At 59.0% G+C, this 229,179-nt stretch carries 206 protein-coding genes, 2 tRNA genes, 3 rRNA genes, 1 other RNA gene and 10 pseudogenes (2 of these 222 only partly in view); 66 read left to right on the top strand and 156 right to left on the bottom strand.

The window, feature by feature from the left end:
- The 6 genes and pseudogenes from LJ360_RS05970 to mpl all read right to left on the bottom strand — a co-directional run.
- Positions 1-422, bottom strand: the 5' end (the start) of a protein-coding gene (locus tag LJ360_RS05970) for an IS256 family transposase (protein WP_264994805.1). It extends 832 nt beyond the left edge of the window; only the first 422 of its 1,254 coding nucleotides appear in the window; it begins with the start codon at positions 420-422; its stop codon lies beyond the left edge, outside the window.
- Positions 423-486: 64 nt separating this feature from the next.
- Positions 487-4,008, bottom strand: a complete 3,522-nt coding sequence (locus tag LJ360_RS05965) for a hypothetical protein (protein WP_264995579.1) — start codon at positions 4,006-4,008, stop codon at positions 487-489.
- Positions 4,009-4,080: 72 nt separating this feature from the next.
- A protein-coding gene (locus tag LJ360_RS05960) for an IS3 family transposase (protein WP_091854787.1) occupies positions 4,081-5,168 on the bottom strand; the annotation gives its coding sequence in 2 pieces (ribosomal slippage) (positions 4,081-4,916 and positions 4,916-5,168; 1,089 coding nt in all).
- Between the two features lie 481 nt (positions 5,169-5,649).
- Entirely contained in the window at positions 5,650-6,552 is a 903-nt protein-coding gene (locus tag LJ360_RS05955) for a mechanosensitive ion channel family protein (RefSeq protein WP_264995578.1), read from the bottom strand.
- 2 nt (positions 6,553-6,554) lie between these two features.
- Positions 6,555-7,172 (bottom strand): flavin prenyltransferase UbiX, encoded by a 618-nt coding sequence (locus LJ360_RS05950; protein WP_264995577.1) that lies wholly within the window; start codon positions 7,170-7,172, stop codon positions 6,555-6,557.
- Positions 7,162-8,561, bottom strand: a pseudogene (mpl, locus tag LJ360_RS05945) (UDP-N-acetylmuramate:L-alanyl-gamma-D-glutamyl-meso-diaminopimelate ligase). The gene LJ360_RS05950 and the pseudogene mpl overlap by 11 nt, the downstream one beginning before the upstream one ends.
- 211 nt (positions 8,562-8,772) lie before the next feature.
- Between mpl and LJ360_RS05940 the strand changes: the two are divergent.
- Positions 8,773-10,035 (top strand): 6-phosphofructokinase, encoded by a 1,263-nt coding sequence (locus LJ360_RS05940; RefSeq protein ID WP_091853299.1) that lies wholly within the window; start codon positions 8,773-8,775, stop codon positions 10,033-10,035.
- A gap of 90 nt (positions 10,036-10,125) precedes the next feature.
- Here the strand turns inward: LJ360_RS05940 and LJ360_RS05935 are convergent, their stop codons facing one another.
- The 13 genes and pseudogenes from LJ360_RS05935 to LJ360_RS05875 all read right to left on the bottom strand — a co-directional run bounded on the left by LJ360_RS05935 (position 10,126) and on the right by LJ360_RS05875 (position 22,067).
- On the bottom strand, positions 10,126-10,368 hold the full coding sequence (locus LJ360_RS05935) for a GrxA family glutaredoxin (protein WP_264995576.1): 243 nt from the start codon (positions 10,366-10,368) through the stop codon (positions 10,126-10,128).
- A 111-nt stretch (positions 10,369-10,479) separates the two neighbouring features.
- Positions 10,480-11,910, bottom strand: coding sequence for an ABC1 kinase family protein (locus LJ360_RS05930; protein WP_264995575.1), 1,431 nt, complete (start codon positions 11,908-11,910; stop codon positions 10,480-10,482).
- Positions 11,911-12,020: 110 nt separating this feature from the next.
- Positions 12,021-12,617, bottom strand: coding sequence for a lipoyl(octanoyl) transferase LipB (lipB, locus tag LJ360_RS05925; protein WP_413774420.1), 597 nt, complete (start codon positions 12,615-12,617; stop codon positions 12,021-12,023).
- Positions 12,618-12,688: 71 nt separating this feature from the next.
- Entirely contained in the window at positions 12,689-12,958 is a 270-nt protein-coding gene (locus LJ360_RS05920; RefSeq protein ID WP_264995572.1) for a YbeD family protein, read from the bottom strand.
- Between the two features lie 37 nt (positions 12,959-12,995).
- A complete protein-coding gene (locus tag LJ360_RS05915) occupies positions 12,996-14,144 on the bottom strand; it encodes a D-alanyl-D-alanine carboxypeptidase family protein (RefSeq protein WP_245742641.1) in 1,149 nt (382 codons plus the stop codon).
- Positions 14,145-14,222: 78 nt separating this feature from the next.
- Positions 14,223-15,131 carry a septal ring lytic transglycosylase RlpA family protein gene (locus LJ360_RS05910; protein WP_264995571.1) on the bottom strand — a complete coding sequence of 303 codons (909 nt, stop codon included), beginning with the start codon at positions 15,129-15,131 and terminating at the stop codon, positions 14,223-14,225.
- A complete protein-coding gene (mltB, locus tag LJ360_RS05905; RefSeq protein ID WP_245742639.1) occupies positions 15,118-16,146 on the bottom strand; it encodes a lytic murein transglycosylase B in 1,029 nt (342 codons plus the stop codon). Before mltB ends, LJ360_RS05910 begins: the two co-directional genes overlap by 14 nt.
- Positions 16,147-16,214: 68 nt before the next feature.
- Positions 16,215-17,354, bottom strand: coding sequence for a rod shape-determining protein RodA (gene rodA / locus LJ360_RS05900; RefSeq protein WP_264995570.1), 1,140 nt, complete (start codon positions 17,352-17,354; stop codon positions 16,215-16,217).
- Positions 17,351-19,237, bottom strand: a complete 1,887-nt coding sequence (mrdA, locus tag LJ360_RS05895; RefSeq protein ID WP_264995569.1) for a penicillin-binding protein 2 — start codon at positions 19,235-19,237, stop codon at positions 17,351-17,353. The genes rodA and mrdA overlap by 4 nt, the downstream gene beginning before the upstream one ends.
- A gap of 9 nt (positions 19,238-19,246) precedes the next feature.
- On the bottom strand, positions 19,247-19,717 hold the full coding sequence (gene rlmH / locus LJ360_RS05890; RefSeq protein WP_264995568.1) for a 23S rRNA (pseudouridine(1915)-N(3))-methyltransferase RlmH: 471 nt from the start codon (positions 19,715-19,717) through the stop codon (positions 19,247-19,249).
- Positions 19,718-19,719: 2 nt separating this feature from the next.
- Positions 19,720-20,070, bottom strand: coding sequence for a ribosome silencing factor (gene rsfS / locus LJ360_RS05885; RefSeq protein ID WP_264995567.1), 351 nt, complete (start codon positions 20,068-20,070; stop codon positions 19,720-19,722).
- A gap of 85 nt (positions 20,071-20,155) precedes the next feature.
- A pseudogene (gene nadD, locus LJ360_RS05880) lies at positions 20,156-20,808 on the bottom strand (nicotinate-nucleotide adenylyltransferase).
- 2 nt (positions 20,809-20,810) lie between these two features.
- Positions 20,811-22,067, bottom strand: a complete 1,257-nt coding sequence (locus tag LJ360_RS05875; protein ID WP_091853319.1) for a glutamate-5-semialdehyde dehydrogenase — start codon at positions 22,065-22,067, stop codon at positions 20,811-20,813.
- A gap of 144 nt (positions 22,068-22,211) precedes the next feature.
- Between LJ360_RS05875 and LJ360_RS05870 the strand changes: the two genes are divergently transcribed.
- The 3 genes from LJ360_RS05870 to LJ360_RS05860 are packed head-to-tail and all read left to right on the top strand — an operon-like array spanning position 22,212 to position 25,660.
- Positions 22,212-23,219 carry a GGDEF domain-containing protein gene (locus tag LJ360_RS05870; RefSeq protein WP_264995563.1) on the top strand — a complete coding sequence of 336 codons (1,008 nt, stop codon included), beginning with the start codon at positions 22,212-22,214 and terminating at the stop codon, positions 23,217-23,219.
- The gene (locus LJ360_RS05865; protein ID WP_264995562.1) at positions 23,216-24,211 is read left to right on the top strand and encodes a GGDEF domain-containing protein; all 996 of its coding nucleotides are present in this window, start codon (positions 23,216-23,218) and stop codon (positions 24,209-24,211) included. Before LJ360_RS05870 ends, LJ360_RS05865 begins: the two co-directional genes overlap by 4 nt.
- A 9-nt stretch (positions 24,212-24,220) precedes the next feature.
- Entirely contained in the window at positions 24,221-25,660 is a 1,440-nt protein-coding gene (locus LJ360_RS05860) for a bifunctional DedA family/phosphatase PAP2 family protein (protein ID WP_264995999.1), read from the top strand.
- A gap of 25 nt (positions 25,661-25,685) precedes the next feature.
- On the opposite strand, the gene LJ360_RS05855 is transcribed toward LJ360_RS05860, so the two are convergent.
- Both LJ360_RS05855 and LJ360_RS05850 read right to left on the bottom strand, forming a co-directional pair.
- Positions 25,686-26,264 carry an LON peptidase substrate-binding domain-containing protein gene (locus LJ360_RS05855; protein WP_264995560.1) on the bottom strand — a complete coding sequence of 193 codons (579 nt, stop codon included), beginning with the start codon at positions 26,262-26,264 and terminating at the stop codon, positions 25,686-25,688.
- 2 nt (positions 26,265-26,266) lie between these two features.
- Complete coding sequence (locus LJ360_RS05850; RefSeq protein WP_091853325.1) at positions 26,267-27,517, bottom strand: HDOD domain-containing protein; 1,251 nt, start codon at positions 27,515-27,517, stop codon at positions 26,267-26,269.
- Positions 27,518-27,852: 335 nt separating this feature from the next.
- Between LJ360_RS05850 and ilvD the strand changes: the two are divergent.
- Positions 27,853-29,687 (top strand): annotated as a pseudogene (gene ilvD / locus LJ360_RS05845) (dihydroxy-acid dehydratase).
- An 86-nt stretch (positions 29,688-29,773) separates the two neighbouring features.
- On the opposite strand, the gene LJ360_RS05840 reads toward ilvD, so the two are convergent.
- Positions 29,774-30,847 carry an AI-2E family transporter gene (locus LJ360_RS05840; protein WP_091853329.1) on the bottom strand — a complete coding sequence of 358 codons (1,074 nt, stop codon included), beginning with the start codon at positions 30,845-30,847 and terminating at the stop codon, positions 29,774-29,776.
- Positions 30,848-31,067: 220 nt separating this feature from the next.
- Here LJ360_RS05840 and LJ360_RS05835 point away from each other — a divergent pair, with 220 nt between their 5' ends.
- The 3 genes from LJ360_RS05835 (at position 31,068) to LJ360_RS05825 (ending at position 32,840) form a co-directional block, all read left to right on the top strand.
- A complete protein-coding gene (locus tag LJ360_RS05835) occupies positions 31,068-31,409 on the top strand; it encodes a hypothetical protein (RefSeq protein ID WP_091853331.1) in 342 nt (113 codons plus the stop codon).
- A 169-nt stretch (positions 31,410-31,578) separates the two neighbouring features.
- Positions 31,579-31,830, top strand: a complete 252-nt coding sequence (locus LJ360_RS05830) for a hypothetical protein (protein ID WP_091853333.1) — start codon at positions 31,579-31,581, stop codon at positions 31,828-31,830.
- A 116-nt stretch (positions 31,831-31,946) separates the two neighbouring features.
- Positions 31,947-32,840 (top strand): haloalkane dehalogenase, encoded by an 894-nt coding sequence (locus LJ360_RS05825; RefSeq protein ID WP_091853334.1) that lies wholly within the window; start codon positions 31,947-31,949, stop codon positions 32,838-32,840.
- A gap of 17 nt (positions 32,841-32,857) precedes the next feature.
- On the opposite strand, the gene LJ360_RS05820 is transcribed toward LJ360_RS05825, so the two are convergent.
- Entirely contained in the window at positions 32,858-33,643 is a 786-nt protein-coding gene (locus LJ360_RS05820) for an acyl-CoA thioesterase (RefSeq protein ID WP_091853336.1), read from the bottom strand.
- 377 nt (positions 33,644-34,020) lie between these two features.
- Here LJ360_RS05820 and LJ360_RS05815 point away from each other — a divergent pair.
- Positions 34,021-35,537, top strand: a pseudogene (locus LJ360_RS05815) (DEAD/DEAH box helicase).
- Here the strand turns inward: LJ360_RS05815 and LJ360_RS05810 are convergent.
- From LJ360_RS05810 to LJ360_RS05795, 4 genes are all read right to left on the bottom strand, one after another.
- On the bottom strand, positions 35,525-36,037 hold the full coding sequence (locus LJ360_RS05810) for a dihydrofolate reductase (protein ID WP_264995559.1): 513 nt from the start codon (positions 36,035-36,037) through the stop codon (positions 35,525-35,527). The pseudogene LJ360_RS05815 and the gene LJ360_RS05810 overlap by 13 nt on opposite strands.
- A 529-nt stretch (positions 36,038-36,566) precedes the next feature.
- Positions 36,567-37,406, bottom strand: coding sequence for a thymidylate synthase (locus LJ360_RS05805; RefSeq protein ID WP_091853342.1), 840 nt, complete (start codon positions 37,404-37,406; stop codon positions 36,567-36,569).
- On the bottom strand, positions 37,403-38,191 hold the full coding sequence (lgt, locus tag LJ360_RS05800) for a prolipoprotein diacylglyceryl transferase (RefSeq protein WP_091853344.1): 789 nt from the start codon (positions 38,189-38,191) through the stop codon (positions 37,403-37,405). Before lgt ends, LJ360_RS05805 begins: the two co-directional genes overlap by 4 nt.
- Before the next feature lie 9 nt (positions 38,192-38,200).
- On the bottom strand, positions 38,201-38,983 hold the full coding sequence (locus LJ360_RS05795) for a sulfite exporter TauE/SafE family protein (RefSeq protein ID WP_264995998.1): 783 nt from the start codon (positions 38,981-38,983) through the stop codon (positions 38,201-38,203).
- 141 nt (positions 38,984-39,124) lie between these two features.
- On the opposite strand from LJ360_RS05795, the gene LJ360_RS05790 reads away from it, so the two are divergent.
- The 4 genes from LJ360_RS05790 to dxs all read left to right on the top strand — a co-directional run bounded on the left by LJ360_RS05790 (position 39,125) and on the right by dxs (position 43,228).
- Entirely contained in the window at positions 39,125-39,904 is a 780-nt protein-coding gene (locus tag LJ360_RS05790) for an NRDE family protein (RefSeq protein ID WP_091853346.1), read from the top strand.
- 121 nt (positions 39,905-40,025) lie between these two features.
- Positions 40,026-40,292 carry an exodeoxyribonuclease VII small subunit gene (locus LJ360_RS05785; RefSeq protein WP_091853349.1) on the top strand — a complete coding sequence of 89 codons (267 nt, stop codon included), beginning with the start codon at positions 40,026-40,028 and terminating at the stop codon, positions 40,290-40,292.
- 2 nt (positions 40,293-40,294) lie between these two features.
- Positions 40,295-41,194, top strand: a complete 900-nt coding sequence (locus LJ360_RS05780) for a polyprenyl synthetase family protein (protein ID WP_091853351.1) — start codon at positions 40,295-40,297, stop codon at positions 41,192-41,194.
- Positions 41,195-41,299: 105 nt separating this feature from the next.
- Positions 41,300-43,228: a 1-deoxy-D-xylulose-5-phosphate synthase gene (gene dxs, locus LJ360_RS05775; protein ID WP_091853352.1), complete on the top strand. Its 1,929-nt coding sequence runs from the start codon at positions 41,300-41,302 to the stop codon at positions 43,226-43,228.
- 58 nt (positions 43,229-43,286) lie between these two features.
- On the opposite strand, the gene ribA is transcribed toward dxs, so the two are convergent.
- The 6 genes from ribA to LJ360_RS05745 form a co-directional block, all read right to left on the bottom strand.
- Positions 43,287-43,898 (bottom strand): GTP cyclohydrolase II, encoded by a 612-nt coding sequence (ribA, locus tag LJ360_RS05770; protein ID WP_091853354.1) that lies wholly within the window; start codon positions 43,896-43,898, stop codon positions 43,287-43,289.
- Positions 43,899-44,231: 333 nt separating this feature from the next.
- The gene (gene moaC, locus LJ360_RS05765) at positions 44,232-44,708 is read right to left on the bottom strand and encodes a cyclic pyranopterin monophosphate synthase MoaC (protein WP_264995557.1); all 477 of its coding nucleotides are present in this window, start codon (positions 44,706-44,708) and stop codon (positions 44,232-44,234) included.
- Positions 44,708-45,703, bottom strand: a complete 996-nt coding sequence (locus LJ360_RS05760) for a Nudix family hydrolase (RefSeq protein ID WP_091853358.1) — start codon at positions 45,701-45,703, stop codon at positions 44,708-44,710. Before LJ360_RS05760 ends, moaC begins: the two co-directional genes overlap by 1 nt.
- Positions 45,684-46,904, bottom strand: a complete 1,221-nt coding sequence (argJ, locus tag LJ360_RS05755) for a bifunctional glutamate N-acetyltransferase/amino-acid acetyltransferase ArgJ (protein ID WP_091853360.1) — start codon at positions 46,902-46,904, stop codon at positions 45,684-45,686. The genes LJ360_RS05760 and argJ overlap by 20 nt, the downstream gene beginning before the upstream one ends.
- Before the next feature lie 118 nt (positions 46,905-47,022).
- A complete protein-coding gene (gene secA, locus LJ360_RS05750; protein ID WP_264995556.1) occupies positions 47,023-49,767 on the bottom strand; it encodes a preprotein translocase subunit SecA in 2,745 nt (914 codons plus the stop codon).
- Between the two features lie 192 nt (positions 49,768-49,959).
- Complete coding sequence (locus LJ360_RS05745) at positions 49,960-50,898, bottom strand: M23 family metallopeptidase (RefSeq protein ID WP_091853364.1); 939 nt, start codon at positions 50,896-50,898, stop codon at positions 49,960-49,962.
- 362 nt (positions 50,899-51,260) lie between these two features.
- Here LJ360_RS05745 and LJ360_RS05740 point away from each other — a divergent pair, with 362 nt between their 5' ends.
- Complete coding sequence (locus LJ360_RS05740) at positions 51,261-51,716, top strand: DUF721 domain-containing protein (protein WP_264995554.1); 456 nt, start codon at positions 51,261-51,263, stop codon at positions 51,714-51,716.
- Between the two features lie 11 nt (positions 51,717-51,727).
- Here the strand turns inward: LJ360_RS05740 and lpxC are convergent, their stop codons facing one another.
- The 18 genes from lpxC to rsmI form a co-directional block, all read right to left on the bottom strand.
- Positions 51,728-52,645, bottom strand: coding sequence for a UDP-3-O-acyl-N-acetylglucosamine deacetylase (gene lpxC, locus LJ360_RS05735; protein WP_091853367.1), 918 nt, complete (start codon positions 52,643-52,645; stop codon positions 51,728-51,730).
- Between the two features lie 193 nt (positions 52,646-52,838).
- Positions 52,839-53,996 (bottom strand): cell division protein FtsZ, encoded by a 1,158-nt coding sequence (gene ftsZ / locus LJ360_RS05730; protein WP_091853369.1) that lies wholly within the window; start codon positions 53,994-53,996, stop codon positions 52,839-52,841.
- Positions 53,997-54,076: 80 nt separating this feature from the next.
- Entirely contained in the window at positions 54,077-55,312 is a 1,236-nt protein-coding gene (ftsA, locus tag LJ360_RS05725; RefSeq protein WP_091853471.1) for a cell division protein FtsA, read from the bottom strand.
- Between the two features lie 20 nt (positions 55,313-55,332).
- The gene (locus LJ360_RS05720; RefSeq protein ID WP_264995553.1) at positions 55,333-56,172 is read right to left on the bottom strand and encodes a cell division protein FtsQ/DivIB; all 840 of its coding nucleotides are present in this window, start codon (positions 56,170-56,172) and stop codon (positions 55,333-55,335) included.
- Entirely contained in the window at positions 56,165-57,064 is a 900-nt protein-coding gene (locus LJ360_RS05715) for a D-alanine--D-alanine ligase (protein WP_245742642.1), read from the bottom strand. Before LJ360_RS05715 ends, LJ360_RS05720 begins: the two co-directional genes overlap by 8 nt.
- A 67-nt stretch (positions 57,065-57,131) precedes the next feature.
- Positions 57,132-58,577 carry a UDP-N-acetylmuramate--L-alanine ligase gene (gene murC, locus LJ360_RS05710; RefSeq protein WP_264995552.1) on the bottom strand — a complete coding sequence of 482 codons (1,446 nt, stop codon included), beginning with the start codon at positions 58,575-58,577 and terminating at the stop codon, positions 57,132-57,134.
- A complete protein-coding gene (gene murG / locus LJ360_RS05705) occupies positions 58,570-59,649 on the bottom strand; it encodes an undecaprenyldiphospho-muramoylpentapeptide beta-N-acetylglucosaminyltransferase (protein ID WP_091853377.1) in 1,080 nt (359 codons plus the stop codon). The genes murC and murG overlap by 8 nt, the downstream gene beginning before the upstream one ends.
- On the bottom strand, positions 59,646-60,842 hold the full coding sequence (ftsW, locus tag LJ360_RS05700; RefSeq protein WP_091853473.1) for a putative lipid II flippase FtsW: 1,197 nt from the start codon (positions 60,840-60,842) through the stop codon (positions 59,646-59,648). Before ftsW ends, murG begins: the two co-directional genes overlap by 4 nt.
- Positions 60,842-62,182: a UDP-N-acetylmuramoyl-L-alanine--D-glutamate ligase gene (murD, locus tag LJ360_RS05695; protein ID WP_264995551.1), complete on the bottom strand. Its 1,341-nt coding sequence runs from the start codon at positions 62,180-62,182 to the stop codon at positions 60,842-60,844. Before murD ends, ftsW begins: the two co-directional genes overlap by 1 nt.
- Before the next feature lie 14 nt (positions 62,183-62,196).
- Positions 62,197-63,282, bottom strand: a complete 1,086-nt coding sequence (gene mraY / locus LJ360_RS05690; protein WP_091853381.1) for a phospho-N-acetylmuramoyl-pentapeptide-transferase — start codon at positions 63,280-63,282, stop codon at positions 62,197-62,199.
- A complete protein-coding gene (locus tag LJ360_RS05685) occupies positions 63,267-64,652 on the bottom strand; it encodes a UDP-N-acetylmuramoyl-tripeptide--D-alanyl-D-alanine ligase (protein WP_264995550.1) in 1,386 nt (461 codons plus the stop codon). The genes mraY and LJ360_RS05685 overlap by 16 nt, the downstream gene beginning before the upstream one ends.
- Entirely contained in the window at positions 64,649-66,133 is a 1,485-nt protein-coding gene (locus LJ360_RS05680) for a UDP-N-acetylmuramoyl-L-alanyl-D-glutamate--2,6-diaminopimelate ligase (protein ID WP_264995549.1), read from the bottom strand. The genes LJ360_RS05685 and LJ360_RS05680 overlap by 4 nt, the downstream gene beginning before the upstream one ends.
- Before the next feature lie 4 nt (positions 66,134-66,137).
- Complete coding sequence (locus LJ360_RS05675; RefSeq protein WP_264995548.1) at positions 66,138-67,880, bottom strand: peptidoglycan D,D-transpeptidase FtsI family protein; 1,743 nt, start codon at positions 67,878-67,880, stop codon at positions 66,138-66,140.
- Positions 67,881-67,889: 9 nt separating this feature from the next.
- Positions 67,890-68,306, bottom strand: a complete 417-nt coding sequence (gene ftsL / locus LJ360_RS05670; protein WP_091853388.1) for a cell division protein FtsL — start codon at positions 68,304-68,306, stop codon at positions 67,890-67,892.
- A complete protein-coding gene (gene rsmH / locus LJ360_RS05665) occupies positions 68,303-69,292 on the bottom strand; it encodes a 16S rRNA (cytosine(1402)-N(4))-methyltransferase RsmH (RefSeq protein WP_091853389.1) in 990 nt (329 codons plus the stop codon). The genes ftsL and rsmH overlap by 4 nt, the downstream gene beginning before the upstream one ends.
- The gene (gene mraZ, locus LJ360_RS05660; RefSeq protein WP_091853391.1) at positions 69,289-69,741 is read right to left on the bottom strand and encodes a division/cell wall cluster transcriptional repressor MraZ; all 453 of its coding nucleotides are present in this window, start codon (positions 69,739-69,741) and stop codon (positions 69,289-69,291) included. Before mraZ ends, rsmH begins: the two co-directional genes overlap by 4 nt.
- Positions 69,742-70,138: 397 nt before the next feature.
- Positions 70,139-70,488, bottom strand: an RNA gene (gene rnpB / locus LJ360_RS05655) — RNase P RNA component class A.
- An 82-nt stretch (positions 70,489-70,570) separates the two neighbouring features.
- Entirely contained in the window at positions 70,571-71,437 is an 867-nt protein-coding gene (rsmI, locus tag LJ360_RS05650; RefSeq protein ID WP_264995545.1) for a 16S rRNA (cytidine(1402)-2'-O)-methyltransferase, read from the bottom strand.
- 124 nt (positions 71,438-71,561) lie between these two features.
- On the opposite strand from rsmI, the gene LJ360_RS05645 reads away from it, so the two are divergent.
- The 3 genes from LJ360_RS05645 to LJ360_RS05635 are packed head-to-tail and all read left to right on the top strand — an operon-like array spanning position 71,562 to position 74,531.
- Complete coding sequence (locus LJ360_RS05645) at positions 71,562-73,535, top strand: penicillin-binding protein activator (RefSeq protein ID WP_264995543.1); 1,974 nt, start codon at positions 71,562-71,564, stop codon at positions 73,533-73,535.
- Position 73,536: 1 nt separating this feature from the next.
- Complete coding sequence (locus LJ360_RS05640; RefSeq protein WP_264995542.1) at positions 73,537-73,944, top strand: YraN family protein; 408 nt, start codon at positions 73,537-73,539, stop codon at positions 73,942-73,944.
- A complete protein-coding gene (locus LJ360_RS05635) occupies positions 73,941-74,531 on the top strand; it encodes an SIS domain-containing protein (protein WP_091853397.1) in 591 nt (196 codons plus the stop codon). The genes LJ360_RS05640 and LJ360_RS05635 overlap by 4 nt, the downstream gene beginning before the upstream one ends.
- 85 nt (positions 74,532-74,616) lie before the next feature.
- Here the strand turns inward: LJ360_RS05635 and LJ360_RS05630 are convergent, their stop codons facing one another.
- The 11 genes from LJ360_RS05630 to LJ360_RS05580 all read right to left on the bottom strand — a co-directional run bounded on the left by LJ360_RS05630 (position 74,617) and on the right by LJ360_RS05580 (position 83,572).
- Positions 74,617-75,033, bottom strand: coding sequence for a ClpXP protease specificity-enhancing factor (locus tag LJ360_RS05630; protein WP_218144816.1), 417 nt, complete (start codon positions 75,031-75,033; stop codon positions 74,617-74,619).
- 71 nt (positions 75,034-75,104) lie between these two features.
- Positions 75,105-75,734, bottom strand: coding sequence for a glutathione S-transferase N-terminal domain-containing protein (locus LJ360_RS05625; RefSeq protein ID WP_091853401.1), 630 nt, complete (start codon positions 75,732-75,734; stop codon positions 75,105-75,107).
- A gap of 108 nt (positions 75,735-75,842) precedes the next feature.
- Positions 75,843-76,598: a cytochrome c1 gene (locus tag LJ360_RS05620; protein ID WP_264995540.1), complete on the bottom strand. Its 756-nt coding sequence runs from the start codon at positions 76,596-76,598 to the stop codon at positions 75,843-75,845.
- A complete protein-coding gene (locus LJ360_RS05615; RefSeq protein ID WP_264995538.1) occupies positions 76,595-77,827 on the bottom strand; it encodes a cytochrome b in 1,233 nt (410 codons plus the stop codon). The genes LJ360_RS05620 and LJ360_RS05615 overlap by 4 nt, the downstream gene beginning before the upstream one ends.
- On the bottom strand, positions 77,827-78,423 hold the full coding sequence (gene petA, locus LJ360_RS05610; protein WP_264995537.1) for a ubiquinol-cytochrome c reductase iron-sulfur subunit: 597 nt from the start codon (positions 78,421-78,423) through the stop codon (positions 77,827-77,829). Before petA ends, LJ360_RS05615 begins: the two co-directional genes overlap by 1 nt.
- Positions 78,424-78,665: 242 nt before the next feature.
- Positions 78,666-79,058 (bottom strand): 30S ribosomal protein S9, encoded by a 393-nt coding sequence (gene rpsI, locus LJ360_RS05605; RefSeq protein WP_091853409.1) that lies wholly within the window; start codon positions 79,056-79,058, stop codon positions 78,666-78,668.
- Positions 79,059-79,070: 12 nt separating this feature from the next.
- Positions 79,071-79,499: a 50S ribosomal protein L13 gene (gene rplM / locus LJ360_RS05600; protein WP_091853411.1), complete on the bottom strand. Its 429-nt coding sequence runs from the start codon at positions 79,497-79,499 to the stop codon at positions 79,071-79,073.
- A 214-nt stretch (positions 79,500-79,713) separates the two neighbouring features.
- Entirely contained in the window at positions 79,714-80,499 is a 786-nt protein-coding gene (locus LJ360_RS05595) for a TatD family hydrolase (RefSeq protein WP_264995536.1), read from the bottom strand.
- A gap of 26 nt (positions 80,500-80,525) precedes the next feature.
- A complete protein-coding gene (gene prfC, locus LJ360_RS05590; protein WP_091853416.1) occupies positions 80,526-82,112 on the bottom strand; it encodes a peptide chain release factor 3 in 1,587 nt (528 codons plus the stop codon).
- A gap of 117 nt (positions 82,113-82,229) precedes the next feature.
- Positions 82,230-82,730, bottom strand: a complete 501-nt coding sequence (gene rimI / locus LJ360_RS05585) for a ribosomal protein S18-alanine N-acetyltransferase (RefSeq protein WP_264995535.1) — start codon at positions 82,728-82,730, stop codon at positions 82,230-82,232.
- Positions 82,730-83,572: a hypothetical protein gene (locus tag LJ360_RS05580; RefSeq protein ID WP_264995534.1), complete on the bottom strand. Its 843-nt coding sequence runs from the start codon at positions 83,570-83,572 to the stop codon at positions 82,730-82,732. The genes rimI and LJ360_RS05580 overlap by 1 nt, the downstream gene beginning before the upstream one ends.
- 459 nt (positions 83,573-84,031) lie before the next feature.
- Here LJ360_RS05580 and paaG point away from each other — a divergent pair, with 459 nt between their 5' ends.
- The 10 genes from paaG to LJ360_RS05530 all read left to right on the top strand — a co-directional run bounded on the left by paaG (position 84,032) and on the right by LJ360_RS05530 (position 94,335).
- A complete protein-coding gene (gene paaG / locus LJ360_RS05575; RefSeq protein ID WP_264995532.1) occupies positions 84,032-84,823 on the top strand; it encodes a 2-(1,2-epoxy-1,2-dihydrophenyl)acetyl-CoA isomerase PaaG in 792 nt (263 codons plus the stop codon).
- Between the two features lie 63 nt (positions 84,824-84,886).
- Entirely contained in the window at positions 84,887-85,333 is a 447-nt protein-coding gene (gene paaI / locus LJ360_RS05570) for a hydroxyphenylacetyl-CoA thioesterase PaaI (RefSeq protein ID WP_091853425.1), read from the top strand.
- A 53-nt stretch (positions 85,334-85,386) separates the two neighbouring features.
- The gene (gene paaK, locus LJ360_RS05565) at positions 85,387-86,697 is read left to right on the top strand and encodes a phenylacetate--CoA ligase PaaK (protein ID WP_091853427.1); all 1,311 of its coding nucleotides are present in this window, start codon (positions 85,387-85,389) and stop codon (positions 86,695-86,697) included.
- A 388-nt stretch (positions 86,698-87,085) separates the two neighbouring features.
- Positions 87,086-88,081: a 1,2-phenylacetyl-CoA epoxidase subunit PaaA gene (paaA, locus tag LJ360_RS05560; protein ID WP_264995530.1), complete on the top strand. Its 996-nt coding sequence runs from the start codon at positions 87,086-87,088 to the stop codon at positions 88,079-88,081.
- Positions 88,082-88,094: 13 nt separating this feature from the next.
- Entirely contained in the window at positions 88,095-88,376 is a 282-nt protein-coding gene (gene paaB / locus LJ360_RS05555; protein WP_091853431.1) for a 1,2-phenylacetyl-CoA epoxidase subunit PaaB, read from the top strand.
- Between the two features lie 23 nt (positions 88,377-88,399).
- Positions 88,400-89,164: a 1,2-phenylacetyl-CoA epoxidase subunit PaaC gene (paaC, locus tag LJ360_RS05550; protein WP_091853478.1), complete on the top strand. Its 765-nt coding sequence runs from the start codon at positions 88,400-88,402 to the stop codon at positions 89,162-89,164.
- A 19-nt stretch (positions 89,165-89,183) separates the two neighbouring features.
- On the top strand, positions 89,184-89,723 hold the full coding sequence (paaD, locus tag LJ360_RS05545) for a 1,2-phenylacetyl-CoA epoxidase subunit PaaD (RefSeq protein WP_413774419.1): 540 nt from the start codon (positions 89,184-89,186) through the stop codon (positions 89,721-89,723).
- A 12-nt stretch (positions 89,724-89,735) separates the two neighbouring features.
- A complete protein-coding gene (paaE, locus tag LJ360_RS05540) occupies positions 89,736-90,815 on the top strand; it encodes a 1,2-phenylacetyl-CoA epoxidase subunit PaaE (protein ID WP_264995529.1) in 1,080 nt (359 codons plus the stop codon).
- Positions 90,816-90,920: 105 nt separating this feature from the next.
- Positions 90,921-92,963: a phenylacetic acid degradation bifunctional protein PaaZ gene (gene paaZ, locus LJ360_RS05535; protein WP_264995528.1), complete on the top strand. Its 2,043-nt coding sequence runs from the start codon at positions 90,921-90,923 to the stop codon at positions 92,961-92,963.
- A gap of 140 nt (positions 92,964-93,103) precedes the next feature.
- Positions 93,104-94,335 (top strand): IS3 family transposase gene (locus LJ360_RS05530; RefSeq protein ID WP_413774376.1). Its coding sequence is split into 2 segments (ribosomal slippage): positions 93,104-93,458 and positions 93,458-94,335, totalling 1,233 coding nucleotides; the frame shifts between segments, so codons are not numbered across the junction.
- Positions 94,336-94,536: 201 nt separating this feature from the next.
- On the opposite strand, the pseudogene LJ360_RS05525 reads toward LJ360_RS05530, so the two are convergent.
- The 6 genes and pseudogenes from LJ360_RS05525 to LJ360_RS05500 form a co-directional block, all read right to left on the bottom strand.
- Positions 94,537-95,240, bottom strand: a pseudogene (locus LJ360_RS05525) (ABC transporter ATP-binding protein).
- A gap of 252 nt (positions 95,241-95,492) precedes the next feature.
- Positions 95,493-95,894: pseudogene (locus tag LJ360_RS05520) on the bottom strand (hemerythrin domain-containing protein); the annotation flags it as partial.
- Between the two features lie 17 nt (positions 95,895-95,911).
- Positions 95,912-96,670 (bottom strand): ABC transporter ATP-binding protein, encoded by a 759-nt coding sequence (locus LJ360_RS05515; protein WP_091853441.1) that lies wholly within the window; start codon positions 96,668-96,670, stop codon positions 95,912-95,914.
- Complete coding sequence (locus tag LJ360_RS05510; protein ID WP_091853443.1) at positions 96,667-97,674, bottom strand: branched-chain amino acid ABC transporter permease; 1,008 nt, start codon at positions 97,672-97,674, stop codon at positions 96,667-96,669. The genes LJ360_RS05515 and LJ360_RS05510 overlap by 4 nt, the downstream gene beginning before the upstream one ends.
- Positions 97,674-98,549, bottom strand: coding sequence for a branched-chain amino acid ABC transporter permease (locus LJ360_RS05505; protein ID WP_264995525.1), 876 nt, complete (start codon positions 98,547-98,549; stop codon positions 97,674-97,676). The genes LJ360_RS05510 and LJ360_RS05505 overlap by 1 nt, the downstream gene beginning before the upstream one ends.
- 68 nt (positions 98,550-98,617) lie before the next feature.
- On the bottom strand, positions 98,618-99,775 hold the full coding sequence (locus LJ360_RS05500; RefSeq protein ID WP_264995524.1) for an ABC transporter substrate-binding protein: 1,158 nt from the start codon (positions 99,773-99,775) through the stop codon (positions 98,618-98,620).
- A gap of 362 nt (positions 99,776-100,137) precedes the next feature.
- Between LJ360_RS05500 and paaX the strand changes: the two genes are divergently transcribed.
- The gene (paaX, locus tag LJ360_RS05495; RefSeq protein ID WP_264995523.1) at positions 100,138-101,064 is read left to right on the top strand and encodes a phenylacetic acid degradation operon negative regulatory protein PaaX; all 927 of its coding nucleotides are present in this window, start codon (positions 100,138-100,140) and stop codon (positions 101,062-101,064) included.
- Between the two features lie 463 nt (positions 101,065-101,527).
- On the opposite strand, the gene rrf is transcribed toward paaX, so the two are convergent.
- From rrf to LJ360_RS05450, 9 genes are all read right to left on the bottom strand, one after another.
- Positions 101,528-101,642, bottom strand: a 5S ribosomal RNA gene (gene rrf / locus LJ360_RS05490).
- Between the two features lie 89 nt (positions 101,643-101,731).
- Positions 101,732-104,628, bottom strand: a 23S ribosomal RNA gene (locus tag LJ360_RS05485).
- A gap of 333 nt (positions 104,629-104,961) precedes the next feature.
- Positions 104,962-105,037: transfer RNA gene (locus LJ360_RS05480), tRNA-Ala, on the bottom strand.
- Positions 105,038-105,169: 132 nt separating this feature from the next.
- Positions 105,170-105,246 (bottom strand) — tRNA-Ile (locus LJ360_RS05475).
- 247 nt (positions 105,247-105,493) lie between these two features.
- A 16S ribosomal RNA gene (locus LJ360_RS05470) occupies positions 105,494-107,034 on the bottom strand.
- Together the 16S, 23S and 5S rRNA genes with 2 tRNA genes alongside form the textbook arrangement of a ribosomal RNA operon.
- Positions 107,035-107,477: 443 nt before the next feature.
- Positions 107,478-108,290: a CDP-diacylglycerol--serine O-phosphatidyltransferase gene (gene pssA, locus LJ360_RS05465; protein ID WP_091855021.1), complete on the bottom strand. Its 813-nt coding sequence runs from the start codon at positions 108,288-108,290 to the stop codon at positions 107,478-107,480.
- A gap of 135 nt (positions 108,291-108,425) precedes the next feature.
- A complete protein-coding gene (gene ilvC, locus LJ360_RS05460) occupies positions 108,426-109,442 on the bottom strand; it encodes a ketol-acid reductoisomerase (RefSeq protein ID WP_264995522.1) in 1,017 nt (338 codons plus the stop codon).
- Between the two features lie 62 nt (positions 109,443-109,504).
- Complete coding sequence (gene ilvN / locus LJ360_RS05455; protein WP_091854993.1) at positions 109,505-109,996, bottom strand: acetolactate synthase small subunit; 492 nt, start codon at positions 109,994-109,996, stop codon at positions 109,505-109,507.
- 2 nt (positions 109,997-109,998) lie between these two features.
- Positions 109,999-111,717, bottom strand: coding sequence for an acetolactate synthase 3 large subunit (locus LJ360_RS05450; protein WP_091854991.1), 1,719 nt, complete (start codon positions 111,715-111,717; stop codon positions 109,999-110,001).
- A 555-nt stretch (positions 111,718-112,272) separates the two neighbouring features.
- Here LJ360_RS05450 and LJ360_RS05445 point away from each other — a divergent pair.
- Positions 112,273-112,737, top strand: coding sequence for a DUF4124 domain-containing protein (locus tag LJ360_RS05445; RefSeq protein ID WP_091854989.1), 465 nt, complete (start codon positions 112,273-112,275; stop codon positions 112,735-112,737).
- A gap of 78 nt (positions 112,738-112,815) precedes the next feature.
- Here the strand turns inward: LJ360_RS05445 and clpB are convergent, their stop codons facing one another.
- From clpB to rluD, 3 genes are all read right to left on the bottom strand, one after another.
- Entirely contained in the window at positions 112,816-115,392 is a 2,577-nt protein-coding gene (clpB, locus tag LJ360_RS05440) for an ATP-dependent chaperone ClpB (protein ID WP_264995520.1), read from the bottom strand.
- A gap of 183 nt (positions 115,393-115,575) precedes the next feature.
- On the bottom strand, positions 115,576-116,319 hold the full coding sequence (gene pgeF / locus LJ360_RS05435) for a peptidoglycan editing factor PgeF (RefSeq protein WP_264995519.1): 744 nt from the start codon (positions 116,317-116,319) through the stop codon (positions 115,576-115,578).
- Entirely contained in the window at positions 116,309-117,286 is a 978-nt protein-coding gene (gene rluD / locus LJ360_RS05430) for a 23S rRNA pseudouridine(1911/1915/1917) synthase RluD (RefSeq protein ID WP_264995518.1), read from the bottom strand. The genes pgeF and rluD overlap by 11 nt, the downstream gene beginning before the upstream one ends.
- A gap of 243 nt (positions 117,287-117,529) precedes the next feature.
- On the opposite strand from rluD, the gene LJ360_RS05425 reads away from it, so the two are divergent.
- Complete coding sequence (locus LJ360_RS05425; RefSeq protein ID WP_091854982.1) at positions 117,530-118,363, top strand: outer membrane protein assembly factor BamD; 834 nt, start codon at positions 117,530-117,532, stop codon at positions 118,361-118,363.
- A gap of 21 nt (positions 118,364-118,384) precedes the next feature.
- Here LJ360_RS05425 and LJ360_RS05420 read toward each other — a convergent pair whose 3' ends face one another.
- Complete coding sequence (locus tag LJ360_RS05420) at positions 118,385-120,049, bottom strand: NAD+ synthase (protein ID WP_264995517.1); 1,665 nt, start codon at positions 120,047-120,049, stop codon at positions 118,385-118,387.
- Positions 120,050-120,182: 133 nt separating this feature from the next.
- Here LJ360_RS05420 and LJ360_RS05415 point away from each other — a divergent pair, with 133 nt between their 5' ends.
- From LJ360_RS05415 to LJ360_RS05405, 4 genes are all read left to right on the top strand, one after another.
- Positions 120,183-121,820 carry a sensor histidine kinase gene (locus LJ360_RS05415; protein WP_264995997.1) on the top strand — a complete coding sequence of 546 codons (1,638 nt, stop codon included), beginning with the start codon at positions 120,183-120,185 and terminating at the stop codon, positions 121,818-121,820.
- A 22-nt stretch (positions 121,821-121,842) separates the two neighbouring features.
- Complete coding sequence (locus LJ360_RS20005) at positions 121,843-121,998, top strand: hypothetical protein (RefSeq protein WP_413774398.1); 156 nt, start codon at positions 121,843-121,845, stop codon at positions 121,996-121,998.
- Positions 121,935-123,233, top strand: a complete 1,299-nt coding sequence (locus LJ360_RS05410) for a sigma-54-dependent transcriptional regulator (RefSeq protein ID WP_413774418.1) — start codon at positions 121,935-121,937, stop codon at positions 123,231-123,233. The genes LJ360_RS20005 and LJ360_RS05410 overlap by 64 nt, the downstream gene beginning before the upstream one ends.
- 121 nt (positions 123,234-123,354) lie before the next feature.
- On the top strand, positions 123,355-123,909 hold the full coding sequence (locus LJ360_RS05405) for a GspH/FimT family pseudopilin (RefSeq protein WP_264995516.1): 555 nt from the start codon (positions 123,355-123,357) through the stop codon (positions 123,907-123,909).
- Positions 123,910-123,939: 30 nt separating this feature from the next.
- On the opposite strand, the gene LJ360_RS05400 is transcribed toward LJ360_RS05405, so the two are convergent.
- From LJ360_RS05400 to murJ, 13 genes are all read right to left on the bottom strand, one after another.
- The gene (locus LJ360_RS05400) at positions 123,940-124,395 is read right to left on the bottom strand and encodes a type IV pilin protein (RefSeq protein WP_264995515.1); all 456 of its coding nucleotides are present in this window, start codon (positions 124,393-124,395) and stop codon (positions 123,940-123,942) included.
- 5 nt (positions 124,396-124,400) lie between these two features.
- Positions 124,401-127,298 (bottom strand): PilC/PilY family type IV pilus protein, encoded by a 2,898-nt coding sequence (locus tag LJ360_RS05395; RefSeq protein WP_264995513.1) that lies wholly within the window; start codon positions 127,296-127,298, stop codon positions 124,401-124,403.
- Entirely contained in the window at positions 127,295-127,675 is a 381-nt protein-coding gene (locus LJ360_RS05390; RefSeq protein ID WP_264995512.1) for a hypothetical protein, read from the bottom strand. The genes LJ360_RS05395 and LJ360_RS05390 overlap by 4 nt, the downstream gene beginning before the upstream one ends.
- Positions 127,676-127,696: 21 nt before the next feature.
- Complete coding sequence (locus tag LJ360_RS05385; protein WP_264995511.1) at positions 127,697-128,191, bottom strand: PilX N-terminal domain-containing pilus assembly protein; 495 nt, start codon at positions 128,189-128,191, stop codon at positions 127,697-127,699.
- A gap of 4 nt (positions 128,192-128,195) precedes the next feature.
- Entirely contained in the window at positions 128,196-129,281 is a 1,086-nt protein-coding gene (locus LJ360_RS05380; RefSeq protein WP_264995510.1) for a PilW family protein, read from the bottom strand.
- A gap of 11 nt (positions 129,282-129,292) precedes the next feature.
- Complete coding sequence (gene pilV, locus LJ360_RS05375; RefSeq protein WP_264995509.1) at positions 129,293-129,844, bottom strand: type IV pilus modification protein PilV; 552 nt, start codon at positions 129,842-129,844, stop codon at positions 129,293-129,295.
- Positions 129,835-130,449 (bottom strand): GspH/FimT family pseudopilin, encoded by a 615-nt coding sequence (locus LJ360_RS05370; protein WP_264995508.1) that lies wholly within the window; start codon positions 130,447-130,449, stop codon positions 129,835-129,837. The genes pilV and LJ360_RS05370 overlap by 10 nt, the downstream gene beginning before the upstream one ends.
- A gap of 245 nt (positions 130,450-130,694) precedes the next feature.
- The gene (gene ispH / locus LJ360_RS05365; protein ID WP_264995507.1) at positions 130,695-131,645 is read right to left on the bottom strand and encodes a 4-hydroxy-3-methylbut-2-enyl diphosphate reductase; all 951 of its coding nucleotides are present in this window, start codon (positions 131,643-131,645) and stop codon (positions 130,695-130,697) included.
- A 176-nt stretch (positions 131,646-131,821) separates the two neighbouring features.
- Complete coding sequence (fkpB, locus tag LJ360_RS05360) at positions 131,822-132,274, bottom strand: FKBP-type peptidyl-prolyl cis-trans isomerase (protein ID WP_264995506.1); 453 nt, start codon at positions 132,272-132,274, stop codon at positions 131,822-131,824.
- Positions 132,275-132,279: 5 nt separating this feature from the next.
- Positions 132,280-132,798, bottom strand: coding sequence for a signal peptidase II (gene lspA / locus LJ360_RS05355; RefSeq protein ID WP_264995504.1), 519 nt, complete (start codon positions 132,796-132,798; stop codon positions 132,280-132,282).
- A gap of 15 nt (positions 132,799-132,813) precedes the next feature.
- Positions 132,814-135,633, bottom strand: coding sequence for an isoleucine--tRNA ligase (gene ileS / locus LJ360_RS05350; RefSeq protein WP_264995503.1), 2,820 nt, complete (start codon positions 135,631-135,633; stop codon positions 132,814-132,816).
- Between the two features lie 10 nt (positions 135,634-135,643).
- Positions 135,644-136,615, bottom strand: coding sequence for a bifunctional riboflavin kinase/FAD synthetase (ribF, locus tag LJ360_RS05345; protein ID WP_091854009.1), 972 nt, complete (start codon positions 136,613-136,615; stop codon positions 135,644-135,646).
- A 73-nt stretch (positions 136,616-136,688) separates the two neighbouring features.
- Complete coding sequence (gene murJ, locus LJ360_RS05340; RefSeq protein ID WP_264995501.1) at positions 136,689-138,266, bottom strand: murein biosynthesis integral membrane protein MurJ; 1,578 nt, start codon at positions 138,264-138,266, stop codon at positions 136,689-136,691.
- 225 nt (positions 138,267-138,491) lie between these two features.
- Between murJ and rpsT the strand changes: the two genes are divergently transcribed.
- Together rpsT and LJ360_RS05330 are read left to right on the top strand one after the other, a co-directional pair.
- Positions 138,492-138,758 carry a 30S ribosomal protein S20 gene (rpsT, locus tag LJ360_RS05335; RefSeq protein WP_091854013.1) on the top strand — a complete coding sequence of 89 codons (267 nt, stop codon included), beginning with the start codon at positions 138,492-138,494 and terminating at the stop codon, positions 138,756-138,758.
- Positions 138,759-138,887: 129 nt separating this feature from the next.
- Positions 138,888-139,508: a flavin reductase family protein gene (locus LJ360_RS05330; protein ID WP_264995500.1), complete on the top strand. Its 621-nt coding sequence runs from the start codon at positions 138,888-138,890 to the stop codon at positions 139,506-139,508.
- 3 nt (positions 139,509-139,511) lie between these two features.
- Here the strand turns inward: LJ360_RS05330 and LJ360_RS05325 are convergent, their stop codons facing one another.
- The 7 genes from LJ360_RS05325 to LJ360_RS05295 all read right to left on the bottom strand — a co-directional run bounded on the left by LJ360_RS05325 (position 139,512) and on the right by LJ360_RS05295 (position 145,539).
- On the bottom strand, positions 139,512-139,904 hold the full coding sequence (locus tag LJ360_RS05325; protein ID WP_264995499.1) for a hypothetical protein: 393 nt from the start codon (positions 139,902-139,904) through the stop codon (positions 139,512-139,514).
- Positions 139,905-140,005: 101 nt separating this feature from the next.
- Complete coding sequence (locus LJ360_RS05320; RefSeq protein WP_264995498.1) at positions 140,006-140,320, bottom strand: AzlD family protein; 315 nt, start codon at positions 140,318-140,320, stop codon at positions 140,006-140,008.
- The gene (locus tag LJ360_RS05315; RefSeq protein ID WP_264995497.1) at positions 140,317-141,057 is read right to left on the bottom strand and encodes an AzlC family ABC transporter permease; all 741 of its coding nucleotides are present in this window, start codon (positions 141,055-141,057) and stop codon (positions 140,317-140,319) included. The genes LJ360_RS05320 and LJ360_RS05315 overlap by 4 nt, the downstream gene beginning before the upstream one ends.
- Positions 141,058-141,097: 40 nt before the next feature.
- A complete protein-coding gene (gene arcC / locus LJ360_RS05310; RefSeq protein ID WP_091854021.1) occupies positions 141,098-142,015 on the bottom strand; it encodes a carbamate kinase in 918 nt (305 codons plus the stop codon).
- A 59-nt stretch (positions 142,016-142,074) separates the two neighbouring features.
- On the bottom strand, positions 142,075-143,304 hold the full coding sequence (locus LJ360_RS05305; protein WP_264995496.1) for an arginine deiminase: 1,230 nt from the start codon (positions 143,302-143,304) through the stop codon (positions 142,075-142,077).
- A 24-nt stretch (positions 143,305-143,328) separates the two neighbouring features.
- Positions 143,329-144,774, bottom strand: coding sequence for a YfcC family protein (locus LJ360_RS05300; RefSeq protein WP_320108784.1), 1,446 nt, complete (start codon positions 144,772-144,774; stop codon positions 143,329-143,331).
- A gap of 216 nt (positions 144,775-144,990) precedes the next feature.
- Positions 144,991-145,539, bottom strand: a complete 549-nt coding sequence (locus tag LJ360_RS05295; protein WP_091854027.1) for a PadR family transcriptional regulator — start codon at positions 145,537-145,539, stop codon at positions 144,991-144,993.
- 133 nt (positions 145,540-145,672) lie between these two features.
- Between LJ360_RS05295 and LJ360_RS05290 the strand changes: the two genes are divergently transcribed.
- Positions 145,673-146,071 carry a DUF2306 domain-containing protein gene (locus LJ360_RS05290; protein ID WP_264995495.1) on the top strand — a complete coding sequence of 133 codons (399 nt, stop codon included), beginning with the start codon at positions 145,673-145,675 and terminating at the stop codon, positions 146,069-146,071.
- A gap of 62 nt (positions 146,072-146,133) precedes the next feature.
- Positions 146,134-146,436 carry a monooxygenase gene (locus tag LJ360_RS05285; protein WP_091854031.1) on the top strand — a complete coding sequence of 101 codons (303 nt, stop codon included), beginning with the start codon at positions 146,134-146,136 and terminating at the stop codon, positions 146,434-146,436.
- A gap of 69 nt (positions 146,437-146,505) precedes the next feature.
- Here LJ360_RS05285 and LJ360_RS05280 read toward each other — a convergent pair whose 3' ends face one another.
- Entirely contained in the window at positions 146,506-146,883 is a 378-nt protein-coding gene (locus LJ360_RS05280) for a DUF4112 domain-containing protein (protein WP_091854033.1), read from the bottom strand.
- A 231-nt stretch (positions 146,884-147,114) separates the two neighbouring features.
- On the opposite strand from LJ360_RS05280, the pseudogene LJ360_RS20000 reads away from it, so the two are divergent.
- Positions 147,115-148,761, top strand: a pseudogene (locus tag LJ360_RS20000) (PAS domain S-box protein); the annotation flags it as partial.
- Between the two features lie 137 nt (positions 148,762-148,898).
- On the opposite strand, the gene LJ360_RS05265 reads toward LJ360_RS20000, so the two are convergent.
- Entirely contained in the window at positions 148,899-149,606 is a 708-nt protein-coding gene (locus LJ360_RS05265) for a tellurite resistance TerB family protein (protein WP_091854037.1), read from the bottom strand.
- 159 nt (positions 149,607-149,765) lie between these two features.
- Here LJ360_RS05265 and LJ360_RS05260 point away from each other — a divergent pair, with 159 nt between their 5' ends.
- Positions 149,766-150,749: a CobW family GTP-binding protein gene (locus tag LJ360_RS05260; RefSeq protein ID WP_264995494.1), complete on the top strand. Its 984-nt coding sequence runs from the start codon at positions 149,766-149,768 to the stop codon at positions 150,747-150,749.
- Between the two features lie 66 nt (positions 150,750-150,815).
- Here the strand turns inward: LJ360_RS05260 and LJ360_RS05255 are convergent, their stop codons facing one another.
- On the bottom strand, positions 150,816-151,199 hold the full coding sequence (locus tag LJ360_RS05255; protein WP_091854041.1) for a DUF2750 domain-containing protein: 384 nt from the start codon (positions 151,197-151,199) through the stop codon (positions 150,816-150,818).
- 75 nt (positions 151,200-151,274) lie between these two features.
- On the bottom strand, positions 151,275-151,910 hold the full coding sequence (locus LJ360_RS05250; protein ID WP_091854043.1) for a class I SAM-dependent methyltransferase: 636 nt from the start codon (positions 151,908-151,910) through the stop codon (positions 151,275-151,277).
- 461 nt (positions 151,911-152,371) lie between these two features.
- On the opposite strand from LJ360_RS05250, the gene LJ360_RS05245 reads away from it, so the two are divergent.
- The 4 genes from LJ360_RS05245 (at position 152,372) to LJ360_RS05230 (ending at position 156,069) form a co-directional block, all read left to right on the top strand.
- On the top strand, positions 152,372-153,424 hold the full coding sequence (locus LJ360_RS05245; RefSeq protein WP_264995493.1) for an isopenicillin N synthase family dioxygenase: 1,053 nt from the start codon (positions 152,372-152,374) through the stop codon (positions 153,422-153,424).
- A complete protein-coding gene (locus LJ360_RS05240) occupies positions 153,421-154,362 on the top strand; it encodes a hypothetical protein (protein ID WP_264995492.1) in 942 nt (313 codons plus the stop codon). The genes LJ360_RS05245 and LJ360_RS05240 overlap by 4 nt, the downstream gene beginning before the upstream one ends.
- Positions 154,359-154,928, top strand: a complete 570-nt coding sequence (locus LJ360_RS05235) for a hypothetical protein (RefSeq protein WP_264995490.1) — start codon at positions 154,359-154,361, stop codon at positions 154,926-154,928. The genes LJ360_RS05240 and LJ360_RS05235 overlap by 4 nt, the downstream gene beginning before the upstream one ends.
- Positions 154,929-154,995: 67 nt before the next feature.
- Positions 154,996-156,069, top strand: a complete 1,074-nt coding sequence (locus LJ360_RS05230) for a putative urea ABC transporter substrate-binding protein (RefSeq protein ID WP_264995489.1) — start codon at positions 154,996-154,998, stop codon at positions 156,067-156,069.
- A gap of 39 nt (positions 156,070-156,108) precedes the next feature.
- Here the strand turns inward: LJ360_RS05230 and LJ360_RS05225 are convergent, their stop codons facing one another.
- The 4 genes from LJ360_RS05225 to LJ360_RS05210 form a co-directional block, all read right to left on the bottom strand.
- Entirely contained in the window at positions 156,109-156,492 is a 384-nt protein-coding gene (locus LJ360_RS05225) for a hypothetical protein (protein WP_091854053.1), read from the bottom strand.
- Positions 156,470-156,727, bottom strand: coding sequence for a membrane protein insertion efficiency factor YidD (yidD, locus tag LJ360_RS05220; protein ID WP_264995488.1), 258 nt, complete (start codon positions 156,725-156,727; stop codon positions 156,470-156,472). The genes LJ360_RS05225 and yidD overlap by 23 nt, the downstream gene beginning before the upstream one ends.
- 3 nt (positions 156,728-156,730) lie before the next feature.
- A complete protein-coding gene (locus tag LJ360_RS05215) occupies positions 156,731-156,952 on the bottom strand; it encodes a DUF4177 domain-containing protein (RefSeq protein WP_091854057.1) in 222 nt (73 codons plus the stop codon).
- Positions 156,953-157,101: 149 nt separating this feature from the next.
- Positions 157,102-157,494 (bottom strand): glutaredoxin family protein, encoded by a 393-nt coding sequence (locus LJ360_RS05210; RefSeq protein ID WP_264995487.1) that lies wholly within the window; start codon positions 157,492-157,494, stop codon positions 157,102-157,104.
- Between the two features lie 209 nt (positions 157,495-157,703).
- Here LJ360_RS05210 and LJ360_RS05205 point away from each other — a divergent pair, with 209 nt between their 5' ends.
- Complete coding sequence (locus tag LJ360_RS05205; RefSeq protein WP_264995485.1) at positions 157,704-157,916, top strand: penicillin-binding protein; 213 nt, start codon at positions 157,704-157,706, stop codon at positions 157,914-157,916.
- Between the two features lie 18 nt (positions 157,917-157,934).
- Here LJ360_RS05205 and LJ360_RS05200 read toward each other — a convergent pair whose 3' ends face one another.
- Positions 157,935-158,414 carry an FKBP-type peptidyl-prolyl cis-trans isomerase gene (locus LJ360_RS05200; protein WP_264995484.1) on the bottom strand — a complete coding sequence of 160 codons (480 nt, stop codon included), beginning with the start codon at positions 158,412-158,414 and terminating at the stop codon, positions 157,935-157,937.
- 107 nt (positions 158,415-158,521) lie between these two features.
- Between LJ360_RS05200 and LJ360_RS05195 the strand changes: the two genes are divergently transcribed.
- On the top strand, positions 158,522-159,124 hold the full coding sequence (locus tag LJ360_RS05195) for a DUF938 domain-containing protein (RefSeq protein ID WP_091854065.1): 603 nt from the start codon (positions 158,522-158,524) through the stop codon (positions 159,122-159,124).
- Here LJ360_RS05195 and LJ360_RS05190 read toward each other — a convergent pair.
- Positions 159,116-159,919 (bottom strand): helix-turn-helix domain-containing protein, encoded by an 804-nt coding sequence (locus tag LJ360_RS05190; RefSeq protein WP_264995483.1) that lies wholly within the window; start codon positions 159,917-159,919, stop codon positions 159,116-159,118. The two genes, LJ360_RS05195 and LJ360_RS05190, sit on opposite strands and share 9 nt — an antisense overlap.
- Positions 159,920-160,069: 150 nt before the next feature.
- On the opposite strand from LJ360_RS05190, the gene LJ360_RS05185 reads away from it, so the two are divergent.
- Positions 160,070-160,477, top strand: a complete 408-nt coding sequence (locus LJ360_RS05185) for a hypothetical protein (protein ID WP_264995481.1) — start codon at positions 160,070-160,072, stop codon at positions 160,475-160,477.
- Between the two features lie 96 nt (positions 160,478-160,573).
- On the opposite strand, the gene LJ360_RS05180 is transcribed toward LJ360_RS05185, so the two are convergent.
- Positions 160,574-162,352, bottom strand: a complete 1,779-nt coding sequence (locus LJ360_RS05180; RefSeq protein WP_264995479.1) for a DEAD/DEAH box helicase — start codon at positions 162,350-162,352, stop codon at positions 160,574-160,576.
- 128 nt (positions 162,353-162,480) lie between these two features.
- Between LJ360_RS05180 and LJ360_RS05175 the strand changes: the two genes are divergently transcribed.
- Complete coding sequence (locus LJ360_RS05175) at positions 162,481-162,648, top strand: hypothetical protein (RefSeq protein ID WP_264995478.1); 168 nt, start codon at positions 162,481-162,483, stop codon at positions 162,646-162,648.
- A 28-nt stretch (positions 162,649-162,676) separates the two neighbouring features.
- Here LJ360_RS05175 and LJ360_RS05170 read toward each other — a convergent pair whose 3' ends face one another.
- Positions 162,677-164,398, bottom strand: a complete 1,722-nt coding sequence (locus LJ360_RS05170) for a mechanosensitive ion channel family protein (RefSeq protein WP_264995477.1) — start codon at positions 164,396-164,398, stop codon at positions 162,677-162,679.
- Positions 164,399-164,778: 380 nt separating this feature from the next.
- On the opposite strand from LJ360_RS05170, the gene LJ360_RS05165 reads away from it, so the two are divergent.
- Positions 164,779-165,021: a hypothetical protein gene (locus LJ360_RS05165; protein ID WP_264995476.1), complete on the top strand. Its 243-nt coding sequence runs from the start codon at positions 164,779-164,781 to the stop codon at positions 165,019-165,021.
- Positions 165,022-165,358: 337 nt separating this feature from the next.
- Here LJ360_RS05165 and LJ360_RS05160 read toward each other — a convergent pair whose 3' ends face one another.
- Both LJ360_RS05160 and LJ360_RS05155 read right to left on the bottom strand, forming a co-directional pair.
- Complete coding sequence (locus LJ360_RS05160; protein ID WP_011784498.1) at positions 165,359-166,660, bottom strand: IS1380-like element ISMaq3 family transposase; 1,302 nt, start codon at positions 166,658-166,660, stop codon at positions 165,359-165,361.
- A 277-nt stretch (positions 166,661-166,937) separates the two neighbouring features.
- Positions 166,938-168,986: a hypothetical protein gene (locus LJ360_RS05155; protein WP_264995475.1), complete on the bottom strand. Its 2,049-nt coding sequence runs from the start codon at positions 168,984-168,986 to the stop codon at positions 166,938-166,940.
- 98 nt (positions 168,987-169,084) lie between these two features.
- Between LJ360_RS05155 and LJ360_RS05150 the strand changes: the two genes are divergently transcribed.
- Positions 169,085-169,468 carry a truncated hemoglobin gene (locus LJ360_RS05150; protein WP_264995474.1) on the top strand — a complete coding sequence of 128 codons (384 nt, stop codon included), beginning with the start codon at positions 169,085-169,087 and terminating at the stop codon, positions 169,466-169,468.
- 251 nt (positions 169,469-169,719) lie between these two features.
- Here LJ360_RS05150 and LJ360_RS19995 read toward each other — a convergent pair.
- Positions 169,720-170,105: pseudogene (locus tag LJ360_RS19995) on the bottom strand (glutathione S-transferase family protein).
- A gap of 545 nt (positions 170,106-170,650) precedes the next feature.
- On the opposite strand from LJ360_RS19995, the gene LJ360_RS05140 reads away from it, so the two are divergent.
- Positions 170,651-171,268 (top strand): NAD(P)H-binding protein, encoded by a 618-nt coding sequence (locus LJ360_RS05140; RefSeq protein WP_264995995.1) that lies wholly within the window; start codon positions 170,651-170,653, stop codon positions 171,266-171,268.
- Positions 171,269-171,288: 20 nt separating this feature from the next.
- On the opposite strand, the gene LJ360_RS05135 is transcribed toward LJ360_RS05140, so the two are convergent.
- Positions 171,289-171,723, bottom strand: a complete 435-nt coding sequence (locus LJ360_RS05135) for a DUF3010 family protein (protein WP_264995472.1) — start codon at positions 171,721-171,723, stop codon at positions 171,289-171,291.
- Between the two features lie 19 nt (positions 171,724-171,742).
- Positions 171,743-172,087 (bottom strand): PBPRA1643 family SWIM/SEC-C metal-binding motif protein, encoded by a 345-nt coding sequence (locus tag LJ360_RS05130; protein ID WP_264995471.1) that lies wholly within the window; start codon positions 172,085-172,087, stop codon positions 171,743-171,745.
- A 242-nt stretch (positions 172,088-172,329) separates the two neighbouring features.
- On the opposite strand from LJ360_RS05130, the gene LJ360_RS05125 reads away from it, so the two are divergent.
- The gene (locus LJ360_RS05125; protein WP_264995470.1) at positions 172,330-172,998 is read left to right on the top strand and encodes a glutathione S-transferase; all 669 of its coding nucleotides are present in this window, start codon (positions 172,330-172,332) and stop codon (positions 172,996-172,998) included.
- 26 nt (positions 172,999-173,024) lie between these two features.
- Here LJ360_RS05125 and LJ360_RS05120 read toward each other — a convergent pair whose 3' ends face one another.
- Together LJ360_RS05120 and LJ360_RS05115 are read right to left on the bottom strand one after the other, a co-directional pair.
- Positions 173,025-173,480, bottom strand: a complete 456-nt coding sequence (locus LJ360_RS05120; protein WP_264995469.1) for a metallophosphoesterase family protein — start codon at positions 173,478-173,480, stop codon at positions 173,025-173,027.
- 182 nt (positions 173,481-173,662) lie between these two features.
- Positions 173,663-174,463 carry a hypothetical protein gene (locus LJ360_RS05115; RefSeq protein WP_264995468.1) on the bottom strand — a complete coding sequence of 267 codons (801 nt, stop codon included), beginning with the start codon at positions 174,461-174,463 and terminating at the stop codon, positions 173,663-173,665.
- 430 nt (positions 174,464-174,893) lie between these two features.
- On the opposite strand from LJ360_RS05115, the gene LJ360_RS05110 reads away from it, so the two are divergent.
- On the top strand, positions 174,894-175,922 hold the full coding sequence (locus tag LJ360_RS05110; protein WP_264994463.1) for an IS630 family transposase: 1,029 nt from the start codon (positions 174,894-174,896) through the stop codon (positions 175,920-175,922).
- Between the two features lie 439 nt (positions 175,923-176,361).
- On the opposite strand, the gene LJ360_RS05105 is transcribed toward LJ360_RS05110, so the two are convergent.
- From LJ360_RS05105 to urtA, 16 genes are all read right to left on the bottom strand, one after another.
- The gene (locus LJ360_RS05105; protein WP_264995467.1) at positions 176,362-177,204 is read right to left on the bottom strand and encodes a DUF4435 domain-containing protein; all 843 of its coding nucleotides are present in this window, start codon (positions 177,202-177,204) and stop codon (positions 176,362-176,364) included.
- A complete protein-coding gene (locus LJ360_RS05100; RefSeq protein WP_264995466.1) occupies positions 177,197-178,462 on the bottom strand; it encodes an AAA family ATPase in 1,266 nt (421 codons plus the stop codon). The genes LJ360_RS05105 and LJ360_RS05100 overlap by 8 nt, the downstream gene beginning before the upstream one ends.
- Positions 178,463-178,696: 234 nt before the next feature.
- Positions 178,697-179,788: a nuclease-related domain-containing protein gene (locus tag LJ360_RS05095; protein WP_264995465.1), complete on the bottom strand. Its 1,092-nt coding sequence runs from the start codon at positions 179,786-179,788 to the stop codon at positions 178,697-178,699.
- A gap of 171 nt (positions 179,789-179,959) precedes the next feature.
- A complete protein-coding gene (locus LJ360_RS05090) occupies positions 179,960-180,541 on the bottom strand; it encodes a HupE/UreJ family protein (protein ID WP_264995464.1) in 582 nt (193 codons plus the stop codon).
- Positions 180,542-180,580: 39 nt separating this feature from the next.
- On the bottom strand, positions 180,581-181,219 hold the full coding sequence (gene ureG / locus LJ360_RS05085; RefSeq protein ID WP_264995463.1) for an urease accessory protein UreG: 639 nt from the start codon (positions 181,217-181,219) through the stop codon (positions 180,581-180,583).
- A gap of 196 nt (positions 181,220-181,415) precedes the next feature.
- On the bottom strand, positions 181,416-182,123 hold the full coding sequence (locus LJ360_RS05080) for an urease accessory protein UreF (protein WP_264995461.1): 708 nt from the start codon (positions 182,121-182,123) through the stop codon (positions 181,416-181,418).
- The gene (ureE, locus tag LJ360_RS05075) at positions 182,095-182,622 is read right to left on the bottom strand and encodes an urease accessory protein UreE (protein WP_264995460.1); all 528 of its coding nucleotides are present in this window, start codon (positions 182,620-182,622) and stop codon (positions 182,095-182,097) included. Before ureE ends, LJ360_RS05080 begins: the two co-directional genes overlap by 29 nt.
- Positions 182,623-182,633: 11 nt before the next feature.
- Positions 182,634-184,337, bottom strand: coding sequence for an urease subunit alpha (gene ureC, locus LJ360_RS05070; RefSeq protein WP_264995459.1), 1,704 nt, complete (start codon positions 184,335-184,337; stop codon positions 182,634-182,636).
- 276 nt (positions 184,338-184,613) lie between these two features.
- Positions 184,614-184,919, bottom strand: coding sequence for an urease subunit beta (locus LJ360_RS05065; RefSeq protein WP_091851408.1), 306 nt, complete (start codon positions 184,917-184,919; stop codon positions 184,614-184,616).
- A 174-nt stretch (positions 184,920-185,093) separates the two neighbouring features.
- Positions 185,094-185,396, bottom strand: coding sequence for an urease subunit gamma (gene ureA / locus LJ360_RS05060; RefSeq protein ID WP_264995458.1), 303 nt, complete (start codon positions 185,394-185,396; stop codon positions 185,094-185,096).
- A 186-nt stretch (positions 185,397-185,582) separates the two neighbouring features.
- A complete protein-coding gene (locus LJ360_RS05055; protein WP_264995457.1) occupies positions 185,583-186,479 on the bottom strand; it encodes an urease accessory protein UreD in 897 nt (298 codons plus the stop codon).
- Entirely contained in the window at positions 186,476-187,174 is a 699-nt protein-coding gene (urtE, locus tag LJ360_RS05050) for an urea ABC transporter ATP-binding subunit UrtE (RefSeq protein ID WP_264995456.1), read from the bottom strand. Before urtE ends, LJ360_RS05055 begins: the two co-directional genes overlap by 4 nt.
- Positions 187,175-187,999 (bottom strand): urea ABC transporter ATP-binding protein UrtD, encoded by an 825-nt coding sequence (gene urtD, locus LJ360_RS05045; RefSeq protein WP_264995455.1) that lies wholly within the window; start codon positions 187,997-187,999, stop codon positions 187,175-187,177.
- Positions 187,996-189,132, bottom strand: coding sequence for an urea ABC transporter permease subunit UrtC (gene urtC, locus LJ360_RS05040; protein ID WP_413774397.1), 1,137 nt, complete (start codon positions 189,130-189,132; stop codon positions 187,996-187,998). The genes urtD and urtC overlap by 4 nt, the downstream gene beginning before the upstream one ends.
- 69 nt (positions 189,133-189,201) lie before the next feature.
- A complete protein-coding gene (gene urtB, locus LJ360_RS05035) occupies positions 189,202-190,800 on the bottom strand; it encodes an urea ABC transporter permease subunit UrtB (protein WP_264995454.1) in 1,599 nt (532 codons plus the stop codon).
- A gap of 151 nt (positions 190,801-190,951) precedes the next feature.
- Entirely contained in the window at positions 190,952-192,244 is a 1,293-nt protein-coding gene (urtA, locus tag LJ360_RS05030; protein WP_413774417.1) for an urea ABC transporter substrate-binding protein, read from the bottom strand.
- A gap of 685 nt (positions 192,245-192,929) precedes the next feature.
- Here urtA and LJ360_RS05025 point away from each other — a divergent pair.
- The 7 genes from LJ360_RS05025 to LJ360_RS04995 all read left to right on the top strand — a co-directional run bounded on the left by LJ360_RS05025 (position 192,930) and on the right by LJ360_RS04995 (position 200,531).
- A complete protein-coding gene (locus tag LJ360_RS05025) occupies positions 192,930-195,737 on the top strand; it encodes a monovalent cation/H+ antiporter subunit A (protein WP_264995453.1) in 2,808 nt (935 codons plus the stop codon).
- A gap of 2 nt (positions 195,738-195,739) precedes the next feature.
- Entirely contained in the window at positions 195,740-196,120 is a 381-nt protein-coding gene (locus LJ360_RS05020; protein ID WP_091851383.1) for a Na+/H+ antiporter subunit C, read from the top strand.
- Positions 196,117-197,634: a monovalent cation/H+ antiporter subunit D gene (locus tag LJ360_RS05015; protein WP_091851380.1), complete on the top strand. Its 1,518-nt coding sequence runs from the start codon at positions 196,117-196,119 to the stop codon at positions 197,632-197,634. The genes LJ360_RS05020 and LJ360_RS05015 overlap by 4 nt, the downstream gene beginning before the upstream one ends.
- The gene (locus LJ360_RS05010) at positions 197,634-198,125 is read left to right on the top strand and encodes a Na+/H+ antiporter subunit E (protein ID WP_091851377.1); all 492 of its coding nucleotides are present in this window, start codon (positions 197,634-197,636) and stop codon (positions 198,123-198,125) included. Before LJ360_RS05015 ends, LJ360_RS05010 begins: the two co-directional genes overlap by 1 nt.
- On the top strand, positions 198,122-198,391 hold the full coding sequence (locus tag LJ360_RS05005; RefSeq protein ID WP_264995451.1) for a K+/H+ antiporter subunit F: 270 nt from the start codon (positions 198,122-198,124) through the stop codon (positions 198,389-198,391). Before LJ360_RS05010 ends, LJ360_RS05005 begins: the two co-directional genes overlap by 4 nt.
- Before the next feature lie 21 nt (positions 198,392-198,412).
- Positions 198,413-198,745, top strand: coding sequence for a Na+/H+ antiporter subunit G (locus LJ360_RS05000; protein ID WP_091851464.1), 333 nt, complete (start codon positions 198,413-198,415; stop codon positions 198,743-198,745).
- Positions 198,746-198,884: 139 nt separating this feature from the next.
- Positions 198,885-200,531 carry a fatty acid--CoA ligase gene (locus tag LJ360_RS04995; protein ID WP_264995450.1) on the top strand — a complete coding sequence of 549 codons (1,647 nt, stop codon included), beginning with the start codon at positions 198,885-198,887 and terminating at the stop codon, positions 200,529-200,531.
- 78 nt (positions 200,532-200,609) lie between these two features.
- Here the strand turns inward: LJ360_RS04995 and LJ360_RS04990 are convergent, their stop codons facing one another.
- A complete protein-coding gene (locus LJ360_RS04990; RefSeq protein WP_248235508.1) occupies positions 200,610-201,596 on the bottom strand; it encodes a glutathione S-transferase family protein in 987 nt (328 codons plus the stop codon).
- A 336-nt stretch (positions 201,597-201,932) separates the two neighbouring features.
- Between LJ360_RS04990 and LJ360_RS04985 the strand changes: the two genes are divergently transcribed.
- Complete coding sequence (locus LJ360_RS04985) at positions 201,933-202,862, top strand: LysR family transcriptional regulator (protein WP_091851366.1); 930 nt, start codon at positions 201,933-201,935, stop codon at positions 202,860-202,862.
- Here LJ360_RS04985 and LJ360_RS04980 read toward each other — a convergent pair.
- Both LJ360_RS04980 and LJ360_RS04975 read right to left on the bottom strand, forming a co-directional pair.
- Positions 202,859-203,575, bottom strand: coding sequence for a DUF2057 family protein (locus tag LJ360_RS04980; protein WP_245742566.1), 717 nt, complete (start codon positions 203,573-203,575; stop codon positions 202,859-202,861). The two genes, LJ360_RS04985 and LJ360_RS04980, sit on opposite strands and share 4 nt — an antisense overlap.
- Before the next feature lie 4 nt (positions 203,576-203,579).
- The gene (locus tag LJ360_RS04975; protein ID WP_143066595.1) at positions 203,580-203,807 is read right to left on the bottom strand and encodes a hypothetical protein; all 228 of its coding nucleotides are present in this window, start codon (positions 203,805-203,807) and stop codon (positions 203,580-203,582) included.
- 23 nt (positions 203,808-203,830) lie between these two features.
- On the opposite strand from LJ360_RS04975, the gene LJ360_RS19990 reads away from it, so the two are divergent.
- Positions 203,831-204,082, top strand: a complete 252-nt coding sequence (locus LJ360_RS19990; RefSeq protein WP_413774396.1) for a DUF6316 family protein — start codon at positions 203,831-203,833, stop codon at positions 204,080-204,082.
- 55 nt (positions 204,083-204,137) lie between these two features.
- Here the strand turns inward: LJ360_RS19990 and LJ360_RS04970 are convergent, their stop codons facing one another.
- From LJ360_RS04970 to glyA, 8 genes and pseudogenes are all read right to left on the bottom strand, one after another.
- Positions 204,138-204,662: a phosphatidylglycerophosphatase A gene (locus tag LJ360_RS04970; protein WP_091851360.1), complete on the bottom strand. Its 525-nt coding sequence runs from the start codon at positions 204,660-204,662 to the stop codon at positions 204,138-204,140.
- Between the two features lie 12 nt (positions 204,663-204,674).
- Entirely contained in the window at positions 204,675-205,622 is a 948-nt protein-coding gene (gene thiL, locus LJ360_RS04965; protein WP_264995448.1) for a thiamine-phosphate kinase, read from the bottom strand.
- A 9-nt stretch (positions 205,623-205,631) separates the two neighbouring features.
- On the bottom strand, positions 205,632-206,117 hold the full coding sequence (gene nusB / locus LJ360_RS04960) for a transcription antitermination factor NusB (protein WP_091851355.1): 486 nt from the start codon (positions 206,115-206,117) through the stop codon (positions 205,632-205,634).
- A complete protein-coding gene (ribE, locus tag LJ360_RS04955) occupies positions 206,117-206,593 on the bottom strand; it encodes a 6,7-dimethyl-8-ribityllumazine synthase (protein WP_091851352.1) in 477 nt (158 codons plus the stop codon). The genes nusB and ribE overlap by 1 nt, the downstream gene beginning before the upstream one ends.
- 60 nt (positions 206,594-206,653) lie before the next feature.
- Entirely contained in the window at positions 206,654-207,772 is a 1,119-nt protein-coding gene (gene ribBA / locus LJ360_RS04950) for a bifunctional 3,4-dihydroxy-2-butanone-4-phosphate synthase/GTP cyclohydrolase II (RefSeq protein WP_091851349.1), read from the bottom strand.
- Positions 207,773-207,840: 68 nt separating this feature from the next.
- Positions 207,841-208,985: pseudogene (ribD, locus tag LJ360_RS04945) on the bottom strand (bifunctional diaminohydroxyphosphoribosylaminopyrimidine deaminase/5-amino-6-(5-phosphoribosylamino)uracil reductase RibD).
- Entirely contained in the window at positions 208,982-209,494 is a 513-nt protein-coding gene (nrdR, locus tag LJ360_RS04940; RefSeq protein WP_091851343.1) for a transcriptional regulator NrdR, read from the bottom strand. The pseudogene ribD and the gene nrdR overlap by 4 nt, the downstream one beginning before the upstream one ends.
- A 66-nt stretch (positions 209,495-209,560) precedes the next feature.
- Entirely contained in the window at positions 209,561-210,817 is a 1,257-nt protein-coding gene (glyA, locus tag LJ360_RS04935; RefSeq protein WP_248235497.1) for a serine hydroxymethyltransferase, read from the bottom strand.
- Here glyA and LJ360_RS04930 point away from each other — a divergent pair.
- The 4 genes from LJ360_RS04930 (at position 210,816) to LJ360_RS04915 (ending at position 215,337) form a co-directional block, all read left to right on the top strand.
- On the top strand, positions 210,816-211,370 hold the full coding sequence (locus LJ360_RS04930; RefSeq protein WP_264995447.1) for a hypothetical protein: 555 nt from the start codon (positions 210,816-210,818) through the stop codon (positions 211,368-211,370). The two genes, glyA and LJ360_RS04930, sit on opposite strands and share 2 nt — an antisense overlap.
- Positions 211,346-213,007, top strand: a complete 1,662-nt coding sequence (gene ettA, locus LJ360_RS04925; protein WP_264995446.1) for an energy-dependent translational throttle protein EttA — start codon at positions 211,346-211,348, stop codon at positions 213,005-213,007. Before LJ360_RS04930 ends, ettA begins: the two co-directional genes overlap by 25 nt.
- Before the next feature lie 145 nt (positions 213,008-213,152).
- On the top strand, positions 213,153-214,532 hold the full coding sequence (radA, locus tag LJ360_RS04920; RefSeq protein ID WP_248235492.1) for a DNA repair protein RadA: 1,380 nt from the start codon (positions 213,153-213,155) through the stop codon (positions 214,530-214,532).
- Between the two features lie 436 nt (positions 214,533-214,968).
- Positions 214,969-215,337: a PilZ domain-containing protein gene (locus LJ360_RS04915; RefSeq protein WP_091851330.1), complete on the top strand. Its 369-nt coding sequence runs from the start codon at positions 214,969-214,971 to the stop codon at positions 215,335-215,337.
- A 371-nt stretch (positions 215,338-215,708) separates the two neighbouring features.
- Here the strand turns inward: LJ360_RS04915 and hemE are convergent, their stop codons facing one another.
- From hemE to LJ360_RS04870, 9 genes and pseudogenes are all read right to left on the bottom strand, one after another.
- A complete protein-coding gene (gene hemE, locus LJ360_RS04910) occupies positions 215,709-216,773 on the bottom strand; it encodes a uroporphyrinogen decarboxylase (protein WP_091851327.1) in 1,065 nt (354 codons plus the stop codon).
- A gap of 165 nt (positions 216,774-216,938) precedes the next feature.
- Positions 216,939-218,357: an FAD-dependent oxidoreductase gene (locus LJ360_RS04905; protein WP_248235456.1), complete on the bottom strand. Its 1,419-nt coding sequence runs from the start codon at positions 218,355-218,357 to the stop codon at positions 216,939-216,941.
- A 76-nt stretch (positions 218,358-218,433) separates the two neighbouring features.
- Positions 218,434-222,884: pseudogene (gene gltB, locus LJ360_RS04900) on the bottom strand (glutamate synthase large subunit).
- A 175-nt stretch (positions 222,885-223,059) separates the two neighbouring features.
- Positions 223,060-224,580 carry an AAA family ATPase gene (locus tag LJ360_RS04895; protein WP_264995444.1) on the bottom strand — a complete coding sequence of 507 codons (1,521 nt, stop codon included), beginning with the start codon at positions 224,578-224,580 and terminating at the stop codon, positions 223,060-223,062.
- Between the two features lie 22 nt (positions 224,581-224,602).
- Positions 224,603-225,694, bottom strand: a complete 1,092-nt coding sequence (gene aroB / locus LJ360_RS04890; RefSeq protein ID WP_264995443.1) for a 3-dehydroquinate synthase — start codon at positions 225,692-225,694, stop codon at positions 224,603-224,605.
- Entirely contained in the window at positions 225,687-226,253 is a 567-nt protein-coding gene (gene aroK / locus LJ360_RS04885) for a shikimate kinase AroK (protein WP_091851315.1), read from the bottom strand. The genes aroB and aroK overlap by 8 nt, the downstream gene beginning before the upstream one ends.
- Positions 226,254-226,349: 96 nt before the next feature.
- Positions 226,350-228,425: a type IV pilus secretin PilQ gene (gene pilQ, locus LJ360_RS04880; RefSeq protein WP_264995442.1), complete on the bottom strand. Its 2,076-nt coding sequence runs from the start codon at positions 228,423-228,425 to the stop codon at positions 226,350-226,352.
- A gap of 66 nt (positions 228,426-228,491) precedes the next feature.
- The gene (locus LJ360_RS04875) at positions 228,492-229,037 is read right to left on the bottom strand and encodes a pilus assembly protein PilP (protein ID WP_091851310.1); all 546 of its coding nucleotides are present in this window, start codon (positions 229,035-229,037) and stop codon (positions 228,492-228,494) included.
- A 2-nt stretch (positions 229,038-229,039) separates the two neighbouring features.
- On the bottom strand, positions 229,040-229,179 hold the final stretch of the coding sequence (locus LJ360_RS04870; protein WP_091851307.1) for a type 4a pilus biogenesis protein PilO. It continues 472 nt past the right edge of the window; only the last 140 of its 612 coding nucleotides appear in the window; its start codon lies off the right edge, out of view; its stop codon occupies positions 229,040-229,042.

The following is a 229,179-nucleotide window of genomic DNA, read 5'->3' as shown; positions in this document are numbered from 1 at the left end:
AGGCCATTGGCTTGTTCACCAACCAGCGCACTCAGGGCCTCCTGGAAATCACCAGAGGAAACACCTCGCAGGTAGAGCCAGGGAATCAGTTCCTCCAGGCTCCGGGCGCGCTTCAGGTACGGTGGCAGCAGGTGGCTGTTGAAGCGAATGCCAGAGCCACTGCGATCCCGGACCTTGGGAACCTGCACTTCCACGTCACCGACGCCTGTCTGGACGGTGCGCTTGGGAAGGTGCCCATTACGCACCACTGCCTTGCGACCATCAGGTGCCTTAATGTCCTCATATTGCCTCAACAGACTCTCCAGCTCTGTCTCGACAGCCTGTGCAATCAGGTCCCGGGCACCCTGCCGGATCAACTCGTGCAACGGATCGTTGCTGGCTACCTCTGGTTGTGAAAGAGCATGCAGGTTAGACTTGGGCATGGCGTATCATTCCTCTGTTGGTTGTGATCTTGGCGGTGATCAACCAACAGGATACGCCACCCCTTCAGCCTGCTTCCATACACCAGAAATCACCATAACTCATGTCTTGAGTGGCCATAATGTACTTGTGCATCAGAACATATAAAGACTTCAGGTAAACTGGTCTCTGGAATCGACCTACTTTAACCAGTGGAATGGTAGTGTGGCGACCACCGATCAATTGAGTGATAAACCGTTGTGCGGCCAATTCCGCTTCGGCAGAGTCCAGACCAGACAGCCAATTCTGGAGCTGTGCAATTCCCTTGCTTGGGTCACAGTCAACCAAAACAGCATACCAATTGGCTGCAACCATTGGATCGGTGCAAAGCGAAGTTTCTTTGGCTGCGATTGAAGCCATGACAGGCGCATCAATACCACCGCTCACAAGAATGTTGATAACTTCGTTTATGTTTGCTTTAAGGGCACCTGGATTACGCCTAAGCCAATCAAGTAACCTGGGCGCCATCGCATCGTGTAACCAAGTTCCATGGTAGACAATATCGTGCAAAACGGAATGCGGCAGCTTTTGCGAGCCCGTGTTATCGAGCTCCCAGCTCAACTCTTTGGATAAAGCGTTTTCAGCTATTTTTGGGAAAACTCGATGGATTTGCTCAAACCAACTTGGGAATCCATTAATTTCCCACGTAATGTAGCGCAACGCTTGCACCACTTCGGACTCATTTAGCCCTTCAGCAAATACTTCATTTTCTGTTGATTCTATCTCTAGCCCGGCCATCGCCAACATCAGAGCATAGGGAACAGAACTACCTCTCGATCCCGTCTCTGATTGCAACTCGGGCTTAAAGTGACGCCATAACTGGACGACCGCGTCTCGGTAAGCTAAAGCTACTTCTCGACCAAAAACGGGCTCAAGCGCTTGCCAATTTGCCCCAACAGTGCGGCTAGTTTTGATGCCATCACCATCGATTTCTCGAAACAAGTAAATCAGGTCGTATGTGATTTCATCTTTACCAACCCCCGGAGGATTACGTACTCTTCCAGGGTTAGCTCTCAACTCAACCATCCACCTATCGCGGCTACTCTGCCGCTCTTGTTCCCTGATCTCTATTCTTCGAATGCGATCTGCTTGTCTTTCTTCAAATTTCCGAACCTCTTCTGGCTCCGGAGGATCGAGCAACTTTTCCAACCGGTCCCCTAATGAGCCATTGGCTGCTACTGCTTCTCGGAGGCTTTCCAATAAAAATGATGGTTTTCCAGCCTGTAAATACACGCGAAAAGATGTGCTCAGCGCTACGAGCTTTTCACTTTCGCTCTTATCTCCATAGCGAATTTCTTCAATCAGTCTTTGTATGTTCTCTGAGTCAAAATTCCAAAAATGGCTTGGCCAAGAAAGCTGCCCATCACTGGAGAGGCAAGCTTCTGACTTTTCTAACCTTCGGGCATTTTCTTCTTTGATACTTGCCCAGTAGAGCGCATCGTTCAATTCAGGCCATTGAGGGACAAGTGCACCTAGCTCGTTTTTGCGGGCGCGAATTTCATGGTCCCGATAGAGTAGGGCTGTTGGCACCACCAGCATGAGAGACATCGAGGCTTTTTCAAATACAGCAGAGTCTCGGGCTTTAATTAACCTTTCAACGGCTCGAATTGCAGGGTTTAAAAGCCATGCATACTCTTCCGAGACGTCACACCAGGCTTTATCAATGAAGGGTGGTTCAGTCAAAAAGTGGTAAAAGCCTTCCGTTATTTGCCTTAAGCTTTTTCGCTCGATTTCGGTCGGACACCGCTCAATAAATCGAACCAAAGCATCGTCCAAACCTGAAGTGCTGAACTCTCGATAAGCAGGAAGCGATTTGATTAAACCTAGAACGTGTTCAACACTCTCGCTGTCCGGCTCCAAGTTGTCCACCAGTTCAGCCAGCAACTCTCTTGGAAGCTCCTCTTGAGATTCTTTCAATCCTCGCCATATGGACTGCTTTTCCTCTTGACCTCCGCAAGTCATCACAGCACGAATCGATGCAATGCGAGCATAGAGGCCTCTCGCGCTGTTTATCGCGATGCTAACTAAGCCTGATACGCAGTCTGACATCTCGCCTTGCCAGACCAGCCTGCCGAGAAAAAATACAGCATCGTCATTCTCACAATGCTCACTGATTAGCTGACTTGCATCTTCTGAGAGATCAGAGCTTGCTATCTTTGAAATCGCACTGTTGTCCCGGGCAGCTCGATTATCCTGGCCTGAAGCAATCTGAGTTACGATCTCTCGCAAAAGCCTCTTTCGCGTCGAAAGAGGCAGCTTAGATGGGTCCCCTCCCTCAACTGCAATTTCTGGCCACTCTGATAGAACCCTTTGGCGAATTGCCTCGTCGTACAAAATAAGCCAAGGGAGGAGTGGCCTAAGCCGAGGAGTAATAATGTTCTCTCCATATTGGTTGCGAAAGACTAGGCTTTCAATTGAGTAGCGGCTACTCCCTGATTTCAAGAGCTCATTAAACCATTCAGCTGCGAGCAACTCTCTCACGTCTCGATGTCTGAAACGGACGGCCCCATAAATAACGTCGTTAAAAATCCCGCGATCTAGCAAGGACCGGACATCAGCGGGATCCCAATCGGTGAGTACCGATTCAGCATCAATTTCCCGTCGGATCGCAGTGCTATCGGGCACAGTTATCCCAGCTTGGCCGGTTAAAACAACAGCGGCAGCCAATCGCCTTGCGCCATCTCGAGCGACCTCAATATTTAACGGTTTACGTTGCGCTCGGTCCTCGCTATGGCTATCGACTAGCCGCCTATCAATGTTGTGACGCAACAGCTCTAGTCGGCCACCAAGAAAACCATCGTCATTCCACTTAGCAAGAATGCCATCCAGGTCAAATGGCCGCTCAGCAAGACTCCAAAGGTCTGCTCTTTCAATTTCCTGTAACAAGCGATTAACGCCATCCGCCTGACGATCTTCACAGAATTGACGAATTCTAGGCACGTCCAGGGGACGAAGACTGTACAACGTCAATGCGCTTTTGGAATCAGAACTAACGTCATCATTGCCGTTCCTTTCCTCAGTTTTAGGCTCAGCGAAGGGAAGGATCTCGTCCAGTAATCTCCGATCCTCCCGCGGTCGCCATGAGTATGGTCGGCTAGATAGGATTATATGGGCCCGGTGAACTCCGCTTCGAATACCCTTGGCGAATTTGCGGAGTGCTTTTCCAAACATTCTCGGATTTTCCAGCCTAGCTTCGTCGATAGAATCGAGAAAAAACCATGCCTCGTCCGTTGATTGGAGCCACTGGTTAAACTGCGAACTTTCACCAACCTCAAACGCCTCATAGAAATCGCCTTCAATGTCCTCTATTCGAATGAAAAAAGAGGCCTTTCCTTGTCTCGAAAGCACTACCGCTCGCTGGCGCATTTCCTCTGTCTTGCCTGCACCTGCTTCGGCCAAGATGACGCAGCGGAACTTCTTTTCAATATCATCCCAGCCTTCGGTACCCATTAGCCCAAAGCCATAGAATGCTTCGTCGTGTTCTGATTCATCACTTTTAGGAACAAGCGAAAACTGTCGATCCAAGCTGACATAACCATCTGAATTCATAATCAATGATCTTCGGTTTTTTGTTTGTCGAAGTGTAATCCCCCCATTTTTAGCGGGGTTCAAAAGTAGACCTCAGGCCATCATGGCCAACTTCTGTTGAGGGGTAATCCCTCCAAGTCCCATGTTGGGCCGTTCGTGATTGTAGTGCCATAGCCAGCGGGTGGCGTAATCCTGGACTTCGTCGGTGCTGTCGAACAGATAGTGAGCCAGCCAGTCATACCGTACCGTTCGGTTGTAGCGTTCGATGTAGGCGTTCTGCTGGGGCTTGCCGGGCTGGATAAACACCAGTTGGATGCCCTGGGTTTCGGCCCAGGTCGCCAGCTTGCCACTGATGTACTCCGGGCCATTGTCACAGCGAATAGAGCGTGGTTTGCCTCGCCATTCGATGATTTGCTCCAGTGCGCGGATCACACGCTCTGCCGGCAACGAGAAGTCGACCTCAATGCCCAGCCCCTCTCGATTAAAATCGTCGATGACGTTCAGTAACCGATAACTGCGGCTGTCACTAAGTTGGTCATGCATAAAGTCCATGGACCAGCTGTCGTTAATCGTTTCCGGCACGGCCAAGGGCTCCGGCTTTTGACGAACCAGACGCTTCTTGGGCTTGATGCGCAAATTCAGCTCCAGCTCCCGGTAAATCCGGTATACCCGCTTATGGTTCCAGGTAAAGCCTTTCACATTACGCAGATGCAGGAAGCACAGACCGAAGCCCCAATTCCGCTGGTTGTGGGTTAACCGGATTAGCCAGTCCGCGATCTCAGCATTTTCGCTGCTGAGCTTGGCCTGGTAGCGGTAACAGGTCTCGCTGATACTGAACATCCAACACGCCAGGCGAATACTGACGCCCTTCTCACCGACGGCTTTCTGCGCCATCTCACGGCGACGAGACGGCTTCACCACTTTTTTTCGATGGCTTCCTTGAGGATGTCCGACTTGAGCCGTTCCTCGGCGTACATCTTCTTGAGCCGGCGGTTCTCATCCTCCAGCTCCTTCAACCGGGCCATCATGGAAGCGTCCATGCCACCGAACTTAGCGCGCCACTTGTAAAAGGTTGCACTACTCATGCCGTGCTCACGGCACAACTCCGGAACCGGGACGCCATTCTCGGCTTGCTTCAGGATCGACAGGATCTGGCTGTCGGAAAAACGTGATTTCTTCATGCAGAATCTCCCTGCGTGTAGCTTACGGAAAATTCTACTTTTGACTACCGCTGTTTTTCGGGGAGATTACCGAAGGAGTCATTATGAGCATACGTCAGCGAGTTCGTGCAGAACAGGCATGTCGCTCTTAAGCACATCACCAATTTAGGGAATGGTTACAGATCCTGAGGGAAGGGACCAAAAGGCAAAAAGAGTCCGAGCGAATGTTCGCTTTTGTTGAAAAGGGGGCTCAAAAGAGGCTTAGCGATCCGAAAGATAGAGAGCCTGACCCCAGGACGTATGCCACGACAATGTAATTCGTTCGGCCAGTTTATGGTGAAACCACCACAAAACGCAGGTGCGGCGGAAATTTTATGCTTCAATTTTTGGAAAATTTATGGGTAAAACCACAAGAACCATATCTCCCCCGAATCAGTTATCTTCGTCAAGACCAGCACTTGCCCTTGTTGGCGCTTCCTTGTGCACTCGCTGCCTGCTCCCGCTATTCCATTCTTTCGGGATCAATCGGACCTTGATCTTCTTCGCTACCCTTTTTCCGAACCCCACTGAAATCATTGTTGGCGAAGGCCTCCATCAGAATTGCCTGTTCAATGGCGCTACGCTGTGAAGGACGGCAGGGAAAGCGGACTACCAGGTGTATCTCCCCGGCCAACGGGACCTGGAGACTGACCCTTGGATCCACCACTGGCACCTCCAATCCCCGGCGGTCGCCAAGACGCCGCATGTAGCGGCGAGCGGTTTCAAGGAAGGGTTCGCACTGGGCCTGGGTGGCGTCCAGCAACACCTTCTGGGCGAGTTGCCAGTTGTCGTCTCGCTTGAAGGGCACAGTGAATACATGGAGAACATAGTCCTCGGTAAAGCTCTCATTGATAACGGGCTCGGACACAAACAGGGAGTTGGGAATCACGGTGGCCCGGCCGGTACGCTGGTGGGTCAGCTTTCCGGGACCCACTTCAAGGATGGTGGTAGCCAACAGGTTCTGGTCGATCACATCGCCGCGAAAATCCTTGACCTGGATCCTGTCGCCAATATCAAAGGATCGGGCACCGCCCTTTACCAGGCTCCCCATGAAGCAGAGAATCAACTCCTTGGTGGCCACCACAAAGGCGACCGCAATCGCGACAATCGACAGCGCCAGGGTGCGCAACTCCTGCCCCCAGATAAGCACCAGGCCAAGAAGGAAAACCAGGATAAGACCGTTGCGAGTCTGCACCAGCCATTTGCGACGAAGCTCCGTGGACTGGATGCTGGTACGAATGACCTTGGACAGAACCGCTCGCACCACCAGCACGATCAGCAAAAGAGCGACCGTAGTACCCAGGAGGCGCAATGCCGGCATGGACAGGTTCAACTCGGCAATGGCAGCAGGAATCTGCTCTAGCATGGTTACCGGGCCTCACCCCAACGGGGCACCAGGGATTGCGGCAGGCCGAGATGATCCAGCAGGCGGGCGACGATGAAATCCACCAGGTCGTCGACGGAGGAGGGGTTGTGGTAGAAACCCGGGCAAGCAGGCATGATGACAGCCCCCATACGCGTCAGTTTGAGCATATTTTCAAGGTGAACCTCTGAATAAGGCGCCTCACGGGGGACCAGGATGAGCTGACGACGCTCTTTCAACGCCACATCACCTGCCCTTTCGATAAGGTTGTTACTGGCACCAGTAGCAAGCGCCGACAGGGTACCGGTGCTGCAGGGGCAGATGACCAGTGGGGACCTTTCACCGGAGCCGGATGCCGGTGGCGCAAACCAGTCCTCGTGACCGAACACTTTTAACTGCCCCTCCTCCGCACCGGTCCAGGACTGCAGGCTCACCAGGGCGGCGGCTGTGGAGGCAGGCAACTGTATTTCCGTCTCAGTGGCCAGCACAATACGTGCGGCCTTGCTAACCATGACATTGACGCGACACCCCTGGGCAACCAGGCACTGCAACAGCCGTAAGCCATACTGGGCGCCGGAGGCCCCAGTAAGGGCCAGATTGATGGTACGAGGCTCAGCGACCATGGCTGGCTTTCTCTTCAAGACGGGCGATCAGTCGCTGGTGAATGCCACCAAACCCCCCGTTACTCATGATCACCACGTGACAGGGCTCTGAAATCTCATCCAGAACCCGCTCCAACAGGCCGTCGATGGTCGTATCAAGCTGGTGCCTTTCAGGGTCACCGCCACTGTTCCGATAATCCCCCATCAATTCAGAGAGCCAGTCAGCCCGGCTGGTGTTGGCCCAGATAACCCGGTCCGCCAGTCGGGCACTGTCCAGCAGCCGGTCGCGGTGAACACCCTGCTGCATGGTATTGGAACGCGGCTCGATCAGCGCAACAATCAGGTCGTCACCCACCTGGTTACGCAGCCCTTCCAGCGTGGTAGCGATAGCCGTCGGGTGGTGGGCGAAATCGTCGTAGACCTTGACTCCACTCACATCGGCCAGCAACTCCATGCGTCGCTTGACGCCACCGAATCGATTCAGGGCGGCCACGGCATGGTCCGGCGTTACCCCTACATGCCGAGCTGCGGCGATGGCTGAGAGCGCGTTGCGAACATTGTGCAGGCCTGTCATTTTCCAGTTAACGGTCGCCACCGGCTGCTCGTGATGGATCAGCATGAACGAGGAGCCATCCTCTTTAAGCAGCTCGGCGCGCCAGTCCGGCGCCTCGGCTTCACTACCGATGGCGGTGCTCTGCACCGGGCTCCAGCAACCCATGGCCAGCGCCCGGTCCAGGTGTTCATCCATCGCCGGACGGATGATCGTTCCCTTCGAGGGCACGGTACGCACCAGGTGATGAAACTGGCGCTCGATAGCTTCGACATTATCGAAAATATCAGCGTGGTCGAATTCAAGGTTGTTGAGAATGCAGGTATGGGGCCGGTAGTGAATGAACTTTGAGCGCTTGTCAAAGAAGGCGCTGTCGTACTCATCAGCCTCAATCACGAAAAAGTCGCTGCTGCCCAGTCGCGCGGATACCGGGAAATCACGGGGCACGCCGCCCACCAGGTAGCCCGCATCGAATCCGCTCTGTTCAAGTATCCAGAGCAACATGGCGGTGGTGGTGGTCTTGCCATGGGTGCCCGCAACCGCGAGCACCCACCGGTGCCGGAGGACCTCCCGGGCAAGCCACTCGGGGCCAGACATGTAATCCAGGTTGCGGTTGAGCACCGCCTCCACCTCGGGATTACCACGGGACATGGCGTTACCTATCAGCACCAGGTCCGGCGCCGGTTCAGGTTCTCTGCCCGGTAGCCTTCCATCAGGGTGATGCCCTGGGCTTCCAGCTGGGTGCTCATGGGCGGGTAAACCCCCTGGTCTGAGCCAGTCACCGTGTGGCCCAGCTCCCGTGCCAGTACCGCCAGGCTGCCCATGAAGGTGCCGCAGATTCCCAGAATGTGGATATGCATGACGTGCCAGAATTCCTTGATGGTGTTGATGACAGCTGAAAGTCGTTATTTCCAGCGACGAGCCAGTTCGCCGCGGCGATCAGAAGCTCCCAAGACTCCCGTATACGTAAGGTTCCGTCAAGCCGGGCGTCATGAAAACTCCGCGGGATTCACGTATGATTCGCCTCCATAGAGACATGCTAATCCAACCACCAGGAGGCGCCAGCCCAAGATGGCCATCAAGAACGCGTTCTATGCCCAGTCCGGCGGGGTCACCGCTGTCATTAATGCCAGTGCCTGCGGGGTTATCGAAACCGCGCGCAAGCACCCGGACCAGATCGGCAAGGTCTATGCCGGCCGTAACGGCATTATCGGGGCTCTCAGGGAAGAGCTGATCGACACGTCCGAAGAGTCCGATGACGCCATCCGCGCGCTGATGCATACCCCCGGCGGAGCCTTTGGTTCGTGCCGCTACAAGATGAAGAACCTCACCGAGAACCGCCGCGAATACGAGCGTCTGGTAGAGGTTTTCCGCGCCCACGATATCGGTTACTTCTTCTATAACGGCGGTGGGGATTCCCAGGATACGGCGTTCAAGGTGTCCCAGATTGCCGACAAGATGGGCTACCCCATCACCTGTATTGGCGTACCCAAGACCGTCGACAACGACCTGCCGTTTACTGACTGCTGCCCAGGGTTCGGCTCGGTGGCCAAGTACGTGGCTACCTCGACACTGGAGGCCAGCCTCGACATCCGCTCCATGTGCGAGTCTTCCACCAAGGTATTCATCCTCGAGGTGATGGGGCGCCACGCCGGCTGGATTGCCGCGGCCGGGGGCCTGGCAGGCAATGGCCGGGATGAGCCGCCCCATATCATTCTGTTCCCGGAAATTCCGTTCGAACGCGAGGCCTTCCTCGCCCGTGTCGAGCAGTCGGTGAAAGACTATGGCTACTGCGTTGTAGTGGCGTCGGAAGGCGCCCAGTACGAGGACGGCCGCTTCGTTGCGGATGCGGGCGGCAAGGACGCGTTTGGGCATACCCAACTCGGTGGTGTTGCCCCTACCTTGGCCAACATGGTCAAACAGGCCCTGGGCTACAAGTTCCACTGGGCTGTCGCCGACTACCTGCAACGGGCGGCACGCCACATTGCCTCCGCCACCGATGTAGAGCAGGCCTACACCGTGGGCCAGAAAGCAGTGGAAATGGCGCTCGCCGGCAAGCAAGCGGTCATGCCCATTATTGTAAGGGAGCAATCCAGCCCGTACCGCTGGCACATCGGCGAGGCCCCCTTGAGCGAAGTGGCCAACCAGGAAAAGAAAATGCCAATTCACTACATTTCTGACGACGGATTCGGGATTACCGAAGACTGCCGGGAATACCTCCAGCCGCTGATCGAGGGCGAAGCCTTCCCACCCTTTGAAAACGGCATCCCGAAAGTCGCTCACCTGAAGAACGTACTCGCAGAGAAGAAGCTGAAAACACCGTTCGAGGTCTGATGGAAGTCGCTGCCTCGCAACGAAAAAGGCCCCGGCGAACAACTCGCCGGGGCCTTTTGTCTTTGTAGCAACAGGAAAATACCGGGGCGTTCAACTGGCTTGACGAGCCACGTAACGGGAAAACTCATCAAAACCACCCACGTACTCACTGCCGACAAGAATCTGCGGCACCGTATATACCGGGTGCCCGATCTTCGCAGCAACGTCTTCCTTGGTCAGGCCAAGCGCGGGCATATCCACGAATTCGTGCTCAAAACCTTTCTGGTCACAAAGTTGGCGTGCCATGGCGCAGAAGCCGCAGCTCATGCGGCCGTATATCGTTACCTTTTCCAAGGTTCACCTCCGGGTTATTCTGACATTCAGGGCGATCATCATCGCTTCATCCGGCCCCTCTGCCCAGTTGATGCTTTGAATAACGATCATAGGCATCGCCGATAACCGTGGCTATAAGGATCCCCCGAGCCCGGGCTCCCCTCCATCAAGGGCCTCTCCATACAGAAATTCCCGCAACAACGGTTCGCCGTTAAACTCGGCGCGTAGCACAGCAATAAAGGTGTAGACACCAATAAGTTTACGATTAAGAAAGACAAACTCCTTTGGTGGCACCCGGAAATAGCGACTGATGGCAGACCTTGCCGCTTCCCGGGCAACACGGGAAGGCAGGTCACTCTGCTTCCAGCGATACTGGCCCTGGTCGTTCACGGCATATTCAGGCCAGCCTTGACTGGCGGGCGCAAGCGGTTCCAGCACGGACATACAGACCTGTCCGAACTTGTCGAGCACCTCGTCCGGCCACTCCCGCTTCATGAAATGCAGCCGGACACCACCGTCGATCACCGCCGGCAGGTCTTGCTCGTAGGACGCACGAATCATCTGGATTACCGGGTCCAGGAAGTCATCGCTGTATTGCTGAACCGCTCCGAAATCCAGCAGCACCACCTGGTCCCGTTCGTTGCCCCCTTCCCCGGCCAGTCGGATGCGGTAGTTCCCGAAATTGGGATCCGTCTGGATTTCACCCCAGTCAAAAAGCTCCCGGAAGAACAGTTCCAGGGCGGCCTTGCCCAGCTCACTTCGGCGCTCCACCGCCAGCGCTGCCACCGCCTCTGAGCTGACGGGATGCCCGTGCTCGTAGGTCTGCGCAATAATATGGGGAGTGGTGTACTGCATCAGCACCCTGGGCACCACGAAGCGGGGATCATCGGCCAGGCGCTCCCTGAACCGCTCGGTCGTATCGGCCTCCAGCGCGTAGTTCACCTCCCGGTGCATCATTTCCCGGACTTCTTCCAGCCAGTCATTGAACTCGGGGCCAAAGGAAACCAGCCGGGCCACTCGCAGCAACTGGGCAACGGCATCCAGGTCGCTGTCCACTGCACGGTCTACGCCCGGGTACTGTATCTTGAGCACCAGTTCCAGACCGTCAAAGCGGCGCCGTGCCCGGTGAACCTGCCCAAGGGACGCGGCTCCGATGGGCTCGGGGTCCACCTCCAGCTCTGCCAGCCGGTCCGCGCCCAGCTCCTCCCGGATCACCTTTTGAACGGCTTTCCACTCCAGGGCAGACGTCTGGTCTTCAAGGGTATGCAGGGCTTCGGTGACTTCTTCGGGAAGGAAATGCTCACCGTAAAGGGCCATCATCTGACCGATCTTGACCACGCTGCCCTTGAGCTGCCCAAGTTCGTCCACCAGGAACTGCGCCTGCTTCGACAACATGGCCTTGTGGCGCTGTTCCCTCTGGTCAGCACTGGAAAGCCAACTGGTAGCCATGTGAGAAGCCATTCGGGTACCGGCAAACAGGCCTGCCCGGGTCATGGTCAGCCTCCGCTCGAAGCTGCCGGTGCGGATTCTGGAGACAGTTTTTCCTTTACGAGGCTTGGACATGGCCCACCTGACAGGTCGTGATCGTCAACCGGTGAATGGAAACGTCTCGCTCCCGCAAAGGCCCGGATCAGACAGGCTGCACCGGAAGCGTTGCAAACAGGATACCAGCCTCAGGAGGCTGTTTGGTGAACAGAGGGGCGAACGATGCCAGCGGCATCATGGCCAAGAGCCCTGGCCAGCGTGTTTGTCAGCTGATCGGCCAACTCCGGCATGGAAACGGTGGCGTTGAAATCACGGACCTGGCACATCGGCAAGCCAGAGAAGCCACAGGGGTTGATACGGCTGAACGGCTCCATGTCCATATCCACGTTCAGCGCCAGCCCGTGGAAAGAGCACCCACGCCGCACCCTCAGGCCAAGCGAGGCAATCTTGGCCCCATCCACGTAGACTCCCGGGGCGTCTGGCCGTGGCGCGGCAGTAATACCCTGATCCCCAAGCACGGAAACCAGGGACTGCTCGATAATATCCACCAGCTGGCGAACGCCAAGGCCGGCCCGGGGCAGATCGATCATCAGGTAAACCACCAGTTGGCCGGGCCCGTGGTAGGTCACCTGGCCACCGCGGTCCGCCTGCACCACCGGGATATCTCCCGGCGCGAGGATATGTTCCGCCTTTCCGGCCTGCCCCTGGGTGTAGACCGGTGAATGCTGGACACACCAGAGTTCATCCGCCACGCTTCCATCGCGCTCGGCCGTGAATGTCTTCATGGCTTCCCATACGGATTCATAGGGCTGCAGCCCCAGGTCCCGTACGATCAGCAAAGTCGGTCGCTCCCGCATCACAAAACCATGTGGACCCGGCCACTGGCCTTGAGGTCCTCGAACAGCGCCTTTAGCTGGGGCTCTCCAGTGGCGACAATACGCAACCGGACAGAGGTAAAGCGCCCGTTGCGGCTGTCCGTCACGGTAATATGCTCCTCACGGATGCCTGGTGCGTGCGAATTCACAACGGACACCACGAACTCAGTAAAGTCCGGAGCTGCGTCCCCTATGACCTTGATAACGTAGTCACAGGGGAACTCGATTTTGGGCGCTGAGGGTTGAGACATGAAACTGCCCCTCCTGTTAATGCCTGGCCTGGCCTGCTCAGTTGAACAGGTTATGGAAGAACAGCTTGATGGCATCAAGTAGCCGTTTGAACAAGCCCCCTTCGGGGACCGGCTCGACGGCAACGAGGGGCCGCTTGGCCAGGACCTCACCATCGAAGCTGATGGTCACGGTACCCAGTTCGTCCCCGGCTGACACCGGCGCCTTGATCACCGAGTCCACTTCTACCACAGACTCCAGTGAGTCCCTCGCCCCTCGGGGGATGGTAAGCACCATATCCGAGGCCAGGCCCAGGTTCATCTGGTCCTGCTTACCACCCCAGACCCGGCTTTCCAGCAAGGATTCACCGCTGTCGAACAGGCGCGCCGTTTCGTAGTAGCGGAAACCGTAGTTGAGCATTTTCTGCACCTCACGGGCACGGGCCTCGCTGCTGTCGGTACCCATCACCACCGCGATCAGACGGGTGTCATCACGCTGCGCGGAGGCCACCAGGCAATAACCCGCTTCCTCGGTATGGCCGGTTTTCAAGCCATCCACCGACGGATCACGCCACAGGAGGGAATTCCTGTTGGGCTGCCGGATATTGTTGTAGGTGAAGTGTTTCTCCGCGTAGAGCGGGTAGTTCTCAGGGTAATCATTGATAATGGCGGCGGCCAGCAGGGCCAGGTCATAGGCCGTGGAATACTGGTTTTCATGGGGCAGGCCAGTTGCCGTTTCGAAGCGGGTATTCTTCATGCCCAGCAACTGTGCCTGCTGGTTCATGACATCCGCAAAGGCACCCTCGGAACCGGCAACATGCTCGGCAAGCGCCACGGAGGCGTCGTTACCGGACTGGATGATCACGCCTTTGAGCAAATCCTCGACACTGACCCGTGAGCCCTCCTGCACGAACATCCGCGAGCCCCCGGTTTTCCAGGCCTTGACGCTGATCGGAACCATTTCATCCATGCTCAGCCGATTTTCATCCAGCTCCCGTTCGACAATGTAGGCGGTCATCATCTTGGTCAGGCTGGCCGGCGGCAGGCGCTCGTCGCTGTTTGATTCCATCAGGATCCGGCCACTGGCGGGGTCCATCAGCACATAGGAACTGCCATTGATCTGGGGCGGAGAGGGTATCAGTACCTGCTGGGCCTGGGCCATCAGTGGCAACAAAGCCATCAGCACAAGGGTCATCAACAGACGAGGCATGGCATTACGAGTCATGGGCTTGTTCACATTACTTCCGGATCAGTGGATTGGCCGGCACAGGGCCGGCAAAGATTCAAGTCAGTGGCGATCAGTAAGGACCATCGCCTGGCGGAACCCCTCTGACGCAAGGCGCTCCATGGCACGTTCGGCATCGCCGTGATCGCCGAAAGGCCCCACCTGCACCCGGTGAAATTCACCGGATGCGGTCGAAATCTGGCGCACCCGCACCGACTCTCCAGTACGCTGTCTGACGGCATGCTCGAGTTGCCGGGCCGGATCAACCTGGCTGAAAGACCCAAGCTGCACGAACAGGGCATTGCCCCCGGCCGTAGACGGTTCCGATTGTGCAACGGACGTTTTCCCGACACCCGCGTTAACGCCACCTTCCGGCGTCCACGGCTGTCCCGCCAGAGTCATCGAGCCGTCTTCACGGACGGTAATAGAGGCGACTTCTACCCGGGCGGTGCCATTGCCCAGGAAATCCAGCTTCTTGGCGGCCGCCCAGGACAAGTCTATCAGACGGTCACCGTGAAAGGGGCCCCGATCATTGACCCGAACGATCACGGAACGTCCGTTGTCCAGGTTTGTGACCCGGGCATAGCTGGGAAGCGGAAGGCTCTTGTGGGCGGCCGACATCTCGTACATGTCATAGACTTCGCCGTTGGAGGTCTTGTGGCCATGGAACTTCTTGCCATACCAGCTTGCAATGCCCCGCTGGACATAGCCGTCGGCATCGCTGACTGGCATGACCCGGTATTGCTTGCCCCACACGGTGTAGGGCGACTTGTTGCCAGCTGAGCGGGGCACCTCATACCTTGGCATGGCGTTGCCCAACGAACTGATATCCACGTCCTGCGCAGGACCGTGGTCCTGGGCGATGGTGTAACGACCGGAATGGTCGGTTTCCTTCGGCTTGGACGCGCAACCGGCCAGTACCAGTGCCATCACGGCAAGGACTGCCGTTACGCGCAAATCAGGGTGCTTCATGATTGTGTTCCGTTCCTGCCGATGATGCCTTCAACAATTCCTGCCGGAGCTCACCGGCCATCTCATTGACGGCCAGCCCATAGAGATGACTGTGATTGTACCGGGTAATCACGTAAAAGTTATGGTACGTGAGCCACCAGCGGTGGCCATCCGGCCCTTCCACCCGGAATGCCCTGGCCGGCTCTTTGTCCGCCAGCTCCGCGGGCAACTGCAACCCGGCGGCACGATAATCAGAGACCGTAAACCGGGGGCGAAGTTCCCGAATGACCAGCCTTTGCGGCACTGACACCCCCGTTTCCAGCGGTGTTGCAACCGGACCACCCGACCGCCAGCGATGCTCGTGGAAATAATTGGCGACACTGCCGATGGCGTCAACCGGGTTATCAAAGATATCGGCGATGCCATCATCGTCAAAGTCTACAGCGTAGTGTCGGTAGCTGGAGGCAATGAACTGACCATAGCCCATGGCACCTGCGTAGGATCCTTCCAGCTGGCCGGGCTCAAAGCCCTGTTCACGTGCCATCAGGAAGAACTGCTTCAGTTCACTGCGGAAAAAGGCACTGCGCGGAGGATAGTCAAAGGCCAGGGTGGCCAGGGCGTCCAGCACGGGAAAGGAGCCACGGTACCGGCCGTACCAGGTTTCTACGCCAATAATGGCAGCGATGATCTCCCGGGGCACCCCGAACTCGGCCTCGGCCCGGTCAAATGCCGCCCGATGTTCCTTCAGGAAGTCGACACCCTGTTCAACCCTCTCCGGTTTGATAAAAATCGCCCGGTATTCCCGCCAGGTCAGGGTTTTCTCGGCCGGCGAACTGATCCTCTCGATAACCAGGTCATTGCGGCGAGCCTCCCCGAGCCATTTCCGGAGGCGGTCAGCATCGAAACCATGCTCACTGGCCATTTCACGGATAAATACTCTGCCCTCGCGGGTCTCAGCATAGCCAGCCGCGCTCGACAGGGCCGGGCAGGCAACCATCAGAATCAGCGGAAAGAGCAAGCACTTCAGGGCCTTCATGAACATCTCGGAGCCAGGTTTTTGCCGGGAGGTTACCATGGGGTTACAGGGGGCACCATTACCGGACATTACGCCGTGATCATCCGCCGATGGGTGTGTATCGCCATCAGTACGCCAAAAGCGGACATCAGCGTCACAATGGACGTACCACCGTAGCTGATCAGGGGCAGCGGGACCCCGACCACGGGAAGCAGGCCACTGACCATGCCGATATTGACCACGATATAAACGAAAAAGGTCATTGTCAGCGCTCCGGCCAGCAAGCGACTGAACGAGTCCTGGGCATTGGCCGCAATGTACAGGCAACGGAGGATAATCAGGGTGTAGGCGGCCAACAACGTAGCCAGACCCAGGAAACCGAACTCCTCCGCCAGGACTGCCACAATGAAGTCGGTATGACTTTCCGGCAAAAACTCCAGGTGGGACTGGGTACCCTGAAGCCACCCCTTTCCACTCCATCCACCAGATCCAATGGCTGTCGTCGACTGGATGATATTCCAGCCTGCACCCAGCGGATCGCTCTGAGGGTCCAGAAGGGTGAGTACCCGCTGTTTCTGATAGTCCCGCATCACAAAGTGCCACATCAGCGGTGCAGCGACTCCCAGCAGGGCGAAGAAGCCGGTGATCAGCTTCCAGCTCAGCCCGGCGAAAAAGACCACGAACATACCAGCCGCGCCCACCAGCAGGGAGGTACCCAGATCCGGTTGCTGGATGATCAGCCCCATGGGCAAAAGCACCAGGCCAACGGCAATCACCACATGACGAAACCTCGGAGGAAGATACTGCCGGGACAGGTACCAGGCGGCCATCATTGGAACCACCAGTTTCATGATCTCCGATGGCTGGAACCGGGGCAGGCCCGGCAATGCGAGCCACCGCTGGGCCCCCTTCGCGCCAACACCGACCACCAACACCGCCACGAGCCCGGCCATACCAGCGACATACAACCATGGCGACCAGCGCCGGTATACGGCTGGATCCAACTGGGCAAAGATAAACAGGGCAGCAAACGCGACGCCGAAGCGGATCGCCTGGGCCCTGACCGCAGCCATGCTGGCATCTGCGCCACTATAGAGAACGATCAGGCCACCTCCGGCCACCAGCGCCAACAGCAGCAACAGTAGCGGGTCAATGTGAAGTCTGTGCCACAGACTTGTGGGTCTTTGCAGACCGCTGGAGGCCTGGACGCTGGCAGCACGGCCCATCATGGCTGAGCCTCCCCGGCCTGGCTGATCACTGTTGGTTCTGAGTCCTGCATCTGCAGCCAGGCATCAAACATGGCTCTTGCGACCGGTGCTGCAGTACCGCTACCACTGCCACCATTCTCGACGATAACAGAAACCACGATGCGAGGATCATCTACCGGCGCAAAGCCGACAAACAGCGCGTGGTCGCGAAGACGCTCACGGATCTCCTCGGCATCATATTCTTCATCTTCCGCCAGGCTGAACACCTGGGCGGTTCCTGTTTTGCCAGCCATACGGTAGTCAGCCCCTTCTGCAGCCCCCCGTGCGGTGCCCCTGGGGCCATGCATGACGTCTTCCATTGAGTCAACTACGAACTCCCAGTCATCGTGGTTATCCACCGTCAAATCTTCCATGGTTTCCGGGGGAAGAACGTCGTCCAGCGGCGTGTCACCCCTGACATCCTTCAGCATTCTGGGCTGCACCCAGCCACCCCGGTTCGCCACCACCAGCGTGGCGGTCGCCAGCTGCATGGGCGTTGCCAGGAAAAAACCCTGGCCAATGCTCATGTTTACCGAGTCACCCGTGTACCAGGGCTCGTTGCGCATACCCCGCTTCCAGTCCCTGGAAGGCAGCAAGCCCGGCAGGGCTCCGCCGACGTCCAGGGTCGCATCCATCCCGAAGCCGAAGCCGGACAGGTACTGGTGCATGACATCAACGCCCATCTCGACGCCAAGGTCATAGAAATAGATATCACAGGATTCCGCCACCGCCCGGCGGCCATCAACCCAGCCATGGCCTCCCCGTTTCCAGTCGCGATATCGACGCCCCTTGTCATTGATCTGGTAATAGCCCGGGTCCCAGATGGTGGTTTCCCGCGTCACCGTCCCACTGTCCAGGCCCGCCATCAGAAGCATGGGCTTGATGGTAGACCCGGGCGGGTACTGGCCTCGCAACGCCCGATTGAACAAAGGTTTGTCACGGGATTCACTGAGCGCCCGGTAATTGTCAACGCTGATTCCCGTCACAAACTGGTTAGCATCAAAACCTGGAACGCTGGCCAGGGCAATAATGCCCCCATCCCTCGGATCAATAGCGACAATGGCACCACGGTGGCCCTCCAGCAGCTCGAAGGCCCGCTGCTGCAGACGCATGTCCAGGTGAAGCACCAGGTCTTCGCCCGGCACCGGGTTTTCACGTTCAAGCACCCTGAGAGTACGGCCCCGGGCATTGGTTTCCACATGCTCATAACCGACACGGCCATGAAGAGTCTCCTCGTACACCCGCTCAACACCGGACTTGCCGATGTAGTTGGTACCGGCATAGTTCACCGGGTCGATGCGCTGAAGCTCTTCACGATTGACCCGTCCCACGTAACCCAGGGCATGGGCGTTGAGTTCACCAAATGGATAGTGGCGCACCAGTTCGGCGCTGACTTCGACCCCGGGCAACTCGTGCCGGTGCACAGCCATACTGGCAATTTCCTGCTCTGTCAGGTCGTAATGCAGGGGCAATTCCTGGAAGGGTCGACGGGGCTCCTGGAGCCGGCGGCGAAACCGGTCAACATCCTCTTCGGAAATGGTCAGCAAGGCCTGCAGACGTTCCAGGGTGGCATCCATGTTCTCCACCCTCTCAGGAACCAGGGTCACGCTGAACACCGGCCGGTTCTCGGCAATCAGAGTGCCGTTGCGGTCATAGATCAGGCCACGGGTCGGTGGTACCGAGCGAACCTGTACCCGGTTGCGGTCAGAAATCGTGGTATAGGTTTCGTGTTCGATGACCTGTAACTGATAGAAGCGGCCAATAAGGATGCCGAACAACACAACCACCAGCCCCAGCATGACCAGGGCCCGGCGCTGGAAGAGTCGCCGTTCGGCGGCTGTGTCCTTGAATTCACCCCAGGCCATGGGAAGGTCCTACGCGCGGTGGTATGGGTGGTTTCGGGTGATGGTCCAGGCCCGATAGAGCTGCTCGGCGAGCAGGATGCGTACCAGCGGATGCGGCAGGGTGAGCGGCGACAGGGACCATTGCTGGTCCGCCCGCTCACGGCACGCCGGGTGAAGGCCGTCGGGCCCCCCCACCAGGAAGCTGATGTCGCGACCATCGAGCTGCCAGCTTTCCAGTTGCCGGGACAGTGTCTCAGTTGACCAGGGGCGGCCGCCAACCTCCAGGGCAACCACGTAATCGCTGTCACCAGTCGCCGCCAGCACTGCGTCGGCCTCCTGCCTCATCAGGCGATTGATGTCGGGATTCTTGCCGCGGTGTGGCATGGCGATTTCAATCAGCTCAAGCGGCAGCTCCCGGGGCATACGGCGGGCGTATTCCTGGTAGCCTTCGGTAACCCAGCCGGGCATTTTCTGGCCGACACAGACAAGCTTCAGCCGCATGGCTATTCGCTGCCGGCGGCACCCAGGCCCGGGGCATCCCGCCACAGACGCTCGAGGTCATAGAACTCACGGGTCGCGGGCATCATGACGTGGACCACTACGTCACCCAGGTCAACCAGGATCCAGTCGCTGGAATCCGCGCCTTCTACCTTGGCTTCGCGGATGCCGCGATCTTTCACTTCCTTGACGACGGACTCAGCCAGGGACCGCAGGTGGCGGCCGGATGTGCCCGAGGCAAGGATCATGAAGTCCGTCACGCTGGTACGGTCGGTCACGTCCAGTACACTGATGTCCTTCGCCTTCAGGTTCTCCAGTGCCTCGATAACAATATCTTTCAGTTCTTCTGCCTGCATAATGATCCTGTCATGTATACCCGGGCCGGGCCGGATACAGGGAGTGGGTAAGTGGGCATGTACAGACTGGCTAGTGTATCACCAATCAACGCCCACACTCATCGCCGTCACTGCCGTAAAGCCCCAATTCTTCGATCCTGGCCAGGACGGGGTCAGGCACCAGGTAACGTATTGAACGACCGGACGCCAGCCGCGCCCGGATACCGGTGGCGGAAATATCAAGCAGCGGAGGCTCCACCTCAAGGATATACCCCGCAGGTGCCCTGCCCAGCATGGCCGGATTAGTCACCCGGCGTTCAAACAATAACCGCGAGGGCGGAGAATCCGGGGGCAGACCGGCCTGGGGCCGTGTGACCAGCACAATATGGGCGAGTTCCGGAATGGATGACCATTCCTGCCATCGGTCAAAACCGGCAAAGGAGTCGGTTCCGAGTACCATTACCAGTGGATCGTCCGGACCAATTTCCTCCCGCAGGTGACGCAAGGTATCCGCCGTATAGGACGACCCGCCCCGGACCAGTTCGCGATCATCCACGCCAAGGCCGGGCTCATCGGCGATCGCCAGCCTCAGCAACTCCAGGCGGTGCTCGCTGGAGCCGCCTGGATCGCCACGGTGGGGCGGGATATGACAAGGGACCAGGTCGATCCGGTTAACCCCCAGGGTTTCCCGTAATTCAATGGCCACCCGCAGGTGGCATTGTGGATCGGATCGAAGGTGCCGCCGTAGATAACATGCATGGTCAGGTACGGATATGTCCGTCGCCAAACACCACGTACTTCTGCGAGGTAAGCCCCTCAAGACCCACGGGACCACGGGCGTGGATCTTGTCGGTAGAAATGCCGATCTCGGCACCCAGACCATATTCGAAACCGTCAGCAAAGCGGGTGGAGGCGTTCACCATCACCGAACTGGAGTCCACCTCAGTAATGAACCGGCGAGCGCGGGTGTAGTTTTCGGTAATAATGCTGTCAGTGTGTTGCGAGCTGTAACGGTTGATGTGCGCTATGGCTCCGTCGAGCCCATCGACTACCCGCACCGCGAGCACAGGGCCCAGATACTCTTCGTACCAGTCGTCTTCGGTGGCCGCTGCCATATCCGGAACGATGGCGCGACTGGCGTCACAGCCCCGTAACTCCACCGAATGCTCGCGGAAAGCGCCGGCCAGCAAGGGCAGTATGTCCGCCGCAATCTCCTGGTCAACCAGCAGGGTTTCCATGGTGTTGCAGGTGCCGTAACGCTGTGTTTTGGCGTTGATCGCAACCTTGAGGGCTTTTTCCGGATCCGCGTGGGCATCCACATAGACATGGCATACACCGTCCAGGTGCTTGATCACCGGCACCCTGGCATCCCTGCTGATACGCTCGATCAGCCCCTTGCCACCCCGGGGGACGATCACGTCAACAAATTCCGGCATGGTAATCATCGCACCCACCGCTGCCCGGTCGGTGGTGCGAACCACCTGTACCGAGGCCTCCGGCAGCCCGGCCGCCCGGAGACCTGTCACCAGGCACTCGGCAATGGCCTGGTTGGAATGAATGGCCTCGGACCCGCCCCGCAGGATGGTCGCGTTACCCGACTTCAGGCACAGGCTGGCAGCCTCTACCGTCACATTGGGGCGAGACTCGTAGATGATACCGATCACGCCCAGTGGCACCCGCATCTTGCCAACCTGGATACCGGACGGCCGGTAGGCCATATCAGTGATGGCGCCAATTGGATCCGGCAGGCCAGCAACCTGCCGCAAGCCCTCGATCATTGCATCAATGCGGGCCGGGGTGAGTTCCAGGCGGTCCAGCATGGCCGCTTCCAGGCCATTGCTGCGACCGTTTTCCAGATCCTTGCCATTGGCTTCCGCAAGCTCGTTACGGGCGGCATCCAGGGCCCCGGCAGTGGCCAGCAGCGCCCGGTTGCGGGTAGCCGTAGAAGAACGGGCTATGGCGGTGGCTGCCTGACGAGCCTGCTCGCCAACCTCCGCCATGTAGGCTGCAATATCCATGGATCGGTAACTCCGCTTTGGAACTGATGCATCAATGAAAATCAGGCGACTATTATGCCCGACGACGGCGCGTTTGGCACATTGATGTTATCATTCATACCAGACCGACAGTCCAACGGAACCAACTTCAGGAAGGACGAGAGCATGGCCCAGAAGGCTGAGCGATTTGTATTGAGCCGGCTCGCCTGGCTGGGCACCATGGCTCTGCTGGCCCTCGCGATATTCTGTCTGGTTACGGACGATATCCCGGCAGCCCTGGCCGCGCTGGTCACTGCGGGCATCGTTCGCACCAGCCCCGCCCTGCCCCTGGGTCAACAGCGGCACTGGCAACTGGCCAATCACCTGCTGATACTCAGCCTTACACTGATCCTGGTGACTGCGCTCTGGCTCGACTCAGCCTCTTTGCGCTACTGGCTGTTCGCCCTGCCCCTGCTCATCCTTGGAATGCTTCCTCCGCGAACGGGTGTTCCGCTTGCCCTGGTCGCCATGGCCACTTTTCTGCTGGGGCTTGCCTCACTGACAGGCGACTCCTCACGGCACCAGATCATAGCTCCCCTGGTGCTGACCAGCGCCCTGGCTGGCGTGTTCTTCCTGCTACGCCACTACAAGGCACGCCAGCTGTTACCATTGCGTCGGTCCGATGAACTGACCCAGGCGGCAAGCCGGGAGTACCTGACCGCCGACCTGTACAAGGAGATACAGCGCAGCGAACGGGAAGGATTGGACCTTTCCGTCATCATGCTGGGCCTGGACGCCCATCTCAGCGCCCCGGAAACCGACCAGGACCTCGAGGCCCTGCTACCCCGGATCGGACGCTACCTGCCTTCCCGGCTAAGGGATTTCGATACCTGGTACAGGGTGGCAGACGTCCAGTTCCTGATCATTCTGCCGGGAATGGCGACCGCCGGCGCCAGCGCGAGGGCAGAGCAACTCCGTCTCGGCCTGATCTCATTACTGGAATCCCACGGCCTGGACGTCACCGTCAGCGCTGGCGTTGCCGGCCTGAACATTGGCGATAACGCGGACACACTCCAGCATGCGGTAGCGTCTGCGCTGCAGGGGGCCCAGAAAAAGGGAGGCAACCGGGTGCAGACCTGGAGCACCTGGTCCCACACACCGCCGTCCGACACCGTAAGGAGCCCGGCCACGTGACCGAAACCCGTCTGAGAACGCTCACCAGCGTCCTGGCCTATGGTTTAAGCGCTGCTGTTTTCGCCATGCTCGCCCTGCAGAACCTGCGTTACGGGTTCTACACCCTGTGCTATCTCGCAGCGGGCCTCAGCGCCATCAGCCTGGGCAGCTGCGTCTACACTTTGTGGGTGAGCCGGTATCAGCTCCGGGCCCGAGGCCACCTGGTCGCATTGACACTGTTACATGGGGTTGCCCTGACAGGCGCCATGTCAGCACCGGGTAACGGCATTTTCTGGAGCCTGCCCATACTGGTATTGACCTACCTCGTGCTACCACTTCGACAGGCCCTGAAAGTGACGCTGCCGGTTGCGGTATTAGTGGCAATGCTTGTTGCGTGGCAACTGCCTGCCAGCGAGAGCCTTCCTGCCATCGCGGCGCTGGCAACCCTGGTGGCCAGCGCCGGCCTCGCCAGCTGGCATTACGACCATATGGCCCAGTCGGCCGAGGACCTGGCGATTATCGATCCGCTTACCGGAGCCCATAACGCCCGGTTCCTCGATGAGACACTGCAAAAGGAAATCAGCCGGGCCCGCGCCACCACCCACCCGGTTTCTGTGCTGATGATGGACATCGACCATCGCGGCCAGATTAGTGAAATGCTCGGCGACGGACAAATGCCACACCTGTATCGCAGGCTGGCAGAGCACCTCTTCACCCTGATTCGTGCCGGTGACACCCTCTACTTCCTGGGTGAGGGCCGCTTCTGCCTGATACTCCCATTTACTCCCGAGGAGGGCGCGCGAGTGACGGCCGAACGTATACGCCGCAGTATTGCCGAAGCCGGCTGGCCCCAGGTCGGGCGCATGACGGTCAGCATCGGTGCCACCACCCATATCAGCCAGGATAGCCTGGGTGAGCGCCTCCGCCAGCGAGCCACCGACGCCCTGGAAGAGGCCTGTCGTCGAGGCCAGGACCACGTCTGGTTCAACGCGGATGCCCACCAGGTAAGCTGAGTGCAGCCAATGATCCAGGACCTGACCCTCTGGCTGGCGACCAACCCTGGCTGGCTCTCAGCTGCCGTGTTTGCAACCGCGCTACTTGAATCGTTGGCTGTCGCAGGCATTCTGGTGCCAGGCGTAGCGATCCTTTTTGCAATTGCGGTACTGGCCGGCCAGACGGGCACGCCGGTTTTGTACATCCTGGTCTGGGGTGCTGCGGGAGCCATTGTTGGTGACCTGCTGAGTTTCTGGCTGGGTCAACGGCTGAGAGGAAGACTTCACCAGGTCTGGCCCTTCCGCCGACATCCGGTCATGGTGCGCCGGGCCGAAAGCCTGTTTGTACGCCACGGAGGCAAGAGCGTCGTGATCGGGCGGTTCGTAGGGCCCGTACGGCCATTTATCCCCATGGTGGCCGGCGCATTCAACATGCCAGCCCGCCGCTTTGTACTGGTAAATATTGCGTCCGCCCTTGCCTGGGCACCCTGTTACCTGCTGCCCGGTTTTGCCGTGGGTGCCGCCCTTGCGGGGCCTGAACCGATACCACCGGCACTATATGGCCTGGGCGCCGGCGCTGCCGGGGTGCTGCTGCTGGCGTGGTTCCTTTTCGTTCGCATGCAACTGGGGCTGCGCAACCGCAGCCGCCTCTACCAATGGCTTGAGCAATCCATGGCACGGTACAACGCCACCCACCGGTTCTGGCGAGCCCTTTACAGTGAGCGGCCTGCACAGGGAGGCGAGTTCCCCCTGGCCTCCCTGTGCCTGGCGCTGGGGGCAAGCGGTGGCTTTGTACTCTGGAGTCTTTTCAGTCAGGCAACAGGCTTGCTGCTGTCGCTCGACCACTACTTTCGGGATCTTACCGATACCCTCCGCAGCCCCCTGACCGACCCGGTGTTCCTGCTGCTGACACTGGCCGGGGACCCACCGGTTCTGGTGGTCGGCTCGGTGCTGATGGCCAGCGCACTGTTTTTGCGGGGCTATTACAGTGCCGCCGCGCACCTGGTAGTCGCACTGTTACTGACTGGCGTGAGCGTTACCCTGCTGAAAAACGGCTTCGCCATTGCCCGCCCCACGCTGGTGACCGAACCACCGGCAAGCTTCGCCTTTCCCAGTGGCCACGCCGCCGGGATTACCGTTTTTACGGGCATGGCGGCGGCCTTTGTCGCCAGGGAGTGGCGACCTGCAAGGCGCTGGCGAATCTACCTGGTGTTCAGCGTGCCCATGGTTCTGGTCGCTGTCAGCCGGGTGGCACTGGGAGTACACTGGTTCACTGATGTGGTGGGCGGACTGTTACTGGGACTGGCAATCTGTGGCCTGGTGCGTGCCAGCTACAGCCGGTATGACCGCACACCATTGTCTGCGGATAGTTTTACCGGGCTTGCAGTGGTGCTGTGGGCAGCGTTCCTGGGATCTTACATCTGGTGGCAATGGTCACCGGCTCGACTGGTCTATTCGTTTCCCGGTTAAGAGAGTGCCCGCAGCTTGCAGGCCGTCAGTCCATGGCATCCAGTAGCGATGACAACCGGTCGAGTCGTTCCAGCGGATCCTGGTATTCAAGCAATCGCTGTTTTTCCTGGCTGTCCAGGGGTAGTAGCTCTGTCAGGCGCCACCCCACCTCCCGCGCACTGGCGAAATCAACCGTCAGCTCCAGCTTGTTGACCACCGGATGCCGCAGCAACGCGCGAAGCACCGCCGCCAGCTCCGAATAAGCAGACGGCAAGGTGTCCTCCGGTTCCTCGGGCAGACGCTCAACGTCGCCCAGATTGAGGCCATCGGGCGCGCGCCAACTGCGGCTGACCGCAACTTTCCATAGCCCCTCTGCGGTAATCCCCAGCAGGCCGTTATCCAGCTGCTGGAAGTCCGTGATCTGCACGTAGGTACCGATATCGTAGAACGCCGCCTGGCTGTCAACCTCCTGCCCCTCTCTCAGCAACACCACCACGAAACCCTGCTGCTCCCTCAGGCACCGGGCCAGCATGTCCAGATAACGGGGCTCAAACAGCTGCAGGGGTATACGGCCTCCGGGAAGTACCGTCGAGCTCAGGGGAAACAGGGGGACGGCTGAAACCATGCTCACTGCCCCGCCAGAAGTCGCTGCAGTTCGTCCAGTCGCTCCCTGGCTGCCTCCAGCAGTTTGAGACTGCGGGAAGCCGTCAGTTCGAGGGCGCCAAGTCGACGGTAGGCGGGAACCTGTTCGAACTCGGGCAAACCATCGTTACGACCCTCCGAAATGCGGGCGTGGAGTCGGGAAACAATTACCAGGTCCACCAGTTGTGGGCGCTCTTCAGGGCACTCATAGAACCAGTCATCGCCGTGCCGCGCAGCTTCCACGAAGGCCGCCGGGAAGTGCCAGTGATCCAGGATGGCTGCACCGATGTCCGACTGCAGTTCGGCAAGGGCCCGCTCCAGGGCGGCAGGGCTGGCCACCAGGGCGGGATGGTGCTCGGCATGCACCAGAACCGGAATCGCCCCAATGTTGTGCAACAAACCGGCCAACAGGGCTTCCTCTGGCTCAAGGCGGGTCGCCGACTCCGCCAGTACGTAGGCCAGCGCCCCGACACTTCGTGCTTCCTGCCAGAGCCTGTCCATGGCTTTCTGCAATTCCGGTTGCCGGCTGCGGAACACTTCACGCAGGGCAAATACGGTAACCAGCTGACGGGTAGTCCTTACTCCCAGCCGGACAACGCCGTCGCGTACATTGCGAACCTCGCTGAACCCCCGGTAAAGCGCACTGTTACATGAGCGAACCAGCTTGGCGGACATGGCCGGATCTGCGGTCAGGGCGCGGGCAATGTCATCAGCCGAGGAGTCCTCCCGGTCAGCCAGCCGCCGGACCTTCCAGGCAACGTCCGGGAGGCTTGGCAGGCTGACCTGGTTCGACCTGAGCTCGGCGTAGAACTCCATCAGCAGCCGATGTTCTTCATCGGCATCTCCGTCACTGGCACTGCCGCCGTCTGAATGCTCGAGGGGAGCGGCTTGCAGTAGCTTGTTCAGCACGGCCTGTTCAATCACCAGGAACTCACAGGGCTGTATGGCGGTGACATCAAACATTCTCGGTTGCAGGCGGGCTATGGCGGTGTTTGCCTTGTCCGTATCGGCGCTCACAGTGGTCTGTCGGCCATCAGCAGCGACCAGTTCCACGGCGCCCTTGAGCAGGAAGAAGTCCATACCATCCCGGGCTCCCCGCTCAACGATCTTCTGACCGGGGCGGTGCACCCGGCGTTCAGCCCGACTGACCAGCACCACGAGCTGCTCATCGGTCAGACGATCAAGCGGACGGAATTCTCTGAGCCGGCTCAGCGCCAGGTTTTCACGAACGGTCATTGACAACTCCCTGTTCCGGACAGCAGACAAACATCCCGGAAAATATCACCCTCGGTTAAAGGGCGCCCTGAGCCGGATATTCAGTGGCAACAGTTGATCTGCGCTGAAATCCGCACCTTTCCGGGAACGGTTACCCGGACTGTGAAGTATTGTAAATACCGCCGGGGAAAACAACCATGCGATACGCCGGTAATCTGGTATCCTCAACGGTTTGCATCCAGCCCGTGCTCCAGCCGGCCACTGTGCTGTAGCGGCATCTTCCCCGTCCCGGGGCAGAAGTGTGCCCGGACAAAACACGGCTCCAACTGACCGTTGAACAAAGCGAGAGACCAGCCATGCCAGACTATCGTTCACGCACCTCAACCGCCGGCCGCAACATGGCGGGGCCCGGGCCCTTTGGCGAGCCACGGGGATGAAAGACGATGACTTCGGCAAACCCATTATTGCCGTTGCCAACTCCTTCACCCAGTTCGTACCCGGGCATGTCCATCTCAAGGACCTTGGGCAACTGGTCTGCCGGGAGATCGAGGCCGCCGGCGGTGTTGCCAAGGAGTTCAACACCATTGCGGTGGACGACGGCATTGCCATGGGCCATGACGGCATGCTCTATTCGCTGCCATCCCGTGAGATCATTGCGGACTCGGTGGAGTACATGGTCAACGCCCATTGCGCCGATGCCCTGGTGTGCATCTCCAACTGCGACAAGATCACCCCGGGCATGCTGATGGCTGCCATGCGGCTTAACATCCCCACCATCTTTGTCTCCGGCGGCCCCATGGAAGCTGGCAAGACCAAGCTGTCCGAACACAAGCTGGACCTGGTGGACGCCATGGTCATCGCCGCTGACCCCAATGCCAGCGACGAGCAGGTGCAAGAGTACGAGCGCAGCGCCTGCCCCACCTGCGGTTCATGCTCGGGTATGTTTACCGCCAACTCCATGAACTGCCTGACCGAAGCTATCGGCCTGGCACTACCCGGCAATGGTTCAACGCTGGCCACCCACTCTGACCGCGAGCGTCTGTTCCTCTGGGCCGGCCGGCAGATCGTCGAAAACGCCCGCCGTTACTACGAGCAGGACGACGCCAGCGTACTGCCCCTGAGTATCGCCTCCATGGCCGCCTTCGAAAACGCCATGGTGATGGATATTGCCATGGGCGGGTCCACCAACACGATCCTGCACCTTCTTGCTGCAGCCCAGGAAGGCGGGGTGCCGTTCACCCTCAATGAAATCGACCAGCTTTCCCGTAAGGTGCCACAGTTGTGCAAGGTAGCGCCGAACTCACCCCTGTACCACATGGAAGACGTACACCGGGCCGGTGGCATCATGGGGATCCTCGGCGAACTGGAGAGGGGCGGGCTGATTAACACCGACCTGCCCACCGTACACAGCCGAACCATGGCCGAGGCGCTGGACAAGTGGGACATCATGCGCAACCCGACCCCGGATGTGGTGGAATTCTACAAGGCTGGCCCCGCCGGCATTCCGACCCAGGAGGCCTTCAGTCAGAGCACCCGCTGGCCCTCGCTGGATGGTGACCGGGAGAACGGCTGTATCCGCTCGGTTGAACATGCCTATTCCTCCGAGGGCGGCCTGGCCGTCCTGTATGGCAACATTGCCCGGGATGGCTGCGTGGTTAAAACCGCGGGTGTGGATGAGAGCATCTACGTGTTCGAAGGCCGGGCCCGTGTGTTCGAAAGCCAGGACGCCGCCGTGGAGGGCATTCTGGGCGACCAGGTCAAAGCTGGCGAAGTGGTGATCATTCGTTACGAAGGGCCGAAAGGGGGCCCGGGCATGCAGGAAATGCTCTACCCGACCAGTTACCTGAAATCAAAGGGGCTGGGCAAGGAGTGCGCTCTTCTCACCGACGGCCGGTTCTCAGGCGGCACATCCGGCCTGTCCATCGGCCACGCATCACCGGAGGCCGCTGCAGGAGGCGCCATTGGCCTTATCGAGGACGGCGACCTGATCCGCATCGATATTCCCAATCGCAGCATCAATGTGGAGATCGACCAGCATGAGCTGGACCGGCGGCGCGAACAGCGTGACGCCGAGGGCTGGAAGCCGGCATCCCCCAGGATCCGTAAAGTGTCTGCAGCCCTGAAAGCCTATGCCCTGCTGGCCACCAGCGCTGACAAGGGTGCCGTGCGGGATCTCACCAAACTGGATTGACCCGGCAGCATGACAGAAGCGCCAGCTGCAGGCGGTTAAACCATCTGGAGCTGGCGAATTTTTCAGTGAGGCGGATATTGTGCAGGTCACTTATCTTGCGGTGACAGAATCGGTTCCTGTTCACTGAATTCCCGGATGAAGATTCCCCAGAAGGCCATGAATAGCGCCGCTACCAACGGTCCCATCACAAATCCGTTGATGCCGAACATCACCAGCCCACCCAGGGTGGACAGCAACACGATGTAATCCGGCAGCTTGGTATCCCTCCCCACCAGGATTGGACGCAGCAGGTTATCCGCAAGGCCAATTACGATCGCACCGAATGCGGTCAGGACAAGCGCCGGCACATAGTCACCAACGGCTGCCAGGTAAATCGCCGCCGGCACCCACACCACCGCGGCGCCGACCGCCGGCAACAGCGAGAATATGGCCATGACCACGCCCCAGAGCAACGCGCCGGTAATCCCGAGGATCCAGAAAATCACGCCGCCCAGGGCACCCTGGATAATGGCAATCAAAAGGTTGCCCTTAACCGTAGCCCGAGTGACTTCGGCAAACTTGGCGAACAGCAGGCGTTCTCGCTCATCCCCCAGCGGCAGGGCCTGTATGAGCAGTTCCACCAGCCGGGAACCATCACGCAGCAGGAAAAACGCCAGATAGATCATCAGGGCCAGGCTGAGGAAAAACTGAAAGGTGTTCTGACCAAGCCCCAGGGCCTGCTTTGCGAGGAACTGGCTGGCACCGGCAACGCCGGAAACCAGGCGATCCCGCAAGGCTGAGAAATCCAGGTTGAATTGCGAAAGGAACGCTTCGATGGCAGGGAACGACTGGTTGACCTGATCCAGGTATTCCCCGGGACGGATGTCTCCATCCTGGATTTTCTGATACACCGCCAGGCCTTCCGCTACCAGGGACGAAATCAGCACCATCACCGGGATGATGACAATAACCATGCAGATCATCAGGGTCAGCAACGCCACCAGGTTGGGCCGATCCCCAATCCGCCCTGCCAGCCGTTGCCGGACCGGGTGAAAGATCAGGGCGATGGCCACCGCCCAGAAAATCGGTCCAAAGAAGGGCTTCAGCAGGAACAGGAACGCCAGCGAGACCAGCAACAGGCTTCCCAGGAAGGTCCAGCGCTCCAGGCTTTCGTACTTCATCAGACAGCATTCCTTTGTGCGGGTGTGAATACGGCTTATACCTTAACGACCCCGGCATGGCCAGTTCCGCCTCCGGCAGGGTATAGTAATCGGTTGGGGTATTTCCGATAAAGGCCGGTCAGTCATTGCGGCCGACGTCTCGCGCCAGGGATTCTATCCCCTTTACCAGTCGAGAATCGGGGTGCCGGGGAGACCCGTGGTTTTCTGAAAGGTCGGAACAGTGGCAGGCGACGACTTCAACGAAGAAACAGCGTTACAGGCGGCGGAGGCCCTTGCTGCGGTCCTGGCGAGGCGGACCCATCGCCGCAAGGTTATGGGCCAGGAGGTACTGGTGCCCGGGCAGCTGGGGGATGCCCTGCGACTGCCCCAGCTCATTGCCCGCCTGCGCAGCAGGCAGCGACGTCAGCGCGACCGGGCCGTGGAAGCATTCGAGGTGCTGTGGGAGACCCTCTCCGACCATACCCGTGACCAGGTTCTCCAGGACCTCGGGTGGTATGACCCGCGGGATTTGGGCTGGGAGGACAAACGTTCCAATCGCCGCCCACTGCCCCCCGAAACCTGAACGGCCGGAAAGTGAACCAGCCTTAATGCCCCGAACGTAGTTTCAGCCTAGGAGGGACCTTTAATTGTCACATTAAAGCCCTATTGTGTATGCGGTGTGCCCTCCCCTGGACTGACCATACCTGGGCAGCTCGGGGCGAGCCGCAAGGATATGCTGACAAGGAGCTACCATGAGCGAGTACCACGATTTCTACACTGCACAACTGGCCGAGAACAGCACTGTTCCCACACTGCTTTGCGGCCATTGCCGGTCCATACTTCCGGCCAAGCGAATCTTTGCCAATGAGGGTGAGAACCGCTACGACCTGCCCTGCGATACCATTGGCCTGTGTTCAGCGGATGACTGCGGCGCGGTGAACTGTTGCGATGAAGCCATGCGCGCCGCTGACCGGGAACGTGACGAGAACCGCATCGCCGTCTGATTCAAATTAATAACGCTCTGTTACGTAAAGCCCACACAAGAAACCACCATCTGCTCTAAGCTGGTTCCCACCAAGTCCTCCGGACACGCTTGCAATCAGCCAGAGCAGTCGATGGTATGCGTATTCTAAGAACCGACGAGTCCCGCTTCCGGGCTTTGCCGGATTTCCCCTACACTCCCCGATATGTCGAGGTAGGTACCGACACCCCCCTTCGTCTCCACTACGTGGACCATGGCACTACAAACGCGGCGCCGGTGGTTATGCTCCATGGTGAGCACGGGTGGTCCTACCTCTATCGCCATATGATCCCGCTGGTAGCGGATGCCGGGCTGCGGGTGTTGGCACCGGACCTTATTGGCTTTGGCAAATCGGACAAACCCGAGGATCAGCAGGACTATTCCTTCGAGAGGCACCTGGACTGGCTGGAGCGCTGGCTGCTGGCGCTGGATCTGAGCAATGTCACCCTGGTGTGCCAGAACCGGACTTCGCTGCTGGCACTGGCCCTGGTCATGCGGCAACCGGACCGATTCAGCCGGATTATCGCGGCCAATGCCGTGGTCCCCAGGGAAGGAGACAACCCACCCGCCACCAGTATCTGGCGGATGTTCGCCCGCTACAGCCCCTGGTTCCCGGTTCCGCAACTGATACAGTTGGGCACCACCCGCCCCCTGACCCGTGAGGAACGGAACGCCTACGATGCGCCGTTCCCCAGTGACCGTTACAAGGCCGGCGCAAGATCATTCGCGGGCACTCTCGGGCAACCACACAAGGAACTGAACCGCCAGCGGTTATGGCGCTTCCTGGAGGGGTGGCAGAAGCCATTCATCACCTGTTTCAGCGATTCTGACCCGGGTACCCGTGGCGGCCATCGGCCTTTGCAGCGAAAAGTACCCGGTGCCCTTGGGCAGCCCCATATCACCCTGTCCGGCGGTCACTTCCTGCAGGAAGATGCCGCCGAAAGCTTCGCCAGGGTTATCATTAATGCCTGCCGGCCAAGCCTGGCGGCCTGACCGTCGGCGAAGCAGGCTTACCCGAAGACCGTCACGGTCTGGCGGCTGATGGCCACCAGTTCCCCCTGGCGGTTCCAGATCTGGGCATGGGTGTTGGCATAGCCGTCATCCGCCTTGTCGATTTCTGCCCGGTACATCAACCAGTCATCAACTTTGACGGTAGGGCGTGGGTCCATCATTTCGACCGACCAGGTCAAAGAGCTGTTGGGGGCAAACTCTGTGAGATGGGACAGGGGCACCGGTGGCCAGGCGTCAATCAGGGCCACGATGGCGGGGTCGTCCAGCTGCGAAGGCGTCTCGCGGAACCGCATCCAGCCACCCATGTCCCGATGCTTTTCACCGGTGAACGGACGGCTACCGAAACACCAGCGCATCTCGATAAACTGGGCAAAGTCGGGCATTCTGCCCTTGATGAACGGGGTTGGCGCACAATCTTCAGGCACCGGTGCTTCAGGGGCGGACAGCGGAGGCACACTGACCACCGACTCACGACCACTGCCATAGGCACCCATAGCAACCAGCCGGGTGGTGCCGTCCTGCACCATCCTGACCATGGCCTGGCTGACCGCCTTGCCTTCTCGCAGCAGTTCCACTTCCAGTGCGACCGGTACTCCTGGCTCAACTGGTCCCACGAAGGAAACCTGCATGGCCCGCAGAGGGCGCCCCGGAGTTACCACGGACTGCATCCGCTCACAAGCCAGGGCCCCGGTCAGGCCCCCGAAGGTGGCCCGCCCCTGCGCCCAGATCGCAGGGATAGTGACTTCGTTGCTAGCTGCCGATGCAAGGATTTCCTCGAGATTCATCGTTGTAGTGTCTCCGGTTAATTGATGAGGATGCGTATCAAATAAACCCCAAAGACTGCCCCAAAGCCCGCCTGGACACAAGCCGCACCGGCAAATACCTACCGCCGGACTGGCCGCAGCGCTATAAAACCCGCTGACAACCGCGTATACTGCGCTCCGTCATCATCAGGATGACCAGACCCACGGACAAGAATGCCTATCGGCGACAGGTCCGTGACGATACCAGCCGGGTTTATGGGGTTCGCGAGCCGTCGAAGGTTCATCAGGCTACCCCGACGCGCTCAGCCGGTAGCTTCAGGAGCCCACGCCTTCCCGGTTTCAGACTGTAACCGGCCTCTCGTTCTATGGCTCCCCCACCCCGAATACCAGGTAATTGAATGTCAGAAAAAACCTTTGCTGAGCTCGGCCTCGACCCGGCCGTGCTTGAAGCTGTCCGTACCGTCGGCTACGAAACTCCGTCTCCGATCCAGGCCCAGGCCATCCCCGTTCTGCTGGAAGGCCATCACCTGCTGGGCATCGCCCAGACCGGCACTGGCAAGACAGCCGCTTTCGCGCTGCCTTTGCTCAGCCGAATCGACGCCGATGACCTGTCCACCCAGATTCTGGTACTGACCCCGACCCGGGAGCTGGCCATCCAGGTGGCAGAAGCCTTTACCACCTATGCCAGCGGTTTCCGCCAGCTTCACGTACTGCCTATATACGGCGGCGCCGATTTTGCGCCCCAGCTCAAGGCCCTGAACCGGGGCTCCCAGGTTATAGTCGGCACTCCCGGCCGCCTGCTGGACCACCTCCGCCGCGGCAAGCTGAAGCTGAACAACCTGAAGGCCCTGGTGCTGGACGAAGCGGACGAGATGCTGCGTATGGGCTTTATCGACGATGTCGAAGCCATCCTCGCCAGCACACCGGACAGCTGCCAGCGGGCGCTGTTCTCTGCCACCATGCCGCCGGCCATCGCCCGGGTTGCCAACACCTACCTGAGCGACGCCCGGGAAGTCAAAATCAAGAGCGAAACCCGCACCGTTGAGCGGATCGCCCAGTTCGTACTGCCCACCTTCGGTGAGCGTAAGCTGGATGCACTGACCCGCATCCTGGAAGTGGAACCGATTGACGCGGCGATTATTTTCGTGCGCACCAAGGCAGAAACCACCCTGCTGGCCGAGAAACTCGCTGCACGTGGTCACTCCGTGGCTCCCCTCAACGGCGACCTTAACCAACGCCAGCGGGAACAGACCGTGGAAGACCTCAAGCGGGGCAAGAAGGACCTCCTCATCGCCACAGACGTGGCGCGCGGGGCCTGGATGTGCCGAGAATCACCCACGTCATCAACTACGATGTGCCCTACGACAGTGAAGCGTACATCCATCGGGTGGGCCGTACCGGACGTGCCGGTCGCGCCGGCAAGGCAATCCTGCTGGTAACCCCCCGGGAGCGCAGCTGGCTGCGCACCCTGGAACGTGCCACCAACTCGCCCATGGAGCCGTACGAACTACCCACCCCGGCGGCACTTCAGAAGCTCCGCCAGGAGCAGTTCGAAAGTCAGCTCATGGGCTTCACTGAAGACGGCAAGCTGGCCAAGGCCATGGGCCTGCTGGACGATATTGCCGAGCGCAATGATATGGACATGGCCATGCTGGCCGGCGCCCTGGCCTGCTGGATGGAGTCCGCCCAACCGGGCTCCCTGCCGCTGGAAACCCCTTCAGAGCTTCCGATTCCCTCAGCCAACCCACCACGGGGTAAGGGTGGCCCGGGCGGCAAGCGCAGCAATTTCCGTAAGGGTGGCCCTGGTGGCAAGCCGGGCGGGTATCGCGGCAACAAGCCCGGAGGAAAGCCGGGCTCCAGGCCGGCCGGCAAGCGCGACGGCTTCAAGCCGGCCAAGAGCCGTCAGGCTGACTGAGGCCGCTGGTAGACGACAAAGCTGTAGTCGTAGGGATTATGATCGGACGCGGAGAAATCCTCCCGTCCGATTTCCTGCCATTGCTCCAGGTCTATTTCCGGGAAGAACGCATCGCCTTCTATCTCGGCGTGGACCTGGGTAATGTAGATCCGGTCGATCTCGGGCAGCACAGCCTCGTAAATCTGACCTCCACCGATCACCATCACTTCATCCACACCATCCAGCATGGCCTGGGCCTCAGCCATCCGGAAGGCTTCCTCCAGGGTCTCCACCTTCGCCACACCGGCGGGTAACTCCAGTTCCTGTGACGACACTACGATATTAAGACGCCCTGGCAGCGCCCTGCCAATGGATTCCCAGGTGTTCCGGCCCATGATAATGGGCTTGCCCATGGTGGCCTGCTTGAAATACTTCAGGTCTCCCGGCAAATACCACGGCAACTTGTTATTACGACCAATGACCCGGTTGCGGGACATGGCTACTATTAGTGCTTTACTCATCTGTTCAGGCCTTCATGGTCTGATGCAAGGGCCAGCTACCGGGTAGGTTGTTCCGGAACACGCCGTGAATACGTCCCTGTAGGCTCTTCAAAAACGTCCCTGTTTTTGAAGGTTCCGGAACAACCTACCCGGTATCTGTCCAGATGCAATGGAGTTACCTCTCAAGAGGCGAACAACGTTGTAACCCGTAAAACTCAGTTGCGACATAACGAGCGCGGATAATCCTACTGGGGACCTTTGGGTGTGCAAGTGGCCGGGGCCTTTTTCTGAAACCTTCAAAAACAGGGACGTTTTTGAAGAGCCTACAGGGACGTATCCACGGCGTGTTTCAGAAAAAGGCCCCGGCTGCTTGCGCGCCTTCGCCACGCCCCGCGGGCTAGCAAAACCCAACCGTTAGCAGACACAGACTCTAAAGGCCAACTTGCGGCGTGTTCCGGAAAGGGTCACCAGCTGGCCGTGCGTGGGCACCAGGTTTCCGGTTTGGAACAGAGAGAACCGGCGCAAACCATAAAACGCTACAACCGCGACGCTAAACAGCAATAGGCGCCTTGATAACACCCTGCGGCTCATAGCCCTCGATTTCGAAATCCTCATACTCATACTCGAAAATCGAATCCGGCTTCCGCAAAATCCGCAGCGTAGGCAACCGCCCCGGCTTTCGCTTGAGCTGCTCGAACACAATGTCATCTGTCAGGTGATTCTGGTACAGGTGGCAGTCCCCGAAAGTGTGCACAAACTCCCCCACCTCCAGGTCACATTGCTGTGCAATCATATGGGTCAGCAAACTGTAGGACGCGATATTGAACGGCACCCCCAGAAACAGATCCGCGCTTCGCTGGTAAAGCTGACAGGACAGCCGCCCGTCCGCCACATAGAACTGGAACAGACAATGACACGGCGCCAGTGCCATGCGCCCCTCACGGGCATTCTCCTGCGGCCCCATGGACTCATCCGGCAGCTCCGCCGGGTTCCAGGCCGTCACGATGTGGCGCCGGGAGTTGGGCTTGGTGCGGATCTGCTCGACGACCTCGCTGATCTGGTCCACCACCCGGCCGTCCGGGCACTGCCAGCTTCGCCACTGCTTGCCGTAGATTGGCCCCAAATCTCCGTTATCGAGGGCCCACTCGTCCCAGATAGTGACCTTCCGATCCCGCAGCCAGTTATTGTCAGTAGACCCCTGCAAGAACCATAACAGCTCATAGATGATGCTGCGCAAGTGCACCTTCTTGGTGGTAAGCAATGGAAAGCCCTGCTCCAGGTCGAACCGCAACTGGCGGCCAAACACCGAGCGGGTGCCCACACCTGTACGGTCGCCCTTGTCCGTGCCGTTGGCCACGACATCCTTCATCAGATCGAGATAGGCTTTCATGATTTTACGCCCCTGTATGCAAACACCATCAGCACAAGACCGGCGATGATCATCGGCAGGGACAACAACTGCCCCATGGTGAGCCAGTCAAAGGCCAGGTAACCAAGCTGCGGATCCGGCTGACGGAAAAATTCGTTGATGACCCGGAAACACCCGTAAAGAGTCAGGAATAGTCCCGAGACTGCCATGGTTGGACGGGGTTTTGAAGAGAACAGCCACAGGACCACGAACAGGGCCACCCCTTCCAGGGCGAACTGATATAACTGGGAAGGGTGCCGGGCAAGGGCATCCGGTGCCTGTGGAAACACCATCCCCCAGGGTACATCCGTCGGTTTGCCCCACAGCTCCCCGTTTATGAAGTTGCCGATCCGTCCAGCACCAAGGCCAACGGGTACCAGGGGGGCGACAAAATCTGCAATGCGGAAGAACCCGCAGCCGATCTTGCGGCCATACCACCACATGGCAAACATCACGCCGATCAGGCCACCATGGAAAGACATGCCTCCTTCCCATACCCGCAACAGCCAGAGGGGGTCACCAAGGAACTGGTCAAAATTGTAGAACACGACGTAGCCGAACCGGCCACCCAGAATGACCCCCAGTGCGATATAGAACAGCAGGTCACCTACCTGCTGTTCGTTTACCGGCGTCCACTCCTTGCGGGCACGAACCTTGCCCAGCCACCAGCCGACTGCGAAGCCAACCAGGTAAGTGAGTCCGTACCAGTGGATCTTCAGCGGCCCCAGGGAAATGGCCACCGGATCAATTTGGGGGTGATTGAGCATGGAAAGACCTCAGAGAAGGAAACGGGCGCCGACGATCAGCAACAGCACGGCGAACAGTCGCTTGAGCAACTTTGCATCGAGGCGGTGGGCCAGGACGGCACCGAAGCGGGCGAACAACACGCTGGTCGCCACGATACCGATCAGCGCCGGCAAATACACGAACCCGACCGCATAATCGGGTAGTGCCGGGCGCCCCCATCCAGTCCACAAGTTGGTGGTAGCACCCGCAATGGCGATGGGCAGCCCGCAGGCCGCCGACGTCGCCACCGCCTGCTGCATGGGCACACTGCGCCAGCTCAGGAAAGGTACGGTCAGGGTCCCGCCCCCGATGCCGAAAATGGCGGACGCCCAGCCGATCACGCCGCCAGCACCGGTCAAGCCGCCCCGGCCTGGCACCGGTCGGGCGGTTTTGGGATTGATGTCCAGCAGCATTTTGATGCCCACCAGGATGACAAACACACCGATCACCAGTTCCAGCACCGGTCCGCTCAACAGGGAGGCCGTCCACGCCCCGAATGCTGCCCCGACGACGATACCCGCCACCATGGGCCGGAATACCTCCCAACGTACCGCACCTTTCAGGTGATGGGACCGAACGGAGCTAATGGACGTAAAAACTATTGTCGCCAGGGAAGTACCCACAGCCAGGTGAGCTGCAATTTCGCCACTGATACCCTGTAGCCCGAAGCTGAAAATCAGCACCGGTACGATGACCAGGCCACCGCCGATACCAAACAGGCCCGCCAGGGTCCCGGCCAGTGCGCCAAGGGCCAGGTAAAGCCCGAATACCATAAACAGGGACATGAACACCGCCGTCCGTTGAAAATCAAAGCGTGTATCATACACAAACGCCCATAGCCGTTCACCGGCCTCTTTCCGGCCCTGGAGGCTGGTGCCGGAATCGTCAACCGCCATTGCTGTCGCTGGAGCCGTATGTGCCTGATTCTTTTCGCTATTGACCAACACCCCGAATTCCCCCTGGTGATGGCCGCCAACCGGGACGAGTTCTATGACCGCCCCACGACGCCCATGCACTGGTGGTCGGGAGAACAATGCCTTGCTGGCCGGGACGACCGCTCCGGTGGTACCTGGCTCGCAGTGTCCCGGACAGGCATCATCACTGCGGTCACCAACGTCCGCGAAGGAAGTGGAGAGCCAGGACGGCTCACACGGGGCAAGCTGCCCCTGCTTGCACTGGAGCAGCCGACAGACAGGCTGAAACAGGACCTGGCCGATAACGGCAACCTCTATGCCGGTTTCAACCTGGTTCACCTGAGCGATCGGGAAGGCTGGTATTACAGCAACCGGGATGCGCACCCCGGTCGCACCCTCCACCGGGGGACATACGGACTCAGTAACCACTTGTTGCAAAGTCCCTGGCCCAAGCTCGTACGTCTGCGGGAGCAACTCAGGGCCACCCTGGCGACTTGCGACCCCCAACACCCGGACGCCCTGCACGAGGCGCTTCTCGAGCCCCTCGGCGACAGTACACCGGCGCCGGACAACCTGCTGCCGGACACCGGCGTCGGACTGGCGCAGGAGCGGTTTCTCTCTTCACCCTTTATCGCATCCGATTTCTATGGCACCCGTGCCAGTACCGTGGTCACCCTTGGCCGTAATGGCGAAATCCGGGTGACTGAGCAGCAGTGGGGTCGGGAAGGCACGCAAGGTGAACGCCAGCACTTCCGCTGGCAACGACCAACGACAGGGTAAGCCTGCGGTTCGAGGTTCGGCAGCGGTGATCGCTCTGTTATACTGCCGAACCTGAGACCAAGCGCAGCAACTCGTCACCGAGACGCCCAGACATTGCTTCGTGAACCTGACGGAGAGCCCCATGGCCGACACCCCGGACACCACATCCATCGCCGACTTTGAGAAATCCCTGGCCGAGCTCGAGGGCCTGGTGCGTGACCTGGAGCAGGGCGAGCTAACCCTGGAACAATCCCTCGGCGCCTTTGAACGTGGCGTCCGGCTGACGAGGGAGTGCCAGCAGGCACTGCGCCAGGCGGAGCAGCGGGTCCAGCAGTTGGTGGAGCGGGACGACGGCACCCTGGAAACCCGCCCGTTCAACCCGCCGGAAGACAGCGGGGAGACAGGCTGACCATGCGCCAAGCCTTCACTGAGGACTTTCTCTCTACCTGTGCCAAGCTGACTGACGAGGCACTTGCAAAACGGTTGCCTGCACCAGAGCAGCAACCGGGGCGACTCCATGAAGCCATGCGCTACAGCGTTCTCGGCGGCGGCAAGCGTATTCGCCCGGCCTTGGCCATGGCAGCCGCTTCGGCTGCCGGAGGCGAGCCAGGGCATGCCCTGGTGCCAGCCTGCTCACTGGAGTTGATCCATGCCTACTCACTGATACACGACGACCTGCCCGCCATGGATGACGATGACCTCCGCCGCGGGCGCCCCACCACCCACATCCGTTTCGACCAGGCCACCGCCATACTGGCCGGCGATGCCCTGCAGGCCCTGGCATTCGAATGGCTCGCTGGTGATTCTTCGTTACCCGCTGTCACACGCCTCGCCATGGTCCAGCAACTGGCTGCCGCCAGTGGCAGTGCCGGTATGGTCGGCGGACAGGCTATTGACCTGGGCGCGGTGGGACGGGAGCTGTCCCTTGAAGAGCTGGAACAGATGCACCGGCGCAAGACCGGTGCATTAATCGAAGCCAGTGTCCGGCTGGGTGTGCTGTCAGTACCTGCCGCAGCTGGCGAACGGTCAGGACAGGATTCCCTTGGCCACTACGCCCGCGCCATTGGCCTGGCGTTCCAGGTGCAGGACGACCTGCTGGATATCGAAGGTGATACCAGCGTCATCGGCAAGCGTCAGGGTTCGGACGCGGCCCGCAGTAAACCGACCTACCCTGCCCTGATGGGGGTTGACGGCGCCCGGGCCTACCTTGCCACACTGTTGGAACAGTGCCAGGACAACCTGTCAGGGTTTGGTCCCGAGGCGGACGCCCTCAGGGGCATGGCCGAGTTTGTGGTGTCACGACGCTACTGAAACGCCCTGCCCCATGACCTATAATGCCCCCTTATAGCCAGAAGGGCTGCCAGCCGGTGAACCATGCCGGACAGCCCTGAAGTCACCGACACAAGACCCGGACGGATGCAGGACACATATATTTTCAAGGAAATCCCCGCCCAGCGGCCCCACACCCCGCTGCTGGACCGCATTGATGCGCCCGACCAGCTCCGCCTGCTATCGGAAGAAGAGCTGCCAGCCCTGGCCCGGGAGCTACGGGCATTCCTGCTGTGGACCGTAGGCCAGACCGGCGGTCATTTCGGCGCCGGGCTCGGGGTACTGGAACTCACTGTCGCCCTGCACTACGTGTTCAACACCCCGGAAGACCGGCTGGTATGGGACGTGGGGCACCAGGCGTACCCGCACAAGATTCTCACCGGGCGAAGGGAGCAGATGGGCAGTATCCGCCAGAAAGGCGGGCTTGCCGGCTTCCCCAAGCGCTCAGAGAGTGAATACGACACCTTTGGTGTTGGCCATTCCAGTACATCCATCAGTGCCGCCCTCGGCATGGCCCTGGCCGCCCGTCAACAACAGACTGGCCGCCGCAGTATCGCGGTCATCGGAGACGGCGCCATGACCGCGGGCATGGCGTTTGAGGCCCTGAACCATGCAGGCCACCTGGACGCGGACATGCTGGTCATCCTCAATGACAACGATATGTCCATCTCCAAGAATGTAGGCGGCCTGTCCAATTACTTTGCCCGCCTGCTGTCCAGCCGCACCTACAACCAGGTCCGGGACAGCAGCAAACGGGTGCTGCAGGCAGCACCGCCGCTGATGGCCCTGGCCCGCAAGACCGAAGAGCACTTCAAGGGCATGATTGCCCCGGGCACCCTGTTCGAGGAGCTGGGCTTCAACTACATTGGTCCAATCGATGGGCATGACCTGCCATTACTGGTGGAAACCCTGGAGAACATTCGCGAGCTGAGCGGCCCTCAGTTCCTCCATGTGGTGACCCGTAAAGGCAAGGGCTTTGCTCCCGCGGAAGAGGATCCGATCGGTTACCACGCCATCAACAAGATAGAACCGGTACCAGCGAGCAAACCGGAGCCGGTAGTGCCCAAGCCGAAACAGCCGAAGTACGCCAATGTCTTCGGTCAGTGGCTCTGTGATGCTGCTGAACAGGATGAGCGAATAGTCGGAATTACCCCCGCCATGTGCGAAGGATCCGACTTGCTGGCGTTCTCGGAGCGCTTCCCGGACCGCTACCACGATGTGGCCATTGCAGAACAACATGCCGTAACCCTCGCCGCAGGGCTCGCCTGTGACGGCGCCAAGCCGGTAGTTGCCATCTACTCCACCTTCCTGCAGCGGGCCTATGACCAACTGATCCACGATGTGGCGATCCAGGACCTGGATGTACTCTTCGCCATCGACCGGGCCGGCCTGGTGGGCGAAGACGGGCCCACCCATGCCGGTTCCTTTGACCTGAGTTACCTGCGCTGCGTTCCGAACATGGTGGTCATGACACCGTCGGATGAAAATGAGACCCGCCAACTCCTGCAGACCGGGCTGATGTACCAGGGCCCTGCGGCAGTTCGTTATCCCCGGGGCACCGGGCCCGGGGCGGTCATCGAACAGCAGCTCCAGCCCCTGCCCATCGGTCGTGGTCGGGTCGTACGTGAAGGGGATTCCGTAGCCATCCTGAATTTCGGCACCCGCCTTTCAGCAGCCCTTGAGGCCGCTGACAGGCTTAATGCCACGGTTGCCGACATGCGCTTCGTGAAACCCCTGGACGAAGCCCTGATAACGGAACTGGTGAATGCCCACGATCTGGTGGTCACCCTCGAAGAGAACGCCATTGCCGGCGGTGCGGGGAGTGCGGTGACCGAATTCCTGAACCGGGAAGGTATAGCAACGGCGGTATTGCAACTGGGCTTACCGGACCGCTATGTGGATCACGGCAAGCACGGCGAGCTGTTGGCGGAAGTAGGGCTGGATGCTGCGGGTATTGAGGCGTCTATTCGCAAACGCCTCAGCGTGGGCAAACCTGGACTGAAAGCCGCCCCATAGCTATAACTGAAAAATCCCCCGACACCTGCCAAAACAAGCCTGTCAGCAAGCGGGCTGGTTATTCCGGATCATCGTCCTGGTGTGTTTCCAGCCAGTGGCCCAGCTTGCTCTGCTTGGTATTGAGGTAGTGCTCGTTGTGGGGGTTACGCCCCACATGGAGCGGAACCCTCTCAGCGATATCGATGCCCAGCGAACGCAACGCATCCACCTTGCGGGGATTGTTGGTCATCAGTTTCAGGCTACTGATGCCAAGATGACCCAGCATGTCCTTGCACATGGTGTAGTCCCGCAGGTCAGCGGCAAAGCCCAGGCGCTCATTGGCCTCCACCGTATCCGCCCCCTCATCCTGCAGCTTGTACGCCCGGATCTTGTTCAACAGACCGATACCCCGGCCTTCCTGGCGCAGGTACATGAGGATACCCCGACCTTCCCGGGCGATGCTCCGCAAGGCTTCCTCGAGTTGGTAACCGCAGTCACAACGCATGCTATACAGGGCGTCACCGGTCAGGCATTCAGAATGGGTACGGGCCAGCATGGGCTCGTCACTGTTCAGATCACCCAGGGTCAGGGCAATATGCTCCTTGCCGGTATCCGGTTCCTCGAAACCGTGCATGTCAAAAACACCGAAAGGGGTAGGCAGGCGACAGGTCTGGATGTAGCGAACAGCCACAGTGGTTCCTCATGAGTGCTGGTTCAGTAAGCGGGGCATTCTAGCAGATGGCGGCCACCCGGCGTAGTTCAAGATGACTTACGCGTCACGACGGCGTTCATGTGAGCGATCTGACACTTGGTCCTTTACGTTGACCAGGCTCTTTCAGATGTCCTGCTCCGATGATCGAGGCGGGTGCCGCGTAGCTGTTTTCGGGACCCTCAAAAAGAGGGACCTTTTTGAGGAGCCTCCAGGGACGGATTCACGGCGTGTCCCGAAAACAGCTACGCGGTGGCCGCCAGTCACTGAATTCCCGGTTTGCCCCAATGACCGAAGCACCTTGAAAGTTCGCGATCAACCAGCCTGCCAATGCCCACTGCGGCCGCCCTTCTTCTCCAGCAACCGCACCCCGGTAATCTCCATCCCCTTATCCACCGCCTTGCACATATCGTACAGCGTCAACGCCGCCACACTCACGGCGGTAAGGGCCTCCATCTCCACCCCGGTCTGACCGGACAGCCTGCACCTCGCCTCGATATGAACCGACGACGGCTCCTGCTGCGGTGTGAACGCCAACTTAACCGAGGACAGGTTCAGGGCATGACACAACGGAATCAGATCGTGGGTTTTCTTGGCTGCCATGATGCCCGCAACCCTCGCCACCGCCAGCACATCCCCCTTGGGATGTTCACCGTCCAGAATCATGTCAAGGGTTTTCCGGTCCATCAGGATACGACCTTCCGCAATCGCCTCCCGTTGCGTGACCGACTTGTCGCCCACATCCACCATACGGGCCGCGCCCTGGTCATCCAGGTGGGTCAGTTTGCTCATCATGCCTCCAGTTCGTTGTCGGGTGCCGGCCACCACCAGGAAATGCCGGCAATGCCCTGTCCGCCAGCCTGTAACGCCCGTTCCAGGTGCTCGGGCCCGGTGCCGCCGAGTGCGTAGACCGGAATCACCGCGTTACCGGCCAGCTCAGTAAAACGGTCCCAGCCAATACCCGGGTTGCCCGGATGAGAAGAAGTCGGCAGCACCGGCCCCAGGGTGGCATAGTCTGCACCGATGGCTGCCGCATGTGCCAGTTCAGCTCCACTATGGCAGGAAACGCCAAGCCAGCGGTCGTCCGGGACTGGTCGCTCCGCCAGCTCAGCGGCCCGGCGCCAGCTCAGGTGGACGCCGGCCACCGGCATGTCCGCGACCAACTCCGGTCGATCATGAACCATCAGAGACGCCTCCGGCAAATCCCGGAGACAATGCGCGACCGCCTCTGTGTATGCCTGAGGCGACAAGGAGGGTAATCGCAGAACGACCAACGGAGAGCGGGAATGAAGCTGGCCTGCTACCGTGCGTTCAACGGCATCTTTGAGTGACGTACTCTCACCGGTGATGGCAAGCTGGCGAGGCAACCGGATAGCCCCGATAATCGGCCGGTTGGCTGCGGGAAAGTCCCCGGCCAGCAAATCATCCGGCGACAGCCAGAACACCGGCTGACCTTCCAGTCCCCGGGGCTCCCCCGAGGAAACCCGGGCCTCCCACACATCGAGGAACACTTCCTTGTCGCCGTAGTCATGGCGAATACCAATCAGTGGTTGCAGGTCACCCGGACTTACCGTCACAGCCGTTTCCTCCAGCAGTTCCCGAACAAGGGCCTGCTGAACCGTCTCGCCGGGCTCCACCTTGCCCCCGGGGAATTCCAGCAGGCCGCCCTGGTGGGCCCCCTCCGGGCGCCGGGCGATAAGCACCCGCCCTCCACGCCAGATTACCCCGACGGCCACATGGATCAACGTGCGCCCTGGAGCGATCATTTCAGGTACGGTACTCGGCATTGATGGTGACGTAGTCATGGGAGAAGTCACAGGTCCATACCCGCTCTTTGATACGGCCACGTTTCAGGTCAATGTGAATGGTAATCTCCTGCTGGTCCATCACCGCCTGTCCACGCTCTTCGGTGTAATCGTCAGCACGGCCGCCGTTCCTCACCAGGCACACATCCCCCAGGAATATCTCAATGGCCTCAAGGTCCAGCCCCTCGACGCCCGCACGTCCAACCGCCGCGAGAATACGGCCCCAGTTAGGGTCAGAGGCAAACAGGGCCGTCTTCACCAGGGGAGAGTGAGCAACGGTATAGGCAACATCCAGTGCCTCTTTCTGACCGGCAGCGCCGGCCACCTCGATGGTGACAAACTTGGTGGCACCCTCACCATCCTTGACGATGGCATGGGCCAGCTCCATGTATACCTCGCGCAATGCCTGCCTTAGCAATGGATAGTGTTCACTTTCGACCGTCGCCACACCGGCGCCAGCCTCTCCGGTGGCAATAAGCATGCAGGCGTCATTGGTGGACGTATCGCCATCAATGGTAATGCGATTGAAGGATTCCTCTCCGAGCTCACTGGCAAGCTTTTGCAATACGCCCGGAGCGACCGACGCATCCGTGGCAATAAAGCCCAGCATGGTGGCCATATTGGGACGAATCATCCCCGCCCCCTTACTGATACCCGATATGTTGATGTGCTTGCCATCAATCTCGATCTGGCGTGTGGCTCCCTTGGGGCGGGTGTCCGTAGTCATGATGCCAGCTGCCGCCTCTGCCCAGTGCCCCTCAGACAGGTCCGCCAACGCCGCAGGCAGCGCGTTGACAATCTTTTCCACCGGCAGGGGCTCACCAATAACCCCGGTGGAGAAAGGCAGCACCGAGTGGGCGCGGGTGTCTGCCTCGCGAGCCAGGGCCTCGCAACAGGCATTCGCATCGCGCATGCCGCGCTCACCGGTTCCGGCGTTGGCATTACCGGTATTGATCAACAGGTAACGGGGATCCCCCTCCCCCAGGTGGCGACGAGCCACATGAACCGGTGCGGCACAGAACTGATTGGTGGTAAAAATGCCGGCCACTCGGCTGCCCTTCGACAGCTCGATGACGACCACATCCTTACGTCCGGGTTTCTTGATGCCGGCGCTGGCAATTCCCAGACGCACCCCGGCCACCGGAAAAAAACGCTCAGGCAATGTCGCAGGACCAACCGCCATATTCTCCTCCTTGGGCGGCACCCGCGGGAACCGCCGAAACTCAAGATTCAGGATAAAAAAACCCGCAGCCCCGTCTTCACGGAGGTGCGGGCTTGTCGCTTGTTGCGCTACGGTGGCTTCAGGCGACCTTGCCGCAGCACTGCTTGTACTTCTTGCCAGACCCGCACGGACAGAGCTCATTACGCCCTACCTTACGCTCCTGGCGGACGAAGGTTTCAGGCGTTTGACCCTGCCGGCCCTCACCATCCCCCTGCTCGCCCTGCTCCGCTTCCGCGGCACTGGTCTGGTCATGGCGCAAGCGGGCCGCAGCCAGCTCCTTCTCCAGCTGCTCACGGCGCTGTCGCTCCACCTCTTCCATCTCTTCGCGGGTCTGGACCTTGACGTGGCACAGCACCCGGGTGATGTCCCGCTTCATGGTGTCGAGCATGGATTCAAACAGGTTGAACGCCTCACGCTTGTATTCCTGTTTGGGGTTCTTCTGGGCGTAGCCACGCAGATGAATACCACGACGCAGGTGGTCCATGTTCGAAAGGTGTTCCTTCCACAGGGTATCGAGTACCTGGAGGAATACCTGCTTCTCGAACTTGCGCATGGACTCCGCGCCCACAACCTCTTCCTTCGCACGGTAGGCGGCAACCACCTCTTCAAGGATACGCTCGCGGAGCTTTTCCTCGTAAAGCTTCTTGTCCTCGTCCAACCATTGCTGGATGGGCAGTTCAATGGCCATTTCCGATGCCAGCTGCGATTCCAGGCCAGCAACATCCCATTGTTCCGGCATGCTCTGGGGCGGGATGAACTCGCTGACGGTTTCTTCCACGACGTCAGCACGGATGCCGTCGATGATCTCGGAGATATTCTCCGACGCCATGACTTCGTTGCGCTGTTCGTAGATAACGGTACGCTGGTCGTTGGCCACATCATCGTATTCCAGCAACGTCTTCCGCATATCAAAGTTGCGGCCTTCAACCTTGCGCTGGGACTTTTCGATGGCATTGGTCACCATCCGGTGCTCAATGGCCTCGCCCTTCTTCATGCCCATGGCCTGCATCAGCTTCTTCACCCGGTCCGGGGCGAAAATCCGCATGAGATTGTCTTCCAGGGAGAGGAAGAAACGGGACGACCCGGGATCCCCCTGACGACCGGCACGACCCCGCAACTGGTTGTCGATACGTCGGGATTCATGGCGCTCGGTACCGATAATGTGCAACCCGCCAGAGGCAAGCACCTGTTGGTGGCGCTCGTCCCACTCGGCCTTGATGGCATCAACCTGTTCCTGGGTGGGGTTCTCCAGGGCAGCGACTTCCGTTTCCCAGTTGCCGCCCAGCATGATGTCGGTACCACGACCCGCCATGTTTGTGGCGATGGTGACTGCTCCGGGACGACCAGCCTGGGCAATCACCTGGGCTTCACTTTCGTGGTGCTTGGCGTTGAGTATCTTGTGGTCGATCCGTGCCTTTTTCAGCAGCGATGACAGCAATTCTGACGCTTCAACCGACGCCGTCCCCACCAGTACCGGACGGTTCTCAGCCGTTACATCCTTGATCTCGTCGATAATCGCGTGGAATTTCTCTTCCTGGGTAAGGTAAATCAGGTCGTTATAGTCGATCCGCTGGATCGGCTTGTTGGGTGGAATAACGACCACGTCGAGACCGTAGATCTGACGAAATTCGAAGGCTTCGGTATCGGCCGTACCGGTCATACCGGCCAGCTTGTCATACATGCGGAAGTAGTTCTGGAAGGTGGTGGAAGCCAGGGTCTGGCTCTCGGCCTTGATCTCGACACCTTCCTTCGCCTCGATAGCCTGGTGCAAGCCTTCGCTCCAGCGGCGGCCGGGCATGGTACGTCCGGTGTGCTCGTCAACTATGACCACCTGCCCGTTCTGCACCAGATAGTCCACCTCACGGTGGAACAGGTGATGGGCGCGGAGACCGGAATGAACATGGTGCAGCAGCGCCAGGTTGGCCGCTGAATACAGGTTCTCGCCCTCCTTCAGCAGGCCCCGGCTAAGCAGCAGTTGTTCCACCTTTTCATGGCCGGCTTCGGTGAGTTCCACCTGGCGGGACTTTTCATCGATGGTGAAGTCGCCACTGGGCTCACCGTCCTCCTCAGACACCTCGCCCTTTTCCAGGGAAGGAATCAGCGTGTTGATTTCCCGATAGAGCTTCGAGCTGTCTTCCGCCGCACCGGAAATGATGAGCGGCGTGCGCGCCTCGTCAATGAGGATGGAATCCACCTCGTCCACAATGGCGTAGTTCAGCGGACGCTGAACCTTGTCCTGCATACTGAACGCCATGTTGTCACGCAGGTAGTCAAAGCCGAACTCGTTATTGGTACCGTAGGTAATATCCGCCTGATAGGCAGCCCGCTTCTCTTCCGCCGGTTGACCAGAGACCACGACACCCACGCTCATGCCGAGAAAACGGTAGAGCTTGCCCATCCATTCGGAGTCACGACGGGCCAGGTAGTCGTTAACGGTAACCACGTGCACACCACGGCCAGCCAGGGCATTCAGGTACACCGCTGCCGTCGCCACCAGGGTCTTGCCCTCGCCAGTCTTCATTTCAGCGATGTGGCCTTCATGGAGGGTCATGGCACCAATGAGCTGCACATCAAAATGACGCATGCCCATTACCCGTCGGCTCGCCTCGCGGACGGTGGCAAAGGCGTCGGGAAGCAGCTGATCCAGGGTTTCGCCCTTCTCGAGGCGGTCACGGAACTCGGTGGTCCTGGCCTGCAACTGTTCGTCAGTCAACGCGATGAGCGACTCTTCGAGCTCATTGATGCGATTAACAACTTTTCGCATCCTTTTGATCTCTCGAGCGTTTTTACTGCCGAACATCTTCGTTGCAAGCTTCGTGAACATAGACCACTGCTTCTTTGATTAAACGGAGGAAGCCGGCATTCTAACCTTATTTTGCAAGAGGACAAAAGGCAGTACGGCTTTGCCGGCCATGTTAAAGCCCCGGAAACCGGGGCTGGGTCACACAGACAGGGAGGGGAGCGGGCCCCCGCGAACCCCCGGGCCCTTCAGAAAGCGCCGGTTAACGCCTGAGGATCAGCGGGAAGCGCGCTGGATATAGCGCACCGGATCCTTGGCCTTGCCACCCTGAATCACTTCGAAGTGCACATGGGGACCCGTAGAGCGCCCGGTGGACCCCATCCGGGCGATAACCTGCCCCTTCTGGACGACCTGGCCTACTTCTACTTCCACTGACTTGGCGTGGGCGTACCGGGTGACAAGCCCCTCACCGTGGTCAATTTCCACCAGGTTGCCATAACCCTGACGGTCGCCTGCGAAGGTCACCACACCGGCGGCCACCGATATAATCTCACTGTCTTCCTTGCCAGCCAGGTCTACGCCGTTATGCCAGGTCCGTTTTCCAGAAAACGGATCAGAGCGATAACCGAACCGGGACGACAGCCAGCCCCAGGTAATGGGTCGGCCCGCCACAAACCGCTCGTCTTCAAGACGGCGACTGGAAATCAGGGTGTCGAGCAGGCGCAACTGCTGCTCACGATCCCGGATTTTCCGGTCCAGTTCATCGATCATGGCAGTAAGCTGTGGTGTACTGAAGGACTCGGCAGCGTCCGCTTCGTCTTCCGGGCCACCAACCGCCGGCGCCTCATCAAAGTTGAACTCGTCGCTGGCGACAGCGCCACTTTCTATAAACCGCTGTCCAAGGGCGTCAAGCCTGAGCAACCGCCCCTGCATCTCACCAAGGCGAAGGGTCATGGCATCCACCTGCTCCCGTGCATCGCGCTCAAGACGGGCCAGGGCCTGCTGCTGGTCGTCAAGGGTGCCGTGCCATTGCTCGAGGAGGAATGGGGGGACCACGGGCCGATCAGCCACCTGGGCCATTGCCGCACGGTAGCCAGCCCACGTACAAAGGGCCACCAGCGCCAGGGCGAAAAGCCCGGCAATGACCATTCCGGGGGCATGAAGCGTAAAGACTCGGGAGCGACCGTGTTTTCGACCTACAAGGATGATATTCATAATATCTGACCAAATTGACTGTGACAGACATCCCTGTCCCTGCGATCGACATCCTGTGGAGGACGGAGGAATACAATGCTCCGGAGTGGCAACGGCCCGATCATAAACCGGTGCGCACCATTAAAAGGAGACGGACTTCTTCCTTTTTGCCCACAGGCTGTTACGCTTTGTTAAAACCGCAACCGATTCTGTTACGGTTACGGAGTCCTTCTCCACCGCTGTAGTGCGATACTGGCCAATCGGCAGCGCAGTCCAGGCGCGGTGAATAGAAAATGCCGGGACGGCTAGCGATGGAAGTTGACGAGTGTATAAAATTCCTACCCATCTAGTCGAGTTACAAGCCCATTGCATCCGGTAAACCCATGAAGACCCGCCCCTCACTTTCCCTGTCTGCTGATAACCGCGACCAGCCCAGGCACCTGCGGGACCTGATGGCACGCGCAGCTCTACACCACCAGGCAGAGCAGCACATCCTGAAGGCTATGCCCGAACGGCTCGCTTCCAATGTCCGTTTTGTCAGCTACCACGATGGCGAACTGGTTCTGCAGTGCGATAACGCCACCCAGGCCAGCCAACTGAGATATCAACAGCGGGAGATCATGGCTAAGCTGCGGGAAGAGGAAGCATTCGAATTTGTCTGGAAACTGAAGGTCAAGGTACAGCCCCGGCGTTACTCCCTTAAAAAGCCGCCCGAACCCATGACGCTCAGCAAAGAAAATGCCCGGCTCCTCGAAGAGGAAGCCGGGCACACGAAGGATAAAGCTTTACGCGAGGTTCTCGAAAAACTCGCCAGTCATGCCAGCGACCAATCGGACTAAGGTTTCCTGCCTCAGGCCGGTGCCGCCAGTACAGGCTTCATATAGGAGATAGGAGCCGTGGCCTCATCATCAAAGGTCACCACTTCCCACGCATCCTCTTCAGCCCGCAGCTTGCGCAACAGCTTGTTGTTCAGGTCGTGACCGGATTTAACTCCACGGAATTCGCCGATCAGACTGTTCCCCAGCAGATACAGGTCGCCGATAGCATCCAGCACCTTGTGCTTGACGAACTCGTCATCGTAGCGCAGACCATCCTCATTCAGGATCTTGTAGTCATCCACCACGATCGCATTGTCGACACTGCCCCCCAGAGCCAGGTTCATGGCACGCAGCTTCTCGATGTCACGCATGAAACCGAAAGTACGGGCCCGGCTGACTTCCTTCACAAACGAGGTGCTGGAAAAGTCCACCGTAGCGGTCTGGGCACGACCCTTGAATACAGGGTGATCGAAGTCGATGCCGAAACTGACCTTGAAGCCCTCGAAAGGCAGGAAGGTTGCTTTCTTGTCGCCTTCTTCCAGGGTGACTTCGCGCTTGATACGGATAAAGCGCTTGGGTGCATCCTGCTCCGCGATACCTGCTGACTGCAGCAGGAACACGAAAGGACCGGCGCTGCCGTCCATGATGGGCACTTCAGCGGCACTAAGTTCCACGAAACAGTTGTCGATACCGAGGCCAGCCATGGCCGAGAGCAGGTGCTCGATCGTTGCAACCCGGACGCCATCCTTGACCAGTGTTGTCGACAGCATGGTTTCGCCCACATTTTCCGCACAGGCACGGATCTCGACCACCGGGTCAAGGTCGGTACGACGGAAAACGATCCCCGTTTCCACCGGTGCGGGCTTCAGGGTGAGATACACCTTTTCACCGGAGTGAAGGCCGACGCCAGTGGCACGAATGGTGTTTTTGAGCGTCCGTTGTCTGATCATCGGTACATATATCCGTCACAAAAGAACGATATCATCATGCAAAAAACTGCGCGGATGATACCAAAAAACGAAAGTGAATACCATTTAACCAATGGCCTCGTGACATAATCGTCATGTCTTTCGTCGTTCATGTGTATCAGGTCACAGGGCGGGCCGAAGCCCGCACCCTGCCAACCGCATTTGCAACAGATTATCAGTCAGCCTGGCGACGCAGGAATGCGGGAATATCGAGATAGTCCACGTCCTGCTCGTCTGAATCACGGCTCTGATCCACTGCCACATTGCCCTGAGATACAGCGCGACGACGCAGTACCGCCGGGCGGTCAAGCTGGTTGTAATCCGTGGTGCCGTCCAGGGTACGGGTATTGTCCACCACTTTGGTCGGCTTTTCGCGATCGCCACCCAGGCCAGTTGCAACGACGGTCACCTTCAGCTCATCGGTCATTTCCGGATCGATCACGGTACCGACAACAACCGTCGCGGAATCAGAGGCAAATTCGCGAACGATATCACCCACTTCGGAGAACTCGCCCAGGTTGAGATCCATACCCGCGGTTATGTTGACCAGGATACCCTTCGCGCCCTGCAGGTTGATGTCTTCGAGCAGCGGGCTGCGAATAGCCGCTTCCGCAGCCTCACGGGCGCGATTCTCGCCAGTGGCACGGGCTGTACCCATCATGGCCATGCCCATCTCTGACATGACCGTCTTCACGTCGGCGAAGTCAACGTTGATCATGCCGTTACGGGTGATCAGGTCGGCGATACCCTGAACCGCACCAAGCAGCACATCGTTAGCGGAACCGAACGCATCCAGCAGGCTTGTTTTCTTGCCCAGCACTGCCAGCAGCTTTTCGTTCGGGATGGTAATCAGTGAGTCAACGCTTTCTTCCAGGTCCTTGAGCCCGGATTCGGCGACGCTCATGCGCTTGCCGCCTTCGAACTGGAACGGCTTGGTCACGACCGCCACGGTCAGAATGCCCATTTCGCGGGCTACCTCGGCAACGATGGGCGCTGCGCCGGTACCGGTACCGCCGCCCATGCCTGCAGTAATAAAGACCATGTCCGCGCCCTTGATGGCATCGGCGATACGGTCACGGTCTTCCATGGCGGCCTGGCGTCCGATCTCCGGGTTCGCTCCGGCACCAAGACCCTTGGTAATGTTACCGCCGAGCTGGATCACCTGCTTGGCATCCAGGTTGTGAAGTGCCTGCGCGTCCGTGTTGGCGCAGATGAATTCAACCCCTTCCACATCGCTGTTGAGCATGTGCCGCACGGCATTACCGCCGCCACCGCCAACACCGATTACCTTGATCACAGCGTTTTGCTGGACATTATCGACTAGTTCAAACATTCCCCTTCTCCTTCGTGCTGTATTCAGCCAGTTCCCGGCTGATTATTTTCTCGAGATACCTTCGTGTGATGCGTCGTTATTCAGAAATGCCCGGTGAACCAGGCTTTCATTCGCTCCAGCAAGGAGGGCGCATCTTCCCCCTTGAGAACGGGCCCCTGTCCCAGATCCATCTGGCGGAAGCCATGGATCAGCAACCCGACGCCAGTAGCGTATATCGGGTTGTTGACCACCTCCGTCATGCCGGAGACGGCCTGCGGCGATGCAAGCCGTACTGGCATGTGGAAGATCTCCTCGGCCAGCTCCACCACCCCTTCCATGGTGGAGGAGCCACCGGTGACAACGATGCCCGCCGGCACCAGGTCCTCGAATCCACTGCGGCGCAGCTCCGACTGCACCAGGGTGAACAGCTCCTCGTATCGAGGCTCCACCACTTCCGCCAGCGCCTGGCGAGACAGATTTCGGGGCGCGCGGTCACCCACGCTGGGTACCTTGATGGTTTCTTCCGCCCCGGCCAGCTGGGTCAGGGCGCAGGCATACTTGGTCTTGATGTCTTCGGCATTCTGGGTGGGCGTGCGCAGCGCCATGGCGATGTCGTTGGTCACCTGGTCACCGGCGATGGGGATGACCGAGGTATGCCGGATCGCACCGCCAGTAAAGACCGCGATATCGGTAGTACCACCGCCGATGTCGACCATGCACACGCCCAGTTCCTTTTCGTCTTCCGTCAGAACCGAGTGCGCTGAGGCCAGTTGTTCAAGGATGATGTCATCCACTTCGAGGCCGCAGCGGCGGATGCACTTCTCAATGTTCTGTGCGGCGTTAACGGCACAGGTCACCAGGTGCACCTTGGCCTCCAGGCGAACACCGGACATGCCCAGGGGTTCCTTGATGCCTTCCTGGTTATCGATTACGAACTCCTGGGGCAGGATATGCAGGATCTTCTGGTCCGCGGGGATTGCCACTGCCTGGGCGGCGTCAATAACCCGGTCGATATCCGCCTGGGTCACTTCCCGGTCACGGATAGCCACAATGCCGTGGGAGTTGAGGCTCTTGATGTGACTGCCTGCAATACCGGCGTAGACGGAATGGATGCGGCAGCCGGCCATCAGTTCGGCCTCTTCCACGGCACGCTGTATGGCCTGCACAGTGGTTTCGATATTGACCACCACGCCCCGCTTGAGCCCGCGGGAGGCATGGGAGCCAATGCCGACCACTTCGATGGTTCCGTCCAGCTTCCGCTTGCCGACAATGGCAACGACCTTGGAGGTGCCAATATCCAGTCCGACAATCATGTTTTCCGTATCAACCGATGACATGCAGTTCACCAATAGCCATTCTATGAATTGTTGTCGGAGGCCCCGACCAGGGGCTTCCACCGCACCGCCACGCCGTTGGTATAGCGGGCATCAATCCTTTCCACCTGGTCCGCGCGGGTCGCCAGCTGCTCGCCGTAGACCGTGAGAAAGCGCTCGAACCGTTGTTCAACCTGGTCCCGCCCCAGCGCCACCTCGATACCGTTAGCCAGGGTCAACGTCCAGGCACCACGTTCTTCAAGGGTGATACCCGCAAAGCCGATTCCGTGGACGTCCAGGGTGTTCGCCATATGGCGGCCCATATCGATGACCTCCCGGGCCCGGCCTTCCGGCCCTCTCAACCTCGGCAGTTGCCCCGCCACCTCCCGGTTAGGCGGTGAGAACACTTCACCAGTGCGGCTGATCAACTGGGTATCATTCCAGTAGGCCAGCGGCTTGTGTTCACGCACTTCAACCACCAGGCCGTCCGGCCAGGCCCGCCTGACCGCCGCACTTTCCACCCAGGGGCGCTGTTCCACAGAACGCTTGATATCAGCCAGGTCAGTGGTAAAGAAGCTTTCACCCAGCCAGCGGGCTGCATGACGCTCCAGCGAGTTGCGGCTCTCTCCCTTGAGCGCACCCTGTACTTCCACATGCATGAACTGACGATCCATTGCCCCCAGTAACTGACTGGTGCCCCAGGGCAACAACGCTGCGGCGAAAAGGATCACAGCACTGATCCCCAACTTTCCCCATGGCACGCTGCCCAGGACCTGTGCAAGCACGTCCAGCAGATTCTGCTCAGGCTCGGACGAGGTCGCCCCGCGCCGCCGTGGCGGCTCGGACGGCACAAACCGGCCTCTTAGCAGCATCTGCTCAAACATCGGCGCCCTCCCCGGCTGGTAGCGTGTCCTGCAGGATTCTCACCACCAGCTCTGACATTCCGATGCCGGCGGCCTGGGCAGCCATGGGTACCAGGCTGTGGTCGGTCATGCCGGGTACGGTGTTGACCTCAAGCAACCAAAAACGACCTTCCCGGTCTTCCATGATGTCCACCCGCCCCCAGGTACGGCCGCCAATGACCCGAAAGGCTTCCACCGCCAGGTTCTGGATCAGCGCCTCCTGCCATTCGTCAAGGCCACAGGGCACCTGGTAGCGGGTATCGTCCGCCAGGTACTTGGCGTCATAGTCATAGAAATCGTGGTCCGTACTCAGGCCGATCACCGGCAGCGCCTTGTCCTGCAGGATGCTCACCGTGTATTCAGGCCCCTCAATCCATTCTTCGACGAGCACCAGGGGATCATGGCTCGCCGCGTCGCGGTAGGCGGCGATCAGTTCATCCCGGGTATGCACCTTGCGAACACCGATGCTTGAACCTTCGCGGGAGGGCTTAACGCTGAGCGGAAACCTGAGGTCAGCAACGATGGCCCCTGCCTCGTCTTCGCGATTCATTGCCCTGAATGCCGGTGTTGGCAGGCCGCAGCCAGCAAACACGAATTTGGTGCGCAACTTGTCCATGGCCAGCGCCGACGCCAGCATTTCACTACCGGTATAGGGAATGCCAGCCTGGGAAAGGATTGCCTGGAGTGTGCCGTCCTCACCGCCACGGCCGTGAAGGGCAATGAAAACCCTGTCGTAATCCGGGGTCTTTACGGTGTCCAGCAGGCAGCCCGAGACGTCGCGGGCAAAGGCATCCACGCCGGCTTCCTGGAGGGCGCGGGTCACCGCCTGGCCACTTTTGAGGGAAACTTCACGCTCCGCGGAATCGCCTCCCATAAACACAGCCACGCGGCCCAGCGCCTCCCGGGTTTGCGGGTCTACCTGATATGTCCGGTTTCTGGCCTCAGCCACGTCCAATTACTCCGTTTGCTGCAAGTTTCGCTGCCAGACCGCCGATATCACCGGCGCCCTGGGTCATCAGGAGGTCCCCCTCCTGCAGAATGTTGGCCAGCAGGGCCTCGAGGGTGTCGGCGTCCTCCACGAACACCGGATCAACCTGGCCGCGCTGCCGAATACTGCGGCACAGTGCACGACCGTCTGCACCCGGCACTGGTGCCTCTCCGGCCGGGTATACGTCCATCAGCAGGAGCGTGTCGACCTCGGACAATACCCGTACAAAATCCTCGTATAGATCGCGGGTACGGGAGTAACGATGGGGCTGGTAGAGCATCACCAGCCGGCGCCCTGGCCAGGCATCCCTTGCGGCACGGATCACAGCTTCCACCTCGGTGGGGTGGTGGCCATAATCGTCCACCAGGGTCACGGAACCCTCGCCAACGGGATAGTCGCCATAGACCTGGAAGCGGCGACCGACGCCCGCAAACCCGGCCAGCCCCCGGCAAATAGCGGCATCCTCGACACCTTCGTCGGTCGCGACTGCAATTGCGGCCAAGGCGTTCAGTACGTTGTGACGCCCGGGCATCCTCAGTTCTACCGGGAGGTCACTACGGCCACCGGGCCGCTTGACTGTGAATCGGGTACGCAGACCGTCGGACTGGATATCTTCGGCCCGGTAATCGGCATCGTTCCGCTCAATTCCGTAGGTGATAATCGCCCGTGAAATACGCGGCAGGATTTCCGTGACATAGGGGTCGTCCAGACACATAACCGCCACACCGTAGAAAGGCAGGTTGTGAAGGAATTCCACAAAGGTTTTCTTCAACTGGGCCACGTCACCGCCGTAGGTGTCCATGTGGTCTGCTTCGATATTGGTGACCACTGAAATGACCGGTGTCAGATGAAGGAAGGAAGCATCACTTTCATCGGCCTCCGCTACCAGGTACCGGGAACCACCAAGCTGGGCGTTGGTACCGGCACTATTGAGCTTGCCACCAATGACAAAGGTTGGATCGAGCCCGGCCTCGCCAAGTATCGATGCAATCAGGCTGGTGGTAGTGGTTTTGCCGTGGGTGCCGGCAACGGCTATTCCGTGGCGGTAACGCATAATCTCCGCCAGCATCTCTGCCCTGGGCACAATCGGCACACGCCTGGCCCGGGCCGAGGCGACCTCGGGGTTATCCGGGTTGACAGCGGAGGAGACCACCACCACATCGGCCGCGTCGCTGTTACTCTCCCGATGACCAATATGAATGGTCACGCCCAGTCCCTTGAGGCGGTCAGTCACGGGACTCTCTTTCAGGTCGGACCCTGACACCTGGTATCCCTGGTTCTTGAGGACTTCGGCAATGCCGCACATCCCGGCACCCCCGATACCCACAAAGTGAATGTGGCGGATACGGCGCATCTCGGGCACCTGGTATACCAGTGGCGGATTGGTCAGTTCAGACATGGGCAGCCTCCAGACAGTAATTCACGACTCTCTCCGTTGCATCGGGGCGCGCCAGCGTACGGGCTGCACCCGCCATGTCAACCAGACGCTGCGGGTTCGCCAGCAGGTCCGCCAGGGTATCCGCCAGCAGGGTTTCAGTCAGTTTGTGTTGCGGCATCAACAGCGCCGCACCGGCCCGGACCATGTAATCCGCGTTCCGGGTCTGATGGTCATCTACCGCGTGGGGGAACGGCACCAGCAACGCACCGACACCGGCGGCGCAAAGCTCGGAAATCGTCAGCGCCCCCGCCCTGCAGATCACCAGGTCCGCCCAGCCATAGGCCTCGGCCATGTCCTTGATGAATGGCTCAACGGAGGCAGTGACCCCCGCTGTTTCGTAGGCCTGCATTGCCGACTCATGGTTTCGCTCGCCACACTGATGGCGAATCTCGGGCCGCAACTCATCCGGCAACTGGGCCACCGCAGCCGGCACTTTCTCGTTGATGGCGGTGGCGCCCAGGCTGCCACCGAGCACCAACAGGCGCCGGGGACTGCCGCGGTCCGCCATCCGCTGCTCCGGCGCCGGCAAGGCAGCGACATCCGCACGCACGGGATTACCTGTGCAACGGGTAATGACCCCGGGCCCGAAGCTGCCCGGGAAGGCCTCCATAACGGTCTCGGCAAACCGGGCCAGGATACGGTTGGTCATGCCCGCGATGGCGTTCTGCTCATGGACCAGCAATGGTCGACGTGTCAGCCAGGCAGCCATGCCACCCGGACCTGTTACAAAGCCACCCATTCCAATGACGCAGTCTGGCTTGACACGGTTAACCACCCGCAACGCCTGCCAAAGCGCCCGCACCAGGCGGAACGGCGCCAGCAACAGGGCCAGGCGGCCCTTGCCACGGAGGCCGGAAACGCTGACCGTAGACAGGGGAATATCGGTATCGCCAATCAACCGTTCCTCCATGCCACCGGCAGATCCCAGCCAGTACACTTCGTGCCCCTTTTCCTGGAGCTTGCGGGCGGTAGCCAGCGCCGGAAAGACATGCCCGCCGGTCCCCCCGGCCATGACCATGAACCGTTTCATCATGATGCCCCCCTTGCCTGGCTGGGGGCGACCTGATCCGGGTTGTCGGCAGCCAGTTGCTGCTGCCGCTCCATTTCGATCCGGACCAGAATCCCGATGCTGACACACACCACCAGAAGACTGGAGCCGCCATAGCTCATCAACGGCAGTGTCAGGCCCTTGGTTGGTAACAGCCCGGTGTTCACAGCCATGTTTATCATCGCCTGCAGACCGAGCAGGAGGGTCAGACCGTAGGCAAAGCAGGCCGCAAAGCCCATTCCCTGACGTTCCGCGTTGCGGGCAATGACGAAGCCTGATAGCACCAGGACAGTGAACAGCGCAAGGATGATCATCGACCCAAGCAGGCCGAACTCCTCGGCGGTAATGGCAAAGATGAAGTCCGTATGGGCTTCCGGTAGATAGAACAGCTTCTGGATGGAGTTCCCCAGGCCAACACCGGCCCACTCACCTCGCCCAAAGGCAATCAATGACTGGGTAAGTTGATAGCCCGTGTTGTATTGATCCTGCCAGGGATCCAGGTAGCTCACCACGCGCTTGAGCCGGTAAGGCTGGGTAATAATCAGCACAGCCCCGAGAACCACGCACACAGCAATCAGTGGCATGAAGCGGGTAAGCCGAACACCACTGAGGAAGATCATCCCCAGGGCAGCCGTCATAAGCACAACGGTGGCCCCGAAATCCGGCTGGGTCACCAGCAGTGCCGATGCAACGCCCAGTACCAGGACCGGCTTGATAAAGCCCCACCAGGTGTTCACCAGTTCGTCCCGGCGCCGCACCACATAGCCGGCAAGGTAGGCAATCAGGCACAACTTGGCCACTTCCGATACCTGTACGTTGAACAGTCCCAGCGGTATCCAGCGGGTGGAGCCATTAACGGTCTTGCCCATGGGCGTCAGCACCAGCATGAGCGATGCCATGCCAATAGCCAGCAACAGCCAGCCACTGCGATACCACCAGGAAACCGGCACATTGGCGGCCGTCAGTGCCAGCGCACAACCGAGTCCGGCGAAGATAAGCTGCCGAAGCGCGTAGTAATAACTGTTACCCAGGTTGGCTGCTGCGGTATCCATGGATGCTGAAGCGATCATCACGACGCCAATCATCAACAAGGCAGCAGCACTGACGACCAGCCAGGGTAACGGCTGGGACAGGGGCCCCCGGTGCAGGTGTGACTGAACAGCGCCGGACAAATTCATCATAAGTCCCCCACTGCCTGCCGGAACCGGTCACCCCGGTCTTCATAGCCGGAGAACATATCGAAACTGGCGCAGGCGGGGGACAGAAGCACCCGGTCTCCACCCCTGGCGATCCTTGCGGCCAACGCCACAGCCTGTTCCATAGAATCAGCCTTCTCGATCTGCACATCGCCAGCCAGGGCCTGCGCAAGTCGATCCGCATCCCGCCCCAGCAGAACTGCGGCCCGGCAATGCTCCGCAACCGGCCTTGCCAGCGGGCTGAAGTCTGCACCCTTGCCGTCACCACCGGCAATCAGCACGATGCGTTCACAACCAGGGGCCAGGCTGTCCAGGGCCGCCACGGTGGCGCCCACATTGGTCCCCTTGGAATCATTAATGAACTCGACACCATTCAGGGTACGCACCGGCTCACACCGGTGTGGCAGGCCGCGAAATTCGCACACTGCCCGGACCATGGTGTCCAGTGGCCAGCCTGCAGCATGGCCCAGAGCCAGGGCGGCCATCACATTGCTGATATTGTGCAGGCCCGCCAGCTTCAGGTCCCTGGTGTTCAGGAGGTTATCGAGCCCCCAGGTGATCCACACGCCCTGGTCATCATCCCGGGTGCTGAAGGTTTCCGGATTAACTCGATGGAAGCCATAACAGGTGAAGTTCAGCGTGTCCCGAGCCATGGGCGTGCTCAGGGCATCATCCAGGTTCACCACGGCATTGCGTGCGCCCCGGAAGATTCGTTGCTTGGCCTGGTAATAGGCCATTTTAGAAGGGTATCGGTCCATGTGGTCATCGGTGACGTTGAGTACCGTAGCGACTTCGGCGTTCAGTTCGTGGGTCGTTTCCAACTGGAAGCTCGACAGTTCCAGGATGTAGACATCCGGCTTGTCAGTTAACAGGTCCAGGGCTGGCGTCCCGATGTTGCCGCCGACTGCCGCTTTGACACCACATGCCCGGGCAAGCTCACCCACCAGGGTCGTAACCGTGGTTTTACCGTTGGAGCCGGTAATCGCAATGATCGGCGCCTGTGCTGCTTCGGCGAACAGGTCAACATCTCCGCGAATGACCGCGCCCCGATCCGCAGCTGCGGCGATCGCAGGCTCACTGATGGCGATGCCCGGGCTGACGACCAGCTCGTTAAAGCCGCAAAACCACTCCCGCTCGAAGTCACCTAGCCGGACTTCCACTTCCGGCCATTGCTGCTGTAATTGCTCAAGGCCAGGTGGCCGGGCACGACTGTCGGCTACCGCCACCTCACGCCCGAGGCCGGTCAGATAGCGCACGCAGGAGAGCCCGGTCTTACCCAGGCCCACCACCAGTGTGCGACGATCCGATGCAATAACAGCCATGCTTTATTCGTTCCCTAACGCAGTTTCAGGCTGGACAGCCCGATCAATACCAGAATGACGGTAATCACCCAGAATCGGACAATCACCCGGGGCTCCGGCCAGCCCTTGAGTTCAAAGTGATGGTGCAGTGGCGCCATCCTGAAAATCCGGCGTCCGGTAAGGCGGAAAGACCCCACCTGGAGAATGACCGAGATGGTCTCCATCACGAACACCCCACCCATGATGAACAGCACGATTTCCTGACGGACAATAACCGCTACGACGCCGAGCGCTGCGCCCAGTGCGAGCGCGCCCACATCGCCCATGAACACCTGCGCCGGGTAGGTGTTGAACCAGAGAAAGCCAAGACCGGCCCCCACCAGGGCGCCACAGAAGACAATCAGCTCACCACTACCCGGCAGGTGAGGAATCAGCAGATAGTCGGCAAACTGGAAGTGGCCGGACAGATAGGCAAACACCGCCAGCGCCCCCGCCACCATGACCGTTGGCATGATGGCCAGGCCATCGAGGCCGTCCGTAAGGTTGACCGCATTACTGCTGCCGACGATGACGAAATAGGTCAGCAGGATAAACAGAACCGGCCCCAGGGTTAGCGAGACGTTCTTGAAGAAAGGCAGATAAAGCGATGTTTCCTGGGGCAGCGTAGAGCTGTAGAACAGACCCACCGCCGCAACTGCACCGATCACAGATTGCCAGAAATATTTCCAGCGTGCCGGCAGGCCCCGTGGGTTACGCTCGACGACCTTGCGGTAGTCATCCACCCAGCCAATGGCACCGAAGCCAAGGGTAACCAGCAAGGTGATCCACACATAGCGGTTAGCCAGGTCTGCCCACAAGAGCGTGCTGACCGCGACGGCAACAAGGATCAGGGCACCGCCCATCGTGGGAGTGCCCGCCTTGCTCAGGTGGGTCTGCGGGCCGTCATCCCGTACCGCCTGGCCAATCTGATACTGGCCCAGCTTGCGGATCATCATGGGACCGATCAGCAGCGATATCAGCAACGCAGTCAGGATGCCGAGAATTGCCCGCAGGGTCAGGTACTGAAACACCGTCAGTTCAGTGATATATGGCGCCAGTAGTTCTGTCAGCCAGAGCAGCATGAATTACCTACCTTTTCTTGTAACAACCTGACTGCCTGGTCCATGGCAGAACTACGGGACCCCTTGACCAGAATGGTCACTGGGCCAGTGATGTCTTTCAGCAGCCAATCCACAGCCTGCTCGTGGGTATCAAAACGTCGAGCCATGTTGCCGTAGCCAGAAACAAGGGCCTCGCAGCCCTCCCCGTTTCCCACCACCAGTAACTTCTCAATTCCGAGGGCCTGGGCGTGGGCGCCGACTTCCTGATGCAGCTTCGCGGAATCAGCACCCAGCTCGGCCATGGCACCCAGCAATCCCGCACGGGTACCGGAGGCACTGGCCAGCACGTCCAGGGCAGCCTTCATGGAGCTGGGATTGGCGTTATAACTGTCGTCGATCACCGTCACCTGGTTACTGAGCACCTTTCGCTCAAGCCGTCCAGCCGCGGATTTGACCGACGCCAGTCCGTTACGAACGGCGGCTTCCCTGGCGCCCAGTGCTTCGGCAGCGGCCATGGCCAGCAAGGCATTGGCGATATTGTGCTCACCGGGCAGGTTGACCATAAGCTCGCACTCCCGGCCGTCACTTATCGCCACCTTTACCCTGTAGCCACCATCAAAGGCCTCGAAACCTGCACAGCGATAATCAGCCTGGCCACCCTTCGCACTGACCGAAATTACCTTCCGGTTTGTCGCCCGCTGCTTCCAAACGGTAAAGGCTGGGTCGTCAAAGTTGAGAACAACCGAGCCCGCTTCCGGCACCCCGTCGATGATCTCACCCTTGGCCTGCACGATATTCTGGTAACTGCCAAACCCTTCCAGGTGGGCTTCGCCAGCATTGGTAATGACCGCCACGTCCGGCCGGGCCGCGGCAACCGTGTGCGCAATTTCGCCCAGCCCGCTGGCACCCAGTTCGATAACGGCAAAGCGGTGCTCCGGCGCCAGCCGGAAAAGGGTCAGGGGTGCACCAATGTGGTTATTGAGGTTACCGGATGTTGCGAGGGTCTCGCCCTCATTGGCCAGAATCGCGGAAAGCATTTCCTTGAGGGTGGTCTTGCCGCTACTGCCTGTGATGGCCACGACGGCCGCTGCACTCTGCTCGCGATTGAAGCGAGCGAGGTCGGCCAGGGCCTGGACCGTGTCATCGACCACCAGTTGGGGCAGTGCAACACCGGGATCTGCCTTGTCCACTATCGCGGCCACTGCGCCTGCTTTGCTGGCCGCACCCAGGAATCCGTGACCATCAAACCGGTCGCCCCGTAATGCCACAAACAGGTCACCCTGCTGCAGGTTACGGGTATCCGTTACGATCCTTTGGACCATAACGTCTGATGTCGGGGCTTCCGCACCGACAACACGGGCGAGCTCCTGCAGCCCAAACGCGCGCATCATGCAGCACCTCCGTTAAGGCCCAGCGCCTCCTGAACGTGTGCCACATCACTGAACGGCGCGCGCTTGCCATTACGCTCCTGCCAAGTCTCGTGCCCCTTGCCTGCAACCAGGACCACATCGCCGGGGCGAGCCATATCCACCGCCGAGCGAATGGCATCGCCGCGGTCGTGGATTACTCTGACCGCCTCCTTGTTTTCAAGCCCTGCCAGCATATCCTTGATGATGCTTTCGGGGGACTCGGTACGGGGATTGTCATCCGTAAGGATAATGCAGTCCGCACCTTTCTCGGCTTCCCGGGCCATGTCGGGCCGCTTGCCCCTGTCCCTGTCACCCCCGCAGCCGAATACGCAGATTAGCTGGCCGCGGGTATGGGGTCGCAAGGCTGTCAGGGCATTGGCCAGGGCATCGGCCGTGTGGGCATAGTCCACGATCACCCGGACGCCTGACGGGCCACTGAAGCTCTCCAGCCGTCCCGGTGGCGGCGTCAGCGATGGCACGGCCTTCTGTACCTGCTCCACCGACACACCAAGATTCAATACGGCGGCCACCGCCGCCAGCAAATTGCTGGCATTGAAGGTGCCCAACAGGGGAGCCGACAAGTTAAAGAGGCCCCACTGCCCGTCCACGTCAGCTTCAAAGCCATCCGGTGTCGGGGCAAACCGGGTCAACCAGAGTTCAGTCTGGGATTCGTGAAGACTGTAACGTACCCGGTCACACATGCCTTCGGTCTGTTCGAAAAGCTGGCGCCCAAACGGATCATCAAAATTGATCACCGAGAAATGCAGCCCCTCCCGGGTAAACAGGGAAGCCTTGGCCTGGCCATAGGCCTCCATCGTGCCGTGGTAATCCAGGTGGTCCCGGGTGAGGTTGGTGAATACGGCGCCGATCATTGCCACACCCTGGACCCTGCCCTGATCAAGGGCGTGGGAGGACACTTCCATAGCGACGGCCCGGGCGCCCTTGCGGGCCATCTCGAACAGTGCTCGGTTCACCTCCACCACATCTGGCGTTGTGTGGGTGGCCTCCCTCAGTTCACCCGGCATGCCATAACCCAGGGTGCCCAACACGCCACAAGGCAGCCCTGCCGCATCGAGAAGCTGGGATATAAAACTGGTTACGGAGGTCTTGCCGTTGGTCCCTGTCACCCCCACAACACGGACGCGGCGGGACGGGTGTTCAAAGAAGCGGTCAGCAATCTGCCCCAGGTGCGCACGCAGGGCTGGCACAGGCACGATAAGCGCACCCCGGTACTCATAGCAGGGAATCAATGTTTCAACGTCGAGCATGATAACGGTGGCACCGGCATCGATCGCCGCATCGACATAGTGGTCTGCTGCCGTCTGACTGCCGGGCAATGCCACGAACGCATCGCCCCTGAGGACCCGGCGACTGTCTGTTCGCAAGCCATGGATGGTGACGTCAAATACCGATGGCACCTCCACGATACCTTGCAGCAGGGTACTTAATGAGGTCATGCACATGGAGTTACCCCTGCTCCCCGGTCGGGCCGGGTGTCCGGACCTCTGCTTCGGCAGCGGTCAGTTCTGGCCTTACATTCAACAGCCGCAAGGCGTCACTCATTACCCTTGCGAACACGGGTGCGGCCACTTCACCACCGTAATAATCCCCCCCCTGGGGCGCGTCCACGGCTACAACCGTAGCGATACGGGGATTATCCATCGGCGCCATTCCGGCAAAAATGGCCTTGTACTGGCTGTCCTCATATCCCCGCGCGCCCACCAGGTGCACTGTGCCGGTTTTGCCTCCAGCGGTATAAAGCGCCGGATTGGCACGTTTGCCGGTGCCCACCTCGACCGTTGCCTGCAACATGTCTCGCACCTGTGCGGCAACCCTTTCCGACATCACGCGCTCACCGGCAGGGATGCTATCCCGTCGCATCACCGTCACCGGATAACGAATGCCTCCATTGGCAACCGCCATATAGGCCTGGGCCAGTTGCAGTGCGTTGACACTCATACCGTACCCATAGGAAAGCGTGGCCTCCTCTACCGGACGCCACTTGTCTGTCATCGGCAGTACACCTACTGCCTCACCCGGGAAGCCGATCCCGGTCGGCTGGCCAAGCCCCAGGCGAAAATAGAAATCTCGAATCACATCGCCGCCGATGTCATTGGCTATCAGGCTGACGCCGACGTTACTGGACCGGGAGATGATCTCCGTTATTGGCAGTTCGCCGTAATTACGATGATCACGGATGGTGAAACGGCCAAAACGCCGGTAACCGGGGGCAGTGTCGATCAGGGTATCGGGTTGGTACTTGCCGGTTTCCAGGGCCGCTGCCACCGCCAGGGGCTTCATGGTCGAACCCGGTTCAAACAGGTCGGTCAGGGCCTTGTTGCGGAGCCTGCCCGGGCTCAGGGACGTCCGGTCATTGGGGTTGAAGGACTGCTGGTTCACCATCGCCAGCACCTCACCGGTGGACACATCCAGCATTACCAGGGTTCCACCGCGAGCCTTGTGGGCCTGGACCACGGCTTTCAGTTCCCGATAGGCGAGGTATTGCAGTCGCAGGTCCAGGCTCAGGGTCAGGTCCTTGCCCGGGCGGGCATCCCGGATCAGCGACAGGTCACGAATCAGGCGACCACGGTTATCCCTCAGTACCCGCTTACGCCCCGGCAGCCCGCTGAGCCACTCGTTATAGGACAATTCGATACCTTCCTGGCCCTGCTCATCGATATTGGTAAATCCGACAAGATGGGCCGCCACCTCGCCAGCAGGGTAATAACGCTTGTACTCCAGCCTGCTGTACAGACCCGGGATTCCCAGCGACAGCACTTCCCTCGCCAGCGACGGCTGAATCTTTCGGCTTACATAGATAAATTCCCTACTGGCATAGTCCCGCAACCGCTGCCGCAGCCGCGCTTCGGATATCTCAAGCAAACTGGCAGCCATGGACAGGCGAGGGTCTTCCGGGTCCACCTCACCAGGATTGGCCCAGAGCGTCTCCACCGGGGTACTCACAGCCAGGGGCTCACCATAACGGTCGGTTATCATCCCCCGGTGGGCATCGATTGAATCCACCCGGATGGTACGAACATCACCCTGCTTACGCAGGAATTCCTGGTCAATCACATGCAGGTCCACCAGGCGCCAACCCAGCGTCGCCACCACCAGCAGGAACACAGCCACGACAGACCCGTACCGCCAGGCCTTCAAGCTGGCGGCGATCTTCTGCATGAATGTGGGCTTGTCTGGCCTGGCGGACATGGCTGACTCTTATTTTGCGACCGAGGCAATTCGGTCCGTGGTTGCAGAAGGCACAAGGACGATGTGCTCACGTCCCGGAACCACCATATCGAACTCATCGACAGCCTTTCGCTCAATACGACCGTGTGCACTAAGGGCACTCTGCTCGAGCAACAGTTGGCTCCACTGTCGCTGGTAGGCATCCCGCTCCACCTGAAGCTCCGACAAGGCGTTGTACAGCTCCCGATTCTGGTGGGCACTGACAGCCACCCCGATGGCCGAGCCAATCAGGAAAACGGCCAGGCCCAGCGTTACCACAACCTTTGGCTCGGCAAGCGTGCGAAAGATGCGGGCAGACAGCTTGAGGGCATCAGATACCCTCCCGCGAACAGCTTCCCGGGTCAGAACCGGCGCTTTTGCCGGCTTTTCCAATGTGACAGCGCTCATGATATTGACTCTCCCTCTGTGTCAGCGCGGCGCTCCAGAACCCGCATAACAGCACTGCGGGCCCTGACGTTCTCTTCAATTTCGGGCTCACTGGCCTTAAGTGCCTTGCCCACCAGCCGAAACGGTGGTGCCACTTCCCGGGCGGTAACCGGTAAACCACGGGGCAACTGCGGCCCCCGGGACAGATCCCTCATGAAGCGCTTGACGATCCGGTCCTCCAGGGAATGAAAACTGATGACGACCAGGCGCCCACCCGGTTCCAGCAAATCCACAGCCTGAGCGAGACCGGCTTCCAGGTCGTCCAGCTCCCTGTTGATAAAGATGCGTACAGCCTGGAAAGTCCGTGTCGCCGGGTGTTTGTGTTTTTCTTTCTTCGGCACCGCCTGGCGGACCAGTTCCGCGAATTGCCGGGTGGTTACCAGTGGTTCCTCGTCCCGCTGCCTTACCACGGAACGGGCGATACGACGGGAGAAGCGCTCCTCGCCATAACGCCAGATAACGTCAGCAATCTCCTGCTCACGGGCAGTGTTCAGCCACTGGGCCGCACTCAGGCCACGGGTGGGATCCATTCTCATGTCCAAAGGGCCGTTGCTCATGAAGCTGAAACCACGCTCCGGGTCGTCCAGCTGCGGGGAAGAAACGCCCAGATCCAGCAACACCCCGGACACCGACCCTGCATCCCACCCCTGGGCAGCCGTTGCGTCCGCCATATCAGCAAAAGACCCGTGATAAACGACGAAGCGGCCGTCCTCGGCCGCCAGAGTTTCTCCGAACCGGACCGCTTCCGGGTCCTTGTCGATCCCGAGCAACCTGCCCTCTCCCTCGAGGTGCCGCAGGATGAGGCGGCTGTGCCCGCCCCGTCCGAAGGTGCCATCCACATAGCGCCCATCTGACCTGACCATCAACAACGCCACCGCCTGATCCAGCAACACAGAGCGATGCAGGGCCTGGCCGGCAGTTACGCTTGAAGAGTCACCCGGCGTCATAGCGACAGCGCCTCCATTTGCGGTGGCATTTCATCATCGTCATCGGATTCGTCCAGCCAGGCGAACCAGCGCTCTTCACTCCACAACTCCAGTTTCTTGCCCTGACCGATCAGCATCAGTTTCTTTTCCAGCCGGGCGTAGCTTCGCAGGGTTGGCGGTACCAGCACACGACCGGCAGAATCCAGCTCCAGCTGCGTGGCATGCCCAAGAATCAGGCGCTGCAGCCGCCGAGCCTTCTTGTTCATATTGGGAAGTGCCAGCACCTGCGTACGGACGTTTTCGAACACAGGCTCCGGATAAAGGAGCAGGCAGCGCTCTTCATCGGCGTTTGCGGTAAGAACAATTCGGCCGCCGCATTCTTCCTGCAGCTCCTCACGCACACGGGCAGGGATCGCCAGGCGACCCTTTGCATCCATGTTGATTGCGTGACTGCCGAGAAAGTTGCTCATCGCTGAAAGCGCAGACCCTGTTTGTTGTGTTTCTTCCTGATCATGGTGCCGTGTCACCAACCCCCACCCAACACCACACTGAAACCACTAAAAACCACTAAATTCCACTTTTTCCCACTCATGCACACTATAGGAACACGCCAGACACAATGCAAGCGCCGGAACAGGTGCAGACATTACAAAAGTTTCTTTAATGACAAGGGGTTAGCGGATAGGGCGCAAGGCTTGACCGAGGATACCGAAGAGAAACTCCAGCAAATCAAAAGCCTGCAAAACGTTTCGAAGAAAATGAGCGAAGTCTAAGATTTTTTCGCTATAACAAATCCTGTCGTAAAACTACTCATTTCTCAGTATGGGACCGCTGGCAGCGGATGCGCCAGCAGGTAAGGAAAGAAAAGGAGTGAGCTCGCCGATAAGCCGGGTTCTGTCGTGGACAGTCATTCATCTAGGGCCTGCGTCACCACAGGCCTCAAGCAACCTACCCGAATCCAGCGCGGGCCACGCCATTGGATTCCTATTTGGTCTTGCTCCAGGTGGGGTTTACCATCGCCGTGGACTGTTGCCAGCCACGCGGTGCGCTCTTACCGCACCGTTTCACCCTTACCGGCGCCAAAGGCGCTTAGGCGGTATACTTTCTGTTGCACTTTCCGTCGGCTCACGCCGCCCAGGCGTTACCTGGCACCTTGCCCTGCGGAGCCCGGACTTTCCTCCCCCGGTGACACCGGCGGCGACTGTCTGGCGAGCTCAGGCGAGACCATACCTGCGCACCCCGACCGGCGCAAGGTAATTCTGACCAAGCCCCGACACCTTGACGAAGCGCAAGCCGTAATCAGGCGCCCTTCAGCTCAAGGGCCCGCTGGTAAAGGTCATTGCGTGCGCGACCTGTCAACTCGGCCGCCAGCTTCACCGCCTTTTTCACAGGCAACTCCGTGAGCAACAGGGTTAACACCCGGTCGGCGTCCACCGCCACCTGGTCCGTAACACTTTCGGTAGCCCCTGCTACCATCACCACGTATTCACCCTTGGCAGAATGGGGGTCAGCATTTACCGCCTCCAGTACGTCCACCACTGATCCAGAGTAAAACGTCTCGAACGCCTTGGTCAGTTCCCGCGCCAACACGACCTCCCGGCACTCACCCAAGGTACTCTTTATGTCCTGGAGCAATGCACTGATTCGGCGCGGGGACTCATAGAACACCAGGGTTGCGGTCTCCCGGGCGAGTGTTTCCAGCGCCTTGGCGCGGGCAGCTGACCTGGCCGGCAAGAAACCGGCAAACAGGAAACGGTCAGTGGGCAGGCCCGCCGCACTCAGGGCAGCGACCATGGCGCAAGCTCCGGGTACCGGCACCACACGAATGCCTCGCCGGCGAGCCGTACGCACCAACACATAGCCAGGATCGGAGATTAGCGGCGTGCCAGCATCCGAGATCAACGCCACAGACTCTCCGGCGTCAATACGATCCAGCAGTGACTCCGAGCGCTCCCGCTCGTTATGGTCATGCAGCGCCCACATCGCCTTGCTGATTCCCAGGTGCTGCAGCAGGCGCCCGCTGTGACGCGTATCCTCGGCCGCCACCAGGTCAACCGAGGACAACACCTGCTCTGCCCGCCGGGTCAGGTCGTCCAGGTTGCCGATGGGAGTTGCGACAATAAAGAGTGTGCCGGCGATGGCGGCCGGAGCGCTGTCTGTATGCAATGGAAAATCCCCGATGTGAGCCTGTGAAAAGACCGCCAAGCTGGTAAACTTGCAGCCCTGACACCCTTTACCAGAGAGACACTATGCCGGCCCTTGGCTGGTACCTCAAGGAGCCCTGCCTGATATGAGCTGTCACCTGCCAACTTTGCGCCGCCTCGCCCTGGCCTCAGCCCTGACAACCCTGCTGGCGACGGGGTGTACCCCGATACAACTGCAGGACGACGCCATCAGGAGTGCCGGCGACGCACTGAATGCCGCGCAGGAGCTATCACCCGGCGAAGAAACCCAGCGCTTCCTGCTGCGTGCCGCTGCGAGCTTTCAGGAGCAGGGCTCCCATGATAACGCCCGCCGGATCCTTCGTTCCGACGCTTTCGAAAGCCCCGCCGAGGGTCTGGCCAACCAGTTCGTTCTCTTGAGCATGGCCAGCGCAGTGGCTCTTGAGGATCGAGGCTGGGCCCAGGACCTTACCTCCGATCTGGGGCCATCCAGGTACAGCACATTCCCCGAACAGATCCGAGCACGGGCCGCCACGCTTCAGCTGGCCACCTACGAGCTGGCGAACGCCCACCTCGAGACAGCTCGCCTGCTTATGGGAATCGAGCCAGGACTGCTGGAACAGGACCGCCAGCAGATCAACGACCGTGTATGGCAGGCACTGAAGCAGACCTCGGATGAGCAACTCGAAGAGGCTGCCACCTCAGCTGTTGGCTTCGAGAGCCAGGGTTGGTACGAGCTGGCAGCCACTCTCAGGCAACCGGGCATGACCTTTGAAGAACAGGGGCGTGCCGTACGCAATTGGCAGTTCAACTGGACTGGCCATCCCGGCACTGAAGCCCTGCCCGCCGAACTGACAATCATGGCCCAGGTACTGGAGCAACGGCCAGAGCGGATCACCCTGGCGCTGCCCCTGTCCGGCCCTCTTTCAGCAGCCGGCAACATGGTTCGTGAAGGCTTCCTCGCTGCCTATTATGAGGACGCCCGGCAAAATCGCGGAAGCGATGCCGAACGCGGGAGCATCCCGGTCCCGGAAACCGGTTCCGGAGAGGATGGCACCACTGCGCAAGACAAGGCTGAATTCGACAATTCCTCGCACGACATTTCCGTTACGATTGTCGATACCAACGGACGCTCCATCGACGAGCTGATGCCGGAACTGCTTGCCGACAAGCCGGACCTGATTGTTGGCCCCCTTGCCAAGGATGCCGTAGCAGCGCTGGCCAGCCAGGACTCGCTACCCGTGCCTGTTCTGGCACTGAACTATGCCCCTGAACAGGACGGCCCTCGCCCCCCGCAACTGTTCCAGTTCGGCCTCTCCGCCGAGGATGAGGCGCGAGGGATTGCCGAGAAAATCAGGGACCAAGGCCTGAAGACCGCCCTGGTGCTGATTCCCCGGGGGGATTGGGGCGACCGGGTAGCCCGGGCGCTCAAGCACCGAATGGACGAGCTTGGCGGCGTTATTCTCGACACCGACCGTTACTCCGAGGAAGACAACCTGCGGAGCGTGTCAGCGGAACTGCTGGGCATCAATGTAAGCCGTGAAAGGGCGGTAGAGCTGGAGCGTACCCTGGGGGTCAATATCGAATTTGAGCCCCGCCGACGCCAGGATGCAGATGCAATCGTGATGGTGGCGGAACCCGTCATCGCCCGCCAGTTCAAACCATTGTTCGCGTTCTACTATGCCGGAGACGTGCCGGTGTTCTCGCCTTCGATTATCTACAGCGGCCGGCCGGACCCATCGCGGGACCGGGATATAAATGGCGTGTTCTTCACGGACCTGCCCTGGATCCTGGACCAGGAACCCGAGTTTCGGCGACAGGCGTATGAGCAATTCGATAACCTGGACGGACCACTGGGCCGCCTGTTTGCCATGGGCGCAGACGCCTGGACGCTAAGCACCCGCCTGCCCCTGATGCAGCAGGTTACTGACACCCGGGTTGACGGCCACACCGGCGAACTGTGGCTCGACGGTAACAACAGGGTCCACCGTTCCCAGATGTGGGGCGTATTCCGTGAAGGAGTACCTGTTATTGCTACCGGCAACCAGGAACAATCCAGCGAGGTTGTCGAAACGCTGGACAGCAGCGACACCACCAACTGACATGCGAGCCAGGGACGGCGACACCACACCAGCAACCGGAAGGGTCAACCGCAAGAAACTGGGTGACCAGGCGGAAGGGGTAGCCGCCCGCTACCTTCAAAGCAAGGGTGTCAGGATACTGGAACGTAACGTCTATAACCGCGGGGGTGAAATCGACCTTATCGGACAGGACGCCGAAACCCTGGTGTTCTTTGAGGTCCGTTTCCGCAAACGTCACGCGCTCACGGATGGCGCCGAATCGATCGGATGGCGAAAGCAGCAGAAATTACTGCGGGCCGTATCTTTCTATCTCCATCGAAACGGCCTGTGGGACCACCCCTGCAGGATCGATGTGGTCGCGATTGCGCCAGGCACCACCCACCAGTACCGTATCCGCTGGATCAGAAACGCAATTCAGGCAGAAGCATGAGCAGTACTGAAGAGAGTGTTAGTCAATGGTTTGCCAACCATATGGAGCATACCGCCATGGCGGGGAGTCTTTCCGCCCCCCTGATACCCGCTGCCGCGGACATGGTGGTGCAGACCTTGCTAAGCGACGGCAAGATCCTCGCGTGCGCAAACGGCAGTGCCAACACCCTGGCCCAGTATTTCTGCACCAGCCTGCTCGGCCGCCTCGACCAGGACCGCCCCGGACTACCCGCAGTGAACCTGGGTGCCGACGCAACGACCTACTCCGCCATCTGCCGCGACAACCGGTTTAACGAAACCTTCGCACGACAGGTGACCGCCCTTGGCAAGCCTGGTGACACCTTGATGGTCTATGTTGACGACGGCCACAAAGCGAATCTGATCCAGGCCATACAGGCCGCCCACGACCGGGACATTAATGTTATTGTGCTTAGTGCGAGGGAAAAGACGGACATCAGCGCATTATTACAGCCCCAGGATCTCGAGATCACCCTGAATGACCTGGACCCGGTCTCGGCGATGCCGATCATGATGCTGATTACCGGCGCACTGTGTCGCCTCGTTGAAGAAAATCTTTTCGGAGGTTGAGGCCAGCGAAGTGCCGGAAAAAGCGGGCAAGGAAGGCGCGCGACCGGCGAGAACCCGGTCACCCGCTATCCAGGATAGTGAAAAGCTACTTGACCACCTTGAGGCTCGGGCGACCACTGGGGCGCTCACCTTCACCCTTGTTGTCACGCCCGGACTCCTCGGGCTTTCGGCCACCGTTGGGATCCGGCGAGCCGGGCTCACTCCCAAAAACCATGCCCTCACCGTTTTCGCGAGCGTAGATCGCCATCACAGCCTGCAGGGGTATATAGACCTGCATGGGCACACCTCCGAAGCGGGCACTGAATTCCAGGGCATCATCCCCGACAATGAGCGCCTTGACGGCAGACGGGCTTATATTCAGAACAATCTGCCCGTTGGCCACATGGTCGGCGGGAACCTGCACCCCCTGGACACTCGCATCCACTACAATGTGGGGCGTGCAGTGATTGTCCAGGATCCAGTCATTGAAAGCCCTTACCAGATAGGGACGACTGGAGGTCATTGTCACCTTGTGCTCAGACACGTTGCTCTCCCGGGCCCGGAGGACGCCGCCCGGCGACGCCCCCGGATCAGTTAACTGCGGATGTCTTCTTCGAGGTCAGAGAGGCTCGCCTTGAAGCCTTCACGACCGAAGATACGCTCCATATACTTGGTGATCGGCTTCGCCTGCTTCGGGTCCAGCTCTATGCCCATGGCAGGTAGGCGCCAGAGAATTGGGGCAATACAGCAGTCCACGATGGTGAACTCCTCCGACAGGAAAAAGGGCATCTCACCAAACAGTGGCGCCGTCGCCTGCAAGCTCTCACGCAATTCCTTGCGAGCGGCATCGGAACCCTTGGCGGAGGGATCTGCCAGGATCTGGTCAACCAGGCCACACCAGTCTTTCTGGATGCGATGGATCATCAGCCTGCTGTTAGCCCTGGCCACAGGGTAAACCGGCAGCAGGGGCGGATGAGGGAAACGCTCATCCAGGTATTCCATCATGATATTGGGCTCGTAGAGCACCAGGTCACGATCCACCAGGGTTGGCAGGGCGTTGTACGGATTCAGGTCCGCCAGTTCCTCGGGCGGGTTGTCGGGATCGACGTCCACCACATCAACGGTTACACCCTTTTCTGCAAGCACAATACGAACCCGATGGCTGTAATGGCTGGAAGGGTCCGAGAAAAACGTCATTGATGACCTCTTGGTCACAACGCCCATAGAACGACTCCAAGATTGAATAAGACCAATACACGTTGCTGAACGCAAAAAACCAGCGGGCCAATATGGCCCGCTGGATACTGTCAGCGTCGATTATACGCTAAAACGTCAGTGTACGTCTTTCCAGTACTCGCGATTGAGCAGGTACGCGAAGATGAAGAACACTGCGACGAAGATCAGGACGAGGATACCCAGACGCTCCCGCTCTACCTTGACCGGGTCACCCATATAAGAAAGGAAGTTGGTCAGGTCGTACATGGCCTGGTTGAACTCGCCTGGCTCCATGGAGCCCTCGATAGCCCAGTCATCACAGATGTCTGTGCCGCGCACGTTGCCACTGAGCGGGTCAACACTGGGATTGGTTCCAATCTTCGGGGGCACGGCGCAAAGACCCTGCTGCGCAACCATAACATGGGGCATACCCACATTATCGAACACAGCATTGTTCACACCGAGCGGGCGAGAATCATCCTTGTAGAAAGCCCGGAAGTAGGAATACAACCAGTCTTCACCACGAACCCGGGACACCAGGGTGAGGTCGGGCGGCGCATTACCAAACCAGCTTGCCGCCTGATCCTTGTCCATGCCGATTTCCATCAGCTCGCCAATCTTGGCGCCAGTAAAGATCAGGTTTTCCTCGAACAGTTCAGCAGGTATCTCCAGATCGTCGGAAACACGCTTGTAGCGAGCGTATTCCATAGAGTGGCAACCTGCACAGTAGTTCATGAAGGTCGCCGCACCACGCTGCAGGGAAGCCTTGTTGGTGTGATCCGCCTCCATGGTATCCAGTGGTACGCCCGGGGCGGCTGCCAGCGACAGGGCTGGCAGGACTGTCATGAAAAGACCCAGAATCAGCTTTTTCATCCTGCCACCCTCTCTGGTACTGGCTTGGTTTTTTCCATGCGTGTGTAGAACGGCATGAGAATGAAATACAGGAAGTAGAACGTGGTCAGGATCTGAGCCACCATGGTGCGCCCCTCGGTAGCCGGCACGATACCCAGGTAACCGAGGATGACGAAGCTCACCGCGAAGATTGCCAGGGCAATCTTGCTCAGCCAGCCCTTATACCGGATTGAACGAACCGGACTGCGATCAAGCCAGGGCAGCACGAACAGGATGGCAATGGCAGCACCCATGACCACAACGCCCCAGAACTTCGCGTCAAGACCGAACAGGTCTACCGTTACCGCTCGCAACATGGCGTAGAAAGGCGTGAAGTACCATACCGGCGCAATGTGATCTGGCGTCTTCAACGGGTTGGCCGGCTCAAAGTTCGGCTTCTCGAGGAACAGACCGCCCATCTCAGGGAAGAAGAACAACACCAGGAAGAACACGAAGAAGAACACTGCCACGCCAAGCAGGTCGTGCACGGTGTAGTACGGATGGAACGGGATACCATCTTTCGGGATGCCGTTTTCGTCCTTGTTCTTCTTGATATCGATACCGTCGGGGTTGTTTGAGCCCACTTCGTGCAGTGCCAGGATGTGCAGCACAACCAGGCCAAGCAGCACGATAGGCAGGGCCACCACGTGCAGGGCAAAGAAACGGTTCAGGGTAATACCGGAGATCAGGTAGTCACCACGAATCCACAGGGAGAGATCATCACCGATCACCGGAATGGCGCCAAACAGGTTAACGATAACCTGGGCACCCCAGTAGGACATTTGCCCCCAGGGCAGCAGGTAGCCCATGAAGGCTTCAGCCATCAGCACCAGGTAGATCAGCATACCGAAGATCCAGATGAGCTCACGGGGCTTCTGGTAAGAGCCGTACATCAGCCCCCGGAACATATGGAGATAAACCACGACGAAGAAGGCCGAGGCCCCGGTAGAGTGCAGATAACGCAGGAGCCAACCCCACTCCACATCACGCATGATGTACTCGACGGAGGCAAAGGCACCTTCCGATGAGGGGTTATAGCTCATGGTGAGCCAGATACCGGTAACCAGCTGGTTCACCAGGACCAGCATGGCCAGGGAGCCAAAGAAGTACCAGACGTTGAAGTTTTTCGGCGCGTAGTACTTCGCCAGGTGCTTGTTCCACGCGTCAACGATTGGCAGACGCTCATCAACCCAGTTAATCAGCTTGTTCATTACGCAGCCCCCTCAGGATCCAGACCGACGGTCAGGGTGTTTTCGTCGTCAAACCGGTGGGGCGGTATTTCCAGGTTGGTCGGAGCCGGCTGGTTGGGGTATACCCGACCGGCCAGGTCATACCGTGAGCCGTGACAGGCACAGTAGTAACCGCCAAGCCAGTTTTCACCCAGATCGGCCGGAGCCACTTCCGGGCGATACTGGGGTGAACAACCCAGGTGAGTACAGATACCGATCAGCACCGCGTAGTTTTCATTGAGAGAGCGCAGTTCACCGGTCACGTACTCCGGCTGTACAGCATCTTCGGACAAGGGGTCCTTGACCCGGTCGTCCATCTCCCGGATACGTTCAATCATTTCATCCGTGCGGCGGACAACCCACACCGGCTTACCCCGCCATTCTACGGTCATTTGCTGACCCGGCTCGAGCTTGCTGACATTGGCGGTGACCGGTGCGCCTGCCGCTTCCGCCTTGGCACTGGGATTCCAGGATGCCACGAACGGAACAGCCGCACCGACGACGCCGATACCCCCAACAACCGAAGTCGCGCCGATCAGAAATCGGCGTCGGCCCTGGCTAACGTCGCCATTGTTCATTATGGTTTTCTCCCATCAGGCAATGCTGTGACCAGCCCTGAAGGCCGCGCACACATTGGAAAAGGACTTCACAACCCAAAATTATAAGCGCACAAATGGTAATGAAATTACCGGCTCCTTACAAGCCGCGAACCCGCCCAGTGGCAACAAAGCCGCCATCGGGCGTGACCTGAATCAAAACCTTGAAGACAATAAAAAACCCGGCACATGGCCGGGTTTTTGTACGCTCTCCGGAGTCCGGATTAACGCTTGGAGTACTGCGGACGCTTACGCGCCTTGCGCAGACCCACTTTCTTACGCTCAACCTGGCGCGCGTCACGGGTGACGTAGCCAGCCTTGCGAAGGGCCGGACGCAGGGTTTCGTCGTAGTCCATCAGCGCACGGGTCAGACCGTGACGGATTGCGCCCGCCTGACCACTGGTGCCACCGCCAGCGACGGTGATCTTGATGTCGAAACGATCGGTAGACTCAGCCACTACCAGCGGCTGACGAACGATCATACGCAGGGTCTCACGACCGAAGAACTGCTCGATCGTGCGCCCGTTGATGGTGATGTTACCGCTTCCCGGCTGGATAAAGACGCGAGCCGTGGAATTCTTGCGGCGACCAGTACCGTAATTTTGTGTTACAGACATATCCGCCTTCCGTTAAATGTCGAGTTCTTTGGGCTGCTGGGCTGCATGGGGATGCTCAGCACCGGCATAGACTTTCAGCTTCTTGAACATGGCGCGACCGAGGGGACCCTTCGGCAACATACCCTTCACAGACTTCTGGATGATCTGCTCAGGGGCCTTGTCAATCAGCTTCTCGAAGTTGATGGACTTGATACCACCGGGAAAGCCGGTATGGCTGTAGTACATCTTGGCACTGGCCTTTTTGCCGGTCACCCGGACCTGGCCTGCATTAATGACTACGATGTAGTCGCCAGTGTCGACGTGAGGGGTGTACTCAGGCTTATGCTTGCCCCGCAGACGACGGGCGATCTCGGTTGACAGACGACCCAGCGTCTTGCCGGCTGCGTCTACAACGTACCAGTCACGTGTTACGGTTTCTGGTTTCGCACTCAGAGTCTTCATTGAATCCGCCTTGAACGCTACAAAAAAATAAAACGTTTAAAAACCCGCACGCCAGCGCTGTGGGAAGAGCACCAGACCGGGTTTTATACCTGTTGGCCGGCCAACCAGTTCGGTTACCGGCTCGGGACAATGCCGTTCGGGGCTGAGACGACATTATCACCATGAAAAGCCAGGGCGCGGAGTATATATTAACCAACCAGCCATGCCAAGCCTTTCACTGACCCGATTCCAGGTCTGGCCAGCCATACAGGCACGCCACGTTTCGCGCCAGCTGCCGGGCCAGGACCTCTTCCTCTTGCTTTTTCAGTACTGCCAGCGCTGTCAGTAGTTGCCGAAGGTTTGCCGGCTCGTTCTCGCCTTTTGCCACCCCGGCAGGGGGCATATCCGGCGCATCGGTCTCCAGCACCAAGGCCTCGATGGGCAGTCGCGATATGGCATCCCGCGTCTTGAGAGCCCGGTCATAGGTGATGACACCCCCAATACCCAGAAAGCACCCCAGGTCCACCAGCGTCTTTCCCTGCTGGTAGCTGCCCGAGAACCCGTGAACCAGGACCGGTACGTCAGGCGACCTGCGCCGAAGCACCGCAGCAACCTCATCGTGGGTTCGCACAGAATGGATGACGAGCGGCAGGCCTAGCGAGTCCGCCAGCTCAACCTGCGCCTCGAACCAGGGCATCTGGGCGCCCAGGTCACCGTGGAGACGGTCAAGCCCGCACTCACCCAGCCCGACGCAGCGGTCATCCGCATTGCGCAACGCTGATTCCAGGTCATCAAGGGCTTTATCGCCGTGCTCTCCAACGAACCATGGATGTATACCCAGGCAGTACCACCAGTCGTTACACTCCGAAGCGAGCTCCTGCACCCGGGACCAGTCCCGCTGCCGCACCCCTGGAATAACCAGGCGCGAAACCCCGGCCTGCCGAGCCCTTTGCCAGAACTCATCCCTCCGACACTCAAAGGCCTGAAAGTCGAAATGGCAATGGGCGTCAACCAGCTGCATGAATCCTCCGCAAACCTGGCGACCGGTCAGTGCTCCCGGGTCTTGTGGAACTGAACATCCGGGTAACGCTCCTGCGCCAGCTGCAGATTCACCATGGTAGGTGCAATATAGGCCAGCCGGTCAGCGCCATCCAGGGCCAGGTTGTCGTTGGCCTTGCGCTGGAACTCATCCAGCTTGCGCGGGTCGTCGCTGGTCACCCAGCGGGCGGTCGCCACATTGATGGGCTCATAGATGGCGTCCACCTTGTACTCACTCTTCAGGCGGCTGACCACCACATCGAACTGCAGCACACCGACCGCGCCCACGATAAGGTCATTGTTGCGCATGGGCCGGAACAGCTGCACAGCCCCCTCTTCCGAGAGCTGGATCAGCCCCTTCTGCAGCTGCTTGGTCTTCAGCGGGTCCTTCAGGCGAATGCGACGGAAGAGCTCCGGGGCAAAGTTGGGAATACCGGTGAACTTCATATTTTCGCCGGAGGTAAAGGTATCTCCCAACTGAATCGTGCCATGGTTATGCAGGCCGATGATGTCACCGGCAAAGGCTTCATCGGCATGCTCCCGATCACCAGCCATAAAGGTCAGTGCATCAGAGAATCGCACCTCTTTGCCAATACGGACATGTCGGGCCTTCATGCCCTGCTGGTATCGGCCGGAAACAATGCGCAGGAAGGCCACCCGGTCCCGGTGCTGGGGATCCATGTTCGCCTGGATCTTGAACACGAAGCCCGAAAAGTTATCCTCCGCCGGCTCCACCGTTCTGACATCGGTCTCCCGGGGCAAGGGTGACGGCGCCCACTCCACAAGCCCGTCCAGCATATGATCCACACCGAAGTTGCCCAGGGCCGTACCGAAGAAGACCGGGGTCAGCTCGCCGGCCATGAACAGGTCATGGTCGAACTCGTGGGAAGCGCCCTTTACCAGTTCGATCTCGTCCCGCAGGTCGTCGGCGTAGTTGCCGATAGCCTCATCCAGCTCGGGATTGTCCAGCCCGGAGATGACCCTCTTCTCCTGTATGGTGTGGCCCTGGCCGGTCTGGTAAAGGATAACCTCATCCCGCGACAGGTGGTAAACCCCCTTAAAGCTCTTGCCCATACCAATCGGCCAGGTAATGGGTGCACAGGCGATCTTGAGGACATCCTCTACCTCATCCATGAGCTCCACCGGATCACGGGTATCCCGGTCCAGCTTGTTCATGAACGTCAGAATGGGTGTGTCCCGCAGGCGGGTGACTTCCATCAGCTTGATGGTCCGCTCCTCAACACCCTTGGCTGCATCGATCACCATCAGGCAGGAGTCGACCGCCGTCAGAGTGCGGTAGGTATCTTCCGAGAAATCCTCGTGACCCGGAGTATCCAGCAGATTCACCAGGCGACCGCCGTAGGGAAACTGCATAACGGAAGTGGTCACCGAAATACCGCGCTCCTTTTCCATCTCCATCCAGTCAGACTTGGCATGCTGACCGGATTTCTTGCCCTTGACGGTCCCTGCCTTCTGGATCGCCTGACCGAACAGCAGCACCTTCTCGGTGATGGTGGTTTTACCGGCATCCGGGTGCGAGATAATGGCAAAGGTGCGCCTGTTGGACACTTCGCTGGCAATTTTACTGTCGGACATAGCCTCACGCCTGGTTGGTCTGAAGATCCGGAGGGACGTCATGCGGGTGACGCCCCGCCTGGGTCAGTGGTGAAAAGCTGCGCATTTTCGCTGATCAGGCAGCAGGATACAAACGATTCAGCTGGTCGGATCCGCCTGCCCGGCGAGCCCCAGGGCCATGACGATCGCATCTTCCCGCCCGGCACCGTCCGGGTAATAACCCGGCCGCTCCCCGACAACGACAAAGCCCTCGCTCTGGTAGAGTCGCCTGGCGCCCCGATTGCCGACACGGACCTCCAGCACCATACGCTGCAACCCCTGACAGGCAGATTCAGCCAGCAGAACACGCAACAACTGGCGCGCATACCCCCTGCCGCGGCTTGCAGGACGAACGCAAAGGTTCAGCAGATGAGCCTCATCAAACAGGGTTGCCTGCACGGCATAGGCCTCCAGACGACCCGCCTGTTCAATGCCGAGAAGCGAGTAGCCAGACCGGAAAGTGTCCCGGAACACCCCCTCACTCCAGGGATGGGAGTACCCCTGGTGCTCGATATCAAGAATCGCAGGCAGGTCTCCCTGAGTCAGTTCCCGAACCACCACTTCCGGATAGCGGTCGCTGACTGAGCACATGCCACTCATCACAGGGCCTCGGCTTGCCGAAGCGCCTGCCACAACTGTCGCTTGCTATCAGGCTCTGACGAAAGGGCGGTCAGGCTTCTCGGAAAAGATACGGCAGCATCGCCCAAAGGGGCTACCAGCAAACGCAAGAGCCTCGTCGCCTCAGGCGACAGATCCTCCGGCTCGATACCTAGCCAGAGTTGCCTTGTCGTCGCAAATCCCTGCACCATGGACGCGAGCACCTCTGCAGCCCCTGCTGCATCATTGCCTGGTACCTCCGGATTATTGAACACCGGCCAGCGCAAGGTCTCGGTACGCAGGACAGAGTCCCCCAGGGCTCGCAGAACGTTTTCTGCCAGCCGGTCTTCCAGGCCACGGCTCGCTTCGTCCGGGGTGCTGCTGATGAGCAGCCACCGGCTTCCGCACCAAAAACGCCAGTGCAGCTTCACGGGCATCCCGGCGAGTACATCATTCACAGGGGTGGTTTCGGGGGCGCCGGCATCGGCTGCATCCTTTCCAGCCGGCGCATCCGCAACTTCAGCAGCTACCGGCAGCACAGCATCAGCGCTGCCATCTGCACCCTGTTCCTGCCTGGCAGGGGAGCGGTATGCGGCCCCACCCTTTTGCTCCCCGGCCAGCAAGCCTTGCAGCTGTGCCAGTCCCCGCCGGGAAACTCCGGGAGGCGACGAAGCAGATGCAGGAGCGTCCGGCATGGGCTCCGGGTTATTGGCCTGGCTTTCCTCCTGACCGGGCTCGCAAAAATCAAAGTCCGGACTGGGGGCCGCCCCTGGCAATGGCGCCCTCGCGTACCAGACTCGGACGCCAGCTACCCCCAGCGCAAACTGTCGAAGCGCTTCATTCATGAATAGCAGCTCCCCACCCGGCTGCGGAGTTCGTGCCGGGCACTGACAAGTCGGGGATGGGCGTCGGCCATGACAAGCTCCTGAAACGGTTACCGGCATCGGTCTGCCGAAAAACCCTTTGGCGAAACCCGCATTATAACAGCGCAGCACCCCTGAGGTTACCCCGAAACACCGGAACACGCCCCTCGCAATCAAACACGCCAATAACCCTATATCTGGAACTTTTTGTATCAGAAAACTTCTGAGCAAACTTTCGCCAAGCAGGGAATCGAATATTTTTTTCTTTTACCCCATATGTTTATAGATCTCGCTTTAAGAGCATCCGGGCATAACTCCACACAATCTACGACTAAAAGCGATACATAAATCAATTTCTCAGTTCTTGACGAGTGTCAATTAGTGCCTATACTGATACCACACTTCGCCTGGCGACAGGCCACAAGAACAACGGAGTTCACCATGTCCCAAGACAGCATCCTCCTCGCCGTCGAGCAAGGGGTCGCCACCATCACACTGAACCGCCCCCAGAGCCTGAACAGCTTCAACGCCGACATGCACGAAGCCCTGCGCTCAGCCCTCGAGAAGGTTCGCCAGGATGACTCCATTCGCGTGCTGGTGCTGACCGGTGCAGGCCGGGGTTTCTGTGCCGGACAGGATCTGGGCGACCGCAACGTTGCTCCGGGAGAGGCAGCGCCGGACCTCGGTTACTCCATCGAGACCTGGTACAACCCGCTGATCCGCGCCCTCCGGGATCTGCCGGTGCCGGTGATCTGCGCTGTTAACGGCGTTGCGGCAGGCGCTGGTGCAAACATTGCGCTGAGCTGCGACATCGTCCTGGCCGCCCGCTCTGCCAGCTTCGTACAGGCCTTCTGCAAACTCGGACTGGTTCCGGACTCCGGCGGCACCTGGATTCTGCCCCGCCTGGCTGGCATGGCCCGCGCCAAGGGCATGGCCCTGCTGGGTGACAAGGTCAAGGCGGAACAGGCCGAAGCCTGGGGCCTGATCTGGCGCTGCGTGGATGACGAGGCCCTGACAGAGGAAACCCGCAAGATGGCCGAGCACTTTGCCACCCAGCCCACGGCCGGCCTGGCACTGATCAAGCAGGCGCTGAATGCCAGCACGACCAACACCTGGGACGAGCAACTGGACCTGGAGCGGGACCTGCAGCGTCAGGCAGGTCGGAGCGAAGACTACCGGGAAGGTGTCTCGGCTTTCATGGAAAAGCGACAGCCGCAGTTCAAGGGCCGCTAATCCAAAGCGCGCGTACAGGGCAATAAGACACCACTACTACTGACTCACGGGGAGCCAAGAACAATGACCCAACCCGACCCCCAGACCCTCGCTGAACAGTGCGCCGAAGCCATGTTCAGCCGCGACCAGGCCAGCCAACACCTGGGCATGGCGATCAAGACTATCGGCCCTGGCACCGCCACCCTGACCATGACGGTAGACGAGCGCATGATCCAGGGTCATGGCAATTGCCACGGGGGCTACCTGTTCACCCTCGCCGATTCAGCCTTCGCCTTCGCCTGCAACACCTACGACAAGGCCACCGTGGCTGCCGGATGCAGCATTGAATACATGGCCGCCGGGCAACTCGGCGACACCCTGACCGCAACCGCCACCGAGCGAGCGCGGGGGCGTCGCACCGGCGTTTATGACATCGAAATCACTAACCAGGATGGCAGGACCGTCGCGCTGTTCCGCGGCAAGTCCTATCAGGTCCAGGGCAGCGTTCGCGAACAGGGCGAACCGCAATAACAACGACCAAGTGGACCGCAACCTACCAACAAGTCCAAACCGGGAATAGCATCATGACCTTACCCATGCAGAAAATCGGTCCCCTCGACCCCCTGGAAACCGCCAGCGTTGACGAATTGCGCCACGAACAGCTGCAACGCCTGCGGTGGAGCATCAACCACGCCTATACCAACGTACCTTTCTACCGGGAAGCGTTTGACAAGATCGGCCTCAAGCCGATGGACATCAACTCCCTGGAGGACCTGGCCAAGGTTCCGTTCACCATGAAGAACGACCTGCGGGACAACTACCCGTTCGGCATGTTCGCCACCCCCATGGAGCAGATTGTCCGGGTCCACGCCTCCAGCGGCACCACCGGCAAGCCGACAGTGGTGGGCTACACCCAGAAAGACATCGACACCTGGGCCAGTGTGGTGGCCCGCTCCATCCGCGCCGGCGGCGGCCATGCAGGTGACAAGGTTCACGTGGCCTACGGCTACGGCCTGTTTACCGGCGGCCTGGGCGCCCACTACGGCGCCGAAAAGCTCGGCTGCACCGTGATCCCAATGTCCGGCGGCCAGACCGAAAAGCAGGTTCAGCTGCTCAAGGACTTCCAGCCCGACATCATCATGGTGACGCCGTCCTATATGTTGAACCTGGCTGATGAAATCGAGCGCCAGGGCATCAACCCCCACGACCTGCCCCTGCGCCTTGGCATTTTCGGGGCTGAGCCGTGGACCAATGCCATGCGGGTCGAGATTGAAGAACGCCTGGGCATCGACGCCCTGGATATCTATGGCCTGTCCGAAGTCATGGGGCCCGGCGTTGGAATGGAGTGCATCGAAACGAAGGACGGCCCCACCATCTGGGAAGACCACTTCTACCCGGAAATCATCAACCCGGAAACCGGTGAAGTCCTGGCCGACGGCGAATATGGCGAGCTGGTGTTCACCACCCTTACCAAGGAAGGCCTGCCGATCCTGCGCTACCGCACCCGCGACCTGACCCGCCTGCTGCCGGGCACTGCCCGCCCCATGCGCCGTATTGACAAGATTACCGGCCGCAGCGACGACATGCTGATCATCCGCGGCGTCAACGTGTTCCCCAGCCAGATCGAGGAACAGATCCTGCGAGTCCAGGAACTGTCACCCCACTATGAGATCGAGGTCTACAAGGACGGCAACCTGGACTGCATGGACATTCGATGTGAGCTCAAGCCCGAGCACGGCAGCGCCGATGACGGCGAGCGGGAAAAGTACGCCAAAACCCTCGCCCACAACATCAAGTCGTTCATCGGCATCAGCACCCGCATTACGATCACCGAGCCGAACCGCCTTGCCCGCTCCGAAGGCAAGGCAAAGCGGGTGTTTGACCGCCGGAAGTAATCAGAACGTAACGAGTCATCGTGTAGAGCAGACCTCCTGTTGCTCTGACCTTGCCCCGTCTTTACGGGGCTTTTTTTCTCCTTAAGGCGTCACTTCCTGAACACCGGAACTCCTCCTGCGTATCAGAAGTGACCAATCGAGACGAATACCCAAAAATCTCGATAAAACGTCGCAGTAGAGCCATTCGAATTGATCATTATCTGGTTATGACGAGATGATCTTAAAGAAAACGTGATACAGAAATGATCCGCTTGATATTTCACAAGGTATCATAAATAATTATCCAAACGTCCAGCAGGTCTTGTGGGCCGAAAAGATTCAGGTGCGCACCAGGGGTGTGGCACCCGCCCGGGAACAAGAACCTATTTACCGGAACCGGAGGTACACCATGTACGCACAGCTCGTTGAAACCGGCGCCAAGCGCGTCAAGTCCCTCGAGGAGATGTCCTCAGAGGAGCGCGAGTTCCAGCTCAAGATCGACGCGGAAACCAAGATCGAAGCCAAGAACTGGATGCCGGAGGGGTACCGCAAGACCCTGATCCGCCAGATCTCCCAGCACGCCCACTCGGAAGTGGTCGGCATGCTGCCGGAAGGCAACTGGGTCACCCGCGCGCCAACCCTCAAGCGCAAGCTCCAGCTGATGGCCAAGATCCAGGACGAGGCAGGCCACGGCCTTTATCTTTACAGCGCCATGGAAACCCTGGGTGCGGATCGTGACGAAGAAATCGACAAGCTGCACGAAGGCAAGGTGAAGTACTCGTCCATCTTCAACTACCCGACCCTGAACTGGGCTGACATGGGCACCGTCGGCTGGCTGGTGGATGGCGCTGCCATCGTCAACCAGGTGGTACTGCAGCGTACCTCCTACGGCCCCTACTCCCGCGCCATGATCCGGATCTGTAAGGAAGAAAGCTTCCACCAGCGCCAGGGTTACCAGATCCTGCTGGACCTGATGCGTGAAGGCACCGAGGAGCAGAAGCAGATGGTGCAGGATTCCATCAACCGCTTCTGGTGGCCCTCACTGATGATGTTCGGCCCGTCTGACGACCAGTCCCCGAACTCCCAGCAGTCCATGGCCTGGAAGATCAAGCGCAAGAGCAACGACGAACTGCGCCAGATGTTCATTGACCAGACGGTTCCCCAGCTCGAGTTCCTGGGCTGCACCGCGCCCGACCCGGACCTGAAATGGAACGAGGAGCGTGGTCACTACGACTTCGGCGAAATCGACTGGCAGGAATTCTACGACGTGCTCAAGGGCAACGGCCCGTGCAACAAGGAGCGCATCGAAACCCGCAAGAACGCCATCGACGGTGGCGCCTGGGTACGTGAGGCCGCCAGGGCCTACGCCGAGAAACAGCAACAAAAACAGCAGAACGCTGCCTGAGAGGAGATGAACTATGGCTGACTGGCCCCTTTACGAAGTTTTTGTACGCAGCAAGCACGGCCTCAACCACAAGCACGTAGGCAGCGTTCATGCCGCTGATGCGGAAATGGCCATGGAAAACGCCCGCGACCTGTACACACGTCGCAGCGAAGGCGTATCCATCTGGGTGGTGCCGTCCTCCGCGATTACCGCGTCTTCCCCGGACGAGAAGGAAATCCTGTTCGATCCGTCCGATGACAAGGTTTACCGCCACGCATCCTTCTACAAGCTGCCCGACGAAGTCGGCCACATGTAAGGGAGACCGGCATGAGCAAGGCAATGACACAGCAAGAGGCACTGCAGGAATACCTGCTGCGCCTGGCAGACTCCGACATGATCCTTGGCCAGCGCCTGTGCGAACTGTGCGGCAAGGCTCCGGCGCTGGAAGAAGAGATGGCGCTGATGAACGTCGCCCTCGACCTGGTGGGCCAGGCCCGCAACTGGTACGAGTATGCAGCGGAGCTGATCGATGATGGCCGCAGCGCAGATGACCTGGCATTCCGCCGCGATGCCCATGACTACCGCAACGCACTGATGGTGGAACAGCCCAATGGCGACTATGCCGTCACCATGGGGCGTCAGTTCTTCTTCGATGCCTGGCACTACTTTACCCTGGCTTCCCTGGTAAAAGCGCCGGATGAGCGTATTGCCAGCATCGCCGCCAAGGCCGCCAAGGAGGTTCAGTATCACCTGCGCCGCTCTTCCGAATGGGTCAAGCGCTTCGGTGACGGCACAGAGGAAAGTCATCAGCGTATGCAAACCGCAGTGGATGACCTGTGGCGGTTCACCGGCGAGATGATCGAAGCCGATGACGTTGAACAGACCCTGTTCAAGGCCGGCATCGGCCCGAACCCCGAACAGCTGGCTGCTGACTGGAAGGGCCTGGTGAACGAAGTATTGACCGAGGCCACCCTGACACCGCCGCCGGAAGATGCCTGGATGTACCGGGGCGCCAAGGTGGGTCACCACACCGAGCACCTCGGCTATATCCTTGCCGAGATGCAATTCCTGCAAAGGGCCTATCCGGATGCCAAGACCTGGTAAACCCGAACCGCGCTCCCTGCTGGAAGACCAGCCGGTGATCGCCAGTGACCGCATTCCCGCCCGTGACCGCAGCAAGCCGGTCACCGAGGCGGACATCTGGGCCCTGCTGGACGAAGTGAAGGATCCGGAAGTACCTGCGGTCAGCGTGGTGGAGCTGGGCATGGTCCGGCGGATCGCCGAGGAAGACGGCGAGTGGGTGGTGGATGTGACCCCCACCTACTCCGGCTGCCCGGCCACCGAGATGATCGAGGATTCCATCAAGGAGGCCCTGCAACTGGCAGGCATCCGCAACGGACGGATCCGCCGGGTACTGACCCCGGCCTGGACCACTGACTGGATCACCGAGGCAGGCCGACGCAAGTTGCAGGAATTCGGCATCGCCCCGCCGGTGGGCAGCTCCAGCAAGCTGACACTCAAGGGTGTGGACGAAGCAATCGCCTGCCCCCATTGCGGCAGCACCCACACCGAACGGGTCAGCGAGTTTGGCTCCACCGCCTGTAAGGCTCTGTATCGATGCCTCGATTGCCGGGAGCCCTTTGATTACTTCAAATGTATCTAGAGCAGAACAATTATGAACAAGTTCTACCCTCTCACCATTCGCGAAGTCCGGCCCGAAACCCGGGACGCCGTGTCCCTGAGCTTTGACCTGCCGGAAGACCTGAAAGAAACCTTCAGTTACCACCAGGGCCAGCACCTGGTGCTGCGGACAACACTGAACGGCGAGGAAGTCCGCCGCTCCTACTCTATCTGTACCGGGGTCAAGGACCAGGAACTGCGCATCGCCGTCAAGAAGGTCCCTGGCGGCCGCTTCTCTACCGTGGCCAACGAGCAACTCAAGCCCGGTCAGACCCTGGAGGTCATGCCGCCCCAGGGCCATTTCTATGTGGAACTCGACCCCGCCCGTGAAGGCGACTACCTGGCCGTAGCAGCGGGTAGCGGTATCACACCGATCCTGTCCATTGTGAAAACCACACTGGAAGCAGAGCCGAAGAGCAAGGTCACCCTGTTCTACGGTAACCGGTCAACCGCCAGCACCATGTTCCGGGAGCAACTGGAAGACCTGAAAAACCGCTTTATGGGCCGGTTCAACCTGGTCTTCCTGTTCAGCCGTGAAGAGCAGGACATTGATCTTTACAACGGTCGCATCGACTCCGACAAGTGCGATGCCCTGTTCGACCACTGGCTGAATGCCGAAAAGCTGACCGCAGCCTTTATCTGCGGCCCGCAGATCATGACAGAGACCGTCCGCGACTCACTGCAGCGCCACGGACTTGCGAAGGACAAGATCCACTACGAGCTGTTTACCCCCGCCGGTGGTGGCAAGGCCCCGCGCAAGGACCGGGCGGAGACCAAGGTTGACCCGCAGGCGGTGAGTGAGGTCACAGTGCGGGCCGACGGCCGCGCCCTGACCTTCGACCTGACCCGCAACACGGAAAGCATCCTGGATGCCGGCAACGAAATGGGCGCTGACCTGCCCTTTTCCTGCAAGGCCGGTGTCTGCTCCACGTGCAAGGCCAAGGTCGTGGAAGGGGAAGTGGAAATGGACGCCAACTTCGCACTGGAAGACTACGAAGTCGAGGCAGGCTACGTGCTCTCCTGCCAGTGCTATCCGGTCAGTGACAAGGTCGTACTCGACTTTGACGAAGTGTAAGAAACGTTTGGAGACATCCCAGAGCCGGCGCCCGCGCCGGCTTTGCTTATCCTGAAACGCATTCCGATAACAATGTCAGCTACAAAGTATTCCGGGAGAACGCCAATGTCAGTCCTACAGAGTTACATTGCGGGCCAGTGGTTCGGCAAAACCGCCGCAAAGGCCCTGCCAAGCGCCGTTAACGGCGAAACCGTGGCCCACACCCACGAGGAAACCATCAACTTCGGTGAGGCAGTCGACTACGCTCGCAACACCGGTGTGAAAAGCCTGCTGGTACTGGATTTCCAGCAGCGCGCCGCCATCCTCAAGGAACTGGCCATCTATATCCAGGGTCGTAAGGATGAGCTCTACGCCATTTCCCATCACAGCGGGTGCACCAAGGCCGACTCCTGGATCGACATCGACGGTGGTTTCGGCACCCTGTTCACCTACGCCTCCACCGGTCGCAAGGAACTGCCCTCCGGCAACGTGGCCCATGAAGGCCCGGTCAACCAGCTGGGCAAGAACAACCACTTCAATGGCACCCACATCCTGGTGCCCCGCCGTGGTGTCTCTGTCCACATCAATGCCTTCAACTTCCCCATCTGGGGCATGCTGGAGAAATTCGCGCCGGCATTCCTGGCGGGAATGCCCTGCATCTTCAAGCCGGCGACCGCCACCAGCTACCTCACTGAAGCAGCGGTACGCCTCATCAATGACTCCGGCCTCCTACCGGAAGGCGCCCTGCAGCTGATCATCGGCGGCACCGGTGACCTGCTGGATCGCCTGGAGGAACAGGACTTCGTCACCTTCACCGGCTCTGCGAGCACCGCCCTGAAGCTGAAGAGCCACCCCAACATTATGGCGAAGAGCATACCCTTCAATGCGGAGGCGGACTCCCTCAACAGCGCCATTATGGCCCCGGACGTGACGCCGGACGACGAGGAGTTCGAGATCTTCGCCAAGGAAGTGGTAAAGGAAATGACCGCCAAGGCCGGCCAGAAATGTACCGCTATACGCCGGGTACTGGTGCCGGCCGAGCACCTGGACGCCCTGGCTGAACGCATCAAGGAAAGACTGGGCAAGATCACCTTCGGCAACCCTGCCGCAGAAGGTGTGCGCATGGGCGCCCTGGCCTCCCAGGATCAGCTACGGGACGTCAACGACGCCATCGATCGCCTGCTGGAGTCCAGCGAGTGCGTCTATGGCAAGACCGAAGGCCTGAAACCCGTCGGTGACGGTGTGGACAACGGCGCCTTTATCGCCCCCCACTTGCTGATTAACCGTAATCCGCTGAACGACGGTGGCGCCCACGACATCGAAGCGTTTGGCCCGGTCGCCACCCTGATGCCTTACAACGGCATCGAAGAGGCTCTGACCATTGCTGCCAAGGGCAAGGGCAGCCTGGTAACCACCCTGACCACCAAGGACCCGGCCATCGCCGCAGAAATGATTCCGGTACTGGCCGCCCAGCACGGCCGCCTCCAGATCCTGGACGCAGAAGCCTCCAAGGAGTCCACCGGCCATGGCTCCCCACTGCCCATGCTCAAGCACGGCGGTCCCGGCCGCGCCGGTGGTGGTGAAGAACTCGGCGGCATCCGCGCTGTACACCACTTTCTGCAGCGCACTGCCATTCAGGGCTCACCCACTATGGTGGCAGCGGTGACCCGCGAATACGTCCGTGGTGCCAAGGTCATCGAAAACGACATCCACCCGTTCCGTCGCCACTTCGACGACCTGCAGGTGGGCGAGTCCCTGCTGACCCACCGCCGCACCGTGACCGAAGCGGACATCGTCAACTTCGGCTGCCTCTCCGGCGACCACTTCTACATGCACTTTGACGAAATCGCCGCGAAGGAAACCCAGTTCGGCCGGCGTATCGCCCACGGCTACTTCGTCCTGTCTGCCGCCGCCGGCCTTTTCGTCTACCCGGGCGAAGGCCCCGTACTGGCCAACTACGGTCTGGACACCCTGCGGTTCATCACCCCCGTAGGCGCCGGCGACACCATCCGCGCCCGCCTGACCTGCAAGCGCAAGATCGACCAGGGCCGCACCTCTCCCGAGGGTCACCCCCAGGGCGTGGTTATGTGGGACGTGGCAGTGACCAACCAGAATGACGAGCTGGTGGCCAGCTATGACATTCTGACGTTGGTGGCCAAGAAGCAGTAAGTTTGGGGTTGGGGAGTTAACCGCTCCCCCCTCTCTGTGCAACCTGCAGACGAAAAAGCCGGACTGGCGAAATACCAGTCCGGCTTTTTTATGAGGACTGACTCGTCCTGAATAAGGTTTACACCTTTCCACTGAAGATTATGGAGGGTGTTGTGAATACGACGAGGCGGAGGAGTCAGCGAGATTATTCCCTGGCCTTTAAATTGGCGGTGGTAGACCAGGTTGAAAAGGGCGAGATGACTTACAAGCAAGCTCAGGAACGATACGGTATCCAGGGTCGCTCGACGGTGCTAACGTGGTTACGTAAGCATGGCCAGCAGGACTGGAGCCCGGCGGCCTTGCTCTTCGTTCGTAAGGGGGCTGCGATGGCCAAACCGGATCTTCCACTCACACCCGAGCAGCGCATCAAAGAGTTGGAGCAGCAGCTCGATGAAGCCAACCAGAAAGCCCAGTTCTTTGAATCTGTTGTGGATGTTCTGCAAAAAGACTATGGCTGTCGCGTCGTAAAAAAGCGGTCCGGCAAGTCCTCGCGCAAAAGCAGATCCAGGGCCTGAGCGTCACTCGGGCTTGCCGATATCTAGGTTTCTCCCGTCAGGCGTATTACCAGCACTTCAAAGCTGATGCGGTTCGTAAGGCCCATGAGCGGCTGGTGTTGGACTTTGTGCGGGGAGAGCGCCTGCTCCAGCCTCGCCTGGGCACCCGTAAGCTGCATTCACTACTGAAACCGAATGCCGATTTATGCATGGGCCGGGATCGACTATTTGATCTCCTGAGGGCACATCGACAACTGGTTCCCCGCAAACGTGCTTATCATAGGACCACCCACAGCCATCACTACCTTCGCTGCCACCCCAACCTGCTGAAAGCAGGCCCGGGACAGGTCGTACCAAATGCCCCTGAGCAGCTCTGGGTGGCAGATATTACCTATTTGCCGACCCATCAGGGCTCGGCCTATCTGAGCCTGATTACGGATGCCTTCTCCCGGAAAATCGTGGGCCACCATGTCCATGAAACCCTCCATACGGAGGGAGTGATACAAGCCATGCATAAGGCGTTGAAGGGAAGGCAATTCTCTGGAGAGCTGGTTCATCACTCGGATCGGGGAAGCCAGTATTGCTCCGCACCATACCAACAGCTTCATGCCAAACACGGTATTCGTTGTTCAATGACAGATGGCTACGACTGTTATCAAAATGCGTTGGCTGAGCGGGTGAATGGGATACTGAAAACGGAGTTCTTGCTAGCGCGCCCCAAGGACTTGGCTGAGGCTCAAAAGATGGTTGAGCAGTCCGTGCAAATCTATAACACAAGGCGGCCACACCTGGCTCTGAAATACAAAACGCCCGATGCAGTGCACCGGGCGTTCCGATAGAAACAGGTGTAAACCTATTTCAGGACTAGACAGACATCACCCAGAGTCAGAAGGACAGGGACCGGGTAGGTCTTTCCGGGACCCTCAAAAAGAGGGACCTTTTTGAGGAGCCTACATGGATGTATTTACGGCGTGTCCCGGAAAGACCTACTCGGGCACTGGCCCTGCACCCAATCAACAGGGCCACGGTACCCAGGGAAATCACATCCCGAGATAGGCCTCCCTGACCTTCTCGTTACTGAGCAACTCCCGCCCGGTACCCTCGAGCACCACCCGGCCAGTCTCCAGCACATACCCACGATCGGCCAGTGCCAAAGCCTGCGACGCATTCTGCTCAACCAGGAACACCGTAATGCCCTCCTCCTTGAGTTCCCGGATAATCCCGAAAATCTCCTCCACAATCAGCGGAGCCAGCCCCATGGAAGGCTCATCCAGCAGCAACAGGCGAGGTTTCGCCATCAACGCCCTTCCAATCGCCAGCATCTGCTGCTGACCACCAGAAAGCTCGCCAGCCAGATTGTCCCGCTTCTGCTCCAGGATCGGAAACTTGCCATAGACCTTCTGCAGATCCCGCTCCACCTCAGCACCCTGCTTGCGCGTATAGGCACCCAGGCGGAGATTGTCGTGGACACTCAGATCCTTGAACACCTGACGCCCCTCCGGCACCTGGACAATACCGTTGGAAACCCGCTTGTCCACTGGCATGCGGTTCAGGTCCTGGCCCTCGAACGTCATCTTCCCGCTGTCGAGGGCTGCAGCCCGGAAATGGCCATCAGCAGGGTAGACTTGCCGGCTCCGTTGGCACCGACCAGTGACACGATCTCACCGGAATGGATCTTCAGATCGATCTCATGCAACACCTCGATCTGACCGTAGGAAGACACCAGCCCCTGAATGTTCAGCATCTCCTTGCCGGTTTCGGGGCGACTGGTGGGGTGGGACAGCCCCAGCCCACCAAAGCGCTCGGGCGTATAACTGACGATCTGGTGCCGCAGCTCGCGGAACTCCTCCCGGACACGGTCGCCGAACAACGGATCGTTCTGCTGATCCCGCGCCTCGGCAATTTCGGTCCAGTCCGCTTCGCTCAGCACCTCCTTGGCCCGGGGAATTACTACCCCCTCTTCCTTCTTGATGTGCTTGCGCAGCGCCTGGGTGAACCGGCTCAACGCATGGCTGAAGGCTTCCCGGCCATTGGGCCAGCCACGGACGCAGGTCGCCAGGAGCTCGCGAAGTTCGTTAATCTTCTCGTGGCCTACGACATAGCCGCGTTCCAGCTTGTCCAGCAATGGACCACTTTCCGGCGATTTTTCACGAAGCTTCTTGTACAGCACGATCTCCGTGGGCTGGCTATGCACCCGGTTCGAGAAGTGCTGTATGTAATCAAATATGGTATTGAACAACACCTCATCCGGGCGCTGATCATTCACGTTCATGTCCTGCTGAAGCTGCTCCAGAAGATCGATAACGCGCCACAAACCCTGATGCTCGCGGATAATGATTCCCACGGCCTGTTCGCTGCGCGACCGGGCAGGCGTCGTGGTCTGATTCTGTTCATTCATGATACTTGCCCTTTCACTCAGCCACCCAGGTAGGCAGCGATGACATCTGGATTGTTGCGGATTTCCTCGGGGGTGCCCTCAGCCAGTTTGCGGCCGTAGTTGATCACCAGCAGACGGTCAGAGATACCCATCACCAGTTTCATGTCGTGCTCTACCAGCATGACCGTCACCCCCTGCTCCGCCACCTTGCGGATCAGCTCTTCCAGCTCCGCCGTTTCGGTGCCGTTAAGACCGGCGGCCGGCTCGTCGAGCAGCAGGATCTTAGGGTCCGCTGCCAGGGCCCGGGCAATCTCGAGACGCTTGAGCGCGCCGTAAGACATGGCAGAGGCTTCCGTGTTGATATACTCGCCGCAACCCACAAACGCCATCAGCTCCTTTGACCGCTCACGGCAGGCCTTTTCCTCACGCAGCAGTGAGGGAAGCCGGAACATGGACGTGAACAGATTGGAGCGGATCTTCAGGTGGCGCCCCAGCATCACGTTCTCCAGCGCCGTCATATTCATGCAGATCTGCATCTGCTGGAAAGTGCGACACATGCCCCGTTCCGCCAGGCGGTTGGGGTCCATACCGACCACGCTCTCACCGTTCAGCGTAATCTCGCCCCGGGTGGGCGTGTAGAAGCCGGTAATCAGGTTAAACAGGGTCGTCTTGCCAGCACCGTTCGGCCCGATCACCGAATAGATCTGCCCCTGCTCCACCGAGAATTCCAGGCCCTCAATGGCATGGACGCCACCAAACTCCTTGTCGAGGCCTTTGACATCGATCATGACCGTCATGCCTTACCTCCCGACGACTTCCCGAGCTTATTGCGAATGGCGTTCATAGCCGTGGGGTAAAAGCCCTTCGGCATAAAAATCATGGTGGCCATCAGAATGAAACCAAAGATTGCCGTCTCATATTCCTGGAAACCGGCCAGGAACTGGGGCAACAGCTTGAGTACCACGGCACCCAGAATGACACCCATGGGGGAGGCCATGCCGCCCAGCACCACCATGGTGATCAGTACAATGGAGTAATCGAAGCCTGCGATGGCGGGGGTGATAAAACCGGTGAAGTGAGCAAACACACTGCCCATGATACTCGCGTAAACCGCCGAGATAACGAATACCATGCTCTTGTAACGTGCGGTATCCACCCCCACGGTACGGGCGGCGATCTCGGACCCGTGGATGGAACGCAAAGCCCGCCCCAGCGGGGAGTCGATCAGGTTCTGGGCAATAATCACCGCCACCAGCAACAGCACACCCGCTACCAGGTACCAGGCTACGTGGCCCGGGATCTCCAGCCCCAGAAGGGAGTAAAGCCCAAAGGTACTCAACTCCCAGCCAAAGAGACTGAACGGGGGCACCACCATGCCGTCAGGGCCACCGGTCAACTGGCTTTCGTTATTGATGATAATCGCAATGATAAACCCCACAGCGAGCGTCGCCATGGACAGGTAGTGGCCCTTCAGCTTCAGTATCGGGCGCCCCACGACCCAGGCGACCAGTCCTACCACTGCGGCGGCCACTATCAGGGCCAATAACGGGGGCCAGTTGTAGGCCGAGGTAGCCACCGCACTGAAGTACGCGCCCATGCCATAGAAACCGGCGTGACCGAGACTGATTTGGCCGGCATAGCCGACCAGCAAGTTCAGGCCCACCACGGTTGCGGCAATGATCAGAATCTGGGTCGCAAGATCAAAGTAGAACGGGTTCTCCATCAGGAGAGGGATCACAAACACGATGATGGCGAGAACCAGCACATAATTCATCCGCCATTCAAGAAAACGATCAAACATTACACACGCTCCACGGTTCGGCCGCCGAACAGACCACGGGGCATGAAAAACAGGACCAGCAGGATCATGGAAAACGCCACGGCATCCTTGTATTCGGACGAGATGTAACCGGCCGTCATGGCCTCGACCACACCCAGCAGGATGCCACCGACCACAGCCCCGAGGCCGCTTCCCAGTCCACCCATGGCGGCCGCAACGAAGCCCTTGAGCGCAAGCAGGATACCGATGTCATAGGCGGTGAATGTAATCGGCGCCACAGTAACCCCGGCAACGGAACCCAGCAGCGCCGACAAGCCAAAGGCCAGCATCAGCACCATCTGGGTCTTCACACCGACCAGTTGGGCAGCAAGTTTGTTCATGGATGTACCAAGAATGGCCCGGCCAATCAGGGTTCGGGTAAAGAACAGAATCAGCGCGATAACGAGTACCGCACCAATGCCCAGCACCCAAAGGCTCTGGGAGTTCAGTACCGCACCGCCAAGGCGGAGCGGCTCGTCACCACTGAAAGGCGGAACGACGTGATAGTCCTTGCCCCACACAACCTGGGCAATGCCCCGGATGAATATCGAGGCGCCAATGGTGATGATGATCAGGGTGACCACGTCTGCGTTCTTTGCCGGTGCTATCGCCAGGCGCTGCAATGCAATACCCACCAGGCATGCCAGCAGCACCGCAAGGATGATGGCGAAAAACATGGGAATACCCAGGCCCATAAACGCCACGGTGCCCATACCACCAATCATCAGAAATTCACCCTGGGCGAAGTTGATCACATGACTGGCGTTGTAAATGATGGTGAAACCCAGCGCCACTAATGCATAGGTAGCCCCGATCGTAATACCTGTGAACAGGTACTGAAGAAATTCTGAGAACATAGGAAGGTACCGTCAGAAACCCCCGGCCCATCCATCACCGGGCCGGGGGCAGAGGTTTGGTCAGGTTATTACTCGACCAGCATCCAGTCGCCGTCCTTGACTTCCAGGATGCGGAACGATTCCGGAGTCAGACCGTTGTGGTCGTCCGGTGCCATGTTGAAGATACCGGTCACGCCAACGTAGCCGAGGATATTCTCCAGCTCATCACGTACCGCTGCCTTGTCGGTGGTGCCGGCAGCCTCGATGGCCTGGACCGCGAGCATCAATCCGTCATAGGCATAGCCACCGAAGGTGGAGACCCGGGTGCCCCAGTGATCCCGGTACTCCTGGGCGTAGGACTGGACAACCTCTCTCTGGGGATCGTCATCCGGCAGGGAACTCGGGATCAGGATCGGAGAGGCCGGCAGGCGTAGCCCTTCTGCAGCGTCACCAGCCAGATCGAGGAACGCATCTGAGGCGACACCGTGGGACTGGTAGAAGGGCAGGTTAATGTCGAGGGCGGCATAGTTCTTGGTGACAATAGCCGGCCCCTGACCAAAACCGAAGTTCAGTATCGCATCAACACCGTCGGTATTGCGGATATTGGTAAGCTGAGCAGTCATGTCGGAATCTGACGGACCGTAGGTCTCATCGGCAACCACCTCAATCCCATACTCACTGGCAACCGCCAGGGTCTGCTGGCGACCGGAGGCACCAAAGCCACCGGTACCGGAGATCAGACCAATCTTGTCAAAACCACGACGACGCATATCCCACAGGATGCGCTCCGCCGCCATACGGTCAGACTGGGGTACCTTGAAAACCCATTCCTTTACCGGGTCAACGATAGTGACGGCGCCTGCCAGGGAAATGAACGGGATACGCGCCTGTTCAACGAGCGGCACCGCAGCCATGGTCGCACCTGTGGTACTGCCACCGACGATGATATCAACACGATCAGAGCGAATCAGGCGCCCGGCGAAGTTACGGGCATTGGATGCATTACCGACATCGTCGTAGTGGATCAACTCCAATGGGCGTCCCAACACACCGCCTTCTTCGTTGATCTTTTCCACGTACATTTCCAGGGTTTTCAGTTCCGGATCGCCAAGGAATGAGGCAGGGCCGGTAACGGAAAGGAAAGAGCCGATCTTGATAGGTTCGGCAGCCTGTGCGGACACAAGCAGACTGGTTGCCAGCGTAGCCGCCAACACACCAGCACGACGCAAGAGGCTTTTCTTGGCCATTGTTATTCTCCCAGGTTCTGGAGCACAGAGTGCCCTCGTTGTTTTTGTTACCTAACGGAAAGCGTTTTATAGGATTATGATTCACTTTCCAGCACAAAAAGTCCCAGAGGTGTTCAGGAATCATGCCTCCCTACTTGGTGAACCACCGCAACCAGTAAGCATGCTGATGACTACGGCGCTCTCCATTCCTGACACATATCAAGACTTACAATCAACGCTATTGTATCGTATTCTTCCTGTCAACCGCTTTAGCCAAACGTCGACACTGCGTTTTTGCTAAATGGTTGTTTTACCCGCAACCATTAGATAAGGATAATAACCACCCGAATTTTCATAGTGTCCCTCAAGCGATCAACCAACCTATGCCTGCAAAAAAACAACTCGACCAGCTGGTCAGCCAGTTCCAGAAAAAGCGCCCGATCCGGGCCGGCTCACTGATCATTACCCTCTACGGCGACGCAATAGTCCCACGGGGTGGCACCGTATGGCTGGGGAGCCTGGCAAAATTGCTGCAGCCTGTCGGCATCAACGAGCGCCTGGTCCGCACATCCGTCTATCGCCTGGTGAAGGAAAACTGGCTGCAGGCGGAGAAAATCGGCCGTTGTAGCTATTACAGCCTGACCGGGCCCGGCCTCCGCCGATTCGAACAGGCCTTTAAACACGTCTATGAAATGTCCACCTGGGAGTGGACCGGCAGCTGGACGCTTGTCTTGCTCACCCAACTGGAAGCCGACGCCCGCAGACGGGTCAGGGAAGAATTGAAATGGCTGAGCTTTGGCAGCATTGGCCAGGGCGTGATGATTCATCCGCGCATACAGCGGGAGGAACTTCTGCCATTGCTACAGGAATGGGAAGCTCTGGACGACACCATCGTGATGCAGACGCACCCGGTAGAGCCCCTGAGCTCCCGGGCCATGCGCCGGGAAGTGCGGGAAAGCTGGAACCTGGATGAATTGGGCGGGCGCTACCGGCGCTTCCTGGATCAATTCAGGCCCTTGTGGCAGGAGCTGAAGGACGAGGACACCCTTTCGCCAGAAGATTGCCTGATCGCCCGTACGCTGCTTATTCACGAATACCGGAAAATCCTGCTGCGTGACCCCCAGCTTCCGGACGCGCTGCTTCCCGGCGACTGGGAAGGCCGGAGTGCGAGGCAGCTCTGTCGCAACCTGTACCGGCAAATCTACGAGAGAGCCGAGGAGTGGCTGGACCAGACCCTGGAGAACGCCTCAGGGCCATTGCCAGGTCCTAACGAGGGGTTCTATCGGCGGTTTGGGGGATTGCGGGATTGAGGTGGTACCGGTAATGAGTGACGAAGCCCTGGTGCTGGAAGGGTGCCGGGGCTTTTTTGTGGCTGGCGTAGGGGTTCTTCAGGCCCTGCGAAGCAGGTCGATGCCTGCCTGTGGCAGGCTTGTCGTATGGGGCCGTTGTAGGGCAGATCGGAGTTGCCTGAGACCGGCCGCGCGTTGCGCGGCGACGATTCCCGGCCCTCCGCGAGACGCTCCGGGCGTTCGCCCCTGGCAGCGCACGATTTCACTTATAGCATGCTCCCAGCCCGTGCTTCGCACTGGGATGACCTACATTGCTCAGGCCTGTCGGCCTTCGGCCCTTCGGGCCCGTCGTCGCTACACTCCGACGTCCTGCGCCTGCCTGCGGCAGGCTTGTCGCATGGGGCCGTTGTAGTGAAAGAGAACCACCGTATCCCAAATAAAAAACCCCCGGCAGCTTTCGCTGTCGGGGGTGTTTTATTTAGGAGCCTGACGATGACCTACTCTCGCATGGGCAACGCCACACTACCATCGGCGCTGGTCTGTTTCACTGCTGAGTTCGGGATGGGATCAGGTGGTTCCAGACCGCTATGGTCGTCAGGCAAAACGGTTGATCACTGGGATGGATGAGATTGAATGCGTTACGATCAAGGTTATCGCAGTTGTCTGTAGCAATTGTCTTGGGTGTTATATAGTCAAGCCGCACGAGCAATTAGTACCGGTTAGCTCAACGCCTCGCAGCGCTTACACACCCGGCCTATCAACGTCCTGGTCTTGAACGGCTCTTCAGGAGGCTCGAGGCCTCGGGGAGATCTCATCTTGGAAGGGGCTTCCCGCTTAGATGCTTTCAGCGGTTATCCTGTCCGAACATAGCTACCGGGCAATGCCACTGGCGTGACAACCCGAACACCAGAGGTTCGTCCACTCCGGTCCTCTCGTACTAGGAGCAGCTTTCCTCAAATCTCCAACGTCCACGGCAGATAGGGACCGAACTGTCTCACGACGTTCTAAACCCAGCTCGCGTACCACTTTAAATGGCGAACAGCCATACCCTTGGGACCGGCTTCAGCCCCAGGATGTGATGAGCCGACATCGAGGTGCCAAACACCGCCGTCGATGTGAACTCTTGGGCGGTATCAGCCTGTTATCCCCGGAGTACCTTTTATCCGTTGAGCGATGGCCCTTCCATACAGAACCACCGGATCACTATGACCTGCTTTCGCACCTGCTCGACGTGTCTGTCTCGCAGTCAAGCGGGCTTGTGCCATTACACTAACCGCACGATGTCCGACCGTGCTTAGCCCACCTTTGTGCTCCTCCGTTACGCTTTGGGAGGAGACCGCCCCAGTCAAACTACCCACCACACAGTGTCCTCATCCCCGATCAGGGGACCAAGTTAGAACCTCAAACAGGCCAGGCTGGTATTTCAAGGTTGGCTCCACCCGAACTGGCGTCCGGGTTTCAAAGCCTCCCAGCTATCCTACACAAGCATGCTCAAAGTTCACTGTGAAGCTATAGTAAAGGTTCACGGGGTCTTTCCGTCTAGCCGCGGATACACCGCATCTTCACGGCGATTTCAATTTCACTGAGTCTCGGGTAGAGACAGCGCCCCCATCGTTACGCCATTCGTGCAGGTCGGAACTTACCCGACAAGGAATTTCGCTACCTTAGGACCGTTATAGTTACGGCCGCCGTTTACCGGGGCTTCGATCAAGAGCTTCGCGCAAGCGCTAACCCCATCAATTAACCTTCCGGCACCGGGCAGGCGTCACACCGTATACGTCCACTTTCGTGTTAGCACAGTGCTGTGTTTTTAATAAACAGTCGCAGGGGCCTGGTATCTTCGACCGGCTTCCGCTCCACCCGCAGGGGCTTCACGTACACGCCGGCGTGCCTTCTCCCGAAGTTACGGCACCATTTTGCCTAGTTCCTTTACCCGAGTTCTCTCAAGCGCCTTGGGATTCTCACCCTGACCACCTGTGTCGGTTTGGGGTACGGTCCCGGATAGCCTGAAGCTTAGAAGATTTTCCTGGAAGCATGGCATCAATGACTTCCAACCCGTAAAAGGGTCGTCGTCGTCACGTCTCGACATTATGGGTCCGGATTTGCCTAAACCCACTGCCTACTCGCTTAAACCGGGACAACCGTCGCCCGGCTCACCTAGCCTTCTCCGTCTCTCCATCGCAGCTATCCAAGGTACGGGAATATTAACCCGTTTCCCATCGACTACACCTTTCGGTCTCGCCTTAGGGGCCGACTCACCCTGCGCCGATTAGCGTTGCGCAGGAACCCTTGGTCTTCCGGCGTGGGGGTTTTTCACCCCCATTGTCGTTACTCATGTCAGCATTCGCACTTCTGATACCTCCAGCAGACTTCTCAATCCACCTTCGCAGGCTTACAGAACGCTCCCCTACCCCGCATACTTGCGTATGCAGCCGCAGCTTCGGTGACCAGTTTGAGCCCCGTTACATCTTCCGCGCAGGCCGACTCGACTAGTGAGCTATTACGCTTTCTTTAAAGGATGGCTGCTTCTAAGCCAACCTCCTAGCTGTCTGAGCCTTCCCACATCGTTTCCCACTTAACTGGTACTTGGGGACCTTAGCTGGCGGTCTGGGTTGTTTCCCTCTTCACGACGGACGTTAGCACCCGCCGTGTGTCTCCCGGATAGTACTCACTGGTATTCGGAGTTTGCATCGGGTTGGTAAGTCGGGATGACCCCCTAGCCGAAACAGTGCTCTACCCCCAGTGGTATTCGTCCGAGGCGCTACCTAAATAGCTTTCGGGGAGAACCAGCTATCTCCGGGCTTGATTAGCCTTTCACTCCGATCCACAAGTCATCCCCTGGCTTTTCAACGACAGTGGGTTCGGGCCTCCAGTGCCTGTTACGGCACCTTCACCCTGCTCATGGATAGATCGCCCGGTTTCGGGTCTATGCCCAGCGACTAAGTCGCCCTATTCAGACTCGGTTTCCCTACGGCTCCCCTATACGGTTAACCTCGCCACTGAACATAAGTCGCTGACCCATTATACAAAAGGTACGCCGTCACGGAACAAGTCCGCTCCGACTGCTTGTACGCATACGGTTTCAGGGTCTATTTCACTCCCCTCACAGGGGTTCTTTTCGCCTTTCCCTCACGGTACTGGTTCACTATCGGTCAGTCAGGAGTATTTAGCCTTGGAGGATGGTCCCCCCATGTTCAGACAGGATTACACGTGACCCGTCCTACTCGATTTCACTGGACTCAGGTTTCGGATACGGGGCTATCACCCACTATGGCGGCTCTTTCCAGGGCCTTCTCCTACCAGTTGTCCAGCTTAAGGGCTGGTCCCCGTTCGCTCGCCGCTACTGAGGGAATCTCGGTTGATTTCTTTTCCTTCGGGTACTTAGATGTTTCAGTTCCCCGAGTTCGCCTCTTACACCTATGGATTCAGTGTAAGATACCGACCCGAAAGTCGGTGGGTTTCCCCATTCAGAGATGCCCGGATCATAGCTTGTTTGCCAGCTCCCCGAGCCTTATCGCAGGCTTCCACGTCTTTCATCGCCTCTGACTGCCAAGGCATCCACCGTATGCGCTTAGTTGCTTGACTATATAACCCCAAGACAACTGACCTGTGCATCAACACCGCTTGACCTTCCCCTGGCAAGCCAGGTTCGTGATCATCCAATGATGACGTTCAGAGACAGCCGACTGAAGCTATAAACAACCACTTCAACGACACACCGGATAACGCTTGATCGTTATCGCTGAAACTCTGTTCTGAACTAGAAGAACAGAATTTCGTGTTTCAATCTCATCCGAATTGTTAAAGAGCAATTCTGACCCAGTGATCAGAAAGAAGGGCTTACAACGTCACCGCGTTGAAACACTTTTTTCTGCACACTGACATAACGTCAGGCAATCAGGTTCGTCGATCTGTTTATGGTGGAGCCAGGCGGGATCGAACCGCCGACCTCCTGCGTGCAAGGCAGGCGCTCTCCCAGCTGAGCTATGGCCCCTAATAGAAACCACTCACCAAGCCGGCAATTTCGTTGACTCGCCGTACTCGGAGAATTGATCAGATCTAGGCGCGTTCGGGCGAAGCATACTTCAGTATGCGAGTCCGGGCGCAACGACGAGCTGGTCAATTCTGGTGGGTCTGGGTGGACTTGAACCACCGACCTCACCCTTATCAGGGGTGCGCTCTAACCACCTGAGCTACAGACCCAATTATCACTGCATCTTGTGCCACCTGAGCTGCGTTGCAGTCTTCGTTCACTCGGTCACGTACGTGTGTACGCTCCCTCCTTCACTCAGCCTGCGCCTTGTCAGCTGCCACAATCTACAGCGCTAATCTCTGCTTCATGCTTTCTCCAGGAGAAGCACTTCACAGCCGGGCCTGCAAAGACCCTTTTGCTCTCTTCACGTTAACCAAGTAATTCGTGTGGACTCTGACCGAAACCTCCAGCGTTCGTTAAGGAGGTGATCCAGCCGCAGGTTCCCCTACGGCTACCTTGTTACGACTTCACCCCAGTCATGAACCACACCGTGGTGATCGTCCTCCCGAAGGTTAGACTAACCACTTCTGGTGCAATCCACTCCCATGGTGTGACGGGCGGTGTGTACAAGGCCCGGGAACGTATTCACCGTGACATTCTGATTCACGATTACTAGCGATTCCGACTTCACGCAGTCGAGTTGCAGACTGCGATCCGGACTACGACGCGTTTTGTGAGATTGGCTCCCCCTCGCGGGTTTGCAGCCCTCTGTGCGCGCCATTGTAGCACGTGTGTAGCCCTGGCCGTAAGGGCCATGATGACCTGACGTCATCCCCACCTTCCTCCGGTTTGTCACCGGCAGTCTCCCTAGAGTTCCCACCATGATGTGCTGGCAACTAGGGATAAGGGTTGCGCTCGTTACGGGACTTAACCCAACATCTCACGACACGAGCTGACGACGGCCATGCAGCACCTGTGTTTGGGTTCCCGAAGGCACCAATCCATCTCTGGAAAGTTCCCAACATGTCAAGGCCAGGTAAGGTTCTTCGCGTTGCGTCGAATTAAACCACATGCTCCACCGCTTGTGCGGGCCCCCGTCAATTCATTTGAGTTTTAACCTTGCGGCCGTACTCCCCAGGCGGTCTACTTAGTGCGTTAACTGCGCCACTAAGACTTCAAGAGTCCCAACGGCTAGTAGACATCGTTTACGGCGTGGACTACCAGGGTATCTAATCCTGTTTGCTCCCCACGCTTTCGCACCTCAGTGTCAGTGTTGGTCCAGGTAGCCGCCTTCGCCACTGGTGTTCCTTCCTATATCTACGCATTTCACCGCTACACAGGAAATTCCACTACCCTCTACCACACTCTAGCCTGACAGTTCGAAATGCCGTTCCCAGGTTAAGCCCGGGGCTTTCACATCTCGCTTATCAAACCACCTACGCGCGCTTTACGCCCAGTAATTCCGATTAACGCTTGCACCCTCCGTATTACCGCGGCTGCTGGCACGGAGTTAGCCGGTGCTTCTTCTGTGAGTAACGTCAAGCCTCATGGGTATTAGCCATAAGGTTTTCCTCCTCACTGAAAGTGCTTTACAACCCGAAAGCCTTCTTCACACACGCGGCATGGCTGGATCAGGGTTGCCCCCATTGTCCAATATTCCCCACTGCTGCCTCCCGTAGGAGTTCGGGCCGTGTCTCAGTCCCGATGTGGCTGATCATCCTCTCAGACCAGCTACGGATCGTCGCCTTGGTGAGCCATTACCCCACCAACAAGCTAATCCGACATAGGCTCATCCAATAGCGCAAGGTCCGAAGATCCCCTGCTTTCCCCCGTAGGGCGTATGCGGTATTAATCCGGGTTTCCCCGGGCTATCCCCCACTACTGGGCAGATTCCTATGCATTACTCACCCGTCCGCCGCTCGTCAGCGGGGTGCAAGCACCCCCTGTTACCGCTCGACTTGCATGTGTTAAGCCTGCCGCCAGCGTTCAATCTGAGCCATGATCAAACTCTTCAGTTTAAATCATACAAGATCCGAAGATCTCTAATCTTGCTCAAGACAAAACTCATATTTCGACGAGTCGCTGCCTCGATATCTGTTGCCAGATGGTCTCGGCCAGCGCCCACACGAATTACTTGGTCAACTTGTTAAAGAGCGTTGAGCGTCTGCTCAATCAAGGCCGCGTATTCTACATCAGATCGCTACCTTGTCAACGGTTATTTTGAAGTTTTTGTCGCCGCTTCCGAAGAAGCCTTACACCGAAAAACTCAAACCTTACAACCGTTTACTTCCCTTCCCGGTTCCGCCGTCGCCGGCGTTCCCTGTCGAAGTGGGGCGCATTCTACAGCCCCACCGTTTTCTGTCAACGACCTTTTGAAACTTTTTTATCCCGGTTTCGGTTTGCCGCTATAAAACCGCTGCTTTTATCGCCGGATTGGTGAATTTACAATCGAATTGACCAATCAGCGTTCAACCGGATGCTTCCGCCCCTTACGGAACAGAGAGCGAACCGGTCCGGACAGGGTGTAAAGCAGGAACGCGCTGAACAGCACAGTACCCGGGTCCAGCGCGACCACGACGAACCCCAGCACTACCAACAGGATCGCGGCAAAAGGCACCCGGCCCCGCATATCCAGGTCCTTGAAGCTGTTGTAGAGAACATTGGAGACCATCAACATCCCCGCACCGGCCACAACCAACACAGTCAGGCCGGTCAACCAGCCAGCTGGGTCCCAGGCATGGAAACACCACACCAGGCCAGCAACGACAGCTGCGGCTGACGGACTGGGAAGGCCCACGAAGAACTTCTTGTCGACAGAGCCAATCTGGGTATTGAATCGCGCCAGACGTAATGCAGCGCCAGCCACATAGATAAAGGTGATGGCCCACCCTACCTTTCCGAGACTGTTCAGGGACCAGAAGAAAGCCACCAGACCGGGAGCAACACCAAACGCCACCATATCCGCAAGGCTGTCATATTCCTCACCGAACTTGCTCTGGGTATTGGTCATCCGGGCAACACGGCCATCCAGTCCATCGAGTACCATGGACACGAAAATGGCGATGGCCGCGTTGGCAAACATGCCGTTAGCAGCCGAGACAATCGCATAGAAACCGGAAAACAGGGATGCCGTTGTCAGCGAATTGGGCAACAGATAGATTCCCCGCCGCCGAACCCGTGCGCCTTCGACCACTTCTTCCTCTTCCACCTCACCCGGAAGAAGCTCGTTGCGTGTAGTATCCGCTACTTTCGGATCATTCTTTTCGTCGCTCATGAAACCGGTTCCGTCATGGATGAACTTGCCAGTATAACCCTCAAGGGCCACGGTCAAAAAATACGTACCACCCCTGAAACAAAGAACGCGGCCACCAGGGCCGCGCTCTCGAAGGTCAATAGCTGATCTGGAGGATCAGTTCTTGTCCTTGTCCACGATCTTGTTGGCAGAGATCCACGGCATCATCGAGCGCAGCTTCTCGCCAACCACTTCAATATCGTGGGCAGCATTCTGGCGACGACGTGCTGTCATGGAGGGGTAGTTCAGGCTGCCTTCAGAGATAAACATCTTGGCGTACTCACCGCTCTGGATGCGCTTGAGGGCATTGCGCATGGCTTCGCGGGACTGCTCGTTGATGATTTCCGGCCCGGTCACGTACTCGCCATACTCCGCGTTGTTGGAGATAGAGTAGTTCATGTTGGCGATGCCACCTTCATACATCAGGTCAACGATCAGCTTGAGCTCGTGCAGACACTCGAAGTACGCCATTTCCGGGGCATAACCTGCTTCAACCAGGGTCTCGAAGCCCGCCTTGACCAGTTCAACGGTACCACCACACAGAACCGCCTGCTCACCGAACAGGTCGGTTTCAGTCTCATCCTTGAAGGTGGTTTCGATGATACCGGTACGACCACCGCCAATACCGCTGGCGTAGGACAGTGCCAGGTTCTTGGCGTTGCCGGAGGCATCCTGGAAGATCGCGATCAGGTCAGGGATACCGCCGCCACGCTCGAACTCGGTGCGCACGGTGTGGCCCGGTGCCTTCGGGGCTACCATGATTACGTCCAGGTCCTTGCGCGGAACGATCTGGTTGTAATGGATAGCGAAGCCGTGGGCGAAAGCCAGGGTAGCGCCTTCCTTCAGGTTGGGCTCGATCTGGGACTGGTATAGCTCGGACTGGTACTCGTCCGGAGTCAGCACCATGACCACGTCAGCTGCGGCAACCGCGGTCGGAACGTCAGCAGTCTTCAGACCATAGGCTTCGGCCTTGGCGATAGAGGAAGAGCCGGGGCGCAGGCCCACAGTAACATCCACGCCGGACTCTTTCAGGTTGCACGCATGCGCGTGGCCCTGGGAGCCGAAGCCCAGAATGGCAACTTTCTTGCCCTGGATGATGGAAAGATCGCAATCCTTATCGTAATAAACCTGCATAGTAACCTCTGTCTTGGTTTGGCCCTGCGCCGGCAGGGCCTGAGTGAAAAATTCGGTCTGGCTCAGAGACTGAGCACTTTCTCGCCACGGGCAATGCCGGACACACCAGATCGCACCACTTCCAGCACACCGGTGGTTCCCACGGCCTGGATAAAGGCATCCAGCTTGTCGCTGTTGCCGGCCAGTTGCACGGTGTACACAGTGCTGGTCACATCCACGATCTGACCCCGGAAGATATCCACGGTACGCTTGATCTCGGCCCGCTGGGCGCCGGACGCCTTCAGCTTCACCAGCATCAGCTCCCGTTCGATGTGGGCTCCCTCGGTCAGATCCACCAGCTTGACCACTTCAATCAGCTTGTTGAGCTGCTTGGTGATCTGCTCAATAACCTTGTCGGAACCGGTGGTGGTCACGGTAAGCCGGGAGAGTGTCTCGTCCTCGGTGGGTGCGACCGTCAGGGTTTCGATGTTGTAATTGCGCTGTGAGAACAAACCGACAACCCTCGACAATGCACCCGGCTCGTTTTCCAGCAATACAGAAATGATTCGACGCATGATCACACCCTCTCCGTCTTGCTGAGCCACATGTCTTTCATGGAACCACGGGCTACCTGCATGGGGTAAACGTGCTCGAACCGGTCCACATAGATATCCAGGAACACCAGCTTGTCCTTCATGGCAAGGGCCTCCCTGAGCTTGGGCTCGAGGTCTTCCTTACGGTCAATCCGGATACCCACGTGGCCATAGGCTTCGGCCAGCTTGATGAAATCCGGCAGGGATTCCATATAAGACTGGGAGTGACGGGACTCGTAGTTCATGTCCTGCCACTGCTTGACCATGCCAAGGGCCTGGTTATTCAGGTTGATGATCTTGACCGGCAGGTCGTACTGACTACACGTGGACAGTTCCTGGATATTCATCTGGATACTGCCCTCACCGGTAATGCACAGTACTTCGTCCTCGGGGTAGTTCAGCTTGACCCCCATCGCCGCCGGCAGACCAAACCCCATGGTGCCCAGACCGCCGGAATTGATCCAGCGGTTGGGCCGGTCAAACTTGTAGTACTGGGCGGCAAACATCTGGTGCTGGCCCACATCGGTGGTCACATAGGCTTCGCCGTTGGTCAGGCGGTGCAGCATCTCAATGACTTCCTGCGGCTTGATGACATCGTCGCTGGTTTCATAGCGCATGCCGTGGAAGGCACGCCAGTCGTCAATCTGCTTCCACCAGGCCTTGAGGGCATCGGCGTCCGGCTTCTGCTTTGCCTCTTTGACCATGCCAATCATTTCCCGCAGCACTGCATCCACAGGCCCAACGATTGGCACATCCGCTTCTACTGTCTTGGAAATCGACGCAGGATCAATGTCGATATGGATAATGCGAGCCCCCGGACAGAACTTCTCGGTGGCGTTGGTGACCCGGTCATCGAAGCGGGCACCGACCGCGAGGATCAGATCGGAGTGGTGCATGGCCATATTGGACTCGTAGGTCCCATGCATCCCCAGCCAGCCAAGGTGCTGTTCGTCTGAAGCCGGATAGCAGCCGATACCCATCAGGGTATTGGTGATGGGGTAACCCAGGGTGCGAGTCAACTCGGTGAGCTGTTCTGTGGCCTTGCCCAGGATCACCCCGCCGCCGGCGTAGATAATCGGCCGCCTGGCCGCCAGCAGCATGTCCACTGCCTTGCGGATCTGACCGGTATGGCCCCGGACCGCCGGGTTATAGGAGCGCAGCTTGATCTTCTTCGGGAAGACATACTCATAGCGCTCATTAGGTGTGGTCATATCCTTGGGGATATCCACCACCACCGGGCCGGGACGGCCGGTCGAGGCAATGTAGTAGGCCTTGCGAATAATTTCAGGGATTTCCTCCGGATGACGCACCGAAAGGTTGTGTTTCACCACCGGTCGGGAAACACCGATCATATCGGTTTCCTGGAAGGCGTCCTCACCGATCAGGGTGGACGCTACCTGGCCGCACAGAACCACCATGGGAATGGAATCCATAAAGGCGGTGGCAATGCCGGTAATGGTGTTGGTGGCTCCAGGACCCGAGGTCACCAGTACGGTACCTGGTTTACCGGATGCGCGGGCGTAGCCGTCGGCCATGTGGACCGCCGCCTGCTCGTGGCGCACCAGGATGTGCTTGACTTTGTCCTGCCTGAACAACGCGTCATAAATATGAAGCGCTGCACCACCGGGATAGCCATAGATGTACTCTATACCCTCATCCTGCAAGGAGCGGATGAGCATATCGGCACCAGACAATAACTCCACGTGATTTACCCTCTATAAACGAGTGAATGTTACGGGAATCTTCCCGAATTGCCTGGATGCCCCGTGCCACGCCTCTTTTGAAGGCCGGCCTGGGCGTTCCGCCACACCATGTCTGACAGAGGTTGTCTCCTGGACAGCCCGGCTCCTGAGGGTTCCGGAACAGGGCCAGTCAACGGGTTGCCAGGATATGAGCGCTTTGCTGATACAAAAAGGCAACCGCCTGTACCCGGGGTACAGGAAGTACAGTGTGGTATTCAACGGGGGTTACTGCTCGGGATTGCCTGCCGTATTGACCCCTGCTTTCAGGCAATCTGTAATTTTGACAGCGGGAAAGTATCTGTCAATAGAAACGGTGCAGGAGTAGCCTCAAACTGCCGAAAAGTAGTGTTGCACCCTGCCCCGGCCAGGATTCCGGTGTGGCCTGCCTGCTGGTTCACAGATTCGGCGGCGAATCGGGAAAACCTTTGCCCGTAATGGCAGGATTCGCTTTAATGGATACGTTGTTGTCGGTCAGGCACGGCCGACCGGCAGTTTTTCTTCCAAGGATTTTCAGATATGACCCGACACCTGCTATTGGTCGCTATCATTGCGCTGCTAAGCCCTTCCCTCACTTCTGCGGAATCCGTTTATCGGTGGACGGATGAAAACGGCGTGGTCCACTTCGGTGACCGCGAGCCGGTGGGCCGGGCGGCAGACCGCGTGAGCGTGAAAACCGGAGCCGCCACCAACAGCTCCGAACGTAAATCCCCCCAGGAACAGGTCGAAGCACTGGAGGAGCGCCAGGCGGAACGTCAGCGGGAGGAAAAGGAAACCGCCGTGGAAGAAGCCCGCCGCAAACAGCGGCAAGCTCGCTGTGACACAGCCCGGGCGAACCTCCAGGCCATCAACAGCAACGCCCGCATCCGCGTGGTGGGCGCCGATGGCGAGCAGCGTTACCTCACACCGGAAGAAATCCAGGAGAAGCGCGCCGAGTTCGAGGCCATTGTCGAGGAAAGCTGCGACGATAGCCCCGAGTCCTGAACCGGCCACACAAAGCGCATGACCACAAAAAACGGGAGCCCTGAAGCTCCCGTTTTTTTGACCGACACAACTACCCGGTCAGGCTTTGCTGAATACCAGCTGGTGGTCCTTCACGGTGCCACGAATCACGTCACCAGAGACAAACTCTCCCTGCAACAGTTTCTGGGCCAGCGGGTTCTCGATCATTCGCTGGATCGCCCGCTTCAGCGGACGCGCACCATAGACCGGGTCGTAACCGACTTCCGCCAGCAACTCCATGGCGCCATCGTCCAGCTCCAGCTTCATGTCCTGATCCTTCAGACGTTTGCTGAGGGACTGGATCTGGATGGTGGCGATACCCCGAATCTGGTTCTCTGCGAGCGGGTGGAATACCACCACTTCGTCTACGCGGTTGATGAACTCGGGCCGGAAGTGTGTACCTACCACCTCCATAACCGCGTTCTTCATGGCCTCGTAATTTTCCTCGCCTGCCTTCTGCTGGATGATGTCTGACCCGAGGTTGGAGGTCATAACGATCACCGTATTGCGGAAGTCCACGGTACGACCCTGGCCATCGGTCAGACGACCGTCTTCCAGTACCTGCAACAGGATATTGAAGACGTCCAGGTGGGCCTTTTCCACCTCGTCCAGCAACAGCACGGAATAGGGCCGGCGACGAACCGCTTCGGTCAGGTAGCCACCTTCCTCATAACCGACGTAGCCGGGGGGTGCACCGATCAGGCGGGCAACGGAATGTTTCTCCATAAACTCGGACATGTCGATACGAACCATGGCTTCCTCAGTGTCAAAGAGGAAGGAGGCCAGGGATTTGCAGAGCTCAGTCTTGCCCACGCCGGTGGGCCCGAGGAACAGGAACGATCCGTTGGGCCGGTTGGGGTCAGACAAACCAGCGCGGGAACGGCGCACCGCGTTGGCAACGGCTTCCACCGCCTCATCCTGGCCGATAACCCGCTCGTGGAGCGCTTCTTCCATACGCATCAGCTTGTCTCGCTCACCTTCGAGCATCTTGGACACCGGGATGCCGGTCCACTTGGACACCACCTCGGCAATCTCCTCGTCAGTGACCCGGTTACGCAGCAGCTTCATTTCCATCATCTCGGCCTGGCTGGCCATGTCCAGCTGACGCTCCAGCTCGGGAATGGTGCCGTACTGCAACTCGGACATCTTGCCCAGATCCCCTGCCCGACGGGCGTTTTCCAGGTCAATCCGGGCCTGCTCCAGCTGGCTCTTGATCTTCTGGGAGCCGTGGAGCGCGGCCTTCTCGGTGTTCCAAACCTCTTCAAGGTCGGCGTACTCCCGCTCGACACCGGTTATGACGTCGGACAACTCCTGCAAGCGCTTCCTGGACGCCGCGTCGCTTTCCTTCTTCAGGGCCTCCCGCTCGATCTTGAGCTGGATCAGCCGACGCTCAAGGCGGTCCAGGGCTTCCGGCTTGGAGTCCATTTCCATACGGATCTGGCTGGCCGCTTCGTCCACCAGGTCAATGGCCTTGTCCGGCAGTTGCCGGTCGGCGATGTAACGATGAGACAACTTGGCGGCCGCGATGATAGCTCCGTCGGTGACCTCGACACCATGGTGCACCTCGTAACGCTCTTTCAGGCCCCGGAGAATTGCGATGGTATCTTCCTCGGACGGCTCGCTGACCAGCACTTTCTGGAAGCGACGCTCCAGCGCCGCATCCTTCTCGATGTTTTCCCGGTATTCGTCCAGGGTGGTGGCGCCCACACAGTGCAACTCACCCCGGGCCAGGGCCGGCTTGAGCATGTTACCCGCATCCATGGAACCTTCAGCCTTGCCGGCGCCAACCATGGTGTGGATCTCATCGATAAACAGGATGATCTGGCCTTCCTGCTTGGACAGCTCGTTCAGCAGGGCTTTCAGGCGCTCCTCAAACTCACCACGGAACTTGGCGCCGGCAATCAGTGCCCCCATGTCCAGGGACAGCACCTTCTTGTCCTTCAGGCCGTCCGGCACTTCACCGTTAACGATGCGCTGGGCCAGGCCTTCGACAATGGCCGTCTTGCCCACCCCCGGCTCGCCGATCAGTACCGGATTGTTCTTGCGGCGGCGTTGCAGTACCTGGATGGTGCGGCGAATTTCATCATCCCGTCCGATCACCGGGTCCAGTTTGCCTGCCTCTGCGCGCTCGGTGAGATCGATGGTGTACTTGGACAGGGCCTGACGGTTTTCCTCGGCACCGGCATCATTGACGGACTCTCCACCGCGGATTTCGTCAATGGCCTTTTCCAGGTTTTCTTTCGTGACGCCTTGCTCCTTGAGCACCCGCCCGAGGGTGCCCCGGCTGTCCAGCGCAGCCAGAAGCATCAGTTCGCTGGAAATAAACTGGTCACCCCGCTGCTGGGCCAGCTTGTCAGCCAGGTTGAACAGGCGTCCCATATCGTTGGACATGGAGACATCCCCTGCGGACCCTTTCACTTCCGGCAGGTTCTCGATTTCCCGGGCGATGGCCTGGCGCACCCGTCCAGGTTCGGCACCTGCGTGCTTCAACAACGGCTTGATCGAACTGCCTTCCTGGTCCAGCAGCGCCTGCATCAGGTGCACCGGTTCAATAAAGTTGTGATCCTTGCCGACCGCGAGGGATTGGGCATCCGCAAGGGCGGTCTGCAGCCGGCTGGTGAGTTTGTCGATTCGCATCTTCTGGATTCCCCGCTTCAATGTCCGGATGTCGCAACCCTTCTGCAGGTAAACGGCGATCATCCTGTTAGCTTTGACATTTAATGTAGGGGCTGGCGGGCGGACTTCAAGGTAGCGAAGCAAGAAAGTGTCAGAAAATTGACAGACGTCAGGTGCAGCCGGATGCGGGGTATGGGCGCCGGTTCAGTTATTCAGCCAGATACAGCTGGCCATTCGCCCGGTCTGGCCATTCCGGCGGTAGGAGAAAAAACGTTGCGCCTCGGTAACGGTGCAGAATCCACCCCCGAATACACGGGTAACTCCGACGCGGGCAAGCCGGAACCGGGCCAGGCCGTAGATATCCGCCAGGAAGTGGCCTGGTTGGTGGGGCGACAGGTCGAAAAACGGGTCGGCTTCCCGGCTGTCGGCCAGAAACTGCTCCCGCACCTCTGGCCCCACTTCAAACTGCTCCGGTCCGATAGCTGGCCCGAGCCAGGCCATGACGTCCTCGGGAACAGGAAAGGCCTGCACGGTGTTTTCCAGGACACCGCTGGCAAGGCCACGCCAACCTGCGTGGGCTGCAGCCACACGGGTGCCCGCAAGGTCGCAGAAAAGCACTGGCAAACAATCGGCGGTGAGGATTGTACAGACCCGGCCAGGCTGGTCCGCCACGGCTGCATCGGCCACCCGGTCACCGCCTGGCAGGATTGCGACACCGGTTCCATGAACCTGCTGGAGCCAGTAAAAATTATCAGGCTCAAGGTGAGCCCAGTGGGCCAATCGCCGCCGGTTCTCCAGCACATCACCGTGGTTGTCGCCTACATGGTCGCCCAGGTTCATGGAGTCCCAGGGACCGGAACTGACGCCTCCGGCCCGGGTCGTGCACAGGGCCTGCACGTTGGCAGGCGCCGGCCACTCCGGGTGGAGTACGGGCAAGTCAGAACTCATGGCTTTCCAGCTCCCGGGCATGTTTGCGCAGTGCAGCCAGCAGATGTTCAAAGTCTTCCGGCAGGGGCACCTCCCAGCTCAGGATTTCACCGGTTTCCGGGTGTTCGAGCGTCAGTTGGCGGGCGTGCAGCGCCTGGCGATGGAAGGCCGCCAGCACTTCACGCAACTCGTCAGTCGTTCCCTTGGGTAGTCGCAGGCGACCGCCATACATGGGGTCACCCACCAGCGGATGGCGCACATGGGCCATATGTACCCGGATCTGGTGGGTGCGGCCACTTTCAAGCTTGCAGCGAATATGGGTATGGGCGGCAAAGCGTTCAACCAACCGATAGTGGGTCACTGCCGGCTTTCCGGAGGACACGACCGCCATTTTCTTGCGATCCCTGGGATGGCGGCCAATGGGGGCATCCACGGTGGCACCCCCGGTCAGTTCGCCGACCACCACTGCCTCGTACTCCCGACCCATGGTTCGGGTCTGCAGCTGATCAACCAGGGAGGTGTGTGCAATCAGACTGCGAGCCACCACCATAATGCCTGAGGTGTCCTTGTCCAGCCGGTGTACGATGCCCGCCCGGGGCAGGTTTTCCACTTCCGGGGCATAGTTCAGCAGCGCATTGACCAGGGTGCCGTCCGCATGGCCAGCGGCAGGATGTACCACCAGGCCGGCCGGCTTGTTGATGACCAGCAGGTGCTCATCTTCATAGACAACATCCAGCTCGATGGACTGGGCCTGCCATTCCACCTGGACCTCGGGCTCGGCATCCAGCTCGATGCGGTCTCCCATCATGACCTTGTCCCGGGGTTTGCACTGCTTGCCATTGAGCGTCAGGTTGCCACCCTTGATCCACCCCTGCAGGCGAGAGCGGGAGTGCTCAGGCATCAGCTCCGCCACAGCCTGGTCCAGCCGGCGGTCAGAGAGTTCGTGGGGCACCTCGAAAGACGCCTTTACTCGGGAATGTTCGGTCATACTGGCCCCGGGCCGTTATGGGCGCTGCCAGCCCCTGGTAACCGCTATTGGTTGCAGGGGTTAAAGCGCACCTGGTGAATAAAGGTTTATCCGGCGTACTGTCAGCTCATGGACGTCCGTCGCTGTCCCGTTTACCCCATGTTCAGCTTAAACACTGCACAATGGCAATCAAGGTCGTTACAATGGCCAACTTCCGTTATCCGTGAGGATATCCGGTAATCAGACATTATACGGGATTCAGGCATGAGATCAGGTTTTCGTTGTGCATTGCTGGCCGCCACTCTGGTTCTGGGGGCCTGCGCGTCGACCCAGCAGGAACAGGACGTCCTGCCCGAAGAAGCCTATTACGACAACGCCCGCAAGGCCATGGACTCCGGTAATTTCAATGAGGCCGAGAGCAACCTGGACCAGCTGGAGACCTACTATCCCTTCGGCCGCTATGCGGAGCAGGCCCAGCTGGACCTGATCTACGCCAGATACCAGAACCTCGACCTTGAAGGCGCCCGTAGTGCAGCGGACCGTTTCCTGCGCCTGAATCCCCAGAGTGAATACGCAGACTACGCCCTCTACATGCGCGGCCTGGCTTCTTATAACCTGGACGTAGGCTTGGCAACCCGTTATCTGGGCGTTGACCCTACCGACCGGGACCCCGGCGAGCAACGACAGGCGTTCCAGGATTTCTCGGAATTGTTGAACCGCTACCCGGACAGTGAGTATGCACCGGACGCCCGCCAGCGCATGATTGCTATCCGCAATCGCCTGGCGGAACTGGAACTGCACGCCGCACGATATTACATTCGCCGCCAGGCTTACATGGCTGCCAACAACCGCGCGCGCTACGTGGTAGAGAACTTCCCCGAATCACCTTCCACCGAGGAAGCCCTGATCCTGATGGCGGAAACCTACGAGGCACTGGAATTGGACGACGCAGCCAGCGATGCCGTACGCCTGCTGGCCGTGAACCACCCTGAAAGTGACGCCTTCGATGACAATATGCGCTTCCAGGGAAGGGACCTTACGCCGGAGAATCGCTCACTGCTGAACGTGATGACTTTCGGACTGTTCGGGCGGGACTGATCCCGCCCACGGTCACGCCTCTCAGTTACCGATTTTCCAGCCGTTCGTGATGGGATAGCGCCGGTCCTTGCCGAAACCCCTTTCGGTGATCCTGACACCAATCGGGGCCTGGCGGCGCTTGTACTCATTGATATCCACCAGCCGCACCACCCTCTCTACATCCTTGCGGTCAAACCCTTCCGCCACGATCGCTTCGGCGCTGAAGTCCCGCTCCACATACAAGTTCAGAATCTGGTCGAGGACGTCATAACCCGGCAGACTGTCTTCATCTTTCTGGTCTGGCGCCAGTTCAGCTGAAGGTGGACGGGTGATTACCCGCTCAGGGATCACCGGACTGATAGTGTTGCGATAACGGGACAGCCGGAAGACTACGGTCTTGGGCACATCTTTGAGTACGTCAAAACCACCTGCCATATCGCCATACAGGGTGGAATACCCCACCGCCAGTTCGCTCTTGTTACCAGTGGTCAGTACCAGTGAGCCAAACTTGTTGGACAGGGACATCAACAACACGCCCCGCAGGCGAGCCTGCAAGTTTTCTTCCGTGGTATCCGGCGTCGTGCCTTCGAAGGGCTTTTCCAGGGCGGCCATAAAGGCGTCGTACATGGGCTCAATGGAGAACACGTCGTAACGCACGCCCAGCGCTTTTGCTTCAGCTTCTGCGTCTTCCAGGCTCATGGAGGAGGTGTAGCGGAACGGCATCATCACCGCATGTACGCGATCGGCGCCAAGGGCGTCCACTGCAATGGCAAGGGTCAGTGCCGAATCAATCCCGCCAGACAGGCCCAGCACGACTGAGCGGAAGCCGTTCTTGTTCACATAGTCGCGGACGCCAAGCACCAACGCCTTATAGATATTCTCTTCCAGGGAGGGCTCCGGTGGACGGGGCCGGGAAACGGGCTGGCAGTGGTGGTCGCAGACAAATTCGACCGGGTAGAGGCCTTCATCAAACTGAGGCACTTCCACCGCCAGCTCGCCAGAATGGTCGTAGACTACCGAGCCGCCGTCGAACACCAGCTCATCCTGGCCGCCAACCAGGTTTACGTACACAATGGCGAGCTCGTTATCCCGCGCCTTACCCTCAAGGAGGGCCTTACGGCGGGCCTGCTTGCCAATGTCATAGGGGGAGGCATTGAGGTTGATTAACAGCCTGGCACCGGCGGCGGCAGCCTGTTCCACGGGACCATCACTCCAGATGTCCTCGCAGACCGTTAGCCCCACAGCGATACCCCGAAAATCAATCACACAGGGCTCGGAGCCTGCTGCAAAATAGCGCTTCTCATCGAAGACCTGGTAATTCGGCGGGAACTGCTTGAAGTAAGAGGCGCGCACCTCCCCCTGATCGATCAGGACGGCGGCGTTATAGAGCAAGCCCCCCTGCCGTATGGGAGCGCCGATCACACAGGCAGCTGTCAGGTTTGCCTGTTGCAACGATGCCAGCGCCTCCGCCACTCTCAAGTCCAGGCTGGGACGCAGCAACAGATCCTCCGGCGGGTAGCCGGTGAGGCAAAGTTCCGGAAACACAACCAGATCTGCGTTATGCTCCTGTTCGGCTTTACGGACCGCATCAATCACCAGGCGGGCATTACCGGGAATATCACCAACCAGAAAATCCATCTGAGCCATCACCACGTTGAGTTTCCGTGCTGTATGGCCTGTTCCTGTTGCTCCTGGCTGCTGAGACATGTGCCCGCTCCTGTAACCCGTTGCTGTGAAAAGGCTATTATAGCGATGTAGCCAAGGGATTGCTGCCATAGTGACTCAGGGAAGGATGCTTAATTCAACCGTCAGACCGCCGAGAGAAGCACATTTGAGCAAACTGTCTGCCGACACATCCAGCCCGACCAGCCAGAGCTACCAACGGGGAACATCAGGGCAATCCCAGCGACTGTTCCGGGTCTATAACCTGTACCGGATCGTGATCAGCCTGGTGCTGACCGGGCTGCTGTTTGTAGACCCTGTCCAGCTCGATCAGCCCCTGCGCCTTGCCGAATATTACCAGGCCGGCGTACTTGGCTACCTGATGCTCAACAGCGCCATCGGGCTGATGCTGGTGGGTGGGCTCAGCCCCGGCCAGCGACATATTACCCTGTCGGTATTACTGGATATCCTGATCATCCACGTTCTGCTGTTCACCAGTTCAGGCATCACCAATGGCTTGGCCAATCTGATCATTATTTCAGTAGCAGCGGGCAACATCCTGACCCCCAGCCGGATGGGCCTATTCTACGCTGCGCTCGCTGCTATCTGCTCCCTGGCCATCGCGGGTTGGGGCGTGATGTTGCATGGGGACAACGTGGACAACATCGTCCGGGCGGGTTCTCTGGGCATTCTGTATTTCGGCGCAGCGCTGATCCTGCAATCCATTACCCGTCGCATGCAGCGCAGCGAAGCCCTGGCGGATTCCCGGGCCCGCAGCATCATCGAACTGGAGAAGATCAACGAACAGATCATCCAGCGCATGCGCACCGGTATCGTGGTCACGGACCAGGAGGGTCGGATCCGGGTGGCGAACGCAGCCGCCGAAGAACTCCTGTTTGGCATGATCGGCAACCACGGACACCAAAGCCGGGTGTTACCGGTAGCACTCCTGGAAGGCCTCGCCACCTGGAAACAGGACCCTCGCAAGCGCCCGGAACCCTGCCAGGTGCAGCCTGCCTCCCCCGTGATCCAGGCCAGCTTCACCCGACTCGATGAAGAAAACAGCGACCTGATACTGGCGTTTATCGAGGACCTGAGCAAGGTTACCCAGCAGGCCCAACAAATGAAGCTGGCGTCCCTCGGCCGACTGACCGCCGGTATTGCCCACGAGATCCGCAACCCCCTGGGCGCCATCAGCCATGCCGCGCAGCTGATGAGTGAGTCCGGCGATATACCCGAGCCGGACCTGCGCATGCTTGAGATAATCCAGCGGCACTCTCGCCGGGTGAACGGCATTATCGAGAACGTGCTGGACCTTTCCCGCCGACGCCAGGCCGACGCCCAGTTGGTGGACCTTGGCCAGTGGCTGACCGACTTTGTAAGGGACTATCAACAGTCCACCAGCCACCAGGACGGGGAGCCACCCCGCATCAGTCTCGAGCTCCCGTCTGACCTGCCTGCCGCCCGCTTCGACAAGAGTCAGATCGATCAGGTTCTGACAAACCTGTGTGACAACGGCCTGCGCTACAGCAAGCAACAAACCGGACGCGCCACCCTTACCGTGCGAGCCGGCGCTACCACCGACGGCGAGCGCGCCTACGTCGATGTGGAAGACCAGGGACCGGGCGTTGCCGAAGAACACCGCAATTCCGTATTCGAGCCCTTCTTCACCACTGACAAGGGCGGAACGGGTCTCGGACTGTACCTGGCCCGGGAATTGTGCGAAACCAACCAGGCCCACCTGGCACTGCTCAATGGCCAGAGCCCCGGCTGCTGCTTCCGGATCACCTTTGCCCCGCCGGGCAGACTGATATGAGAACCTTAAAGGATGTAACCCTATGACTACCCATACCGCACTGATTGTGGATGACGAACCGGATATCCGCGAACTGCTGGAGATTACCCTGGTGCGCATGGGCATCGCCACCCGATCGCCCCGGACCTGGCCACAGCACGGGAGTTACTGGAAGCGGAACCGGCCCACCTGTGCCTGACCGACATGAACCTGCCGGACGGCAACGGTATCGACCTGGTGGCCTGGATACAGGAGCACCGGCCAGAAACCCCGGTAGCTGTCATCACCGCCTACGGCAACATGGATACCGCCATTGAGGCCCTCAAGGCCGGAGCCTTTGACTTCGTGAGCAAGCCGGTGGAACTGCCCCGATTACGGGAACTGGTGAACAGTGCCCTGAGACTGTCAGAGCCGGAACGCCAGGAGATCCAGCAGACCGATGAACCGGGCCTGCTGCTGGGCAACTCCCGTGAAATCCAGCGTCTGCGCAGCCAGACCCGCAAGCTGGCCCGCAGCCAGGCGCCAGTATTCATCAGTGGCGAATCCGGCAGTGGTAAAGAGTTGGTCGCCCGTATGATTCACATGCAGGGCCCCCGCAGCGACGCGCCGTTTGTGGCCGTCAACTGCGGCGCCATTCCGTCTGAGCTGATGGAAAGCGAGTTCTTCGGTCACCGCAAGGGCAGCTTCACCGGCGCCAACGAGAGCAAGGACGGGCTGTTTCGCAGCGCTGATGGCGGCACACTCTTTCTGGACGAAGTGGCGGACCTGCCCCTGGCCATGCAGGTGAAACTGCTCCGGGCCATTCAGGAAAAAGCCGTCCGACCGGTGGGTGAATCCCGGGAAGTACCCGTGGACATCCGCATCCTCAGTGCCACCCACAAGAACCTGCCAGAACTGGTCAAGGACGGCAGCTTCCGCCAGGACCTGTTCTATCGCATCAACGTCATTGAACTGGCCGTACCCGCACTGCGGGAGCGCCCGGACGATATACCGCTCCTGTCCAACCATATCCTCGAGCGCATCGCGCGGGAGTATGAATGTCCGCCGGCACGCCTCAGCCAGGGCGCCCTGGGCTACCTGAAGGACTACGCATTCCCTGGCAACGTCCGGGAGCTGGAGAACATCCTGGAGCGCGCATTTACCTTGTGTGATTCCGAAGTAATCGATACCGATGACCTACACATTGGAACACCCCCGGTAGACCTGCCCCCGAGCCGACAGATGCGAGAGAGCCAGGACTCTGACAACAGCCAGGAGCTACCATCTCTGCCAGATGGCGATATGGACCTTGAGCGGTACCTGGAAACCATTGAGCGCCAGGCAATTGAAAAGGCACTTGAGGCGACGCGGTGGAACAAGACGGCAGCCGCTAAACGGCTTGGGATCAGTTTTCGGGCGTTGCGGTATCGGTTGAAGAAATTGGGGATGGAGTAACTAAGACATTTCTCACAGACAGAGTGGCCAGCGTCCTATAGTGAAAGAGTCCTGCCAAATAAAGAATAATCAAGGATGGAAGCACTTTTAAGACCGCAGGGACAGGCAGGTATCGTTCAGGATGAACACACAAAATGCCCACAGGGGTTATACACTTCTCGAAGTTCTGATAGTCGTCATTATGCTGGCCATACTGACAACATGGGCTGTGAACTCTTGGTCGTCGCTGGTCGGCAATGCGCGCCAGAAGACAATGATCAACGACTACCATGCGCTATTCAGCTTTGCTCGATGGCAGGCAGCCAGCATCAGTGGAATAGTGACCATTTGTCCGCTGAACCACAGCAATCAATGCACCGATGACTGGTCGCTGCCCGTTCAGGTGTTTGCTGATACCGACCGGGATGGCAGACCTGACAACGGCATTTTCAGAACCTTGCCGTTCCCTGGCGATTACATCACGGTTCGTTCAAGAACTGCCGGAACAGGCTATCTTCGTTTTGCCGCCAACGGCATGGTGCATGGACGAACCGGCGGCCTGATTCTTTGCACCAAGGGCGCAACAACTGAGCTGGTCTACCTTACCGTCAACAAAGGAGGCCGCTTCCGTGCAGAGTATGACAGGGACGGGGACGGTAAAATTATTACCGCATCAGGTGATGCATTAAGCTGCTGATTCGCACCCGGCACGCCAGAATCTCCTGCTCTACTCCTCCCAGGTGTTTTCCCCAGCGTCTATAGCACCATTGTTATTCTGGTCCCATCTCCGAACTCCCGTCGAAGTCAGCTCCAGGTAGCCATCCCCCGCGTGCACACCTTTGGGGGCAGCCCGCAGTGTAAAAGACGTTGCATCGGCAGCTTCGATCGTAAGGTCGTAGAACTTGTTACTGCTATCAAGGGGCGCCTCGTCGGGGAAGATCTCTGGAGAGCCGGTATCTGCCCCCCCCGTTGCCGCCCCTTCATAGGTACTGTTCGTGGTGTAATGCCTTTCCATAGCCCCGGCCAGCCCCGACAGGGCCGACTTACCGTCGGTCCTGCGGGACTTGTCAACGGAGTTTTGATAGCTGGGATAAGCAATGGCGGCCAGAATGCCGATTACCGCAACCACAATCATCAACTCGATAAGGGTAAAACCGCGTTCCCTATTTGCAATTGATGCCATGGGAATCATTCCTCGTACCAGTAGGTTTCGACGACGCCAGTCAGGGAGTCCACGGTCATACACTCCGCGCCGACACACACAATGTCAGTATCATCGACACGCATGCGCTGAGCGTCCGGTGGAAGGCCAATGGTGCTGAGTTCTTTCTCACGATCTTCCGATGTCAGGTTCTGATCGTCTGAACTGTCAGCGGTGTAGTAATTCCTGATTGCCCGGCCGTCCGCAGCCGAAATGTGATACAGACGGGAGGTGCCAGCTGCCGGCGTACAGGGGTTCTCACTCGGCGTTGGCTCATAGGTCGTAATGAACACTTCATTGTTAATCGTCTGGCTGGTGGATAGCACTTTCTCACCATCACGCTCAAGACGGATAAACCAACCTTTGCTGGCAAATAGAGCATTTGCCGCATCGGAACGCTCAGTTTCGGTGCCCTGCTGTATGAGATTGTCGGTTGCATCATACAGATCCGCCTCAGTAATAGCGGTATAGGAGGGATCGCCATCCGCGTCCAGAGGGGGGGCAGTGACATCCGGCATGCGCATCATGTAGATGCGGTCTTCTATAGTTTCATTCAACGGATGAGCCTGGTATCCAGAGCCGATAATAAGCCCCAGGTAACGTTTTCCGCCGACTTTCATTCCGAACAGGTCCGGCGCATGGTAGAAACGGCGCGTCGCTGAGGGGTCATTATCCGCTGCAAAATCGGCAATGCGCCCCCCAGTCACCAGATCTTCGGCCTTTTTGGCGCCATTGACGATATCAAACCGGAAAACCTGTCCTCCCATATCTCCAATGTAGATCTGATCGATCCAGCCATTACCAGTGACGTCCAGAATCTTGGGCGCGGACGGAATACTGTAATGCATCTCATCAAGCTCAAGATTCGCACCGCTGTCTTTCGGGCCCGCCCACCACAGCAGATCACCGGTCTCTGCGTCTACGATATATAGCGCCCTGCCAGTGGTGTCACGGGTGGCTTCTTTCCGTTCCTCAACTGTGTCCTGATTGGTGTCATAGCCACCTCCAAATACCAGCACATCATAGATCGTGTTATTGATCTTGATCTTCGACTTGGCCGGGGTCGACCAAGTTTGCGCCAACTCTTCGAAGTCAGATCCAGTTACACCGCCCTGAATGTTCCAAAGCAGACTGGGTGACGCAGGATTGGTCACATCCAGGGCATAGTAGCCCTTGCCCCCACGTCGCATGCCGGCGTAGATATAGGCATGGTCATCGGCACCACTGATCTCACCATCGCTATTATCATCGTGAACCCAACTGGTGACTTTTCCATCCATGCCGTAGCGCTTGGGTTCCGACGTCGAGGCCTCCATAAAGACCTTCTGATTAACGAGGAATTCTTTTGGCATGAAGGAGAAGTAGGTTTCCCCCGTTGATCCGTTTATGCCGTGAATAAACCCCTGGTTGTCACCGAAGTAGATAGCAGTGTCTGGCGAATCTTCGGTTCCGCCATACACGATAAGGTGCGGTACAGAATGCAGGGGATCAGACACAAACTTTCGCGATCGCGTGGCATCTTCGCCGTCAACATCGGCACCCCGAATCCAGTTAATCAGCTTGCTGTGTTCACCGTCATCCATGGTGTCATCACCAAGCAGCGCCTTGGTCAGGTTGTCAATATTGGCTACTGAGATTTCATTGACTTCATCGGTAAGGTCAGTGTCCGATCCCAGGTAGGTGTAGACCTCACGGTTGGCGTGGTAGGTGTCATGCTGGGAGGCAACGCCACCCTCGTTTACATTCTTGCCATCAGTACTGGGACTCCACCAACTACGTGCACTATCCTTGAAAAAGCCCGTCGACGAATCGACCGCTTCATCGCCATCCTGATCCAGTATGACCGCCTGTTTATTGCCATCAGCGTCCACATTAACACCAAGCTTGTAGCGCTTCAGGTTGCCAGCCCACTGAGGTGTGCCTGCCGGTTGAAAAACCGCAAAATACAGGGAGTCAAGGTGATTCAGGCGATCAAAGGTGTTAACCGCGATGCCTGGCGCGGAAAAAGTCGTTGACTGCGCGAGAACTTCATCAAAAAGGTCGCTGAACGCTGCTTCGAGTGAAGCAGCATCATTGGCAAGGACATAAGACCCGTTGCCTTTGGCTGCCGCCTCGCTTAATAAAAGCTCAACGCCCGCCTGCTCGGTTTCAAAAAAACCCACTGTATGAGTAATGACTTTTTGATCACCATCCATATCCGGACGCATATCGCCAGACCACATATAACCTGCAATTTCATCCAGACAGTTGCCGTCACATGCACCGATCAAATCATCCATATAAGGCTCTTTTCTACCACCCTGCGCATAATAATCCGCATAAGAAAGGTGGTTCATATCAGAGGTTGGCTCACCATCGGTCAATAGAACGACATTATTTGGCTGACACTCGTAATTTATCGGGCTATCAAAATTATCCCCAACCATTACCCCTTCAATACTGCTACCTCTAATAAAAGGCTTTGCCCCCTGGTAATATCGCATCGACTCGAACAAGGTCTCAGACAGCGGCGTATTACCACTTCCAGTCAGTTCGTCGACCTTTTCTTTTAAGAAATTTCTATGGGAATCATCCAAAGGTTTTATGGGGGATTTAAAGTATCCTCCCTCATTGCCACCAAAATACATGAGCCCAACATTGGCGTCAGTGACAGAATCTAGCAAGTTTTTGGTAGCGACTTGCATAACTTCTAAACGGGTTTGTTCACCAATATCATTAGATGCCATGCTACCGGACGCATCCAGTATCAGCATGACATTGGGTTTTACAACTGCATCTACATCGGTGAAGAAAATCTCCGTGTCATCCGCTATCGCAGCAGAGCCCAGCATGGTAAAGAAGGCCGTGGATAGCGAAATTCGAGCAACCTTGCTGAAAATTTTCATCGGTTATCCTCCATCGACCGGGCGCCCCAGTAGTAAACCCCAAAAACCATGTAATCCTTCTCGTTAAACACGATCGAGCCGGGTCTACCGCTGTATACAGAGAAGTCTTCCCTGGAGATGTCTTCTCCTGAAATCTCGACCTCAAGGTTAGGACGGGGCAAATACGAGGTGCGATCGCAAAGCTCGCAATCCGCAACCCTGACCTCAACAACCCTGCCATTGGCGTTCTGGATGAGTTCAACTGAACCGGCCTCCAGACTTCGTTCGGCAGGATCACCAAACTTCTGAGTGCTTTCTGCAGCGTGGCTCACTCCAGCAATGGCCAGGAACAGCCCAATCAATACTGCAACGGCCTTTAAAACGATTAATCTGCCCATCTCTTGTTCCCTAGCCATGATTCAGTAGTATTCAATGCCCTTGAACACCGTCGATGCGGCGCCCGTGTTATCCATCGTCGCGGATCCCCGCAACTCGTACCGATAACCTTTAAGCAGTGTTGAGCTTTCATTTGCGTCCATCGAACTACCGCTGGTAATGATAATCTCGCCCAGATAACGTGCCTGATAAGTGCCATTGATGCCTTCCCCGGGATCGACTGAAAAATTCTGTTCAGGGCTCAGGTCATCGGCATCCTGCATGGCGTCACGGAGCATGCTGAGATCGCTGTTATAAAGCTGCTCCAACAGGGCCCCAACGCTACTTTCCGCGGCCTGGAACGCCCGGTTGGCATTCTGGGCATTGGCAGCCATGCGCTCCTGCATCACGGAGGAGTTCATCCCCGCCACTCCGATCAGCGTGATAACCAGCAGTATGACCAGGCTAATCACCAGCACGGCACCGTTTTGTTGGTGGAAGTTCGCTTTAAGTCTGAATCTGGATACGCGTCGGTTCATAGGGTTAATCCCGGTTACGCAGAGTCACTGTTGTTTCGAATGTCCGCCGAAGCCGGCGATCCTCGGGATGCGTTACGCCCCCGCCAGAGGCAGGACCGATGGTTTCCCCCGGCAACGAGTACGATACTGTATCTGCATCGTCCCGGACTTCTTCCGCATCGCTAAGCAACAAGCCAAGCTGCACCGCCGCGACAGCTGTGAAATCAAGGCCGGCATGATCTGCAGCACGGTACCGCAGATTGCCGCCAGGGAGTTTTTCGCCGAGCAGAACCTGGATGTTCTCGACTCCCTCGACCAACTCATCTATCTGGAAGTTCGGAGTCCCTGAGTTCAGCAGGTTATTTCGCGCCCGGTACAATGCGCGAATCGGGTTACCAAAATTGTCAACGCGCCCTGTGTCTCGGACGTAGTAAGCGTTGGAAGAGAACCGGAATATATTCGCCTTTTCGTTGTAGGCCTGGCTCAGCCGGTTATCGCTGTTCACACCCTCGGCATGGGCCCAGGTGTCTGACTCCGGTTGGCTCGAAATCCGAAAAAGGTCGGCGTTTTCACAGTCAGAAATGAGCACGATATCATTCTGACTGAAAAGTTCGGTCTGTCCGATAACCTGAATATTGGCGTTACTGGTTTCCATGTTACCGGTAACCTCGATCGGAACCGTTTCACCGCGCTGAATGGCGATCACATCGCTACCGATGACCGCATCCGTTTCGATAGACGTTCCGTCAAACTCTGTACCGTCCGCCCAGTTCGCATCATCCACCTCCCAGACCCGCAACGTGGTCTGCAAAAAATCCCCTGTCGGCGGATTATCCGCAATAATATTCATGTTAACGGCATAGGGATCTGCGCATCCCTGGAACCCGACCATGCGGAGATCCCTCGCCAGAATATCCACCGCAATCCGGCTGGACTCCTGAATCCTTGCCAAGGAATTGCTGAGCCGCCCTGTTTTGCTGGAGTCCAGATAGACCGTGAAAATTCCCAGGATCAATGCCGAGCTTAACGCCAACGTGATCATCAACTCGACAAGGGATAACCCCTTTTGTGCCAGGTGAGATCGAGTTAGTGTCAATGAAGGACCTGCCATGACCTTTCCTTTTAAAGTGTAAATCTCACGGTATAACTTCCATCACCAGCAATATCTTCACCGGCGTCCCCGTCCCGGGAGCGTTCCTGCCAGGTCACAGTGATAACAAATGCATTATTCGCTGCATCATAATCGATCTGCCCCTCACCACCTGGCAACAGTGGAATTCCACTTCCCACTCCCTGGATCTGCCGGGTCCACTGAACCTTATCGACCGCCACTTGTTGTTCCGGCGTACAGCCAGTGTCTGCGGTATAACAGTTTGGCAGCGTGGTGCCAGCACCCTCCGTCGAGAATCCGTCATAATCTCCACCATCTTCGGCTCGTTCCTTATTGAGTCGTATCCGGTCCGCCATGTCGTAGGCGAGGGTACTGGCCTGGGTCCTCAGGTACGCACCCTGATTGTTTCGCATTCCATCAACCACTAATGCCGCCAGGCCGAGAAGGCCTATGGCGAGGATGAACATGGTTACCATAATTTCGATCAGCGTGAAGCCTGCAGCACGGTTGCGACTTGCCGCGAGGTCAAGTGATCTGTTTTTTGGTTCATGGTTCACGGGCATGTCACGTCCTGCTGGTCATGGTCATTTAAGATACCGTTGTTATCGAGGTCCCTCGCAAGGCGAGTTTGGCCTGAAACATTCACAACAACCGCCCGGGCGCTAACGTCACCGCGGTCATCACACACAGTTATCGTTCCCGCCGCTGAGGCGCCCAACGAGGGCGGCACCGGAAAACCATTGCCTTCGAACTGGATCAGAGAGCCATCATTGCTGCTCAGACCAGCGACGGTCATGGTGTTGCCCCCACTCAAAGGCTGGTACAAACGCAGCAACCGGTCCCCATCGGCCGCATCGATATCGCCGTCGCCATTAACATCCAGAATAACAATCCAGCCAGCCGACCATCCTGTGCCGCCACTGCAATCCGGATTGGCAGCTTCCGGGTCATCGACCGGGCAAACGGTGATCGTTTCGTTCTGGACCTTTGCTGCTTCGCTGCGGGCGAAGTTAATTACGCTGGAGACCTCATTTATCTGAGAAGTCAGCCGGTTATCGGCAATCAACGTCCTGAATGATGGAATGCCGATCAACATCACGATGGACAGGATGACCACCGTTATAATCAGCTCCAAGAGGGTAAATCCAGAGTTTGCCTTGCGTTGCATACGACGACTTCCATCATGACTTACTGAAAGATTAACCGGCGTCCATTGTGCCATCTACGGCAACACGATGAGCGGTTTTAGTTGGCGGATAAGCGGTTGAGGGGCGGCCCCGAGCGTGATGGTGGTCACAGGTTGAGGGTTTGGGCTTACGACGAGGCTGCGCTTGAAACTGGTTCTGGGAGACCCCTCTCCCACGTCTGGGAGAGGGGCTTACGGCAGGTGAGACAGGTTCACGATGGCGAGATTCAGACGTTTACGGCGTCAATACGCAGCTCTCTGGGCATGGAGAAAACGATATTCTCCTCGCGTCCGGCGATTTCTTCGGGGGCTGTACCGCCCAGCTCCTGCAGGCGTTTGATAACGTCGTTGACCAGGACTTCCGGGGCGGACGCGCCCGCGGTCACGCCCACGACGTTGCAGTTTGTCAGCCAGGCCGGGTCGATCTGGGCGGCCTCGTCAATCAGGTAAGCCGGTGTACCCATGCGTTCGGCCAGTTCCCGCAGGCGGTTGGAGTTGGAACTGTTGGGGGAGCCCACCACCAGCATAAGGTCGCAGTCGCCGGCCAGTTGTTTGACGGCGTCCTGGCGGTTCTGGGTGGCGTAGCAGATGTCGTCCTTGCGGGGGCCTTCTATCTGCGGGAACTTGTCCCGAAGGGCGTCGATAACCCTGGCGGTGTCGTCCATGGACAGGGTGGTCTGGGTGACGAAAGACAGTCCCTCAGGGTCTTTGACCTCAAGACTGGCGACGTCTGCCTCATTTTCCACCAGGTAGATGTCACCGCCGTTGCTGCGGTCATACTGACCCATGGTGCCCTCCACTTCCGGGTGGCCCTGGTGGCCGATGAGGATACACTCGCGGCCGTCACGGCTGTAGCGCATGACTTCCATGTGGACCTTGGTAACCAGTGGGCAGGTGGCATCGAACACTTTGAGGCCACGGTCGGCAGCTTCTTTCTGGACTGCCTGGGAGACACCGTGGGCGCTGAAGATGACCAGGGTGTCGTCCGGAACCTCTTCGAGTTCGTCCACAAAGATGGCGCCGCGGTTGCGGAGGTCGTCTACCACGTATTTGTTGTGGACGACTTCGTGGCGTACGTAGATTGGGGCGCCGAAGACTTCGAGGGCCCGGTTGACGATTTCTATGGCTCGGTCTACCCCGGCGCAGAAGCCGCGGGGGTTGGCTAGTCTGATTTGCATAGTGCCTTGGTTACTCGGGCCTGCTGGCTTGGGAGTCTGGCTTCGCTGCGGGGCGGTACTCTCCGGGACACGCCGTAAATCCATCCATGGAGGCTCTTCAAAAACGTCCATGTTTTTGAAGGTCCCGGAGAGTACCGCCCCGCAGCGAATCCTCGTAACTGGTTGCGAGTCGCCAACTAATGCGCTGTCGCAACAGGTTCAACGTCAATAATTTCTACCTCAAACACCAGTGTACGCCCCGCCAGCGGGTGATTGAAGTCCACGTCCACCTGGTCACCTTCCACCCGGCTAACCACACCGGGCAACTCGCTCTGGCGGGCGTCGGCGAAGGAGATCATGACGCCGGGTTCAAGAACCATGTCGGCGCTGAACTCGTGGCGTTTGAAGGTTTGTACGTTGCTGGGATTGTGCTGGCCAAAGGCTTTTTCCGGGGGAACTTCGAAGGTTTCCCGGTCGCCGGCTTTCAGGCCCATCAGGTAGGCCTCGAAGTTTTCCGGCAGGTTTTCGTCGCCGATTTCCAGCGAGGCCGGCTCCTTTTCAAACGTAGAGTCGATGACCTGGCCGTCAGTAAACTTGAGGGCGAAGTGCAGGGTCACCCGGGTTCCCTGGTCGATGGGCAGTTCTTTCATGGCTATCAGTTGCTCCCGTCCGCCGCCTTGTCGTCGGGCTTGCGGAACATGTCGAGTATCATCATGCCGGCACCAATGGTAATGGCGGTGTCGGCCAGGTTGAAGGCCGGGAAGTGCCAGTCCTGCCAGTAGAAGTGGAGAAAGTCCACCACGTAGCCATGTACAACCCGGTCGTAGACGTTGCCAATGGCACCGCCGAGGATCAGGGCGATGGCGATGGCGGTCCAGGTTTCGTGGCGCTTCAGTCCCTTCAGCCAGTAGACCAGTACCACACTGACCACCACTGCCAGAGCCACGAAGAACCAGCGCTGCCAGCCGGCCGCGTCTGCCAGGAAGCTGAACGCCGCCCCGGTGTTGTGCAGCAGGGTCAGGTTGAACAAGGGCACCACCGGCACCGGCTGACCGTAGGTAAGCATGGCGGTAGCCATGGCCTTGGTGCCCAGGTCGATGGCGATGACGGCCACGGCCAGCCACAGCCATTTCAGTTTGGTGCCGGTCTGTTCCCGGGTCATGGCAGCGTCCATCAGGTATTGGCTCCGTCAGGCAAAGGAGCGGGTTTCACCCGGGCCTTCCACGTTGGTGACACAGCGGCCGCACAGATCGGTGTATTTCTCGTTCTGGCCGACGTCTTCCCGGTGGTGCCAGCAGCGTTCGCACTTGGCGTGGGCCGCCGGCGTTACCTTGACCATCAGGCCTTCGTGGCCAGTCTGCTCGGCGCCATCTGCCTCGGAGACCGGGCGCACAGTGGCTTCGGAGGTAATCAGCACGAAGCGAAGCTCCTCGCCCAGGTGTTTCAGCCGGTCAGCCAGTTCGCCTTCACAGTACAGAGTGACTTCTGCACTGAGGGAGCCCTTGATCTCACTGCGGCCGCGAGCTTCCTCCAGGCACTTGTTTACGACTTCCTTGACGCTGTAGATCTCGCGCCAGTAGTCACGGCCCAGTTCGGCATCATCAGGCAATGCGGTGAGGCCCTCGTACCAGGTTTCGTAGAACACGGTCTCGCCCCGCTCACCCGGCAGGTGCTGCCAGATTTCATCGGCGGTGAAGCTGAGGATCGGGGCAATCCAGCGCACCAGGGCTTCGGCCACATGGTACAGCGCGGTCTGGCAGGAGCGACGGGCCAGGCTGTCAGCCGGGGTGGTGTACTGGCGATCCTTGATGATGTCCAGGTAGAAGCCACCCAGGGTCGCTTCACAGAAGTTGTAGACCTTCTGGTAGATCCGCAGGAAGGCATAGTTGCCGTAGTCCTCGTTCAGCTCGTTTTGAAGCTGCAGCGCCCGGTCCACCATCCAGCGGTCCAGGGCAATCATGTCCTCCGGCGCCACCATATGCTCCGCCGGATCGAAACCGGTGAGGTTGCTCAGCAGGAAGCGGGCGGTATTACGGATGCGACGATAACCGTCAGCGGTCTGTTTGAGGATGTCCTTGGACACGGTCATCTCGCCGCTGTAGTCAGTAGCGGAGACCCACAGGCGCAGGATGTCAGCGCCCAGCTCGTTCATGACCTCCTGGGGCGCAATCACATTGCCCAGGGACTTGGACATCTTGCGGCCCTTGCCGTCCACGGTGAAGCCGTGGGTGAGCACCTGCCTGTAGGGCGCCACGCCGTTCATGGCAATGGAGGTCTTCAGAGACGACTGGAACCAGCCACGGTGCTGGTCGGAACCTTCCAGGTACATATCCGCAGGGAACTGGCCCAGTTCCGGCCGCGGCCGGAGGACGGATTCATGGGTAACGCCGGAGTCGAACCACACGTCCAGCGTGTCGGTGACCTTCTCGTACCGGTCCGCATCAGCGCCCAGCATGTCGTTGATGTCCAGGTCGTACCAGGCGTCGATACCGTCTTTCTCGATGGCCTGGGCGGCCTTTTCAATCAGGGCCTGGGTGTCCGGATGCAGCTCCTGGGTGTCCTTGTTCACAAACAGGGTGATAGGCACGCCCCAGGTGCGCTGACGGGAGATGCACCAGTCCGGGCTCTGCTCGAACATGGCTTCGATACGGTTCTGGCCCCAGGCCGGCACCCAGCGCACACCCTTGATCGCTTCCAGGGCATCGGCGCGGAGGTTTTCCTTGTCCATGCTGATAAACCACTGGGGCGTCGCCCGGTAGATCAGAGGGGTCTTGGTACGCCAGCAGTGGGGGTAGCTGTGCTGGAACTTCTCAGAATGCACCAGTTTGCCTTCGCGCTCTAGCGCCGAACAGACAGGTTCGTCAGCCTTGTAAACGTGGACACCGGCAAATTCACCGGCGGCATCGGTGTAGGTACCGTCGGCCCGCACCAGGCTGATCGTGCCGATGCCGTAGGCCTTGCCCACTTCAAAGTCTTCCATACCATGATCTGGCGCGGTATGAACTGCACCAGTACCGGCGTCTGTGGAAACGTGGTCACCCAGGACGACCGGCACCTGCTTGTCGTAGATAGGGTGGTGCAGTTCAAGTCGCTCCAGGGCCTCGCCCTTGCAGGTGGCCAGTACTTCAAACTGCTCCACACCCCAGCGGCTCATGATGCCTTCGACCATTTCAGCGGCCAGGATCATCCGCTCCGGTCCTTGGCCCACATCGGTCTGCACCAGGGCGTACTCCAGCTCGGCGTGAAGTGACACCGCCTGGTTGGCCGGGATGGTCCACGGAGTGGTGGTCCAGATCACGACAGAGACATCGCCCTGCCCCTGGTCGGTGCCGAAGGCCGCCAGTGCCTTGCCCTGGTCCACGGCAGTAAAGCGCACGTCGATCTGGGTTGAGGTCTTGTCCTGGTATTCAACTTCGGCCTCGGCCAGCGCGGACTGACCGACCACGCTCCAGTAGACCGGCTTGAACCCACGAACCAGGTGCCCCTTGGCGACGATCTTGCCAAGTGCACGCACGATACCCGCTTCCACCTTCGGATCCATGGTCAGGTAGGGCTTGTCCCACTCACCCATGACACCCAGGCGGATAAAGTCCGCCTTCTGGCCTTCAATCTGTTTGGTGGCGTAATCCCGACAGGCCTGGCGGAAGGTCTTGTAGTCCACCTTGACCCCGGCCTTGCCGATTTCCTGTTCCACCTTGTGCTCGATCGGCAGGCCATGGCAGTCCCAGCCAGGCACGTAGGGCGCATCGTAGCCCATGAAACTGCGGGACTTGACGATCATGTCCTTGAGAATCTTGTTGACCGCGTGACCGATATGAATGCTGCCGTTGGCATAGGGAGGGCCATCGTGGAGGATGAACTTGTCACGGCCTTCCCGCTGCTGGCGCAGGCTGCCGTACACATCCAGGTCCTGCCAGCGCTTGAGCATGTCTGGCTCGCGTTTGGCCAGGTTACCGCGCATGGGGAAGGCGGTTTCAGGCAGATTCAGCGTGTGCTTGTAGTCGCTCATAATCTCTCGGTCAGTGTTGGTTGGCGACCGTGCCGTGGTCGGCGATCCACGCCCGGGCATTCTCGAAATCCCGGGCGATCTGGTCTTTGAGTTCGTCAATGGAATCAAACTTGGTCTCGTCCCGCAGCGGGTGGCGGAACGTGACAGCTATACGCTGGCCATAAAGTGTGCCAGCAAAGTCCAGCAGGTGCACTTCCAGCGAAGGCTGGCGCCCGTCTACCGTGGGCCGCAGTCCGATATTGGCCACGCCATCACAGCGGGAGCCGTCCGGCAGCGCCACATCAACCACGTACACACCCCGCAGGGGGGCCAGCCGGCCCAGCATGATGTTGACGGTGGGTGCTCCGATGGTACGGCCCAGCTGCCGGCCGTATACCACCTTGCCACGAATCGTGTAAGGGTGGCCCAACAGTCGGCCGGCCAGTTCAAGCTGGTTTTCCTGCAAGGCGTTGCGTATCCGGGTACTGCTGACCCGCTCACCGTCAATGGTTACGGTTCGGGTGTTTTCCACAGAGAAGCCCTCTGTCTCCCCCACGTCACGAAGCAGCTGGAAATCGCCGGCGCGGTCGCAGCCGAAACGGAAGTCGTCCCCCACGACCAGGTGATGCACCTTCAGGCCATCAATCAGAACGTCTTCGATAAAGCCCATGCCGGAATAGCTCCGGAAGTTCTCGTCGAACTTCAGGCACAGCACACAGTCCACCCCGTGGGACAGGATGGCCTCGAACTTCTGACGAAACCCGGTCAGCCTGGGCGGGGCGTCATCCCCCTGGAAGAACTCCCGGGGCTGGGGCTCGAACACCATGGCGACCGAGGGTACGCCGAGTTCGGTGGCCTTGTCCTTGACCTGGTCAAGGATGGTCTGATGCCCCAGGTGCACACCATCAAAGTTGCCCACGGTGGCCACACAGCCCCGAGACAGAAAGGTATTCTCCTGGTGTGACAGTAGCTTGAGGTTGGTCAGCCCCCGGATCAGACGCATGCGTACTGCGAACCCTCTGTTGAATGCTTGCCAGCGACCCCATGGTGCTGGTGAGAAAACGCGCGATTATAACCTATCGACGGCGGAAATGTCTTACCCTCACGCCCACCAGGGCCAGCGCCAGGAAGTAGGCCGCCACACCAGCCACCACCAGGACGGCCATCTCCAGCGCCCGCTCCATACCGCCATAAGCCAGCCAGGTGGAAACTGGCTCATTCAGCAACAGGATAACGACTGCCAGCACACCATTGGCAATGGCGAGTTGCAGCAGGAACCTGGCGGCCCCGGACTGGGCCTTCCAGGCACCCTCTTTCGCCAGCCCACGCCAGAGCAGGAACGCATTCAGCCAGGCAGACAGGGAGGTGGCCAGGGCCAGGCCAGCGTGGGCCAGCGGCAGAATCAGCGCGAGATTGAAGACCATGTTAGCGACCATGGCGATCACACCGATCTTTACGGGCGTCCTGGTATCTTCCCGAGCAAAGAACCCCGGCGCCAGCACCTTGATCAGCATAAAGGCGAGCAACCCCAGGGAATAGGCCCGCAGGCTCTGGGCCGACATGGCCACGTCCCGGTCGGTCACCTCGCCGTAATGGAACAGGGTGGCAATCAGCGGCTCGGCCAGCAGCACCAATGCGACTGCCGCAGGCAGGCCGATCAGCAGCACGGCCCGAACCGCCCAGTCCACGGTAGCCGCAAATTCGTCTCGAGACTGCGAGGCGTGCTTGCGGGAAAGGTTTGGCAGGATCACCGTGCCGATCGCAATCCCGAAAACCCCTAGAGGCAGCTCCGAGAGCCGGTCCGAATAATAGAGCCAGGACACACTGCCGGTCTGCAGAAACGACGCCAGCACCGTATCCAGCAGCAGGTTGATCTGGCTGACGGATACCCCGAACAGGGCCGGGGCCATCAGCTTCAGGATCCGGCGAACGCCCTCGTGGCGGTAATCCACCCGCGGCCGGGGCATCAGCCCAAGACGCATCAGGAACGGCAACTGGAAAAACAGCTGCAACGCACCGGCGATAAACACGCCCCAGGCCAGCGCCATGACCGGCTCGTCCATCAACGGCGTCATAAAGATCGCCGCGCTGATCATCGACAGGTTGAGGATGACCGGCGTGAACGCCGGGACCGCAAACCGGTCGTAGCTGTTGAGGATGGCCCCGGCAAATGCTGTCAGAGAGATCAGCAACAAATAAGGAAAGGTGATGCGCAGCATGTCGCTGGCCAGGCCGAACTTGACTGCGTCATCGGTAAAGCCCGGCGCGAAAACGGCCGTTAGCACCGGGGAGCCAGCCATGGCCACCACAGTGACCGCCAACAACACCAGTCCCAGGGAGCCGGCCACCGCATTTACCAGCCGTCTGACCTCGGTGATGTCACCTTGCTCACGGTAGGACGAAAGCACCGGAACGAAGGCCTGGGAAAAAGCGCCCTCGGCAAACAGGCGGCGCAGGAAGTTGGGGATTTTGAAAGCGACAAAGAAAGCGTCTGCCCCGGCGCCGGCCCCGAAATAACGGGCAATCACCATATCCCGCACCAGCCCCAGTACCCGGGACAGCATGGTCATCACCCCTACCACGCCGGAGGATCGCAACAGGCCGGGGGCTTTCGGGGGTTGTGGCGGGGCTTCCTGTGACTCCGACTGGCTCATTCAGACCGCTTCCTGTGGTAATGGTGGCGGGAGTTTATCACAGGCTTTCGGGCCGTCGTGAAGCGCTCCCGGCTCTTGACATTGGCGGCATCTGAAGGCATGATTCCGCGTCATTTATTTTGACGCGTCGAATGCAGTGGGCGCGGCTACAATTGTCGGGGCGACTTCCACGAAGGCGCTCTCAGCGAATTCAGATTTTCACACAGATTTTTCAGGAGTTACACGGTGGCAAATACCCCGCAAGCCAAGAAGCGCGCACGTCAGAACGAGAAGAACCGCAAGCATAACGCCAGCCTGCGGTCCATGGCGCGTACCTATATGAAGAAGGTTCAGGCCAAGATCGAGGCCGGCAACTACGAAGAAGCCCAGAAGGCATTCCAGGAAGCCCAGCCGATCATGGACAGCATGGTCAACAAGGGCATCTTCGCCAAGAACAAGGTTGCTCGCCATAAGAGCCGTCTGACCACCAAGATCAAGGCGCTGAAAGCCTGATTGGTCAGATCGACTGAAGAACCCCGCCACGGCGGGGTTTTTTATTGGACAGAATTCGTCCCCCGCTGGCCTCCCCCACCGCCAATACGGTTATGATGCCCATACTCATCCAATAACAAGGTGCGAATTATGGCGGACAACATCCACTTCTACGAACCGTCCAACGGCCACGGGCTGGCCCATGATCCGTTCAACGCCCTGGTGGCACCACGCCCCATCGGCTGGATCTCCTCCCGCGATGGCCGGGGCAACCTGAACCTTGCGCCCTACAGTTTCTTCAATGCGTTCAATTACCACCCGCCCATCGTCGGTTTCGCCAGCATCGGCTACAAGGACTCTGTACGTAACGCCGAGGAAACCGGTGAGTTCTGCTGGAACCTGGTTACCCGCCCGTTAAGCGAAGCCATGAATGAAACCTGCGCCCCTGTGGGTCCCGAGGAGGACGAATTCACCCTCTCCGGCCTGACGCCGAGGCCTTCGCGAGTCATATCAGCGCCCCATGTCGCTGAAAGCCCGGTCGCCCTGGAGTGCCGTGTGTCGCAGGTACTACGTCTGACCGGCGCCGACGGTGTGCCTGTGGACACCTGGATGGTCTATGGCGAAGTGGTGGGGGTGCATATTGCAAAGCACCTGCTAAAGGACGGCATCTACGACACCGGCGCCGCCGAACCGGTCATGCGTGGCGGCGGGCCTGCGGACTATTTCAGCGTCGGACCGGAGCAGAAATTCCGGATGCATCGTCCGGGTTGACCGTCAGCGGGCAGGCAGGGCCGCCTCGACAGTCTCTCCTCCGTATCCGTACTGCTGGTCCCTGCCTTCGACTACCACTCGGGAAACCCCTTCCGGCACCGCGACATCCCGCAGGCTGCGGGTGAATGGCTGCTCGTTCGCATGGTGATGAAGCAGTTTCCGAACGCCCAGAGTCTTACCTTCCGGGGTACTTACGCGAAACGCATCCGCGTAACGCTCAGGGCTGTCGTAGGGCGAAGACAAGGTGACATCGAAATGGTAGCGACCGGCACCCGCCTCGGTGACCGCTACATCGACCACATCGGGATATTTCCGGGTCTCAGCCGCCTGCACTGGAGCAATGGCAGCCGACATCAACAGTAATAGTAGTGGCAGGGTGATCGCCAGGTAACGCATGGATCTCCTCCTGGAAAGTACATCCGGGTCTGGTAGTTACCAGCTTAGCAGCAAGAGCACCCTGACGATGCCCTTCCTGCACCAGGTGATGGTTTCCGGGTCTAACCTGCCAACAAACGCACCAGGGCTGCCGCGAGGATCCCGGCGGCTATGGCCGGGAGGGGCCGTCGGGTAACGAGCATGATGATGGTCGTCGTTGCCAGTGCCGCCAGCGCGCCAGCGTCCCCGCTGAAGGCCATAGGGACGATAATCGCAATCAGCACCGAACTGGCCATGGTGTTGATGAAGCTTTCAATACGGGGGCTGATCCGTACAAACGACATGACAAACGCCCCGCCGTACCGGGTAGCCAATGTCACTACAGCCATCAGAGCGATAATGATCAGGATACCTGTGGGCGTGGTTTCGACCGTCATGGCGCCTCCGCGTCATGACGGTGCCGGGCAACCCGACCGGTTTCAAGCCATAAGAAGCCAACCACCCCACCGGCGAGCGCACCAACAACCACATGAATGTTGGGTGGCAACCAACGCCATGCCGCCAGGGCAGCGAGCGAGGCGACAATCCACGCTACCAGGGTACGAGGAGACTTCTTGCCTCCCAGGGCCATGGCCAGCAAAAAGCAACCCAGTACCATGTCCAGGCCCAGGGCCTGGGGTTCCTTGAGCAGTCCGCCGAAGTAAACCCCCAGGATGGTGCCGATCACCCAGGCCAGCCACAGCACCAAGCCACCACCAACGATCACTTCCAGGTTCTTGCGGCCGTTCTGGTAATCCTGTGCGGCGACCGCCCAGTTCGCATCCGTTAACAACAACAGCACGCCGTAGCGCTTTACCGGCGGCAGCTCCCGTAGCACCGGGTACAACGAGGCCCCCATCAGCAGATGCCGGGAATTGATGGCAAAGACCACGGCCAGTAACGGCACCAGCGACACTTCCGTTCCCCACATATCCACCGCGGCAAACTGGGAGGCACCAGCAAACACCGTCACGCTCATCAGCAGAGCCTGCAGCGGCTCCAGCCCTTCCTGCACCGCAGCCAGACCGAAGGCCGCCCCGAAAGCGACGACAAACAGAGAGATTGGTAGCAGCCGGAAGAATTCTGCACGGACTCTGGCCGGCTGCCACTGGTAGGGATAGGGAGTGGCAGACATGAAAGGAACCTAACAGAATTTGCGGCCTCTGGCACGTAATTCAGGCGGCCCCAGCCCGGACCACTCGGGTCCCTGCCTTCCCCTCAAGAATAGCCAGCGCATCTTCCAGCCGCCCGATACCACTGATTCCACCACCCTCGGCAAATGCCCGGGCAGCGGCCAGCTTGGGTCCCATGGAGCCGGCCGGCAGGTTGAGGCTGTCAGCCTCAGCGATGGTCAGCCGATGAAGGGGAGTGGCAGTGTCCTTACCGAAGTCACGATAGACAGCATCCACGTCGGTGAGCAGCAGGAGCACATCGGCATCCAGCTCGGTGGCCAGGAGAGCGCTGGCGGCGTCCTTGTCGATGACCGCCTCCACCCCAACCATACTGCCGTCGTCACGGCGCAGCATCGGAATACCGCCGCCCCCCGCACAGATAACCACAACGCCCTGGTCCAGCAGCAGTTTCAGTACCCGCATGTCCGGGATTTCCAGGGGCTTTGGCGAAGGGACAACCCTGCGCCATTTGTCCCCGTCACGGGCAATCTGCCAACCGGCAGCTTCCGCCCTCGCTTCGGCTTCCGCCTTTTCATACACCGGCCCGACAAACTTGGTCGGGTTACGAAAAGCGGGGTCATCCCTGTCCACCCGAACCTGGGTCAGCAAGGTAGCGACCGGGCGATCGTGCCCAAGGGCGTTCTCCAGCTCCTGCTCAATGATGTAACCGATCATGCCTTCGGTTTCCGCCCCCAGCACATCCAGCGGGTAAGCCTCATCGGGCTTGTAGGCGGCTCCCTGTAATGCCAGCAGGCCCACCTGTGGCCCATTGCCATGGGTGATGACCAGCTGGTGCCCGGCGCGGACAATTCGAGCCAAGGACTCTGCCGCAGTCTTTACGTTGGCCCTCTGGGCCTCGGCGGTCAGGGGTTCACCGCGCCGCAAAAGGGCATTGCCACCCAGGGCTGCAACCACACGCATAGAGCAGACTCCGTTGATCACAATTCAGAGAAAGGCCCCCGCCGATCGGCCGGGGCCTGTCAGATGGCATCGCGGATGGTCGGACAACTCATGCAGCGCCCTCCACCTCGCCCCCGGCCCAGTTCGGCGCCGGGAATGGCGAGCACTTCAATCCCGGCCGCCGCCAGCGCGGCGTTGGTGTCGTCATTACGGTCATAGCCAATAACCACACCGGGGCTCAGGGCGAGCACGTTATTACCGTCGTTCCACTGCTCGCGCTCCCGTTCCGCCGGGGTATCACCGCCGGTGGCTATAACCTCCAGCGAGGTATAGCCGAGCACGTCGGCGACTATGTCGAACAGCGGTCGCCGATCCTGCTGGAAGCCAAGGTGCTTGTCGCCCTTTCCAGGGCGCAGGTCGTAGCAGATGACTTCGTCGGCAACCTCCTTGAAGGCGGTGACCACATTGCCACCGCAGAAGGTAAATACCGTATCCAGGTGCATGGCAGCGCGTGTGCGGGGAAGCTGGCAGGCAATGACCCGCTGCGCTGCACCCCGTTCAAAAAGGGCATTGGCCAGCTGACCGATGGCCTGGGGAGATGAGCGCTCCCCCATACCGACCAGCACCGTGTCGTTGCCTACCGGCATGATGTCCCCGCCTTCCAGTGTGGCCAGGCCATGGTCTGCCAGGGGATCACCCCAGTAGACGTCGACCTTGCCAGCAAAGGCAGGATGAAACCGGTAAATGGCCGTGGTAAGCAGGGTTTCGGGACGCCGTGCGGCCCAGTACATGGGGTTCAGGCTGACGCCGCCATAAATCCAGGCACTGTTGTCCCGGGTGAACAGAAAATTCGGCAACGGGGGCAACACAAAGCCCTGGGGCCCAAGATGGCTACCGAAAAGTCCAGTCGGGTCAAAAGGCAGGTCACTGACCTGCATACCCCCGATCAGAAATTCCGCCAGGATGGTTCCAGGAAGCTCATCCATCCAGGCCCGGAGGTCGGATACCATGCCCACCCCAATATGGTTCCAGGTAATCCGGTGATCCAGTATCCAGCCCCGGGCCTCGGCGATGCCCAGCGTCTCTGCGAGCAGCTCGTTTACGTCCAGAACGTCGATCCCGCGGGATCGCATCACCCCGGCAAAGACGTCATGGTCTTTCTGGGCCTGCTTCACCCAGAACACATCATCAAACAACAGCGCGTCGCAGTTCGACGGGGTCAACCTGCGATGGGCAAGTCCCGGCCGACAGACAATCACCTGTCGCAGGGTACCGGTTTCGGAGTGAACCCCCAGAGTGTGCTCAGTCATGTTGGTTTCTCCTTTACCGACTGGTCACAGAAATGCACCGATGCTGATAACAACCGATATGAACAGGGTGAGGATCAGCAGCAGGGGCCAGATGAAGGCAAGCCACCGGTCATAGGACACACGGCCTATGGCCAGGCCGCCCACTACGACTGCAAACGTCGGATTGACCAGGTTCACCAGGCCATTGGCGGACTGGTAGGCGGTAACCACCAGGTCCCGGCCTACGCCCGCAAAGTCCGCCAGCGGTGCCAGGATAGGCATGGACAACACGGCAAGGCCGGATGAGGACGGCACAAAGAAGCTCATACCCACCTCCAGCCAGAACATCACATTGATAAACGCCAGTTCCGGCAGGCCACCCAGGGTCGTTTCGGCACTGTGGAGGATGGTGTCGGCAATCATGCCCTGCTCCATGATCACCACAATTCCCCTGGCCAGGCCAACGACCAGCGCTACACCAAGCAGGTCCCGGGCGCCGTCGACAAAGCTACCCGTCAGCTTTTTCTCACCCAGACGGGCAATCAGGCCAATGAGGATGGCCGAGCCGAGGAATAATGCCCCCATTTGTGCCATCCACCATCCCTGTGACGAAACGCCCCAGATCATCACCAGGAAGGTCAGCGCAAAGATCACCAGGGCGATCTTCTGAATGCCAGTCAGCGTGAAATCCTCGATCTCGTCATGCCCTCGCAGGAACAGTCGGCGGTGAGCGTCCCACTGCCGGGCGACAACAGAACGGGATGGGTCGGCCTTGACCCGCATTGCATATCGCATAACGTAAGCCGCACATATCACCAGGCCGCCGACCAGCAACACCAGCCGCAGCGCAAGGCCATCGGTAAAGGGAATGTCGGCGGCATTAGCTGCAATGACCGTCGCGAAGGGGTTGATCGTCGAACCGAGAACACCTATGCCCGCACCCACCAGGATGATGGCAACACCGGTGACCGCATCGTAGCCCGCTGACAGCATTACCGGAATCAGGATGGCATAGAAAGCCAGGGTCTCCTCGGCCATACCGTAGGTGGTGCCACCCAGGGCAAACAGCGTCATCAGGATGGGAATCATCCAGATCTCCCGGCCCTCCAGCCGATGCATGGCACTGCGAATACCGGTATCGATGGCCCCGGTGGCATTCATCACACCCAGGAATCCACCCAGAAACAGTATGAACAGGGCCACATCGATCGCGTTGGCCGCGTAGCTGTCGGGGTCATAGAAGCCGGCAGTCGGCGCCAGCATCACATCGACGAAACCCTGGGGATTCGGGTCGACGGTTTCATAGGTACCGGGCACGGCAACTTCGCGGCCTACCTCCTCGTTCATGGCCCGTTCGTACTGACCGGCCGGGATGAACCAGGTCAGCGCTGCCATCAGAACAATCAGCAGGAACAGAATGGTATAGGCGGTAGGAAACCGGGTTTGCAGCTCTGATTCGGGATTTGCTGAGACGGACTGATCGTCAGACACGGGGCACCTCCTGTCCCTGGTGACACGTAACCAGGCTTTGCCATATTCCTTGTATTAGCCTTATTTTTAGTACACAAATTGATCAACAGCAATGGAATCCCTGGTTTCCTGGCAGTCGATCCAGGCGCTTGGTTCCCGGGAAACGAGCCCAGAGAAGGACGACCAGGCACCTCACCGGTCGCAGAGTACCCTGTGAAGTCTCTGCAGACCTTCCGGCTACACGCCTGCAGCCAGGTCAGCAAGCATGGCCTCTACCTCACCCAGCCATTGCAGGTTGCTCTCCATGCCGAGAATGCCGCGGCGCAGGGCCAGGTGCTGAAATCGGAAGTGGGCTGGCATTTCGGCCCGGCTGGTGAAGTACTGCGCTTCCACTGACCGGTAATAGGCAAGCTGCTCCCGCCAGATCTGACGGGTATCCGCCAGCTCATGCGCCAGTTTGTCCCGGTCCAGCAGGCCGCCGGCGAACAGTTTCACCAGCAATGGATCCCGCGTCGGTGGCCGGTTATGGGCGGTGTTTACCCAGTCTGACAGAGCGGCTTCGCCGGTTTCGTTAATCCGGTACAGACGCTTGTCCGGCTTGCCTTGCTGAGGAATGTCTTCCACGGAAACCAATCCCTCTTCGTGCAGTTTTCCCAACTCCTTGTAAATCTGCTGATGACTGGCGTTCCAGACATTGGCTAGTCGGGTCTTGAACTTCAGGGTCAGGTCATAGCCGGTCAAGGGCTCTTCATAGAGCGCTGCCAGCAGGGCAAATCTCAGGGCCACAAGCTCCTCCTTTTGTTATGCATACTATTGCATATCATGGGCCCCAGGTCTATTATGCAAACAAATGCATAATAGAAGTCATAAGTCAGCCTTTGGAATTTTCAGAGAAACAGGACCCCGGAGGACAAGGAAGATGACAATCGAACCCATCCTGGCCGCCTCACCGGCTATTCAGATTCATGTCTGGGCGGCACTCGGCGCCCTGATGCTGGGCGCTGCACAGTTCACAACGCGGCGGGGCTCAACCCTGCACCGCAGTCTTGGCTGGGTCTGGATCGTTCTGATAGCAGCCGTTGCCCTATCGTCCCTGTTTATTCATCAGATCCGGATGGTGGGTCTGTGGAGCCCCATCCACCTTCTGACCGTAACGACCACCGTTACACTGGTGTACGCGATATACGCCGCCAGGGCCCGAAACCACAGGGGACATGGCATCGCCCTGGCGTCGATTTACGTTACGGGGCTGATCGGGGCTGGCGCGTTCACATTAATGCCCGGGAGGATCCTGCATCAGGTATTGTTTGGCGGTTAATCGTTGGGTACCTTTTATTCCTGCCAGACTGGCTTTTCCCTGCCCCTTCGGAGAATCCGACCATGAAAACCCTGCTGCAAATCGATTTTCCCTTTGACGGTCCCTTCGGGAACGAGATGACCGATGCCATGAAAGGCCTGGCCGAGTCCATCGCCCAGGAACCCGGCCTGATCTGGAAAGTCTGGACAGAAAACGCCGATAACCGTGAAGCCGGGGGCATCTATCTGTTCGAGGATGAAGCCAGCGCCCGGGCCTATCTGGACATGCACAGCGCCCGGCTGAAGGAATTTGGCGTGCCGGAAGTGAATGCGAAAGTCTTTGCCGTTAATGAAGCGCTATCCGCCATTGACAATGGCCCAGTCTGAAGCCTCATCAAGGGGTGACAGATAAAGAACCTACCACCCTTATCACGCCCCGGGGTCTATGACCCCGGCTCAATGATCTGTCTCGGCGGCAGCCTCTCGCCCAGGCGGATCGCCAAGTTCTTCCCGAAGGATGCGGGCGTTGCGCAGGTTCGCCTTGTAAACGAAGTCAAAGGCATCGCCAAGAACGGGCACTGAGCCGACAACCGCATCAAGCAGGATGTTCTTCACAATATGCGCGCGGGCACGACGGCTTGCCCCGGCCCGCTGGGCCTCTACCAGGATGTAGCCCGATAACAGCAATCCGGTCATATCTCCAACCACCGGCACCAGTCCCAGCAGGCCATCCAGCCCGACCGAAAAGCGGGTACCCGGAATGCGAATGGCGCTGTCCATTAGGCGGCTGAACCGCTCGACCCGGCGTAATGCCTGTGTACGTTGTCTGGTCATCTATGTTTCCTCGCGACAGCAGGAAGTCTATAGCTGCGGTTCTACCTTAACCTTCATTACAAGTTGATACATATCCTTCCAGCGCCTGAAGGTCTGACCAGCACCGCCTTTCGTAAACAGAGCAACACAATTAAACGAAGCAACCTGTCGTTAAGGGCTGCAATCTCCGGGAACATGCACCTCGCTCCCCGAAAGCCGATCTGACGACCGCGATCAAGGGTTTACAAAGCGATGGTCCTTTTCCTGTCCCGCCTCCTGTTCAGCTCATCCAATGCCAGCGATATTCTGGAGAACGCGCCACACGCGGTGGTCAGTGTCGACCAGCAAGGCGCCATCAGTTTTGTGAATCTGGCGGCCGAGCGGCTTTGGGGCTGCCCGCGGGGCCAGGTCATTGGACAGCCGGCTTCCCGGTTGCTTGGCCAGTCGGCCAACCCGGTCCTTTCCGGCCAGCAGCGCGAAGCCGAGCTGTCCCTGACCTCCATGGACGGGCGTACTTTCTGGGCCCACCTTGCGGTTGCGGGCAATGCCAGGTCCCGCAGCCAAACAACTACCCTCTTCATCCGGGACATCAGTGAGGAGCGCTACGCCCGGGAGCTGATGAACCAGACCCTCGAGCAAGCCATGGATGCCGTGGTTTCCATCGATGAGAACAACTGCGTCAGCGTATTTAACGCCACCGCCGAGAAACTCTGGGGATACCGCAGGGACGAAGTGCTCGGCCGCAACGTCAAGATGCTGGTGCCTGAAGCGTTCCGCGCCCGCCACGATGAGTACGTTAACCGCAACCGCACCACTGGCGAGAACCGGATAGTCGGCAGTTACCGGGAACTGCACATACAACGCAAGGACGGCTCGTGGTTCTGGGGACAGGCGGCTATCAGCAAGACCGAGTTCGACGGAAGAATCACCTACACCGCCTTCATCAAGGATGTCACCGAAGAAGTCGAAAGACGGGAACAGATGGAAATGCTGTCCATGGTCGCCGACCGGGCCAACAGCGGCATTGTGATCACCAACCGGGACGGTGCCATAGAGTACATCAACGCGGGCTTCGAGCATCTCACCGGCTACCACCTGGAGGAAATCCGCGGCAAGAAACCCGGGCCGCTCCTGCAGGGGCCGGGCACGGATCCGGGAACGGTCAGGGACATCCGATCAAAGCTTGACCGCGCCGAGCCGTTCTACACGGAAATCCTCAACTACCACAAGAATGGCACCCCGTACTGGGTGTCACTCTCCATTGCGCCCGTGTTCGGTGACAACGGCCAGGTGGAGCGCTTTATCTCAGTGGAGGCGGACATTACGGCCAGCAAACAGCAAACGGTGGATTTTACCCGCCGCATGAGTGCCATAGAGAACGCCATGGCGATTGTCGAATACAGTCCGGACGGCAACTACCTGAGCGCCAATCAATTGGTGCAGGACAAGTGTGGGGGTGGCGATGGTGCCGCCAGGGCCGCAGCGGCGCTCTGGTCCCAGCTGCCAGCCGATGCCCGGACACAGCTGAGTCAGCAGGGCGAGTTCAGTGGCAAGGCTTCGGTCGAGGCCGAGGGCATTCCGGCCCTGGCTCTGGATTACCAGGTCGTGGCGTTAAAGGACTTCAACGGCGATGTCCGCCGCTATGTTCTGTTCGGCATTGATATTACGGACCGCCACATGGCCCTGATGGAAACCCGGGAAGCCATGGACTCGGTCCTGCAGGGAAGCAAACAGATCAGCGGGTTTGTATCAACCATCAACGACATTGCGGACCAGACCAACCTGCTGGCCCTGAACGCCGCCATCGAGGCCGCGCGGGCCGGCGATGCGGGTCGAGGATTCGCGGTCGTGGCTGAGGAGGTGCGCTCACTGGCGCGCAAATCCAGTACCTCCGCCAGTGAGATCGACGCCCTGGTGGAAGGGACTCACCAGAAAGTGACGGCACTGGCCTCATCCCTGAGCCGGATCGAAGGCTGAAGCCCCGGCCAGGTCGTCAATGCGGGGCGTTTCACCGTATGGTGCCGCCCCGGAAGGCTTCAGGCAGGCTCGAGGACCTGACGATCCAGTTCTTTCGTCAACGTAGGCGGCAGCTTGAGCGCGTTAGCCAACTGGTCAAGCCAGGCCCGCTCCATGGGGTTCTGATCGTCAATGATGACGGCACTGACCAGGTAGATTTCCCGCGCCGCCTGGGGCGAATCCGCCTGCAGCGCCAGCAAATCCGCGTCCAACGGCGCTTCGAACTGTTGCTGGATCCATGCCTGTAACTCGTCGTCGGCGCCCAGCTTCTCAATTTCCTGCGTCAGCACGGCTCGCTCGTTGGCATCGATATGGCCATCGGCACGGGCTGCCATGATCATCGCCTGGAGAATTTCCAGACCCCGTTGTTCACGGGCCTGTCCCTGCAGCTGCTCAATGGGCTGGCCCTGCGACGCATCGGGACCGGACCCGCTCTGGTAATTTTGATAAGCCTTCCAGGCCAGTACGCCGATACCGGCGAGGGCGCCGTATTTGATCGCCTTGCCGCCCATCTTCCGGCCCCGTTTGGAGCCCACCATCAGACCCAGCGCGCCGCCACCCAGCAGGCTTTTCAGGTCGATACCACCGGTCGAACCCGACGAGCCCTTCAATTGCGAGGAAAGGCTGTCGACAACGCGGCTGACATCCATACCACTACTGGAGCCTTTGCCGGCAGACTGGCCTGAAGCCTGGCCGATGAGCTGATTCAGAATCGACGATACGTTCATGGGGTCATGTTCCTCTATGGACAATGCAAACAACCTTCTGGTTGCGCTATGACCAGTCTAACAAAGGGATGGTTCCTGGCTATTTAACTGGCGGTAAGACTTCGCAGCGATCTGCCAACTGTTATACTATAACAATCTCATTCCCTGTCGAGCTCGCCTGTGCATCAAACTGACATCACCGCCGTCCCCACTAACGTCATCACCGGTTTCCTGGGCGCGGGTAAAACCACTGCCATCCTGCACCTGCTCAGACACAAACCCGAGCATGAGCGCTGGGCGGTGCTGGTCAACGAGTTCGGTGAAATAGGCGTAGACGGCACGCTGGTAAAGGGCACCCATACCGAAGAGGAAGGCATTTTTGTTCGCGAGGTGCCCGGTGGCTGCATGTGCTGTACAGCCGGGCTGCCGATGCAGATCGCACTGAACCAGCTGCTGGCGAAGGCCAGGCCCCACCGACTGCTCATCGAGCCTACCGGCCTTGGTCATCCGGCGGAAGTGTTGCAGACACTGGCAGCGGAGCACTACCGGGACGTCCTTTACATTCAGAAGACCATCACCCTGGTAGATGCCCGGAAGCTGACCGACGCCCGTTACACCAGCCACGACACCTTCAATCAGCAGATTGCTATCGCTGACCTGGTGGTGGGTAACAAACAGGACCTCTATGACGATGCCGACATGGCGCGCCTGAAGGCCTATGTCGAGGAGAAGGGCTCACCGGGTATCCGTGTTGAATCTGTGACTCAGGGAGCGATCGACCCCCAATGGCTGCAGGGCCCAGCTTCGCCGACAGCGCCTGCATACCGACCCGGGCCGGCTCGGCCATCGGATACCCGTTTATTGGGCACGCCCAGTTCTCCCCCGGCCTCAGGCCAGGGTGAGGGGTACGAAAGCATTGGCTGGCGCTTCGATGCCGGACAGGTGTTCGATTACGGGAAGCTACTTGCCTTCCTGACCGGACTGGAAGCCGAGCGGATGAAAGCCGCCTTTATCACCGACCGGGGCGTGTTCGGCTACAACCTGACCCTTGATGGTCTGACAGAAATTGAGCTGGATGACCTGGCAGAAAGCCGGTTCGAAGTCATCGCGACACGGGTGGATTCGCGCTGGGAATCGCGATTACAGGATTGTCTCGTCACCTGAGTCTGCAGGTGAGGGGCGGCGGCCAGGGTGTATCTGATGGATGCCCGGAGTGGACCTCCCGACTGGCTAGAAACTGGCCATGGCCTCCTGCAGGTCTACCTTGAGCTCTTCCGGCGCGGTGATCCAGAGTTCCCCATCTTCGCCGGGGAGAACGCCAATCTGCAGCCCATCCCTGGTGAGCCCTGGCACCCACTTCCTGAAGAAATCCGGTAGCGAAATACTTTTTGGTGAGAGGTCACCGGCTGCCTGGGCATAGTCCACGGCCAGTTCTGAATGAGGCCAGACCGGCAAATACGCCACACCGTCTTCGTCCGATACGATTTTCAGGAACTGGTTGTCGGCATTGACCAGAATCCAGATCTCGCGCTCCTCGGCCACTTCGCTCAGGAAGTAGTCATAACGCTCCTCGCCATCCATCTGGAGTATTTGCCTTAACGGGTTATCGCTCATAACAGGGCCACGGCTCTTTCGGTATGTGTCGGGGGATTCTATCGCAAAAGCCGGTGCGATCGGGCGTTACAGCTATTATTCAGGATTGGCACGGACCGACTCAGCCGGCCCCGGCTTAAGCCAACGATACACCCGCATCGGTGGAATGTTCAGCAGCTCCAGCTCCGTGCTGACTGCCGGCCCCATCACGGGAGTGGTAATCGTGGCCACGTCACCCAGGAACTGGTACGCCACGAAGCAACCGCCGTCTGCGAGGGAGGCCTGCACAGCCTGCGCTACACGCGTCCCCACCTGCTCCGGCATTTTCGAAAACGGTATACCGGAGATCACCACATCCGGTTGCCCAAGCTGGTGCTGGGCCAGAATCTCGTCAAGGTCCTCGGCACTGCCCTGGTGGTTGATGAAACGCGGATCATCGATCTCATGGAGTAATTCATGAAACCAGGGACTCAGCTCAATGGACAGCAAACGCGCATCAGGGCCAAGATTCCGAAGAAAGGTACGGGTAGTCCCTCCGGTTCCGGGCCCCAGCTCCACCACCAGCCTGGCTGATGACAGGTCCGCCGCATCGACAATCCGCTTCTCCAGGAATCGTGAACTGGGAATAACCGAACCCACCTGGGCCGGCTCCCGCAGGAAACCCCGAAAGAATGCCAGCGGGCTGGTTCTTCGGGCTGTGTCGTACTTCGGGCTGCTACTTTCTCCATCCATGCTGTCTTCTCAACCTGGCTGTCGGGCGTGTCTGTTGAGCTTAGCAGTCAAACCTGTAACCGGCAGTCCTGTCTGCCACCGGGTGTTGCCATGACGTTCTTCGCTTGCCGGAGTCCGGCAACCCCCGGACAGCAACAAAGTGCCCCGCCCTACCCGCACCAAAATAAGTCATCTTTGCCACTGGCGTGCCTCCTGATGAGGCGGCCCTATTCTGCTCCGCGGTAGCCGACGGCCCGGCCTCCAACCAAACCCAAAGCCTAACCTCTTGTCTAGCCGATTGTTTTAATCCATCAGCGCTTTTTTGGCACAGTTTCCGCTTTTAACGGATTAAAGGCTGAACCCGATACTCACCCGGCTTTCCGGGTTCTGGCCCTTCCCTCCGGGACGACCCGGACGGCGTGGATCGCCGCCTTCCTGTCTGGACGACCAGATGACCTTTCGATACCAAAGAGGTTATCCGTATGTCAGCCGCCAGCCCAGAAACGACCGCCCACATCGCATTCCAGTCGTTACCCGTTATCGACGTGTCCGGCCTCCGGTCCGGGGATGCACGACAACGCCAGAAGAGCGCCGACGCACTAGGAAAGGCCGCTCGCGATGCAGGCTTTCTCTACGTGACGGGACACGGTATTTCGTCGGAGCTGATTGACCGTTTCAGGAAGCGGGTGCGGGAATATTTTCAGCAAAGTCACGACGAGAAAATGCGTGACTACATAGGCTACTCAGCGAACCACAGTGGCTACGTTCCCGAGGGCGAGGAGCAGTTCTACGGGGCAAAAGCACCGGACCGCAAAGAGGCTTACGACGTCAATTTCGACATGCTCGAGCCAGAGCATGCCCGGCCCATGCTCGGCCCCAACCAATGGCCTGAACTGGATGGATTCAAGACGGACGTCAAAGCCTACTACGACGAAGTCTTCCAGTTGGGCAACCTGCTGTTCAGGGGCTTTGCCCTGGCCCTGGAGCTTCCCGAAGACAGTTTCACACGACACGTTAACCGCCCACCCAGCCAGTTGCGCCTGATTCACTACCCGTACAATCCGGACGTTCCCACTGACCGGCCTGGTATCGGTGCCCACACGGATTACGAGTGCTTTACCATCCTCAAACCTACCGCCCCCGGACTGGAGGTGATGAACGGTGCCGGAGAATGGATCGATGTTCCGGTGTTGGAAGACGCTTTCGTCATCAACATCGGAGATATGATGGAAATTCTCAGCAACGGCCTTTACGTCGCCACCTCACACCGCGTGCGCAAGGTTGCCGAAGAGCGATATTCCTTCCCAATGTTCTGCAACCTTGATTACGACGTGCGTATAGAGCCCTTGCCACAATTGATCAGCAAGGAACGGCCTGCCCGCTATGAACCACAGGTCTGTGGCGAACACCTTTTTGCCCAGACCGCCCAGACTTTCCAGTATCTGAAAAAGCGTCTGGAACGCGGCGAACTGGAGTTGCCGAAAGGCAGCAAGGGCCTGTCCTCCTTCGGCCGTGAAGCCGGAGGCCAGGGATGACACTGCAAGAGCTCATCAACCGCGTCACCTGCTCCCCTGACCAGGGCGTGCCCGACTGGATGCTCGGCTGCTTCCGCCGTCGCTGTATCAGCTTCGCCAACGGGGAGTCAGACAGTGACACCATCGTTTACTGGTTGCAGAGTCGGAACTTCACCATTGACCTGCGCCTACCCCGGGCTGCTGACCAGGTAAGCCCTGCTCCGCTGGAGGATTACCCGGCAGAAGACCTTATGATCCTGGCCAGTTACGAAGGCTGGCTGGCACCCTGCGAGTGGGCCGACAGGAAAATGAGTTGGTACGGCGGTACGGCATTACAGTTGACGAACCGCTGGCCAGAACCCGCCGAACTTCGCCGGGTTGGCAACTGCATGGTCGAATTCGCCCCCAGTGGCGCCTATGTAGAGGATTGGCGTCTGCAGCCGTCCAGTCCGGGACCGCTGGTCGGTCTCCGGCTACTGGAAGAATACGATCCACAAACGGGGCATCGCTTCGCCAGGGACGGAGGGCTGATCATCTGCGGTGACTACGCCGCCCGGGTGCTGGGACGATCCGTGCCACTTACCGACAACAGTTTGCCGTTGTCAGAGATGGCGGTCTCTGCCGTGGGTAGCCGGGAGCAGCTGACCCCTGTATTCGACTTTGAAACGTCAGTGGCCTCAGGCTCACTCGAGCAGGGATACACCGTAGAGCACTCGACTCAGCCTGGACGGGTAGGGCTTCCGCTGCTGGAACAAGGGTCGTTCAGCTGGAATGAAGACCTCGAACGTGTGGAGCAGGCGTTCTCCCATAACGGCCAGAACCGGGTTCGGGTATTTGAGGTGGATGTTATCAATCCACACTGGGAGTTCGCCCTGACCACACCTTCCAATCCACAAGCCGAAGCCTGGTTCCTGCACGAATCCGATACCCTGCGCCGCTATACCGGGGTGATGACATGACCGTGCCCACGCCGCATGACAGGTGTTTCCAGCCACTACCGGTGAGCGGCTTCCCGGTACCTGCGCAATGGCGTGGCACACATGCGTTGCTGGTTTCCGCTGGTCGTGAGTGGGTTACGCTGGACTACCCGGCCGTCGTGGAGAGTCGCAACAAGCTCAAGAACCTGTTCGGTCCGCGGGATCAATGGCCACCCGACGACCTCACGCCGGAAATGGACGAAGCCGACCTGGCCTGGCATGCCCGGGAATTTTCGAGCCGCCGGTCATTCGCCTATCACCTGCTCAGCCATGACCAGCAACAGTGCCTTGGCTGCCTTTACCTGTATCCGACTGCCAGCCGAACACACGACGCCGAAGCCTATCTGTGGACTCACATCGAACTCACCAGCCCACAGGCAACCCTGATCGAAGACGAGGTCATTGACTGGGTCAGCCAGGACTGGCCCTTCAGATCCGTCGCCTGGCCAGGACGATTCATACCGTTCAAACAATGGGAGGAGTCGGGCATACCCAACTACTACGCCAGTATCCGGATGGCCGGGGAGTCACCCGATAACGGAAGCTGACATTCATTTACATCGGGCGCATGCCCTCAGCCGTTTGTGCTATCAACGCGAAAGCAGGAGTTGAACCATGAATTCACTGACCAGAACCATCGGTACCGCTGCTCTGTCTGGAATGTTGTTACTCAATGTTGCAGCCGCCCAGGCGGAAGATAACCGGAAGCAGTTCTCTCTCGCATGGTCGATCTATGTCGGCTTTATGCCCTGGGCCTATATGGATGAATCCGGCATCATGGACAAGTGGGCCGAGAAGTACGACATCGAGGTCGACCTGGTCAAGGTCAACGACTACATCGAAGCCATCAATTTATACACTGCTGGTGAATTCGATGGCGCGACCATGACCAATATGGACATGCTGACCATCCCTTCCGCGTCCGGTGTTGATACCACCGCGCTGATCACTGGTGACTTTTCCAATGGTAACGACGCAGTCGTCCTGAAAGGACGCGATAACATGGAAGACATCAAAGGGATGGATGTTTACCTGCTGGAACTTTCCGTGTCCCACTACACACTCGCCCGGGCACTCGAGATGGCAGGTCTGAGTGAGCGCGACATCAACGTGGTCAATACCTCTGACGCTGACATCGCCACCGCCTTCACCACTGACGCCGTACAGGCTGCCACGCTTTGGAACCCACAGCTGCAGACGGCAATGCAGCAGCCCGATGCGATCAAGGTGTTCGACTCCACCCAGATCCCAGGTGAAATCCTCGACATTATGGGCGTTAACTCTGAAACCCTGGAAAAGTACCCTGAGCTTGGCAAGGCAGTGACGGGGGCCTGGTTCGAGGCCATGAGTATCATTCATGGGGATGGCGAGGAGGCGATCGCAGCGAGAACCTGTATGGGCGAGGAGTCCGGAACCGACCTGGAGGGCATTGAGCTACAGCTGGCTGCCACTCATATGTTCAGGACTCCAAACGAGAAGCTCGAGTTCCTGTCCGCCGGCCGCCTGCGCGAAACGATGGACTTCGTGACCCGTTTCTCTTACAAGCACGGATTGCTGGGCGCCGGCGCGCAGTCACCCGACGCGATCGGTATTGAATTGCCAGATGGCTCGGTTTTGGGCAATAAGGATTTTGTAAAAATGCGATTCAACCATGAATTCCTGGAACTCGCTGCAGAAGGCAAGCTATAGGCCAGGTCTCCCTGCAAAGGTGCGGGAGGTACTGACCGTCTAAGGCTGTTTCTGGCGGTGCAGCAAGCTCCGATAAAGACGGTTGTTCCAGTCCTGGACAATGATCTGGGACCGGAACAGCGCCCAAACCTCACAGGACCAGACGACCAGCAAAAGGCCGGCACCAGTCCACACGTAACCAGACACGAAACACCCGATAGCCACCAGCAGGGCAGCAATATCAACCATGCCCCTGCCCCACCGACCCAGGTAGAAATGGTGCAAACCCACTATGAACAACCAGTTCAAGGCCGCGTACGTGTCCGGGTCCTTGACCGCTTTTCCGGCATGCCGGTAGAACTCGCCTCTCTGGTCATCAGAGAGGCCACGAATCACCCGCCTGAGGGACTCCTCCTCGGCTTCAACCTCGTCTTTTCTCAACATGCCCGCAATCCCATCTGACCGGCTCGATACACTTACAGACTGCGTCGGGCCTGTTGCACCTGCGAAGCCGATCCCAGGTCAGCCCAAGCCCTCTCAAGAGACCAAACCTTCTGATGGCTTCCTCCGAATAGGCTGAACAGCTCGGTTCGAAATTGCAGTCAATGCCAAACCACCGGATGCCGCCGCCGGTCTTGCGATAGTAACTGATGGCCTTAAGGGTCAGTCCGGTGAGCACTACTCACCGGCCCAGTGTGACAATCACGGCTTCGCGCTGCCAGAACAGCCAGAAGCGTTTCATCTCGAGCACCTGGAACACCACCTGCCAGCCTTCGGCCGCATAGCGATTCAACTCAGCTTCGATCTTCTTCAACGGAAGGCCGGAGGAACCCAGAAGCAGGGTACCGCATCCCCCCTCAGCAATGTGGACCATCTTGTACTCGGTGAAACGAGCCTCGGACATGTTATCTCCCATTTAGTGAAAACTGGTGCATCGACCGGTTGCTGGACCGCAACAATGCCGAATCCGAATTGGTGAGGAGGCAGACTCAATCGCCCCCACAGAGGATCGGTTGTCTGTTCGTAATCATTGATACACGTGCGCAACTGCAGTTACGCGGGCTCAAATCGCTCTTGCAGCCAAGCCTTGATGTCGTCGGATTCATACAGCCACCGGACGCTACCATCATCCTGGAGAATCTTCAGGCAGGGAACCTTGATGCGGCCGCCTCCCGCTTCCAGGTCTGCCCGATGCCGCTGGTCATGCTGGGCGTCCCGGGTCTCGATCGTCAGACCGAGCCGGGCGATTTCCTTGCGCACCTTGATGCAGAAGGGGCAGGCACTGAACTGGTACAGAGCGAGATTTTTACTGGTCTCGTCGACAAGGGCCTGCTCATCAGCGGCGCGGGTTACGCTTTTGGGTGTACTGAGCTTGTCGCTGAGCAGCATGAAGGGGGTCAGTATCAGGCGCAGGGTGCGGAAAAAATAACGAATGATGACTCTCATGGGTAATGCTCATACTCCGGATTTGTAGAGGCGTGCCAGCTGTGGGCGTTGAGGCTTGATCGCGACGAAAGAGGGTATCACTTCCCGACGTTGGTCAGATACCAACTGCACCGACAATCCAGTGCTTCAGTGAGAAGGAACGGTAAGGCCGGACTGCGTCGCGTATAATCATCGACATCGATGAACCACCTGATTTGCGAGGCTCCACTATGGCTGACGAAGATACCCTCCATGCACTCAAAACCGCCTTCACGTTTATGCCCCAGCCGGTAGAAATCAACCGGTTCGAGTACGGCGACGATGCTGACAGGATTCTCGCCCAGGTGAACTTTGTGCGGGAGGTTCTGGTCCGCCACGGCATTGACCCGGACGAAGTAGCTGGCGAGATCAACCCGGACTCGTCACCGAACTCCTGCTACTAAGGAGCGGGGGTTTAATCATCAATGGTGCCCGCCCGGTCCATGCACGTGGCCGTGAGCGATCTCTTCCGCATCGGCCGGGCGTACGTCGATGATCTCGATATCGAACGTCAGGGTTCTGCCGGCCATCGGATGGTTGGTGTCCACATCCGCGAACTTGTGGCCGACCTTGGCAACCAGCACGTGACGGGGGCCCTGCTCGGTTTGCACCTGGGCGATCATGCCGGGCTTCCAGCGTTTGGCACCCATCAAGTGCTTGATCGGCACGCGCTGGATGGCGTCATCCTTGCGGGGGCCGTAGCCCTTGTCCGGGGTGACGGTAACCGTAAAGCTTTCACCAGCGTCACGCCCTTCCAGGGCTTCTTCCAAGCCGCGGATGATACCGCCATGGCCATGCAGGTAGGCATTCGGCTCGCCGCCACGGGAGTCTTCAACGACATTGCCCTGTTCATCACTGACGCTGTAGTGAAACAGGACAACCTGGTTCTTTTCGATGGGCATAGGATTCTCTGAGACGGTTAAGGATATGCCATTATAAACATCAGCGGCTTTTTTCTCAGCTAATGGACCACAGCCGCCACTGCCGCCCTCGAGAGGAGAGTTACCCGATGACCAGCGACCTGCCCTGTTCCCAGGCCTGTGAGAATAACAAGGCCCCGATCCTCGAGAAGCTGAAGACCCTCTTTAACGCACCAGGCAAGGTCCTGGAGATCGGCACCCTTACCGGACAGCACGCCGAACATTTCGCCCAGGCCATGCCCCACCTGCAGTGGCAACCGAGTGACCACCCGGAGGCAGCTCACCTGTGTCGCTCCCGGCTGAAACAGGCAGCTCTGCCCAACGTCCTGCCTGTCGTTGAACTGGACGTATCCGATACCAACTGGCCGGTCGAATCCTTCAGATGGGTTTTCTCTGCCAATACCGCCCACATCATGTCCTGGCGCGAGGTCGAACAGATGTTCCGCCATATCGGCGAGCGCCTGCCAGAAGACGGCGCCTTTTGCCTGTACGGCCCTTTCAACAACCAGGGTGAATACTCGAGTGAGAGCAACCGTCGTTTTGACCAGCACCTGAAATCCCAGTCACCTCATATGGGCATCCGGGACCTGGCCGACCTCAGTGCCCTGGCAGAATCAGCCGGGATGACCCTCGCTGAAAACCACCCCATGCCTGCCAACAACCGCCTTCTGGTGTTTCGCTCACTACTCTGAGATGGTCTTGGGAGGCGCTCGCCAATAAGCTTTACTGCCCTCGTCCATCGGAAAGAAATGCTCGATCCGCAGATTTTGGGCGGTGACATCCAGGGGCGTGCCAATGGTTGCAATGGTGGAAAAGATCCTGAGTTTTTGCTCTCCCAGCATCAGGGTGAAAGGGATCGCCGGGTAGTCCAGGTGTTCCACCACGTGGCTTTTCCAGTCTTGCGGAACGCCAGGGACCGTCAGTGCCTGCTCCAGCAAACGATTGGGCTGATCCCGGAAGGGTCCTGAAAGATGCTCATGGTAGACACGTTGCAGCAAGTGACAGGCGATATTCTCCCAATCAGCCACGAATGGCTTGATGCCATTGCTATCCAGCACTGACAGCAGAAAGTTTGGCCGGGGCGGGAACTGGGCACCCAGCTCTACCATTCTTGCCATCATCGCCTGCATGGCCTGGTTGGCCATCACCAGATAATACTCGTGGTCGAACACCACCGCCGGGTACGGCAGGTGAGATCGCAAGAGGTGCTCAAGCGCCTCCCGTATCATGGCCATCCCGGGTGCGCCCAGATCCTGGTCCGAGTAGACCTGGCTGTAACCGGCCGCCGATAACAACCGGTTGGTCCCGGTCAGGTCGGCCTGCAGCATCTGTGCTAAATGCAGAACCATGCCCTTGCTGGGCCTGCTTCGACCGGTCTCCAGAAAGCTGATGTGCTTTGCCGACACCTCGCACGCAAGGGCGAAATCCATCTGACTCAGACGCTTGCCCTGCCGCATTTCTCTGAACAACGTACCGAAGGCACTCATCGGATTTCCTGTCAGTTACGAGTTTTAAGCAATTATGCTGCGCGCGGGTAGGCCACACCATTACCTCAAAGGTAATTGAGACGCGCACCGCCCGGGTAGAAGCTTTGTAGCGTAGTCAAACTCACTGCGATACCCGATTGAGGTGATGCTATGAAAAACCTTGTCCGTCAATTCAGCCTGAAACAGATCATCCTGGCCGACGTGTTCCTGTCCACGCCACTCGCGCTGGCACTCATCGTCGGCTCTGAACCGATTGCCCGGTGGGCGGGAGGCCCCGGCTCGACCTTCTACCTGGTAGCCGGCATTGTGATGCTGCTGTGGTGCGTGGACATGGCCGCCATGGCCATCAATGAACGATGGATTGAGAAGTTCCTCAACCTGACGATTGCCGTCGATGTCACCTGGAGCTTGCTGTCCCTTGCCCTGATGGTGTGGTTTGCCCAGAGCCTGCAGCCCCTCGGCTGGGTACTGTTCGCACTGAACGTTCTGATTCCGCTGGATATGGCGTGGATGAAACGGGTTGCTGGAAGCAAACCGCAGGAGCCTGCGTTCAGATAATGTTCTGTTTCTCCATCTAAAAGCGTGTGGCTGAGCGCACCCCGCCAGCCACACGGGCATTCAAGGCAGCGTAACTGCTAAACCCCGTTAGAAGTCTCACGCTTCATTCGCCTTTCGGTAATGACCCCGGTAATCAAAAATCCGTTCCTGAACCTGCCAATAGCGCTTTTGCTTGCGGGCAATCACAAAATCCGGCGCTGGCAACAAGGCCTGCATCCCGGACACCTCATCCGCCCGACGGAAAACTTTCGGGGCCTGGCCATTGGCGATACGGCGACCGAACAGTTTGTTGAAAACGGTGCGCTGTGCCGGCTTGCCGAAATCGAACGACTCGCTGAGTTCCTCCCCGTCCTCACCGTGATAGGTGATCCTCAGCTTGCTGCCATCAACGCCCAACGTAACCCCGGCGCACCGGATCACCATGGCATCCTTGAGTCTCAGCGCATCCCTTAACTGATCATCCGGGTCGATGATGGCGTTATGGCACTGCCCGCAATTACGCGCGGCGATATCATTCTCGCCACCGCAGTGCGGGCATTCCTTGAAACGAAAACGGTAATCGCACTGTTGCGCGCGCCCGTTCGCCCCGGCAGGCCTATCCCCATCTGCCGGTTCCAGAAGCCCTTGACAGCGGCGGCCGTAATGCTCAATAACACGGCCTTCAGCGTCTGTCTTGCCCCAGAAGATATTGGCAAAACCACAGCCCGGGCAGAATACCTGCACCGGCTCGCTGTCGGGGTCGGGTTTGGGCTCCCCTACCTCCGGGTGGTTCAGATTTACATGGTTGCCCGCGTAATCAATCACCAGGCAATCCTGTTTGCCTTCGCCCAGACGGAGACCGCGACCCACAATCTGCTGATACAGGCTGACCGACTGGGTAGGCCGAAGAATGGCGATAAAGTCCACATGGGGTGCATCGAAGCCCGTGGTGAGTACAGACACATTCACCAGGTACTTCAGCTGCCGCTGCTTGAAGCGCTGAATCAGCAGGTCCCGGTCCTTCAGGTCCGTTGCACCGGTAATCAGGGCGGTCTGGTCTTCCGGAAGGTAACCGGTAATCTCCCTTGCATGGTCCACCGTTGCCGCAAAGACCATCACTCCCTGGCGCTCGGCGGCCAGCTCAATCACCTGCTCGATGATGGCCCGTGTTACACGCTGGTGTTTGCCCAGCAGCTGGTTGACGTCCTTCTCGGCGTACTCGCCAAAGCGGTCCCGGGGCAGCGCGGAGAAATCGTATTGCGCCACCGCCGCGTTCACCAGGTCCGGCCGGGTAAGGTAGCCCTGGTTGATCATATAGCTTAACGGCAGTTCGTAAATGCAGTGCTTAAAGGGTTTGTCCCGCTCTTCATCCGAGCCCCGAACAAAGCCCCGGTAGTGATAACGATAAATCCAGCCCATGGCCAGCCGGTAGGGGGTGGCGGTCAGCCCGAGCACTTTGAGGGAAGCATTTTTCTCCCGAAGCAGCTCAATTATCCGTTGATACTGACTGGTACCCTCACCGCTGACGCGATGGCATTCATCGATGATGACCAACGAGTATTCATCCCGAAACTGATCCAGGTTCGCCGATACCGACTGCACACTGGCAAAGGTCACCTGGTGCTGGCGCTCCTTGCGCTTCAGCCCGGCGGAAAAGATGCCAGCCGTCAGCCCATAGCTCTCGTACTTGGCGTGATTCTGCTCCACCAATTCCTTGACGTGGGTAAGCACCACGATCTTGCGGCGGGCAAGGCGGGCCAGCTCGGCAATGACCAGGCTTTTACCAGCGCCGGTGGGTAGCACAATCACGGCTGACTCATCAGATTGTCGAAAGTGACTGAGAGTGGCGTCGACCGCTTCCTGCTGGTATGGCCGGAGCTTGAAAGGTGTGTTCATTGGGCAGCGGTTGGTGGTTGTCTCGATGGAAAGGCGGTCATACTAACAAATACTGGTGGCGTTACCCGTCATCTAGGAAAAACCGGCCCGGATCACCGTGTTCACGGGATTGCCAGCATTGCCGACCAATGTGTTGGCTTTCCTGGCTGTCTTCGGAAGAGCTGGTGTTATGGCTGGATGAACTGAACGCGGCAAGACCACCCGTGGCCGCCCTGCCAATCAATGATGTTGTGTCCGGGCTGCCTGTCGAGGGCCCGTTTCCGGCTATGGCAGAAGCCATTCGACAACTGCACTGACAGTGCCTGGAGAGCTTGCGGTGACGCATCACGACGAGTCCCCTGCCCCAGGATAGACTGCCCCGGGGTTTGGACCGTTTGCTGATCTTTCGCCGCCTGTGATGTCGTGCTGGCTGGTAACCACCACCTCCCTCGGCCACCATTCCGGGTGGTTGTCGCGGATGAATCCCAATAACTTCTCACGCACATTCATTTCGGCTTCCCAGCCGGCAAAGGGCTCGGAGGTCATAAGGTAGAAAGAAACCGTCTGGGCCGCCGCGGACTGCGCCGTGACGTAGCAGCAGAGCTTGTGGTGTTCGATGACGTTTTTTTCAGCCTCGGCGAACTCCTTGAACTTCTCCCTCAGGCATTCGACGTCGGCATTCAGGTGAAGCGCCAGCTCTATCACCCTGTACATCTTGGCACTCTTGACCGACAGATTTTCGAAGGGCCTGGAGGTAAAGTACTGGACGGGTACGACCAGACGGCGCTCATCCCAGGTTCTCAACCGAATGAACGTATAAAAGATGCCTTCCACATAGCACCATCGGCCCTCGAAAATAACCAGGTCACCAATTCTTATAGGCTTGGCGAGCGATACCTGAAACGACGAGAGGATGTTGCCCAGCACGGCCTGACCGGCGATACCCAACAGGACCGTCAGGATACTGGCCGAAGCCAGGAGGGTCAGGCCCAGGGTCTCGAAGAGTTCGATCTGGGACAGGATGTAGATGGTAACTGCGACGATGGCGACCAGGATGATGCCCCGGCGCACCGCATACAGCGAGGTGAGGAAGTGGCGCTCGTCCCGGGATTTGTTGTCGTCGATTTCGCCCACGAGACGTCGCTTCACATTGAGCAATATGACGTCCACGAAACGCAGTGCGATCAATCCAACACCCCAGGCGGTGATGGTGATCAGTAATATGCGAAAAGAGGTCGTCGCCACTGCCGAGAAGGACACCACGTAATTCAACAGAAACTGGGCCACAATCGTCATGACGACCAGCGCCACTGGCACCTTGATCTGGCTGGCATAGATGCTTGGAGAGCCGGAAGGTAACCAGCGTGCAATCACGCCGACCAGACGGATGACGAGCCATCCCACCAGTCCCGTTACCAGCAGGAACACCGGAATGGCGACCCATTCCCAGACCTGGAGCCTGCCGAACGTTGATTTGAACCGTTGCGGCACATGCTTTTCCAGCCACGACGGGCCGTATTTTTCGTACAAGAGAGGAACCGGGGAGAGACTGTCCGGTGTGATCAACCAGACGGGGTCCTCATCACCCACACGATAACGGGCCAGGCGAATATCATAGGCTTGACCCTCGGCGCGAAGGGAGGCGATCTCGAGGTTGCGACGTGGCTGCCCGGCCTGGGGATTCTGCCCCGCTGGATCTTCGATAACGGCGTCCTGTCGCGCCGGCAGGTCGGAGGTATCGATCCACTCGCCACGCCGGAGCACCGCGGCCAGCTGCCTGGCTAGCTCTGGCCCCTTCTCCCGCTGTTCAGCTGCGCTCAAATCGGAAAGGTTGAGAAGGTGGGCCGCTGCCGAAAAATTCTGTTGTTTGGTGAGTTCGAGAAAGCTGCGGATCGAGTCACGGGGTGTCAGGCGACTGACCTCCTCCGGGGGCCTATCAAGCCCGGCATTCAGCGATTCGATGGAAAACCATCGCATCTCTTTGTCGCCTTCCGAGGCCTGCCCCACGCACAGGCTGGAAAACAGAAGAGCGATGGCCAGCAGCCCCCATGTGGTACGTTTTCTCATCCGCGCCTCCCTGACATTCGCAACCCTACCCACATCCTTCACATGGACGCAGCCCTCGCTTTCACTGGTAAAGCATAGGAGGCAAGGCTGTGCACGGCCAATGGCGAACATCGTTACTTCCCAGGTGGGCAGCACTATGTCGCCGGCAATGACTTACAGGATCGGAGCTCCGGTTCGTCGAGCGGATGGTTACGGGGTTACATGCCAGAGAACCAGCCACCCATTCTGAAAAGGTTGGGATTGAACACCGACGAGTGGCTCATCGAAGCTACTGAATTTTAGGGTCGCTACCACGCCAAGCGATTTTTCCTGCAGGGTGTCTGTCCTTGATGTGTCGCGTTTCAGCAGTTCCCCTTTTTCGCCTGGCCCGGTGGGCAGAAATGGCTACCAGACTTACGGTAAGACCGGCGATCATCGTAGTCATGACGACGGCGATCATGGTCGTAATAGGATTCTCTGTGATCTTTGGTTGTAATGGCTGTTCCCGTTGCCGCACCGACGGCACCACCGAGAATAGCACCATCTCTGCCAGCTACCTCATTGCCGATGGCCGCCCCTATCGCGCCGCCAATACCGCCACCCAGCGCGGCGTCGGCTGTGTCATCCGCAATGGCGCCCAATGAGGTGGCACTCAGAGATAAAAAAACGAGCAGTGATTTCATTTTCATTGATGTGAATCCCATTGTTCAGGTGGCCTGATCTGAGCGGTATGACGAGAAGTAAACCATTGTCTCCATCTCCCCATCAGGCACTCGTCAGTTTTGTGAACCCTTCGAGAATATCAAAAACACACGCTAGCCCGGATTTCTCATAGTGCTCCAACAACCTTCGCAGACCAAGCCTGGTAGTGCCAGATCCGAGTGGTCATGGTCGAAGTTGGCGATTATTTAGCCAGTTTCCGGCATTCAGGCACAACTCCCCCTTTCCCCCATTGGTATCGGGCCGGGGGAGCCCGATTATCTACTGGGGCACCAAGCGCTGAACCAGTGCTGAGAGATCGTTCTTGTGTGGATAGCTATCACTCATCAACACCCGTATTCGGCGGGTGTTGCGGATGATGACTGCGCCAACCTTGATCAGCTTCAAGCGCAAGGTGCCGGCACTCATACGTTCGAAGGGCGTGTTTTTCAGATGCACCCGCAAACGCTCGAACAGGGTGTAGGCGAAGCCGGATAAGATCAGCCGCCACTGGTTGGTCCACCAGTGTGTGCTGGAGGTGCGACCGGCAAACAGATCCAGTTGTTGATCCTTGATCCGGTTCTCCATATCACCCCGTGCGCAATACTGTTCGTAGTAGAGCTTGAATCCGTCATCGTAGCGGGAGCTGATAACGAACCGGGGGTTCGGGCCTTGAGGGCCATATTCCAGGCGCGCAACCACCCAGCGTGGCTTATGCCAGCTTCGGGCTTTGTAGCGGAAGCGGAAGGTGCTGGCGAGCTTATGGCCATGAGCCTCGTAGTAGGTCCGGACTTTGTCCATGGCTGGGGCGGCAAGCGCCTCCAGCCGCTGGTTGCGGGCCATGCCTACGATGTAATCCACCTGGTTGCGATCGCACCAGGCCAGCAGTCGGGGCTTGCTGAAGTGGGAGTCGCCCCGGAACACGATCCGGGTCTGTGGCCAATACTCGCGAATAAATCGCACCAGCAGCGCCAGAATGGCCCAGCTGTGCCGGGCATCACCTCGATTGCTGGTGCGCAGATAGCTCACCAGCAAGTGCCTACCGCAGAAGACGTAAAGCGGGAAGTAGCAGTGATGGTCGTAATACCGGTTAAAGAACTTACCCGGCTGGTCGCCGTGCACCGGAATATCGGTGCCGTCAAAATCCAGCACGATTTCCTTGGGCGGCTTCTCATGCTGCTCGATAAAGTGGTGCCAGAGCAACTCATGCGCTTTGACAATGGTTTGCCGATCCATCGCCTGCTCCATTCGACAAAGCGTGGACTTGCCGGCCAGAGTCGAGGCATTCCCCGTGGCGGTTTGTAGTGCCTGATCAAAGCGAAGCGCTTCATGATCATTCAGATCTTCGTAGCCACCGGCCACACCGTAGACCCGTTGCCGGACCAGGGACTTGAGCTCATGACGAATCATCCGGGGATCCCGCTGGTCGGTCAGAGTCTCGGCCAGCCGTTGGGTTAACCGGTGTTGTTTGTCGACTTCGCGCAGTAACAGCAAGCCGGCATCGGAGGTGATATGGCCTCCGGAGAAGTCGGTTTCAATCTGGCGGCGGGAAAGTGGCGAGAAGGTCAGTTTTTGAGGTACCATTTTGGATAGCGGTTGTTGGTGTTGATTGATGGTGTAAGGTCCTGAAATTTTAACACTTTCAGCCGCTTTCTTTTATCCCCTCATGAGAAATTCGGGCTAGGCCACTTGTTACCTTTTATTTATTTTTCAATTAGTTACAAAATCGTAAGAGGGGCGACTTCCTTATGAATCAGACCTGAACAAGACACTCGTATTCCAGTTCCGAATCAGCCTCCAAATAGAAAAAATAGATCTGTGCCGGCTTCGGTCCTCGGCTTCGGTCCTGACAGGAACAGGCTCACGTCGCCCAATGCAAGGGCGCGCGAGGATCAGGTTCATAGGCAAAGTAGATACCGGTGCGTACGGTCCGCGCGAGGTGCTCGCCAAGACGGGGGTGATGCCGGGCAATCCGATTGATGGCATAACGCAGTGAGCGGGTCGCGCCGGTCCGCGCACGCTCAACGCCATCGCCGACCATCCGGGCGCGGTTATTCAGGCCAACGCCGCGGCGGAGTTCATCAACCAGAAACTCGCGATCAGCACGTGCCAGCTCGGCGCGGCGGAAATCGTTCTGGCTCTCCGCTTCCGCGATGTCTTCCTCCACCTCAGTCAGCCTTTGCCGGTAGGCCTCACGGGCCTTCGAATCGAACACCTCCAACCCGCACTGGGCATCGATACGGGCTGCGTCCAGTGAGGTGTTGGCGGGGAGCGCCCCACGTTCCACCGAAACCAGGTCGAGCACATGGAATTCCCGGCCGGGCTCGGCCAGCATTCGTTCCAGGTAACGCATACCCTTGAGATCCTTCAGGCGCACGGTGGCGCCCCCGAAGGTAACCGTTCGCATCTCACCCTCGCAGCGAAACAGGCAATGCTCGGTGTCTGCACACGGCCGCACCGACACCGCCGGTTCCCGTTGGCGAGCCAGTTCCGCCCAGGGCCTGGCGTTGAGGGCTTCAAGGGCTCGGCAGGCTGCATCCAGTTCCATCTCTGCGATGCGCTCGTCCCCCGCCTGCCGGTGAGCGGCCGCCAGCACTATCCGCAAATCTGCCGCATCGTAAGGCATTCGCAACTCGGCCCATTCCATGACAGCTTCGGTGAGCAGCCGTATGGCGTCATTTGCCCGCCCGTCCCGGAGTGCCAGGCGACCTGCTGCTGCCAGAGCAGCGTTTTTCAGCGTACGGCTTTGATATTTTTCCGCGATGGCAGCCAGTTCCGTTGCCGCGGCATGGGCATCGTCGAACTTGCCCGCTGCCAGGGCGATGACCACCTGAGCATCGAGCAGAGGCGCCCGTTGCAGGCTGCCCGAGGGTGGCCGTTCCTTCGATGGGATATCAAACGGATGCTCGAGCGCCGTTTCGATCATTGAAGCGGCTTCGTCGACTCGTCCCTGAGCCAGTCGCAGTAATGCGAGCCCGGGTTGGGGCAGCCAAGCGTTCTGGTGCGCCGCCAGGAAGGCTTCCTCGGCGCCCACAAAATCACCCTTGCGCAGCCGCGAATTGCCGAGTTCAGTCAGCGGCCAGCCAAATTCCCGCCGCATCCAGGGCCGCAATTCTTCACATGCCTGGAGCGCTTCCTGCTCGGCGGCGTCGCATGGCCCCCGCAAACGCATGATCTCCGCCCGGTGCACCCGACAGCGGCCATTAAGCCCCCCAAATGCTGCCCCCTGACGCCATCGCTCCATGGCTTCGGTCCATTCCTCGGCGCGATCATGGTGCCCGATCCACTGCATCGCGCAGATAACCTCACACCACATCTGCCCTGTCGTCAGGGGGTCGAGATTCCCGGCGCTCAGCTCCACAGCCACGTCATCGAGGGCGCTGAGCCCTTTATCAACGTCACCGTTATAAATCCATACCCTTGCCAGGGCGACCTGTCCGATGATGGATGGCGGTGTCAGACCATGCTTCCCGCCCTGCTCCATTGCTTTTTGGGCCCACTGCGCGGTGCCCGGCATATCGCCGCACATCAGCCGTTCATAGGTCCTTACGGCCGCCAGCCATGCCCAGACCGGGCTGTCAGGTACATCTTCGATCAGGTGTTCGGCCCGCGACAGCCAGGCCCGCACAGTGGCCATCAACCCCGTATCCATCATCAGGTACATGCCCACCATCACCGCCGCGAATGCCGCCTGGTGCGTGTCGCCGGTGTCAAGGTGAAAGCGGTAGAGTTCACCGTAGGCGGTCAGCGTTTCTTCCAGGTCCCCACTGCCGTACGCAGCCATAGCCCGAAGCTCCAGCAACTCGGCAGACCGCTCATTAGGCAGTGAGGTAATCAGTTCGCGCGCCCTGACAAAGTCGCCAGCGTCGAGTGCTCCACGAATCCGCGAAAGCTCTGTCTCCTCCACCACTCAGCCCTCCCTGTTCCGATGTAACAAGGATTGTTACGCCCCATTAGGTAGGTGCCTGGTGCACCTGCCGAACACCCTATGAAAAAGGAGTATTTCTTATGAACAACATCCTTACGAGCGACACCCTGTACAACAGACTCGGCGGCCAGGCTGGTATTGACAAACTTGTCGACCGCATTGTCGACCTCCACCTCCAGAACGATGTTGCCGGCCCCAGATACCAGGCCCTGTCCGAGGAGGCAACGGCCAGGGCACGCGAGAAGGTCAAGGAATTCCTCGCAGCCGGCTCCGGCGGCCCCGTAGAGTACACCGGACGCTCGATGCTGGAGACCCACACCGGCATGAACGTCAGCTCAGCCGAATTCCTGGCCGTGGTTGACGATATAATGCAGGCCATGAACGAGATGGAATACCCGCGCCCGGTGTGTGATGAAGTCCTCGGTATCGCCTACTCCCTGAAGGAGGAAATCGTTCACAGATAAAGGACACAGTGGTTTGTCCAACTGCAGCAGAAGGGGGAATGGGAGATGATCCGTTGTCCACCGGACCCCATTCCCGCTTCCAACGCCAAGCCCTATACCTTCATGATAGTAGACATCCCGGAGACGGAAAGCCGTAGCGTCTGGCCATCAGTTCCGTCCCTGTAAAACCATGTCCTGCCTGGCCGTACCCTACCCCGTGGCTGTAAGAGGCAATGGTTTGCCACGCGAAGGTATCGGCAATCAGGGCAGACCTATTTTTCTATGACGTCCCGCAAGGACTGCTCAATCTGGCCACCACAGTAGGCCCTACCCAACTCCCTTCGCTGATTTTCAAGAAACGGTCTGATCGACGGACGGCCTTCCACCCGTTGGCAGAGACTCGCGATGAGGGGAGCGTTTTGTTCCAGGTCCGCGGCCAGTTCCGGAAAGCTGTAAACCAGCGTGCAAACAATGCAGCCGTCGCGATATCGGTCACCGTGAGCCTGGAGCCCAGCAGATAACCCGCGCCCGGTTTGAGGCGACGGGCCTGCCCGGTCTTCTCGAAAATGACCATCCAGTCAGCCAGGCGACGAGTCCGGAAATCGGTCCAGGTATCCTGATTCCACATCACAGTGCCATTGTGGTTTGTGATTTCCATGAGAACGTCATTGCAGTCGAGCACCACCTTCAGAGCCAGGGTCTGTTGCTCAGGTTCGTCGGGAAGAAAGTGGTAGGCCTTCGCCAGATGCATGAGAATCGCCGGCATCTGCGCGTACCAGACCTGGGTCCTGCAGTCGTAGAGATACGGAGGTGCCATCCCCGGGTATTGAAGGTTCAGGCGCCTGTCAGGGTAGACCTCGCTGGCATCCAGCTTGCGGTAATTCGCCCGGACCTCCTCCAGAAAAAGCTGGATGAAATTTCCGCGAAAGGGCAGATCCCAGTAATAGAGTTCGTAGTCCAGCATTGTGGTTCTCCCACGCTGACGGGTGAGAAAGGGAACTGCTGACTGGAGTGTAGCGCACAGGAGAGGACATGACGTGGAGGGCATCTGATGGAAGGTAGCTCGCCAGGTGTCGGTGATCAGGCTGGATTTGCATACTGGATAGCCGTGCCTGAGGATATCTCTTCATCCCGTTGGCCCGGTACCAATGAGTGTCCCGTCTGGCATTGACTGGCGGTTAAAAGGAGGTCCCCGTGAAGCTGATGATTCTTGGAGCCACAGGCGCCGTGGGTAGCCAGGTGCTGGATCAGGCCCGCAAAGATCGCAGGTTTGAAACCATCGTGGCGCCCACTCGTCGGTCGCTGGCGGCCCCGGGAAAGGTCCACAACCCGGTCATTCCCTTTGACCTGCCGCTGCCGCAGGCAAACTGGTGGGCGGTAGATGCTGTGATCTGCTGCCTTGGCACCACCCTCAGGCAGGCTGGTTCGAAACCAGCCTTTTACCGGGTTGATCACGACCTGGTCCTGGCCTGCGCAGAGCAAGCCCGGGCGGCGGGCGCGAGGGTGTTTGTCCTGAACTCCGCCCTCGGGGCGAATCCGATGAGCCGGAACTTTTATCTGCGTACCAAGGGAGAGGTGGAATCGGCGGTAGCCCGGATGGGCTTTGAGCGGGTGGTGCTGGCAAGGCCGTCGCTGATTGACGCAAAGCGGGAAGACAACCGGCCAGCCGAGAAACTGGGCCTGATGGCCAGCCGCCTGCTGGCGCCCGTCATACCCAAACGCTATCGCCCGGTTAGCGCCGAAGCCATCGCTGCCACCCTCTTACGTGAACTGACGGGTGGGTGTGGTGTGATCACGCTGGAATCCGAACAAATCATTTGAAAACAGGTCTGTCCCGGTTTTCAAACAGCCGCCATATGCCCCACATAGGCCACGGTAAAGGCCGTTTCCTGAAAGGCTTTCAGCCCGGTCTCGGCAAAGGGCACCGGCAGCGGGTTGGCTGCGAGGGTAGACTTGATCAGTGCGGGTGGAAGTAACGCCACATCCAGATCCAGTCCGGAAATCAGCTGGATGGCGGCCTCCAGCTTGAAGCTGACGGCGCCGCCGGCGAACTTGCCCTTCTGCATCCGCTCCTTGATGACAACAAGGGACACGCCGTGCTCGGCCATCAGGTCAGCGAAAGCCGACTGGAACTGCTTGAGATCTTCCCGGGTGTGGTTCCTGTTCAGCGACAACTTGCGCACCTTGGTCTCCGGCAGGCTGAACTGGCCGCGATCCAGGTTCAGTAAACAGACCACCGCATCGTTGCCGGTCAGTTCGACGCCACAGATCACCATACTGTTCTCCCGACGGCGTTCAGCCGCAGCACTTCTTGAATTTGTTGCCACTGCCACAGGGACAGGGATCGTTCCGGGACGGGGCTTTTGCCGTGGTTACCGTCGCGCCTTTTCCGGAAAGGGCGGTCAGTTCACTGATGGACTCGACCGCTCCATCGCGAAGATCAACGGTAATGTTCGCATACAGCCTGGCCTCTGCCACCTGGGCTTCGAGCTCCTGCTTGCGGGCCTCGCTGGTGACTACCAAGTTCAGCGGGTATTTTTTGGTGCCCGCCTTTTTGCTGGCCTTGGTCTCAAAGCCGCTGTAAGCGGTGTGGTGCTGGCGTGCGTCCTGGCGGCCCTTGTAGAAAAACTTGTCTGACATGCTGATATCCTGGTGAAAGGGAGGGTGCCTGGAGCGCTCGATGAGGATGGGCCACTGGGCGGCGACGTTTTAGCATGCTTTCGGCAACCGGGACAGGTCTATTTCGCTATAACTTCCCGCAAGGACGGTTCAATCTGGCCACGACAGTAGGCCTTGCCCAACGCCGTTCTCTGATCGCAGCCAGGCATTGGCCAACCAGTCTGCTAACCTGTTCATTCCATTGATGCGAACGGAGTACCTGCATGATCACAGTCCACCACCTGAATAATTCCCGCTCACAACGGGTTCTCTGGATGCTGGAAGAACTGGACGTACCCTACGAAATCCGGTTCTACGAACGCGATCCCGAGACCATGCAGGCTCCGGCAACCCTCAAGCAGGTACACCCGCTGGGTAAATCCCCTGTCATCACCGACGGCGACCTGGTGGTGGCGGAGTCCGGCCTTATCATCGACTACCTGGCCCGCACCTACGGCAAGGACACCATGCCCCCGCCGGACAGTGGCCAGGCATGGCTGGACTACAACTACTGGCTGCACTACGCCGAAGGCTCACTGATGCCGCCGCTGCTGATGCGCCTGGTGTTCGAAAAGGTCAAAACCAGCCCGATGCCGTTCTTTATCAAACCCGTGGCCAAGGGCATCGCCAACAAAACCAACCAGTCTTTCATCGGGCCGATGATCAACACCCACATGGACTTTGTGGAAGCCCATCTGGCGAAGAACACCTGGTTCCTGGGTGACAGCCTCAGCGCGGCGGATTTCCAGATGAGTTTCCCCCTGGAAGCCTCCGTCGCCCGGGGCATCGTCGGTAACAACCGGCCCAACATCACGGCCTGGGTGGAACGGGTGCATGCCCGGCCGGCTTATCAGCGGGGGCTTGAGAGGGGTGGGGAGTATGATTTTGCCTGAGGGTATGGGGGCCAGCCCGAAACGCCTCAAACCGGCAGTTCGATGATTTCGCCGGATATACAATCTTCACTCACGTCTAGCCGACCTACGGTAATGGGCAGCGTAAAACGCCACGGCCCTGAACCACCCGGATTGAAGTAAAGCACGTCACCGACCCACTCATTGCGAGGTTTGTGGGAATGGCCGGCAATCACCACCCGGTAGCGACCTTGCGGTTCAATGTCGAGGGTTTTGACGTCGTGGAGCATGTAAAACGCGTGGCCGAGGAATTCCAGATCCCGCACATCAGGAAGATCCGCCGCGCGGCTTGTGTTGTCGATATTGCCGCGAATCGCCACCACCGGCGCAATGGCCTCCAGCGCGTCCAGCACCTCGTCCCGACCGACGTCACCGGCGTGCAGGATCAGGTCTGAGCCTTGCAGTGCGTCCAGGGCTTCGGGACGCATTTTACTGTGGGTGTCTGCGATGACGCCAATCTGCATGGTTCAGCCTTTTATCGATGCCTGCGCGTGAACAGGTGTCCTCAATGATGCCCGCCCGGCCCATGGGCCCACTCTTCAGAACCCCCTGCACGAGGAAGCCCGGACAACTTTGCAGCAGCACCCAGCTGCGTATCTATGGAAAACGACGGCGGAAAATAGATCTGTCCCGGTTATCCGTTCGCTTATTCTGGCTTATCCGGGCTATCTATAATGTTCTCAGTTGAGCGGCCGGATACTTCTTGGTAAAGGTCTTCGTTGAAGATATGAATAGTAACAATTCTTTCGAGCGGAATAGCGATCGCGTAGTCTAAGGTGGTCCCACTGAGTTCCTTGCCTTCACCTAACAATGCTTCTATCAGTGTCACGTACTTGTGATTGAGCTTAAAAGCTTGGCTGTCGTCTCTATAACCACTGTAGAGCGGCAAAATAGAGAGGTATGAATCTTGGTCTGATGGCTCAATAGTATCTGCCACTATCCCTACGTAAACTTTCTTGCTTTCCAAAGTTACAGCCACGGGCTTGAACTCACCAACCGCGTAAGCGCAAATCAGCTCAATATCGTTCTCTTGCCAAGCCTCCCATAGCGCTACACTTCTCCGCTCCTCGTCGATCGGGAAAATTTCCTTTAACTTCTTATAGCTATGGGCTAACGGCTGTTCTCGGATCTGTCCAAGGAGAGACTTTAGCTGTATCCACTGATGCGAGCTTGGCTTTCGATTATAAACCTCTGTAAAAGTGAGGGCCGACAGGATCGTTAAAATGGCTGTCGTAATGGGAGTGTTCAGAGGGGGAATAGCTAATGAAAAGATCCATGCGAGAAATAACGCGGGAAAATGGGCATAGATACCATATTTCAGTGAAGATAGGTATAATCTATGCCCGCTCTGTCGGGCTACTCGATATCGGTTTAAAAGGCACTTGCTTGCCAAAATGTAGCCCGACGTGGCAATGGCAACGGCCAAAATAGCAAAACTACCATTCATTGAGCCATGCTTACCTGGTTCCGTTCCGTTTCGTCACTTGAAGAGCTCTTCTCAAGGTCAAGATCCGCCAGCTTTCGAATGCTGGCCCGAAACTTTTTGTTCGCTACAGCGTCGTTCAAGCGCAATCGTGCTACGCCATCGCCTCTAATCGAATAGAACTTCCTTAGCCGTGCTAATCGGACCATTTCTGCTCTGTTTTTCATTGTTCACTCTCCCCGAAACGAGCCTGCATGATATCTGAGTACGTGCCCGCTATCACCTATCGTAGCACAATTCGAGACCAACGCTGATTACCTGATCACGTACGCCAAAGTCCAGTCATTGGGGGAAATCAAGAGGTTAGTCGCCTACCTACTAATGGGTACAAAAGTAAGCGAACATCATTTATAATGTAGCGGTCGTTTGCCAAGCTTATCGGATATCTACACACATGCGCCACGATGACGGTCGTAAACTTGATCACAAAACATTAGAAGCCATTCGCGTTCGCGCCGTTCAACGAGTCATGGATGGCGAGAGCCCGGAAGTCGTCATCAAAGCGCTTGGCATGAGCCGGGCACGAATTTACGAATGGCTGGCTGCCTACCGAGAGGGTGGCTTTGACGCACTTAAGGCCAAGCAAATTTCTGGTCGCCCCAAAAAGCTGAGCGGCGCTCAGATCCGGGAGCTGTATACCTGGATAACAACCTTTACGCCGGACCAGCTGAAGTTTGATTTTGCCCTGTGGACCCGGGGTCGTGTGCGTGAGCTCATCCGGCAAAAGTTCAACGTCCGGTTAAGCGATGTCTCGGTTGGTCGTCTGCTTCGAAACCTGGGGCTGACGCCCCAGAAACCACTGCATAGGGCTTACCAGCAAAAACCAGAGGCCGTGAAGCAGTGGAAAGAAGAGACCTACCCGGAAATCCGCAAGGAAGCCAAAAAAGTCGGTGCCACCATCTACTTCGGTGATGAAGCCAGTATCCGGTCTGATTATCACAGTGGCACGACCTGGGCGCCCAAGGGTGAAACTCCGATCATCCGCAATACCGGCAGTCGCTTCAGCATCAATCTGATCTCGGCCATCTCACCTCGCGGTGAGCTTCGCTTCAAAACGATTCAGGGCACCATGAACACCGATGCGTTTCTCGGTTTCCTCAAGGCTCTGGTGCAAGACGCTGACAAGCCGGTTTTCCTGATCCTCGATAACCACCCGGTTCACCATGCTCGTCGCGTTCGCGAGTATGTCGAGAGCCTCGACGGCAAGCTCAGGCTGTTCTTCCTGCCGCCGTACTCGCCGGAGCTGAACCCTGATGAGTCTGTTTGGGGCTACATCAAATACCACCACGTCGGTAAAAAGATCATCAACAGTAAAGAACAACTTCGGAGCATTGTTTACCGGCAGCTTCGGCGCTTGCAGAAATTGCCAAAGCTATTGAAATCGTTTTTTGGTCATCCGGACCTGGCTTATATCTCTGGATGATGTTCGCTTACTTTATTTCGGGTTAGTAACTGCAGATTGGATGTCGCGATCAGCGCGTCCGCACGGCTGTTCTGGCAGTCGCCGACCTCGTCGCTCCATCCCTGGCCGAACTGGCTACGGTCATACTCCCTGGCTCATCTGGCTGCGTCATTGCTGGCCGCACTGGTGGGTGAGCTCACCCCCTTTGGGAGACGGCCGCCCGTATCCAGGCAGACTTCCAGGGTATCGAATGCCCTGAAGTATCAAGTCGCGTTGCAGCACGAGTGCCTGTATAGGCGGCCGGGGTCGGATCTCATCAAGGCGCGGGGCGCGTTGAAAAGTCGCCCCAGGAACGACGCCGGATATATGTCCGTGAACCACCCGCTTCATCGACAGGCAGACTTGACCCTGGGGAGGCGTCCATACATGTCCTTAATCATCTTCTATTGTGGTGCACTGACTATGCATCCGATAATAGCTTTTCAACCTCTCTTTTATAGTGAAGGAAATGATTACTTTTACGATCTACAGATTGGTCGAAAACAACAACACATGTTGAAAAAAATGCGTCGTTGGACGCCTTCTTAAAAGAGCCCGCGCTTTTTATTCTGTAGTTTACGTATTTTAAATATGCGGAAAACAGGAAGTGACCTCGAACAACATCATGAATCTCCCTTCCCGACTTACGTATAGCTGTCCGGACTTCGTCCATATGAGGCTCAACTGTCGCCCGAACGGGACCACTCAATTGACCTTCAATCTTCCTTATACAAGGGTTATGAGACTTCTCAGAAGTCATGAATCTAGTACAATTATTCCCTAAGATTCTTACGCCAAGGCCATTAATATCATTTACCACATCAGCAACTATCAGCTTATCAAAACTATCTAAAAATTCATCCAGCCACTCTTTAATATCTTTTTCTTTAACTTGACTGATCGACACTCGACCCAGAGACCTAATTGCCTTAGAAACAGATTTTATATTTAATATCGAGTTCTCTATTGAATGCCCATAAGTAACCAGCACTTTGTCTGAGGCACTATTACCGGCGATCATAGAATAGTCAGAATCTTTTGCAATCCAAGAATCCAGCAATCCACCCTCAATTTTAGCTATATATTTCTCAACTTCCTCTTTACCATCAACAGCCTTTACCTTAAATCCTCGGACATCAAAAATATCAAGTATCATCTCCCAAAAAACCACGTCGTCGTCACCCTCGACAAATAACATGTGACTGACGCCATAGAAATCGCTCAGGACATTTAAAGCATCATCCGAATATGAAAGATTAGGCACTTACCACCTCCTTCATATCTATCAGTGAACCTTTATACTTCGACGCCACCTCTGGCGAGTGAGTTGCGGCGATTATCTGTGCCTCGGGATTAAGCCTTCGAACTGCCGGCAAGACTTTTCTTTGCCATTCTATGTGAAGCGATAGTTCAGGCTCATCAGCCAAGTAAACAAATGGCTTTTGTCTCTGCAGCAAAGCCTCGATCAAAAGTATAAGAAGTTGCTTTTCACCGGACGATAATCTTTCAACGTCTATCTCATTATCGTCCGAGCCAACAACCTTTATCTCGCCCGACTCCAAATGAAACGTTTTTTCCGGTATAAACTCCTTCAGAGTATCTATAAAAAGATTAATGTGAGAAAAAACTTCCTTTATTTTCTCTTCTGCATCCAGCGACATGGACATAATATTCTGCGTCCTAAAGTACCCCTCGATAGCAGCGAAATTTATGTCCGAGATTTCTTTCCCTTTGCGGTGAGACCTAAAACTTTCAAACGCGTCGTCGATAGCTGATATATGATAAGATATCTTTTTTCGAACTTCTGAATCTGCCGCTCCTAGCCGCGCATAAGCATTTGTCAGCCTCTTCTTTTCTTCAGTTTTATCAAAAGAATCTGGTATTTCAAAGTTATTTTCGGATGACCCCGTGTACAAGATAGAGGCCAGAACATCTTTTTGTAGTTTACTCGATATTGAGCGTGCCTTTTGGGACATTTCAAACTGGTAGTGCGTCAAAGAAGACTTCAACTGAGAGAGTCGAAAATCTACCGGCGAAACTAAGCGCTTTCCAGATCGATCTTTTATCTCAAAATCATCCCCGCTTCGAAGTCGGTACACTGACAAAGAAGATAGTGAAACCAAGTCTGAAAGCTCTTGGCGTAGTTCAGATGACTCCTCAATGAATCGACGCCTGTAATGCGCAGGCATTCTGCGATCGTCTTGAAGGAGCCCTCGAACTACGTATTTTTTCCTTGAAACCCTATATTCGAAAGAACAGAATGGTAGATTCCTGCTATTTGCCCTGGTAACTTTAACAGTTTTTACGCTTTTCCCCTTTACTAGCTTAACCTCCGCTGCTTCAAATTCGTTGTCCATTAACCCATCCATATCGACAGATAGTATAGAATGGAGGATGTTCATAAAAGTGGTCTTCCCTGTTCCGTTCCGTCCAATAATTATATTCACATCGTCATTGAACTGACAGAATGCGGAAAACCTGTACCAGAATCCGTCTATTTTTATTTCCCTTATTTTATACATAACAAGCCCTGAAAAAACGTAATTAACAATATTAAACAGCGAAAGTTAATTAATTCGCACAAATACCTTTCATTCTATACCAAGAATATCGAATTATAATATCGCTATTGGACCAAAGTCACCATATTCCATCTCGGCTGAAGCAGTTCTCAAAAAGAGGCCTTACTTTCATCAGGACAGAAAATCGACACACATTTTTCCCGGTCTACCTCGGCCTCCGGTGAAGTCAATTTCTCACTTTTCGTTACTCTCCCGAAATCCCGACTTAGCCCGCATCCGATGATTAACACACTCAACCATATGCCGATCCGACCGCCAGTTATCACACCCCTCCAGCGCGACATAACTCTCATCGAATGCCTTCTCGAAGGCATACTCCCGCTCACGCTCCAGCCGAGCCAAACGAACCCGCTCCGCAGCCTCACGCTCCACCCGCAAAGCCTCCTGCCGAGCCCGTTGCTCCCGCTCCAGCGCCAATCGCTGCTCACGGGCCTTGGCCTGCGCAATCTGAACACTTGGGGAACGCTCGCCGTTGTCAGGCTTATCCATACTCGTCCAGTAAATAGTCGCGAACGCCAGAACACCCACTACGAATAACGGCTTAACCAGCCACCCATCCCGCTGCTGCCGTCGTTGCCCAAAGGGATAGTCCTCCCGGCCCGCGGCCAAGCCAGCCTCGCCCTGCTTCCGCTCAACAATCCCCTGTACATGCCTTACATGATCCCGATGCGTTCGCCAGGTAGGCTTAAGACGCCCACGCGCAATATCCTCAACCAAGGTTTTCACCTGCACAGTGGTGAGCACCACACTGGTGTGGGATTTGATAAACCGAATGAACCCAAGCCCCTGGGTGACGTTGTCGGGCATGGACGTTTTGAACGTACTGTCACCGACAAACACCACCAATGAACAGACCTGGTCGTCGGTCAGTCCCAAACGGCTCTGTACGGTTTTGAGGTGTTTGTAGTTCTGGTGCAAAGGATTCTGGAACTTCTGAGAATGCCGATAAACCTTCTGAGTCCAATACCGCTGCCTCTCCCCACCATAAATCCACCCCTTCATATTCTTCGTCTCCACCACAAAAACCCCATAGGGAGACACGATCAGGTGATCAATCTGGGTAGTTCTATCCTCAGTCGGCAGGGTCACATTGCGAATCAGGTGGTAGGTCTTGCGGTCGAGCAGGAAGTGGGCCGAAAGGTTAACAATGGCCTCGCCGACCCAGCCTTTGAATCGGGCGGAGTTGAGGACGGCGACCAGCAGAAAGAGGGGAACCAGGAACCAGAGTTTTTCCCACAGGGGCTGCAGGATGACGGTAAAATCCATTTTCTCGTCCAGATTAGCTTTATTACTTTTAGTTCACTCTACTCTAGAACATGACGCCTAACCAGTGTGAAAAAATTTGTTAAAGAGCCCCGCTGTGTCGTTACAGGACAATAAAAAAACCCGCCCCGGCAGAACCAGGACGGGCAATACCTTAAACCGGTCTTTCAGCGATCACGCTACCATCAGGTAACCACCCACCGCCGCCAGGCCAGCACCTACACCACGGGCCACCCGGTTATCCGCTTTCATCAACAGCGCCCCAAGCCCACGGCCGGCAAACGTAATCCCCAACGTCGCAATGGAAAACCCGGCAAGGTATGCCGCCAGCATGGCACCAGACGGCATTTCGGTACCGTGGGCGTAGCCGTGGAATACCATGAACGCCATCACCAGCGCCGCGCCAACGGCGGTCGGCGGCTTGGCCATGGCGGCAATCAGGATGCCGGCGACGATGACGGACAGGACGATGCCGGTTTCAACACCTGGCAGGCCGATGCCTGCGAAGGCGAGGCCGGCGCCCAGGATCATGCCGCCTACCACGAACAGTGGCGTGGCGTTCTTCATGACATTGCCCTGGCGCACACTCCAGAAGCCAATGGCGGTCATGGCCAGAAGGTGGTCCAGGCCAAGCAGTGGGTGCAGCAGGCCGCTGGTAAAGCCACTGGTGCCGTGGTCGTGGCCTGGGTGGGCGACGGCGGCGGTGGCCGCCAGCAGCAGGGCGGCTGTAGTGAGCAGTTTGCTTGTCAGTTTCATGGTGTACTCCTGTTTATCTGATTCCGGGTTCCCGGCGGCTTAGGCGCTTTCGGCCTGCTTGTTCGGTCTGCGCTCAGGCAGCATGCCCTTCTCGAGAATGAAGCTGATGATCTCTTCCAGCCCTACGCCGTCGTACAGGTTGGTAAACACAAACGGCCGTTCGCCGCGCATTTTCCTGCTGTCCCGATCCATGACCTCCAGGGAGGCGTGCACCTGTTCGGCGATGTCAATCTTGTTGATGATCAGCAGGTCGGACTTGGTGATGCCGGGGCCGCCCTTGCGGGGGATTTTGTCGCCGGCGGAGACATCGATGACGTAGAGGGTCAGGTCGCTGAGTTCCGGGCTGAAGGTGGCGGACAGGTTGTCACCACCGGATTCCACCAGGACGAGTTCGAGGTCCGGGTGGCGGCTTTGGAGGTCGTCGATGGCCGCGAGGTTCATGGAGGCGTCTTCGCGGATGGCGGTGTGGGGGCAGCCGCCGGTTTCGACGCCCAGGATGCGGTCGGCATCGAGGGCTTCGTGGCGGAGGAGGAAGTCGGCGTCTTCCCGGGTGTAGATGTCATTGGTTACTACGGCGATGTTGTAGTGATCTCGCAGAGCGAGGCACAGTTGGCGCAGCAGTGCGGTTTTACCGGAGCCTACCGGGCCCCCTACTCCTACTCTCAGGCAATGTTTCATGGTGGTGTCCTCTTGTCTGTTAGCTCCGGGCGACAGCATTTCGAGCTTCGGGGAGGGCTGCAGGCCGAGATCCCTTTCCGGGACACGCCGTGAATCCATCCATGGAGGCTCTTCAAAAACGTCCCTGTTTTTGAAGGTCCCGGAAAGGGATCTCAGCCCACAGCCTTCGTACTCTGTTGCAGTCCGCCCCGTTTCTTTAACTCCGGAATAGCCGGGAGTACTGTGTTTCATGTAAGGCACTGGCCAATGCCAGGCCCGGTAAGATCGGTCCCAGTTCTTCGTCGGTTCGCGTCAATGCGTCGTCCACGGCCACCACCAACTGGGGCCGCAACCGTTCTGTCAGTCGTTGCGCAGCCGTGTGGCCCAGAGGTAGTGCTTTGCAGGCCACCGCCAGTTGGTTTTCCAGCCAGGCCCAGGCGAAGCCCAGCAGGGTCTGGCGGACCGGGACGTTGCGCTTGTGGGCGGCCCAGGCGAACAGGGTGACGTAGCCCGGAATGGCCGGTAACAGGTCGCTGGTCGGGGCCAGGTCCAGGCTTTTGAGCAGGGTCAGCAGTGCCGCGCCCAAGCGGGTGTCTTCGTCCACCAGTTCGGCGGTTTCCCGGGTGGCGTGTAGCCACTGGTTCCAGTGGTTGACCGTTTCTGCATCCCCGTCAGCCCAGGCTGCCTGTAAGCGGGCGAGCAAAGGCAGTTCGCAGCGGCTGAGGCCGTCGTCGAGGACGCCTTCCACCCATTCCCCCAGTTCGGCCTCGTTGTTGACCCAGCCCAGTTCAAAGGCGCTTTCCAGGCCCTGGGACCAGGCGAAGGCGCCGATGGGAAGGGCCGGGCTGACCAGTTGCATCAGGCCCAGCAGGGCCAGGTCGCCCTGTGAGTCGGTGTCAGTGCGCATGGCTATGGTCGTGTTCATGACTGTGGTCGTGGTTATGGCCGTGGCTGTGTCCATGGTTGTGGCCGTCGCGGCCGGCTTTGTCGTAGGCGCCGGGCTCGGGGTCGAAGGGAGCCCGGTGGTGTTCGAGTGTCGCGCCCAGGCGTTCTGCCAGTTCTTCCAGCACGTGGTCGGGCGGGAAGCGGACCCAGCCTCTGCCCGGCCCTTCCATGCAAATGCTCAGTTGCACGTGGCGGTTGCCCAGGTGGTAACAGAGTTTGGCCAGGGGCAGGCCTGCGTCGATGTGAGCGGTGACTACCGGCTCGTCCGCTGCTTTTACGCGGATGATCTCGCCGGTGTTGGCTTGCAGACAGTCGCCGTCGCGCAGCACTGGGCCGCGGTCGAGGAACAGGCCGACGTCGTGGCCGGTGTCGGTGGTAGCCCGCAGGCGGCCGCGGATGCGCAGTTCCAGCGGCAGGGTCAGGGTGTCGTGGATTTCCGCCTGCTCCATGGGCTCGATGCGTTGTGTCAGTTCCAGCATGTCGTTAATCCTCAGAACAGGTGGTAGCGCTGGGCCAGGGGCAATTCCGTGACCGGCTCGCAGGTGAGCAGTTCGCCGTCGGCGTGCACTTCGTAGGTTTGCGGGTCTACGGTCAGGTGCGGGCAGGCGTCGTTGAGTTTGAGGTCGCCCTTGCGCACGGTGCGCACGTTCTTGCAGGCAGACAGCGTGCTGCGCAGGCCCAGTTCCTTGCCGATGCCGGCATCGAAAGCGGCCTGGCTGACGAAGCTGAGCCGGGTCTGGCTGGCAGCACGGCCGAAGGCGCCGAACATGGGCCGGTAGTGGACCGGTTGCGGTGTGGGGATGGAGGCGTTGGGGTCGCCCATGGGCGCGGCCGCAATCATGCCGCCCTTGATGATGGTGGACGGCTTGGTGCCGAAGAACGCCGGTTTCCACAACACCAGGTCTGCCAGTTTGCCCACTTCAACGGAGCCTACATCGTGGGCGATGCCGTGGGTGATGGCGGGGTTGATGGTGTACTTGGCGATGTAGCGCTTGGCGCGGAAGTTATCGGCGCCGCGCTCTTCGTCTTCTGGCAACAGGCCCCGCTGGACTTTCATCTTGTGGGCGGTCTGCCAGGTGCGGCATACCACTTCGCCCACCCGGCCCATGGCCTGGGAGTCGGAGGCGATCATGGAGATCACGCCCATGTCCTGGAGGATATCTTCCGCTGCGATGGTCTCGCGCCGGATGCGGCTGTCGGCGAAGGCCACGTCTTCCGGGATGTTAGGGTCCAGGTGGTGACAGACCATGAGCATGTCCAGGTGCTCGTCGATGGTGTTGACGGTGTAGGGCCGTGTGGGGTTGGTGGACGACGGCAGCACATAGTCTTTCGAGCACGCGGTGATGATGTCCGGGGCGTGGCCGCCGCCGGCGCCTTCGGTGTGGTAGGTGTGGATGCAACGTTCCTTGAAGGCGGCCAGGGTGTCCTCCACAAAGCCAGACTCGTTGAGGGTGTCGGTGTGGATGGCGATCTGGACGTCGTATTTGTCGGCGACGGTCAGGCAATTGTCGATGGACGCGGGTGTGGTGCCCCAGTCTTCGTGAAGTTTGAGGCCCATGGCGCCGTACTTGAGCTGCAGCTCCAGGGACTCGGGCAGGCTGGCGTTGCCCTTGCCGAGGAAGCCGATGTTCATGGGCATGTCGTCGACGGCCTGGAGCATTTTGCCGATGTGCCAGGGGCCCGGGGTGCAGGTGGTGGCGTTGGTGCCGGTGGCCGGGCCGGTGCCGCCGCCGAGCATGGTGGTGATGCCGCTCATGAGGGCTTCGTCCACCTGCTGGGGACAGATAAAGTGGATGTGGGCGTCGATGCCGCCGGCGGTGAGGATTTTGCCTTCGCCGGCGATGATTTCAGTACCGGGGCCGATGACGATCTGGACGTCCGGCTGGGTGTCGGGGTTGCCGGCTTTGCCGATGGCGGCGATTCTGCCACCCTGGATGCCGACGTCGGCTTTGATGATGCCCCACCAGTCGAGGATCAGGGCGTTGGTGATGACGGTGTCCATGACGGTGTGGTCGGCCCGCTGGCTCTGGCCCATGCCGTCACGGATGACTTTGCCGCCGCCGAATTTGACTTCGTCGCCGTAGTGGGTGGCGTCGCTTTCGACTTCGATCCACAGTTCGGTGTCGCCCAGGCGGACGCGGTCCCCGGTGGTGGGGCCGTACATGTCGGCGTAGGCCTGTCTGCTTATTTTCATTGGGTGCCTCGCTTTCCTTGGTTGAGCGTAGGTGCCATGTCTGTTCTTTGACTCTGGGGGGCAGGAGCCGCTCGGGTGACCCTTTCCGGGACACGCCGTGGATCCTTCCCTGGAGGCTCTTCGAAAACCTTTTTTGCTAATTGCTCCTGCGTCGCAAAAAAGGTCCAGGCCTGGCCTTCCCTGGCCAGACCGTGGAACGCTGTTCGCGTCCCACCCATGTTTTGAAGGTCCCGGAAAGGGTCACCCGACCGTCTCCCCGGACCTTGGTTGCAGCCCTCAGAGCTTTCCCATTACTTCTGCTCGAAAACCGTAGATCTCTCTTCCGCCAGTGAACGGTATTAAGGTCACTTCTCTCGTTTGCCCTGGCTCAAACCGGATCGCTGTACCAGCCGCCACGTCGAGGCGGTAACCGCGAGCCTTTTTTCGATCGAACCGCAGCGCCGGGTTGGTTTCGGCGAAGTGGTAGTGGGAGCCGACCTGAATCGGGCGGTCGCCGGTGTTGGCCACTTCGACGGTGATGCGTTCTCGGCCGGCACAGAGTTCGATGTCGCCGTCCTGGATTTGGTATTCGCCGGGAATCATAAGAAAAAGCCTCCGTTAAAGGTGGATGAGAAGCGTTGGCAAGGCAGCCAATGCAAGCGGATCGCCGCCCGGGCCAAAGAAGGCGAAAAAGCGCAGTTTATGCATGTATAAATGAGCATTTTGAGCCTTCTTTTAACGCCGCAGTGGCAACGCAGGTAGCTTCTCATCCGGCTTTCAGACTATGGGGTTGTGGACCGTGACCAGCTTGGTGCCGTCTGGAAAAGTCGCTTCCACCTGGACTTCGTCCACCATTTCCGCCACGCCTTCCATGACTTCGTCACGGGTGAGCACTTCGCGGCCGGCGCTCATCATGTCGGCGACGCTGCGGCCTTCCCGGGCGCCTTCCATGATTTCGGCGCTGATGAGGGCGACGGCTTCGGGGTAGTTGAGCTTCAGGCCCTTGGCCTTGCGTCGTTCCGCCAGCAGGGCGGCGGTGAAGAGCATCAGCTTGTCTTTGTCTCTGGGTGTCAGTTCCATCGTTTTGCTCCGATGTGTCCGGTGTTCGGCTTTAGCCCCTCTCCCCTGCGCGGGAGAGGGGTTGGGGAGAGGGGGTGACTACCCGCACGGTGTTTGCGGCCTTTGGCGCCTCCCCCTCACCCCGGCCCTCTCCCTCCAGGGGAGAGGGGGGTTAATGCTTCAATTTTGTGCCAGGTCCGCTAACTGCTAGGTCAGCCAGATTCTTGGTACATGGGCCGGCTGGCCGGTCAGACTTGGCCTCAGTATTTCCCAGGCCTGTTGGCAGATGGCCCAGGCTTCGTTGCGTTCGTTGCCCAAATAGCGCAGCAGGAGGACGCCGCCCCGCCGGGTGACGGCCCAGCGGGGGTTGTCCGGGAGTTCTGCGCGCAGGTGTTCAATGGCGTCGGCTTCGTCTTCCAGGCCCACGGTCCACAGGGTGGCCTGGACGGTGTGGCCGCCCTGCCCCCATTTGCCGTTGAAGCGGCGGTGTTTGGGGTCCAGGGTCTGGCGTTCCTGCCACACGGGGATACCGTCGCGGGTCAGGTGGAAGCGCTGTTGCAGCTGGCCGGTGGCGAAGGGCAGTTCGCTGGCTGGGCGGCCGAGGGCGAGCACTTCCCAACCGATGCAGCGGCTGCGGCTGCCCATTTCAATGGTGGTGGTTTGGGTGCCACGGGAACCATCGAAGGCGAGGGTTTCCTGGGGCAGGTATTCCAGGATGCCACCGTCGTCCACAGCCAGCTTCGTATGCTGGGCCCAGGCGACGCCGTGGCTGTCCGCCTTGTAGAGCTTGGCGGCGGCCGGGGTGGTCAGCAGGGCATGGGCACCGGTACCAACACTGGCATTGATCTGTAACGCATCACCGCTGACCAGCCCCCCCGGTGGGTGCAACAGGTAGACGTGGCAGCAGCCGTGGCGGCCTTCCGGGTAGAAGGGCCGCTGCACCCGCAACGGGCCGCAATGGCGAGCGGTGGTCATGCGGGTCACCGGGCGGCCGTCCTGTTGTCGGCCCTCAAAGCCCAGGGTCAGGCTGGCGGCCCAGCGGCGGCCCTGGTCGAAGCGGTGGCCGGAATCGGCCATCTCCGGTAGCGGCTGATAGATGGTCATACTGTCAGGTACTGCTTGATGAGTTCATCGGACAGCTCGCCGATTTCGCCCTCGGCCATGCGCCGGCCCCGGTCGAGGATGGCGAAGCGATCGGCGTATTTGCGGGCGAAGGGCAACTTCTGCTCCACCAGCAGCACGGTCAGGCCATCTTCCGCGATCAGCTTGCGGATCACTTCGCCGATCTGGGCGACGATGTTGGGCTGGATGCCCTCCCCCGGCTCGTCCAGGATCAGCAGCCTGGGCTCGATGACCAGCGCGCGGCCGATGGCCAGTTGTTGTTGCTGGCCACCGGAGAGGTCGCCACCGCGACGGTTCTTCATTTCCCTGAGGACCGGGAACAGTTCGTAGATCCGCTCCGGGATGGTTTTCTGGCCATCGCCCCGGGCCGCGAGGCCGGTGCGCAGGTTTTCTTCCACGGTGAGCAGCGGAAAGATCTGCCGGCCCTGGGGCACGTAGCCGATGCCCAGCCGGGCCCGCTGTTCCAGGGGTTGCTTGATGAGGTCCAGTTCGTCGGCAAAGCGGATGCTGCCGCTTTCAACCTTTTCCTCGCCCATGATGCATTTCATCAGGGTGGTCTTGCCGACGCCGTTGCGGCCCATCACGCAGGTGCACTGGCCCTGGGGTACGTCCAGGTCCAGGTCCCAGAGGGTGTGGCTCTCGCCGTAGTACTGGTTGAGTTTCTCGATCTGCAACATTCAGGCGTCCTCCCCCAGGTAGACCTTGATCACTTCCGGGTCGTTGGAGACCTGGTCCATGGTGCCTTCCGCCAGCACACTGCCCTGGTGCAGCACGGTCACCTTGCGGGCGATGGAGCGGACAAAGCCCATGTCATGCTCAACCACCACCACGGACTGCTTGCCCGCAAGGCTGGTGAGCAGGTCGGCGGTGCGCTCCATTTCCTGTTCGGTCATGCCGGCGACGGGCTCGTCCACCAACAGCAGGCGCGGGCGCTGCATCAACAGCATGCCAATCTCCAGCCACTGCTTCTGACCGTGGGAGAGAATGCCGGCGGGGTGGTCCCGCAGGTCTTTCAGGTGGATGGTTGCCAGCACTTCGTCAATCCGCTCCCGGTGCTCCGGTTTCAGGGTGGCGGTCAGTGTGGGGAATACCCGTTTGTCTGCAGCCATGGCCAGTTCCAGGTTCTCGAACACACTCAGGGCCTCAAACACCGTGGGCTTCTGGAACTTTCGGCCGATGCCGAGGCTGGCAATATCCGGCTCGTTCATCTGCAGCAGGTTGTGGCGGCTGCCGAACCAGACAGAACCAGTATCGGGCCGGGTCTTGCCGGTGATGATATCCATCATGGTGGTCTTGCCCGCTCCATTAGGCCCGATAATGCAACGCAGCTCGCCGTCATCGATGGTCAGGTTAAGGTTGTTGATGGCCTTGAAACCGTCAAAGCTGACGTTGACGTCTTCCATATAGAGGATCGGGCCATGGCGCACGTCCACCGGGGAGTCGGTGGGCGTAAGGAAGCTGAAGACCTGATCCCGGTTGGCCAGTTCGGACATGATGCTCATGGCGTGGCCTCCGCGGCAGTGGCGGGTTGCGACGGCCCGGAGCCGTCATCGATGGGCTTGCGGCGCTTCTTCAACAGGCCGGCGATACCCTGGGGCAGGAACACGGTGACCAGCACAAACAGCGCCCCCAGGGCGAACAACCAGGCGTCCGGCATCACACCGGTGAACACGGTCTTGGCGTAGTTCACCAGGATGGCGCCGATGACCGCACCATAGAGGGTGGCGCGACCGCCGAGGGCCACCCACACCACGATCTCGATGGAGAACAGCGGCGAGAATTCACTGGGGTTGATGATGCCCACCTGGGGCACGTACAGGGCCCCGGCCACACCCGCCAGCATGGCGGAGACCACAAACACAAACAGCTGGACCCGTTCTACCCGGTAGCCCAGGAAGCGGGTGCGGGCCTCGGCATCGCGGCACGCGACGCTGACCCGGCCCAGCTTGCTGGTGACGATAGCCCGGCACACCAGGTAACCGATGGCCAGGGCGATACCGGTCGCGATAAACAGCCCCAGCCGGACCTCGTCGGTACGCAAGTTGAAGCCCAGGATGTCACGGAAGTCGGTGAGGCCGTTGTTGCCGCCAAAGCCCATCTCGTTACGGAAGAAGGCCAGCATCAGGGCGAAGGTAAGCGCCTGGGTGATGATGGACAAGTAGACCCCCGTCACCCGGGAGCGAAACGCCAGCCACCCGAACACCAGGGCCAGGGCCCCGGGCACCAGTAGCACCATGGCGAAGGCAAACCAGGCCATGTCGAAGCCGTACCAGTACCAGGGCAGTTCCTGCCAGTTGAGGAACACCATGAAGTCCGGCAGGACGGGATCACCATAGGTGCCCCGGTCGCCGATCTGGCGCATCAGGTACATGCCCATGGCATAGCCGCCCAGGGCGAAGAAGGCGCCATGGCCCAGGCTGAGAATGCCCAGGTAACCCCAGACCAGGTCCACGGCCACCGCCAGCAGCGCATAGCACAGGTATTTACCCAGCAGGGTGACGGTGTAGGCGCTGACATGCAGCGCATGCCCTTCTGGCAGCGCCACGTGCAGCACGCTGACCACCAGCAGTGCCATGAAGAGGATGCCCAGGAACAACTGAGTCGACCGTTCCTGTAGAGGTCTGGTTAGCCACATAACAGACGCCCTGTGTTGCTAATGGTTGGATTGATCGAGCAGCGGATAGAAATCGTCATGCCGGGCTCCCTATGCTTCTGCTGCCCGGCCTTTCTGGGGGAAGAGCCCCTTCGGCCGTTTCTGGATAAACAGGATGATGAACACCAGCACGATGATCTTGGCCAGTACCGCACCAGCCCAGGGTTCGAGCAGCTGGTTGATGGTGCCCAGGGTCAGGCCTGCCACCAGGGTGCCCCAGAGATTGCCCACACCGCCGAACACCACCACCATGAACGAATCGATGATGTAGTTCTGGCCCAGGTTGGGGCCCACGTTGGTGAGCTGGGACAGGGCCACGCCCGCCAGCCCGGCGACGCCGGAACCCAGGGCGAAGGTCATGATGTCGACGCGGGTGGCCCGGATACCCATGGAGCGGGCCATGGCGCGATTCTGGGTGACCGCACGCACTTCCAGCCCCAGCCGGGTACGACGCATGATGAGCATGAGCGCTGCGAACACCACCAGGGCGAAACCCAGCACATACATGCGGTTAAGGGTCAGCGACAGCGCATCGTTGATAACCAGCGAGCCACTCATCCAGTCCGGGCTGACCACGGTGCGGTTCTGGGGTGAAATCACGGTGCGTACCAGCTGCTGCAGGATCAGGCTGATGCCAAAGGTGGCCAGCAGGGTTTCCAGCGGGCGCCCCTTGAGGAACTGGATCACGCTGCGCTCAATGGCGATGCCCGCCAGTGCCGCGACCAGGAAACCGGCCGGAATAGAGAGGATCAGTGCCAGGCCCGGCTGGCCCGGCAGCAGTTGCTGCATGCCCCAGGTGGTGTAGGCACCCAGCATGATGAGTTCGCCGTGGGCCATGTTGATGACGCCCATCACCCCGAAGGTGATAGCCAGGCCAATGGCGGCAAGTACCAGTACCGAGCCGAGCGAGAGCCCAAAATAGAGGGTCTCGGCCGCCTTGTTCAGCTTCAGCTTCTGTTCAATGGAGCCCAGCGCCTGTTCGGCAGCCGGCCTGAGGGCCGGGTCTTCCGAGGCCACGGCGTTATTGAGCGCGGCCCGGGCACGGGGGTGAAGGCTGCCCGCCAGCACGCTGATCGCTTCCGCACTGCCCCGCTCTTCAACCTGGTAGATGGCCACAGCCAGTTCCAGGCGACTGCGGATGTCGGCATCCGGCTCTTCTTCGATACGGGCGGTGACGTCACCGACAATAGCCTCATCCACCTTGCCCATCAGGTCGAGGGCGGCGGCCTCTCGCACCTCGACGTCATTCGCGTACAGGTCCATCATCGCCATGACGCCTGCCAGCTGACGGCGGATTGCGTTATTGACCGCGATCCGGTCCAGGTCACGCCGGGACATTTCCCCCAGGTTTTCACCGGTCAATGCATCGGCCACTTCCCAGTCGCGGCCACGGTTGTTGAGTACGACGACGATCTGGCCGGTGTCCTTTACCTGGCTCAGGCGATTGTTGCCGTAGGCGTCCAGCCAGTCGCGGGCCCGTTCATGGCCACTGGTGGCAACGGCCTTGATGGCCGTTTCGGTGTCCCGGGGCGAGGCTTCTGCCAGCTGTTCCAGTAGTGCCTCGGCAGAGTCCCCCTCCTGGGCTGTCGCCAGGCCGGGGGCTGTCAGCAAGACAATAAGCAAGACGGTGAGCCATCTGGGGATGCTCATGGTGTGGTCCTGTCAGCTTTCTGGTGAATAATTTGCCACTGAATCCACGGCCCTTCGACAAGCTCCCTTCGACAGGCTCAGGGCGAACGGGACACAGAAAAAAGTGGCAAGAGAGACCGGGGCGGTGACGCCACCCCGGTCCGTGGGCCGGTTACTCCGCTGCGGCCGCCTGCTCACCGGCAGACGCACCACACTTGCCTTCCTTGACGTTGAAATTGCCGCAGCGCATGGGGGCACGCCAGTCAGCAATCAGGTCCCGCGAGCCGGGCAGGAAATCCGACCAGGCATCGCCAGCGACGGTGGACGGTGTCTGCCAGACAATGGAGAACTGGCCATTGTCCTGGATCTCACCGATCAGCACCGGCTTGGTGATGTGATGGTTCGGCATCATGGTGGCGTAGCCGCCGGACAGGTTGGGCACGGTGACACCGATGATGGCGTCCTTGACCGCATCCACCTCGGTGGTTTCGGCTTTCTGCACCGCTTCAACCCACATGTTGAAGCCGATGTAGTGGGCTTCCATGGGATCGTTGGTGACCGCTGCCTCGTCGCCGGTGTACTCGATCCACTGGTCGATGAAGTCATAGTTGGCGTCAGAATCCACGCTCATGAAGTAGTTCCACGCGGCCAGGTGGCCCACCAGCGGACCGGTATCAATACCGGAGAGCTCCTGCTCACCCACCGAGAAGGCAACCACCGGGATGTCGGTGGCCGAAATGCCCTGGTTGCCCAGCTCACGGTAGAAAGGCACGTTGGCATCGCCGTTGATGGTGGACACCACGGCAGTCTTCTTGCCGGCAGAACCGAAACTCTTGATATCCGAGACGATGTTCTGCCAGTCCGAATGGCCGAAGGGGGTGTAGTTGATCATGATGTCTTCGGCGGCCACGCCCTGGTCCTTGAGGTAGGTCTCAAGGATCTTGTTGGTGGTGCGCGGGTAGACGTAGTCGGTGCCCGCCAGTACCCAGCGCTCAACGCCGAGTTCGTTCATCAGGTAATCAACAGCCGGGATGGCCTGCTGGTTGGGAGCCGCGCCGGTATAGAAGACGTTCTCGGAAGACTCTTCACCTTCGTACTGGACCGGGTAGAACAGCAGGCCGTTGAGTTCCTCCACCACCGGCAACACCGACTTACGGGAGACTGAGGTCCAGTTGCCGAAGATGACGTCCACCTTTTCCTGGGCCAGCAGCTCGCGAGCCTTCTCGGCGAACAGCGGCCAGTTGGAAGCAGGGTCCACCACCACGGCTTCAAGTTCACGGCCCAGCAGACCTCCCTCGGCGTTCTGTTGTTCGATGAGCATTTCCACGGTGTCTTTCAGTACTGTCTCACTGATGGCCATGGTGCCGGAGAGAGAGTGGAGTATGCCCACCTTGATGGGACCTTCCTGGGCGTGGGCCAGGGTGATTCCGGTACCCAGTGCAGTAGCCAATGCAACGCTGGCCAGACGCTTCTTGAATGTTGTCACGTGCCTATCCTCGTTCTCAGGTTATGGGTGCGCCGTTATGGCGCGGAGCGACATTTCTCCGATCGCTTCATGCACTGGGTTTTGCAACAGGTGTGCCACAGCAAAGTGCCATTTTTTTATTCTTTTAAATCATCAAGATAGGACAACACCAAAACCTAAAAGCCCATACAGGGATCCCCAATTGGTGCGCCGCGCAACAAGATGCGCACCGCAATGAGGCGCCCTGGTAAGGAAAGAGGCGATTATGGTGCAGTGAACTGATCGCGCACCGGCAGAAGGCAGGCAATCGCTGCAGGCAGGTCCGCAAATTCGCAAATCAAACGCCGCTATACAGGCGATAGGCCGCCGCGAAACTTGACCTGCGTCAGTCGCCACGTATGATCAGGATCGTGCACTTTTAAGGGAGTCTTATGATTCTTCAGCCCTGTTCTGCCGACTGTCGGCCCAAGCCAGGCATGAACCCGGCCCTGTCGCACGTGCCCGCCATTCATCTCAGCGGACGCCTGCCCTATTTTCCGGACCCGCCCGTCGCTCCTCGGTAAGCGTCTTGGTGCGGCCACATCCTGGCCGCAATACTGTCCTTTACTGGCAGTAGCAGGATTTCAGGGCGAGGCCCGTTTTACGGCCTCTCCACCGACCAGAAGAATTGAGAAAAGAGGTTGCGATGACACTGTCGCTGGTGGTGTTACTACCATTTTTGGGGGCCATTGCTGCGCCCCTGTTCGCCCAGGGTGGGCGAACCGCGATTGCCATAGCCTCATCGGTGCCGGCACTGCTGGCATTAGCCACGCTGTTCCCCATGTGGGGCACACTGGCGGAAGGCGGCACCATCGTACAGAGCCTGGAGTGGCTGCCTCAGCTCGGCATTAACCTGAGCTTCCGGCTGGACGGACTGTCGCTGATGTTCGCCCTGCTGATCCTGCTGATCGGCCTGCTGATCATCCTCTATGCCCGCTACTACCTGAAACCCCAGGAAAACGTCGGCAAATTCTACGCCCTGCTGCTGTGTTTCAAGGGCTCCATGCTGGGCATTGTCCTGTCCAGCAACCTGCTCCTGATGATGGTGTTCTGGGAGCTCACCAGCCTGACGTCCTTCCTGCTGATCAGCTTCTGGAACCACAAACAGGACGCGCGCCGGGGTGCCCGTATGGCCCTGGCTATCACGGGGGGCGGTGGCCTGGCCCTGCTGGCCGGCATCCTGTTGATCGGCCGCATTGTCGGCTCCTTTGAACTGGACGATGTACTGGCCGCCGGCGACCAGATCAAGGCCCACGCGCTCTACCCGTACGCGCTGACCCTGGTCCTGCTGGGGGCCTTTACCAAGTCTGCCCAGTTCCCGTTCCATTTCTGGCTGCCCCACGCCATGCAGGCACCCACCCCGGTTTCAGCCTACCTGCACTCGGCGACCATGGTGAAAGCGGGTATCTTCCTGATGGCGCGGCTTTACCCGGCCCTGGCCGGTACCGAGCAATGGTTCTTCATGGTCAGTTTTACCGGCATGATCACCCTGCTGATAGGCGCCTATGTCGCCCTCTTCAAGCACGACCTGAAAGGCCTGCTGGCCCACTCAACGGTCAGTCACCTGGGCCTGATCACCCTGCTGCTGGGCATGGGTACAGAGCTGGCGGCGGTGGCGGCGCTGTTCCATATCATCAACCACGCCACCTTCAAGGCGTCCCTGTTTATGGCGGCCGGCATTATCGACCATGAGACCGGCACCCGGGATATGCGACAGATCAACGGCCTGTGGAAATACATGCCCCATACCGCCACCCTGGCGATGGTGGCGGCAGCGTCCATGGCCGGGGTACCACTGCTTAACGGCTTCCTCTCCAAGGAAATGTTCTTCGCCGAAGCCCTGAGCCTGAACCTGCCGGGCATCTGGGCATGGATTCCGCCCATTGTTGCCACGCTGGCAGGTATTTTTGCGGTGGCCTACTCCGCCCGCTTTATCCACGACGTGTTCTTTAACGGAAAACCCCGAAACCTGCCGATCTACCCGCCCCATGAACCACCCAGGTACATGAAGATCCCGGTGGAGATCCTGGTGGTCGCCTGTATCCTGGTGGGCGTATTCCCGGCGTTTTCGGTAGGTCCGCTCCTGAATGCAGCGGCCTCTGCGACCCTGGCTGGCGAGGTACCCGACTACGGGCTGGCTGTATTCCACGGCTTCAACCTGCCGCTGATGATGAGCGTGGCAGCCTTTGTCGGTGGCCTGATCATGTATTCGCAGCGCCAGAAGTTCTTTGATTTCCATGCCCGCTTCAAGGAAATCGACGAAAAGGCGGTTTTCGAGGCGGTCGTGTCCTGGCTGGTTGAGCGCGCCAACAGCTTCACCGCGCTACTGGAGAATGGTTCACTACAGCGCTACGCGATGCTGCTGGTGGTCAGCGCCATGGTGGTTGCAGCTGTACCACTGACCGGCATGGACCTGATTGGCAGTAACGGCCTGACGGCCATCGACCCTCCGACGGCCGTGGGTGCCGCTATCCTGATCTTCTGCACACTGGGCACTGTGTATATCCACCGGGAGCGACTGACCTCGCTGATTATGCTCAGTGTGGTCGGCCTGCTGGTGTCGCTGACCTTTGCCCGGCTATCCGCCCCGGACCTGGCCATGACCCAGATTTCGGTGGAAGTGGTGACCATCATCCTGTTGATGCTGGCCCTCTACTACCTCCCCTCCTGGACGCCGACGGAAGCCTCGGCGGGACGCCGAACCCGCGACCTGGCCATCGCTGGCGTTGCCGGCGTGGGCATGACCCTGGTCACCCTCTCCATGCTGACCAGTCCGTTCAGCTCCATCTCCGATTATTTCCTGCAGAACAGTAAACCCGGCGGAGGCGGCACCAACGTGGTCAACGTGATCCTGGTGGACTTCCGGGGCTTTGATACCCTTGGTGAAATCACGGTGCTGGCCATCGCTGCGCTGGGCATCTTCGCCATGCTGCGCAACCGTCAGTTGTCGGCTCCCCCCACTGATGGCCAGGGCCACCCCTGGGCATTTGACGCACATCCCACCATGCTCAAGCAGATGTCGCGTCCCCTGCTGCCACTGGCACTGATGGTGTCGGTATATATCTTCCTGCGGGGCCACAACCTGCCCGGTGGTGGCTTTATCGCCGGGCTGATAACCGCAGTGGCCCTGCTGATCCAGTACATTGCCAGTGGTGTCAACTGGACGCAGGCGCGAATTACCATGCGCTACCACAATGTCATTGCACTGGGGCTGCTCTTCGCCACCATAGCCGGTGCCGGCAGCCTGGCTTATGGCTACCCGTTCCTTACCAGCACATTCACCTACCTGGAATGGCCGGTGGTGGGCAAGTTCGAAGTGGCCTCCGCCCTGGTGTTTGATCTGGGCGTCTACCTGACCGTCGTCGGTGCCACCCTGCTGGCCCTGGTCAGTCTCGGCAAGCTGACCCCTGCCGGCCGGCCGCTGACCCGTACTGAAGCACGGAAGGAGTCATAACTATGGAACTCGCCTTCGCTCTCATTATCGGGTCACTCACCTTCTCCGGCGTCTACCTGGTACTCCGTGCCCGGACATTTCCGGTGGTGGTGGGGCTGACCCTGCTGTCCTACGGCGTCAATCTGTTCCTGTTCTCCACCGGGCGCCTGATGACTGGCGGCCAGCCCATCATCGGCAGTACGGACACCTACTCGGACCCGCTGCCCCAGGCCCTGGTACTGACCGCCATTGTTATCGGCTTTGCCATGACGGCGTTCGTGGTGGTGTTGTCGCTCCGCTCCCGGGCAGATACCGGGGATGACCATGTGGATGGCAATATCCCGAGAGAGGAACCCGAAGATCACCAGAGTATCGAGCAACCCCGGGAGGAGACCGGCCAATGAATCACTGGCTTACTGCGCCTGTCCTGATCCCCCTGATTGGCGGCTTCCTGCAGGTCTTCATGGGGTACGCTCCCCTGAGTCTGCGCCGAACCCTGGGCCTGGCCACCACTGGCCTGCTGCTGGTCAGCACCGTGATCCTGCTGATGTTGGCCGATGACGGCAGCTATCGGGCCTACGCCTTTGGCAACTGGGCACCACCGTTCGGTATTGTGCTGGTGCTGGACCGACTGGCGGCATTGATGCTGTTCATTACTGCCCTGCTGGCCCTGTTCTGCCACCTGTTCTCACTGGGGCGGACCGATGTCAGCAGCCGCCAGTTCCACGCCCTTTTCCTGTTCCAGCTGATGGGGCTGAACATAGCCTTCCTGACTGGCGACCTGTTCAACCTGTTTGTTGCGTTCGAGGTTTTGCTGATCGCATCCTACGGCCTGCTGCTCCATGGCGAGGGTACTGCACGCACGGTTCCCAGCCTGCACTATGTGGTCCTGAACCTGGCAGGTTCTGCGCTGTTCCTGATCAGCGTGGGGATGATCTACAGCGTTACCGGCACGCTCAATATGGCAGACCTGGCCCGGATCATTCCGGAGCTTGGGGCCGCGGACCTGCCCCTGGTTGAGGCCGGCGGCATGATCCTGCTGGTGGTATTCGCCCTCAAGGCGGCCCTGCTGCCCCTGACCTTCTGGCTACCCCGGGCCTACGCCAGCGCCACTGCCCCCGTGGCAGCACTGTTCGCGGTCATGACCAAAGTGGGCGTCTACGCCATTATCCGCGTCTATACCCTGCTTTTCGGCGAAAATGCCGGGGCGCTGGCCAACCTGGGTATGGACTGGGTGTTCCCACTGGCCCTGCTGACCATGATTGTAGGCGTGATCGGGATGATGGGCTCCGGTGGGCTTCGTACCATGGTGGCCTGGCAGGTAGTGGTATCGGTAGGCACCATTCTGGCGGCCTTTTCCCTGGTCAGCAAAGAAGGCCTGTCATCGGCCCTGTTCTATATGGTGCACACCACCTGGGTGGCCGCGGGGCTGTTCCTGGTGGTGGACCTGATCGCCGGCCAGCGGGGTTCCGCGGGTGACAAGATCGTCACAGCCCCCCGGATGCGTAACCGCACGTTTATCAGTGTCATGTTCATGCTGGGTGCTGTTTCAGCGGCGGGGCTACCTCCCCTGAGCGGGTTCTTTGCCAAACTGCTGATCATGAGTGCCGCGGTTCCCGGGCTTCAGATGGCTGCACTCTGGGCGGTTATCCTGTTCGCCGGCTTCCTGTCGCTGGTCGCCTACAGCCGGGCGGGGAGTATCGTTTTCTGGCGCAACGTGGACGGTCACATTGATCAACCGGAACGACTGAACTTTCCCCACACCGTAGGCGCAGGTGCACTGGTTGCCATGAGCGTTGTGATCGTGTTCGGCGCCGGGCCGCTCAGTGACTATACCGATGCCGCCGCCGAGCAGTTGCGGGACACATCCGCCTACACGAGCATCCTGGACACTGCTATGGTCGGGGAGGACGAATAATGACAGCTGCACGTTTTGGTTTTCCGCAACCCTGGCTGTCGGTTGCGCTGTTTATTGTCTGGCAGTTCCTGGCCGATGGTGTGACCGGGGCCAGTGTCGTCATGGGACTGATCCTGGGTATCGTGATTCCCCAGATCACCCGCCAATTCTGGCCCGACAGCCCACGCATGCAAAAGCCCTGGGTACTGGTGCGCTACCTGGTCGTGGTGCTGTATGACATTGTGGTGGCAAGCGTAACTGTCACCATCCTGATTCTCAGCCCGCGACAGCCACGGTCGGCGTTCGTTTCCTACCCGCTCAAGCTGGAACACCCGCTGGGGATCACCATCCTGGCCAGCACCATATCCCTGACCCCGGGCACGGTCAGTGCGGACGTCAGTGATGACGGCACTCTTCTGCTGATCCATGCCCTGGACGTGGATGACGATGCGGAGTTGATCCGCTCCATCCACCAGCGTTACGAGAAGCCCCTGCTGGAGATGTTCCGATGATGACCGTCGCGCTCTATATCACGCTGGCCCTCGTTGGCGTGGCAGTCCTGCTGAACATTTACCGGCTGGTCCAGGGCCCGGATGCCCCCGACCGCATCCTCGCCCTGGATACCCTGTACATCAATGGCATCGCCCTGGTTATCCTGCTGGACCTGGTGCTCGGCACCCGGCTTTACCTGGAGGTTGCCCTGCTGATGGCCGTTATGGGCTTTGTCGGCACCGTGGCCATGGCCAAGTACCTCAAGCGCGGCAGCGTTATTGAATAAGGAGTCACGATCATGGAATCCCTGCCTTTCGTTGCCGAACTGATCATCAGCGCCCTGCTGGTTTCCGGCGGGTTCTTCAGCCTGGTAGGTGCCCTGGGGCTGTCCCGGCTGCCAGACTTCTATGCCCGCCTTCACGGCCCCACCAAGGCCACTACCCTGGGTGTTGGCAGTGTGGTGATCGCCTCGATGATGTACTTCACCCTGAAAACCGGTGAGGTCGCCATTGCAGAAGTACTGGTCACCCTGTTCCTGTTCCTTACTGCACCGGTCAGCGCCAATATCCTGGCCAAGGCCGCCATGCACCAGCAGGTCAAGTGCATGAAGGACACCCGGGGCCAACCCTGGAGCCAGTAATGGCCCAGGGCGTTGTACCCCACTATCACCGGGCCATATAACACCAAAAAATTGACATAAATGGTTCCCGTCAAGGAGCTGTTGTGTCAGATTATTGCGCCCTGATTTCCACAATAATGCCAAGCAAGAGGTCGAATCGATGGCAAATACAAAGATAATTCCCTCCGCCCAGAATGCTTACGAGTACCCGCTGCTGATCAAGAATCTGCTGGTATCCGGCCCGCGCTATAACCCGGACCAGGAGATCGTCTATGCCAACCGCAGCAAGTACACCTACACCGACCTGGTAGACCGGATTCACCGGCTCGCCAATGCGCTGACAGACGCCGGCGTTGGTCCTGGTGACGTGGTGGCGGTGATGGACTGGGATACCCCCCGGTACCTGGAGTGTTTCTTCGCCATCCCCATGATTGGTGCAGTACTGCATACCGTGAACGTGCGCCTGTCGCCGGAGCAGATTGTCTACACCATGAACCACGCCGAGGACCACACGGTGCTGGTACATGACGATTTCGTACCGCTGCTGGAGCAGGTCAGTGACCAGCTCACCACCGTCAAGGGCTATGTCCAGCTGACGGATGAGAGCGAGGCCCGGTCCACGTCCCTGAACACCGTTGGCGAGTACGAAGCCCTGCTGGCGAAGGCCGACAACCACTTCGACTTCCCGGACTTTGACGAGAACAGCGTCGCCACGACGTTCTACACCACCGGTACCACCGGCAATCCCAAGGGCGTGTTCTTCAGCCACCGCCAGCTGGTGCTGCATACCATGGCCCAGCTTGGCAGCCTGGCTGCCAGCGATGAAATGCCCTTCATGCGGTCCAATACCGTGTATATGCCGGTTACCCCCATGTTCCACGTGCACGCCTGGGGTGTGCCCTACGCGGCCACCATGCTGGGCATCAAGCAGGTCTACCCGGGCCGCTACGAGCCGGAACTGCTTGTCGACCTGATCAAGGAACACAAGGTTACCTTCTCCCACTGCGTGCCCACCATCATGCAGATGATGCTGGCCACCGAGTCCATCAAGACCGCCGACCTGAGCAACTGGCACGTACTGATCGGTGGCAGCGCCATGACCGAAGGCCTGTGCCGCACCGGCGCCAAGTTGGGCATTCGCATGTACACCGGCTACGGCATGTCCGAGACCTGCCCGCTGCTGGCCTCCACCCGTCTGAAACCGGAAGACCTGGAGCTGCCCCTGGAAGAGCAGGCACCCCGGCGCATCCGCACCGGCGTGGCGGTACCCATGGTGCACATCGAGATCGTGGACCCGGAAGGCAACCCCCTGCCCCACGATGGCGAAACCAAGGGTGAGCTGGTATGCCGTGCGCCCTGGCTGACCCAGGGCTACTTCAAGGAGCCGGAAAAGGGCGAGGCCCTGTGGGAAGGCGGCTGGCTGCACACCGGCGATGTGGCCAGTATCGACCCGGACTCCACCATCCAGATCAGGGACCGCATCAAGGATGTGATCAAGACCGGTGGTGAGTGGCTGTCGTCCCTGGACCTGGAGAACATGATCAGCCAGCATCCGGCGGTGAACGCCGCTGCCGTGGTCGGGGTACCGGACGAGAAATGGGGTGAGCGCCCCCACGCCCTGGTACAACTGCTTCCCGGGCAGGAAGCCAGCCTTGAGGACCTGCAGAATCACCTGAAGCAGTTCGTCGATTCAGGCGAGATCAACAAGTGGGCCATTCCGGAGCAGATTGACTTTGTCGACGACATTCCGAAAACCAGTGTCGGCAAGATCAACAAGAAGCTGATCCGGGATCAGCTGGAATCCTGATCATTCAGGATAGCCAGTAAGAACAAAGCCCGCCTCCGGATTCGAGGGCGGGCTTTTTTGTCCTGATCCGATGGCGTTTTAGTCCAGAAGATCTCGCCCGTGCGGGCCATCAAGGGACAGTTCCGGCCCCACCGGGACGATCTGGGTGGGGTTGATGGTGCGCTGGCTCACGTAGTAATGGCGTTTGATCTGGTCGATATCCACCGTCTCTGCCACACCCGGTACCTGGTAAAGGTCCTTCAGGTAGTCTGAAAGCACCGGGAAGTCCGCAATGCGTTGCCGGTTGCACTTGAAGTGGCTGAAGTACACTGCGTCAAACCGGATCAGTGTAGTGAACAGTCGCCAGTCCGCCTCGGTCAGCTGGCTTCCTGTCAGGTAACGCTGGCCAGTCAACCGCTCCTCCAGCCAGTCAAGCGAATCAAACAGCTCGCCATAGGCCTGCTCGTACTTGTCCTGTGCCGTGGCAAACCCGGCCTTGTACACCCCGTTGTTTACCGTGTGATAGACCCGCTCGTTGACCCCATTGATTTCCTCTCTAAGCCCTTCCGGGTAGAAATCCAGGTCTGCTCGCACGCCATCGAGATGATCAAACGCGCTGTTGAACATGCGGATGATGTCTGCCGACTCGTTGCTGACAATGGTTTCCCGCTGGCGATCCCACAGGGTGGGAACCGTTACCCGGCCACTGTAATCGGGAGCCGCACGGGTGTAGACCTCATGGAGAAAGCGGGCACCGTGAACATGATCCCTGTGTTGTTCACTTTCGGGGCGGAACTCCCAGCCGTTTTCCACCATGTCCGGATGTACTACGGAGACCGAAATATGCTTCTCCAGCCCCTTCAGTTTACGGAAGATCAGGGTCCTGTGCGCCCACGGACAGGCCATGGACACATACAGATGATAGCGACCGGATTCCGCCGGGAACCCGCCTTCGCCGTCAGCCCCGGCCGAACCGTCGGGAGTGACCCAATTACGGAACCGCGCTGCTTCCCGCTCGAACTTGCCACCAGTCTTGTCGGTGTCGTACCACTGGTCGTGCCATTTGCCGTCTACCAGTAATCCCATCGTTGCTACCCCTATTTCGGTTTTAGCCACGGAACCCACGGAAGAACACGGAAAAACACGGAAAAACAAAAAGATAAGGAAAATATCGGCCACGAAATCCACTAAACCCACGAAATAAAACCAGCAACTCAAAGTCTTACGGGAAGCTCCGGGCCTGTCGTTTCGTGGATTTAGTGGATTTCGTGGCTAAAATCCTTTCATTCTTTCTTTTTCTTTCCGTGTCCTTCCGTGGATTCCGTGGCTGAAAAAGTCATTAACCAATAGCAGACAGCTTAGCCACCACCCTGCTACGCTCCAAGCAAGCAATTCTGGCCATCACCTTCAGATAATTCGATCATGCATACAGCCATTACCATCGACGCCCTGAAAGTCCTCGACGCCATTGACCGCAAAGGCAGCTTTGCCGGCGCTGCCGGTGAACTGTTCCGGGTGCCTTCCGCCATCAGCTATACCGTCCAGAAGCTGGAAGAGGACCTGGACGTGGAAATCTTTGACCGCAGCGGTCATCGTGCCACCCTGACACCAGCGGGGCGCTATCTGCTCAATGAGGGACGGGCGTTACTGGAAGCTACCGAGACCCTGGCTCACACCACGCGCCAGGTCGCCCAGGGCTGGGAAACCCGGCTACGAATAGGATTCAACTCGTTGTTGCCCGCGGAAGCCCTGTTTCCCACAATCCGTGAGTTCTACGAGTTGGGTTTGCCGGTGGAAGTGCAGCTGGTCGAAGAGGTGTTTGCTGGCACCTGGGACGCCCTGCAAAGCCGCAGGATAGACCTGGCCATTGGCGCCGACCAGGTGAGCCGGCCAGCCGGGGCCTTTACCACCCGAAGCCTGGGGCGGGTCCCCTTCGTGTTCGCCGTTTCAGCACACCACCCGCTGGTCAGCCAGCAGGGAACGCTCAGCGAACGGGACATCGCCCGCTATCCAGCCGCCGTGGCAGCGGACAGCTCACGGAACCTGCCGCCAGGCAGTGCCGGTATCTTCCGGCGCCAGCAGACCCTGACGGTGTCAAATATCGATCAGAAGATCGCACTGCAGGAAGCAGGTCTAGGAGTGGGCTGGCTGCCACGACACCGGATCCGTAGACAGCTGGAAGAAGGCTCGCTGGTGATCTGTGAGGTGGAGCTGCCCAGGGATCCGATACCGGTGCATATTGCACGGCGAAACGACGAACAGGGCAAGGCACTGGAATGGTTCTGGGAGAGGCTCAGCCAGCCCGGGGTGTACCGGGACTGGCTGGATACCGGGGAAACGCCAGAGGGTTAGTCAAACGCCCAACGCAGGAACTCACGCTTTTCATCACCGCTGGCGCGCTCCCAGAGCATCTTGAGGGCTTCCAGGGTTTCAACACGGGAACCCGGACCACTCTGGCCACCCTGATAGACCGGCGCCGGCTGACCGGCCTGGGGAGAATATGGCTGCGACGGAGTCACCACCTGGGCAGGCCCGGCCATTTGCGGCTGTTGTGGATAACCTTCGAATGGCTGTGACCGGGCCACGGTGCCGCCACCGGCGGCAAGGACTGCAACACTGAAGTCAGCAGCCAAACGCTCGGCTTCCCGGCGATTATTCACCTCAGGGATATCGAAGCGGTACTCCTGGCCAGCACGGGCATCAATCACTACCTGCTGCGGCCCGGTCTCCACCACATGGACAGCCGATTCACCGTCCTGGACCACGCCGCTCTTGGCCCATATGGTCTTGTGGGTAAACACGACGATGTTTTGCCCCGGTTGCAACTCATAGTCCAGCGCCAGGTCTTCCAGCAGGAAATTACCCACTTCACGACCGTTCACCTCCTGGACCTTGATGGTGGATGGCGCTTTCAGTACCGCGACACCGCCAATCGACGAACCGCCGTCGTAGGTTTTGACCCGTGACACCCCGGTAGAGCTACAGCCAGCGATAGCGAAGATTGCCAGCACGACGGTGAGTTGTCTCAGCCCGACAGGGGAAAGCTTTTTCAGCCTTGCAAACATTCGGTCATTCTCCATGGGTGGCTTTCAGGCAAGGGTCACCGGTGGCCTTTCCGGTGCCCACAATGTCAATGCAGGCATTCTGACCACTGCTCCGGCCTTGCGCAAGTGTGTGATCCAAAACGCTGGACTGGTCGAATTGTAAAAAAGTGTTGAATTCGGCAGAAAATGGGTTAGCTTTATGCAATGCGCCTTCAAAAAGCTGTTTGCCAAGGCTATTGGTGGCTCGGGTCACGAACAGGGTAATTTCTCCGGCGCATGGCTAAACCTGTCCACAGGCAAGTAGTAGGAGGCAACGATGGATACCAACATTCGCACAGGCGAATCCGGCCCAACGCCGTTCCGCAGCAGCCGTTTCTTCTGTGTGGGCGGCAATGGTACTTTACCACCCGGGAAGGGTTCGACAGTGGCCCCTTTGCAACACGAGAAAGGGCGGAAATCGGCCTCAAGCGGTTCCTTCATGTCATCAACATGCTACCGGCAGAGTCCCGCGAAATGCGGATTCACTGAGATAGCACAGGACATGAACCTTGGCCAGGGACGAGCCAGGTCCTCCCCTCTTTCACTATAACAGCCCGGGCATCAGCCAGAGTTCGGCTGCCCAGACAACAGCCAGCGCCATCACTGCCGCCAGCACATCGTCGACCATGATTCCAAAGCCGCCGGGGGCCCGCTCGTCCACCCAGCTGATGGGCCATGGCTTCCAGACATCAAACAGGCGGAACGCGACAAAGCACAGTAAAACCCCGTACCAGGTCTCCGGGAAGAACCCCAGCACGACCCACATACCCACAAACTCGTCCCAGACGATACCGCCATGGTCGTGCACTTTCAGCGACCGTGACGTGTAACCGCACAGCCAGACACCCGCCAGGAACGCCGCCAGTACGACACTCCAGTAAACCGGTTCAGGCAGCTGGGCGATGGGATACCACATGGGTATGGCTGCCAGGCTTCCCCATGTGCCCGGCGCCCGGGGTACGGCACCACTACCGAAGCCAAAGGCAGCAAGGTGCGCCGGGTTGCGCAAAAAGCCCGGCGGCAGGATAAGAACCGGTTCCTCGGTCGACTCCTGGTAATTCTCGCTCATGGAAGCGTCCGTTTATTCTGTCTTGAAGTGATCGTAACCGGTGCCGGTGGTTAACAATTCCCTGGCGCCATCGGGGTGTTGCAGGTAAAGGCCCTCAGCGCTGCGGATCTCCCCGATAACGTGGAGACTCTTTGAAACGTCGCCCGGTAGCATGGCCAGGGCCGGGGATGGCAGGGTGACGCAAAGCTGATAGTCATCCCCACCATACAACGCCTGTTCGAGGCTGGCTTCGGCAATCCCATAGCGCCGGGGTATTGCTGCGGCCTCCAGCCAGGCGCCCACCCCGGAAGCTTCCAGGATATGCCCCAGGTCTGCCGCCAGGCCATCCGAAATATCAATGGCTGCAGAGGCAACGCCGCGAAGGCGACGGCCTGTATCGATCTTCGGTACGGGACGATGGTAACAATCCAGGAGAGGGCTTACCGAACTGGGCGGTTGCGGATCATCCAGCCATTCCAGCGCTGCTGCTGCGCCACCAAGGGGGCCGGTTACAGCCACCAGGTCGCCCGGGCGCGCACCACTACGCAGAATACCCTGCCCTTCCGGCACAACACCATGGACCTGCAACGTAAGGGTCAATGGTCCGCGGGTGATGTCGCCCCCCGCCAGGGCAACTCCAAATGCCAGGGAGGCCTCCCGCAGCCCGGATACCAGGGCAGCAACCCAGGCTTCGTCCGCGTCAGGCAGCGTCAGGGCCAGGGTGTAACATACCGGGTCAGCCCCCATGGCCGCCAGGTCACTGACTGCAACAGCCAGCGCCCGCCAGCCAAGGCGGGCGGGATCGTATTGACCGGGAAAATGCACCCCCTCGACAAGGGTATCTACCGAGAACACCAGGTCATGCCCGGCGGGCACCCGTTGGATGGCGCAATCATCACCGGGGCCGAGCAGCACGCCTTCTTGTCGGGTGATCTCAGCCAGCGGCCGGAACAGACGGCCGATCAGCTCGAACTCACCCATCGCAGACGATCAACCCTGCCGCGAACGGGTTTCCGCCAGGCGCAGACGCTGGCTGAGCTTGTCCAGCAGGCTGTTGACGAACTTGTGTCCCTCAGTACCGCCGAAACGCTTGGCCAGTTCAATGCCCTCGTTGATGACCACCCGGTAGGGCACATCAATACGGCTCTTGAGCTCATAGGCACCCAGGCGAACGATCGCCAGTTCGATCGGGTCCACCTCCGCCAGTGAGCGATCCAGGAACGGCTCAATCAGGCGGTCCAGCTCGGCCTGTTCCCGGTGCACACCGCGAATGAGGTCCCGGAAGTAGGCTGAATCCACCTTGCTCATGTCATTGTCGACCATGAACTCGGCTTCAATATCGCTGATCGGGCTCTTGCTGAAATGCCTGTGGTACAGGGCCTGCAGTGCAAGGGCCCGGGCCCGCCGGCGATCGCCGGCCCTGGGCTGACCGGAGGGGGCCGGCTCAGACGGGTTGGCAGTATCCTGTTCGCTCATCACTCACCCAGCTTGTTGAACAGGCTGACCATCTCCAGCGCGGTGATGGCGGCTTCTGCGCCCTTGTTGCCGGCCTTGGTGCCGGAGCGCTCAATAGCCTGCTCGATGGAGTCCACCGTCAGTACACCGAAGGTCACCGGTACATCGGTTTCCAGGCTGACGGCGCCCAGGCCACTGGAGGCCTCACCGGCCACATAGTCAAAGTGCGGTGTTCCACCACGGATGACCGCGCCCAGGGCGATGATCGCGCTGTAATCACCGGTTTCGGCTACCCGCTTCACCGCCAGTGGCATTTCATAGGCACCCGGCACACGGACGATGGTAATGTCATCGTCGGCGATGCCGTGACGCCGCAGTGTATCCACCGCGCCTTCTACCAGGCTTTCCACTACAAAACCGTTGAACCGGCCCACTACCAGCGCATAGCGCCCGCTGCACTGCCGGAAATCACCTTCAATTACCTTGATATCTGCCATTCTCTATCCCGTACCGGGGCCTGTGCCCCGCTGTCTGTGGATTCGTGATTCCGACGACACTCAGTCGCCGGTATAGGGTACGTATTCCACCACTTCCAGGTCGAACCCGGAAATGGCGGAGAACTTGATCGGTGCGCTCAACAGGCGCATCTGGCCAACGCCGCAATCCCGCAGGATCTGCGAGCCCGTGCCAACGGTGAAGTAGACGCCGGAGCTGCCACCCTTGCCCGCCTTGGCGGGGCCTTCCCCGAAGAACTCGTGAATGCGGTCTTCAAGGTTGTAGCTGTCTTCGGCGCTGTTAAGCAGCACCACCACACCCTTGCCCTCTTCTGCCACCTTTTCCATGGCGTGGTGCAGGGGCCAGCTGTGGGAGCCCTTACGCCGGGCACCCAGAAGGTCGCGAAGGGTGTCAGTGACGTGGACCCGCACCAGGGTGGGCTCGTCGGCCTTCACATCACCCATTACCAGGGCCAGGTGCGTGGCACCCTGGATGCTGTCCTTGTAGGTACGCAGGCTGAACACGCCGTATTCGGTGTCCAGGTCGTACTCTTCCACGCACTCGATGGTACGCTCGTTCATGGTGCGGTAGTGGATCAGGTCGGCGATGGTACCGATCTTGAGGCCATGCTGCTGCGCGAACTTTTCCAGGTCCTGGCGGCGGGCCATGGAACCATCATCGTTCATGATCTCACAGATCACACCGGCCGGCTCGCAACCTGCCAGGGCTGCCAGGTCGCAGGAAGCCTCGGTATGGCCAGCCCGGCTCAATACACCACCCGGATCCGACATCAACGGGAAGATATGGCCAGGTTGCACCAGGTCGGAGGCCTTCGCGTTACGGGCTACAGCCGCCTGAACGGTGCGGGCACGGTCCGCAGCGGAGATACCGGTGGTCACACCGACGGCCGCCTCGATAGACAGGGTGAACTTGGTGCCGAAACCGGAATGATTGCTCTGGACCATGAGCGGCAGCCCCAGCTGCTCGCAACGCTGCCGGGTCATAGGCATACAGATCAGGCCACGGCCGAAACGGGCCATGAAGTTGATGGCTTCCGGCGTGCAGTGCTCTGCCGCCATCACCAGGTCGCCCTCGTTTTCCCGGTCTTCATCATCCATCAGGATCACCATCTTGCCCTGACGAATATCCTCGATGATCTCTTCAACGCTGTTCAGTGCCATAGTTTCCACAACCTCCCGGCAAATCGGTCAGATCGCCGCGGTGTTAATGCATGGGTCTGCCGAAGAGTTCAGTCAACGGCAGAGAGATTCGGCGCGAGCACCTTGGGCGTCAGTATTAGCCGGGTATCCACCCCCAACTGGCGACGATCGGTGACCAGCCATTCAATTTTTTCACACATGTCGTTAAAGGGCAGCCTTGCGGTAGGCCGGCCTTCACTGCCCAGGAAAATGGGCGCCTGGTAGAGCCAGAGTTCGTCCACCAGTCCTTCCACGATAAAGCCCCCCGCCAGGGTCGGCCCCGCTTCCACCAGCAATTCATTAACGCCAAGCTCGCCCAGCCGGTCCAGCAACTGCCCGAGGTTGACCCCGCTGTCCTGCCAGCCTACGCCATTCAGTGTTACACCAAGGGCCGACAGATCCTGTGCCGGACCCGTGGACAAGGCCTCCTCAGAACAGAACAGATGTACATCACCACCCTGGAGGATTTTCGCCGTCGGGGGCGTGCGGGCGTCCCGGTCGGCAATCAATCGCAGGGGCTGCCGCGATGGCTCGGTGGCCTGACCAATATTCCCCAGCTCATTGCGTCGCACGGTCAGGGAGGGGTCATCCACCAACACCGTGTTGACCCCGGTAAGGATCGCATCACTCATGGCCCGCAGCCGTTGTACATCGCTGCGGGACTCCGCCCCGGTGATCCACTTGCTCTCGCCCGAGGCCATGGCGGTGCGGCCATCCAGGCTTGAGGCAATCTTGAGTCGAACCCAGGGCCGCCCGGAGCGCATGCGCTTGAGAAACCCGGGTTCAGCTTTGCCGCCTCTTCCCGCAGCACCCCGTCCTTGACCCGGATACCGGCGTCCCGCAACTGCTGCAGGCCCCGCCCGGAGACGGTGGGATTGGGGTCTTCACTGGCCACCACTACCCGGGCCACGCCGGCATCAATCAGCGCCCGGGAACAGGGCGGCGTTCGACCGAAGTGGCTGCAGGGTTCCAGGGTCACATAGGCGGTCGCGCCCCGGGCATCCGGGCCCGCCTGGCTCAGGGCCCGCACTTCAGCATGGGCCTCTCCGGCGCGTTCGTGCCAACCCTCTCCCAGCACCAGGTCGCCACGGGCGATCACGCAGCCTACGCGGGGATTGGGATGGGTCGAATAACGACCGCGCCAGGCCAGTTGTATGGCCCGGGCCATCAGAGCGGTGTCCTGAGCGGGTGTCATGAAGAACCTTTCGATGTATCCCGGTCAGCCAGGGCCCTGGCCACATCCGCCGGGTCGGCGCCATCCGACAGCCGCTCGATTTCCTCCTTGAATTCGTTGACGTCCTGGAAGCTGCGATAAACCGATGCAAAGCGTACGTAGGCCACCTTGTCCAACTGACGCAACTCGGTCATCACCTCTTCCCCGAGGGTCATGGACTTCACTTCCCGCTCGCCGGTCGCCCTCAGCCGATATTTGATACGGTTAAGGGCGGCGTCAATCTGCTCGATACCGACCGGACGCTTTTCCAGTGCCTTCATCAAACCGGCCCGCAGCTTTTCCTCGTCGAAGGGCTGGCGGGTGCCGTCCTGTTTGACCACCCGGGGCATTACCAGCTCGGCACTCTCGAAGGTAGTGAACCGCTCACGACAGGACAGGCACTCCCTGCGGCGACGTACCTGATCACCCTCGGCCACCAGCCGGGAGTCGATCACCTTGGTATCGGCTTCACCACAGAAAGGACAATGCATAATCGGACGCTCCGAAAGAAACAGGCCGCCGGATCAACCAGCGGCCGGGCAGGTTTCCTGCCGTTGTTAGCCGGCGTAGACCGGGAACCGGGCACACACCGCTTCAACCTGTCCACGAACCCGCTCAATGGTGGCCTCGTCTTCCAGGTTGTCGAGGATATCGCACATCCAGCCTGCCAGGTCCCGGCATTCACTCTCACCGAAGCCGCGGGTGGTTACCGCCGGGGTACCGATCCGCAGACCGGAAGTCACGAATGGTGAACGCGGGTCGTTGGGAACCGCGTTCTTGTTGACGGTGATATGGGCGCGACCCAGGGCGGCGTCTGCGTCCTTACCGGTAATGTCCTGCTTGATCAGGCTGACCAGGAACAGGTGATTTTTGGTGCCACCGGAAACCACGTCATAGCCGCGCTCGATGAACACCTCAGCCATGGCGGCGGCGTTCTTGACCACCTGCTGCTGGTAAGTCTTGAAGTCATCACTCATGGCTTCCTTGAAGCACACAGCCTTGGCCGCAATGACGTGCATCAGCGGACCGCCCTGACCACCCGGGAACACGGCCGAGTTCAGCTTTTTCTGCAGGCCTTCATCATCGCAGGCCAGGATCAGGCCACCACGGGGACCGCGCAGTGTCTTGTGGGTAGTGGTCGCCACCACATGTGCATAGGGAACCGGGTCCGGATAGACGCCGGCGGCTACCAGGCCAGCCACATGGGCCATGTCGACAAACAGGTAGGCACCCACCTTGTCGGCGATCTCACGGAAGCGGGCAAAGTCCAGCTCCTGCGAGTAGGCGGAGAAGCCGGCAATGATCATCTTCGGCTTGTGCTCGACCGCCATCGCTTCAACCTCATCGTAATCGATCAGGCCGGTCTCGTTATTGATGCCATACTGCACGGCGTTATAGATCTTGCCGGAGAAGTTGACGGTAGCACCGTGGGTCAGGTGACCGCCGTGGGCCAGGCTCATACCCAGTACCGTGTCACCCGGCTTGAGCAGTGCCATGAATACGGCAGAGTTGGCCTGGGATCCGGAATGGGGCTGCACGTTGGCGTAAGCCGCGCCGAACAGCTCTTTGGCACGGGAGATGGCCAGTTCCTCGGCGATATCGACAAACTCGCAGCCACCGTAGTAGCGCTTGCCGGGGTAACCTTCGGCGTATTTGTTGGTCAGCACACTACCCTGGGCTTCCATCACCCGCGGGCTGGTGTAGTTTTCAGACGCGATCAGCTCGATGTGCGCTTCCTGGCGCTGCTCTTCTGCCTGCATGGCGTTCCACAGTTCGTCATCGAAACCGGCGATTTTCATATCACGATTAAACATGGATGTGCTGCCCCTGTCTGTATGGCTGGCCCTGAAGCGCATCCGCGCCACCGGAACCCCTGAAAAATTGGGCCGCTATTCTATCCCGAAAGCGGGTGGAAAATCATCCTTTATACCGTCCGCAGATACCGGCACACGGGGCTATTCCGCTCTGCCTCAATTGCTATCCCCAATAGGTTTAGATACCTTACGGGGTTCTGATTTCCAGCAGGCGACGTTCTGGCCTGCATTAAAGCTTTTTGCCACCGAAGAACACGCCCTTCGACAGGCTCAGGGCGAACGCAAAGATCGACAGGCTCAGGGCGAACACAAAAACCTGGATGTGGTTTTCCCACGAAATCCACGAAATCCACGAAAGGATGCGAAAGGGAAAGACGAAACAGTCGCGTCTTTCAGTCAATCAACGGACTATTTCGTGTTCTTTCGTGGATTTCGTGGCAAAAGAGTCATTGAGTTGCCCGCTCGCCCTGAGCCTGTCGAAGGGCCGTGGATTCCGTGGCAAACCAGTATAAAGAGGACACAGCCAACATGGCCCAATACGTTTATACCATGAACCGCGTGGGCAAGGTGGTTCCGCCCAAGCGCGAGATTCTCAAAGACATTTCCCTGAGCTTCTTCCCCGGCGCCAAGATCGGTGTACTGGGCCTGAACGGCGCCGGTAAGTCTACCCTGCTGCGTATTATGGCCGGCGTAGACCAGGATTACATCGGCGAAGCCCGCCCCCAGCCCGGTATCAAGGTGGGTTACCTGCCCCAGGAGCCTGAGCTGGACGAAGAGAAAACCGTCAAGGAAATCGTGGACGAGTCCGTTTCCCATGTTCATGAAGCCCTGGCGGAACTGGACAAGGTATACGCCGCGTACGCGGAGCCGGATGCGGATTTCGACGAGCTGGCCAAGAAGCAGGGTGAGCTTGAAGCCATTGTGCAGGCCACCGACGGCCACGACATCGAGCGCAAGATGGAAGTGGCGGCCGACGCCCTGCGTCTTCCGCCGTGGGACCAGAAGGTCAAGGTGCTCTCCGGTGGTGAGCGTCGCCGGGTAGCCCTGTGCCGCCTGCTGCTCTCTGGCCCGGATATGCTGCTGCTGGACGAGCCCACCAACCACCTGGACGCGGAATCCGTGGCCTGGCTGGAGCGCTTCCTGCACGACTACGATGGCACTGTCGTGGCTATTACCCACGACCGCTACTTCCTCGACAACGTGGCCGGCTGGATCCTGGAACTGGACCGCGGCCACGGTATTCCGTTCGAAGGCAACTACAGCCAGTGGCTGGAGAACAAGGAAAAGCGCCTGGAGATGGAATCCAAGCAGGAGGCCTCCCACCAGAAGGCCATCAAGCAGGAACTGGAGTGGGTTCACAGCAATGCCAAGGGCCGTCAGTCCAAGAGCAAGGCCCGCCTGGCCCGCTTCGAGGAGATGAGTTCCCAGGAATTCCAGAAACGCAACGAAACCAACGAACTGTACATTCCACCGGGTCCCCGCCTGGGCAACAAGGTCATTGAGGTGAATGGCATCAGCAAGTCCTTCGGTGATCGCCTTCTTTACGAGGACGTGTCCTTCAGCGTTCCACCGGGTGCCATTGTCGGCATCATCGGTGGTAACGGTGCCGGCAAATCCACCCTGTTCAAGATGATTGGCGGTTACGACAAGCCAGATTCCGGTGAGATCGAGATTGGCGAAACCGTGGAACTGGCCTACGTGGACCAGATGCGTGACCTGGACGGCAGCAACACTGTGTGGGAAGAGCTGTCCGACGGCCAGGACATCATCAAGGTGGGCAACTACGAGACTCCGTCCCGGGCCTATGTTGGCCGCTTTAACTTCAAGGGTACCGACCAGCAGAAGCGGGTTGGCGACCTTTCCGGTGGTGAACGTAACCGCCTGCACCTTGCCAAGCTGCTGAAACAGGGCGGTAACGTACTGCTGCTGGACGAACCCACCAACGACCTGGACGTGGAAACCCTGCGCGCCCTGGAAGAAGCGCTGCTGAACTTCCCCGGCTCCGCGCTGGTCATCTCCCACGACCGCTGGTTCCTGGACCGGGTAGCCACCCACATCCTGGCGTTCGAAGATGACGGCGATGTGGTGTACTTCGAAGGCAACTTCACCGAATACGATGAAGACTTCAAGAAGCGCAAGGGGGACTCTGCCATGCAGCCCAAGCGCATGAAGTACAAGAAGCTGGCGTAAGCTCAAACTTCATAGCTGCCTGCCCCACCCTCATCCCCTCTCCCCTCAAGGGAGAGCGGAGTCTGAAAGACACTCCGGAGTGAGCCCCTCTCCCCCTGGCGGGAGAGGGGTTGGGGTGAGGGGGCGATCCAGTAAGGATTCACCCATGGCAAAATCCAAGACAGCCTTCGTATGCACCGAGTGCGGTGCTGACTATTCCAAGTGGCAGGGCCAGTGCGGCGCCTGCCATGGCTGGAACACCATCAGCGAAGTTCGCGGTGTCGGCGGCAGCAGCACCAGGGGTGCCCGCGGCGCCCGCTTCGAAGGCTTCGCCGGCAGCCTGTCGGCGGTGCAAAGCCTTGATAAAGTGAGCCTTGCGGAACAGCCCCGCATCAGCACCGGCATGCAGGAGTTCGACCGGGTGCTGGGCGGCGGCCTGGTGGAAGGCTCTGCCGTGCTGATGGGTGGCCATCCGGGCGCCGGTAAAAGTACGTTGCTGCTGCAGGCGGTATGCCACTTGGCCGAGAAGACTCCGGCACTGTATGTCACCGGCGAGGAATCCCTGCAACAGGTGGCCATGCGTGCCAAGCGCCTTGGGGTTCCCACCGGGGACCTGAAAATGCTGTCGGAAACCAGCGTGGAGCGACTCCTGCAGGTAGCGGAAGCCGAGAAGCCGAAGATCCTGGTAGTGGACAGTATCCAGGTGATGCACGTAGCCGATATCGAGTCGGCACCGGGCTCTGTCTCCCAGGTGCGGGAAAGCGCCGCTTACCTGACCCGCTTCGCCAAGCAGACCGGCACCATCCTCTTCCTGGTGGGCCATGTCACCAAGGATGGCAGCCTGGCCGGCCCCAAGGTGCTGGAGCATATGATCGACTGTTCCATCCTTCTGGAAGGCTCCAGCGACAGCCGCTACCGCACCCTGCGGGGCATCAAGAACCGCTTCGGCGCAGTCAATGAGCTGGGTGTGTTCGCCATGCTGGAACAGGGCCTGAAAGAGGTGAAGAACCCCAGCGCCATTTTCCTGAACCGTGGCGAGGAGGCGGCACCGGGCAGCGTGGTGATGGTAGTCTGGGAAGGCACCCGACCCATGCTGGTGGAGATCCAGGCACTGGTGGATATGGCCCAGGGCAGTTATCCGCGCCGGGTAGCAGTGGGCCTGGACCAGAACCGGCTGGCCATGCTGCTGGCGGTGCTGCACCGTCATGGCGGCATGCATGTGGCGGATCAGGATGTGTTTGTGAATGTGGTGGGCGGCGTCAAGGTCGCCGAGACCAGCGCTGACCTGGCCCTGCTGGCGGCAATAGTTTCGTCCTTCCGCGACCGCGCCCTGCCCCAGGATCTGGTAATTTTTGGTGAGGTGGGCCTGTCCGGCGAGATTCGCCCGGTGCCTTCCGGGCAGGAGCGCATCTACGAAGCCGCCAAGCACGGGTTTACCCGGGCACTGGTTCCCAAGGCCAATGCACCCCGCAAGGCCATTGAGGGGATGAAGGTGATTCCGGTTACCAAACTCAGTGAGGCGTTGTCGGCTCTTGAGGAGCTTTGATTGGTCCTGGCACCCCAGCCTTGGATGTGGGGTGTACTGGATCGGTCAGGCGTCCCCAGACGCGCTGTGAACACTTCCGCTTGGAACTCGACTGCGTAAGTAGCCTGAATGGCTTGGTGCCTGGGTGCCAGGCCGATAATCTCTGCCCGGACGACCTCTTTGCAGGTCTCGGCAGGATCAGTAGCCTAAAAGGCGCGGTGCCGGGGCCACCGGGCAGAGAACACTTTTCCGGACACGCCGTGAATCCATCCATGGAGGCTCTTCAAAAACGTCCCTGTTTTTGAAGGTCCGGAAAAGTTTTCTCAACCCGATGTCCCTCTAACCTCTGGCGTTATCGCCAACCATGGCTACTCATTGCTGGTAAGGACCTCAGTGGATTCAGTAGCTCCGGAGGTCTATAGTCGAGAAGACAACAACGATGGCCCGGAGTGATGGCATGGCCGAGAAAGAACCAGAGAAACGCCGTTTTCAACGAATTTCGTTCGATGCACCATGCGAGCTTTACTGGCAGGACGATGTTCAAACTGCAGAGGTTTTGGATATTTCGCTGAAGGGTGCCCTGGTGAGTCGGCCGCCGGGCTGGGCAGCATCTGAAGGTGAACCCTGCGAATTGACGGTCCACCTGAACGACCATGAAAGCGCCATTGTGATGGCGGTTACCCTGCGCCATATCGAGCCAGATCGGCTAGGCTTCAAGATCGAATATATAGACCTGGAGAGCGCTGCCCACCTCAAACGCTTGGTCGAATTGAATCTGGGAGACCAAGCCTTGTTGGATCGCGAACTAAACCACCTCATGGAATAATTTCGCGATATCTCCGACGTTAGAGGGACATCGGGTTGAGAACACTTTTCCGGACCTTCAAAAACAGGGGTGGAACGCGTAAGCGTTTCACGGGCTGGCCATGGATGGCCAGCCCTGGACCTTCAATGCGACGCAGGAGCAATTAGCATTGAAGGTTTTTGAAGAGCCTCCATGGATGGATCCACGGCGTGTCCGGAAAAGTGTTATCGGCCCGGTGGCCCAAGCACCCCACCTTCAGGCTACTAACACTGGTGAAATCTGCAAAGAGGTACATGCAGACCTGTCCAGCAAAAGGGTTACCGCCCAGACACCAAGCCATTCAGGCTACTAACCACACCCAGGCTAGGGTACAAAGAGTCGAACACAAACCCCTAGCGATGATACTCCCCACTCAACTCGACAACCGCCTCAATAAACGCCCCGGCATGCTCCGGATCCACATCCGGTGTAATACCGTGGCCGAGATTGAAGATGTGACCAGGCCCTGAGCCGTAGCGCTTCAGGATATCGGCCACCTCCTGGCGAATCCGCTCCTTCGGCGCATACAACATTGCCGGGTCCATGTTGCCCTGCAGGGCTACCCGGTCGCCGACACGGGCGCGGGCGTTGCCGATATCCGTGGTCCAGTCCAGCCCCAGGGCATCGGCCCCGGACTCCGCCATGGACTCCAGCCACTGACCGCCGTTCTTGGTAAAGATAATCAGCGGCACCCGGCGACCGTCGTTCTCGCGGATCAGGCCATCGGCGATCTTCTTCATATAGGCCAGAGAGAACTCCTGGTAGGCCCAACTGCTGAGCACCCCACCCCAGGTATCGAAAATCTGCACCGCCTGGGCGCCCGCCCGGATCTGGCCGTTCAGATAATCGATCACCGAGTCCGCCAGGTGGTCCAGCAACCGGTGCATGACGTCAGGCTGGCCGTACATCAGCTTCTTCGCTTCCGAGAAGGTCTTGGAAGAGCCACCCTCGATCATGTACGTCGCCAGGGTCCACGGACTGCCGGAGAAGCCAATCAGGGGCACGCGGCCGTTCAGTGCGCCACGAATGGTGGAAACCGCGTTCATGACGTAGTCCAGGTCTACTTCGGCCTTCAAATTCGGCAAAGCGGCAACGTCGGCTTCGGAGCGGATCACATTACGGAACTTGGGGCCTTCGCCGGTTTCGAAGTACAGCCCAAGACCCAGGGCGTCAGGGATCGTCAGGATGTCCGAGAACAGGATCGCCGCATCCAGCGGAAAACGCTCAAGGGGCTGCAGGGTGACTTCGCAGGCCAGCGGTGTGTTCTTGCACAGGCTGAGGAAGTCCCCGGCCTTGGCCCGGGTCGCGCGGTATTCCGGAAGGTAACGACCGGCCTGGCGCATCATCCAGACGGGGGTGCGGTCTACGGGCTGGCGCATGAGGGCGCGGAGGAAGCGGTCGTTCTGCAGTTCGCTCATATCGGGTCCTGATCTTCGGAGTCTGACTGGCCAGAAGGAAAGGGACCTGCCCGTTTTCCACTGGTCATGATGCGCGCAATGATAACGCGTTTGCGACAATAAAAAAGGGCAGCCACCGGAATGGTGCTGCCCTTTTGATACGGATCAGCCGTTAATTGGACTGTCTTACAGGTCCAGGTAATCCAGGATACCCTCGGCAGCCTGGCGGCCTTCCCAGATCGCGGTGACCACGAGGTCAGAACCTCTCACCATATCGCCGCCGGCGAAGATCTTGGGATTGGAGGTCTGGAAAGCAAACTCCGACTCCTCCGGTGCGTTGACCCGGCCGGAATCGTCGGTGTCCACTTTCAGCTCGCTGAACCAGTCCGCCGGGCTCGGGCGGAAACCGAATGCCACCAGCACCGCGTCAGCGGGAATAACTTCCTCACTACCAGGCACCACTTCCGGGCGACGACGGCCATTTTCGTCTGGCTCGCCCAGCTGGGTCTGGACCACCTTCACGCCTTCCACCCGGTCTTCACCGATGATGGCAATAGGCTGACGGTTGAACAGGAACTTCACACCCTCTTCCTTGGCATTGGCCACCTCCCGGCGGGAACCAGGCATGTTAGCCTCGTCCCGACGATAGGCGCAGGTAACGCTGGCGGCTTGCTGTCGAATGGAAGTTCGGTTGCAGTCCATAGCGGTGTCACCACCACCGAGGACAACCACCCGCTTGCCTTTCACATCGATGAACTCGCCGGCGTCCTTTTCGAAGCCCAGGCGACGGTTCACGTTGGAAACCAGGAACGGCAGGGCGTCGTAAACCCCTGGCAGGTCTTCACCAGGGAAGCCACCCTTCATATAGGTGTAGGTGCCCATGCCCATGAATACGGCGTCATATTCATCAATGATGTCCTGCAACTGGATGTCCTTGCCCACCTCGGTTTCAAGCCGGAACTCCACGCCCATTTCCTCGAACACCTTGCGACGACGGGTCATGACCGTCTTTTCAAGCTTGAACTCGGGGATGCCGAAGGTCAGCAGGCCGCCGATTTCCGGGTAACGGTCAAAAACCACGGGCTTGACGCCATTGCGCACGAGGATATCAGCACAGCCCAGGCCTGCCGGACCTGCACCAATAACAGCCACCTTTTTGTCCGTCCACTTGACGTCAGACAGGTCTGGCTTCCAGCCAAGGGCAAAGGCCGTGTCGGTGATGTACTTTTCCACCGAGCCGATGGTCACGGCGCCATAACCGTCATTCAGGGTACAGGCACCCTCACACAGGCGATCCTGGGGGCAGACGCGACCACAGACTTCCGGCAGGGAGTTGGTCTGATGACACAGTTCCACCGCCCGCATGATGTTGCCTTCCGACACCAGCTTGAGCCAGTTCGGGATGTAGTTGTGGACCGGACACTTCCACTCGCAGTATGGATTGCCGCACTCCAGGCAACGGTGAGCCTGGCTGCTGGCGTCCGCCGGCTTGAACTGATAGTAGATCTCGCCGAAGTTCTTGCGGCGCTTGCTGGCGGGCACCTTCTTCGGGTCAACCCGCCCAACCTGGACAAACTGGAAATCGTTGTTCAGTCGTTCATTCATGGTGATGCTCTCATCATCTTAATTTCGACGCGCCGACCCGACTTGGACGGGTCGGCGAAAAACCTTGTCCCGGCGCTTACTCCGGGCGGGCCCTGGTGCTGGCCAGCAGGGTCTTCAGGCTGGCAGCCTTTGGCTTGACCAGCCAGAAACGGCCTACGTAGTCGTCGAAATTCTCCAGAAGGTGGCTTGCCCACTCGCTTGCCGTTTCCGTCACGTGCTCGCGGATCACACTCCGCAGGTAGTTACGGTAGGGCTCCATGTCTTCCCGGGAGATACGCTGGATCTCTACTAGCTCATGGTTATATTTATCCACGAAGGTGTTGGACTGGTCCAGCACATAGGCAAAGCCACCGGTCATACCGGCACCGAAGTTATACCCGGTATTGCCAAGTACCGCGACCATGCCGCCGGTCATATACTCACAACCGTGATCACCAACGCCTTCCACTACCGCATGGGCACCGGAGTTACGAACACCAAACCGTTCACCTGCGGTACCGGCAGCAAACAGCTTGCCGCCGGTAGCACCGTACAGGCAGGTGTTACCGATGATGGCGGTTTCCTGGGACTGGAAGGTGCTCACCCGCGGCGGGCGCACCACCAGCTTGCCGCCGGTCATGCCCTTGCCCACATAGTCGTTGGCATCGCCTTCCAGCACCAGGTTCAGGCCTGCGACGTTCCACACACCGAAGCTCTGGCCAGCGGTGCCTTTCAGGTCCAGGGTGATGGGTGCATCGGCCATGCCCTGGTTGCCATGAAGAGCGGCGATCTCACCAGACAAGCGGGCACCAATGGAACGGTCACAGTTGGTGACCTTGTAGCTCCATGCACCGCCGGATTTCTCCACAATGGCATTACGGATATCCTTGACCATCTGCTCTGCCAGCGCGCCCTCGTCAAACGGGGTGTTACGCTCCACCTGGCAGGTTTGCGGCTTGTCGGCCGGGATATGGTCATTACTGACCAGGCGACTCAGGTCCAGGCGCTTCTGGCGCTCGGTGTCGCCCGGCAGGCGCTCCAGCAGGTCAACGCGACCCACCAGTTCCTCCAGGCTGCGAACGCCCAGCTTCGCCATCCATTCGCGAGTTTCCTCCGCCACGAAGCGGAAGAAGTTCATGGCCATTTCCACGGTACCCTTGAAGTGCTCCTCCCGCAGGTAGTCGTCCTGGGTGGCCACACCGGTGGCGCAGTTGTTCAGATGACAGATACGTAGGTACTTGCAGCCCAGTGCGACCATGGGGGTGGTCCCGAAACCAAAGCTCTCGGCACCGAGAATGGCGCCTTTGACCACGTCCAGGCCAGTTTTGATGCCACCATCAGTCTGCAGGCGGATCTTGCCCCGCAAATCATTGGCCCGGAGGGCCTGCTGGGTTTCGCTCAGGCCCAGTTCCCAGGGGGAACCTGCGTAACGGATGGAGGTCAGCGGACTGGCCGCAGTACCGCCGTCGTAGCCGGATACCGTGATCAGGTCCGCATAGGCCTTGGCAACGCCCGCCGCGATCGTACCAACACCGGGTTCCGACACCAGCTTGACTGACACCAGCGCCTCCGGGTTCACCTGCTTGAGATCAAAGATCAGCTGCGCCAGGTCCTCGATGGAGTAGATGTCGTGATGCGGCGGCGGTGAAATCAGAGTCACCCCGGGCACCGAGTAGCGCAACCGTGCGATCAGGGCGTTCACCTTGCCACCGGGCAACTGCCCGCCTTCACCAGGCTTGGCGCCCTGGGCCACCTTGATCTGCATGACATCGGCGCTGCGGAGGTACTCTGCGGTGACGCCGAAGCGGCCAGAAGCCACCTGCTTGATCTTGGAGCGGCGCTCGGTGCCGTAACGGGCCGGGTCTTCGCCGCCCTCACCGGAGTTGGAACGACCACCCAGGGTGTTCATGGCCACGGCCAGGGCTTCGTGGGCCTCTGGCGACAGGGCACCCAGGGACATGGCGGCGGAGTCAAAACGGGGGAAGATCTTTTCCACCGGCTCCACTTCCGAAAGGTCTATGGGTTTAATGCCGTCCCGGAATCCGAACAGGTCCCGCAGGGTCGCTACGGGTCGGTTATTCACCAGGCCGGCGTACTCCTGGTACTGGCCGTAATCACCGCTGGTTACTGCATCCTGCAGGGTACGGACCACGTCCGGGTTGAAGGCATGGTATTCCTGGCCGTGCACATACTTGAGCAGGCCGCCCTGGGTGATGGGCTTGCGACGTTTCCAGGCGGTGGCCGCCAGTTGCTCCTGGTCCTGCTGGAAGTCGTAGAAGGTTGCACCCTGGATACGGCTGGGTACGCCCCGGAAACACAGGTCGACCACCTCATCGGCAATACCGATGGCCTCGAACAGCTGGGCGCCCCGGTAAGAGGTAATGGTGGAGATCCCCATCTTGGAGAGGATCTTCAGCAGGCCCTTGTTGATGCCCTTGCGGTAGTTATTCTTGGCGTCAATGGGATCCACCAACATTTCGCCGGTGCGGATCAGGTCATTGATCACCTGGTAGGCGAGGTATGGGTAGACGGCGGTGGCGCCAAAGCCCAGCAACACGGCAAAGTGGTGTGGATCTCGGGCCCAGCCGGTTTCGACGATAATGTTGGAGTCACAGCGCAGCCCCTGGCGCACCAGGTGATGGTGGACCGCACCAGTGGCCATGAGGCTGTTGACGGGCAACTCACCCTGTTTCAGATCCTTGTCGGACAGGATCAGCAGCACCTTGCCATCATCACGCACCGCTTTCTCGGCAGCGTCACAGATATCACGGATCCCGTTCTCCAGCCCACGCTCGGGGCTGTAGCTGAGAGGAATTTTCGCCACTTCGAAACCAGGCCGGTCATTACCTTCAATGCGGAGAAACTTGGCCGGCGACAGCACCGGCGTCGTCAGGATCACCCGGTTTGCATGCTCCGGGCCTTCCTCAAAGACGTTTCGCTCGGCACCCAGACAGGTTTCCAGGGACATGACCACGGCTTCCCGCAGCGGGTCGATGGCCGGGTTGGTCACCTGGGCGAACTTCTGCCGGAAGTAATCTGCCACATGGCGAACCTTGCTCGAGAGCACCGCCATCGGCGTGTCATCCCCCATGGAGCCAACCGCTTCCTGACCGCTTTCGGCCAGCGGACGCAGCACCTGGTCACGCTCTTCGTAGGTCACCATGTAAATCTTCTGGTGCACCTGCAATTCGTCGTTGTCCATCAGGCGGAACTCCGGTGTATCGGAGTTCAGTGTGGACTCAACCCGCAGGGCATTTTCCCGCAGCCACTTCTTGTAGGGCTGGGCGCTCTTGAGGCGCTTGTCGATATCCTGGGTATGCAGTACTTCGCCGCTTTCGGTGTCCACGGCCAGCATCTGACCCGGCCCGACACGGCCCTTTGCGACGACGTCTTCCGGCTCGTAATGGTAGGTACCGATCTCGGAAGCCAGGGTGATGAAATCATCCTTTGTGACAACCCAGCGGGCCGGCCGCAGACCATTACGGTCCAGCATACAGACCGCATAGCGACCATCGGACAATACCAGGCCAGCCGGGCCATCCCAGGGTTCCATGTGCATGGAGTTGTATTCGTAGAAGGCCCGCAGCTCCGAGTCCATGGTGTCCACGTTCTGCCAGGCAGGCGGAATCATCATCCGCGCCGCCCGGAACAAGTCCACACCTCCAGCCAGCAACACTTCCAGCATGTTGTCCATAGAGGACGAATCCGAGCCAGTCAGGTTGACCAGTGGTTGCAGGGTCTGCAGGTCCGGCAGTTCGGGCGAGCTGAACTTGGCCGCCCGGGCAATGGCCCAGTTACGGTTGCCATCGATAGTGTTGATCTCGCCATTATGGGCCAGCAGGCGGAACGGCTGGGCCAGGGGCCACCTGGGCATGGTGTTGGTGGAAAAGCGCTGATGGAACACACAGATGGCGGTTTCCAGGTCCGGGTCACCAAGGTCCGGGTAAAAGTTGGCCAGGTCGGCGGGCATCATCAGGCCCTTGTAGGCCAAGGTCCGGTGAGACAGGCTGCAGATGTAGAACTCATCGTCATCAGCCATATCACGCTCGGCATGGCGCCGGCCGACGAACAGGCTGATATCGAAATCCCGTTCGTTCTTGCCACCCGGTTCAACGAAGACCTGCTCAATGCGTGGCAGGCAATCCAGGGCCATGGGACCGAGGCAACTGTCGTCTACCGGCACCTCTCGCCAGCCCATAATTTCCAGGCCCTGTTCAACCAGGTGCTTCTCGACAGCCTGGCGTCCGGCCGCGGCACGGGCTTCGTCCGGGGCTAAAAAACCTGGCCAACTGCAAATAGGTCGCCAGGTTTTTTTCCGAACGCTGCTTGGGCAGCTTTTTGAAGGAAGGTCTTGGGGCTCTGGATGAGGAGCCCACAACCATCGCCGGTCTTGCCATCTGCTGCGATGCCCCCCCGATGCGTCATGCAGGTAAGGGACTCGATAGCGGTCTGCAACAGTTTATGGCTTGCCTCGCCCTTCATGTGGGCGATCAGGCCGAAACCACAGTTGTCCCGGAACTCGCCGGGATGATACAAGCCTGTTGTCATAAGCGTTCTCTCGCATGTAAAAGCTTTCTCATCAGCCCCTTGCGCACCAAGATAGTGCAAAAAATGAGCCGACACCGAAAAAAAGGGGGAAGGGATTCTACACACGTAGAAATACGTAGACAACTTTTCCTGGGTTAGTGGATTTTCGGCCGCAATGCTGCACCAACTCAGTGCATCAGAAGCTCTCGAAAGCCCTTACCCAGGAATCACTCAGCCCCAGGCTGTCCGGTAATCGGTTGGCCGCCGACCGGGCGGCCTCGCGGGTAGGATACTGACCATAAACCAGCATAAACCATGGCTGGCCATTCCGCTCGCCAAGGGTATAGGAGAGTTGTTCATCAGCCGGGGCACGGGCAATGACGTTTAAAATGGTCTGTTCCAGGTTGCCAGCCACCAACTGCAAGGTCCAGCCATCACGCGCCCTCAGAGACTCGATGGTGACAAATCGCTGGGGAAGTCCCGGTGAAAATACTGGCTCTGGCTCTGGCTCTGGCTCTGGCTCTGGCTCTGGCTCTGGCTCTGGCTCTGGCTCTGGCTCTGGCTCTGGCTCTGGCTCTGGCTCTGGCTCTGGCTCTGGCTCTGGCTCTGGCTCTGGCTCTGGCTCTGGCTCTGGCTCTGGCTCTGGCTCTGGCTCTGGCTCTGGCTCTGGCTCTGGAACAGTTGAAAGGTTTGCTCCGGACGGGTCAACCGGCTCAGCCTCCAGCAGCCCGGGATCCTCTTCCGGATTACCAGGTCCCACCGTGACAATGGCCCGGGTGGGAGACGGTTCGTTCACTGCAGGCTCTGCCGCCTGACGGACGCTGTCATCATAGCGGGAAGACACAAACCACCAGGAAGCCCCCAACAGGACCACGGCAAGGCCAACCCAGCGCAGCGGCGACAACACCCCCTTACCGGACTCGCCTGGCCTGCGGCCGCCGGTTGACGCCATATCCAGCCAGACTGCCGGGGCCACTCGCTGGAGCCGACCCGGGCTGCCCTGACTAAGCACCTGCAATTGACTCAGGCGCCGTGAAGACAGTAATACCTCGGGCTTACCACCGGCTCGGACAACGCGAGGCTCCAGGTACTGTCGGATATCGTCCTGGCCGAAATCCGGCAGGTTGATCCTGTGCGCTGCGCCCCCTCGCAGGTCATCACCCAGCCCAAGCTGTCCCGGCAGGTCCGGCCCGCCCGCAAATACTGGCACGGCGGAGGTCGATCGATTGCTGTCGAGGAAGCTATCCAGTAGAAGTCCGAGAGTGTTTTCTGAAGCCTGGTCCGCATCGTCCAGCAGCAACACCTGCCTGCGTCCCTTTCGTGTAGCTTCCTCGGAGAGCACCATAAAAGCTCGTAATGCTTCGCGAGCCGACAGTCCCTCGGGCCTGTCGCGGCCGATGCCCTGGTAGAGGGTGCGCACCAGGGTTTCAGGGGAGTCGAGCCGGCCGGACTGCAGGCGCAGGAATTCCAGGCGAGCACCTTCGCTGCGCACCAGCTCACCCAGTAACCGGGTCTTGCCAGCACCACGGGCACCGGTGAGCACCAGTGCCATATCACCAAAGCCACACAGGTGGCGAAGGGTTTCCAGTGCATGCTGACGCTGGGCGCCGGGATAGAATGGCGCCTCCATGGCGAGGGGGTCGCTGTTGAGTCCGTAACGCTCCTGTAGCCGGGGGAAAAGCCCTCCCCCTTCCAGGCCAGTAATGCTCTCGCTCATGCCGGGTACCTGGCCAGATCAGTCAGTGGCATAGCTCTGCCAGGGTGGATGCCAGGTCGGCGGCAGCGAAACTGTCGGTCACTTCCGCTTCGCCCAGACTGCGCAACAGGATCAGGCGTAACTGGCCGTCAACATTCTTCTTGTCGACAGCCATCAGGTTCATAAAGTTATCCGGGGTCATACCGGACGGTGGCAGGATCGGCAGGCCGGCCGATTTCACCAGCTTTTCCACACGCGCCTGGTCGGCCTCGGTAAGGTAGCCACTACGACGGGAAAGGTCCGTGGCCATCACCATCCCGGCACCAACCGCTTCACCATGGAGCCAGTTGCCATACCCTGCCCAGGTCTCTATGGCATGCCCGAAGGTGTGCCCAAGATTCAGGATGGCCCGAAGTCCACCTTCCCGCTCGTCCTGTGCAACTACCTCTGCCTTGCAGGCGCATGACCGGTAGATGGCTTCGGTCAGGGCCTCTGCATTCAGCGCGGTTAATCGCGGCATCGCCTCCTCAAGCCACGCGAGGAACCGGGCATCACGGATAAGTCCGTATTTGATAACCTCGGCCAGGCCAGCAGACACTTCCCGGGAGGGCAGGCTTTGCAGGGTATCTGTGTCGATAAGTACGCAGCGGGGCTGATGGAATGCCCCGATCATGTTCTTGCCCAACGGGTGATTGATACCGGTCTTGCCGCCGACAGATGAATCTACCTGGGCCAGCAGGGTGGTGGGTATCTGGATAAAATCCACACCACGCTGGTAACAGGCCGCCGCAAACCCGGTCATATCGCCGACAACGCCGCCCCCGAGGGCCACCAGGGTGGTTTTCCGGGAATGACGGTTTTCCAGAAGGGCATCGAATATCCGGTTAAGGGTGTCCCAGGTTTTGTAGGCTTCACCGTCAGGCAGGATCACCTCGTCCACCTGGCAGCCCGGGAAGTTTTTGCGGACCTTTTCAAGGTACAGGGGTGCCACGGTTTCATTGGTCACGATCATGACCCGCTTGCCGGCAACCCAGGGGGTCAGATCCCTTGAGCCAAGGAGACCCGCACCCACGAGAATCGGGTAACTGCGGTCGCCGAGCTCAACCTGCAATTCCTGGACTGTTGTCTCAGTCATTATTCCTGCCCTCTTTCCTGACCTTCCTTCGTTGACGGGGAGTACGCGGGTTGATCCGGTTGAGAATCTGGCGTACCACCAGGCGCGGACTCTTCCGGTCCGTCAGCATCACCACATCCGCCAGCCTTGTATAGATGGGGTCCCGCAACTCGTAGAGCCGGCGCAGGACACCCTCCGGGTCATCGTTCTGCAAAAGTGGCCGGTTGCGATCCTTGCGGGTACGTTCGATCTGTTGATCCAGGGACGCCTTCAGGTACACCACCACCGCATCTTGCTTCAGGAACGGGTGGTTCTCGTCCTTCATCACAGCGCCACCACCAGTAGCCAGCACGGATGCACCTACTTCGGACAGCTCCTTGATCATCGCAGATTCCCTCTGCCGAAAGCCCTCTTCACCTTCGACATCAAAGATCCAGGGTATATCAGCGCCGCAGCGTTCCTCGATCATGCGATCCGAATCCAGGAAATGATAACCCAGCTCCCGGGCCAGCTGGCGACCGATCGTGCTCTTACCCGCCCCCATGGGCCCGACCAGCACGATTCGTCTTGGTAACGGCATGTTGCTTCGACTCCCCATTGAACAGGCGGGTGAGAATAGCATAAAACACAAAAAAGCCGCCGGTGTTACGCGGCGGCTTTTCAGGCGAGGCAAGGATCAATCGATCAGATCGCCCCTCATGATCTTCGGTGTGATGAAGATCAGCAGTTCGCTTCGCTCGTCAATATTCTCGGTACGACGGAACAGCGCCCCCACGTAGGGAATGTCACCGAGGAACGGCGTCTTGGTGACGGTCGTGGCGATTTCAGACTGGAAGATACCACCCAACACAACGGTTTCGCCATTGCCCACGAGAACCTGGGTGGTGACCTCATTGGTATTGATACTCGGAATACCAGCGGTCTCCTGGCCCCGGGAATCCTGGTTCACCCGAAGATCCATGATGATCTTGTTATCCGGCGTTATCTGTGGAGTCACTTCCAGGGAAAGTGCAGCTTCCTTGAAGGATACTGAAGTGGCACCACTGGAGGTCGCTTTCTGGTAGGGAATTTCTTCACCGGACTTGATCGTCGCTGTCTGACGATCAGCGGTGACAACCTTCGGCTGGGAAACAAGCTCGGCCTTGCCATCGCTTTCGAGCGCAGACAGTTCAAGTTCGACCAGGAAGTCAGCACCACCCAGGCCAATCGCGAAGGACGAGGCACCGGCGTCGGAAACACCCAGATCTACCGCAAGTGCATCAGGGAAAACAATCTCGTTATCGTTCCAGAGTGATTCGTTGCCTTCGATGGATCCACTGCCAAAACGTGTGTTACTGCCATCCGGATCAAGGTAACCACCCCCCCAACGAACCCCCAGGCTCTCGGCTACGTTAGTCTGGGCGCGGACAATGCGGGCCTCAATGGAAACCTGGCGTACGGGGATATCCCAGGTGTTCACCAGCCTGCGGATTTCTTCCAGTTTATCGGCAGTCTCACGCACACTGATGGTATTGGTGCGCACATCGGAGGAGATGAAGCCACGGTCCGAAATCAGCTCTTCATCCTGCTCGATCAGGCCAACGATATCCCCGGCCTTGGCGTAGTTGACCTGGATAATTTCCAGTCGAACCGGAGCCAGCTCGGCAATCTGTTTATTGGTTTCCAGCTCCAGCCGCTCGCGAGCAGCAATTTCTTCGGCCGGTGCGACCAGGAGTACGTTACCAATCTGGCGCTTGTCGAGCCCCTTGGTCTTGAGGATCAGGTCCAGCGCCTGGTCCCAGGGTACATTCTGCAGGCGCAGGGTAATGCTGCCGGATACCGTATCACTGGCCACCAGGTTCAGGCCGGTGAAGTCGGCGATCAGCTGCAGCACCGAGCGCACTTCGATGTCCTGGAAGTTCAGGGAGAGCTTGTCGCCAGTGTATGGGAACTTCTCCTCGCGACGACGCTCGGCTTCCTCTTCGGTCAGCTTCTCGACACTCACGGTAAAGCGGTTGCCGGACTGATAGGCCAGGTAATCGTAGGCGCCCTCTGGGCGTATCTCGACAATCGCATCACCACCTTCGGTGAAGGTGTCAACCCGGGTCACCGGAGTGGCAAAGTCGGTCACGTCCAGTCGCCGGCGAAGGTCGTTGGGAACCTCTGTGGCATCCATAACCAGCCGGATGCGGCCACCCTGCTCATTGAGCGCTACCGGAACGCGGCTGTTGGACAGGTCGATGATTACCCGCCCCTCGCCGTCAGCTCCTCGGCGGAAATCAACCCCCGTGATAGCGTCACCGGATACCCGAGCCGAGGTGGAAGTACGGGTACCACTCGAGGCTGTTTCCACGGAATCCGAGCCACCGGAACCGGCGACAGCTGCCCCGGAATCAGCATCGCCGATGGTGATGACCAACTGGTTCCCGCTCACTTCAGTGTCGTAGGGCGCAAGCTCCACGAGATTGAAAATCAGGCGGGTCCGATCCTGTGTTTCCACCACTGTCATGCTCTGGGTATTGCCATCACCCAGGGACATGTTGCGGCTGTCGAGACCGCTCACCGTACCTTTCAGGTCAATGGCAATCCGCGCCGGCCGCTCGATGGTGTAACCGGAAGGTTCCGGTGGTGTCTCGTCAAAACTCAACACCACCTCGGTGCGGTCGCCAGAGAGCGAGGAAAACTCCACGTCCTGAAGCGTTGCCGCGTTAGCGATACCGGCAGCCATTGCCAGTCCCGCCGCGCTCATCCATACCGTGAATTTTCTGAACATCGCTAGCCTCGACCCCAAAACTTGTGTTTCTTGCCAGTTTCTACGTGTATTCATGCGCGCCGCTCCTTAGCCTTCTTCTTCCAGGGACAGGGATCGGGGCCTTTCAACCCATCCCCCCGAACCGTTGGGCACTATTTCCAGCAGCTCAACCCGGGTTTCGCTGATTCCGATGATGCGGCCGTAGTTGGTACCCATATAGTTGCCGTTACGCACCCTGTGAATCCCACCATCAGCGTCTTCAATCAACGCAAACAGGTTGCCATTTGCGCTGGTGAGGGTACCCACCATTTCCAGCTCGGTAAGACCGTAGTTCTCGAGCACTTCCTTCGGACGATCGAGATCCGGTTCAACCGTACTTTCGGGCTGCTCATCGAGCATGGTCAGCTGGACATCGATAGGCGGCTCAAAGGGCGCCCGGCGATCAGCCGCGGAATAGGTAAAGGCCTCGTAGGCCTGAAACTCCGGCAGCGGTTCCACATGACCCCGCGGCTTGGCCCGGGTCTCTTCCATGAAACGATCAAGATCCGAAAAGTCGCCTCCCTGGGTACAGCCGGCGAGCGCAGCCGTCAGACAGATACCCAGCCAGGCTTTAATTGCATGCTGTCTTGCCATGCTCATTCTCCAGCCCGGTAGCGGTAGGTTCTGGCGACAACCTGCATATCAAGCTGATCCGCGTTACCGCTTCTTGGTGTGATGGTGAAATCATGTAGCGTGACGATACGGGGCAGGCCCGCAACGCTGCTGACGAAGGAGG

It is taken from the genome of Marinobacter sp. AN1 (assembly GCF_026013985.1).
GTDB classification, from domain to species: Bacteria; Pseudomonadota; Gammaproteobacteria; order Pseudomonadales; family Oleiphilaceae; genus Marinobacter; species Marinobacter segnicrescens.
This window is presented reverse-complemented; position numbering and strand designations above follow the sequence as displayed.

Excerpts from the sequence above, each read along its gene's own strand:
- LJ360_RS05965 (WP_264995579.1), bottom strand. The coding sequence starts at position 4,008 with ATGAATTCAGATGGTTATGTCAGCTTGGATCGACAGTTTTCGCTTGTT.
- LJ360_RS05955 (WP_264995578.1), bottom strand. The coding sequence starts at position 6,552 with ATGCTAGAGCAGATTCCTGCTGCCATTGCCGAGTTGAACCTGTCCATG.
- LJ360_RS05950 (WP_264995577.1), bottom strand. The coding sequence starts at position 7,172 with ATGGTCGCTGAGCCTCGTACCATCAATCTGGCCCTTACTGGGGCCTCC.
- LJ360_RS05940 (WP_091853299.1), top strand. The coding sequence starts at position 8,773 with ATGGCCATCAAGAACGCGTTCTATGCCCAGTCCGGCGGGGTCACCGCT.
- LJ360_RS05930 (WP_264995575.1), bottom strand. The coding sequence starts at position 11,910 with ATGTCCAAGCCTCGTAAAGGAAAAACTGTCTCCAGAATCCGCACCGGC.
- lipB (WP_413774420.1), bottom strand. The coding sequence starts at position 12,617 with ATGAAGACATTCACGGCCGAGCGCGATGGAAGCGTGGCGGATGAACTC.
- LJ360_RS05920 (WP_264995572.1), bottom strand. The coding sequence starts at position 12,958 with ATGTCTCAACCCTCAGCGCCCAAAATCGAGTTCCCCTGTGACTACGTT.
- LJ360_RS05915 (WP_245742641.1), bottom strand. The coding sequence starts at position 14,144 with ATGCCTCGTCTGTTGATGACCCTTGTGCTGATGGCTTTGTTGCCACTG.
- LJ360_RS05910 (WP_264995571.1), bottom strand. The coding sequence starts at position 15,131 with ATGAAGCACCCTGATTTGCGCGTAACGGCAGTCCTTGCCGTGATGGCA.
- mltB (WP_245742639.1), bottom strand. The coding sequence starts at position 16,146 with ATGAAGGCCCTGAAGTGCTTGCTCTTTCCGCTGATTCTGATGGTTGCC.
- rodA (WP_264995570.1), bottom strand. The coding sequence starts at position 17,354 with ATGATGGGCCGTGCTGCCAGCGTCCAGGCCTCCAGCGGTCTGCAAAGA.
- mrdA (WP_264995569.1), bottom strand. The coding sequence starts at position 19,237 with ATGGCCTGGGGTGAATTCAAGGACACAGCCGCCGAACGGCGACTCTTC.
- rlmH (WP_264995568.1), bottom strand. The coding sequence starts at position 19,717 with ATGCGGCTGAAGCTTGTCTGTGTCGGCCAGAAAATGCCCGGCTGGGTT.
- rsfS (WP_264995567.1), bottom strand. The coding sequence starts at position 20,070 with ATGCAGGCAGAAGAACTGAAAGATATTGTTATCGAGGCACTGGAGAAC.
- LJ360_RS05875 (WP_091853319.1), bottom strand. The coding sequence starts at position 22,067 with ATGGATATTGCAGCCTACATGGCGGAGGTTGGCGAGCAGGCTCGTCAG.
- LJ360_RS05870 (WP_264995563.1), top strand. The coding sequence starts at position 22,212 with ATGGCCCAGAAGGCTGAGCGATTTGTATTGAGCCGGCTCGCCTGGCTG.
- LJ360_RS05860 (WP_264995999.1), top strand. The coding sequence starts at position 24,221 with ATGATCCAGGACCTGACCCTCTGGCTGGCGACCAACCCTGGCTGGCTC.
- LJ360_RS05855 (WP_264995560.1), bottom strand. The coding sequence starts at position 26,264 with ATGGTTTCAGCCGTCCCCCTGTTTCCCCTGAGCTCGACGGTACTTCCC.
- LJ360_RS05850 (WP_091853325.1), bottom strand. The coding sequence starts at position 27,517 with ATGACCGTTCGTGAAAACCTGGCGCTGAGCCGGCTCAGAGAATTCCGT.
- LJ360_RS05840 (WP_091853329.1), bottom strand. The coding sequence starts at position 30,847 with ATGAAGTACGAAAGCCTGGAGCGCTGGACCTTCCTGGGAAGCCTGTTG.
- LJ360_RS05830 (WP_091853333.1), top strand. The coding sequence starts at position 31,579 with ATGAGCGAGTACCACGATTTCTACACTGCACAACTGGCCGAGAACAGC.
- LJ360_RS05825 (WP_091853334.1), top strand. The coding sequence starts at position 31,947 with ATGCGTATTCTAAGAACCGACGAGTCCCGCTTCCGGGCTTTGCCGGAT.
- LJ360_RS05820 (WP_091853336.1), bottom strand. The coding sequence starts at position 33,643 with ATGAATCTCGAGGAAATCCTTGCATCGGCAGCTAGCAACGAAGTCACT.
- LJ360_RS05810 (WP_264995559.1), bottom strand. The coding sequence starts at position 36,037 with ATGAGTAAAGCACTAATAGTAGCCATGTCCCGCAACCGGGTCATTGGT.
- LJ360_RS05805 (WP_091853342.1), bottom strand. The coding sequence starts at position 37,406 with ATGAAAGCCTATCTCGATCTGATGAAGGATGTCGTGGCCAACGGCACG.
- lgt (WP_091853344.1), bottom strand. The coding sequence starts at position 38,191 with ATGCTCAATCACCCCCAAATTGATCCGGTGGCCATTTCCCTGGGGCCG.
- LJ360_RS05795 (WP_264995998.1), bottom strand. The coding sequence starts at position 38,983 with ATGGTATTCGGGCTTTACCTGGCCCTTGGCGCACTGGCCGGGACCCTG.
- LJ360_RS05790 (WP_091853346.1), top strand. The coding sequence starts at position 39,125 with ATGTGCCTGATTCTTTTCGCTATTGACCAACACCCCGAATTCCCCCTG.
- LJ360_RS05785 (WP_091853349.1), top strand. The coding sequence starts at position 40,026 with ATGGCCGACACCCCGGACACCACATCCATCGCCGACTTTGAGAAATCC.
- LJ360_RS05780 (WP_091853351.1), top strand. The coding sequence starts at position 40,295 with ATGCGCCAAGCCTTCACTGAGGACTTTCTCTCTACCTGTGCCAAGCTG.
- dxs (WP_091853352.1), top strand. The coding sequence starts at position 41,300 with ATGCAGGACACATATATTTTCAAGGAAATCCCCGCCCAGCGGCCCCAC.
- moaC (WP_264995557.1), bottom strand. The coding sequence starts at position 44,708 with ATGAGCAAACTGACCCACCTGGATGACCAGGGCGCGGCCCGTATGGTG.
- LJ360_RS05760 (WP_091853358.1), bottom strand. The coding sequence starts at position 45,703 with ATGCCGAGTACCGTACCTGAAATGATCGCTCCAGGGCGCACGTTGATC.
- argJ (WP_091853360.1), bottom strand. The coding sequence starts at position 46,904 with ATGGCGGTTGGTCCTGCGACATTGCCTGAGCGTTTTTTTCCGGTGGCC.
- secA (WP_264995556.1), bottom strand. The coding sequence starts at position 49,767 with ATGTTCACGAAGCTTGCAACGAAGATGTTCGGCAGTAAAAACGCTCGA.
- LJ360_RS05745 (WP_091853364.1), bottom strand. The coding sequence starts at position 50,898 with ATGAATATCATCCTTGTAGGTCGAAAACACGGTCGCTCCCGAGTCTTT.
- LJ360_RS05740 (WP_264995554.1), top strand. The coding sequence starts at position 51,261 with ATGAAGACCCGCCCCTCACTTTCCCTGTCTGCTGATAACCGCGACCAG.
- lpxC (WP_091853367.1), bottom strand. The coding sequence starts at position 52,645 with ATGATCAGACAACGGACGCTCAAAAACACCATTCGTGCCACTGGCGTC.
- ftsZ (WP_091853369.1), bottom strand. The coding sequence starts at position 53,996 with ATGTTTGAACTAGTCGATAATGTCCAGCAAAACGCTGTGATCAAGGTA.
- ftsA (WP_091853471.1), bottom strand. The coding sequence starts at position 55,312 with ATGTCATCGGTTGATACGGAAAACATGATTGTCGGACTGGATATTGGC.
- LJ360_RS05720 (WP_264995553.1), bottom strand. The coding sequence starts at position 56,172 with ATGTTTGAGCAGATGCTGCTAAGAGGCCGGTTTGTGCCGTCCGAGCCG.
- LJ360_RS05715 (WP_245742642.1), bottom strand. The coding sequence starts at position 57,064 with ATGGGAGGCGATTCCGCGGAGCGTGAAGTTTCCCTCAAAAGTGGCCAG.
- murC (WP_264995552.1), bottom strand. The coding sequence starts at position 58,577 with ATGTCTGAACTGACCAATCCGCCACTGGTATACCAGGTGCCCGAGATG.
- murG (WP_091853377.1), bottom strand. The coding sequence starts at position 59,649 with ATGATGAAACGGTTCATGGTCATGGCCGGGGGGACCGGCGGGCATGTC.
- ftsW (WP_091853473.1), bottom strand. The coding sequence starts at position 60,842 with ATGAATTTGTCCGGCGCTGTTCAGTCACACCTGCACCGGGGGCCCCTG.
- murD (WP_264995551.1), bottom strand. The coding sequence starts at position 62,182 with ATGGCTGTTATTGCATCGGATCGTCGCACACTGGTGGTGGGCCTGGGT.
- mraY (WP_091853381.1), bottom strand. The coding sequence starts at position 63,282 with ATGCTGCTCTGGCTGACAGAACTACTGGCGCCATATATCACTGAACTG.
- LJ360_RS05685 (WP_264995550.1), bottom strand. The coding sequence starts at position 64,652 with ATGATGCGCGCGTTTGGGCTGCAGGAGCTCGCCCGTGTTGTCGGTGCG.
- LJ360_RS05680 (WP_264995549.1), bottom strand. The coding sequence starts at position 66,133 with ATGTGCATGACCTCATTAAGTACCCTGCTGCAAGGTATCGTGGAGGTG.
- LJ360_RS05675 (WP_264995548.1), bottom strand. The coding sequence starts at position 67,880 with ATGTCCGCCAGGCCAGACAAGCCCACATTCATGCAGAAGATCGCCGCC.
- ftsL (WP_091853388.1), bottom strand. The coding sequence starts at position 68,306 with ATGAGCGCTGTCACATTGGAAAAGCCGGCAAAAGCGCCGGTTCTGACC.
- rsmH (WP_091853389.1), bottom strand. The coding sequence starts at position 69,292 with ATGACGCCGGGTGACTCTTCAAGCGTAACTGCCGGCCAGGCCCTGCAT.
- mraZ (WP_091853391.1), bottom strand. The coding sequence starts at position 69,741 with ATGAGCAACTTTCTCGGCAGTCACGCAATCAACATGGATGCAAAGGGT.
- LJ360_RS05645 (WP_264995543.1), top strand. The coding sequence starts at position 71,562 with ATGAGCTGTCACCTGCCAACTTTGCGCCGCCTCGCCCTGGCCTCAGCC.
- LJ360_RS05640 (WP_264995542.1), top strand. The coding sequence starts at position 73,537 with ATGCGAGCCAGGGACGGCGACACCACACCAGCAACCGGAAGGGTCAAC.
- LJ360_RS05635 (WP_091853397.1), top strand. The coding sequence starts at position 73,941 with ATGAGCAGTACTGAAGAGAGTGTTAGTCAATGGTTTGCCAACCATATG.
- LJ360_RS05630 (WP_218144816.1), bottom strand. The coding sequence starts at position 75,033 with ATGACCTCCAGTCGTCCCTATCTGGTAAGGGCTTTCAATGACTGGATC.
- LJ360_RS05625 (WP_091853401.1), bottom strand. The coding sequence starts at position 75,734 with ATGGGCGTTGTGACCAAGAGGTCATCAATGACGTTTTTCTCGGACCCT.
- LJ360_RS05620 (WP_264995540.1), bottom strand. The coding sequence starts at position 76,598 with ATGAAAAAGCTGATTCTGGGTCTTTTCATGACAGTCCTGCCAGCCCTG.
- LJ360_RS05615 (WP_264995538.1), bottom strand. The coding sequence starts at position 77,827 with ATGAACAAGCTGATTAACTGGGTTGATGAGCGTCTGCCAATCGTTGAC.
- petA (WP_264995537.1), bottom strand. The coding sequence starts at position 78,423 with ATGAACAATGGCGACGTTAGCCAGGGCCGACGCCGATTTCTGATCGGC.
- rpsI (WP_091853409.1), bottom strand. The coding sequence starts at position 79,058 with ATGTCTGTAACACAAAATTACGGTACTGGTCGCCGCAAGAATTCCACG.
- rplM (WP_091853411.1), bottom strand. The coding sequence starts at position 79,499 with ATGAAGACTCTGAGTGCGAAACCAGAAACCGTAACACGTGACTGGTAC.
- LJ360_RS05595 (WP_264995536.1), bottom strand. The coding sequence starts at position 80,499 with ATGCAGCTGGTTGACGCCCATTGCCATTTCGACTTTCAGGCCTTTGAG.
- prfC (WP_091853416.1), bottom strand. The coding sequence starts at position 82,112 with ATGTCCGACAGTAAAATTGCCAGCGAAGTGTCCAACAGGCGCACCTTT.
- rimI (WP_264995535.1), bottom strand. The coding sequence starts at position 82,730 with ATGAGTGGCATGTGCTCAGTCAGCGACCGCTATCCGGAAGTGGTGGTT.
- LJ360_RS05580 (WP_264995534.1), bottom strand. The coding sequence starts at position 83,572 with ATGAATGAAGCGCTTCGACAGTTTGCGCTGGGGGTAGCTGGCGTCCGA.
- paaG (WP_264995532.1), top strand. The coding sequence starts at position 84,032 with ATGTCCCAAGACAGCATCCTCCTCGCCGTCGAGCAAGGGGTCGCCACC.
- paaI (WP_091853425.1), top strand. The coding sequence starts at position 84,887 with ATGACCCAACCCGACCCCCAGACCCTCGCTGAACAGTGCGCCGAAGCC.
- paaK (WP_091853427.1), top strand. The coding sequence starts at position 85,387 with ATGACCTTACCCATGCAGAAAATCGGTCCCCTCGACCCCCTGGAAACC.
- paaA (WP_264995530.1), top strand. The coding sequence starts at position 87,086 with ATGTACGCACAGCTCGTTGAAACCGGCGCCAAGCGCGTCAAGTCCCTC.
- paaB (WP_091853431.1), top strand. The coding sequence starts at position 88,095 with ATGGCTGACTGGCCCCTTTACGAAGTTTTTGTACGCAGCAAGCACGGC.
- paaC (WP_091853478.1), top strand. The coding sequence starts at position 88,400 with ATGACACAGCAAGAGGCACTGCAGGAATACCTGCTGCGCCTGGCAGAC.
- paaE (WP_264995529.1), top strand. The coding sequence starts at position 89,736 with ATGAACAAGTTCTACCCTCTCACCATTCGCGAAGTCCGGCCCGAAACC.
- paaZ (WP_264995528.1), top strand. The coding sequence starts at position 90,921 with ATGTCAGTCCTACAGAGTTACATTGCGGGCCAGTGGTTCGGCAAAACC.
- LJ360_RS05515 (WP_091853441.1), bottom strand. The coding sequence starts at position 96,670 with ATGACGGTCATGATCGATGTCAAAGGCCTCGACAAGGAGTTTGGTGGC.
- LJ360_RS05510 (WP_091853443.1), bottom strand. The coding sequence starts at position 97,674 with ATGTTTGATCGTTTTCTTGAATGGCGGATGAATTATGTGCTGGTTCTC.
- LJ360_RS05505 (WP_264995525.1), bottom strand. The coding sequence starts at position 98,549 with ATGTTCTCAGAATTTCTTCAGTACCTGTTCACAGGTATTACGATCGGG.
- LJ360_RS05500 (WP_264995524.1), bottom strand. The coding sequence starts at position 99,775 with ATGGCCAAGAAAAGCCTCTTGCGTCGTGCTGGTGTGTTGGCGGCTACG.
- paaX (WP_264995523.1), top strand. The coding sequence starts at position 100,138 with ATGCCTGCAAAAAAACAACTCGACCAGCTGGTCAGCCAGTTCCAGAAA.
- pssA (WP_091855021.1), bottom strand. The coding sequence starts at position 108,290 with ATGAGCGACGAAAAGAATGATCCGAAAGTAGCGGATACTACACGCAAC.
- ilvC (WP_264995522.1), bottom strand. The coding sequence starts at position 109,442 with ATGCAGGTTTATTACGATAAGGATTGCGATCTTTCCATCATCCAGGGC.
- ilvN (WP_091854993.1), bottom strand. The coding sequence starts at position 109,996 with ATGCGTCGAATCATTTCTGTATTGCTGGAAAACGAGCCGGGTGCATTG.
- LJ360_RS05445 (WP_091854989.1), top strand. The coding sequence starts at position 112,273 with ATGACCCGACACCTGCTATTGGTCGCTATCATTGCGCTGCTAAGCCCT.
- clpB (WP_264995520.1), bottom strand. The coding sequence starts at position 115,392 with ATGCGAATCGACAAACTCACCAGCCGGCTGCAGACCGCCCTTGCGGAT.
- pgeF (WP_264995519.1), bottom strand. The coding sequence starts at position 116,319 with ATGAGTTCTGACTTGCCCGTACTCCACCCGGAGTGGCCGGCGCCTGCC.
- rluD (WP_264995518.1), bottom strand. The coding sequence starts at position 117,286 with ATGACCGAACATTCCCGAGTAAAGGCGTCTTTCGAGGTGCCCCACGAA.
- LJ360_RS05425 (WP_091854982.1), top strand. The coding sequence starts at position 117,530 with ATGAGATCAGGTTTTCGTTGTGCATTGCTGGCCGCCACTCTGGTTCTG.
- LJ360_RS05420 (WP_264995517.1), bottom strand. The coding sequence starts at position 120,049 with ATGTCTCAGCAGCCAGGAGCAACAGGAACAGGCCATACAGCACGGAAA.
- LJ360_RS20005 (WP_413774398.1), top strand. The coding sequence starts at position 121,843 with ATGACTACCCATACCGCACTGATTGTGGATGACGAACCGGATATCCGC.
- LJ360_RS05405 (WP_264995516.1), top strand. The coding sequence starts at position 123,355 with ATGAACACACAAAATGCCCACAGGGGTTATACACTTCTCGAAGTTCTG.
- LJ360_RS05400 (WP_264995515.1), bottom strand. The coding sequence starts at position 124,395 with ATGGCATCAATTGCAAATAGGGAACGCGGTTTTACCCTTATCGAGTTG.
- LJ360_RS05395 (WP_264995513.1), bottom strand. The coding sequence starts at position 127,298 with ATGAAAATTTTCAGCAAGGTTGCTCGAATTTCGCTATCCACGGCCTTC.
- LJ360_RS05390 (WP_264995512.1), bottom strand. The coding sequence starts at position 127,675 with ATGGGCAGATTAATCGTTTTAAAGGCCGTTGCAGTATTGATTGGGCTG.
- LJ360_RS05385 (WP_264995511.1), bottom strand. The coding sequence starts at position 128,191 with ATGAACCGACGCGTATCCAGATTCAGACTTAAAGCGAACTTCCACCAA.
- LJ360_RS05380 (WP_264995510.1), bottom strand. The coding sequence starts at position 129,281 with ATGGCAGGTCCTTCATTGACACTAACTCGATCTCACCTGGCACAAAAG.
- pilV (WP_264995509.1), bottom strand. The coding sequence starts at position 129,844 with ATGCCCGTGAACCATGAACCAAAAAACAGATCACTTGACCTCGCGGCA.
- LJ360_RS05370 (WP_264995508.1), bottom strand. The coding sequence starts at position 130,449 with ATGCAACGCAAGGCAAACTCTGGATTTACCCTCTTGGAGCTGATTATA.
- ispH (WP_264995507.1), bottom strand. The coding sequence starts at position 131,645 with ATGCAAATCAGACTAGCCAACCCCCGCGGCTTCTGCGCCGGGGTAGAC.
- fkpB (WP_264995506.1), bottom strand. The coding sequence starts at position 132,274 with ATGAAAGAACTGCCCATCGACCAGGGAACCCGGGTGACCCTGCACTTC.
- lspA (WP_264995504.1), bottom strand. The coding sequence starts at position 132,798 with ATGGACGCTGCCATGACCCGGGAACAGACCGGCACCAAACTGAAATGG.
- ileS (WP_264995503.1), bottom strand. The coding sequence starts at position 135,633 with ATGAGCGACTACAAGCACACGCTGAATCTGCCTGAAACCGCCTTCCCC.
- ribF (WP_091854009.1), bottom strand. The coding sequence starts at position 136,615 with ATGCGTCTGATCCGGGGGCTGACCAACCTCAAGCTACTGTCACACCAG.
- murJ (WP_264995501.1), bottom strand. The coding sequence starts at position 138,266 with ATGAGCCAGTCGGAGTCACAGGAAGCCCCGCCACAACCCCCGAAAGCC.
- LJ360_RS05330 (WP_264995500.1), top strand. The coding sequence starts at position 138,888 with ATGGCGGACAACATCCACTTCTACGAACCGTCCAACGGCCACGGGCTG.
- LJ360_RS05325 (WP_264995499.1), bottom strand. The coding sequence starts at position 139,904 with ATGCGTTACCTGGCGATCACCCTGCCACTACTATTACTGTTGATGTCG.
- LJ360_RS05320 (WP_264995498.1), bottom strand. The coding sequence starts at position 140,320 with ATGACGGTCGAAACCACGCCCACAGGTATCCTGATCATTATCGCTCTG.
- LJ360_RS05315 (WP_264995497.1), bottom strand. The coding sequence starts at position 141,057 with ATGTCTGCCACTCCCTATCCCTACCAGTGGCAGCCGGCCAGAGTCCGT.
- arcC (WP_091854021.1), bottom strand. The coding sequence starts at position 142,015 with ATGCGTGTGGTTGCAGCCCTGGGTGGCAATGCCCTTTTGCGGCGCGGT.
- LJ360_RS05305 (WP_264995496.1), bottom strand. The coding sequence starts at position 143,304 with ATGACTGAGCACACTCTGGGGGTTCACTCCGAAACCGGTACCCTGCGA.
- LJ360_RS05290 (WP_264995495.1), top strand. The coding sequence starts at position 145,673 with ATGACAATCGAACCCATCCTGGCCGCCTCACCGGCTATTCAGATTCAT.
- LJ360_RS05285 (WP_091854031.1), top strand. The coding sequence starts at position 146,134 with ATGAAAACCCTGCTGCAAATCGATTTTCCCTTTGACGGTCCCTTCGGG.
- LJ360_RS05280 (WP_091854033.1), bottom strand. The coding sequence starts at position 146,883 with ATGACCAGACAACGTACACAGGCATTACGCCGGGTCGAGCGGTTCAGC.
- LJ360_RS05265 (WP_091854037.1), bottom strand. The coding sequence starts at position 149,606 with ATGAACGTATCGTCGATTCTGAATCAGCTCATCGGCCAGGCTTCAGGC.
- LJ360_RS05255 (WP_091854041.1), bottom strand. The coding sequence starts at position 151,199 with ATGAGCGATAACCCGTTAAGGCAAATACTCCAGATGGATGGCGAGGAG.
- LJ360_RS05250 (WP_091854043.1), bottom strand. The coding sequence starts at position 151,910 with ATGGATGGAGAAAGTAGCAGCCCGAAGTACGACACAGCCCGAAGAACC.
- LJ360_RS05245 (WP_264995493.1), top strand. The coding sequence starts at position 152,372 with ATGTCAGCCGCCAGCCCAGAAACGACCGCCCACATCGCATTCCAGTCG.
- LJ360_RS05240 (WP_264995492.1), top strand. The coding sequence starts at position 153,421 with ATGACACTGCAAGAGCTCATCAACCGCGTCACCTGCTCCCCTGACCAG.
- LJ360_RS05235 (WP_264995490.1), top strand. The coding sequence starts at position 154,359 with ATGACCGTGCCCACGCCGCATGACAGGTGTTTCCAGCCACTACCGGTG.
- LJ360_RS05230 (WP_264995489.1), top strand. The coding sequence starts at position 154,996 with ATGAATTCACTGACCAGAACCATCGGTACCGCTGCTCTGTCTGGAATG.
- LJ360_RS05225 (WP_091854053.1), bottom strand. The coding sequence starts at position 156,492 with ATGTTGAGAAAAGACGAGGTTGAAGCCGAGGAGGAGTCCCTCAGGCGG.
- LJ360_RS05215 (WP_091854057.1), bottom strand. The coding sequence starts at position 156,952 with ATGTCCGAGGCTCGTTTCACCGAGTACAAGATGGTCCACATTGCTGAG.
- LJ360_RS05210 (WP_264995487.1), bottom strand. The coding sequence starts at position 157,494 with ATGAGAGTCATCATTCGTTATTTTTTCCGCACCCTGCGCCTGATACTG.
- LJ360_RS05205 (WP_264995485.1), top strand. The coding sequence starts at position 157,704 with ATGGCTGACGAAGATACCCTCCATGCACTCAAAACCGCCTTCACGTTT.
- LJ360_RS05200 (WP_264995484.1), bottom strand. The coding sequence starts at position 158,414 with ATGCCCATCGAAAAGAACCAGGTTGTCCTGTTTCACTACAGCGTCAGT.
- LJ360_RS05195 (WP_091854065.1), top strand. The coding sequence starts at position 158,522 with ATGACCAGCGACCTGCCCTGTTCCCAGGCCTGTGAGAATAACAAGGCC.
- LJ360_RS05190 (WP_264995483.1), bottom strand. The coding sequence starts at position 159,919 with ATGAGTGCCTTCGGTACGTTGTTCAGAGAAATGCGGCAGGGCAAGCGT.
- LJ360_RS05185 (WP_264995481.1), top strand. The coding sequence starts at position 160,070 with ATGAAAAACCTTGTCCGTCAATTCAGCCTGAAACAGATCATCCTGGCC.
- LJ360_RS05180 (WP_264995479.1), bottom strand. The coding sequence starts at position 162,352 with ATGAACACACCTTTCAAGCTCCGGCCATACCAGCAGGAAGCGGTCGAC.
- LJ360_RS05175 (WP_264995478.1), top strand. The coding sequence starts at position 162,481 with ATGTGTTGGCTTTCCTGGCTGTCTTCGGAAGAGCTGGTGTTATGGCTG.
- LJ360_RS05170 (WP_264995477.1), bottom strand. The coding sequence starts at position 164,398 with ATGAGAAAACGTACCACATGGGGGCTGCTGGCCATCGCTCTTCTGTTT.
- LJ360_RS05165 (WP_264995476.1), top strand. The coding sequence starts at position 164,779 with ATGGCTACCAGACTTACGGTAAGACCGGCGATCATCGTAGTCATGACG.
- LJ360_RS05160 (WP_011784498.1), bottom strand. The coding sequence starts at position 166,660 with ATGGTACCTCAAAAACTGACCTTCTCGCCACTTTCCCGCCGCCAGATT.
- LJ360_RS05150 (WP_264995474.1), top strand. The coding sequence starts at position 169,085 with ATGAACAACATCCTTACGAGCGACACCCTGTACAACAGACTCGGCGGC.
- LJ360_RS05140 (WP_264995995.1), top strand. The coding sequence starts at position 170,651 with ATGATTCTTGGAGCCACAGGCGCCGTGGGTAGCCAGGTGCTGGATCAG.
- LJ360_RS05135 (WP_264995472.1), bottom strand. The coding sequence starts at position 171,723 with ATGGTGATCTGTGGCGTCGAACTGACCGGCAACGATGCGGTGGTCTGT.
- LJ360_RS05130 (WP_264995471.1), bottom strand. The coding sequence starts at position 172,087 with ATGTCAGACAAGTTTTTCTACAAGGGCCGCCAGGACGCACGCCAGCAC.
- LJ360_RS05125 (WP_264995470.1), top strand. The coding sequence starts at position 172,330 with ATGATCACAGTCCACCACCTGAATAATTCCCGCTCACAACGGGTTCTC.
- LJ360_RS05120 (WP_264995469.1), bottom strand. The coding sequence starts at position 173,480 with ATGCAGATTGGCGTCATCGCAGACACCCACAGTAAAATGCGTCCCGAA.
- LJ360_RS05115 (WP_264995468.1), bottom strand. The coding sequence starts at position 174,463 with ATGAATGGTAGTTTTGCTATTTTGGCCGTTGCCATTGCCACGTCGGGC.
- LJ360_RS05110 (WP_264994463.1), top strand. The coding sequence starts at position 174,894 with ATGCGCCACGATGACGGTCGTAAACTTGATCACAAAACATTAGAAGCC.
- LJ360_RS05100 (WP_264995466.1), bottom strand. The coding sequence starts at position 178,462 with ATGTATAAAATAAGGGAAATAAAAATAGACGGATTCTGGTACAGGTTT.
- LJ360_RS05095 (WP_264995465.1), bottom strand. The coding sequence starts at position 179,788 with ATGGATTTTACCGTCATCCTGCAGCCCCTGTGGGAAAAACTCTGGTTC.
- LJ360_RS05090 (WP_264995464.1), bottom strand. The coding sequence starts at position 180,541 with ATGAAACTGACAAGCAAACTGCTCACTACAGCCGCCCTGCTGCTGGCG.
- ureG (WP_264995463.1), bottom strand. The coding sequence starts at position 181,219 with ATGAAACATTGCCTGAGAGTAGGAGTAGGGGGCCCGGTAGGCTCCGGT.
- LJ360_RS05080 (WP_264995461.1), bottom strand. The coding sequence starts at position 182,123 with ATGAACACGACCATAGCCATGCGCACTGACACCGACTCACAGGGCGAC.
- ureE (WP_264995460.1), bottom strand. The coding sequence starts at position 182,622 with ATGCTGGAACTGACACAACGCATCGAGCCCATGGAGCAGGCGGAAATC.
- ureC (WP_264995459.1), bottom strand. The coding sequence starts at position 184,337 with ATGAAAATAAGCAGACAGGCCTACGCCGACATGTACGGCCCCACCACC.
- LJ360_RS05065 (WP_091851408.1), bottom strand. The coding sequence starts at position 184,919 with ATGATTCCCGGCGAATACCAAATCCAGGACGGCGACATCGAACTCTGT.
- ureA (WP_264995458.1), bottom strand. The coding sequence starts at position 185,396 with ATGGAACTGACACCCAGAGACAAAGACAAGCTGATGCTCTTCACCGCC.
- LJ360_RS05055 (WP_264995457.1), bottom strand. The coding sequence starts at position 186,479 with ATGACCATCTATCAGCCGCTACCGGAGATGGCCGATTCCGGCCACCGC.
- urtE (WP_264995456.1), bottom strand. The coding sequence starts at position 187,174 with ATGTTGCAGATCGAGAAACTCAACCAGTACTACGGCGAGAGCCACACC.
- urtD (WP_264995455.1), bottom strand. The coding sequence starts at position 187,999 with ATGAGCATCATGTCCGAACTGGCCAACCGGGATCAGGTCTTCAGCTTC.
- urtC (WP_413774397.1), bottom strand. The coding sequence starts at position 189,132 with ATGTGGCTAACCAGACCTCTACAGGAACGGTCGACTCAGTTGTTCCTG.
- urtB (WP_264995454.1), bottom strand. The coding sequence starts at position 190,800 with ATGAGCATCCCCAGATGGCTCACCGTCTTGCTTATTGTCTTGCTGACA.
- LJ360_RS05025 (WP_264995453.1), top strand. The coding sequence starts at position 192,930 with ATGACACTGTCGCTGGTGGTGTTACTACCATTTTTGGGGGCCATTGCT.
- LJ360_RS05020 (WP_091851383.1), top strand. The coding sequence starts at position 195,740 with ATGGAACTCGCCTTCGCTCTCATTATCGGGTCACTCACCTTCTCCGGC.
- LJ360_RS05015 (WP_091851380.1), top strand. The coding sequence starts at position 196,117 with ATGAATCACTGGCTTACTGCGCCTGTCCTGATCCCCCTGATTGGCGGC.
- LJ360_RS05010 (WP_091851377.1), top strand. The coding sequence starts at position 197,634 with ATGACAGCTGCACGTTTTGGTTTTCCGCAACCCTGGCTGTCGGTTGCG.
- LJ360_RS05005 (WP_264995451.1), top strand. The coding sequence starts at position 198,122 with ATGATGACCGTCGCGCTCTATATCACGCTGGCCCTCGTTGGCGTGGCA.
- LJ360_RS04995 (WP_264995450.1), top strand. The coding sequence starts at position 198,885 with ATGGCAAATACAAAGATAATTCCCTCCGCCCAGAATGCTTACGAGTAC.
- LJ360_RS04990 (WP_248235508.1), bottom strand. The coding sequence starts at position 201,596 with ATGGGATTACTGGTAGACGGCAAATGGCACGACCAGTGGTACGACACC.
- LJ360_RS04985 (WP_091851366.1), top strand. The coding sequence starts at position 201,933 with ATGCATACAGCCATTACCATCGACGCCCTGAAAGTCCTCGACGCCATT.
- LJ360_RS04980 (WP_245742566.1), bottom strand. The coding sequence starts at position 203,575 with ATGTTTGCAAGGCTGAAAAAGCTTTCCCCTGTCGGGCTGAGACAACTC.
- LJ360_RS19990 (WP_413774396.1), top strand. The coding sequence starts at position 203,831 with ATGGCTAAACCTGTCCACAGGCAAGTAGTAGGAGGCAACGATGGATAC.
- LJ360_RS04970 (WP_091851360.1), bottom strand. The coding sequence starts at position 204,662 with ATGAGCGAGAATTACCAGGAGTCGACCGAGGAACCGGTTCTTATCCTG.
- thiL (WP_264995448.1), bottom strand. The coding sequence starts at position 205,622 with ATGGGTGAGTTCGAGCTGATCGGCCGTCTGTTCCGGCCGCTGGCTGAG.
- nusB (WP_091851355.1), bottom strand. The coding sequence starts at position 206,117 with ATGAGCGAACAGGATACTGCCAACCCGTCTGAGCCGGCCCCCTCCGGT.
- ribE (WP_091851352.1), bottom strand. The coding sequence starts at position 206,593 with ATGGCAGATATCAAGGTAATTGAAGGTGATTTCCGGCAGTGCAGCGGG.
- ribBA (WP_091851349.1), bottom strand. The coding sequence starts at position 207,772 with ATGGCACTGAACAGCGTTGAAGAGATCATCGAGGATATTCGTCAGGGC.
- nrdR (WP_091851343.1), bottom strand. The coding sequence starts at position 209,494 with ATGCATTGTCCTTTCTGTGGTGAAGCCGATACCAAGGTGATCGACTCC.
- LJ360_RS04930 (WP_264995447.1), top strand. The coding sequence starts at position 210,816 with ATGGATGTGCTGCCCCTGTCTGTATGGCTGGCCCTGAAGCGCATCCGC.
- glyA (WP_248235497.1), bottom strand. The coding sequence starts at position 210,817 with ATGTTTAATCGTGATATGAAAATCGCCGGTTTCGATGACGAACTGTGG.
- ettA (WP_264995446.1), top strand. The coding sequence starts at position 211,346 with ATGGCCCAATACGTTTATACCATGAACCGCGTGGGCAAGGTGGTTCCG.
- radA (WP_248235492.1), top strand. The coding sequence starts at position 213,153 with ATGGCAAAATCCAAGACAGCCTTCGTATGCACCGAGTGCGGTGCTGAC.
- LJ360_RS04915 (WP_091851330.1), top strand. The coding sequence starts at position 214,969 with ATGGCCGAGAAAGAACCAGAGAAACGCCGTTTTCAACGAATTTCGTTC.
- hemE (WP_091851327.1), bottom strand. The coding sequence starts at position 216,773 with ATGAGCGAACTGCAGAACGACCGCTTCCTCCGCGCCCTCATGCGCCAG.
- LJ360_RS04905 (WP_248235456.1), bottom strand. The coding sequence starts at position 218,357 with ATGAATGAACGACTGAACAACGATTTCCAGTTTGTCCAGGTTGGGCGG.
- LJ360_RS04895 (WP_264995444.1), bottom strand. The coding sequence starts at position 224,580 with ATGAGCGAGAGCATTACTGGCCTGGAAGGGGGAGGGCTTTTCCCCCGG.
- aroB (WP_264995443.1), bottom strand. The coding sequence starts at position 225,694 with ATGACTGAGACAACAGTCCAGGAATTGCAGGTTGAGCTCGGCGACCGC.
- aroK (WP_091851315.1), bottom strand. The coding sequence starts at position 226,253 with ATGCCGTTACCAAGACGAATCGTGCTGGTCGGGCCCATGGGGGCGGGT.
- pilQ (WP_264995442.1), bottom strand. The coding sequence starts at position 228,425 with ATGTTCAGAAAATTCACGGTATGGATGAGCGCGGCGGGACTGGCAATG.
- LJ360_RS04875 (WP_091851310.1), bottom strand. The coding sequence starts at position 229,037 with ATGGCAAGACAGCATGCAATTAAAGCCTGGCTGGGTATCTGTCTGACG.